This is a genomic window from Carnobacterium inhibens subsp. inhibens DSM 13024 (assembly GCF_000746825.1).
In the GTDB taxonomy this organism is placed as follows: Bacteria; Bacillota; Bacilli; order Lactobacillales; family Carnobacteriaceae; genus Carnobacterium_B; species Carnobacterium_B inhibens.
In genome coordinates this window covers 1153428-1384113 of the sequence record NZ_JQIV01000006.1, presented here as the reverse complement: position 1 = coordinate 1384113, position 230686 = coordinate 1153428, and the positions used below count along the sequence as shown (strand labels likewise).

The window sequence follows — 230686 nt, the reverse complement described above, 5'->3', positions numbered from 1 at the left end:
AAGAGGGACAAGGTATTTGCCAAATGGGATCCACCAAGGATAATCTGAATTTCGAAAGGGCGATCACAAAGAATGATGCAGTAATTGTTCCAGCAAATATGTGGCACAACATTATTAACACTGGTGGTAAGTCTATGAAACTATATACGATTTATTCAAGTCCAGAACACAAACAAGGAACGATTCATCGCTTACGAGAAGATGCGCCAAAAAGTATTGACGACTAATAATAAGATTTAAACACAAAAAAAAGTCAGCTAAACGACCACTAATCGTTTAGCTGACTTTTTTGCGATGAAAAATATCAAATTGATTTTTTAGATCATTTTTTAACAAGATCTGTTTATAAGATGCAAAAGAATTGGGATTTTTACTTATTTTTTGTAAAAACCTTTAATTAATAATAATTAGACTTGAAATAAATTTTGGTCTGTGGCATACTAATACATGTACTTACAAAATGTAAGTGTTAATTGATGGGTGACCTTCAATTAATGAATCAGTAATGGAGGGCACGCATTGGCTAACAAATCGGTATTTACTCGAATGAGCGAAACTTTATTCGGAAAAACAGAACAAACAACACGAGAAGAAAAGGGGACGAACAATATGAAAATCGGTATTATCTCAGGAAGCGTACGTGAAGGAAGAAATTCAGCAGCAGTAACAGAATGGATCCACGAATTTGCAGTAAACAGAAATGACGAAGGTGTCGAGTATGAAATGGTTGCTTTAGCAGATTACGACTTGCCATTGTTAGGTGCTAAACTTTCTGAAGAACGTCAAGCAACAGCTGGCGCAGCTATTCAAGCATGGTCTGAAAAAATGGCTTCATTTGACGGATATGTGTTTATCACTCCAGAATACAACCATGCAGTAGGGGGAGCATTGAAAAATGCGACCGACTTCTTAAAAGTAGAAGTAGCGAACAAAGCAGCAGCATTAGTTGGATACGGCAGTTTAGGTGGCGCACGTGCTCACGAAAATATGCGTGTGATCTTAGGAGAATTGAGTGTAGCATCAGTGCACACAACAACAAACTTCTCATTAATGACGGACTTTGAAAACATGAGTGTTTTCAAACCAAATGACTACAATAAAGTAAATGCACAAGGCATGTTTGATGACTTGTTGTTATGGACGAAAGCTTTAAATACAATTAGATAAGGCTAAAAAAAAAAATCCTATTCTATACCCTTTTTGGGAGTAGAATAGGATTTTTTTGTGCATTTCTCTTAAAATTAGGTAATCATAAAATAACTCTTCCTAAAGCCAGCTTGTTTTATTTAATGACTACTTACTTTTTCAAAAGCTAAAATTTTATTTATCCATTTACTAAAGAAAGAATTGTTTATTGCTAAGAATAGAGCAAATAGTAATCTCATATCAGAATTTAAATTATAAAAATAAAATAAGATAATATTTGAGCCTCCAACTACAAAGAATGTTTCTATCGTAAATACAGTCTTTAATTTTATAAGAGTCTCGGGACTGAATTTTTTTATATCGTATTCTTCTAATGGAACATTAGTTAAAAACCACATGATTTTTGGGGAGTATTTTTTGAAATGAAAAAAGAATAAACTGATTAGTCGTGCAAGGAAAATTAAGATAAATAAGATCTGGATAATAGTATAGAACATGAAACGACGTCTCCTTTCTATAAACCGATTATTATATATTTTTTCATTGAAATTTATTAAATTAGTCAGTTAGAAATGAACGAAGGATATCGGTATCAAAAGCATGTTCAATTACTTTCTGATTAGCCCAAAATCCATCTTGTATGTAACGAGGAATGATATGTAAATGAAAATGCGTTCCTTCCATCATAGAATTACCATTATTTTTTATAGAGGTAACTCCTAAAACTTCAAAGTTATTTTCTATAAGTTTTATCATATGTTTTTCTAAATCAATTAATTCATGTAACGTCTCACTTGGTAAATCATAAATGTTGGCATAATGCTCTTTGCTTATAATCAATAAATGCCCTTTTTGAATAGGGTTTATATCAAAGACGATAAAAAAGTTTTCTGTTTCTTTTATTATTTGTTCAGGATGTATATCATTACAAAAAATACAGTTCTTCATTATTACGTACCTCCCTTAAAAAGTTTAAACATAGTTATTAGGTTTTATTTAAAACTGTAACCTAATAGATAGACCATCTTAAAATGAATTAATTTCTATTCGGAACAATGGTTAATAAAACTAAATTTATTACTTTTTTTTCAATATAACTCCTCCATTTAAGTGGGTTGAAGTTTAGTAAAAACTTGCTAAACAAGTATTAACTGGAAAAAGGAAGCTTTCATACGTTAATCATACAGGAAATAGTTTATTGAAAACAATGTAGAAATTTATATCTGTTAACTAGTAGCAAAAAAGTATTGTTCTTTTGGAATAAGATTAATATACTTGAAATATTAGAACAATGTAGTTTTAATTTAATTTTTATTTAATCATTTCTTGTTTTATGTCTATTGGATATAAATAAAACAGTTACTATTTTTAAGGAGCTAAAAAATGCTAATTGAAAAGTTGGAAGAGAAAAATTACAGTAACAACAAGTTACTTCTAAAAGAGATGGTACTAAATATAGGCAATCCCAACCCTTATATTAGAGACAAATTAGTCTATAACTCTTTTTTAGAAATAATTACGAAGAATTACTTAACGAATGCTCAATTAAAAAATTTATTTGAGCAATTAGTTACTAATCAATATTTCCTATATAAAATAGGTTCTAAAAATGATGATACTGTTTATAAACGGTCCTTTTCGGCACTTACATTAGGTATACTGATAAATAAAGAACAATCTTTTCTAGAAAAATTTCATATTTCTTTTAGTGTAGATAAAACGTGTTTTTTTCTTTTAAACGAACAAGATAGAAGGGGATTTACTAATGAAAAGGGGTGGGCACATTCAATTGCTCATTGTACTGATTTGTTAGATGAAATCGTTACTCATCCATTATTTGAACAAGATCTATATGATAAAACTTTAGAGTCTATATTATTTTGTGTAAATGATTCTTTTGTCTACGAAGATGATGAAATAGAAAGACTTTCCACTCCTAGCGCTGCATTGATAAACCGTTATGGATTATCTCAAGAGTATCTCAGTATGATAGATCGACTGATTAGTAATTTTTTATCAAAGCAAAGCTATAGTCATTTAGATACTCGAATGATTAGTAATGTACGCAATTACTTAAGAGCTGTTTATTTTAAAGTCAATTTAGAAGAAAATAAACGAGTGCTGCTAAATCGTTTAAAGAAAATTACTACATAATAGATATTTGAAAGGTATTAAAAAATAATGCATCTAAAAAAGAGAGGACGCAAAATAAATGAGCAAAAAATTCGAAGTTACATACAAAGGACAACAAATTACAGTAGAAAATGGTTGGTTTTCAGGTGAAAAACTTTATGTAGATAATCAATTACAAGATGAAAATATAGGTTTAGGATTTAGAGCAAGACTACGAGGTGAATTATCTGGAAATGAAGAAGTAAAAGTCTCAATTGGTGGTAACTTTACAATCAATTGTAGAATATTTGTGGACAATCAGTTAATTTACCCTATTCAGTAGGTATATTTTAATTTAATTGCTGTCATTAATTTCATATACCACTCCTAGGTTGAAAATTTAACAGAAAAGAATTGTACATATTTATAACGCAGGGACATCCGTTACTCAGGCTGAAGCAAATTGTGTCATTGGTAGTCATGGAACGGCTCTAAGTACCATTATTAATCATTTTAATCCTCACTTTGGATTCGAAAGCTTTTCAAAAATAAAAGCATTAATGCCTTGGATCGTGAAAATTACGTTTGAACATCAGAATTTTATAAAAATGGAGTCTATTGATATATTTAAAAATAATGAAATCACACCTATTAATTTGGAGAAATCGGAACTGGCTAATAAATAGATAATATTAAGGGAGTGCTAGATGGACTATATACGTTGGATAAGAAGTTATGTTGGCAATCAAGAAATTATCTTGAATTTTTCAGGTGGAATCCTGACCAATCAAAATAATGAAATTTTATTGCAGTTACGAAGTGACAAAAAATTGTGGGGCTTACCAGGAGGAGCTATTGAGAAAGGGGAGTCTGTTGAACGCGCTGCAATTAGAGAAGTTTTAGAAGAAACGGGGATACAAGTCAAAATTACAGCGCTATTAGGTATTTATTCTAATTACTTTGATACTTATCCAAATGGAGATAAAGCCCAAACAATTACAACCATGTTTATTTTTGAAACCATTGAAAGCAGCATATCTATCGACCATGCTGAAACGTTAGATTTACGATTCTTTTCTAGAGACAACTTGCCAGAAATTGCTAATCAACAGCATGAAGATGCAATAAGAGATTATTTTTCAGGGAAGACAGGATTTTATCGGTAGTTTAAGGACATGATTTTGAGTTATATTCAAGAAATGATTTTTAGAAATCTCTTTTGAAACTTATCACTAGTATAGCCAATAGACTCATAAAATTTATGAGCTCCTAACCTAGTTTCTCCAGAATTTAATCGTACACCAATTAGACCAAGTTCACTGGCTACGAATTCAATTTTCTGCATTAATTGTTTTCCAAGGCCTTTTTTTTGATGCTTTTGATCAACTGCTAGAGCCAATACATTCAACATGGGTTCAGAATACAGTGATTCATATAATTCTGCATGAACATATCCTGCAACTAGACCGTTCTCTTCAGCAACGAAAAAGAAGTGGTGATTAACATCAGCTAATAATTTTACCATTTGTTTTTTAGTAATTTCTATAGAGATATCATATCCTAGAGATGTTGCATTTATTAATCTGATGGCTTCAGCATCCGTCATCTTCATGTCTCGAATCATAAGTATCCTCTTTTCATAAATAATAATTAACTGCATTTTATCATAGTGTAATCACTATGAGTATTCTAAATATATTTTTTTAAAGATAACTTTATAAAAAAACAACTATTGATTTGGAGTGAATTTAAGTATGTTTAAACATGTGATTTGGGATTTTGATGGAACACTTTTTGATACTTACCCAGTAATGGCAAAAATTTTTAAAGACTTACTGGAAAAAGAAAATATAGAAGAACCAATAGATGAAATAGTAAAAAAAATGCAAGTATCTATGGCTTTTACTTTAAATTACTATAAAAAGAAATATAACATAAGTAGTGAGTTTATAAATGAATACCAAATCCAACGAAAAATTAAAGAACTTACATTAGCCAAACCGTTCGCTGAAATTGAGGATATTTGCAACTATATCCATTCAACTAATAGAAAAAATTATTTGTATACTCATAGAGGAGAATCATCGGTAACATTGTTGAAGAGTCATGGTTTGTATGGTTATTTCGCTGACTTCATTACATTAGAGCATGGTTTTGAAAGAAAACCAATCCCAGATGCACTTAATTACCTGATAGATAAGCACTCCATCCATCGCGATGAAGCAATTATGATTGGGGATCGAGAGTTAGATCTATTAGCTGCAAAAAATGCAGGAATCAGTGCTTGTTACTTTAATGAAAATAGTGAAGAAAATGATAATTCTGATTATATAATTGATGACTTTAAGCAATTGTATGCTATTTTGTAAAGCGTATCCGTTTGATAAGACTATCCATATGGCACGCAAACTCTTTTTGAGAACGATAAGGATGAAAAATACTATTTATATAGATAGTAGGTAAGAACACAATATTTTGCAAGATGTATAAAATTAAAAAACGTATTTACTTGATAGAAAATAATCTAAAAGTGAATACGTTTTTTAGCTAGCCTCTTGCTTTATTTTAAAACAAAGTTTCTGATTCTTTGATTTGTTTTTCGAGCTCTTGTCTGTTTAGTTCAAGTTTGCCTTGTAAGTCGACGATTGATTTGCCGAGCGTTTCAAGCATATCAATATTGCGGCCAATTTTTGCTTTTGTATCCCAATCTGAAAAGAGATTATCAAAGAAAATGTCGAAAGTCTTACCCATGCCGCTAAATTTTTCGTAGCTAAGATAAGTATCTAAAGAAAGGTCTTTTAGTTCTTTGGTATAATTTTCTAATAGTTGTTCTAATTGGCTCATTTTAGCTTCAGCCTTATTAATTTTATCGTATTTCATCATATCAAATATAAGGCTGCTGTCTGTAAACATATCCCAGGTTGAAAAAGAATCAGCGGAATCTAAATCCTCTAGAGCATCATCAATGCCTTCCAATACTTTTTCTCCAGCAGCAGATGCTTCATCTAATTCAATTAATTCTTGTTTTAACTGAGCCCGTTTTATTTCTTCGTCAGTAATTTTTTCACGGAAATGAGTATCTTGACGGTATAAAACGTCTTTTAATTGTTTGATTTGAGCGGTATTTTGCTCAACAGCTGATTGAATAGCGGCTAAATCTTCTCTAGCTTCAAGCAATAAAGCTAAAGATAAATCTAATTCCATTTTAGCAGTAAGCTGTTCTTGCATTTCTTTGTCTAATTTTTTATCATAATTTCCAACCATACGTTTTAAAAAAGTGGACAAGGATTCCGTTTGTAACTTTTCGACATCTTCACTTTCTTTATCAAAAGTTTCCTTTGCTAGTTCGTAGCGTTCATTATTTTCTTCGTATCTTATTTTGGCAGAGGTTTCTTTTTTTAACAGAGTCTTTAATTTTGCTTGTAAAGCTTCGTATTCTTCCATTATTGAACCCACTCTCTATGTATAATTTCTTTGAACTAATTAGGTATTCGTTAAATCTATTATGTCTTAAAAAACGAGGAACCTCAATAGTCAAAAATGAGTTTTATTATCTTTAATTTAAACTTTTTGGAAAGTAGAATTGTGAGAATCAATGCATATTAGTGGAAAATGATTTCTGTGAACCGTTATACTTCTTATAAGTTAACCAATCTATTAAATCCTTTAGGAGGAATAGTATATGGTACAAGAAACGTATTTGATTACAGGTGCAGGTACAGGATTTGGAAAAGGTATTGCTTTAGGTCTGGCGGAACAAGGAAAAAAAGTTATCGCAGGGGTCGAAACAATGTCAGAAGTGTCTGCTCTTGTAAAAGAAGCAAAAGAAAAAGAAATTGAGATACAAGTTGAGAAATTGGACGTAACTGATCCAGCAGATAGAGAAAGAGCATGGACATGGGATGTTGATGTATTATTGAATAACGCCGGAATTTCAGAAGGTGGATCTTTGGTAGATATACCAGAAGAACGATTACGTAATCAATTTGAAGTAAATGTATTCGGACCAATCTTATTAACTCAAAAAATAGCCAAAGCAATGGTTAAGAAACAAAGAGGGAAAATCGTGTTTATGTCTTCTGTTTCTGGTCTGATGGCAGATCCATTATCAGGACCTTATGGTGGATCAAAATTTACATTGGAAGCATTTGCCGAGTCTTTAAGCAAAGAACTTCAGGAATTCAATGTACAAGTGTCAACCATTAATCCCGGACCTTACTTGACGGGCTTCAATGACCGCGAGTTTGAAGCTTGGAGAACTTGGAGAGATAATCCAGAAGAACGCATTTTCGACTATACACAGCTGGCGTTCCCTTATGAACAATTTGATCCTGAAGAGCTCATCAAAGAGGCTATTAAAGTAATGACTGGCGAAACGAACGACTATCGTAATGTTATTCCTAAAGCAATGGGATCAATGATTAAAAAGAGACAAAAGGAATTGTGGGATAAAAAGACCGATGAAAATCTTGGAGAAAGACATGAAATGGTTCAAAAATCAATTGATATTGAACCAGCTACAACTCCTACAAAAGGCATCGTGAATAAAATAAAAGATAAACTATAAAAACAAAAAAAGAATTGCCTCTGTGAGGCAGTTCTTTTTTTGCATATATTTTTACTGATTATATTATTTTTTACGAATTCGTGAAAAAGTGTAGCTTAAATATAAAATAGAAACAAAATATTACATTGGGTATAAAAAAGATTTGGAAATAAATCTTTTATAAATATTTCATAGAAATTTAGTATCTAGTATAATGCTATTCCTTATTTTATTAGAAAGATTCTTTTATATTGATATTGTTGATTAAGTCCATACCAAATTAATCGGGTAAATTATACGTACAAAACAATAAAAAATGTTTACATGTACGTATAAGTGAGTTATACTATTTTTATGAAAGCGCTATTAAAATAAAAATAAGGAGAATTAAGATGATATGATAAGCACTAAATGTTGACTTGTTATACTTTTTAATCATTTATACTATAAAAATTATATCTAAATTAAGAAAGGTGGTAAGTAAATAAATTCTGATTTTAGAAAAGAATTAACTTAGTCCTAGTTTAAATTTAGTAATAAATAGTAAATAAAAAAAATAGTAAGGAGAAATTAAAAATGACTATAAAAAATTTCAAAAAATTGGTTCTAACTTTCGTCGGATTAATGTCAGTTGTACTATTAGCAGCATGCGGAGGCTCTGAAGCAGAGGAATCAAAAGCGTATATAGGTATTTCCATGCCTACACAGTCAGCAGAACGATGGATCGATGATGGAAATAACATGGTTACAGAATTAGAAGAATTAGGGTACAAAACTGACTTACAATATGCGGAAGACGTTGTAGGTAATCAGGTATCTCAAATTGAAAATATGATTACAAAAGGCGTAGATGTTCTTGTAATCGCTTCCGTGGATGGATCAGCTTTAACTGATGTATTGCAAAAAGCCAAAGATGAAGGAATTGAAGTTGTTGCGTATGATAGATTGCTTATGAATAGTGAAAATGTAGATTACTATGCAACATTTGATAATTTTGGCGTTGGAGTTTTAGGTGCATCTTATATTGAAGATGCTTTAGGGTTAAAAGATGGAGAAGGTCCTTTTAACATTGAATTATTTGGGGGCTCACCAGATGACAATAATGCTGTTATTAACTTTGATGGAGTTATGTCTGTATTTAAACCATACCTTGATAATGGACAATTAGTTGTTCCTAGTGGACAAACTGAATTTAATCAAATTGCGACGTTGCGTTGGGATGGAGCAACTGCACAATCGCGTATGGATAATCTTTTAAGTGCTAATTACACTGAAGAAACGATAGACGCTGTTTTATCTCCATACGATCCAATTAGTTTAGGAATTATTTCTTCACTAAAAGGAGTAGGTTATGGTACAGATAGCAAACCACTACCCGTTATTACAGGACAAGATGCTAACTTACCAGCAATTAAATCTATGGTAGCCGGTGAACAAACACAAACAATTTTTAAAGACACTAGAGAATTAGCTTCAGTAACAATCGATATGATTGAAGCCATTGTGAATGATGAAGAAGTAGAAGTTAATGATACAGAAACATATGATAATGGTGTGAAAGTCGTTCCTACTTTTACTGTAGAACCAGTTTCAGTAGATGTTAATAATTATAAAGAAGCTTTAATTGATAGCGAATATTATACAGAAGAAGAAATTGGTAAATAATAACTAACATATTATTCTGGATCTTAACTAAATTTCTATGAATAAGATCCAGAATAAGATTAGGAGTGATCATGTGTCTGATATTGTATTAGAAATGAGAAACATAACAAAAGATTTTTCAGGAGTAAAAGCGTTAGACAATGTTAATCTTAAAGTTAAAAAAGGAGAAATTCATGCTTTATGTGGAGAAAATGGAGCAGGGAAATCAACACTTATGAAGGTTCTTAGTGGTGTGTATCCCTTTGGAGATTACTCGGGAGATATTATTTATAATGGTGAAATTAATCAGTTTAAATCAATATCTGACAGTGAACAAAAAGGGATTGTTATCATTCATCAAGAATTAGCACTTATTCCATATTTGTCAGTAAAAGAAAATATCTTTTTAGGTAATGAACAATCAAAGAGAGGAATTATTGATTGGAATTTAACTGAAAAGAAAGCATCGAATTTATTGAACATAGTTGGTTTATCTATTTCCCCAAATGCTTTAGTTACTCAATTAGGAGTTGGACAGCAACAGCTAGTCGAAATAGCTAAGGCTTTTTCTAAGAATGTTCAATTACTAATATTAGATGAGCCAACTGCGGCTCTAAACGAAGATGATAGTGAAAATCTTTTAGAGCTCCTCAAAGAATTTAAAAAACAGGGAATAACGTCAATTATCATCTCTCATAAATTGAATGAAATAACAGCTATTGCAGATAATGTAACAATTATTCGAGATGGAAAAGCAATTGAAACATTGTCAAATGACCAAATTGAAGAAAATCGTATTATTAAGGGAATGGTTGGGAGAGACTTGACCAACAGGTATCCTGATAGAAAACCTAAAATAGGAGAAAAAATATTTGAAGTAAAGAATTGGAATGTCTATCATCCTCTCGATACAACAAGAAAAGTGAACGATAATATTAATTTTCACATTAATGCCGGTGAAATAGTAGGTATAGCTGGACTAATGGGAGCAGGCAGAACTGAATTCGCTATGAGTGTGTTTGGAAAGTCTTATGGATCTAATATTAGTGGGGAAATTATAAAGAACGATAAAGAAATTAAAGTGAATAATGTGTCAGATGCTATTAAAAACCGTATTGCTTATCTTTCAGAAGATAGAAAAAATTATGGATTGAACTTATTACAAGATATTAAAGAAAATATCACGATAGCAAGTTTATCTAAAATTTCAAGCAGTGGTGTTATAGATAAAGAAAAAGAAATTATTGAAGCAGAGAAGTATCGAGATAATATGCGAATAAAAACAAAGGATGTTTATCAAAATGTAGGAAGTTTAAGTGGAGGAAATCAACAAAAGGTTGTCTTAGGTAAGTGGTTGATGTCTGAACCAGATGTCCTTTTTCTTGATGAACCTACTCGTGGTATTGACGTAGGAGCAAAATTTGAAATCTATTCTATTATTGAACAAATGGCAAGTGCAGGAAAAGCTATTTGTATAATTTCATCAGAATTACCTGAAATATTAGGTATGTGTGACAGAATTTATACAATGAATGCAGGCCGTTTTACGGGTAATATCCCTAAAGAAGGAGCTACACAAGAAGATTTGATGAAATTGATGACTGCTGAGGAGGCAATGATTTAAATGGAACAGATAAATAGAAAAAAAATACTGCCAAAAGAAAATAATAATGAGAAAAAAACAACTAAAGATCTAGCATTGGATATCCTTAGTAAATATAGTATGATTTTTATTTTAATAGCTATTTTAATAGCTTTTCAAATCTTAACAGATGGAATCCTCTGGAAACCTTTAAATATTACCAACTTGATTTTACAAAATAGTCATGTATTGGTTTTGGCTATAGGTATGTTATTGGTCATCTTATTAGGAGATGTTGATTTATCAGTAGGATCAGTAGTGGCTTTTGTAGGTGCTGCTTCTGCTGTTATGATGATTCAATGGCAATGGAATCCAATGGTTGCTATTGTAGCTTCATTACTAATTGGTGGATTAATTGGAGCTTGGAATGGTTTTTGGGTTTCATATATAGGTATTCCTGCATTTATTGTTACGTTAGCAGGGCTACTCTCTTTTAGAGGGTTAACTCAGGTCATTCTTGGCGGTACAACTCTTGCACCTTTTCCAACATTTTTTACTAAATTAAGTTCAGGATACATACCTGATTTTATTAGTAATGGTGAATTGCATATAACTTCAATCTTAATAGGATTAATTTTATCATTGCTTTCAGTGTGGAACATGTGGAAAGCACGTAAAAGAAAAAAAGATAATTTATTTGAAGTTGAATCATCAGCATGGTTTATCATTAAAGTAGGTATTATGTTTGCTTCAATCATGTTGTTAACTTTTGTATTAGCTTCTTATCAAGGTTATCCAGTTATCTTAATTCTGTTAGCTGTCTTAATTATGATTTATGGATTTGTAACAACAAAATCAACCCTTGGAAGACAGATATATGCAATAGGTGGAAATCGAAAAGCCGCTGAATTGTCAGGTGTTAAAACAAAGAAACTTACTTTTTGGATTTTTGTAAATATGGGCGTTTTGTCTGCTTTGGCTGGATTGATAGTAGCTTCTAGATTGAATGCAGCTACTCCTAATGCTGGTAACGGATTTGAATTAGATGCGATTGCCGCAGTATATATAGGTGGAGCATCAGCTTCAGGCGGTATTGGTACAATTCTTGGAGCTGTTATAGGTGGATTGATAATGGGTATTTTGAATAATGGAATGTCTATTATGGGAGTCGGAATTGATTGGCAACAAGCTATAAAAGGTTTAATATTACTACTTGCTGTTGCTTTTGATGTCTATAGCAGAAAAAGAAAAGCAACATAAAACATAAAATTTTAGGAGTTGGTAACTTTTGAAGAGTAAAACAATCCTTCTTGTATGTACAGCAGGCATTACTACAGGATTACTTGTAAAAAATATTCAAAAGCTTATAGAAGATGAACAAAAAGACTATCATATCTATTCAGCACCTGCGATTATTGTAGAGAGTATTATAAGAGATCAAAAAATTGATGCGTTATTAATGGGTCCTCAATCTCAATATGAGATATCGAGATTAGAAGAATTACTTAATTATAAAAAGGTACCTTATAGACTAATTGATAATGAAGATTATGAGATATTGAATGCTCAAGCTATCTACAATAAGTTGAAGACCATGTTATAATTAAGAAGAAAAAAATAAAAAATGAATATAGACAGACGCGTTGATAATAGTTAAAAGAACATTTCTAATTGACTAAAGCAGTTATGACAACAGTTAAAAAGTTGACATAACTGCTTTTTTTATATTTTAATCTTTATTTTAAAAGGATAAAATACTAACTATAAAAGTTGCAAAAATCATTTAATATAACGATAATGTAATTCAACTTTAAAAAATATTTAGGTGTGTGTATATAATTATATTAAGTTATGGATTGAATGAAATAAACTTGTAGATCATTGCAACTACATATGACTTGCTGTAAAATATATGTACGTACAAGTTTAGAGAGGAGCGAACTTATGGGAAGTGAACCAAAATATATAGTGATTAAAAATAAGTTGAAAGAGCTTATTTTAAATGGGGATTACATTATAGATAGTAAAATACCTTCAGAAGCAGAGCTGAAAGATAAATTTAACGTGAGCAGACATACTATACGGCAGTCCATTTCAGAGTTAGTAAACGATGGCTATTTAAAAAGAGAACAAGGGTCAGGAACGTATGTAAGCAATCAATACCAACTAGGTTCAAAAGATACATCACAAAAGACGATAGGTGTCATTACTACGTACTTGTCTGATTATATTTTCCCATCAATTATTAGAGGAATAGAAGATGAGTTAAGCAAAAAAGGGTACTCTTTATTATTGTCTAGTACTCAAAATAACGTAAACAATGAAAAAAAGATTCTTGAAATGATGCTTGAAAAAAATATTGATGGCCTGATTGTTGAACCTACAAAAAGTGCTGAACTAAATCCTAATTTAAACTATTATTTGCGTATGCAAGAGAGAGGAATTCCTTATGTATCTATTAATGCTTCTTATGAAGAACTGGAAGCACCAACAATAAGGATGAACGATAAGCTAGCAAGTGAAAAATTAACTTCACATTTACTAGAGCTTGGACATACTCAAATTTGCATGATAACAAAAACAGATGATTTACAAGGAAAAGAAAGAATGAAAGGATTCGTTAAAGCTTACAGTAAAGTTAATAAGACGTTTGATGGTAGTTTAATGGTTACCTTTGATACGGAGCATATAAAAGAACTACCAAAAAATATTGATCGTATCTTACAATTTGAAAATCCTCCAACTGCTTTTGTTTGTTATAACGATCAAATAGCTATCAAAGTTATTGAATGTATTTCTAAAATTGGAAAAAAAATTCCCCAAGACATTTCAATTGTCAGTCATGACAATTCTTTTATGAGTACAGCAACTGATATAAAATTAACTTCTATTAATCACCCTAAAGAACAATTAGGTAGAGATGCAGCAAATTGGATTATACAGGCAGTTGAAAAGAATTCCTTTAAACAACAATCTATTATATATGAACCAGAATTGATAATACGTTCTTCAACGATTGAAAATAAATAGATATAAGATAGGTATTCACTCTTAAAAACAAAAAACATGACTAATGTACGTACAAATTATTATTTATTTATTGACGTGTACGTACATTAAGGTTATAATTTTAATGTAGAATTGTTAGCGCTTTCTAGTAAGGAAATTGTTATAAACTAACTGAGGAGTGAATACGAAAAATGAAAAGTAGTTACGAAAAGATTAAAAAAAGTATCTTGAATAATCAAACTTCTCTTGGGATTGAGTTCGGCTCTACTAGGATTAAAGCGGTGTTGATTGATTCAACTCATCGCCCTATCGCATCAGGAAGTTATGAATGGGAAAACCGTTTGGAAGAAGGAATTTGGACATATTCACTTGAAGATGTTTGGAAGGGTTTACAAGAAAGCTATCGAGTACTGGTTGATGATGTTCAAGAACAATATGATGTAGCATTAACAACTATAGGTTCTATCGGATTTAGTGCTATGATGCATGGATACATGGCGTTTGACAGACAAGAAGAGTTGATAGTTCCTTTTCGAACTTGGCGAAATACGATGACTGAACAAGCAGAAAAAGAGTTAACTAAACATTTTAACTATCCAATTCCACAACGTTGGAGTATCGCTCATTTATATCAAGCGATATTAAATAATGAAGAACATGTAAATGAAATCGATTTCTTGACAACGCTTTCCGGATATATTCACTGGAAACTAACTGGTGAAAAAGTTCTTGGAGTTGGGGATGCTTCAGGAATGTTCCCAATTGATACGGAAACTAAAAGCTATCATCAAAAAATGATTGACCAATTTGATGACCTCATCAAAGAAAAAGAATACGATTGGAACCTCGAAGGTATCTTACCATCTATTCTAACTGCAGGTGAGAATGCAGGTGTCTTAACAGAAGAGGGAGCAAATCTATTAGATCCTTCTGGGAATTTAAAATCTGGTATTCCATTTTGTCCACCAGAAGGCGATGCCGGTACAGGAATGGTCGCAACTAATAGTGTGGCTGAACGTACGGGGAATGTTTCAGCTGGTACTTCTGCATTTGCGATGATTGTTTTAGAAAAAGAATTGAAAAATGTTCATCCTGAAATCGATTTGGTTACGACCCCTTCTGGAAGTTTAGTTGGTATGGTGCATACAAATAATTGTTCTTCAGATGTAAATGCTTGGGTGAATATTTTTGCTGAATTTGCAGTCGCAGCTGGATTACAGTTGGATAAAAGTGACTTGTTTAGTCTTTTATTTAATGAGGCATTAAAAGGTAATCCAGAAGGTGGAGGGTTATTATCATATGGGTATTATTCTGGTGAAAATATTACTCATATGAGTGAAGGCAGACCTTTGTTTGTTCGTCAACCCGGGAGTCAATTTACGCTTGCTAACTTTATGCGTGTGCATTTATTTACAGCATTTGGTGCTATGAAAATTGGAATGGATATTTTGACGAAAGAAGAACAGATTACTATCGATAAAGTTGTCGGACATGGTGGGATTTTTAAAACTAAAAAAGTAGGACAACAAATCATGGCAACAGTGATGAACGCACCTGTGACTGTTATGGAGACTGCTGGAGAAGGTGGAGCTTGGGGAATTGCTCTTCTAGCTGCTTACTTACGTGAAAAGGATACTAATGAATCTTTGGATGAATTCCTAGATACTAAAGTGTTTAAAGATGAAAAAGGGACGACCATTGCACCACTTAAAGAAGATGTGGCTGGATTTGAAGTATTTGTTGACCGTTATCAAAAAGGATTACCAATTGAACAAGCGGCAGTTGATTATCTACGATAATTAAAGAAATTATACTAAGCGATTAAATAAAGTGATGGAATAAAAAAGAGGAGGGTAAAAATGTTAGATGCATTAAAAAAAGAAGTCTATAAAGCTAACATGCTGTTACCAAAATATCAACTTATTACGTTTACGTGGGGAAATGTTAGTGGTATCGATCGTGAGAAAGGGCTCGTTGTTATTAAGCCAAGTGGAGTTGACTATGACTACTTAAAACCAGAAGACATGGTAGTAGTGGACTTGGAGGGCCAAGTGGTTGAGGGTGACTTAAATCCCTCAAGTGATACGGCTACACATATTGAACTGTATAAAGCATTTCCTAATATACAAGGTGTCGTTCATACTCACTCACCTTGGGCTGTTTCTTTTGCTCAAGCTGGTCTTTCTATACCTGCAGCGGGAACCACACAGGGAGATTACTTTTATGGAGATATTCCAGTAACTCGGGAAATGAAAGAGAGTGAAATCGTAACTGAGTATGAAAAACAAACAGGAACAGTCATTATTGAAACCTTTAATAAAAAAGGGCTTTCACCAGATGAAGTTCCTGGAGTATTGGTTAATGATCATGGACCATTTACATGGGGAACATCTGCAGAGAACGCTGTTCACAATGCGGTAGTATTGGAACAAGTAGCTGAAATGACCTATCACTCACTACAATTGAATCCATCTGATATTAGAATGGATCAAGTACTGTTAGATAAACACTTTAAAAGAAAACATGGAAAAAATGCTTATTATGGGCAAATTAAAAAATAGAGGAGCTAATTAAAATGTTGAAAACAAATGCTAAAGAATTCTGGTTCGTTGTTGGGAGTCAAAATTTATACGGAGAAGAAACATTAAACCAAGTTAAGGAACACGCTATTCAGATAGTTGATGGGCTAAATAAAAGTAAAGTATTATCTTATCCATTGGTTTTTAAAGAACTAGTAACTACTTCAGATGAAATTAAAAACGTCATGAAAGAAGTGAATTACCAAGATAGCGTTGCTGGTGTGATTACATGGATGCACACATTCTCCCCAGCAAAAATGTGGATTGCTGGTACAAAGTTATTGCAAAAACCACTACTTCATTTAGCTACACAATTTAACGAAAAAATCCCTTGGGACACAATTGATATGGATTTTATGAATTTAAACCAATCTGCTCACGGAGATCGTGAATATGGTTTTATTAATGCGCGTTTGAAAAAAAATAACAAAATTGTTGTGGGTTATTGGGGAAACAAATCTGTCCAACAAGATATTTCTTTGTGGATGGATTCAGCTATCGGATTTATTGAAAGTCAAAGTATTAAAGTAGCACGCTTTGGAGATAACATGCGACATGTTGCCGTAACAGAAGGAGATAAAGTGGAAGCAGCTATCCAGTTTGGTTGGACTGTAGACTACTATGGCATTGGTGATTTAGTAGCGGAAATGGAAAAAGTAACTAAAGAAGAAATTCAAGCTACTTATGAAGAGTGCCAAAATCTATATGAATTTGAACTAGGAAATAATGAGCCAGCTTATTATGAAGAACACGTAAAAGAACAAATTAAAATCGAGATTGGTTTACGAAGATTCCTTGAAGCAGGTGGTTATACAGCCTTTACAACTAATTTTGAAGACTTACACGGCATGAAACAACTACCAGGAATGGCGGTTCAACGCTTAAACGCTGAAGGTTATGGTTTTGCTGGAGAAGGCGACTGGAAAACAGCTGCATTAGACCGATTAATGAAAATTATGGCTAAAAATAAACAAACTGGGTTTATGGAAGATTACACGTATGATTTAACAGAAGGAAATGAAACAATCTTACAATCCCATATGTTGGAAGTGGATCCTACACTAGCGAGCAATAAACCAAAAGTAATTGTACAACCCCTTGGTATTGGCGATAAAGAAGATCCGGCTCGTTTAGTATTTGATGGTGCTGCTGGAAGTGGAGTAGTAGTTTCAATGTTAGACTTGGGAACCCATTACCGCTTATTGATAAATGCTGTAGAAGCTGAAGTACCAACTCAAGAAGCGCCTAATTTGCCAGTAGCGCGAGTGTTATGGAAGCCTAAACCAAACTTCAAAGATGGGGTAACAAAATGGATACAATCTGGTGGTGGACACCATACAGTGGTTTCGCTAGTGTTAACAGTAGAGCAAATCCAAGACTGGGCAAAATTGGTTAATTTAGAAACCATAGTAATTGATTAAAAGGAAATAAGTTTAAATAAGTATCACTATACACTTGAAATTAAATACAGATTTTAGATTTATTTATAATCTATCAAATTAGAATATAGCAAAATTGATTGATATAAGAAGGGATTTAGCCTAACTTATATCAATCAGTTTTGCTTTTTATTTTTATATTTTTTTAGTAAGGAAAGCATGTGGTCTTAGATTTCTTTAGTTTAAGGAATCAAACAAACTAAATGCAATAATAAAACCAGCTACAACTCCTACGAAAGGCATCGTGAATAAAATAAAAGATAAACTATAAGAATAAAAAAAGAATTGTCTCTGTGAGGCAATTCTTTTTTTTGTTTTTCCAAATTTAGAAGAGTTTGTGTTTGATAAAGATAAAGGTTTAAACTTTATGATTGATTCATTGAAACGGTCATTTCTAAGGCTTCTAATGGAACTCTAGTAGTTCTCAGTTGGTAAACTATGTTGCCGTCTTGCCAACGAATATCTACATTAACTTCTTCTCCGCCTTGTGGGTATTGTATATAAACGACACCTTGACCATCAGGAGCTGGAAGATAATGATCTTCTAAATAACCCACTATTTTTTTTGCAATTCCAGGGTTATCCATTTGATCTTCACTAATAGAACTGATAGAAAACAGCCAGTTTCCTTCTTCCCAGCTAAAGTATTGAGTCCCAGCAGCGCCTTCTCCATAGCCGGTAATACCATAGCCCAAATCTGAACCGCCTTCTTCATAGGGGCTTATGGATTTTCCATTTGAGAAGGTATCCATTTCTTCACTTGCCAAATCGGAATTTTCATAAATTGTTCCAGTAACTTCAGCTAATTCTCCTTGGTCATCCGTATAACTAACGGTATAGTTATCTACTTCATTTGTTATTATATCGGCTGTAACTGAAGAGGATTCAGTGGTTGGAAAAGCTGTTGGCAATAAGACATGGTCAGGATTCATTTTCAATTCAGAAGATACTCCAACGGGTTGGTGTGAAGGCTTTTCTTGGCTTTCTTCATTAACAGAAGAAGAGCTGGTTGCTTCTTCGCTACTTGAACTACTACTTGCTTCAGAAGCAGCTGAACTGCTTTCATTGCTAGTTGTGTCCATGCTTTGCGTTTCTTCTGACTCATTGTCAGATGATGACGTGTCACCTGTATCTCCATTATTTGAACATCCTACCAATACTGTACCACATAGCCCCATTATTAAAAATTGGGGAATTTTCTTTTTTTTCATAAAAAGGCCTCCTTAATAGGTTATATTAAGGATAACGCTTTCTTTTTTTGAGGTAAACTAAATAGGCTTATAAATACGACAAATCCAACGGGTAATTTCAACAAATTATATGATTATATAGATACCGTATGTTATAAATAAACTAATAAATATAACATTAGGGAGAAAAACCTTAGGGAGAAAAATAATGAATATAGAAAAAGATTTATATGAAGCAGCGGTTCAATTAATAGAAGAAAGATATCCAATAGGTTGGGGAGGTGCGGCTGCTATGTATACAAAAGACAATCAAATCTTAACTAGTGTATCTCCAGACGTTCTTAACGCCTCAACAGAATTATGTATGGAAACAGGTTCGATACTAGAAGCACATAAATTAAATGTCCCCGTAACGCATAGTATATGCATCGTTAGAGATGATGAAAAGGCTCCTTTTAAAATTTTAACACCATGCGGAACATGCCAAGAGCGCCTAGTGTATTGGGGATCAGAAGTAAAAGCTGCAGTTACTACAAAAAATAATGACTTAATATTTAAAACGTTAGAAGAATTGCAGCCTTATCATTGGTTAAACGCGTACAGTGGTAGATAAATATAATTGGGTACAGGAATAAAAGTAGAACGAGGAAGAGGTGCAATAATGGAAGGGAATTTGCTGCGTGTAGTAATTGGTGTTGGAGAATACGATAACAATCCAGAATGGATCAAATCTCAAAAAGAGGAACTTGATTTATTAGATCAACTTACGTGGGAAAAAAATTTTAAAAGAGAATCTATAGACGCAATTTTAGCAGAACATGTTTGGGAACATCTTACATGGGAAGAAGGACTAAAGGCAGCAAAAATTTGCTTCTTATATTTAAAAGCAGGTGGTTACATTCGATGTGCTGTACCAGATGGGTATTTTTTAGATAAGGATTATCAAAATATAATTAAAATTGGAGGACCAGGAGACCCGAATCATCCGGCTGCGAGTCATAAAATTGTATATAATTATCGTTCACTTACAGCTTTATTTGAGTCCAGTGGGTTCCAAGTGAACTTACTAGAATATTTTGATGAAAATGGGGAATTTCATCAAAATGAATGGAGTGGTGAACAGGGAGTGATTTTTCGGTCAAAAAAATTTGATCCACGTAATGAAGGCACTGAGCTGAAATTTCCTTCCTTAATTATAGATATACAAAAAAGTTCAAATCTTAATACGTGAGTTTACTTAAGTATAAATTCAAGGAGATAAAATTATGAAAACAGTGATAATTTCAATTACCAAAATCATTTTAATGATTATTTTTCTATATATTATTAATAATCTAGTTGGTTTCTTTTTTGGAAATCTAATACCTAATCCTGATGAAATGAGAGGCGCAGTATTTATTTATTTGTTTATATTCATATGTGAAATGATATTAGCTTATTTGAGCACATATATGGTATTTAAAATTGCTAAGATGGAAAAATGATTTTTTGTTCATGCAGCATTTTGATTCATTAGATGATAGTAGAATAGACTTTGTAGCGAAAACACTTTTGAACTGTCTTCAGTGTACGATGTAGTAGTATACTAAACAAAATTAAGTATTAAGGAGCTGTCTATGAAAATTAGAAAAGCCGGTATAGAAGATGTTGCACAACTTATAAAGGTCATAGAGAATGTAGAAGAGTCTGGAAATATGCTATTTGACCCAGGAGAACGTACTTTATCCATTGAGCATGCAATCCAAATGATTTCAAGAGTAAACGTATTAGTTGCTGTAGAAGACCAACGTTTATTAGGATACATGATGGTAAAGAAAGATAATCCTAAAAGAGTGGCTCATAAAGCTTATATTGCAATTGGCATTCATAGTGAAGTCCGTGGCCGAGGTATAGGTGCTGCGCTTTTCCATGCTCTTTTTGAGTTAGCTAAACAGCAACAGATTCATCGATTAGAGTTAACTGTTTTAACGACAAATGAAGCCGCTTTAAATCTTTATCAAAAAATGGGCTTCGAAATTGATGGGCGAAAGAAAGATTCACTTTTTATTAATGGAGAATACAAAGATGAATTTTGTCTTTCAAAATTAATAAGTTAAATAAATTAGAAAAGAAATCTTGTGCAATTTATATAGGTTATCCATAAATACATAACAAAAAAATTGACGATTATTTGTTTTATTTAAAGTATAATAAAAACAACGAATGTAATGTTTAATGAATATTATAATTTTCTATAATATAAATAAGCAGATAATTTTTATTTGTCTAATATGGAGGAATTTTATGGTTTTTTCAGATGTTCTTTTTCAACTTTATAGTGTGTTAATTATTTTATTTTGGCCGGTAGTTTTGATATTCGTTGTTTATGCAGTATTGAAATTCATGAAATTAACTAAAGAGCAAAATAAGTATTTAAGTGAGATTAGTGAAGAGCTAAAAAAACAAAATGAATAAACATCCTAATTAAAAATAATTGACTAGGATGTTACATATAGAATGGGAGAAAAACACTTAATGTTAAAATAAAATAAGTGTTTTTTCATGCTAAATAGGATAGGTCATAGAAAAGACCGTTATAACTTAACTAATACTTTTAAAAATAATTGAACGGATCAAACATTTCAAAGAAAAAGTACAAAAAAGTGTCTCTGTACGACTCTTTGAACGATAGTTTATATCTAACTGTTTTATATGTTGCAACTATTAAAGCTATTAATGTACATAACATGGAATAAAAAATAAAGAATATTAATATAATGAATAGTATTTCTTTTAGTTTATTCATTTGAATACTCCGCTCTTTCAAAGGTTAGTAGATTTAAATCATTGAAACAATTAAACAGATACCGACAAAAATAATAAATAAATAAACTACTAATACCCTCTTGAACTACTTGGATTTTTAGAGCTTAAATTCAGATTTCAAAAGGGAATATTTATTCATATCGCGTAAATCACCATACATAATGATATCTTCTTTATCTGTTCCAACTAAAGAAAATCCGCTTTTTATCGCCACTGCGTTACTGCCTATATTTTCAGTATCAGCAACAATAGTTAATTTATTTAATCCCATTTCTTCGAAAGCTATTTGGCATACTTTTTTAACACATTTAGTTGTCATTCCTTTTTTTGCTTGAGAAGAATGGATCCAATAGCCTATTTCTGCCTTTTTATTGCGAGAATCAATAAAATGTAAATCAATAGAACCAACTAATTTATCTTCATAGGAAATTAAAAATAGTCTATCCGTTCCTTTTACTTGACCTGATAATTTCATGTTTATGTACTTGATTTCATCAGTTGGTTCCTTAGTTACGTCCACAAAGTCAAGGAATTGTCTGATGTGTTCTCTATCACTATCCACCAAATCAAAAAGCGTGGATGCCATGTCTACAGTAGGTTGTACAAGGGATAATTTTGAATCTATTGGCAAATGAAAATAATGTTTCATATAAAATTCTCCTTTACTAAATAAAATTTCTGTTTAAAAAATCAAAATAGTTAAAAGCAGTGTGATGCTGTTTAGTATACATCAGTTGTTCTTTTTTTTGTAATTAACATAAGAAAACCAGTATCCTAATAAAACAAAAAATAGTAAGAATAGATTATCTATTGCAGGTGAAAATCTAAAGATAGTACTTAGAATAACTGCCAGAAAAACTAGTAATAGCGTAACTATAAGTTGTTTTCTAGTTCTCATATTCCTTCTCCTAAGCATTACTTTAGAATAATTTTTTTGAATGTGTCAAACGTTGTATAGACTGAAAAAATCAGTACCAGTATTATCGTGATCCATTCTTTAATATCAGGTATAGATAGGGTTAAATCGTGTGAAAAAACAATAAAATATAACAGAAAACTACTATCTAAAAGAATAGTACCAATTACTTGTAATCGATTATTTTTCATATTGAGAACTCCTTATTTTCGCCAAAAAGTTGAACAATCTGCTTTATCTAAAATGTTAAATTCGATTATTTTTTCAAGTAATGAGAAATCTATCGGGCTGTTCCACTGGATACGGAAAATTTCCTTAGTGGGATTATAGCCAGCTTGTACAATTTCATTAGAAAATTGACGGATTCCTGCTTTTTCAGGCGCCACAGACATATGATTTTTGGATACGCTAAAGCCAATAATAAATGTATCGTGATCGGTAAACATGGGCTGATTCCATCCAACTCTTGGTTTCAATTTTGGAAAGGTCTTTGCTACCCAAGTTAGTACTTCTCCTGTTCGTTCCCGCTGCTGTATATTATCAATGTTTGCTAAATAGTCTGAAAAGATGTCCATGTAATCCCTCCTGAAATGAAGTTAGTCGCTCTGAGAAAGTGATCGATCCTATTAGTAAATAAACTTTTTGAGTAATTCTTGTTTCAACTATATATTTTACAACCTTGTTAGTCAAATAACCTTATGGAACAAATTATTAATGTGCCTGATCTTTTGATAACAATATAAGTTTATCTTAAAGTGATATGTATTTATTGATATTCGATAAAAAACAAGCTAATATTTATATATAATAAGTGAGGAGGTTATTTTATGAAACGAGGAACAACATTATTTTTGAAGTTAGCCGTTCTTTTTATTGGTCTTCCGATTATTGCATTGTGTATTTTCGGATTGATTGGGTTAATAAGTAATCCGGCAAATCCAGATTATGACCAAGTACTCTATCCCATCATAATTGGTATGTATATATCTACTATCCCTTTTTTCATTGCTCTGTATCAGGCATTTAAATTGTTAAGCTATATTGACAAGAACCAAGCGTTCTCTGATCTATCTGTTAAAGCGCTAAAAAAAATTAAATTTTGTGCTTTGGTAATCAGTGGTTTATATGTGGTAATTCTACCATTTGTTTTTGGTTTAGCACAAATAGATGATGCCCCAGGGTTTGTCTTAGTCGGGATAGTCCCAATTTTTGCATCATTGGTTATCGCAGTCTTTGCTGCTGTTCTCCAAAGACTTTTGCAAGATGCTATTGAGATAAAAAAGGAAAATGATTTAATAGTCTAATCTGAGGTGAATAATATGGCAATTATAATCAATATTGATGTAATGTTGGCTAAACGAAAAATGAGCGTAACCGAACTTTCCCAAAAGGTTGGAATTACAATGGCTAATCTTTCGATATTGAAAAATGGAAAGGCAAAAGCGATCCGTTTTTCAACTTTAGAGGCGATTTGCAAAGCATTAGACTGTCAACCTGGAGACATTTTAGAATACAAAAATAATAATACTCAATAAAATAGATAGAAAAATGAATAAATAGAGCTCTGCGTCAATTGATGGTGGAGCTCTATTTATTTGTGTGCATAACGGGTTTTTGTAAGGTAAACTAAAGACATCAAACTTTAGGAAGTGAAAAGATGTTCAACTTATTTATTTTAATGCTTGAACGTGGCGGATTGATTATTATTTTGGCATATATTTTAATGAATATTCCTTATTTTAAAAATCTTTTAGGAAATCGAAGAAGAGCAAGTACGATGGTTCAGCTGATTGTAGTATTCGGAATATTTGCTATTATTTCTAATTTTACCGGTATAGAAATTGACGGAAATCAAATTATGATCGATCAACCATTTACTGACTTAGCCACCCATTCTTCGCTGGCTAATACACGTGTATTGACGATTGGTGTTTCAGGATTGATAGGAGGACCGATCATAGGTGTGAGTGTAGGAATCATTTCGGGAGCTATCCGCTATCTTCAAGGCGGAATGGACGCTTATATTTACGTGATTTCATCTATATTAGTTGGATTATTTTCCGGGTTATATGGGTTGAAGTCTATTCGGGAAAATACTTATCCAAAAGTTGGAGAGGGACTCGTCTTTGGTGCAGCAATGGAAGCTGTCCAAATGGTGTGTATTATTTTATTAAGTACAAACTTCCAAGAAGCTGTAAATTTAGTCAAATTTATTGGGTTGCCCATGATTTTGACGAACAGTATTGGAACAGGGATTTTCTTGTCGATCATTGACTCAACATTGCGGCAGGAAGAACAGACAAGAGCCGTCCAAACCCATGATGTTTTCCAATTGACCAATGAAACGATGCCTTATTTTCGTTCGGGCATGAATGAAGAATCCTGTACGCAAGCAGCAAAAATCATTCAGAAGCTGATCAAAGTTTCAGCTGTAAGCATCACCAACAAAGATAGCATTTTAGCACATGTTGGTGCAGCCAGTGATCATCATTTTCCGTCAAAAAAAATAGTGACCAACTTATCTAAAGAAGTTTTGCGAACGGGAGAGATCAAAGAAGCACATTCTCATGGAGAAATCGGGTGTGATCACCCTGGCTGCCCATTAGAAGCTGCAATCGTTATTCCTTTAAAGTCAAAGGAAAAAACGATTGGAACGTTAAAGTTGTATTTCACTGACGCCTCAAAGTTGACCTTTGTTGAAAGACAATTAGCGGAAGGCTTGGCTACTATATTTTCCAGTCAAATTGAACTTGGCGAAATGGAATTGCAAAGTCAACTATTGCAAGATGCAGAAATCAAATCGTTGCAAGCTCAAGTAAACCCACATTTCTTCTTTAATACCATCAATACCATTTCTGCATTGATTCGAGTGGATAGTGAGAAAGCTCGCGAAATGTTGCTGCAGTTGAGTACCTTTTTCCGATCTAATCTGCAAGGTGCCAGAACGAATGTGATTCCTTTAGAAAAAGAACTGCTTCAAGTAGAAGCTTATATGAAGTTGGAACAAGCGCGCTTTCCAGATCGCTATCAGGTCGAAATGAACATAGAAAATGGGTTGAAGAATATTTTATTGCCTCCATTTGTGATTCAAATATTGGTAGAAAATGCCTTTAAACATGCATTTAAAAACCGGAAAGTGGATAATCTAGTCCAAGTAACGGTCAATAAGATGAATCAGGACATTCTCGTAAGTGTACAAGACAATGGTTATGGGATAGAAGAGGATAGGCTTGGAAAATTAGGCAAAGAAAGTGTTACTTCTGAAAAAGGAACCGGATCAGCTTTAGAAAATTTAAATAAGCGCCTGATCAGTTTATTTGGGGATAAAGCTCAATTGAACTTTAAATCTTCAGAACAAGGAACCGTTGTTTTTTGCAAGATACCTTACCAAGGAATGGAGGGATAAAAATGTATACCTTAATAGTGGATGATGAACCATTAGCTAGGAATGAACTGGCGTATTTATTGGAACGTTGTGAAGGAATTACAGCTATCGTTGAAGCCGAATCTATTGAAGAAGCTTTGGAAAAAATGCTGCAGCATGAAATAGATTTGATTTTCTTAGATATTCATTTGACCAGTGAAAGCGGACTGACGTTAGCGAATAAAATCAACCAGTTAAAGAATCCGCCAATGATTATTTTTGCGACCGCTTATGATGAATATGCCATAAAAGCATTTGAATTAAATGCAACGGATTACGTTTTAAAACCGTTTGAATTGCCTCGAATTCAAGATGCTGTCCAAAAAGCGTACACTAGATATCAAAAAGAACGGGTACAATTGCAAGCGGAGGACAAACAAGAATACTTAAAGACGATCCCTATTCAAATGGACGAGCGTATCTACATTGTTAAAATCGAAGACATTATTGCTATCGCTGTGGAAAACGGCATTACAACTATCTATACTGATGAGAAAGAATACACTGCGACTGAACCTTTAAACGCCTATGAAGAAAAAGTGAAAGGGCATGCTTTTTTGCGAGTACACCGCTCTTATTTGCTTAACATGAAAGAGATCCTAGAAATACAGCCGTGGTTTAACCATACGTTTCTCGTTACGATGAGCAATCAAGTGAAAATCCCGGTAAGTAGACATTATATGAAACAATTTAAAGAAGAAGTAGGATTGTAATGGCTCATTGATTAAATGAATTTGAGAACTGCTGGCGGGCACTTTAGCTAGCAGTTTTGCTATGTCAGCTTGATTTGGATCCTAAACCTCATTTTTTATAGTACAGTAGGGCTATAAAAAAATTGGCAACGCCAATTTTTTGCTTAATACTATAAGGAGGTAGGAAAAATGATTACGTTGTTGGGTGGTATCGCGTTATTAATTTTAGGTTATTTTATTTATGGAAAGTATATTGAAAAGAATTTTGGTATTGATCCGGATCGTACAACGCCTGCAGAAGCATTGAGAGACGGCTACGATTTTGTCCCAATGTCTAAATCTAAAAATGCTATTATTCAATTATTAAATATTGCAGGAACAGGCCCTATTTTCGGACCAATAATGGGAGCGCTTTACGGACCAGTTGCTTACATTTGGATTATCGTAGGTTGTATTCTAGGAGGAGCAGTGCACGATTATATGCTAGGTATGATTTCTTTACGAAATGATGGTGCCCACTTGCCAGAATTAGCTAGCAAATACTTAGGGAAACCGGTAAAACATGTCGTGAACATATTTTCTATGCTACTTTTGATGTTAGTTGGTACGGTTTTCGTTACTTCACCAGCTAATTTGATTGAAAGTATTACACCTGACTGGTTAACATTAGGTGTAATAATTGGATTGATTTTTATGTATTATCTCGTTTCAACCATTTTACCAATCGATAAAGCAATGGGTGCTGTTTATCCTTATTTTGGGGCTATTTTAATTATCAGCACACTAGCTATTGGTTTGAGTTTGATTTTTGGCGGGCACACCATACCGAACTTAACACCAGGTACGATGCAAAACTTTAATCCAGAAGGTACACCTATTTTTCCTGCTCTATTCTTTACCATTTCTTGTGGAGCTTTGTCTGGTTTTCATGCTACACAAGCGCCAATGGTTTCTAGAACGTCTAAAAATGAAAAAGAAGGACGATTTACTTTTTATGGCATGATGATTGCTGAAGGTGTGATTGCAATGATTTGGGCTGCAGCTTCAATGTCTTTATTTGACGGGCAAACACTCAGCCAAATGATCAATAATGGGACTCCTTCACTTGTAGTTAACCAAGTATCTTACATGCTGTTGGGTAGTGTCTTTGGGACAGTTGCGATTATCGGCGTAATTGTTTTACCGATTTCTTCAGGACTTTCTGCTTTTAGAAGTTTACGGACGATAGCTGCAGATTATCTGCACATTAAACAAGATACACTGAAAAAAATATTGATGGTAACCATTCCTTTGTACGCAATCTCGTTAGTTTTAACGCAAGTTGATTTTAATATCTTATGGAGATATTTCAACTGGGCAAATCAAGTTACGGCAGTAATTTCTCTATTAGTCTCAACACGTTACTTGTATTTGAAAAATAAAAATTACTTTGTGACTCTTCTTCCAGGCATATTCATGCTCTATGCTTGTGTGGTTTATATATTTAGTGAACCAATTGGCTTGGGTATGGGATTGAGCACATTAACATATATCTTAAGCTCAATTTTAACACTTGGTATATTGGTCCTTTATTGGGAAACTGGTAAAAAACAAAAAAGAAACTTGGATCCATCAGACGAATTATTGAATGACCAATTGCCAATCGGTACATTTGCATCACATAGCTAATGAAAATGGTTGTATGCAAAATTACTAAATTATTATTCTGAAGTAATCGTACAAAAAAATTACTAATTTGGATCATAAAATAGGAATAGCAGACAGTACTAAATAGGATGAAAATACACACTAACAACAGTGTGTATTTTTGTTTTTTTACTGTGTACTTACTAAAGTTTACTTATAATAGCGTTTCCAGCAAAAAGTGTATTGGCACAGAATTTGCTTAATATATAATGTAGGAGTAAATAAAGTATAAGAAGATAGAAAAAGATAAAAACACTAGTATAAGCTTTTGAAAAATTGGTTAGCGTAAATTGAATATTTTTTTCTTTACTTAGTTAATTAAATTAATTAAGTAAAGAAATTTAATGAATATTGTTGTATAAAGGAGATGTAGGAATGGTTCGAGGAACCTTTCAGCTGATGAAATCCGTGAACAAATCAACGGTCTTAAATAAAATTAGGCAGTCGGGTCCTATATCCAGAGCTGAGATTGCAAAAGTCACAGGTATAACACCACCAACTGTCAGTAGTATCGTGAAAGAATTGATGGATGAAAAGTTAGTGGTAGAAAGTATTTTAGGAGAATCTCAAGGTGGAAGAAAACCGACTATGCTTTTATTGAATAGAAATGATCATTACGTGATTGGCGTAGATGCTGGATCAGATTCAATAAAAGCATGTGTGAGTGATTTAGTTGGGACGATTCTGGTGCGATCAGAATTGCCGCTTCAAGCACATACGACCATAGATAGTTTCCTAGCTGTACTGATTCAAGCTATTCAACTTGTTATAAAGGAGATGGGTGTTGAGGGAAGTAAAATATTTGGTATAGGTATTGCCATGCATGGTGTGGTGGATGTTGCTGCAGGTATTTCTTTATATTCAGCCAATTCGGGATTAAGAAATGTTCATATAAAAGAGGTATTGGAAAATACTTTTGATCTTCAAGTAATTGTTGAAAATAATTCTCGAGCAATGGCACTGGGAGAATATTGGTTTGGCGATTATGGTTTATTAAAATCTTTTGCAGTTGTAAATATTGGTCGCGGAGTTGGTTCAGGAATCATAGAGGAAGGGAAATTACGGTATGGGGCACAAGAAATTGCAGGTGAAATTGGTCATATGACGATTTCTTTAGATGGAGAAAAATGCAGTTGCGGCAATCAGGGATGCTTCGAAACATTTGTAACTGGAGACGCTATCGTTCGCAGAGCAAAAAAACAAATACCAGATGCACCAGACGATCTGACCGGAGAGAAAGTTTATGCATTCGCTTTAAAAGGTCATACAGCCTATCAAAAAGTATTAGAAGAAATTGGAGTCTTGATTGGGATTGGGATTGTTAATCTGATTCATGCTGTAAATCCAGAGAAGATTGTTCTTGGTGGTGGTGTGATGAAAAGTCATGATTTTTTGATGCCGAGTATCTTAGCTACTATTCAACAACGAGCCTTAACAGAAAAAGCAAGGAAGAATACATTAATCACATTGTCTAGGGTAGGAGATGATGCAACCGTTTTAGGAGCAGCAGCACTATTGTTGACGAAGTTATTCTAAACCAAATTAAGGATTTAATAATATAAGAATAAATTATTAAGGTAGGTCATATATCATGGAGGTGTAAGATGATTACTTATCAAATTGTTCAATCAAACGATTATAAAAAAGTCCTCAAATTGAAAAATTATTGTTTTCGTCCAGCTTATGAAGGCAAGCGATTAGAGGATTTTATGCATTGGGTCAACGTCAGTACTATTCAGGGAGCTTTCGACCAAGAAGAGCTCGTTTCACAATTAATTATTTTGTCGCTTCAGATGACTGTTTTTGGGGTTCCTTATGATATGGGAGGCATTGGTTTTGTGTCAACTTATCCTGAATATCGAAATGCAGGCATCATGAAGCAAGTATTATTACGCTCATTAGAGACAATGCGTGAAAGAGGGCAACTGTTATCGGTATTAAGTCCTTTTTCTGTTTCTTTTTATCGTCATTTCGGTTGGGAATTATTTTTTGATAAAGTGCAGTATGAATTGCCAGCTCAGCAATTGGTTCCCTCAGGAAAAACAATAGGGAACATTCATCGAATTGACGAATTAAATCCAGATTTTGATCATTGGTTCAGTAAGATAAAAACATTTTACAATGAACAAATAGCTATTCAAAATGGGCGATTGATTCGAGAAGATGATTGGTGGCAACGCTTGTTGCGTCGTACATCTGGTACTTCCTTTGCAGTATATACAGATGAATTAGGAAAGGTTATGGGATACATTCGTTATAACATTCAAAACTTAACATTGGAACTGTTAGATTTTAATGCCATAAATTATGAAAGCCAACAGAATCTGTGGCAATTCATTCAATCACATACAGCAGAAGTTGAAAAAATTATTGGAGAAGCTTCAAATCAAGAGTCGTTTGGAACCGCTTTTTTAAACCCGCAGTTTCAACAGCAAATTGTACAAGATAAAATGATTCGAATTATTGATGTGGAACGCTTCTTATGTTCTTATCCTTTTGAAAAAATCGATGAGCCGCTGTATCTGAATGTTCAAGACAAGCAAGCAGAATGGAACAATCAAGTCTTTAAAATTGAGCATGAAGGACAAGTAACGATTGTTAAAACACCAAAAAATGAAGCAATGTTAACAATGGATATTGGAAAACTATCTGCCTTAATGGTTGGTTACCATTCGCTAGATTGGTATGTTTTCCGTAAAGAAGCTAGTGGATCGGATAAGACTATCAATCAATGGAGTAATGCTTTGCCAAAAGGTTATCCAAGCTTTTATGATTATTTTTAAGTTGAAAAAAGGAGCAGAATAAATGATGAGAAAATTAGGAATTTCAGTTTACCCAAATCACAGTAATTTAGCAGATATTAAAGAATATATAAAACTAGCTTCTAGCTATGGATTTAAACGTATTTTTAGTTGTTTGTTATCCGTTGAAGGAGATAAACAAACCGTCGTAGATGAGTTCACTGAAATGATCAGCTTTGCCAAGAAGTATGGCATGGAAGTAATTGTTGATGTCAGTCCTTCTGTCTTTAACGATCTTGGCATCAGTTACGACGATTTGACATTTTTTAAAGAAATTGGAGCAGATGGAATTCGACTAGACTTAGGATTTACAGGGAATGAAGAATCGATTATGACATTTAATCCACAAGGGTTAAAAATCGAATTGAATATTAGTAATGGTACGCGTTATTTGGAAAATATTTTGAGCTATCAGGCTAATGCGGAGAACTTATTAGGTTGTCATAACTTTTATCCGCATCGTTACACCGGTCTAGGTTATGAACATTTTATAGAAACCTCTAAGCAATACAAAAACAAAGGCATTCGAACAGCGGCTTTTGTTAGTTCACAAAAAGCCACTATCGGTCCTTGGCCAGTCAGTGAAGGATTGTGCACATTAGAAATGCATCGAGAGTGGCCGATAGCCGTCCAAGCCAAACACCTTTGGGCAACGGATGTGATCGATGATGTGATCATTGGTAATGCTTTTGCTTCTGAAGAGGAATTAAAAGCATTAAGTACAATTAATCCATACCAATTGACCTTAAATGTTGAATTGGTTGAAGATATTCCAGAAACAGAACAAAAAATTGTGTTGGAAGAATTTCATTTCAACCGTGGAGATGTGTCGGATTATGTCATTCGTTCAACACAAAGCCGTGTTAACTATAGTGGTGTCGATTTTCCGGTATTTAATACACCAAGTATTATTGAAAGGGGGGATATTATTATTGAAAGTTCGCTTTATGAACGCTATGCCGGAGAGTTGCAATTAGCACGGTTGCCAATGCAAAATTCTGGTAAATCAAATGTCGTTGGGCGAGTAGTAGAAAGTGAAATGGTATTATTGGACTTGATTAAGCCATGGCAAAAATTTAAATTCCAAACTATACCAAAAAGTTAGTTAAAGGACTTATTATTTTAAAGTAACCATTAAAAGATGCATAAGGAGGAATTATCAATGAACGGTTTTATCGATTTTATGGAAAAACACTTTATTCCACGCGCTTCAAAAATTGGAGCACAACGTCACTTAGTGGCTATCCGGGATTCTTTTATTGTCACAATGCCGCTAATGATTTTAGGATCATTAGTACTTTTGGTCAATAATTTACCTATCCCAGTATATCAAAATTTTATGAATAATATTTTTGGAGAAGAGTTATGGAAATCTTTTGGAGGAAATGTCTGGAATGGAACGTTTGGTATTTTATCTGTTCTAATTGCATTCCTTGTGGCACACAACTTAGCTAAGGATTATGATAAAGATGGAGTAGCTGCTGGAGTTGTTTCTGTAGCGTCTTTCTTTGCGCTAGGCGGATTAACAGGGATGTCTTCAAATGGACTATTTATTGCCTTGATCGTTGGGTTGGTTTCTGCTGAAATTTTCTCGCGTTTATCTGGAAATGATAAATTAGTTGTCAAGATGCCTGAAGGTGTTCCTCCAGCAGTAGCAAAATCATTTGCAGCTATGCTTCCAGCCATGATCACGATCAGTATATTTGGTTTAATCTGTACGATCTTTATTGGATTTGGCATAACAGATATCGTAACTTCATTTTACGATTTAGTCCAACAACCATTTATGGGATTAGCGAATACATTACCTTCAGCACTTCTGTTAGCTTTTATTACACCATTCTTATGGTTCTTTGGTCTACATGGAGCCAATATGGTTGAACCGTTGATGCAAACGATTAATGCACCAGCTATTGAAGCAAATATGGCAGCTGTGACAAATGGAGATGTTGCACCTTATATTGTTAATAAACCATTCTTTGATTCTTTTGTTAACTTAGGTGGAACAGGAGCAACATTAGGTCTGATTATTGCTATCTTGATTTTAGCTCGTCGCAATAAAGCTTATAAAGTCATAACAGGCTTAAGCACAGCTCCAGGAATTTTTAACATCAATGAACCTATGATGTTTGGATTGCCAATTGTATTGAATCCAATTTTGTTCATTCCATTTATTTTAACACCAGTTGTTTTGGTTCTTGTAGCTTATACAGCGACGAAGTTTGGTTTGGTCCCTGCAGCAGTAACCATGCCGCCATGGGTAACTCCTCCGATCATTGGTGGAATTTTAGCCACACAAAGCATTGCAGGTGGAGTGTTAGCTGCAATCAACTTAGTTATTTCTGTTGTTATCTATGCGCCTTTTGTTAAAATAGCAGACCTACAAGCTGCGAAAAAAGCTGAGGAAGATCAAGCTAAAGAAAATTCAGCTATTTAAATAATAATAAAGTTGAAATATAATTAAAAATAAACGTATTTACAAATTTAAATAAGAAAGAGCTAAACCTTCAATTTGGAAGTTTAGCTCTTTCTTTATTTATTTTTATTTTTTATGTAGAAAGAAATAGTAAAAGTGCTTTCGTTTTAGTTAGTTGGCTAAGCTCTAAGAATATTTTAACATCAGATAAATTATTCCTATGCTACAAAATGCTTAACACTAACTGAAGCATTTATACGTTCTTCATAAAAACGAGCATAAGTGACCCATTTGTAGGGTGTTACCCATATATAAGGTATACCAAATGTAAATAGTGCTAAGATATCCCAAAGTAAAAACGATAGATCCATAATAAACCAATCCATCTTGAAGCCTTCCATTAATTCTTCGCTTTTAGAAAGGGCTTCTTTATAGCTGAAATCAGCATTATCTACTAATAAGTAAGAGACGAGAGAATAAGAATAAGCTTTATAGATACCTGGTATAATTAAGAGAAGCGACCAAAAAAAGATTGAAATTTCTCTAAGCCACATAGTTAACACATAACGATTACCATCAGTTTTGAAGGCTTCTAATAGGTCTTTTTGAAAAGAAATCGGTTGATGTCGATTAATTTTTAAAATTAATTTATTAATAAAGGGTGAAATAGATGAAGCAAGTATACTGACAATCAGTGAAAGAATAAAACTAGGTAAAATACGTAGACCGTCATCTTCTGATATTACTCCATAAATGTCGAGTAAAATAGGAATGATAGTGATCAATAGTATAGTGGTAAAGTGATGCTTAATGGTGTCTCTTGCAAGTTTTTTTATATACTTTCTGTCCAAATAGATTTCCCCTTTAGTGTCTATTTTTTTAGAGCTACTTATTGTTTCTGTTAGTGTAGCAAAATCAATAGAAAAATAAAAGAACCTATTTTATTTTTTAAAAATCAAAATAAAAATGAAACAATTATCGATTGGTATGGGTGGAAAAATCAAAAAAGAATTCCTGAAAAGATAAGAATTCTTTTTTGATTATTTAGTTCAAAAAGTTAAAGATAGCATCTCGCAAAAATTTTGCAGCTCCATTTCCTGCTGATTCGTCGTAATAGCTGGTGAATCTTGGGTCATCCACGTACATTTGTGCCAATCCTCGATGTGCTTCTTTTGAGTAGCTTGGCCAAGTGAAAGACAACCATTCTTTGTGGATTTGGGCTACTTGTAAAGCTTCTTTGCTAGCAGGGTCGTTTGTTTGCCTGGCTATTTTTAAATCTTCTAGTATTTTAGCGGACAAGTCTTGCATTTTATTGTAATCTTCTTGGCTTAAACCAGCAAATTTTTGATTGGTTTTTTTAATGGTTTCAGCGCCATACTTTTCTCGAATTTCTGTACCATATTGAGTTTCATTTTTTTTCAGCAACTCTTCTTTAAATCCTTCAAATTTTTCTTTGTCAGACATTTGGAGGTCTCCTCTCTTATTTGCTAATGTTTTGTCAATTGTTTTTAGTAATTGGTCAATTTGTGCTTTTTTAGCTAGTAAACGTTGACGGTGGTCCATTAAAGCTTTCTCACTATCAAAATGAACATCATTTAGTATTTGCTTGATATTATCTAAAGGCATTTCCAAATTACGGTAAAATAAAATTTGTTGCAGTTTTTCAATTTCTTGCTTACCGTATATACGGTAGCCATTAGAATTTTTTCGTTTAGGTGCCAACAAACCAATTTCATCGTAATAGCGAAGTGTTCGATTGCTCACGCCAGCTATGCGACTTAAAGCATTTATTGTATATTCCACTACTAATCCTCCTTTCTAATCAGCTTGATTTATATTGATTGTAAACCTTCACGCAACGTAAAGGTCAAGAGTTTTAAAAAATTGGACTATTTAAATTTATTTATGTTCTTTTTTATAAATTCAGGAACTGGTATTCCTATAGCATTTAGATTTTCAAGGATAGAAAGTCCATAATGAGCAATATAAAAAGAAATCAGGAGTTGAGCGTAAGAATCAAATTCAAATATAGAAAAATAAATATAAAATATTAATACAAGCAGTATCACGAGCCCATCTTTTAGCAATCGTTTAACACTAAAGATTTGAGTAAATTTTACAGACTTATTAGACAAGCAAAAATTGATAAAATCAGTGAAAAAATCAACTAAAATAGTAAGAATAAACAAATAGATATAGGAATCAAAATAAGGATTAATAATCGTATAGAAAAAAATAAAAAATGAAAGATCCATAACTTCACTCCTTTATTTAATTACACTAAATGAGTATTTTTAAAAAGTGATATGCATTTAAATAGTCTTTAATTTAGTTTTATACTCGTATCGTGTAAATTAATGATACAGTTCGTTTATAAATTAGTCAATAATATATACTCGAACGATGTAATATTGTTTTAATTTTGTCTCAAATCGTGTAATATAAAGATAGAAAATAGTAATAGAGGTGTACTATGGATATCTATAAATTGAGGGAATTACGAAAAGAAAAAAAACTAACACAAGAAGATATGGCTGGCGTCCTGGAAATTGCTCGCACAACGTATGCTAATTATGAGCAAGGAACCAGAGAACCGGATAACAAGACTCTTAATAAATTAGCTGATTATTTTCAAGTGTCAACCGATTATTTGTTAGGTCGTGATGTTCCAAATTGGGCGACGCCTGAAGATTTGATTGACTTAGAAGAAATGCTGAATAATAACGTTCACATGGCTTATGGCGGAGAAGATTTAACAGAAGAAGACAAACAACGCGTACAAGATGTTTTGGCCGCTGTTTTTTGGGATAGAATGAAAAAAAGAAGGGATTAAATGTTTGAAAAGTGGTATGACTTGATCCAACAATTGTATAAAGAATTTAAAACGTATGATCCATTTGTTTTAGCGGAAAATAAAGGGATAGATGTTCTTTACGTGCCTTTCGGCGAGACTCCAAAAGGGGAAACGGTACGCTTTAAAGATGAAACAATTATTTTATTGAATGAACAATTAATAGAAAAAAATGAACGTTTTTTTGTATTGGCCCATGAGTTGTATCATGCGATTGAACATGAACACCTTAGTGCCTACTATACGACCCAAAGAAATGGAAAAGGCACACTTGAAAGAGAAGCCAATATTTTTTCGGGACAACTAATGATAAAAATGTATGAAGAAACTTATGGTTTCCCCCCTGAGACTTTCAAGGATTTACAGCATCACTATGGTGTCTCAGAGGAACTAGAAGACTATTTAACTAGATAAAGTAATTATCATTAAACTAAATAAACTTACGCACAACAGAGTATGGACTTTATAAAAACTCACACGGCTTTTAAAAGCCGTGTGAGTTTTTATCCTTTTAATTACTGCAAAAGTGATAAAAGGATTTTATGCACAAAAATGTTGGGATGAAACTTTTTTATTTATTTTTTCAAAAATATTTAATCCTTCTTGTTAATAATTGATCAAAATAATAAGTGATGCATGAGAAAATTAAAATTGAATTTGAAATCGTTTGTCGTTTTTAAAATAATAGACCTATTTATTTAAAGTTTGTATACCCTATATATAAAAATAGGAACTATTATTTTCAAAGAGATACTAATAAGCAACACTAAAGGATAGATGAGTGAAAAATGAGAAAATGATATTTGGGTTGAAATAAAAAACATATTGTGATAAATTTAACTAGTAGAAAATATTAGTGAATAATTGAACTAATTCAAAAAAAGGATTAATTATTCATTTAATAAAACAAGAAAGGTTGAGTTTAATGGGAGATACAGTAAAATATACGAGTAAAGATTATCTAAATAAGGTTCTAGGAGGAACGGCATCAGGTATTGTTATTGGATTGATTGCCAATGCGATACTAGGGTCTGTATTCAAAGCTCTTATACCTTACGGATCTATATTTGTACTGCTATCAAGTGTGGTTACGATTATGCAATTTATTACACCCGCTATTATTGGTGTGCTTGTAGCTTTACAGTTTAAAATGAATGGAATGGAAAGTGTCATTATTGGAGCAGCAACATTCTTAGGATCTGGCGCTTATAAAGTTACTGAAACTGGCGTTCAATTAGTTGGAATCGGAGACTTGATTAATGTTATGCTTGTTTCTGCTATTGCAGTTTTTGTTACACGTTTGCTGCAAGGAAAATTAGGATCATTGACATTAATTTTAATGCCGATTATTGTTGGTGTTGGGGTAGGAACAATTGGTTTGATCATGTTGCCTTATGTTGGGATCATTACTTCTACAATCGGGGATTTGATCAATAGCTTTACTTCTCTTCAACCCTTAGTGATGGCTATTTTGATCTCTGTTGCTTTCTCAGTATTAATTATTTCACCGATTTCAACAGTAGCGATTGGAATTGCTATTGGAGTATCTGGTTTAGGAGCTGGAGCTGCAGCAGTAGGAGTAACAGCTTGTACAGCTATTCTTGTTATCGGCTCTATCCGAATTAATCAATCAGGAACAACTTTAGCTATCTTACTTGGTGCTATGAAAATGATGATTCCTAACTTAATTAAGTATCCAAAAATTATGATCCCTGTCATACTTAATGCTATTGTTTCAGGTATAGGGGTTTATGTTCTTACGATTCAGGGAACTCCGCAAACAGCTGGATTTGGGATCGTTGGACTAGTTGGACCTATTCAAGCTTTCAACATGGGAACTGGGTTAGTAAATGTTTTATTAGCCTATTTCGTAATTCCTTTTGTTGGTGGATATATTATTGACTTGGTATGCAGCAAGTTCTTACATGTTTACAATGATGAAATCTTTAAATTTATCCCCGCTTCAAACTAAAATAAAAGATACATTAAATTAAATTGGAGGAATTTTAAAAATGAAAATAGCAATTGCTGGTTCAGGAGCTTTAGGATGCGGTTTTGGTTATATGATGCAAAAAGGCGGAAATGATGTTACATTATTAGATTTTTGGGAAGATCATATCAACGCCATTAAAGAAAACGGATTGTCAGTTACAGTAAATGGCAAAGAAGATACTATCATTATTCCAATCGGTAAACCGGAAGAAATCACTGATACATTTGACACTATTTTTATCTTTACTAAATCAATGGGTTTAAGACATATGTTAGAAGAAATCAAACATATATTAACGGAAGATACAAAAGTAGTTTGCTTATTAAATGGTTTAGGACACGCGAATACCATTTCTGAATATATTCCTAAAAAGAATATCATTATGGGAACAACAGTGTGGACAGGCGGTCTAGACGCTCCTGGGAAAACACATTTTATGGGAGAAGGCCCTGTTGAAGTTCAAAATAGTGATGAGAATGAAGAAGAAGGCGCACGTCAAGTTGTTAAGATGATGGCAGATTGTGGACTAAACGGTGTATACAGTCCAGATGTTCATTTTACAACTTGGAGAAAAGCTTGTGTTAATGGAACAATGAATGCACTTTGTTCTATACTGGATTGCAATATCAAAGAACTATTTGAAACTGCTCAAATCGACGAATTAAATCGAGGAATTGTTAGTGAATTTTCTCGTGTAGCAGAAACGGAAGGCGTAAGATTAGACGTTGAAGAAACTGTCAATTACTTGAAGGCAACTGCTGAAAAGGTTGGCGGGCATTATCCATCAATGCACCAAGATTTAAAGAATAAACGTCCAACTGAAATTGACTTTTTGAATGGTGTGGTAGCAAAAGAATCAGAGCTTAAAGGTTTTGAAGCACCATATAGCAAACAAATTACGCAATTAATTCATGCGAAAGAAGATATTTTAGGAATTAAACGTTAAAACAATAGGTAAGTAAAGAAGAAAGGACTCTAAAGTGAATCGCTTTAGAGTCTTTTTGCTTCCATTAAACAAACGTACCTAACCTTGTTATTCTATATATGTAAGGTTACTCATAATTGAAATAGAAGATGAAGAAAGAGAAGAGTCAAGGGTGATTTTGGAAGGGTAAGAAAAGAAACAAGTAAAAAGGTACCGTCTTAGGATATAAATGTATCCTGAGACGGTACCTTTTTGGTTAGTGAGTAGATCGAGTACTCTCACGCAACACTAAGTCTGTTGATAAGGTGATTTTTTTTGCGACTGTTCTTTCGCTTGTGACTTTATCCAACCACAAATCAAAGCCCGTTTCTCCCATTAACTCGGTATACACTTTTACTGTACTCAATGTAGGGTAGATATATTTGGCTACGCTTATATCATTGAACCCAATGATGCTAACTCGTTCAGGTACGGAGATACCGGCTTCTTGCAATGCTCTTAAACAACCGATAGCCATTGAGTCATTTGAAACAAAAAAGGCATCTGGTAAATCATCTTTTAAGGTTTCAATCGCTTTTTTCATTAATTCTTGACCAGCTGTAACATTAAATGCCCCGGTGAATACATATTTTTCCTGATATATTCCAACTTGATTCATGTAATTCTCGAAAATAGTGGTTCGTTTATCGATGATAGGTTTAGATTTATCACCAAAATTTTCTTGTCCAGCAATCAAACCAATAGTTTGATGCCCGTTTTTAAAAAAATAATCTAAAACAGAAGTTACTGCCTGCTCAAAATCGATGACAACCGAATCCAATTTGCGGTGAAGTTGATCAAAATCGACAAAACAAATATTTTCTGTCCATGAAGTAAGCTCATTTACTTGAGAGTCACTAAATTTTCCAATCGCTATGATGCCTTCTATATCTGAATTCATTTCAAAATCGTTATTCTGGAAAATACGGATAATGTCATAGTTCATTTCTTCTGCTCTTTTTTCTACACCTAAACGGATGGATAAATAATACAGGTCATCCAATTCTTCTTTTTCTGTATACCATTGTACGATGGCAAGCTTGCCTTGTTTTTTTGCTTTTTTCTTTTGATATTTTGTGTAGTCCAGCGCTTCAGCGACTTCAAAAATACGTTTTTTTGTTTCATCGCCTACTGATAATGTGTTGTCATAATTTAATACACGAGAAACGGTTGCGCTTGAAACGCCTGCTTGTTCGGCAATATCTTTAATTGTTGCCATCTTCTCACCACTTTCTTTCCTTGTTTCATTTAAGCTATTGTTTTCTTTATTATAGCATTGTATCAAAGCGGTAAGTTGTTTCAGATTGAAAAATTTCATCAGGTGAGAGGGTCACTTTACCAAAGGCCTTTTGGTTGATTGCATTTGGTAAATTTTGAGCTTCTAACGTAATTCCTGCATAATGTTCTTCAGATGTTCCTTCATTAGTGTGTCGCCCATCTAATGTGTTGACGGCGAAGATAACAACAGCATCTCGATCTGTCACCATCTGAACGCGCCTTCCGCTCTTTTGGTCATACAAGGTGGCCTCAGGTTTATCAGCAAGATGTTCTAGAACAAAAGGATGATCATATCCAGAAACTAATTTGTTTTGGGGATGTGTGCTCTCAAAACCTTTGTTTACAGTGTCTGCAGTTGTAAAATCAAAGGGTGTACCCTTTACAGGCAACAAGGTACCCGTTGGAATGTAATCTTCTTTTAGTTCAGCAAAGTACTTGCTAGTTAAAGCCAATGTATGTTGATTGATGGATTTTGTTGGATCTCCCGATAAATTAAAATACACATGATTTGTTGGATTAAATAGGGTGGTTTTATCTGTTGTAGCTTGATAACTGATTTTCCACTCATTAGACTCTCTTAAAGTATAAGTAACTTTTACAGTCAAATTTCCAGGATAACCATTTTCACCATGTGGACTATTATAGGTAAAAACCAGATGTCCTTCGTTTTCTGTAGATTCTGTTTTAACAGTCCAGATTTTTGTATCGAAGCCATTTATACCGCCATGTGAATGGTTGGTTTTATCATTTGTTTCAAGCTGATAGTTTTTACCTTCTAATGTGAATTTGCCTTTATCAATACGTCCAGCAACTCTTCCAACAGTTGCGCCATAGTAAGGACGATAAGATACATACTCATTTAAGTTGGTATAGCCTAAAACGATATTTTGATATAGCCCATTCTTGTCTGGTATTTGAATGGAAGTAACGGCAGCTCCATAGTTAATTGCAGAAAGGGATATACCGTGCTGATTCGTCAAAGTATATTCCTGAATAACTTGACCTGAAAGTTCTCCAAAATCTTTACTTGAAATGTCCATTCTTTTCTCCTCCTTTTGAATGAGCAAAACTATTGATAAATCGTTTAAAAGCAGCTTTTCCTTCATCTGTTTGTTTATACACTCCGGCGTCTTCTAGTACTCTCAGGAAAATAGATCCAACGGCATCTTCAATGATTGTTCCGACCGTTTCTGTTGTAATTTTTTTTGTTCTTTTTAATTCATTAGCCCAATCTTGATGAGAAGTGTCAAACTGATGAGGTTCATCTAATAAGTAGTGCTCAACTTCAACAAGTTCTTTTTTTAGCCTTGGGGGTAAGATAGCTAAGCCCATTACTTCAATCAGCCCAATATTTTCTTTTTTGATATGTTGAACATCAGGATGAGGATGGAAAATCCCTTCAGGATATTGCTGTGATGTACGATTATTGCGCAATACTAAGTCTAATTCATATTTTTTTTCTTTATATCTTGCGATAGGCGTAATCGTATTATGAAGTTCACCGTTTGTCTGAGCTAAAATATCTACTGACTTATCTGAATACAAGCGCCACTGATCTAAAATAAGATTTGCAGCAGTTATTAATTCTGTTTGATTAGCGCTTCTTAGGCGGATGACTGACATTGGCCATTTGACGATTCCAGCTTCTACAGAAGGAGTATCTTTTAATGTAAAAGAATACTCTGTAGCTGCATTTGCCATTGCAAATGTGTGCTGGCCACCTTGGTAATGATCGTGAGAAAGAATAGAGCCTCCAACTATCGGTAAATCAGCGTTGGACCCTACGAAGTAATGTGGAAATTGTTCTACTATATTTAAAAGCTTCTCAAATGTTGCTTTTTCTAGTTTCATTGGTTTATGTTCTTGTGACAGGAAAATACAATGCTCTTCATAATAAGCATAAGGTGAATATTGCAGCCCCCAATTTTCTTGATTTAAAGTTAAACGGACAATACGATGATTGCTCCTAGCTGGATGATTTATATGTCCCTCGTAACCTTCATTTTCCATACATAATAGACAAGTAGGATACCCGAAAGAAGTAGGAGCTGTTTTAGCCAAAGCTATCTGTTTAGGGTCTTTTTCTGGTTTAGATAAATTGATCGTAATCTCTAAATCACCATAAATAGTAGATTTGGTAAATTCGATATTCTTTTCAATGGCCCTTGTTTTAATATAGTCATTTTCCCGACTAAGGTGATAAAAGTAATTGGTAGCAGATTTAGGGCTTTCTTGATAAAGATCCCAAAATTTCAAGTTTACTTCAGAAGGCAAAGGAGTGATGAGATTCATAATTTTTGCGGATAATATGTCTCTTTCAGATTCCAAATCTTTAATCACATTTTCTTGAATAGCATAATCTACTAGCGTATCCAATATTTCCAAACGATTTGGTAATGGCATAGAAGCTTTTATATCTGTATCTAAAGCCTGTTTTCCAATCATGGCGAGCAATTGATTTTGTTTAAGAAGAACATCTAACGGATGAATTTCTTGATTTTGATAACCGATTTGAATAAAGTCGGTTACTGATTGGTCGATCATATACATTCATCCTTTCTAATTGTGTGTGTCTGTATAACCATGAGGAGAGTTTTTATGCCAATTCCAAGCTGATGCTATGATATCTTTCATATCTGTATATTGAGGTTTCCAATTTAAAATAGTTTTTGCCTTCTCGCTTGAAGCAATTAATGTGCTGGGATCACCAGCTCGACGTGTTGTTACTGTCGCAGGAATCTCTCTTCCGGTAACTTCACGTGCAGTATTCAACATTTCTTTTACCGAAAATCCGGTACTGCTGCCTAAATTAAAAACAGTGCTTTGATTTCCAGCTTTCAAATACTTGAGTGCTAAGATATGTGCTTCAACTAAATCGACGACATGGACATAATCGCGGATACAAGTACCGTCTGATGTAGCATAATCATCCCCAAAAATAGTTAGTTCGTCTCTTTGGCCTAAAGCAGTCTGTAAAATAAGCGGCACTAAATGTGATTCTGGCGAATGATCTTCACCAATGCTGCCATCTAATTTTGCTCCGGCTACATTAAAATACCGTAAAGCAACAAATTTCATATCATAAGCTTTGTCGCACCATTTCAATATCTTTTCCATCATCAATTTTGTTTCACCGTAAGGACTTTCAGGATTGGTGTCTGCAGTTTCCTTAATTGGAACTTCTTTTGGCTCGCCATATGTAGCAGCTGAAGAAGAGAAGACAATGGATTTAACATCGAATTTCTGCATGGTTTCTAAAATTACCTGCGTACCATAAACATTATTATTAAAGTATTGTAAGGGTTGTTGCATAGACTCTCCGACTAAAGAATTTGCTGCAAAGTGCATAACTCCTTCAATCGACTCTTTTTCAAAAATAGATTCCATAAAAATTTTGTCACGAATGTCCCCTTGATAAAACCGAGCTTTTTTATGAACTGCAACTTGGTGTCCAGTTTGTAAATTATCCACTACTGCTACGTCATATTGTTGATCAATTAATTGATCAACGGCATGAGAACCGATATAACCGGCTCCTCCTAATACTAAGACTGTCATACTGATTCCTCCTCAAGCAATTTAGGACCATCACTGATTTGAGCAATATAAAACTCGCCAGGGTAACCAATTTGATCTAGGTATTGTTTGCCAACTTGGTCAATAAATTCATCTATTTTATTGTTCTCAACGATTGCTATGGCACACCCACCAAAACCAGCGCCTGTCATTCGAGCCCCTAAAATTCCAGGCTGATCCCAAGCAGCTTGAACCATTATGTCCAGTTCCGGACCAGTTACTTCATAATCATCTCTCAAGGAAATATGTGATTCATTCATTAATTGCCCAAACTCTTCCAAATTTCCAGCCTTTAAAGCTACGGATGCCTTAAGTGTCCTTTGGTTCTCAGTTACAGCATGACGTGCTCTTTTTAGAATGGTTTCATTTGAAAGGATAGATTGATGCTGATCAAAAGTTTGTTCATCTAATTCTCCTAATGAAGAAATAGTAAGAACTTTTTGTAATTCTGCTAATGCTTGATCACATTCACTGCGACGTTCATTATATTTAGAATCAGCTAATTCACGTCTTTTTTTAGTATTCATAATAACAATTGAATGGTTTTCTAACACTACTGGAATCAATTCATAGTCTAAAGTGTTGCAGTCTAGTAAAATAGCTGTATCTTTTTTGCCTTTACCTACTGCAAATTGATCCATAATACCTGAATTGACCCCAATAAATTCATTTTCCACTCGTTGACCAGTTTTAATCAACTCTAATCGATCGATGTCTAAACCAAACAGTGTTTGTACTATAAATCCTGTCAATAATTCAATCGAAGCGGAGGAGGAAAGACCTGCTCCATTTGGAATATTACCGTAATAAAGAATATCTAGTCCTTGATTGATATCATACCCAGACTCTTTTAAAAACTTGATCATTCCTTTAGGATAATTCGTCCATCTATCTGCTGCATTGTATTCTAAGTTATCTAAATCAATAGAAATAATACCTAATTCAGCAAAGTTTTCAGAATAGAAGTTAAGCGTTTTATCCTCACGTTTTGCTGCTAAACCGTATGTCCCTAAAGTAATTGCGCATGGAAAAACATTCCCACCGTTGTAATCAGTGTGTTCTCCAATCAAGTTAATTCTCCCAGGAGAAAAAAACGCTTCCATATCAGTTTGTTTAAAAAGTTCGGTGAATTTTTTTTTCAAGTTGTTTAAATTCATTTTGTATATCCTCCTTAATAATGTTTTGATATTCTTAGTGTAATTAATTTAGTAAATAAATACAAGTAAAATTTAGTAAATATTAAAAAGAGGTAAATTTTAGAACAAAAATAGGTGTTAATGGTTTTACTCATTAACACCAACTAGTATAGGTTCAGAATAAACTGACGCTTATAATTAAAGTAATTATTTTCGAAACACAATTGCGCCAAATGGAGCTAAAGTTAAGGCCGTTCCATCTAACAAGTTCCCGTCGTTTTGGATGGCAATGGACCAACTTTTTTGCAATTCTTGATCAACTTGTACGACTTCAGAAGTATCAGAAAAATTACAGTAAATTAGAGCCTTTTGGTCTTCAAGTAATCTTTCGTAGATGTACAAGGTTTCTTTAGAATCTTTTAAATCGAAAGATCCATCGATAAATAGACTTTCTTTCTTAAGAAACAACAATTTTCGGTAGTAGTTTAAAATACTGTCTGAATCGGCCTCTTGATCGGCTACGTTGTATTTTTCTTCCTGATACCAACCAATCCAAGGTTTGACTGTAGAAAATCCAGCATATTTTGAGCTGTCCCATTGCATAATGCCACGTGCTACATCTTTTGCAACATGATTTAAATGGTACAAAATGGATTCATCTGAATAACCGATTTTTTTTGCTTTAGTATAAAAATCCTCAACTCCAGGAGTTTCTATTTTTCCAATATCCTCATAGACTAAGTTTTTTTGTCCTATTTCTTCTCCATAATAAATAAGAGGTATGCCTTGTTGAAGGTACATTAAAGTTGCTAACATTTTGCTGCTGTTGTCACGAAATGCTTCATCATCACCAAACCGTGAAACACCTCTTACTGAGTCGTGACTGTTCCAATAAAGAATAGCGCCTTTTTTATCAGCTACTTTTTTTTGCCAATCTGACATGATTGTTTTGAACTTTTGCTTATCTAAACGACCTGCTAATTTTTTTGCAGGCAAACGCGCATCTTTCTCAGCATCCACTTCTGGAAAATAGGTAAAAGTAATAATAGCATCTAATAAGTTGTTTTCAGCACCTAGATACGTTAAAGCAGTATCGCTGTCTGCTGTGGTTGCTTCTCCGATAATAAAAAGGTCCTTTTTGTGTTTTTTCAGCTCGCTAATAAGTTCCTGCAAATAAATTTTTAAGTTTGTCCCATATTCCGTTACTTTTTGTCCTGAACCAAATTCGTCTGATGAAACAGATTTATCATCAGGTAAGTCTTCAGGCTTATCAATATAGATAAAAGCATCAAATCGAAAGCCGTCTATTCCATTATCTATCCAATATTTTGCAACACTCAGCATAGCTTTTCTAACAGCTAGATTACTCCAATTCAAATCAGGCATGCTCTCTTTAAATAAGTGCAAGTAGAATTGATTTCCATTCGGTTCTTTTGTCCAAGCAGATCCGCTAAAATTAGATGCCCAATTATTAGGAAAGTCCTTATCTTCAGGAGCATCTGCCCAAATATAAAAATCTCGATAGGGATTATCAGGTCCTTTAAGTGCTTCTTGAAACCAGTAATGTTGATCTGATGTATGGTTCATTGGAAAGTCAAAAATGATTTTCATACCACGTTTATGTACTTCTTTAATAAACGCTTTAGCCTCAGCCATAGTACCGAAAAGCGGATCAATAGCATAGTAATCAGAAACATCATACCCGTAATCTTCTTGTGCAGATTCAATGACCGGATTAACCCACAGTGTATCAACTCCTAATTGTTGGAGATAGGGTAAATTTTGCATTATTCCACGTATATCTCCAATGCCATTATTCGTTGTATCTTTAAAACTTCTTGGATAAATTTGATAAATGATCGCTTTTTCCCACCACTTATTGCTAATTATAAGAATCCCTCCAATAGTTTGTCTAAATTATTTTTTAGTCATTCTTTATGTTAGTTTAACTAAAACCCGTTTAATAATCTATTGACAAGATTTTAAATCGAATATGTTAGCTAGAAGCCGTTAAACAAAGAAATTACTTTGAAATAGAATAATCATTTGAATCAACTAGACAAGCTATTTACAATTTATACAAGTTAAAAAAAACTATTTCCTGCATAGGCTATTAATAAAAGCGCAATAATGAAAAATAAAATAGGCAATAAAAAGGCTGAAACCATTTGTAGCACAAAGTTCATACGTGTGTATATCTTTTCAAAAGTTGTTTGAAAGCCTACAAATAAGAAATACAAGGCAAATAACGGCCAAGAAAAAATAAGGTTATAGATCAGTAGTAGCAATAATAATTGGCCAAGTGTCGGTTGGAATTGCTGAACAACTGTCAAATAGGCAATAAAAGGAGCAGCGGTTGAAAATTCAACGACCGTAGTTGTAAAACCAATACCTATCAAAGAAGCTGGCGTGATCTTTTTTTCCGAAAACTTCAATTCTATTTCTTTTGATTCTTTATCACTTTTATCCACAAGAAACTTTCTAGCTTTCCAATTGATTAAAAAAGAACGAATACTGTACCAAATAAGAACACTACCAGTAATAAAGGCTAAGACTGCAGTTGGAAATTCAAGTATTGCCCAATAGGTTGTCAAAAACTGTTTATTTAAGATTGATACACCGGTATAGAACATGAAACTGGCTAAATAATTTGTCAAAAACAACGTTACAATATAATACCAAATATGGTATGTTTTTTTTAATACACCTTGCAAAGTAAATTGTTGGGCAATAGCAAATGGATTAAAAGAATCTACGAAACTAGTAAAAACGGTTAAACTAATAAGCGAAAAAATAATAATCTCCTCCTAAAAAATAAAAAAGGATACACGCAATCTCTACTCCTGCTGGGCCTATCGGAGTAGAAAATACGTATATCCTAGGTTTACTCGGCAGCAAACCAAACGTTATTAATTTAATCATTATAGTAACAAACTATCTGATGATCTGTCAATAAGACTAAATGTTTTTAGACCTATTTTATAAATGCTGATAGGACGGGAAAGAAACTAGTTGTAATCATTGTTTAAAATGAAAGGAATTATTTAGAAACGCCGATTGTAGAATTAAGCTAGACAAATAAAAAAGCCATTCGTGGTACACTCAAAATGTAATTCCGACTAAAGAAGACATAGGAGTGATCACGAATGACCTACACCCATCTTACCACGGATGAACTGGTGATGATAGAGTCTTATTACCACAAAAATATCCCAGTTACGAAAATAGCCGCTTATTTAAAACGAACGCGAACACCCATTTACAACGTCCTTAACTTCTTGAAAGCAGGGCATACGGCACTTGAGTATTTTCAACAGTACAAGGAAAACAAGAAGCGTTGTGGGCGTCGCAAAATTGTGCTTTCAAAGAAACAACAGGCCTATATCAAAGAGAAAGTCACTCAAGGTTGGACTCCTGACGTCATCATTGGTCGGGCGGAAGAGCCTGTTGCGTGTTCCGTTCGTACTCTTTACCGCCAGTTCAAAGAAAAGATCTTTGATGAAACCACACTCCCAATGAAAGGGAAAAGAAAACCAAATGGTCATAAAGAACGTCGGGGAAAACAGTCTTTCAAGCGAAATATCACAGAAAGAGAGAAAGATTATCCCCAGTTTAAAGAAGAATTTGGCCATATCGAAGGCGACACCATTGTAGGTGTCCACCACAAGAGTGCTGTTATCACTTTAGTGGAACGTCTATCTAAAGTCATTATTACTTTGAAACCCAATGGACGAAAGGCCAGCGACATTGAAACAGCCATGAATCACTGGTTTCACGGTATTCCAAGAAACTTATTCCGTTCTATCACCTTTGATTGTGGAAAAGAATTTTCTAACTGGAAATCGCTATGCAACCACCACGATATCGCCATTTATTTTGCGGATCCTGGAACACCTTCACAACGCGCTTTAAACGAAAATTCTAATGGTCTCCTCCGAAAAGATGGATTACCAAAAGAAATGGATTTTAATCAAGTCGACCAATTATTTGTTTCATCAGTTGCAGATAAGAGAAATACTATTCCAAGAAAGTCATTGAACTATCAAACACCATTGGAAGTATTTTTTAGTTACATGAGTGAAGACGTTCTGTCTAGCTTAATTTGACAAATCAGAAAACATTAAAAAAATCTGTAAAAAAGACTAATATACCAAATCTTTAAGTGAACAGATTTGGTATATTAGTTTTTTTGATTAAACAATTTAATTTTAAAGAGGAATTTTTTATGATCTATTTCTTTTCGATCCCAATAATACCAAAAGCTCCAGGTCCGCCATGACTTGAAATAACAGCACCAGCTGAGAACCAAGAAGGATCATTGTAACCTGCATCTTGTAACAATGATTTAGCGAGTTGTTTATAGTCTTCACTCAATCTTTTTGTCCCACCAATGATCACTGTTTCTGGATCAATGTCATAGTTTTTGATGAAATCTTTAACGGTATTTTTCAAACAGCGATCAAACGACCCACGATATTTTTTCGAAGCCACTAAATAACCATCCTTAAGAATAATAGTAGGATGAAGGTTCAAAAGAGAGGCACTAAGATAGGCAACATTTGAAACTCGCCCTCCAGCTTTCAGGTAAAGTAATGATTGCGGTAAGAAAACAAAACGTGTACGTTCACGGACATCTTTCACAAAATTAACAATCTCTTCCGCAGTGGTGTTTGGGTTGTTTTCAATAAACCTTGCTGTTGCGACAATCACAGCAGTTAGGCCACCTGAAACATTTTTACTGTCAACGATATGGATATTATTAAAATCTTCAGCTGCTATAGTGCATGAAGTATAAGATACTGTTGTGACTGCTGAATAAGCAATATGAATAATATGAGCATCGGGAAACTCTGCTAAGATACGCTCGAAAACAACGCTGTTATCTTGTGGAGTCGTTCCAGCAGTTTTTGGCAAGGTGCCTGTTTGATCATAAAAACGATAAACATCTTCAACGTCAAAACTCCCGTCATCAAATGTTTTTGAACCCATGGTAACATGCATTGGAATGACATGAATATTGTAACGCTCGATAAGCTCTGGAGATATATCAGAACCGCTTTCGGTGGTGATTATAAATTTTGTCATATTTTCCTCCTGCTTCATCTTTTAATGATGTAGTTAGGGTAATCATATCATATTGCACTAAGGAAGTTATATTGATATTAAGTAGTTTTTAAATAATATAAGGATCAATTACAAAAAAATTGTTTTAACAATGGAATGTTAATCTGCAACAATTATTTCCGCCATTCCAATTTTGGAAGACATATTACATGATACTCCTTCCTTATTCCTTTATACTAAGTAGTGTAATTATTCATAGAAAGGATGACAGTAAAATGACAAAAATTGAGAAATTCGAATTAAATGATGGAACAAGTTTGCCGGCTATTGGATTTGGAACGGTAAATGTCCAAGGAGCTCAAGGTTTGAACAGTGTACTCACGGCTATTGATGCGGGTTACCGACTTATTGATACTTCAACTAACTATATGAATGAAGGAATGGTAGGGGAAGCTATCCGACGTTCGTCCGTTCCACGTGAAGAATTGATGATCAACTCAAAACTACCAGGAAAAGCGCATGAATACGATAAGGCCATCAAGATGATTCAAGAATCTTTGTATCGTATTGACATTGATTACTTTGATAAATACTTGATTCACTGGCCACTGCCTAAACAAGATAAATACGAAGAAGCATGGCAAGCATTAGTTGATGCACAGAAATTTGGATTGATAAAAACGATTGGTGTATCAAATTTTTTGCCAGAACACCTTGAACGTATTATTGAAAAGACAGGCGTTACTCCTGCAACTAATCAAATTGAGCGCCACCCATACTTTAACAACAATGCATTAGTAGAAGCCAACAAAAAATTAGGTATCTTAACGGAAGCTTGGAGTCCATTCGGTCGTGAGATTAATGATGTATTAGAAAATGAAACGATTGTTAAGTTAGCCGAAAAATATGGAAAAGAACCTGCACAAATCATCATCCGTTGGAACTTACAAAATGGTGTGATGTCGATTGTAAAAGCTTCTTCCTTCAGTCACCAAAAAGCTAATTTAGATGTGTTTGATTTTGAATTATCAAAAGAAGATATTCAGGAAATCGATGCGTTAGATAAAGGTGAAGAGGGCAGAGTAGAAGGACAACATCCAAATGAATATGAAGAGTTTGATTAAACTAATTTTGGATTAGAGAAGTGAAAGGATGAAAATCTTATGGTAAAGACTTTTTATACCGAAGAAAACAAACCTTTTCCTAACAATCCATTACCTATTCTTTACTATCCTAAAGTAGTAGCTAATTTATTAAATGAAACTGATCCAGCACATTGTGTGCAGGATCTATTTGAAAAAAACGGGTATACCAATGGATGGGTAAATGGTATTTTTTCTTATCATCATTTTCATTCCAATACACATGAAGTATTGGCTTGTGTTGCTGGAACAGCCACAGTACAGCTTGGCGGTCCTGATGCACAGATGCACTCTTTTTCTAAAGGGGATGTCTTATTTCTTCCTGCAGGTGTAGCCCATAAAAGAATTGATGCAAGTCCTGATTTCAAAATAGTGGGTGCTTATCCTGATGGACTAGAACCAGATATGCAAAAAGGAAAAGCAGAGGATTATGAGGCAATCAAACAAGCGGTTGCACGTGTTGGCCAACCAGGAAATGATCCCGTTGAAGGAAAAGATGGAGCAGTAATAAAGTATTGGACCTAGAATTATTCTAGGTCTTTTTCATTTTAGTTAACTTTTATATCAATAAGTAAAGGGACTAAACGTTATGAAGAAAAAATTGTATTAGTTGCTTTAAGGGATTGCAAAAAAACAAAATAAAAAAGATTGACAATAGAATAGTAGAATGTTAAATTGTTGTTACGTTAAATTCAGATTATAAAACAGTTTGAATTAGATGAAACGCAGCGATAAGAAAAGTACATTTAAGTGGAATCTTTACAGAGAGCCCTGGTAGCTGAAAAAGGGAAGAGAAAGCTGAATGGAAAATGGTCTTTGAGTGGAACAATTGAACGTTCTTGAAATTTTTATAGAACTTTAGATTGTTACGGGTGCACCCGTTATAGTGCTACAGTATGGGAAGTGGTATTTTGCTTTAGTACTGGAAAAGGTGAAAACTGTGAGGTTTTCATAAAACAAGGTGGTAACACGAAATCAATGATTCCGTCCTTGCACAAAAGATTTTTCTTTTGTGCAAGGACGGATTTTTTATTTGCTTTTAAATACTAAATAGAAAGAGGGAAAGAAAATGTCAGTAATTACAGAGAAATTAACTAGAACAGGTGCACCATTTAGAGGAGATCAAGTAGGGAGCTTTTTACGGCCAAAAGCGTTGAAAGAAGCCCGAAAATCTTTTGCTGAAGGAAATATTGCTTTAGAAGAATTACGTAAGGTGGAAGACAATGAAATTGACAAGCTAGTGAATAAACAAGTGGAAGCGGGACTCAAAGCAATAACTGATGGTGAGTTCCGCAGAAGCTGGTGGCATTTAGATTTTCTAGAAGGATTAATTGGAGTTGAAGGTTATGTACCAGAGCATGGTTATTTCTTTGAAGGAGTAGAAACAGAAAAATACGATGTTCGAAATACAGGCAAAATTACTTTCAATCCAAACCATCCTTTTTTTGAACACTTCGTTTATTTAAAAGAAAGTATAGGAGACAGAGCGCTGCCTAAATTTACTATTCCTAGTCCAAATCAATTACTGCACCAAGGTATTCGCGATGAAGTTCTTTACCCAACGGTAGAAGCTTTTTGCGAAGATATCCAACAAGCGTACCGCGAAACGATTCAAGAATTTTATCGCTTGGGTTGTCGCTATTTACAAATCGATGATTGTTTTTGGGGCGTGTTGTGTTACGACAAAGTAGTAGAAGACATTTCTGAGCAAGAACTAACTTATTTAAAAGAATTATCCGCAAAAAATGTACAAGCTATTTTAAAAGATAAACCAGCTGATCTGGTTATTACAACCCATATTTGTCGGGGTAATTATGCCTCTACTTTTGCTGGGAGCGGAGCCTATGAGCCGGTAGCTAAGGAATTGTTTGGGCAAACAGATTATGATGGTTACTTTTTAGAATACGATACTGAACGATCTGGCGGCTTTGAACCTTTGCGCTTTTATAAAGGTCAAGGGCAAATTGTGCTAGGACTTATTACTTCTAAAACAGGTGATTTGGAAGCGAAAGAAGACATCAAAGCACGGATCCAAGAAGCTTCCAAATATGTTCCTTTAGAGCAACTTTGTTTAAGTACACAATGCGGGTTTGCTTCAACGGAAGAAGGAAATCATTTAACTGAAGAAGAACAATGGAATAAATTGAAATTGGTATTAGAAGTTTCTCAAGAAGTTTGGGGAAACTAAATCAAGGACAGAGTTAAAAATAATAAAAGACTATTTTAGGAGGAATGCAGCATGGCAAAAGTAGAAAGTTTTGAATTAGATCATAACTTGGTGAAAGCGCCGTATTTACGTGTGGCAGGAGTAGAAAAGAACGATAAAGGAAGTACTGTACAAAAATACGACTTGCGTTTTTTACAGCCAAATCAAGATGCGTTACCTACAGGAGCTTTGCACACATTAGAACATCTGCTGGCAACTTATTTACGGGATGAACTGGATGGGATTATTGATATTTCTCCTATGGGTTGCCGTACCGGTTTTTATCTCATTAAATGGGAGGAAGATTCACCTGAGGTTGTAGTAGAAGCTTTAGAAAAAACGTTACAGCGTATTTTAGACACAGAAGAAGTTCCAGCTGTATCTCAAATTTCTTGTGGGAATTATAAAGACCATTCTTTATTTTCGGCGAAAGAATATGCAAAAAATGTACTGGAAAAAGGCCTCAGTAGAGACCCGTTTGAACGTACATTTGCCTAACGTCTATTCTTAGGAGGTAAGTACTAATGATTGGAATTGATTTAACTGGCAAAGTAGCTCTGGTTACAGGCGGAAAAAGTGGGATAGGAAAAGCAATTGTAGACCTTTTTTTGGAAGCAGGTGCAATTGTAGTTTCTGGAGATTTAAATTATGAAAAAGGCTTTAAATTGGAAACAGACCGGTTTGCCGTTTCAAAATTGAATGTTGCTTCAGAAGAATCGGTTAATGTTTGGTTGAAAAGTACGCTAGAGACATTTGGAGAAATTGATATTTTAGTTAACAGTGCAGGTATTTCAACGATGGATCTAGTGGTAGACAGTCAAGTCCCAGACTGGGACAAAGTCATGGATGTAAATGCAAAAGGAACTTTTTTGACTTCAAAAAATGTAGGAAAGCTTATGCAAAAAGTTGGAAATGGCGGTCGTATCATTCAGATTGCTTCACAAGCTGGGAAAAATGGCTATACTGCACTAGGAACCTACACAGCGTCTAAACATGCAGTTTTGGGACTTACTAAAACGATGGCAAAAGAACTGGCAAAGGACAATATCTTGGTCAATGCTGTTTGTCCTGGAATCGTCGAAACAGACATGAAACATCGTGAAAGAGTAGAAGGCGGGCTCATCAGAAGCATGACACCTGAAGAAATCTATGCTGAAGATTGCTTGCAGATTCCGCTTGGCAGAACAGCAGAAGCAGCAGAAGTTGCGAATGTAGTTTTATTTCTAGCGAGTCCTTTAGCTACATACATGACAGGACAAGCGATCAATGTTACTGGCGGCATGACCATGCATTAAAATAAAAAAAGAGGCGGTTAGGTATGAAAAAAAGACAAAGTATTCTTTCATTCATTTTAATCACAACAACTCTCGTATTGGGTGCTTGTAGTTCAACTGAAGGTGCTTCGGAAAACGCTTCTTCAAAAAAGGATGGTTCAAATGAATCACAACCAATAGTTGTTGGATCCCAAGCGGCAGACTTTCAGATTTGGGAATTCATTGCTCAATCTGATGTTGCAAAAGAAGCAGGAATCACATTAGAAGTTGAGGAAGTAATTGGCGGTCCTCAATTGAACACCGCAACAGTCGAAGGTGAAGTGGATGTTAATGCCTTTCAATCATGGGCGTACTTAGAATCTTTTAATGAAGAGAGTGGATCAGATTTAACGGCTTTTGCAACAACTTATTTAGAACCAATGGGAATTTATTCGGATAAAGTTGATTCTATTGAAGATGTGACTGAGGGTTCGGTTGTAGCGATTGCTGATAATCCATCTAATGCTTCAAGAGGCTTATTATTGCTCGAAGCAGCAGGGTTGATTACATTGTCGGATGATTTTGATACATTGGGAACAACAAGTGATATTATTAATAATCCTAAAAATCTAACATTTGTTGAAATTGACGATACCACTGGTCCACGAGTGATGCAAGATGTTGACCTAGTCTTAATAGGAAATACAATTGCATTGGAAGGAGGGTTGAATGTCTTAGAAGATTCAATTTTCCATGAAGAGATCAATGATGAAACAAAAGCTAACGTTAATATTCTAGTTACCCAAAATGAAAATGCAACTAATAAAGACATCCTGAAATTGGGAGAACTCTACCATAGCGAAGAAGTCCAAGAGTATATTGAGGAACAATTTGACGGTACAAAAGTCCCAATCCAAAAAGATATTTCTTATTTAGAAGAATAATCAATAAAAAATACAGCAGGCTATCATTAATTGATAGTCTGCTGTATTTTTTGCGAATTATCTTGTTTCCTTAATGTAATCGGTAAAAACACCTGTTGCTCCCATTTCAATAGCTGATGCAATTTATTTGGTAGTATTTACTTTACTGAATCGAGCTAATGAGTCTTTTAGTACTTCACTTTAGAGGCTTTCAATTGCGGACACAGAAATAACTCTATATACTTTATATTGATGCAATAAAACTTTATATAAAATACTTTGCGTAGTATATAACTATAATGCGATTGTCACTATTAGGAGGAAAAATGGATAAGAAAACAGAAAAGTTGTTGATTAAGAAAGCAAAGAAACTCAGTAAGTGGTATGAAGGCGTATTCGTTAATCCTATTTTTTGGGAAGTGAACGGAAAGCCCTATTATATGGCGGGGTTTACCGTAGGAAATAATCCAAAAGCCACAGCCTATTTAACCACTATAGGCGAAGAGGTTAAAGAAGAAGCCTATAGTGCCCAATCTTCATTATCGCTTATGGCAGACACCAGCAATAATATATTCAGTATTGGTGGAGATCATTTAAAGATAGATACCGCTTATTATACGGGACCGTTAGCTATATTGGTAAATTCAACAGAAAATTCTGTAGCAGAAGGACATAAAGCATTCCAAAAATTATGGGGAGTTCAACAGAAATTTAACCAGTTAGTCAATGAGTATCAAAGTTTTTATGATAATTTATTGTTAAGAGAACGATTAACACAAAGTGATATTGACTATACGATTGAGACGGCAAACTGGGTTAATCTTTATCAATATGAAACCTTGTCGATTTTGTTAAATCAAAATAGTGTACTGCGTTCCTATTCTGGCTATCTAGAAACAACGAAAGAGTGGAAATCATTGTCAAAAGATCAACGCACATTTGTTACAAAAGTAACTGATAATAGAACTAAAATGGAAGAAGGTCTTCGGAATTTAGCTCTTATTGAAGTGGATGATCCAGAAAAAATGGTAGAATTAAATTTAGAAAAAGCAAAAAACGATCTTAAATCAGGTATTGAAAAGCAAAGGGAACATATTCGATATCCGGTGTAGGCAATAATGAAAAATTTATAATCCAATAAGCAAAGCACTTCTCTTTCATGAAAGAAAAGTGCTTTGCTTATTGGCGGAAAAGAACTACACTAGAAAAATAAAAGGACATGCTGGTAAAATAACTAGTAGAATGGGCTGTAGTTTGAAAAGTAATTGAAGCAAAAAAATTAGAAGGTAAAGTGAAGTGAAAAAAATGAAACGGGTTATTTTAGCAGAAAAACCTTCCCAGGCACAAGCGTACGCTGAATCTTTTGGGAAATTTTCCAAAAAAGATGGGTACATTGTTTTAAACCCATCTAATGATGTGATTACTTGGGGTTTTGGACATTTGATTGAGTTATCTTCCCCAGAGGAGTATAAAGATGAGTGGAAAAAATGGAGCATGAAAACACTGCCTATTATTCCCGAAACATTTAAATTTAAAGTAGGGAAAGGAAAAGCCAAGCAATTTAATATTGTAAAAAAATTGTTAAAAGAAGCAGATCAAATCGTAATTGCTACCGATAGCGATCGCGAAGGGGAAAATATCGCTCGATCAATTATCAATCAAGCAAAGGCCAACAATAAAGAAATCAAACGCTTATGGATCAATTCACTTGAATCGGATGAGATACAAAAAGGTTTTTCTCAATTAAGGGAAGGAAGAGAATTTTACCCCTCCTTTATTGAAGCTCAAACGAGACAGATAAGCGATTGGTTGGTAGGTATTAATTTATCTCGCATGTACACTCTTTCATTGCAAAAAAAAGGAATCAACGAAGGGGTATTTAGTGTAGGACGCGTTCAAACCCCGACTTTATACATGATTTATACGCGTCAAAAAGAAATCGAAAAGTTCGTTCCTGAACCTTTCTTTGAATTGCATGCTACTGTAAAAGCTGAAAATGGGATATTTAAAGCGAAGTACGCTAAAAAGTTTCCAACGAAAAAAGAACTGCAAGAGTTGATCAAGAAACACCAGTTGCTGGCTAACAACCCAGGAGTGATTTCGGCGATCGATACAAAGAGAGTGTCACAGCCTTCGCCATTTCTGTTTTCTTTAAGTGACTTGCAAAGTTTGATAAATAAAAAATACAAAGTAAGCCCTTCGGATACATTGAAACACGTTCAGTCGCTTTATGAAGCGAAACTGGTTAGTTATCCGCGAAGCGATTGCCGGCATATTACCGATTCAGAGTTTCAGTATTTGTCAGAAAGAATAGAAAGTTATCAAGGCGTTTTAAATTATACGATTGAGAAACCGAATAGAAGCAAACGGAAACGTTATGTAGACGGGTCAAAAGTCCAGGAGCATTATGCGATCATTCCAACTAAAAAAGTGCCTACACAAAAAGCATTAGAAAAGCTGCCATCTATTCAAAGAGAAATTTATTTCACTATTTTAAAACGGACGATGGCTATGTTCGAAACAGACTATAAATACGATGAAACAACGGTTACAGTTGAAATCAAGGGACTGCCTTTTACAAGTAAAGGGAGAATCGTGTTAGACCAGGGATGGCGGAAACTAGAGTACCCAGCAAGTAAAAAAACAGATAAAGTAGAGGTTAATGAACTTCCTTTATTACAAAAAAATGAAACGGTCGAAACGGCTTTAAAAACTTCTGAAGGATTTACTTCTCCGCCAAAGTTATACACAGAAGGTACATTGATCACTGCAATGAAAACATGCGGCAAAGACTTGGAAAATGTAGAAGAAAAAGAAATCCTAAAAGCGACAGAAGGCATTGGAACAGAAGCAACAAGAGCTAATATTCTTGAAACACTTAAAAAACAAAACTATATAGATGTCCAAAAGAACAATGTGACTGTTACTCCAAAGGGGAAGATACTGTGTCAAGCGGTAGAAAATACCTTGTTGAGCAGCCCTGAAATGACAGCTAAGTGGGAGACTTATTTAAAGAAAATCAAAAAGGAAGAAGGCACCCAGGAAGCTTTCTTAGCCACTATTCAAAAATTTATTCACCATACGTTAGATTCAAGTGGAAAAATTATTGAAAATAGCGACTGGTCTCCTACTATAAAAAGTATGAACCATACGCATAAAACAGTTGGAAAGTGTCCCCTTTGTGAGAAAATGATAATCGATAAAGGTAAATTTTATGGCTGTAGCGGGTACAGCAATGGTTGTACATTTACATTGCCAAAAAGGTATGTCGGAAAAACTTTATCTGAAGCGACGATCAAAAAATTATTGCTGACAAAAGAGACTCAATTACTAAAAGGCTTTAAGAAAAAAACAGGACAAACATTCTCAGCAGCTCTTATATTGAATGAGGAATCTAAGTTGCTCTTTAAACCTTATGAAAAGATGGAAAAGGACTAAGGTGATAGAACAAGTTAGGTAAGTGGTTCAACCTCATTTGTGTAATCGAATGTATTTTGTTTTAAAAATTCTTTGGAAGTCCATGGGAAAATAGTGCGGTGATTCAAAATATTCATTAGCTGTACTAAAAAGCACCCCAAAAGGTTAGCATTATAACTTTTGGGGTGCTTTTATACATTATTTTTTACTGTGGTCTTTTGTGCGTCTCCAAACGATATGAAAAGAAGTAGCAGAAGCCTTATTCGTTTGACTGTAAGCGTAATTGCTTAATAAGCCGTTTGATACCATTTAGCTGCAGCATCAACTTCACTATAGGTTAATTGATGTTGATGACTTTCCCAATGAATATCAACTTTAGCATGGGCATTTTCCAATAAAGCATACAATTCTTCTGATTCTTTTGAGGGGCAGATTGGGTCGTTTGTTCCAGCACTAATAAAGATAGCTTTGTCGCTCAAATCGGGTAAAGTAATCCCTCTTCTAGGCACCATTGGATGATGCAGAATTGCCCCAGTTAGAGAGTCGCCATAATGAAATAATAGACTAGCAGCAATATTTGCGCCATTTGAATAGCCTATAGCTAAGATGTTTTTACGGTTAAATTCATACCTCTCAGCAGCCTCATCCAAAAATACATTCAATTCTTTTGTGCGAAAAATTAAATCTTCTTCGTCAAAAATTCCTTCAGCTAAACGACGGAAATACCGCGGCATCCCATTTTCTAGTACGTTTCCCCGAACACTCAAAACATTAGCGTTTGGGTCAATTTCTGTTGCAAGAGGAAGAAGGTCACGTTCAGTTCCTCCTGTTCCATGCAATAAGAGCAAAGTGGGTTTTGTTTGATCATTCCCTTTAATAAATAAATGTTTCATATTATTCCTCCTTTAGATCTTTCTATTTATGGCAATTCAGTCTAAAAACTCTTTTTCAAATACTTTTGTACTACGCACAGTGTTAATTGGGCGTACCAAAGATTCAATCCGTTCACGATCATTTCTAAATGCTGGTGGTAAAGCGAGTGTTTCGCCTAAAGTCTCAATGGATTCTTCATCATCGATAAAGCCAGGTTCATCAGTCGCTAATTCAAATAAAATCCCTGGATAGATATTTGTATACGTTGATTCAAAGTAGAAACGGTCTACATAGCCTGAGTTGGGTAACCCGAAACTTTGCATACGCTCAGTCCAGAAGTCAAGTTCTTCACGATTTTTTGTACGGAAAGCCACATGGTGGACACTGCCGTAACCTTGTCTTCCGCGCGGTAATATCGTATTAGGTTCGACAATGATTTGTGCGCCATTTCCGCCAAAATCACCGACTTCAAATTGATGATACTGTCCATCTGATGCAATTTCTGTGAAGAATAACACTTTTTCAAGGACTTCTTTCATATACTTAAAGTTTGAGACTCTAAAGAAAATAGGGCCTAATCCGGTAATCGCAAATTCATCAGGAACAGGACCTTTATGCCAAGGTTTTCCAGAAGCGACTCCAGTGTCATTTTCATCGGAAATCAGTTGGTATTGTTGTTCATCAAAATCTTCAAATTGTAAAATTTTCACGCCAAACAGCTCTTTGATATCTTGATGCTTAACAGCATACTTAGTAAAACGCTTGATCCAGTAATCTAACGCTGCATCATTAGGTACACGAAAAGAAGTTCTTGAAATGTCGTCTGTTCCTTTTGACCCTTTTGGGATATTAGGAAAGTCAAAAAACGTCATATCGGTTCCTGGATTGCCGCTTTCATCAGCAAAGAATAAGTGATACGTGTGGATATCATCTTGATTGATCGTTTTTTTAACTAAGCGAATCCCTAATATATTTGTATAAAAGTCATAAATTTTTTCTGCACTACTTGTTATAGCTGTTACATGGTGAATTCCAGCAAATGTGTTCATTTTGTATTCCTCCAATTAGTTGATTTGTTTTAATCCAATTCTTTTACTTCAATTGGAATAAGTGTATTCATAAGTTGATCTCGTGCATTTTCGTATTGTGGTGGTAGTTTTAGTGTTCGTCCCATTGTCTCATAAGATTCGTCATGGGCAAATCCAGGAGTATCCGTTGCAATTTCAAAAAGAATATCGCCGTATTCTCTAAAATAAACAGCGTTAAAATAGTTGCGGTCTTTTATTTCTGTTACCCCATAGCCTTTATTGTAGACATGATCTTGCCAGTCTATATGATCTGCATCATCTTTTGCCCGCCAAGCAATATGGTGAACTGTTCCAACACCCATTTGTCCAGGTGCAACAGTACTTTGTTTGACGTCAATAATATTCCCGATATCCCCATAAGCTTGAAATCGGACAAGACCTGCTTCTTCAGATACTTTTTCCAGTCCCATTGTTTCTTGTAAAGTTTCAATTGTTGAAGCAGGATCTGTTGAATACAAGACGGCTCCGCCGAATCCTTTAATCGCTATTTCTGGTGATACATCTCCAAAATTCCAATTGTTTGACTGGCCTTCTGCACGTTCAACCAATTCCAGTTGCAAACCATGAAAATCTTTAAATTGTAAGTAGGTCTCGCCGAAACGACTTGTTTTTTCATAGTTGACTGCAAATTTAGTTAATCTATTTTCCCAATAAGAAAGTGTACCAACTGGGATGGCGAAAGTCGTTACCCCAACTTGTCCGCCGCCGATTTTTCCTTGTGCAGCTCCAGCCCATGGAAAGAACGTAATGATTGTCCCTGGTTTACCACCATCATCTCCAAAATATAAATGGTAAGTGCCAGGATCATCAAAGTTAACGGTTTTTTTGACCAATCGTAAGCCCAAAATTCCGGCATAAAAATCAATATTTTCCTGAGGGTGTCCGACAATCGCAGTAATATGGTGAATGCCTGCTGTTTTTTTCATGTAGATCTCTCCTTTGAGACTAAATTATTTTCTAACTGTTCGATAAAGGATAGTAATTAAAAATAGATTTATTTTAAAAGCTACTAATTAATATATTACTAATTCGAGGTAATTGTAATACGTTTAATTTGTTTTGTCAAATCAATTGTTCCCACATAAATGATTTAGTTATTTTTTTGGATGTCATCTTATTTAGCCTTATATAGAAGGAAAGGTGCAAAAAATTGATTTTTTTTACTTATTTTTTGTAAAAAACTTTAATTAATAATAATTAGACTTGAAATAAATTTTAGTCTGTGGCATACTAATACATGTACTTACAAAATGTAAGTGTTGATTGATGGGTGACCTTCAATTAATGAATCAGTAATGGAGGGCACGCATTGGCTAACAAATCGGTATTTACTCGAATGAGCGAAGCATTATTCGGAAAAACAGAACAAACAACACGAGAAGAAAAGGGGACGAACAATATGAAAATCGGTATTATCTCAGGAAGCGTACGTGAAGGAAGAAATTCAGCAGCAGTAACAGAATGGATCCACGAATTTGCAGTAAACAGAAATGATGAAGGTGTCGAGTATGAAATGGTTGCTTTAGCAGATTACGACTTGCCATTATTAGGCGCTAAACTTTCTGAAGAACGTCAAGCAACAGCTGGCGCAGCTATTCAAGCATGGTCTGAAAAAATGGCTTCATTTGACGGATATGTGTTTATCACTCCAGAATACAACCATGCAGTAGGGGGAGCATTGAAAAATGCGACCGACTTCTTAAAAGTAGAAGTAGCGAATAAAGCAGCCGCATTAGTTGGATACGGCAGTTTAGGCGGAGCACGTGCTCACGAAAATATGCGTGTGATCTTAGGAGAATTGAGTGTAGCATCAGTGCACACAACAACAAACTTCTCATTAATGACGGACTTTGAAAACATGAGTGTTTTCAAACCAAATGAGTACAATAAAGTAAATGCACAAGGCATGTTTGATGACTTGTTGTTATGGACTAAAGCTTTAAATACAATTAGATAAGAATGAAAGCAAAAAAACTAGCCTATATCAGAAATCATCTGATATAGGCTAGTTTTTTTGTATGAAAAGAGACTGTGTATTCTTTTATTGAATGAAGCTATGCAGTATTTTCTATGAGGGGATCTTTTGCTTTTACTAAGTGCTAATTTAGTTAAAGTTGCACATAGATAGAAAATCATCTATATTAGTAAAGGAATAGAATAAGGGACAGGGAGGTTTAGGTGTGGATTACGACTCTTATGCAAAAGTAATGAAAGCTTTATCTGATCCTAAGCGCGTACAAATAATAGATATGCTTTCTTGCGGAAGACTATGTGCTTGCGATATTTTAGAGCAGTTTGATTTTACCCAACCAACATTATCTCATCATATAAAAGTACTTTTAACTGCAGATTTGGTAACAGTCGAAAAAATTGGAACATGGCATCATTATTCTTTAAATGAAGAGCGTATGAATCAATTGATCACCGATACTATTCACCTAACTTCGTCAACTGCAGATCTCATTTTGGAAGAAGCAAAAAAAGGAGAAGAGTAAGATGAAAATTATTGTGATTGGATCAGTTGCTGCTGGTACATCTGTAGCAGCTAAAGCTAGACGGAATACTGAGGAAGCTGAAATCGTCGTTTACGATCAGGGAAAAGATATTTCTTATTCCGTATGTGGCATTCCTTACCAAATTGGTGGAGAAGTCGAAAACTTGAGTGACTTAACGCCTAGAAATGCAGAATGGTTTAAAAAAAGATACAATGTTTCTGTCTTTACAGAACATAAAGTAACAAAGATCGATGCAGCTGCTAAACAAATAGAAGTTACAGATCTTGTTTCTGGAGAAAAGAAAGCAAACGACTATGATGTTTTAGTCTTTGCAACTGGGGCTTCTCCTTTTACTCCGCCTCCATTCAACCAAAAATACTATGACAATGTATTCCAAGTTCGCACGATTCAAGATGCTCGAGATATTGGAAACTTTACAGTTGCGCAGCCTAAAAAAGCGTTAATTATTGGTGCCGGATTTATTGGTTTAGAGATGACAGAACAACTCGTGAATAAAGGATTAGAGGTAACAATCGTTCAACTAGAAGATCAAATCATGCCGCCGATGGATGCAGATATGGCTTTTCGAGTGGAGGAGCAGTTGCGTGAAAAAGGAGTCCATCTTATCCTGAGTGATACTGTAAAAACGATTGAAGGAGAAACTTCAGTAGAGAGAGTTATCACGACAAATGACGTTACGATTGAACCTGATATTGTCATCTTATCTGCAGGTGTACGCCCAAATACTGAACTAGCTAAGAAAATTGGCGTGGAAATTGGGACATCAGGAGCGATTGCTGTAAATAAAAAAATGCAAACGAATCTTTCAAATGTATATGCTGTTGGAGATGTTGCAGAAAGCTTTTCAGTTATTACTGGAAAACCGATTTATCGTCCATTAGGTTCAACGGCTAATAAAATGGGTCGAATTGCTGGAGATGTGATGACTGGCGGAAATCTGGAACATAGAGGTGTACTAGGAACAGGAATCTTCAGAATTTTTGATTTGCATGTTGGCCAAACAGGTTTAACAGAAAAAGAGGCCAAAATTGCCGGTTATGAAGTTGAAGTTTTATACAGTATCAAACCGGATCATGCTGAATATCTAGGTGGAAAAGAATTGACGATCAAATCGTTGGTTGATAAACATACTGGACGTATTTTAGGAGCACAAGCAATCGGCCAAAATGGAGTCGATAAGCGAATTGATGTGATTGCCACGGCGATTACGTTTAAAGCCAAAGCAGAAGATCTCTTTCATCTTGATCTGGCTTATGCACCGCCATTTGCTACAACGAAAGACCCTGTCCTCTATACTGGAATGGCACTGGATAATGCATTGAAACGAAACCCATTGTTAACGCCAGCTGATTTGGTGAGTCGTCAATTGAATGGAGAAGTTTTGCAAATTATTGACACACGTTCAAAAAAAGATTTTGAAAAAGAACATATTGAAGGAGCTTTCCACATTCCTTTAGCTGAATTAAGAGAAAGAAGCAAAGAATTAGATGAATCTCTTGTGACGGTCACTTATTGCAATAAAGGGGTCACGGGAAATGCTGCTCAAAATGTGTTGCTCAACTATGGATTTAAAGACGTTTATAACTTATCCGGTGGGAATAAAAACTACCAAAGTTATCTCAAGATGATAGATTCAAAAAAATGATTATTGAAGACAAATAGAAGTTTTCTATTCTATTTGTTCTTTTTATGACCAAACACGAAAAGGAAAGGAACGAAATAATGTTTACTACTTTTAAAAAATACGGCTGGTTTTTCAAACTGCGCTGGAAAAGTTACTCTTTTGGTGTAGCTGCTTTAATTATTTGTGCTATTTTACAGGTTTTGAATCCAAAGATCATTGGAACGATTATCGATCATTTTATAGCTGGAACATTGAGTTGGAAGATCTTGCTTTTTTGGGTGGGGTTGATTCTCTTGTTTTCCCTTGTCATGTACGCATTGCGGTACGGATGGAGAATGGCTTTGTTTGGAAACTCGACATTGATCGAATCCATTTTGCGCAATCGGTTATTCTCATTTTTTACACGAATGGACTCCGAGTTCTATCATAAATATCGTACAGGAGATTTGATGGCTCATGCAACAAATGACTTGGCTGCTATTCGGTTTGTTGCAGCAGATGGTGTACTGACTTTAACAGATGCTTTATCCTTAGGTGGTGTAACGCTCTTTTCAATGTTCTTTTTCATTGACTGGAAACTGACACTGGTATCTATTTTGCCTTTGCCAATTTTGATCATTGTGTCAACTTATTTAGGGAAAATGATTCATGCGCGTTATAGTGGAGCATTGCAAGCTTTTTCTTCCATGAATGATCATGTTCAGGAAAGTGTAACAGGTATGAAAGTCCTAAAAACACTTGGTGAAGAAAAAGAAGATTTTTCTGCTTTTAAAGAAGAAACACAACAAGTTGTAGATAAAAATCAAAGAGTATACAAATTAAAAGCCGCTTTAAATCCAAGCATTGAGATCGTCATGGGATTAACGTATGTAATCGCCTTGTTAGTTGGTGGGAATTTTGTTCAAACTGGACGGATCTCTATTGGAGATTTAGTAGCGTTTATCAGTTACATCGGCATGATGCAATGGCCGTTGTTAGCTGTAGGTGGACTGATCAATACGTTGGAACGCGGAAGTGCAGCTTATGACAGAGTAGAAGTTTTATTAAATTATGATCCGTCTATTGTAGAGATAGAAAATCCTTATCGCGAAGCTTTAGATGGCGATATTGCATTTGAGTTAAACTCCTTTACGTATCCTGACGACATACATCCAGCCTTAACGAATATTAATTTTCATTTAGAAAAAGGGAACATGTTGGGAATCGTTGGAAGAACAGGTTCTGGTAAAAGCACGATTTATAAATTATTGATGCGTGAATACGATCAGTATGAAGGGAAAATCTCATACAATGACATCAATATAAAAGAATATGCATTAGAGTCGTTAAAAAAGGGCATTGCTATTGTTCCGCAAGAAAACTTTTTGTTTTCCACAACGATTCGAGAAAATATCCGCTTTGGAAATCCAACATTGACTCAAGAAGAAGTAGAGCAGTATGCCAAAACAGCAAATATTCATGAAGATATTCTGCAATTTCCAGAAGGATATGATACCCAAGTTGGCGAACGTGGTGTTTCTTTGTCTGGTGGACAAAAACAACGTATTGCGATTGCTCGAGCTTTAGCTGTGGAGCCAGAATGCTTGATCTTAGATGATTCTTTATCAGCCGTAGATGCTCATACAGAAGAAGCTATTTTAAATTCATTGAAGCAAGAACGAAGCCACAAGACAACTATTATTTCTGCACATCGTATCAGTTCGATCATGCATGCAGATGAAATTATTGTAATGGAAAATGGAAGCATCAGCGAACGCGGATCTCATCAACAATTAATAGGAACAAAAGGTTGGTATAACGACATGTACCATAAACAACAACTCGAAAAAAAATTAGACAAGGAGGGAGTATAGTTGGATAACCAAAAACAAACGGCTTTCTCCAATAAAGAATCTTGGTCTATTTTACTCAGCCTCTTTCGTTTTGCAAAACCATATAAATTCCTCTTTGCCTTTTCATTTTTATTTTTAGCGCTAGGTTCAGCAGTCGCTGCGTATTTGCCAATCATTATACAGCGGTATATCGACACTTATTTAGCAAATGGAACTGCAACCATGGACATCACCATCAGAGTCGTCACTTTTTATGGGGTGCTGACGATTTTGAAGGCAGTATTTGCCTATGTAAAAGATTTTCTGTTCAATACAGCTTCAGAAAGAACCGTGGGAAATATACGAAACCAACTGTATGAAAAGGTCACTTCACTTGGAATGCGGTATTTTGATCAAACACCAGCTGGTACAGTGGTTTCCAGAGTGACAAATGATACAGAGACCATCAAAGATTTTTGGACCGTATTTTTAACGATCTCTACGGGGTTGTTTAATGTCCTTTCGATTGCTGTTGCCATGTTTGCGTTAAATTGGCGAATGGCACTGGTATTTATTCTGTTCACACCGATCATTGTTTGGATCGCAGGGATCTATCGGAAAAAGAGTACACTTGTGTACAGCCGCATGCGAAAAGTATTGAGTCAGTTGAATGCAAATTTGAGTGAATCAATCAGCGGGATGAGTATCATCCAGAAATACAATCAAGAGAAGCGCTTGATAAAAGAGTTCGATGAGGTCAATCAAGAGTATGTAGCTACTCGTCGTTCCATGTACAGTATGAATGCATTATTACTAGCACCGGCAATCAATGTGATTGAATCACTTGCTTTGGTGATCGTACTGCTTATATTTGGTTACCAAGATTGGAACCAAAGTGCAGTCGATATTGGTTTAGTTTATGCTTTTACGGCTTATTCTCGCTCATTCTTCCAGCCAATCAGTCAAATGATGAACAGTTTAAGTTCTTTACAAGATGGGATCGTTTCTGGACACCGGGTCCAAGAATTGCTTCAAAGTAAGGAATTGGCTCCAGAAACAGATGCCAGAAGTCATGCTGAAATTACTGAAGGACATATCAAAGTAAGCAATTTAAATTTTTCTTATGATGGAAAGAAACAAGTCTTGCGTAACATAAATTTTGAAGTGAAGCCAGGTGAAACAGTGGCTTTAGTCGGCCAAACTGGATCAGGGAAAAGTTCGATCATTAATGTACTCATGCGGTTCTATGATTACCACGACGGTGAAATTAGTATTGACGGCCACTCCTTGAAAGACATGCCCGTAGAAGAACTTCGCACTAAAATGGGACTTGTTTTACAAGATAGCTTCTTGTTTTACGGTACGATCGCAGACAATATCCATATGTACAGTGATAAATATTCAAAAGAAGACGTTAAGAAGGCAGCTGAGTTTGTCTATGCAGATGATTTTATCTCAACTATGGAAAATGGTTATGGGTCTAAAGTCATTGAACGCGGGGCAAGTTTATCTTCAGGCGAAAAGCAATTGATCAGTTTTGCCAGAACCATTCTGCGCTCGCCTAAAATTTTGATTCTTGATGAAGCAACAGCTAATATAGATACAGAAACAGAAGAGAAAATTCAAAAAGGCTTATCTAACATGCGCAAAAACCGAACATCATTGATTATTGCTCACCGATTATCGACGATTAAAGATGCAGATCAAATCTTAGTTTTAAATGATGGAGAAATCGTGGAACAAGGTACCCATGATGAGTTGATCAGTAAAGAAGGTACTTACTATGATATGTACCAATTGCAAACGTATCAAGAAAAAACTGGAGATTTATAAAAAGTAGAATGAATTATTAAAAGAAAGGGCTGAGATAAAAAATCTCAGCCCTTTCTTTATATATGAATGTTTATTCTAAAACGTGCTCCAAAAAGCAAATCTAGCGCTCCTTTAATGGAAAAATAGAGCGGATTTGAAACACTCTTCCGTGAAACGACGCTATACGTAAGAGAGACAGTGAAGTGAACCCTTTAAGTTGGAGCGAACTTTCATTTTCTTTTATCTGATTTTCTTATTTACTGAAACTTCAACTTTAGGTCTGGTAAAGAAATATGCTGTAAGCCCAGCGGTAATGGGTATGATCAGAATAGCACCTGTTCCAATACAAAAAATGGAAATGACTTCCGAACTAAATACTTTGGAATTGATCACTTCACCAAATGAGTAGGATAAATCATTAAACCATATGATTAAGGCTAGATAGCCGCCGATAAAGGCAAAGTACAACGTATTTGTTGTTGTACCTAAAATATCTTTCCCAACATTCATACCAGATTTAAAAAGAGTGGATCGACTTAAATTAGGATTATGTTTCCATAGCTCATTCATTGCAGAAGAAATAGAAATAGCGGTATCTGTAATGGCCCCTATGGATCCCATAATGATTGTAGAAATAGCAATCTTAAGGAAATCTATTCCTACATAAAAGTTAAAAAAACTTAATTCTTCTATTTCTTCTATTCCAAATCCTTGTATGTTAGCTTTTCCAACGATGATAAAAATAATTACTACTAAAAAAAGCAAGGTGATGATTGTAGCACCAAAGGCGATGATTGATTTAAGATTGATCGCATTTATATAAAATAAATTGATGCAGCTAATGATCAGACAAGCAATCAAGGTTAAAAAAATAGGATCACTCACTTCTCTAGCCATTAGAAGGATAGTCAAAAGGATTACACCAAAGTTTAAAAAAAGAGCGATAAATGATTTTGTCCCTTTTTCCCCGCTAATGGACTTCATTAGTACAAATAGAATAATTGATAAACAAACTAATACATTCATTTGTTATTTCTCCTTTTATGAATGAAATAAATGGCAGTGTGGATGCTGATTGGAATAGTCAACACGATCCCAATGCTTCCAACAAGAGCCCTCGTTAATTCTAAGGATAAATTCATTGATAAAGTGTATCCCCATGTAGAACCATTTTTTAAATAAAGCAGAATCATTGGAATACCTCCACTAACATAGGCAAAAAATAACACATTCGTCATTGTTCCCATAATATCTTTACCTATTTCATTCCCTGATTCTTTTAGGCTTTTTAGTGAAATATTATTGTCCTTATCATATAGTTCATAAAGTGAAGAGGTTATTGTAATAGCAATATCCATTACAGCACCTAAAGAACCCACTAAGATACTAGCTAAGAATACTTTTTGTGGCGATCTTGTTATAAATGCCATTTCCTCATACCTCAGCCCTTTTTCTGCTGTCAGCATCATTACAATATAGGCTATGAGAAGAGCGGAAAAAGTGCCAATTATAGTTGCTAAGATAGCAGCAACTGTTTTCTCATTCTTTCCACTAACCAATAATAAAGAAGTTACCGTGAAAAAAACAACTAATCCACTGGAGATAAGCAATAGACTGGCTTGTTCTGAATGGATATAACTGTTCAATGCGAGGTATAATACAAGTATATTGACTATTAAACTGATTAACGAAAATAAGCCGCTCTTTTTCCCAACAAGTAAAACAGTCAGTACAAATAAACATGCTGCGTATACAACATATTTATCTCGTTTTGGACCATCAACAGTTCCGGTTAACTGAGAACTATCACTGTTCTTTTTAATGGAAACAAATAATTCATCCCCAACTTGATATTGATGATCAAATGCTCCAGATGAGGAGTAGGTATTTTCTAATGAGATTAGTTGATCTTTTTGCTCTCCATTCTTAATTTTCCCAACTAAAGTTTGATGGAATAACTCGTCGTTAGACGTTGAATCGTTAAAGTTTTCTTTTCCAGTAAGTGTTTCTGTAACAATTTCTACTATCGGTTGCTTGTAAAATCGGAAATTATTTTGTGTAAATAATAAAGATATTACGACACAGAATAAAACAAAGCTATAGAGGAAAAGTGTTTTTTTCTTTCTATTAATGTTCAAATAAATACCTCCATGGTACAACTAATTAAAAAACAACACTTTTACTATACCACATTTTTTGTACTCCAGAATTAATCTCCGGGGTATGTAAGGAACAAAAATTGTCGATTTTGTCATATAAGCTAAACTAAAAAATGAAACGTATTTGATTTCGGATGGAATGACCCATATAATAGCAATGCATCTGATACTCACTAATTAATCTAATATTATAAAAAAATGAAATTGACTGTTTGTAAAAAATAAGTGGCAGAATAAAGGTTACACTAAGAAAAGTTTTTAGGATAATTTATAGAAAATTTTCAAGGGTTATCCTATATGATTAATCTGCAGAAAAGGAGAATAGCATGGAGCAAAAATTTATAACTGATTTTGAGATTACCATTCAAAGTATTCAATCTATGTCATCTAGACAATTCGCAGGTACGATACTTTTATTTGTGGTTGAAGGAAGTCTCACTGTTTCTATGGATGGCAAAAAGTATCTATTGCAAGAAAGTGATATCTTGATTATTAATCGAAATACCATCTACAGTATTTCCGGAGACTCAACTAATATTCTTGTTTCTTTATCTATTACGAATCACTTTTTCAAAATGCAATATGAAGCCTACTATCATTATATTTTTGAATGCTTTTCTAAAAAAGTTGATAATGGGCGCGAGGAAGTTCTATCTCAATTACGGCGTCTATTAGCCAAAATGGTGATTGCTCATTTACAAAAAGGTGAAGACAGTTCTGTGAGTGTCCAAAGTGATCTTTACCAAGTATTGTTAATGATTATTCGATTTTTCAAAAAAAGTATTCCTTATCAAGAACAAATTGAATTAGAAGATGAAAGAATAACGCGTATTTTAAATTATATTGAACACAATTACGGAGAACCTTTGTCTTTGACAGATATGGCAAATAAAGAATTTTTATCACCTTCTTATTTCTCACGGTACTTCAAACAATTTGTTGGAGTTAACTTTTCTAAGTATTTAACTAGCGTTCGCCTTAAGCATAGTAAAGAGGATTTGGTTCATTCATCAGAGTCCATTTTTCAAATTGCTTCTCGTAATGGGTTTACCACAGCCAAACAATTTGCTCTAGCTTTTAAAACAACTTACAATCAAACGCCTGCTAGTTATCGTAAAGAACACAAAACAAAAGGTATTCCAAACAGGCAAATGACTAAACAAAATAGTGGAACATTTAGTATTCTAGACTCACCTGAAGTACTAGTTAAATTAACAAAATATTGTGATAAAGAAATGAATCAATCTCTTTTAGGCAATAATTTCACCAGTGAAAAATTAACTATTTCACCAACAGAACAATCAAAAAGTACACTTGAACATGAAAAGCACATTGTATTTATCGGTGAGCTGAAAGATATTTTGAATGAGAATATAAAAGAACAAGTTTTGATGACAGATAGCTCTATGAAAATAGATTTTATAGGTATTCGAAATTTAATAAGCGGATCGACGATCTTACCAGAAGTAAATACAGATGAAACCATTTCAACAATTTCCATTTACGCCAATTCTGATCTAGCTTTACGAACTATTAAAGATCTTGGTTTTAGTGTATTCTTGCGCATCAATGTAAATGAAATACTTTATGTTAAAGATTATTTTTCTAAGCTAAGGGCGTTTCTAAATCATACCATTCAAGTGTTTGGAAAAGAATTTGTTCAAAGATGGCATATCTTATTTTATGCGCCTAAAGAAACGAAGCTAGATTCATCCTTGTTAGAAAATATATATGAGACATTACAAAGAATAGTGAAAAAAAGAGCCGCGAATAGCCAAGTAGGAGTATTTTTACCTTTTAATGAAGAAAAGGAAACGATAGAAACTAGTCATACGTGGTTATTGAACCGAGCACATCAGATTGACTTTATCAGCTTTGATGCCAATCGAAATACAGAAATCAATTTCGAGGATACAAGTGACCAAAATTTTATTAAATCTCAAAATTATCACATGAATAAAACAAAAAAATTAAAACAGTTTCTTCAAAAAAAAGGAATCAAAAAGCCCTTATATCTTGATATGTGGAATACATTGACCGGAGACTCACGGTATATCAATGGAACATTTTTCCGAGCAGCATTGATTTTTAATACGGTTATTGAATTAAGCCGAGAAGTTCAAGGATTAGGTTTTTGGATCAACAACGAAATTCATGAGCGAATCCATAAAAGTACAGATATTGTTTCGGATGGACTTGAACTTTTCCACTATTTCAATGGGAAACGACCGGTTTATTATGCGATGTTTTTTAAAGAGCGGTTATATGGAACAATCGTATCTATGGGAGAGAATCACCTCATGACTAAAAATGAAGACGGTTATCAAATTGCTGTTTTCCATGAACGCAATTTTAATCCTCGTTATTCAGTTGACGAATTGTTCTTACGTCAACATAGTAAAGAATTACAAGTGACTATTGATAGCCTAGAGCCAAGTGAATACCAAATTACTCGGTTTAAATTTGATCGTAAAAATGGGGCACTATACGACAATCTAAGAAAAATAAACAGCAAGCATGGAATTAATCAAGAGGTAATGAAATACATTATTTCTACTGCAACTCCAGATGTAGAAATAAATGATGAAATCATTGAAAAGAAATGGTCTTTTTATGCCTATATGGATATCAATTCAATTCATTTTATCGAATTGAAAAAAATTGAATCTGACTTATAAATAAAAGCTTTTATTCTTGCTGATGATCAGTAGAATAAGAGCTTTTATTTTGCGTAAATAAGTAAAAAGGTAAAAAAAGAACCTTTTTCTTTACTTCATTTGGATTCTCTGAAAAGGACGAAGGCAAAAAAGAATCCTTTTGGGTAAAGTTTTGACCTACTATTTTTCTGAATCAGAACTAGAATAGAAGAGTAAAGTAAAGAACGAAAGAACAAATTCAATCGCTCTGAAAGATAAATGAGGAGGAGAAAAAAATGAATGAATCTATAAAAAGTGTACTTTTTGAAAAAATGAATGCAAAACAAGACCGTATGATTGAAATACGACGCTATTTGCATGAAAATCCCGAATTATCTTTTCAAGAAGAAAAAACGGCAGCCTATATTGCTGATTTTTATAAAGATAAAGACTGTAATGTACGTATAAATGTAGGTGGACGAGGCATAGTAGTAACGATTGATTCTGGTAAACCGGGAAAAACAGTAGCCATTCGGGCTGATTTTGACGCGTTACCAATCGAAGAAGAAGCAGATGTCCAATTCAAATCTAAAAATCCAGGTGTGATGCATGCTTGTGGGCATGACGGACATACGGCATATATGTTGATCTTAGCTGAATCTTTAATTGAAATAAAAGATTCATTAGCAGGAAAAATCGTTGTTTTACATCAACATGCTGAAGAAGTACCTCCAGGTGGAGCAATAAAAATGATTGAAGACCACGCATTAGATGGCGTTGATAATGTTTTTGGTATTCATGTAATGTCTCAAATGGAAACAGGTAAATTATTTTACCGTCCTGAAAACATCCAAACTGGACGTGCAAATTTTCATGTCAAGATCCAAGGTGTGGGCGGACATGGATCTTCTCCACATAAAGCAAATGATGCTATCGTAGCAGCTAGTTATTTCGTTGTTGCTATTCAATCCATCGTGAGTCGTCGTTTAAATCCATTTGATGTTGGGTCTATTACGATTGGAAACTTTGATGGCCGTGGATCATTCAATGTTATCAAAGACGCTGTTCTCTTAGACGGTGATGTGCGTTCAATGTCTGAAGAAGTTCGTACGATTATTGAAAAAGAGATTCGCGCTAAACTAGATGGTATTGCAGCGATGTTTGATGTTACGTATGAGTTGGAATATGAAAATGATTATCCTGTTTTATATAACGACCCTGAGTTGACAGAAGAAACAATCAGTCATTTGAAACAAACAACGATTCCTGAACTAAAAGGAATTGAATTATGTGATGCACAACCACCTTCAGAAGATTTTGCTTACTATGCAAAAGAACGTCCAAGTATGTTTTTTTATGTGGGTGCAGCTCCTGAAGAAGGCGAAGCTTATCCACATCATCATCCTAAGTTTAAAATTAGTGAATCAAGTTTAATTGTTGCTGCAAAAGCAATGGGTTCAATTGTAGTAGATTATCTAGTAAAAGGAGAATAAAGGAAAATGGAAACAAATTATAAGGGTACAAATAGATTAATTGTTGGTATTGTGTTTGGGGTTATTACATTCTGGTTATTCGCACAAACGATGTTAAATATTGGACCAGCTGTACAAGCTGATCTAGGAATTTCATCCAGTGTTTTAAATATAGCTATTAGTTTGACAGCATTATTCTCAGGTATGTTTATGGTAGGTTCAGGGGCAATGGCTGATAAATTTGGCCGTGTGAAACTGACAAAAATTGGATTGGTTTTAAGTGTTATCGGTTCTTTATGTTTAATATTTGCACAAGGTTCAGTATTGTTGATTATTGGTCGTGTGATCCAAGGTTTTTCAGCAGCAACGATTATGCCCGCAACACTATCACTTATGAAAACTTATTTTGATGGAGCTGATCGTCAACGTGCTCTTAGCTATTGGTCTATTGGATCTTGGGGCGGTTTAGGGATCTGTTCATTATTCGGTGGAGTGATTGCCACTTACTTAGGATGGAGATATATTTTTATCTTTTCAATTATCTTTGCTATTGCTGGTTATTTATTAATCAATGGTACACCTGAAAGTAAAGTTGTTTCTACTGAGAAAAAAGCTTTCGATTTAGGTGGATTATTTAGTTTTGTTATCATGATGTTAACGTTCAATTTATATATTACAAATGGTTCTTCTCTTGGATGGATAAGCCCAGTATCAATTGCCCTTATCGTAGTATTTATTCTTTCAACTGTTATTTTCCTCAAAGTTGAAACAAAACATTCAAATAGCTTAATAGATTTTTCATTATTCAAAAATAAAGCATATAGTGGTGCAACATTATCAAACTTCTTATTAAACGCATCTGCAGGTACGATGTTTGTTGCAAATACGTATGTTCAAATGGGTAGAGGATATTCTTCATTCCAATCAGGTTTATTAACAATTGGTTACCTAGTTTGTGTATTGTCATCTATTCGTTTAGGTGAAAAAGCATTACAAAAACATGGTGCTCGTAAACCAATGTTACTTGGTACAAGCATTGCCGGTGTTGGGATTCTTCTAATGTCTCTAACCTTTATACCAGGTACTTTTTATTCAGTTCTTGTATTTGTGGGTTTTGCTTTATATGGTTTAGGACTTGGTTTTTATGCAACACCTTCTACAGATACAGCTATTTCTGCAGCACCTGCAAGTAAAGTTGGTGTAGCATCTGGTGTATACAAAATGGCTAGTTCTTTAGGTGGAGCTATTGGTGTCGCTATCTCATCTAGTGTTTACTCAGTATTAGCAGCAAATGATTCTTTTGAATTAGCTGGTATGACTGGATTATTGGTTAACGTATTGTTTGTCGTGATTGCTGTAATTTCTGTAATCCTGACAGCTCCACGTGAAGCAGAAGAAGCTTTACCACATACAATTTAAATTTTTACTATGAAAATAGGTCTGCAGAAGATTCACTTGAAGGTGTGTCTGCAGGTCTTTTTTTGATTACCACCTGCTTTTTCGTGTCTTTCAGCAAGTGTAGCAGTATTTTCGTGAACTTGTTTTTCACCTAATGGATAGACGATAGATGAAGAAAAGTATATCAGGAGTTTGAATGGTAGCTATAATAATTCCAACTAATGCACGATTTGTTGTTAATCCTTTGATAATGATTTTGAGTTGTGTGTTAAAAGATTCTTTTGGTCGATCACTAGTGTTAGGTAATTGAATCCGTTATGTAAACGATAAAGGGTTATATTAGGATACTTCAAGGCGTGTTTTAGTATCTTTTATTCCTTAATTATTCATGCTAAGATAGTGTTAGTTGTACTTTTACTTTATTTTTCTAAAGGAATTAATTATTTGGTTTAAAAATATAGACGAAATAAGGAGATTACTATATTACATAGATAACGGCGCAATGTGTAATGTTAAATGAAAGCGTATTTAAAAACGTGTTTTTTATTAGTAAAAATAAAGTAGGAGGAACTTCGTTTGAAGATGAAGCAGGCGATATCTACATTGAGCCGACTTTACGAGTCGATTATGAGAAAAATAATACGATAGCCGTTGGAAACCCTTGTCGGGTTATTCGAGACATCACTCAAGAAGACAAAGCTTTCTGGGAAGATAAATACGCTGCTTACTGGACAGAAATCGCAAATGAACAAAATACTACAATCAAGGAAGAGGCCTCTAAATGAAAATAGCACATGTAGCATTATGGACCAAAGATATTGAACGAATGCGCCAATTTTATGAAACTTATTTTAAAGCTCAATCTGGAGAACGTTATGAAAACACTAATCGAGGTTTTGCCAGTTACTTTTTAACTTTTTCTGAATCAGAAGTACGATTAGAATTGATGCAACAACCTACTATTACTTATCGACCAGAAGAAACACCATTAGGTTGGGCACATCTAGCTATTAGCGTGGGCAACGAACCAGCAGTCAATGCTTTAACCAAGGCTATTTCAGATGATGGGCATACGGTTATTGGTCAACCTCGTTGGACAGGAGACGGGTACTATGAAAGTGTTGTAGCCGATCCTGAAGGAAATTGGATAGAAATTACGATTTAAAACATATAAGGAAACTAGACTGTACTTTTTTGAGTAACAGATTAGCTTAAGTAATCAAACATGAAAAAAGAGGTCAGATAATAATCTGGCCTCTTTTTGATATCCATATATAAACAGAAATTTATACCGATATAAGAAATACTGAAAATTAGGCTATTTCATAAAACGGTTTTATCTTAAACTAATAATAATCCATCTAAATCGATGATTTTAATTTGTTTGTGTGTCAGTTGTTTGATTAAACCTTTATCTTCTAATTCATTGAATTTACGGCTGATGGTCTCAGGAGTCGTTCCTAAATAAGAAGCCAAGTCTTTTTTACTCATGGGTAAAGTGACCTCAGTTGTTTTAGGTAATTCTTCATTGAGTATGTCGACTAAAAATAAGGCGATACGTGCTTCAACTTTTTCTGTTGCAAAGCGTGAAGATTGTTTTTCAGATGCTTCAAGGCGATTAGAAAATTCAGCCAAAATTTTTAGAGAAATAGAGGGATATTTCAATAGAAAGTCTTGTAAATCTGAACGATCGATCCGACAAATTTTTGTATCTATCATGGCTTCTGCATAAGTCTCATGTGTAGATTCAGAAAACAAGGCCATTTCACCTGTAAAATCACCAGGATTTAAAATTCTAACTAATTGCTCTTTTCCAGATTCCGATAATCTATATATACGAACTTTTCCTTTGTGAATAATATAAAGAGAAGTCGATTCATCTCCAGCATGATAAATAAGTTCCTGTTTTTTGTATGAAACAGATTGAGTGGTTACCTTTATTTCGTCTAGCTGCTCCTTTTCTAAGTGATTAAAAATAGGAACTAAAGAAACACAGGATGTATGTGATGGAACAACATTTTTAGGATATATAGCGTCTTTAGACATTTTCTTCCCTCCATTAAAGAATTTTCTTAGTTGTAACGTTTATGTTTGTTGAGTTAAGTATAACAACTTCAGATGTATTGTTCGAGTTAAGTTGCAGAAGATTATGGTTATTTCGCTTCAGCGTTGCCATTCTATTGCTGTAATAGGCTTTTGTAGATAGATTTTTGTTTTTATTCTAATTAAACATTTACAAAACCGTAGCAATTTCCTCATTATATAATATAGGCGATTAGCTATTAACTGTTTTTTTACGGTTCTTTATAAGGATATCTTGCATTTGAGAAGTCGATAAAAAAATAATTGAAATTAAGAATAAATAAATTGCTTTAAATAAGAATACCCTATATATAAAAAAGATCCCGACTTAAAAATCGCGATCTTTTTTTATGTTTTTAGTATGCTATATGATTTAACTTACTAAGCGAATTTAGAAGATAATACTGGGTAACCTAATTTTTGGATTGTGTCTTGAATAGTACTGGCTTCGATTTTAGATTCATCGAATTGTGTTCTTACTTTACTGGAATTAAATAGCACCTTTACGGAGTCGATTCCTTCTGTCTTAGTTAAAGTGCTTTCAATTTTCTTAATACAAGATGGACAAGTTAATGGTTCTAATTGATATACGGCTTTTTTCATGATATTTCCTCCTATCAGTTAATATCTATAGTATAAATAGAATCAACGATCAAATAATTGATCTTTATCAACTTTTTTAGAAGTAACTGAAGGAATAATTTTCTGTTTTTTAATTAGTAAGAGGAATAGTGTAGTAATTTGATTTTTCCATAAGCAATCTCTTCAATGGTTCCTTCTTTTTCTAATCGAGCTAATTCTCGACTTAAGGATTCAGAGGTTGTTCCTAAATAAGATGCTAAATCTTTTTTAGCCATCTTTAATTCAATAATGGGTTCAATTTCCTTTGAATCGACTAAACTGATCAAAAAGTGTAATAATCTGTCTCTTACAGTCTCAGTAGTAGCCCAAGCTGTCTGTTGCTCAGACATTCCCAATCTATTAGAAATTGTAGCTAACATTTCAACAGCCATCATGGGGTATTGTAAAAGTAATTCATGAAAATCTGCATGTTTAATAGCACAAATTGAACAGTCTGTTAGCGCTTCTGTAAACGCTTCGTAAATACCCTTTTTAAATAAAGCTAATTCTCCAGTAAACTCTCCTTGAGTCACGATTCGAATCAATTGTTCTTTTCCAGAATCTGATAATCGGTATACGCGTATTTTTCCACTTTTTAATACGTAAAGGGAATCTGCAGTTTCTCCAGGCCGATAGATCGTTTCTCCGCGAGAGTAGTGTTTGTGTTGTATTAATGAATGGATTTTTTCTTTTTTCTCCGCTGATAATGATTGAAATAATGGGATAGAATCTATGCAAGTATTTTCTGTTTTTTGACATTCATAAGTATGATGATCAGATTTAAAATATCTTTTATTCATCTTGTAATCTCCTCAATAATTTCTCACAATTCGTTTTTAGTTTACCAGTTTTCTACTAAATATAAAAGACTTCATTAATTTTTTTAGGGTGATTGTACTTGATTTAAATCAAGTCTATCAAAAAAATATTACGTTATAATTAACGTGTTAAAAAAGTGTTTAAATTCTTGTGCATAATTGAACAAAAGGAGAATGAAAATAATGAGTATAAAATTGACCCAACCTCAAGTAATGCTGCATCAGATGGTTACAGATTTTGCTGATAAAGAAGTGAAACCGTTTGATATGTGGATTGACAAACACAGAGAGTACCCTTCAGAGTTATGGAGCAACATGGTGAACACAGGCTTTTTAGGGTTGACCATACCGGAAGAATATGGTGGTGCTGGATTCGATGCTATCGCTAGTTCTCAAACGGTATATGATTTTGCTGTTCGGAATGCGAGTGTAGCTTTTACGTTAGAAGGGCATTATAAAACCGTTGATCAAGTAATGAAATATGCAACACCTGAATTGAAAGAAAAGTATTTGCCGCAAGCAAACCACCGTGTCTTTGGATTCTCTTCAACAGAACCACAAGGTGGATCTAATGTAATGGGATTTACAGCTAGTGCTATTAAAGAAGGAAATAAATGGGTTTTAAATGGAAATAAAACAATGATTACCAATGGCGGTTTAGCAGAAGTGTACTGTGTGCTCTTAAAAACAGCACCAAATGAATTGTCTTGTTTCCTTGTTGATGAGGATATGCCTGGATTTAAACATGGTAAGAGAGAAGAATTCATTGGTATGACTGGTACGCCTGTGGGAGAAATTTTCTTAGAAAACGTGATGGTTACTGAAGATCACCTGTTAGGAAAAATAGGACAAGGTGTGGAAATAGGAGATAATGCCCACTATGATGCTCGTATTTCGATGGGAGCAATCGCAGCTGGTATCACAGAACATGCGTTGACTATTGCTGTTGATTATGCTAAAAAACGTAATGCAATTGATACACCTATTGTTCAATTACATTCTATCCAAACGAAAATCACTGAAATTGCTATTGCAAAAGAAAACACACAGTTACTTTATCAAGAGGCAGCTAAGTTGAAAACAGAAGGTAAATCTTACGCTAAAGTATCTACCATGGCGAAATCGTATGGAAGTCGTGCTTCAGTTATTGCAGCTGATCATGCTCTACAAGTGTTAGGCGGGTATGGATATAGTCGTGAGTATCCTGTGGAACATTTAATTCGTGATGCTCGGGCATTGCAACTTGCCGAAGGATCACTAGAAAAAATGATGATTGAAATAGCTAAAGAAGTTGTGAATGAGAGAGAGGAGTAATTCTAATGAGCTTAAAAATTGTAGTATGTATTAAACAAGTACCTGTTTCTAATAATTTAAAAATTGACCCGGTTACTAAAAACCTTGTTCGTTCTGGAGAAGCGGGAGTTATGAATCCTTATGATAAGAATGCCATAGAGGCAGCTCTTCGATTAAAAGAAGAATGGGGAGGCGAAATTACGCTTCTATCTATGGGGCCACCAGACTTTGAAATGACTTTGCGACAAGGCTTAGCCATGGGATGTGATGATGCCGTACTTTTAAGTTCTCGTCAGTTTGGCGGAGCAGATACTTTAGCAACAGGCTATGTTTTAGCACAAGCCATCAAGGAATTAGGAAATGTAGACTTAGTCTTATTTGGTCGTCAATCTGTAGATGCGGACACTAGTCAAGTTGGTCCAATCGTATCTGAATTTTTAGACTGGCCACAAATCACATTTGTCAGTGAGTTACATAGTCATACTAAAAACACTATGACTGCAACTCGCTTATTAGAAAATATGCAACAAAAAATTGAATTCCAATTGCCAGCAGTGGTAACCGTTCGTAGCGAAATGAATGAACCACGTTACCCAACGCCTCGTAACATTCAACAAAGCTATAAAAAAACGATTCACATTTGGGATGAAAACAGCTTGCCTGTCGATGCTGATAGAATTGGTTTAAAAGGCTCTCCTACAGTTGTACGTAGTGTATGGGCACCGGAAAAAGAAGCAAAAGCAACAACGTTCCTTACAGGAACAGCTGATGAGGCCGTTCGTGAATTGTTAATACAAATGAGAGCCACTAATTTACTTTAAGAGAGGTTGAGAAAAATGACTAGCCAAGAAATTTGGGTATATGCAGAAAAACATGTAGGGATCATCCAGCCTGTTACCTATCAATTAATAACTAAAGCAAATGAAATTGCAGGCGATAAAAAGGTTGTTGTGATTTTATTTGAATCAGCAGACCAAAAACTGGAAGAAGCTATCAAAGAATATGGTCCTGATGAAATCGTTGTTGTAAGGGATAATCGTTTGGAAAATGCGATGGATTCTGAAGTTGCCAGCTTAATGGCAGAATTAGCAGAACGTCGCCAACCGAATAGCATTCTTTTTGGTGCAACAGTTGTAGGCCGTTCGATCGCACCTCGATTGCAAGCGAAGTTAAATACTGGTTTGACTTCAGACTGTTTAAACTTATCATTTGACAGTGAATTGTTGGTTCAAACAAAACCATCGTATGGAGATAATATCATGTGTGAAATTATCAGTCCTAACCACCGACCTCAAATGGCTTCTGTCCGACCAAATACCTTTGAAGCTAAGAAAAACAGCAGCAAACCAGTTACTGTAACTGAAGTAAGTGATTTGATCTTTAAAGAAGCAAAACGCGTGAAAATTATAGAAGAAACCCCTTTAATTTCTAAAAGCGACAGTATCGCTAATGCTGATCGAGTCATTGCACTAGGACGAGGTTCTATAGATGCTAAAGAACTTTCTTTAGCAGAAGAATTTGCCCGTAAACTAGGTGCAAAAATCGGAGTAACTCGTCCTTTGACTGATCACCCTAAATTTAGTGGAGATGATCAAATTGGACAATCTGGGAATACGATTGCGCCTAAAATATTGATTAATTTGGGTATTCATGGAGCTGTACAATATACAACTGGGATAGAAAATGCTGAATTAGTGATTTCTGTTAACAAAGATCCAGAAGCACCTATCTTTAAATATTCAGATTTTAGTTATGTTGGAAATTCAGCTGATTTCTTAGAAGGATTTTTAAAGGTTATTCAATAGGTCGATACTCTAGATAAAAAAATTCAAACAATAAGAAATAACTTTATAAGAGGAAGAAGAGTAGCATCTGATTTTCAAGATGCTGCTTTTTTTTACGTTCAAGTATAAATCAAATTTCTTGAAGTTTATGTCTGTTTTTCTTATCCTTAACTTGTACTACAAATGGATGAAAGAGGAGATGTTAAGATGAGTCAGAAATTTGATGAACTGAAACAAAAACTCAAAAACGTGGATAAAGAAAAAGCAGGCCAATTGGTGAAGGATGTTAAACAAGCTCACGACGATGGCGATATTGATGAAAATGAGAAAAAAGAATTAATGAGTGAAGCTAAAAAAGCTGCTGGTGGCCTTGGTGGTTTAGGAAAATAATAATTGAAGTAGACCTATACCGATGAAGTATATTTCGGTATAGGTTTTTTTAGCGGTCACTTTCTCTTTAGTGCTATTTCTTTTGTTATACTGGTAGTAAGGAGGTGATAGGATGGTAGTATTGAAATTTTGGCTTTCTTTAGGTTTGTTTGTCTTAGTCCTAATTTTTATGTTGGTAGCGTTCTTATTAAAGAAACGCAATAATAAGAAGCTTGTTAACTGTACGAGTAAAACGTCAGGTACGGTTTATGGTTATGAAGCTCGTGGGAATGGTTTGTTTTATCCCTTAGTTGAATTTGAGGTTGATGGAACAAGTTATAAAGGAAAATTAGTTTATCGAGGAATTATGGTTAAAGCCGCTACGTTTTATGGAGAAGCAGAAGTTATTGGAGATAAGTTTGCACCAACATTGCGTGTGAAACGCAATCCACGTATTTCTTTTAATCCTTTAGAAAAAGAGATTCCCCGTGGATCTGTTCTTGATGTGTACTATAATCCGGAAAATCCAGAAGAGAATTATGTGCAGCGTTTTGTAAAAAGTATCGTGTCCCAAATATTCTTTTATGGTGCCATTTATTTTATTATTATGGAGATTTTTTTATATCTTGTTCTATAAATTTTTAGTTCCAATGAATAAGATGCTTATACTGATCTAGTTACATAGCAACTAAAACATGGTTTCTTGTAATTTAGTAATATTTGACAGGAAATAGGATATTCTTGTCCTTTTCTGGCTGATTTAGATAAGATGGTAAAAAGGAGTTGGTGATAGTGAATGAAGCAATGAAAATAGAGAATATCGAAACTTATATGGAGCCACTAGATATTCCAGTGTCTCAAAATTTTGTTTATGGGTATACAGAACCAGGAATCATGTCTAGTTTTACTTATGGAGCGTTAGCATCTTTTATAGATATGCAATACTACTTACTATTTTTTTCTTCAGAAGAAATTAGTTTAGTTGGGCTGACAATGATGGGTCAGTTTTCAGGCAAACATATTCAGATTCCTTATGAAGATATAGAATACCTTAAAGTGAAAAAAGGACTGATACAATACAAAATAGTTGTGAAGGTTAAGGGTGAAAAGAAATTGACGTTCAAGTCAAATAAAGTGATAGCAGGTATAAAATGGCAAAAAAACAACTTAGCTTTTCTTGACTCAACTGACTGGTATAACAGTAAGCCACTATAAATTAATTTTTAGAAAAAACATTATAGACAACAGCTATGCAGTTCTTTTGCATGGCTGTTTTGTGTATTCATTAGTTCAAGTCAGAGTAGAAATTAGAGGCATATGATTTGAACTTGGTCCATGGGAACTTTAAGATGAATATATTCATTATTAAATTTATGAGGAGAGAGAGAAATGACACATGCAAATTCAGAAAATCCATTAAATCAATTTTTTACAGGAAACTTTCCAAAGCAGTATCAAGAACCTCCTGCCTTACAAAGTAAAATGGATCCACGTCCAGACTGTGGTGAAGAATCTTATATAGGAAATGAACAACTAGTTGGGAAAAAAGCTTTGGTGACAGGCGGAGATTCTGGTATAGGACGAGCTGCAGCTATTGCTTATGCACGTGAAGGAGCCGATATAGCATTGAATTATCTTCCAGAAGAAGAAACAGATGCACAAGAAGTGAAGCAGCTGATTGAAGCAGCAGGCCAAAAAGTTATTCTTATCCCAGGTGATTTAAGTGATGAAGCATTTTGTAAACAACTTGTTGATCAAGCACATAAAGAACTTGGTGGATTAGATATACTAGCCTTAATTGCTGGAAAACAGCAAGCTGTGGAAGATATTCTAGATCTTACGACAGAACAATTAAAACAAACCTTTGAAATAAATGTATTTTCGCTTTTTTGGGTAATAAAAGCTGCTTTACCTTATCTTCCAGAGGGTTCTTCGATTATTACGACATCTTCTGTTCAAGGGTACAACCCAAGCGCAAATCTTTTAGACTATGCATCAACTAAGTTTGCCATTAATGGATTTAGCCGTGGTCTAGCAAAACAATTAGCACCAAAAGGCATCCGTGTAAATGTTGTAGCTCCGGGACCAATATGGACGCCGTTACAAATTTCTGGCGGACAGCCAAGTGAAGCTATTCCAACATTTGGACAAGAGGCTCCATTAGAACGTGCTGGTCAACCAGTAGAACTTTCAGATGTCTATGTATTCTTAGCATCTGCAAAATCTAGCTACGTTACAGCCCAAATCTATGGTGTAACAGGTGGTATTGAGTTAGCTTAGCCAAATACAAATTGTAAAGCAGTATGGATTCATTTTTAATGACCGTACTGCTTTTTTTATTTTGTGTAGTTGTAGGTATTTCTTTAGAATGAATTAAAAAATCTGGAGAAAACCGTTTTCAATAATGGTAAAATAAAGTTGCTGTTTATAACTTATAAATAAACGTTTAAGCCTAAGAAGAGATAGATAGGAAATGGTGGGAAAATGAATAATCTACTTGATGAAGTCATAAATTGGATAAATAAGTCGGATAAACCGGTGATTATTGGAATTTCAGGACATGGTGCTGCAGGGAAAACTACTTTTTCTACTAAACTTGCACATTTGATAGGATTAAATGAAGTAGCATATATCAACACAGATCCCTATATGATCACGTCACAGTTACGACAATACACCATGATTCAATATCGTTATCAAAATAAAGATTATCATTCAAAAATGACTGCTTGCCATCCAGATGCTCATCATATAGTGTCCTTAGAAAGAGACATTCGCATGGTCAAATCTGGGTTAGATTTTTACACGATAGATACTTTTTATAGCAAGAGTGAACTAATTTCTCCTAAAAAAGTTACCATTATAGAAGGAATGAGTGTGACGTTTGTTGATCCTGAATTAATTGATTTGAAAATTTACTTTTATACAGATGATGAAACAGAGTTAATGAGAAGAGTTGGAAGAGATGTTTTGGAAAGAGGTACGGATATAAATGCTTTACGTCAGTCTCATAAGCAACGTCGGATCCAATATGAACTATTTATGCATCCATACAGAAAAACATTTGATATGATTATAAAAAATTCCGATGAAGAGATATGGGTAGAAAAGAATTTGTTAGCTAGTCCAGAATGACAGAATGAAGCTTATTAAGAAGTAAAGAGGTAAACAGTTGAAATTACTTGTTTTCACCCTATTTATGTGATGAAAATGCTGTTGCATATTGAACTTAATGAACGAACTTGCTTCAAAAATGGATAAAGAGAGTATGATTGTTTTATTAAATAAGTATTGTAATGAGCAGTATATATTGTTATCATATTCACATGGAGTGTGGTGTAATTCGGTTGAAGGAGGAATGATATGAGTAAAAGATTGGAGAAAGCTAAGATAGTTTTCTTGTGCATACAATTTTTCTTACTGGTGCATGATTTATTTTTCTCAACCATTACTGATTTAGAGAGGATTGGATCTATAGGAATAAGTTGTATAGGTCTGTTTATAGTAGCTTTTTCTATTAAAGATAGTGTGATCCAAAAGAAAAATAATTATCTATTATTTGGAATCTTTCTTTTCTCGGTTAGTTTACTACTTCTAATTTTAACGACGTGGGTAATAGAACTTATCACTTTTAGCATGGGGAATTAAATAAAAGGGACTTAAAAATGAAAAAATTAGTGTATTCCTTCAAATTTTTTTTGCTGACTGAACATAAGGAGGAATGAAAATGAATAAACCGGAAAAAATAGTTCATAATGGTAAAGGGAAATATATAAAAAGTATCGTTTATGGAGGATTAGATGGAATCATAACAACCTTTGCTGTAGTAGCAGGAAGTGTTGGTGGCGAGTTATCCTTTAAAGTAGTTTTAATTTTAGGTTTTTCAAATTTGTTGGCAGATGGTTTCTCAATGGCAGTAGGAGATTACCTTTCTACAAAATCACAAAACGAATATGAAAAAACGCTACATTTAAAAAAACAATCTGATATCAGGAATCATCAGGAAAATGAAGTGAACAAAATGATTCGTTCATTTATAAATCAAGGGATTACTCAACCAGATGCTGAAGTACTAGTAAATACTCTTGCAAAATATGAAGAACCTTTTGTAAATCAAATAATGAAAGAGAACTATGGAACTGACCTTACAGAAGATTCTCCAATAAAAAATGCAGCAGCAACATTTTTATCTTTTAGTATTTTTGGTGTAGTTCCACTGTTAATTTATGTGTTATCCATATATATACCTGGATTGTTGCAAAATACTTTTTTAATTGCTTCTTTGCTTACCGGAGTAACACTCTTCATTCTTGGAGCCGTAAAGTCCAGAGTTACTCAATCAAATTGGCTGAAATCTGGTTTTGAAATGTTAGTAGTTGGTGGTTTGGCGGCTTTTGTTGCTTATATCGTAGGTGTTGTTTTAGGAGGAATTTGATTAAGAAGAGCATTAAATTTTACAAAAAAATAGTATAGATGTTAATAGGAGGCCGGGACAAAAGTCCTGGCCTCCTATTTTTATACGATTATTCATTCTAAAACGTGCTCCAAAACAGACCCGACGTCCACTTCGCGAACAATGCTCGATGGTCGATGACCATACTGCGCTTATTCGTTCCAGTTGCCTTAGCCCTTGCAGCTTTAGCTGCTTAGGGATACGGTATGCGAGGTAGAAGATTCGGGTCTAAACGCTTTTTGTCTCACTCTCTTATTTTTTTGATTTATCTCATTTTATTTTAATTTAAATAAGAAGGAAATAATGAGATAAATCCTAGTAATACAAAAATCGTACGTAAAAAGACGAACATTAATTATTTTAAATGTATTCTTATTCGCTAAATATATTGTTCATTCTTTTTTTAACAGTTATACTAATTTGTGTAGAAACATTAATGTTAAGAAATAATGAAAAAGTGTGAGATTTCTTTTTACTAATTCTTGTATCTTTTTATTTTTTAAGGAGGATTTATCTTATGTCGAAAAAAATCCCGTATCTAATACTAGCACCGGGATTCATCTTATTGATTTTCTTTTTATTAATACCACTAGTGTCAGTCATTTGGCCAACTTTTTTTAATGGGACGCTCTCATTTGATTCCTATATTTCATTTTTTAAAGATCCATATAACGTAGGAATTTTTAGCCGTACCATTCGCATTTCACTGATTGTAACTGTCATTTGTATTATTTTAGGTGTTCCTACAGCTTACTATATAGCCGGAACATCTCCAAAATGGCGAGGATTATTAATGGCACTCACATTATTTCCGATGTTAACGAATTCTGTTATTCGAAGTTTTGCTTGGATCAATTTACTAGGACAAAATGGTGTGATCAATAAAGTTCTGACTAGCATAGGCGTCATTTCTGAGCCATTAATCTTATTGTATACTGAATTTTCAATTATCATTGGTTCGACCTATTTATTTTTACCGATCTTAATTATCACCTTGGTAGGAGTAATGGAAAATATTAATCCAGAAATTATGGAAGCAGCAGAAACACTTGGAGCTAGTCGGGTAAATGCGTTTACTAAAGTCATTTTACCTTTGAGCATCCCTGGAATTATCGTAGGCAGTATTTTAGTCTTTACGGGTACACTGACTGCGTATACGACTCCTCAATTGCTTGGGGGAAATCGAAATATGATGTTGTCAACGTTTCTTTATCAAAACGCAATGAATTTAGGCAATTGGAAAGAGGCTAGTGTCATTGCATTGATTATGATCGTGACGACCTTGATTGTAATGAAAGGTTTTAACTTGATTGCCCATAGAATTGACAAGCGAGGTGAACAAGATGCGTAAACAAAGAGGGTTATCCATTTTTGCGGGAGTTGTGTTTGCATTCTTATTTATTCCTCTAATTATCATAACCATAACTGCTTTTGGAGAAAAATCGACTATTCAATTCCCTATCACTGGATTTACATTTGGTTGGTTTACTAAGGTTTTTGAAAACCAATCCTTTATGGACAGCTTTTTATTAAGTCTTGAAGTCTCATTACTGGCAACTTTACTAGCATTAGTTGTTGGGATTCCAGCTGCTTATGCGTTAACTAGACATGGGGTAAAAGGTAAAAGTTGGATCAAAAGTTTTTTCTTATCACCAACCATCATCCCAGGTGTTGTAGTAGGGTATTCGCTGTTTCAATTTATTGTTATCCGTCTGCAAGTACCTTTATTCCAAGGATTGTTACTGGGACATTTTTTAATTAGTTTACCTTACATTATTCGTGTAGTAGGTTCTAGTCTGGAACAATTAGACTTTTCGATAGAAGAAGTGGCATGGACTTTAGGCAGTACTAAGGTGAAAGCATTTGCCAGTATTGTTTTGCCAAATATTTCTTCTAGTATATTTGCAGCGTTTATGCTGGCCTTTATTAACTCATTTAATAATATACCCGTCTCACAATTTTTATCTGGTCCGGGAATTTCAACTTTACCTACCACGTTGATGAATTATATTGAATACAATTATGATCCAGTCGTTTCTGCTTTATCAGTCCTTTTAATGATTGGAACAATCATCTTAATGTTTTTAATTGAAAAAACGCTTGGATTAGCAAAAGTAGTCTAACATCTTAATTATCATCCAGGCACTTTACAACTATCTCGTTACACACCACTAAGGAGGATCATCTACCATTATGTCGTTTGTTGATTTAGAAAATATCCGTGTTAGTTATGACGGAAAAAATAATATATTGAAAGACCTTAATCTTTCTATGGAAAAAGGAGAATTAATCTCATTATTAGGGCCATCTGGTTGTGGTAAAACGACTACTTTACGGGTTATCGCAGGTCTGATTGAACCAAATGATGGTACCTTTACTGTAGGTGATGCCAATTTAACAAAAGTTCCTGTACATAAACGGAATTTTGGAATGGTTTTTCAAAGTTATGCTTTATTTCCGCACTTGACCGTTAAAGAAAATGTCGGATTTGGATTGAAGTTAAGAAAAGAAAAAAAAGAAGTTATTGAAAAAAAAGTGCAGGCTATTTTAGCAGCTACCGATTTATCTGACTATGCTGAGCGTTATCCAAAACAACTCTCTGGGGGACAGCGCCAACGTGTAGCGCTTGCTCGAGCGTTAGTGATTGAACCTCAATTGTTGTTGCTAGATGAGCCGTTAAGTAATTTAGATGCTAAATTACGCATCAGTATGCGTATTGAAATTAAACGTATCCAACGCAGATTAGGGATCACAACGGTATTTGTCACTCATGATCAAGAAGAATGTTTTTCGATTTCAGATAAAGTAGCCGTTATGAACAATGGAGTCATTGAACAATATGATTCTCCAGAAGAAATCTATAAGAATCCTAAAACCGAGTTTGTTGCACGCTTCATTGGATTCGAAAATTTCTTTGTGTTAACCAGAAAAGATACTCATTCTTACACCACATTGAATGGAACGTTGATTGAAACAATGCATCCGACAGATAAACAACAGGTAACAGGTACGATTCGACCTGACGATATTTTACTTTCTGCATATAGTGAAGAAGTATTGCCCAACAGTTTAACAGGTACAATAAAAGTTCGTACATTTTTAGGTAAGAGTTATCAATATGAGGTAGAAACGGCTATTGGAAAATTATTAGTTAATGATGTGCAGGTACAAGGGTACCAAGTTGGAGATAAAGTTCTTGTTGTTATTCCAAAAGAAAAATTGATTTTAGTTTAACCAATGTTAAAAAGGGGGATTTTTAAGTGATAAAAAAGAAAGCAATTTTAGCAAGTTTGACAGTAATGAGTGCAACAGTGTTAATGGCATGTGGGCAAGAAGCAAGCGGAGAAAATAAGGAATTAGTTATTTCTACGTTTGGGTTGAGTGAAGATGTTATGCAAGAAGATATATTTGCACCATTTGAAGAAGAGTATGGAGTAGACATTGTAGTGGAAACAGGAACGAGTTCTGAACGGTATACGAAGTTTGAAAATAACCCTAATTCAACTGTTGATATTATTGATTTGCCTCAATCAAATTCTTCTCAAGGAGCAACTGAAGGACTGTTTGAAGAAATCGATACAGAAAAAATTCCAAATCTTGCTGATTTGATCGATAGTGCAAAAGCTTTAAGCGAAAGTGGCTCTGGAGCAGCTTATACAGTTAACAGTATTGGTATTATTTATGATGAAGAAGCTGCTGGTATGAAGATCGATGAATTTTCTGATTTATGGGACCCTTCATTGAAAGGAAAAATTTCTATTCCAGATATTGCGACAACTTTTGGACCTTCTATGATGTATGTAGCGAGTGAGTATAAAGGTGTAAACATTACAACTGATAATGGAAAAGCTGCTTTTGAGGGGTTAGAGGAACTTTCTCCTAACATCGTTAAAACCTATGCTAAATCGTCAGACTTAGCGAATATGTTCCAATCAGGTGAAATCGTTGCTGCAGTTGTGGGAGATTTTGCGATTCCGATGATTTCGGAGGCTCATCCAGTTGTTCAATATGTTGTTCCGGCTTCTGGAACCTATGCAAACTTTAACACTGTAAACATTAATGCTAAGTCAGAAGATAAAGAAATGGCGTATAATTTTGTGAACTGGAGACTGAGTGAAGAATTGCAAACCATTACTGCTGCTTCATTAAATGAAGCTCCAACAAATAAAAAGGTTGAATTAAGTGGAGAAGTAGCTGAAAATAAAACATATGGAGAGATTGCTGAGTTAACAAAACCAGTTGATTTTGAATTTGTAAATACACAAATGGATGACTGGATCAACACTTGGAATAGAACCCTGAATCAATAGAGAATAAAATAAAATAGTTGAAAAAATAACCTCTTCTCTATTAAGAGGTTATTTTTTATAGTAGAAAGGTGAATGTACATGAAAGTAGATACGATTGTTACGAACGTGCAAGTGTTTAATAGCTTTTTAAAAAAATTTGAATGGAAAGATGTGGCCATTCTTAATGGAAAGTTCTTTTCGATAGGAATAGAAGCATCAACAGATTTGAAATCTGATATTACTATTGATGCTAAAGGAAATTACATGATCCCAGGATTGATTGATATCCATATGCATATTGAAAGTTCTATGATTCCTCCTGCTATATTTTCAAAGGCAGGTTTATCTCACGGAGTTACAACAGTAGTTGCAGATGCTCATGAAATGGTTAACGTATTTGGGTTAGATGGTATGCATGCTTTTATGGACCAAGAAACCGAAATGGATATTTTTTATGCGATACCGTCTTCTGTTCCTTCCACCATTCCAGCGCTAGAAACGACTGGCGGATTCGTAGGAGTAGAAGAAGTTCAACAACTACTGAATCACCCTAAAGTAATTGCTCTTGGAGAAGCAATGAATTTTGATGGTATCGTAAATGATTCAGATTCTTTGATACGTCAAATTTTACAAATTGTTCAGCAAAAGAGACCATTTATGCCGATTGAGGGACATGTTCCACTAGTATCAGGCTTAGACCTAGCTAAATTCATGTATCAAGGCATTACTGCTGATCATACTCACCAAAGTCCAGAATCAATCTATGAGAAAATCAGCAATGGAATGTTTATTGAACTGCAACGAAAATCGCTAACCAAAGAGAATATGGCGGTCATCGCTCAAAATCAATTTTATGACTATTGTGCCATTGTAACAGACGATATTATGGCAGACGATTTATTAAAGGGACACTTGAATGCGAATGTCCAACTGGCTATTAAAGCAGGTATTCCTATTGAACAAGCCATTTATATGAGTACTTACACTCCTGCTAGAAGAATGGGTTTTCAAGATAGAGGGGCAATCGTATCGGGATTTAAAGCTGATTTCATTCTATTGGAAGATCCAGCAAAAATGGAAACATCAGCTGTTTATAAATCTGGGAAAAAGGTTTATGTAAAGGGAAATGAGATAGCGTATCCAGATAAAAAACCACTATTTCCTGCTTCCTTTTATACGTCTGTTCAATGTAAGAAAGCTGAACAGACTGATTTTAACATTCGAGCTGAGGGGAAAACTGCCATTTGTAATGTCATTCGGATAACTGAAGTGGGGACATTTACGAAATGTGTCCAGAGAGAACTCCCGATAAAAAATGGGTACTTGGATTGGGAGTCCAGTGGATTAGCTTTAATCGTAGTAATGGAGCGCTACGGAAAATCTGGCAATAAAGCATTTGGTCTTGTTGAAAATGCATTAACTGAAAAAGGTGCAGTAGGGACAACATGGGCACATGATCATCATAATTTAATGGTGATGGGAACCACAGTTGCAGACTTAATAGTGGCCCAAAATCAATTAGTGGCAATCCAAGGGGGTTATTTAACGGTTCAGAATGAACAAGTAGTAAGCTGCTGTCCGCTTTTGATTGGAGGAATCATCAGTGATGCACCGATCCAAGTCGTTGGAAAACAGTTAAGTGAAGTACGGCAAGGAATGATTGATTTAGGTTACCGAAATTCAAATGAGATCATGTCTTTTTCAACACTGTCTCTACCTGTTTCTCCTGCTATTAAAATTACGGATAAAGGAATGTTTGATGTCCGAAGTCAACAGTCTATTCCATTAATGGAGATAGTAAAATGAGAACACTAATTAAAAATAGTCATATTTTAACAATGGATGCCAAACGAACAGAGTACTCTGATGGATACATTATAATAGAAGATGATGAAATTTTGGAAATTGGATCGTATGTCCATTTCTCAAAGCAAGAGACTGATTTTGATGAGGTTATTGATGCTCACCAAACGATTGCCATTCCTGGAATGGTCAATACTCATACTCACATAGGAATGGTCCCTTTTCGATCACTAGGAGATGATTATCCAGATCGATTGCGACGCTTTTTATTTCCTCTTGAAAAGGCTTGTATGACGAAAGAATTGGCGTATCATAGTGGAAAATACGCTATTGCTGAAATGCAAATGGCTGGTATAACAACATTTGCCGATATGTATTATTTTGAAGATGCTCTAGCACAAGCTACGGATGAAATGAAGTCACGCGCTATTCTAGGGGAAACAGTTGTCGATTTTCCAACTTGTGATGCACCAAAAAGCCATGGCGGGATTGGATATGCAGAGGAATTTATTCCCAAATGGCTTGATCATGAGTTAATTACACCAGCTATTGCGCCTCATGCACCAAATACGAATCATTCGCAAGCACTAAAAAAGGCAGCTGCATTATCGGAAAAATATAATATTCCAATGACCATGCATGTAGCAGAAATGGATTATGAAATGAACTATTTTAGTGAAAAATACAATGCTACCCCAATTGAATTCTTACAATCAATTGGAGTGTTAAGTACTCGATTTATTGCCGCTCACTGTATTCATGTATCTGACCATGATCTACAGATTTTAAAACAAGAAGGAGTAGGGGTTGCTCATTGTATTGGTGCGAATACTAAATCTGCTAAAGGAGTCGCTCCAATAAAAGATATGCTCAACTTAGCTATCCCTGTAAGTTTAGGAACAGATGGGCCAAGTAGTGGCAATACACTGGACTTATTCACGCAAATGAAACTCGTTGCCAACTTTCATAAGACAGCTTTACATGATAGAACTGCTTTTCCTGCTAAAGAGATTTTGGCAATGGCGACTATTGAAGGAGCGAAAGTATTGAATATGGCGAATGAAATTGGTTCTTTAGAAGTTGGGAAAAAAGCTGATATCGTGCTGGTTGAAACGAAATCTGTAAATATGTTTCCAATTTTTGATCCGTATGCAGCTTTGGTTTATTCTGCTAATGCTTCGAATGTCCAAGATGTCTTTATTAATGGAACAACAATTGTTCGAGATAAGCAATTAGTTAACTATGATTTAATGGATTTACGTTCGAATCTAACAATTGAAATGGCTCATTTTTCAAAAAAAGCGAAAGAGTTGGCTTAAGAAAAATCATGCTTTAGACCGATACATTTTAACAGCAAAGGGACTATACTAACAGTAGTCAAATTAAATGGAGGTCATACAAAGATGAAAATGAAAATAAAGCAAACTAAGACCCCAATGTCGCAAGTGAAATCACTGATCCTTTCTCTATTTAACACAAAAACAAGCGGGAAAAAGAAGCTAATGGTAGCAGGGATCATTCTTTATATTATTAGTCCTATCGATTTTGTGCCCGATTTTATTCCTGTAGTTGGATATGCGGATGATGTGATCCTTCCAATTCTATTCCTCGTTGCTAATAAATTACTTTCTGACGATACGGATGGATCGTCTGGACAATTACGAAAAGAAGCTGAAAAAGCCTAAAATTAACCAAAAAGGAGGGGCTAGGAAAAAACTCAGTCTCTGAATAAAGAAAATCCCCAACTCTTTCATTTTGAAGGAGTTGGGGATTTTTATCGTTTTAAAAGACACAGTGAGCCAAATACCTTATAATTTAAGTACGACCAAAAACCAAAGGAGTGACTCACCATGTATCAAAATTATAACACAATGGAAACGGCCTTAACACTACAATTGGATTTTACAATCCCGAATGATCATGAAGCCCGCCTCATTAGCCGTTTTGTCGATTCTATTCCTTCGGAATTTCTTCTTGAAGAGACGTCTCATACGGGACGCCCTGCCTTTCATACCGCCATGCTTTTAAAGATGTGTTTGTTTGCCTATAGTCGCACAACCTTTTCTAGACGCAAAATGGAACGGATGAATGAAGAATCCATTCCTATGAAGTGGTTAACGGGTGATACTTCTGTTAGCTACAAGACAATCAATAACTTCCGTTCAAGCGAGCACGCATCAAAACTCATCAAGTATGCATTCATTCTTTTCACAACACTCTTAAGTGACAACGGCTTGATTCACGAAGACGCGCTCTATATCGATGGTACAAAGATACAAGCCGATGCAAATATTTATAGTTTCACTTGGAAGAAAGCAATCGAACGCTATGAAGCAAAACTCAATGCCAACGTTTCGGAATTGTATGATGAACTCATCCAGGCAAAAGTAAACCTCGCTTTATCGGAAGAGACATTAAAAACGTCGGAAGGCATTGAAGAAATAATCGTTTCCCTGGACAAAGAACTTGTGGCCGTTGAAGCTGCGATTACAGAAGAAAAAGTGATTCCCAAAGGTGGTTCGGAACAGAAGCGACGTCGTCGCATCCTCAAGAAACATCGGAATAAATGCGAAAAAGATTTCTTGCCGCGTAAGCAACGCTATGAAGAAGCAAACGCCACATTTGAAGGCCGCAACAGTTTCTCAAAAACAGATACAGACGCAACGTTCATGTGCATGAAAGAAGATCCGATGAAGAACCGTGAGTTAAAACCGGGTTATAATCTTCAAGTTGCATCGAGCAATCAGTTTGTCATTGCCTATGATATTTTTTCCAATCCGACGGATACACGCACGTTTATCCCTTTTTTAGAATCCATTCAAACGTTAGACTTATTTAAATACATCGTCGCAGACGCCGGTTATGGCAGTGAAGAAAATTACGAGGCGGTTATGGATACCTTTCAGAAAGTACCGCTCATCCCATACGGCATGTATCATAAAGAGAACAGTAACGCCTATCGCTCGAATCCTAAACACCGCGCCAACTGGGATTATGACGAGATTGAAGATGCTTATACGGATTTAGACGACGTCCGTTTTAGTTTCTCACATTATAGTACGCAAAATGATAAGAATGGTTTCCGCAGACAATTTAAAGTATACAAGGCTGATGTGGAACAACTGGACGAGACACGCAAGCAACTAGCCAAGACACCCAAAGGTGCCCAACGCCAGACAGCGGTCAACTATAACTGGGAATACTTCAAGCAGCATGCAAAAGAGAACCTTGAAAGCGATCGTGGCAAAGCCATCTACGCACAACGAAAAGTTGACGTAGAAACTGTTTTTGGTCGTATGAAAGGTGTATTTGGCATGCGCAGAACCCATGTCAGAGGCAAGCAAGCCGTTCACAATGACATCGGGATCATGCTTATGAGCATGAATCTTACAAAACTAGCCCTTGAGGCTAGAAGAAAAGCGGATGCTTTTTACAAAAAATCAGTCAAAAATAAAAATCGCAATGAAACAATCAGAATTTTGATTATTTCATTACGATTTTTTTATTTGAGGCTAGTTTTTTCCCAGCCCCACTCATTTTTTATATATAATGTTTGATAATTGGTGTTACTACAACAAAATAAAATTTCTTCTAGTTGCAAAGAGCCATGAGACTGTCTAAATCTTAGTTGCTGGGACTGTTGTTGCTTTAGCAGTTTACAAACAGCAGGTACACTTGGCATTATTCTGTTTCCAGTGCTTCCTTTGAAGCATTAAATAAGACGTAACCGCTGAAGAGCTGACAAACTGTGATTCACATTGAACCCTTAGATATGGCTACAAGCAACTCTTATTCCTCTAGAAAAAATTTTGTAATCAATTTAATTAATCTATTATTATTAAAATTTAGGCTAATTTAAAAGGCATGACCCAAATTACATTCGGAATCATACCTTAATAGTTTATCCTTTTTCTATAATTGACAAATTGCAAATGTTTATTCGGTAATCGTTAGGGTTACTGTTCCAAAATAGTCGAATTCCCCTTTATAAGTACCTGCAGCTAATTCTTTAGGCATAACAAAAGTACCAGAAGACACAAACATACCGGGTTGAAGAGACAAACCATGCTCACCTAATTTTTTTAGCAGCCATTCCATGGCTTTAACTGGATGCCCCATAACTGTTTTTGAGGAGTCTTGAGCTAAGATTTGGCCATTGTATACCAATTTTCCTTGTATATTATCTAAATCTTCATATGTAGCATCTTTTGCTTCACCATAGCTAACGTATCCACCTACAGCTCCATCTGCACAGACCTGCTCTTTTGGCATTTTGGGAAACCAGTCTAAGAAGCGAGAATCTGGTATTTCTAATCCTGGTGCTACTTTAGTTTTTTGAAGAATATCTTCAAGTGAGTCTTCAGCAGTTAATTCTTCCTTAATAAGAAAAATTAATTCTAACTCTATCAAGGCATTAGCAGTATCTTTTGATAATGAAAGTCTATCTCGGACACGTTTATTCGTTAACTGACCATATAAAGGTTCCGAGGCGCCAAATAGAGCTTGGGTTTCTGGACTTGTCATACTGATTTTGTATCCTTGAAGTTTTTCACCATTTTTTTCTTTTACGGCAGTAAAAGAATGCTGCATAGTGTAGGCTTCTTCTAAACTGATATCCTTAGGAAAGGTATCTTTCTCTAAAGGCTGAATATCTCTATATGAAGGATAGAGTTAATGGTTTATGAATTTTGAATGTGTCATAGTTTAATCTCCCATCATTTTGTTATCTTTTTTTAATCTGATTATCATTATATCATTTATAGAAAAAAAGACTAACTTAAACGATGTTTTTGATAAATAAACTAATTATAGTAGGAATTAAAAAGTCTATTTGGCTATGACCAAAGGCATATTTATATTATTGAAAAAAGAGCAATGCATAACTAAGTTCTTTGTTCTTTTATTAATAGGCTTATGTTAACTGACGAAAATTGTGTCATTCTACTAGATGCTTCTTATAAAACATATCCCAATAAATTTTGCCTAAGCCGATATTTCTGCGTGTGATCATACAACATTTCTTCAAGTCTTTATCTTTATGCTCATTTAAATCATAGTGGTATAAGTTTTGTTTCAGATTAATAATTAATAGATCATTCATATTTTCTGGTGTAGCTAAAAGGAATAATGAAGAAAGAGTCAAACGAATATAATAATCCTTAAGTACACGCGTATCAATGGAAGAGTCTTGTGACAATAAATCAACGGCTTTTTCTATTGCTTTTAATCCCGTTAATTTTTCTTTGTTTTGAAGAACATTTACTGGTAAATGTTGACTAAGATAATAATGATAATGAGGAGGCGGGTTGTAAAGGATTTTTTTACTTTTAAAAAAGCAGTGCATTGCGACTAGCAGATCTTCATAATGATCAATTTCCTCATCAAAACGTATAGTAGGATTGGAATTAAAGATTTTTAATTTGAAAAGTTTGTTGCATAAGAAGCTATGTATTCTTGTTTGAGCTAGACAAAGTTGGATAGCCTCGTTTTTTGACATGAATTGTGTTTCAATAGGATCTGAAACAATGAGTAGCTCTTCTATAGTATCTTCATAATATCTACACGTAATTGTATCTGCATTAAATTTGGCATTAATAGTGATAAGGTATTCTAACATTTCTGCATCAATCCAGTCGACAGAGTTAACAAAACAAACATACTCTCCCTGTGCATATGAAAGACCAATATTTCTTGCGACAGATAAGTTGCCTCTTTCTATGTGAATGACATGGAATCTTGCATCAAGTTTTGCAAACTTATCACAAATTTCGCCGCTTTTATCGCTAGACCCATTATCGATTAAAATAACTTGTAAATTACGATAAGTTTGGCCTTTGATGTTGTGCAGGCATTTAGGTAACAATTTTTCAATATTTTGGACTGTTACAATAACTGAAATCATGACATTCCCTCCCAACGATGATAGTTTTAAAACCTGAGAAAGATTCATTCAAAACAAAAAATCATAAACTTATTGGATGTGCTTATGTTAAGTTTATGATATTATCCTTCTTTGTCAATATTTAGAAGATGAGAAGAACAGAATACCATTCTTTTAACATATAATTAAAGCAGCTCAAAATCCTTTTGGGTTGACGAAATACTGTCATACTGCTAAATTAAGAACACAACTTTAAAACAAAGTGGGGGATTATATGGAAGAAAAAATCTATCAATTAAGCTGTTACAATCAGGTAGAAGGAGAGCGAATACTGCTTCGACCAATGACCTTAAAAGATGCAGAAGATATGTACGAATATGCTTCTGACGATGAAACTGTTCGGTTTGTTTTCGAAAAACATACTAATTTGGAAGAAACGAGAAAAAACATTGCGAATTATTTTATGAAAGAACCACTGGGAAAGTATGCAATTGAATTGAAGGAAACTGGAAAAATGATTGGCACGATTGACTTAAGATTAAAAAGTGGCGCCAATAGTGCAGAGATTGGATACACATTAAATAAAAATTATTGGAAAAATGGGTATATAACGGAAGCAGGAAAATTAATAATTGCGTTGGGTTTTGAAAAACTGGGATTAGAACGAATTTATGCTTGTTATGATATAGAAAACCCAGCTTCAGGGAAAGTAATGGAACATCTCGGTATGACGTATGAAGGGACATTAAGAAAAAATAGAATCCACAAAAAACGTGATGTGGATGATGTCTATTATTCCATTTTAAAACAAGATTATTTTTCTTAAGTAAAGGGTTTTAGCTATATAACTAAGTTTAGGTAAAAAAATAATCGGCTAAATAGTTGATTAATCAATAGAAAGAAGAATGCAAAATGAATACATTTCCTCAAGCTGTTTCTATGGATGAAGTTTTACGCTTTATAGAACAAAATGACCTTGCTTTTGTTTATATTTCAAGAAAAAGTTGTGGTATCTGCCATGTTATTCAGCCGCAAGTGCAAGAGATGTTAAAAGAATTTCCATCCATTAAGCCTATACAAGTTAGTGCAGATGATATTCCTGAAGTTGCCAGCCAATTCACAGTATTTACTGTTCCAGCTTTATTGTTATTTGCTGAAGGCAAAGAAGTTATCCGTGAAGCACGATTTGTTGTTATGGATGAGCTGCATGGGAAGTTCAAGCAAGTTGTTGGAAATTTTACAAGTAGATAAAAAATAGCACCATTTTTCAGCTCTAATAAATCAGCTGAAAAATGATGCTATTTTAATTTAAAAGATTATTTTTCTTTAGAACGGATCATTCCTTTTAAAGATTGAGGATTAGTTGGCGGATCACTAAGAATAGCACGAACACTATCCAAATCTGGTTCGACATTCCAAGTTAAAATACCTACAGGAAGATCATCTTCTAAGTAGTAAACCACTTTTCCGCCATCTACTGCATCTATTATTGTATTTAATGAAGGGTCTAACGTACCAATTGCTTTCCAAGAAATAGAAAAAACGACAGAATAAAAATAAGGCGTATACGTGTAAGCTTCACCTGATTCAGCCATTGCTTTACCCGCTGCTTTACCAGATTTTCGGGCATGATCAACGTGTTCGATACGCGTTCTGCCTAGAATTTTATCGGGATAAAAAGCAATATCACCAGCAGCCCAAATGTCAGGATCGGTTGTTCGCAACTGTTCATCAACATAAACGCCATCATCGACTTTAAGACCGCTTTGTTCGGCTAATAAAACACGAGGCGTTACTCCTAACCCAATGACGATAGTATCACCTTGTACTGTAGATCCGTCGTCAAGTTGAAGACTTAACTTGCCATCTTCTTTTGTATAAGACTCTGCGCGTTTATTATTTAAAAGATTCACGCCAGCTTCTCGGAAAGAATCTTCATATTCCTTAGCGAGTTCAGCAGGAAACTGGCTGCTTCCTAAAACTTTATCCGGATAAATAAGTGTCACTTTAGTATTGTTTTGTATCAAACCAGCCGCTAGTTCTGCTCCAATATAACCGCCGCCGACGACAATGACATGCTGATTGTTTCCTGAGAAATTACGCAAACGTCTGTAATCAGACCATTCTCTAAACACAATCACATGTTCATCATCTGGACCGTCAATTTTTGTAGGTTCTCCACCGGTAGCAAGGAGCAATTTTTTATACCGAATAGAAGTACCATCTTTTAATTGAACACGATGATTTTCTCGTTCGATAGCAGTTACAGTGGTATTCAATTTAAGGGTAACTCCTTTTAGCTCTTTTGTTGTATTAAGGGCTACTTGGTCTTGAGTAAACGTACTGTCCGTCCATAATTTTTTTGTCAAAGCAGGTCGAGTATAGGGCTCATCGCTATCGGCAGAAAGAATTCCGATGCTGCCAAATAAATCTCTTTCTCGTATGCCTCGAGCAGCAGTGTCTGCCACCATCCCGCCACCTATGATCAGATAGTCGTAGGCTCTAGCTGTATCTTGAGGATTCAGTTTTTCACTTGTATAATCTACCATTTTGTATTCCTCCATTCTTAAGGTTATATCGACGCTACTGAGCCAGCGTCTACGCGGTAATTTGCACCATTTATAAAAGAAGCTTTGTCTGAGCAAAGAAAGGCAATGACAGCGGCTACTTCTTCAGTTTGACCGCGGCGTTTCAATTCAAGGTAAGGTCTTTTTTTATCTAAAAATGATTGGATAGCTTCATCTTTTGAAACAGATAATTCTTCAGATCTTTTTTCCATCATAGTGTCGGTCATCGGTGTTTCGATAAAAGCAGGAGAAACGGAATTAACCAACAATCCTTCTCTGGCGTATGTCCGAGAAAGACCTTTTGACAACGCAAGAATTCCAGCTTTCGCACAACAGTATGGGATTTCATCATCATAAGGTTGGACCGCATCTTCAGAGGCTAAAAAGATAAGTCTGCCCCAGCCACCAGTTCTTAAGTCAGGCAGAAATTCAGATACTAAGCGTACAGGTCCTAGTAAGTCTACTTCCATCGTATTTATCCATCCTTCATCATCTAACTCATGAAAGAGTCCTTGAGCTCCAGTAATACCAGCTGATTGAACTAAAATATCGATTTTCCCGACTTCTTGAGCAATTTTTTGATGAAGCTTTTTCAAGTCATCTATACTTGTGATGTCTGCTGGGTAATGGAAGACTTTGTCCGGCTGTCCAAGTTTTTCTGCTGCTTGAGTTAATTGATCTGGTTCTTTATCGGTAAGAATAACCGTAGCTCCTTCTTCTAAAAGAACACGAGCAGTTTCCCAACCGATACCCGAGTCAGCTCCGGTAACTAAGGCTATTTTTCCTGTAATACCTAATTCCATAATGGCTCCTCCTAATGTATGTTAATTTAACTGAATAAAAAAAGCATCAATAAGGAAATTTCCATATTGATGCTTTCTGTTATTCGCTCTGAATAAGAAATTAACTTAGTCTAAAGGGGTTTGTTGTCGTCTTCTCCTTCGACAGTAACATCTCCATGTGTTTGAACATCTAGGTCTTCTTTACGAACAGTATCTGAAACTTCTTTAACTTCTTCTTTTGTTTCTTTATTAATCGTTACTTCATCTGTAACGACTGCACGTTTATTCACGTCAATTTGTTCTTCCGTAACAGGTATATTGATTGTTTCAGCTTCTAGATCAAGTGAGCCGTCAGTAGGAGTTTCATCTGTTACAGGATGTCTTTCAATGGTCACTTCTTCATGTTTAACGGGTACATCAATGGTTTGATTTTCTTCATTGACTGTCTTGCTTACATTCACTTCGCCCGTTTGAACTTCAGTAGTGCCAACATCTAATCGTTCTTCTTTAAGTTGAAGCTTTTCTTCATTATCTGTTAGTGTGGGATCTACTGTTGAATAATCGGTTGTATCGATCGTATCTAATGTATCAGTCGTATCGATTGAATCAACAGGAGGAACAGTAGCGTCCGCGGAGTCCATTGTTCCTAATGGAGTGCTGTTATCAAAATCTTCAGCTCCAGTTTCTTCAGCAAAATCATCTACCAATACTACAATAGAGCCATTTTTGATATCATCTTTATAGCTGCTCAAGACTGATTCGTCTGCTTCATAGCCTTCATCTGTTGTATCAACATTTGCGTTCTCAGCCTCATCATCACTCATTGTAAAAACATTTTTTACTTTGTCCATGAATGATTCGTCGTCTCCGTTATTCTTATCTGCATGTTCAGTTGAGACACCTACATCTAAATCATTAGGTAAAGTATCAGCAGTTTCTCTGTTTGTGACGAGTGTGATTAAGTTCTTATCGTAACCATCTGCAACAACTTCATCAATAGCGACTCTTGCTTCTTCTAACGTGAGGTAACTTCCTTTTACAAATTTACTCATAATATTCTATTCCTCCCTAAGATTTATATTGTATGTTTCGTAGTCATTATATAAAAGAAAATGAGCTGAAAGCAAAAGAAAGTGCTTGAAAAACGATTATTATAATTTTGTCTGAGAAATTACTTTACGGACTTCATCAAGTGAATGTGTGGCAAAATCACCTGTTTTGAACATTACGCTAACAAACAAAGCGTCGATCAAACTTAGTTGTGTGATACGAGAAGTTAAAGCTTCAGAACGATAGTCCGTTTCTTCAGCTGTTGATAACAATAAAGCATCTGCAAATTTTGCTAAAGGAGAAAGTGAATAACTCGTAATGACGATTACTTTTGCTTTTTTTTCTTTGATGATTTCAGCTAATTGGATAGTGTCTTTGGTGATACCAGAATGGGAAATAATAATGGCGCAATCGTTTTCAGTTAATCGAGAAGCTTGCATCATTTGTATATGAGTATCTTGTGTATACGTAGAATTTAGTGGGGTACGCAAAAATTTATGATAAGCATCCATTGCAATGATACTAGAGCCGCCGACGCCAAAGAAACCGACCATTTTAGAAGCAGTTAAGAACTGAACAGCTTTGATCAGCTCTTGTTCATCCAATAATTTTTTTGTGTCGTTTAACGACTTGACATTGGAGTCAAAAACTTTTTGTGCCATCAGTAGTTCATTGTCTTCTTTAGAAATGTTTTCATGAATAGATAAAGAACTATTTACTTTTTCTGAAGCTAAAGCAATTTTGAAATCTTGAAAACCATTGTATCCTAAGCGCTTACAAAAGCGGAAAAAAGTAGCATCTGCAACTTGGATGGTATCTGAAATATTGCTGATGGTTCCATGCATAACTTCCTCGGGGTGTAAAAGAATAAAATCTGCAATCATTTTTTCTTTGCTGCTTAAATCGCGATAGATCGATTTGATTTTCAAGTTAATATCTTGAGTTTTCATATTTTTCACCTACTTAAAAGAGTTTAAATCAGTATATCATACATTTGATAAAGAAAAATATTTTTTTTAATGGTTGCAAAAAGAAAAAATATTTCATATACTGAAACCATAAATACATAAGGAGTGGTGAAATTGGAAATTGGATTAATTGGTTTAGGAAAAATGGGATACAATTTAGCCTTAAACTTACAAAAGAATGGTCATCATGTGATAGGTTATGATAGTTTCGAAGCGGCAAGAAAACATGCCGATGCAAATGGAATCAAAACCGCAAATGATTTAAAAGAACTGGTTGCCAGTCTTAAACAAACTAAAATTATTTGGATCATGGTTCCAGCGGGAGATCCATTAGAAAATGTTTTAAGTGAAGTCAATGAATTGTTAGGACCAAATGATATCATCATCGATGGAGGAAATTCACACTACAAAGATTCTATTCGACATGCCGAAGTATCTGCAGCAAAAGGTATCCATTTCTTAGACATGGGAACATCAGGTGGTACGAGCGGCGCGAATGCAGGTGCTTGTTTAATGGTTGGAGGCAACTCAGAAGCATTTGCGATAATTGAACCGATTTTGAAAGGGATCTGTGTAAAAGACGGGTATTTATACACTGGGAAATCTGGTAGCGGCCATTACTTGAAAATGGTACACAACGGGATAGAATATGGCATGATGCAAGCGATGGCTGAAGGTTTTGAAGTTGTCGAAAAGAGTGAATTTGAATATGATTTGGCCGACGTGTCAAAAGTTTGGAATAATGGTTCAGTCATTAGAAGCTGGTTAATGGAACTGGCAGAAAGTGCCTTTCAAAAAGACGCTCACCTTGATGAAATAAAAGGAATTATGCAATCTTCGGGTGAAGGGAAATGGACGGTAGAAGCAGCTTTGGATGCAAAAGTTCCGACGCCTGTGATAGCACTCTCTTTAATGATGCGGTACCGTTCTTTAGAGGAAGATACTTTTACTGGAAAAGTAGTTGCAGCACTTAGAAATGAATTTGGCGGCCATGAGGTCACAAAAAAATAAGATAGCAAAAAAGAGGCATTATTTCATATTTTGAAATAATGTCTCTTTTTAATTTAACAGCATACAGCCTATTTTTAAAACTTGTCAATTTACTTTTGACAAGTTTGTATTCAATAGTCGTTGTAAGCGGAAACAAACGATTGTAAGATTATCCTATCAAAGAAATAAAGGAATTCAAGGAGGAAACCAATATGGAAGCTGTAAATAGTAAAGAAAGAATAAAAGAGAAAACGTCTATTAAAGTTGGTGCACAAAAAGTAGGGACTTTTTTAAGTAATATGGTTATCCCAAATATAGGTGCCTTTATAGCTTGGGGAATAGTTACTGCATTATTTATTCCTAACGGGTATTTACCAAATGAGAAACTTGCTGAGTTAGTAACACCAATGATTACTTACTTACTGCCATTGTTAATCGGGTACTCTGGTGGGAAAATGATTTCGGGTCACCGTGGAGGGGTAGTAGGAGCAGTTGCTTCAATCGGTGTTATCGTTGGGACTGATGTACCTATGTTTATTGGTGCAATGATTATGGGCCCGTTCGGTGGTTGGGCTATTAAAAAGTTTGACGATATTTTTCAATCTAAGATAAAAGCTGGTTTTGAAATGTTGGTCAATAACTTTTCTAGTGGGATCATTGGTTTTATCTTAGCTATTATAGGGTATTTAGGAATTGGACCCATCGTTTCAAACATCATGGCTTTTTTAGGAAATGGAATCGAATTCATGATCAATGCAAACTTACTGCCATTGGTTAATTTATTCACTGAACCTGGTAAAGTCATCTTTTTAAATAATGCAATCAATCACGGAATTTTAGGGCCACTTGGGGTTGAACAGGCAGCTGAGACAGGAAAATCAATATTATTTATTCTATCTGGAAATCCAGGTCCTGGTTTTGGCGTTTTATTAGCGTATATGTTGTTTGGTAAAGGAACTGCCAAGGCTTCTGCACCTGGTGCTGCGATTATCCAATTTATTGGAGGTATACATGAATTGTACTTTCCTTATGTGTTGATGAAGCCTTTAATGATTTTAGCAGTCATGGCCGGTGGAGTAGCGGGAACTTTAACGTTCACATTATTTGATACAGGCTTAGTTGCTACTGCATCTCCTGGCTCAATTCTTTCAGTTATTGCGATGACGCCTAAAGGAGAATATTTACAAATCTTAGCTGGCGTTTTAGCGTCAATTGTTGCGTCCTTTGTTGTTGCGATGCTTATTCTAAAAGCAGACCGTTCCGAAAATGAAGACTTTGAAAGTAATGTAACTAAAATGCAAGGAATGAAAGCAGAGTCAAAAGGTATAGTTCTAAATACAGCTTCTGATAATCCCATAGTTGAATCTGAAAGTGTTGGACAAACGATTTCTTCAGCAAATGTTAAGCGGATTATTTTTGCTTGTGATGCTGGAATGGGTTCCAGTGCAATGGGAGCATCGATTTTGAGAAATAAAGCAAAAAAAGCCGGTCTAGAAATACCGGTTACGAATTCAGCAATCAGTGATTTAGAAGATGAAGAAGGAACGTTAATTATTACGCAAATAGAATTAAATGCCAGAGCAAAACAACAAACACCAAGCGGAGTGCATGAAACAGTTGATAACTTCTTAAGTAGTCCTAAATACGATCAAGTTATTGAAAGTTTACTCCGTTCTTGATGATATAATAGCAGAGTAAGGAAAAAAGAGAGTAGGAACGAGGGAAAGAAATGTATTTTTCAATAAAGGAAAAGCAGCTATTGGAATTGCTTTTACTGAATAAAACAGGAATTTCTTTGGAGGTCTTGGCTAGAGAAATGGAAGTGAGCAGTCGAACAATTTACCGCGAACTGTCCATAGCTGAAGACACGTTGTCTCTTTATCAGATTGCTCTTAATAAAAAGTTAGGTACTGGTTTTTATTTAAGTGGTGAAAGAGAAGAATTAAAGCGATTGAAAAAAGATTTATTGAATACAGATCTTATCTTTGACTCGAAAGATCGTCAGAGTTACCTGATTTGCCAGTTGCTGCTGACAAAAGACAACGTTAAATTAATAGGATTGGCACAAGATTTTAATGTCAGTCTAGGAACAATTAACAATGATTTAACCAAAATAGCTGAAATCATTGAAGGATTTCAAATGACTTTGCAACGAGGAAAAGGCAAATCTGTTTCCATTAAAAGCGATGAAGAATCTTTGAGACTGATAGTTAGTAGCATCATTACTAGCAAGTTGAATGAATATGAGTTTCTTAATTTTTTTCAAAACGAGTACAATGAGGAGCATTTTGAGAGAGTAAAGAAGACTAGAATGCCTTTTTTATCATTTCTAACCTATCGGTATTTTAAAATAGCAACTCAAGTTACCTTTCGGATGAAGCAACACTTTTTTGAAGATATATCAAATAGTGGACTAATGCAATTTATCGTTATTTTAACATTGATTATTATGCGTTTGTCAGAAGAGAATCAGCTGAATGACATTCATTTTGAAGAAAAAGAAAATTCTATTCTCACTAAAGACATAACGGATTATGTGATTGAAGATATTTTTCAAGAAACAGAGTTGCAATTTTCAAGATTAGAACGAAGCTTTTTAAAAAAGGCTGTAAATGGTGTGCGTTTTTTTCAAAAACAAGATTTGTTTTCGGCAGACTATAATATGGAATTAACTTATCAAGTTAAAGATTTTATTCACCTAGTTGAAACAGAAGTTCATTGGAAATTTAGCAAAGATCATACACTTTTTTCTGGTTTGTTGTCACATATGGAATCTTTACTGAATCGTACGATTACGCAAGTTCTTCAAGTAGAAGATAGTTTGTATGCAACTATTCGGGAACGCTATCCCGAAATTTATAAAGGTGTAGTAACAGGGTTAGCCGGTGTCTTTCCAAATAAATGTTTTTCAGAAAATGATTATATTTATCTGGTTATTCACTTTGCTTCTTCCTGGGAAAATGACAAAAAAATATACGGATTAAAAGCGATGGTCATTTGTTCCAGCGGAATCGGAACCTCGAGGATATTAGAAAACCGATTGAACAAAAATTTTTCTGAGTTGAAAGAAGTAACAGTTGTTTCTCTTTCTGAGGTGAATGACTATGAGTTAACAGACTTTGATTTTATCTTTTCAACTATTTTCTTGCCGCAATTTTCGGTACGTTACCACTTGATCACGCCGATGCTTTTGAGTGAAGAATTAGTTAAGATTAAAGGATTAATAGATGAATGTATTGATCAAAAAAAGCATTATACATTAACCGATTCAATAAAAGAAATAAACAAACAGAGTAACGAAACGTTGCCCGCAGAAAGAACATTAAAGGAAATTCATCATCTATCCAAAACAGCATTAGGTATTTTAAATTATTTCTCCATTGAGCCTGTTGTGGGAAATCAGCCGTTAGAAGAAACACTTTTATGGATTTGCCGCCAACTACAAGATATTGGCGTTTTAATAGAAGCTGAAAATGTGCAACAAAAGTTAATTGAACGAGTAAATATTGCTCCGGTAGGAATACCAGGGACTCAAATGGGACTTTTTCATGTGAGAAATATTGATGTTGCTTCCAGTTATTTTGGGATCTATGAATTAGAACAAGAGGTACCCATCGTAGGAATCGACAGGAAAGATATGGTCTTGAAAAGAATATTGATAATGGTCGCACCTTACCCGTTAAATGTAATTGAACGTGAATTGTTAGGCTTGGTTAGTAGTATGGTAATCGAAAATGACAGTACCACAGCTTTATTTGACAAGGGCGAGGAAGAAGCGGTACGAAAGAAGATTGAAAAGGAATTTAAAGCCTATGTATTAAAAAAGACTCATTAAAAATAGAGGAGTGAATGGAAATGGCAGAATTAACAAAAGAGTTGATTGAATTAGGAGCAACAGCAAAAAACAAAGAAGAAGCTATTCGTTTAGTAGGTAATTTATTGGTTGAAAGCGGAGCAGTAAATAAAGATTATATTGAGAGCATGTTGGAAAGAGAAAAGACTGTATCTACTTACATGGGAAATTTTATCGCTATTCCCCATGGGACTGATAGTTCAAAAAAAGATATCTACAAAACAGCCATTTCGGTAGCAACCTTCCCAGATGGGATCGATTTTAGTGAAACAAGCGATGAAAACAAAGTCTTTGTTTTATTTGGAATCGCAGGTAAAGGCGACGAACATTTAGACTTGTTGTCGTCTATTGCTATCTTTTGTTCAGAAATTGAAAATGTGCAAAAATTGATTGAAGCTAATACACCAGAAGAAGTGATTGAATTATTGAAAACAGCAAATGAATAAGGTTTAATTAATAAGAGTAAAGGTATAAAAATTCAGTAATTGAGAAAAATAGGACATAAAAAGCTATGAGACGAGTTTATTTAAAACTTACCTCATAGTTTTTTTGTAGAGTTTAAACGGTTGTCGAGAGTATAAAATTTAAAATAAAGGAGCTTAAAAGAATACTTGTAGTTGACTAACTGAACATATGTTCGTATAATTTGAGAGAGATGAGGTGATCAATATGGAAAAAGGAATGTGCTTAAAAGGTTCAGTAGAAAAAATTAAAGTTTTGAAATTAGAAGAGGCTCCTTTGGTACGGTTTACATTAACCGTAAACGAGGCATGTAAGGAAAACTGTCTGATTAAGTCAAATGCTCTTAATTTTCTTTATTTGGTCACCGAAGGAAAAACAATCGTCCTATTTGGCAAGAGAAATAAACGGAATCAATTTGTTGTACAAAAATACCACATAGTATAAAACTCATACTTCAGAAAGAAGGGGATAAGAATGAAAGTTTTAAAAGAAGGTATGTGGAAGAGACCATTAGAAGCAGCAGATTTATTAGAAAGAAAAGGATGCGACAATTTTACATTGCTGGAAGACAATATAAAAACGGGTGGACGATTGTATGAAATTTGGTGGTATTCCTATCAAGATAAAAATCATATTCTAGCAAAGGGTAAACTGTTTCCTTATCCATTGCATTTTTTTTTATTAGAAAAAGGCGATACATTTGAAGTAACCCACTTTAAACAGTACATAGAAACAGGAAAAATAAAAGAACAGGACTCCGTGCTCTTTCAGCAAACTGGCTTTTGAGAGATAGTAGAAATAAAGAGTGAGATAAGAAAAGTACGAGGCTGTGATAAAACTTCCTACAACAAAAAAACGTTCATTTGTGAAATTGGACGTTTTTTGTCTTTATGTTAAGTAAAAAAGTAACTTTTCATCCCAAGTTCTTAACTGATTGATTTTTGCATAATCTAATTGAGAGTGAACGGAAATTAGAAGGCAATTATTTTTTAAACCAGACCAGATAAAGTATACTGATAATAAGAATAACTATTCAGTTGCTTATGTAAAAAATTGTCAACTAATTATGGGGTGAAAAAGATGTTCACAGATAAACGTTTAACCGAAGCATACAAGAAGGCTAGAGTAGAAGAATTTGACGAAAATTCAAAATATGTTTTCTTTAGTGATATCCATCGAGGGAATGGGAATATCTCAGATGAATTCACTCGAAACCGTAATATCTTTCTTCACGCTTTAAAGTATTACTATAAAAACGGTTTTACTTATGTGGAAGCTGGCGATGGAGATGAACTGTTAGAATACTCTGATTTTACTTATACCAAAAATGCACATAATGAAGTATTCGATATCATCAAAAAATTTTTTGATGATAATCGTTTAATAAAATTGTATGGCAATCACGATATTGCTTTAAAGAACCCTAAATTTGTTGAAAAGAACTATTATACAAATTACGATGAATACACAGAAGAATTTTTTGATTTTTTAAAAGGTCTTCAGCCTATTGAGGCACTCGTACTGAAATATAAAAAAACAGGGCAAGAAATTTTAACCGTACACGGTCATCAAGGTGATGCACCGAATGATCAGTTTGCCTTTTTCACGATGTTATCTTTAAAATTCTTTTGGCGTTTTCTGCATGGATTTGGGATTCGAAACCCATCAAGTCCAGTAAAAAATGTCACTAAAAGACATAAAATCGAGAAAAACTTCAATAAATGGATTCGCAAAAATAAAATCATGCTTATTTGCGGCCATACTCACCGATTTAAATATCCCAAAGATAAAGAGCTTCCTTATTTTAATACTGGTTGTTGCGTTTATCCAACAATTATTACAGGAATTGAAATATCTGAAGGGCAAGTCCGGCTCGTACGTTGGGAGACTAAGGTGAGTAAAAAAGGGGTTTTAACGATTGAAAAAGATACAATGCGAGGACCGGAACCAATCGAGGAATTTGATATGCGATTGGAAGGTTGGAATAAAAATAATAGTACGATATAGATCTAATTAATTTAAAAATTACATCCAACGTAAAGGGGCTGGGAAAAAACTAGCCTCAAATAAAAAAATCGTAATGAAATAATCAAAATTCTGATTGTTTCATTGCGATTTTTATTTTTGACTGATTTTTTGTAAAAAGCATCCGCTTTTCTTCTAGCCTCAAGGGCTAGTTTTTTCCCAGCCCCTTTTTAATTGATTAGCATAGAAGAAAAAGCAGATGAGGGTAAATATGAAAAAGAGAGAAACAAGAGGAAAAAAGAAGATAGGACTCAATTTATTATGGGGTATACTTCTTGTCATCGGCTTATTGTTAGTATTTAGTGATCCTATCAAAAATTGGTTAGTAGTGATGGACTCAGAAAACTTAACGATCAATGCTATGGACGCAACTACGATCGAAAAAAATCAACAAAAAAAGGCTTCTTTCGAATTTGAAGAAGTCCAACTGTTGGATCTTGAAACAGTAGCTTTAGCCCGTTTTAATAGCGATCAAATAAATGTGATAGGCGGTATTAGTATACCTAGTGTCAATTTGAACTTACCAATTGGAAAAGGGACGTCTGAGTATACGTTAGCTTTGACAGCTGGAACCATGAAAGAAGATCAAATAATGGGAGAACGAAATTATGCATTGGCCGGCCACCACATGAAGCGGTCAGATTTACTGTTTAGCCCGTTATATAAAGTTGAATTAGGAGATACAATTTATTTAACAGACTTAAAGTCAGTGTATTAGATGATATTCCAGGTGAAACGACCTTAACACTGATTACTTGTGATGATGATGGAGTAACCAGATTATTAACAAAAGCCGAATTTATCAATAAAGTTCCTGTAGAAAAAGCATCTGCAGAGATGACAGAAGCTTTCGACTTAAAAATAAATAATTAGTAATAGTAGTAGAATAAAATTTTTTTGATTTTTCATATAAATAGGAGTACACTATTATAAGTGAAAACACAACGTATAAGAGGGAGAGCTTCTCCTTATTATACGTTGTGTTTATTATATTGTCTCATACCACTTGATACTAAGCGATTGAGGCATCGTAGATTTGTTTAATGGACTCTTTTAGTAAGTCGTTGTATTCATCATCTGATTGACTAGCACTTAACCCTTCAGATAAAGCTCTTGAAAAACTAGCAATTAGTCCGTGATTATGTGTTAAAGCTTCATTAGCTTTTTCACGTGTATAACCACCAGAGAGAGCAACTACTCTTATCACTCTAGGATGATTGATCAATTCTTTATAGAAATTATCAATTGTCGGAATAGAGAGTTTTAACATAACATTATCTGATTCACTTAAGTTATCTAGTTGAGTCAAAATTGCATCTTTTAAAAGAGCTTCAGATTTTTCCTTATCTTTACTGTTAATATCCACTTCTGGTTCAATAATTGGCACAAGTCCTGCTGAGATAATTTGTTTGCCGACTTCAAATTGTTGGTCAACAACTTTTTTTATAGCTTCAGGATTGGCTTCTTTAATTAATGAACGCATTTTTGTTCCAAAAATATGGCGTTCATTTGCTCTTTTTAACAATTCATCTAAGTCAGGGTTAGGTTTCATTAACTGAACACCGTCAGTTTCTTCTGCTAATCCTTTATCGACTTTTAAGAAAGGGACAACGCCTTTCTTCTCCCATAAATAATCGGCTGTATAAAGGTCTTCGACTTTGCGATCCATTGTTTGTTCAAATAAAATAGCCCCTAAGATTGAATCAGAATTAAAAGCAGGAGAAGTCATAAGACGAGTTCGCATTTCGTGAACCAGGTCAAACATTTCATCTTCACCTGAATAGGCATCTGGTGCAATGCCGTAAAGTTGTAAAGCTGTTGGTGTACTTCCACCGCTTTGGTCCAGTGCTGCAATAAAACCTTGTTCATTTTTCATTCGTTCAAATTGTTCTTTTTGCATAATTTCAGCTCCTTAGATTATTTTTTAGAACAATAAATAGGAAAGCTCAACCCATTGAATGGGCAATGAACCTTTCATTAATTAGTATAGCACTCAATGTTTTAAATTGAAAAAATAAGCTATTATAGGGCACTTTTCTTTCGAATGATTGGTTAATAGAGGAAAAGCAATAGGTTATAAAGATAAATAAAGGAGAGAACTAAATGATTCAAGAAGAAAATAAAAATATGTCATTTACCCAGATTATATCTATTTTAGGTGTTATTTTGATGGGGTCATTCGTGACCATATTAAATCAAACACTTATGAGTACGGCTTTACCCAGTATTATGAAAGAATTTTCGATTACTGCTACTCAAGGTCAATGGTTAACAACTGCTTATATGTTGATTAATGGAATCATGGTACCTATTACGGCGTACCTTGTAAACCGATTTACAACACGGCAATTGTATCTTTTTTCAATGATCGTGTTTTCAATTGGTACACTTGTTGCTGCTACTTCCAGCGTTTATGGAGTATTGATTACTGGACGCATGATTCAGGCAATAGGAGCAGGAATTATTTTACCGTTACAAATGATTGTCGTGTTGTATCTTTTTCCAATTGAAAAAAGAGGTTCAGCAATGGGGTTGATTGGTTTAGCAATGAACTTCGCTCCAGCAATTGGGCCAACATTCTCTGGATGGGTAGTGCAAAATTACCACTGGAATATGTTGTTCTACTTTATCTTACCATTCGCCATTTTAGATGTTGTAGTTGCCTTCTTCGTCTTGAAGAATGTTGGTGAAGTAGGTCGCCCTAAATTAGATTTGATCAGTGTCATCTATTCAACATTAGGTTTTGGCGGTCTATTATTCGGTCTTAGTAATGCATCTTCACATGATTTCATGAGTATTAATGTAGCTTTGCCTTTAATTGTTGGAATTATTGCTTTAATTCTACTGGTTATCCGCTGTAATCATTCAGAAGAACCTTTATTGAACTTTAGTATTTTTAAATATAGAGGATACCGCTTGAATATTATTATTTCATTTGTATTGACTGCTGGAATGTACGGAGCTATAATCTTGTTGCCAATTTACTTTCAAACGATACGCGGAATGACACCGATGGAATCAGGAATGATTCTTTTGCCAGGTTCACTCGTTATGGCTGTTATGAGTCCCATCACTGGTAGAATGTTTGATAAATATGGTTCTAAAAAATTAGCTATGAGTGGATTAATATTGGTAACAGTTGGAACTTTTGTTATTGGTTTAATAAATATTAATACACCTATCTATATTATTGTAATACTGCAAATGGTTCGTACATTAGGTTTTGCATTAACGTTGATGCCAATTCAAACAGCAGCGTTCAATGCTGTCCCTCTAGAATTAGCTTCACATGCTGCGGCAATGTTTAATACTCAACGCCAATTAGCCGGATCAATGGGAACAGCTTTGTTTGTTGTTGTGATGATGCTTGTTTCTCAAAATAAACTAGCAGAACATGTTACAGGACAAATAGCTGATTTAGCTGGTTTTCAAATGGTCTTTAAATTAGTTGGACTACTATCATTAGTAGCTTTCATTATGACATTGTTTATCAAAGAGAAACCATATTTATCTAAAAGAGAACTAGTTGAAAATAATTAAATCTTACTAAAAAGCCCAAGAAATCATCATGATGATTTCTTGGGCTTTTTCTATTGGGCAATGAAATGGGAACTGCTCATGTAGTCAATTGGAATTATTTTGGTAAAAAATAATGAAATAAAGGAGAATAGCATGAAAATGATAGTAGGAACCATTAATCCGCACGCTTTAGAAATTGGGCCTATTCGAATTCATTGGTAGGAAGTGATTATTGCTGCAGCCATCTTCATAGCCATTTCTTTAAGTTCCAAATAAGCAAAAAAGAAAGGATAAGAGAAAGACGTTATTATTGATATGGCTTGGTTCGGATAATCTTTTTATCATTTAGTTGATTTCTTGATGACGGTCAATTTAACTTTTTCAAAGTAATAGTAAAGTAAGTGCATAAGGAACAAACGAAAAGAAAGGAGTTAACTACACGTTAAAAGTTATGACTTAATCAGACAGTACTTTACCATAAAAAAATAGGAGGAATTAAAATGATTGCCCATATAAATAAGCACAAAAACCACATTACTTTAGTTTCAGGTATTCTAATCGCTTCTGGGTTTATTATTGGATTCATGGGAAACATCAATTTTAAAGATAGTGCTTTAATTATAGCTACCCTTGTTGCTAGTGTTCCTATCTTCATCAAAGCCATTCAAGCACTGCGCATGAAAGCTTTTAGCATTGACTTACTTGTAAGCATTGCCGTTATAGGAGCATTATATATTGGAGAATATACAGAATCTTCTATTGTAACTTTTTTGTTCTTGTTTGGAGATTATTTAGAAATGAGAACTTTGGAGAAAACCCGTTCTTCATTAAGAGAACTAGTTGATATGGCTCCTCAAGAAGCATCTATTCTGCGTATAGACGGCAAAATAGAAACGATTCCCGTTGAAGATGTTGAAGAAGGTGATCGTGTCGTTATTCATCCAGGAGGAAAAATTCCTGTTGACGGTAAAATCGTATCTGGCAAAGCTTCAATCAATGAAGCCGCAATCACGGGAGAATCTGTACCAGTTTCAAAATCAATGAATGATAAAGTTTTTAGTGGAACCATTATAGATACTGGCTACCTCGAAATAATTGCTGAAAGAGTTGGGGATGATACAACATTTGCTAAAATCATTGAACTCGTGGAAGAAGCGCAAGAATCAAAATCCAAAGCAGAAAAATTTTTAGATAAATTTGCCAATATTTACACACCGGCAGTTGTGGTGTTATCCATACTTGTTTATGTCATTACGAGTGATTTGCATTTGGCTATCACTTTCTTGGTGATTGCTTGTCCGGGTGCTTTAGTTATTGGAGCTCCAGTGTCAAATGTTGCGGGTATCGGAAATGGTGCAAAAAACGGTGTATTGATCAAAGGCGGAGAAATTATGGATAAATTCTCTAAAGTAGATACGCTGGTATTTGATAAAACCGGTACATTAACCAAAGGGAAACCGGAAGTAACCGATATTCATACATTCAATAACACTAATGCCAAAAAATTATTAGAATTGGTTGCTAAAGCCGAAACGATTTCAGAACATCACTTAGGACAAACAATCGTGAAAGAAGCTCAATCTCGCGGCTTAGACTTTTCGGCTATGGAAATTAAAGACGGTGAAGCGATTAAAGGAAATGGAATTAAAGCTGTTGTAAATAACCAGCACATTATAGCTGGGAACCGTAAATTAATGAAAGCAGAAAATGTTACTATTCCAACAAGTGTTGAAACGTACGCAGTCAAACGTGAAAAAGCCGGCAATTCAGCTGTCTTTATTGCACTAGAAGGACAACTAGCAGGAATTGTCTCCATTGCCGATCAAATTCGTGACGATGCAGAAATAGCTTTAGCTCAAATGAGAGAAAATGGTATTAAAAAAATCGTTATGTTAACAGGTGACAACAAACACACTGCAGAAGCGGTTGCCAAAGTATTAGGATTAGACGAATTTCATGCTGAATTGTTGCCGGAAAATAAAGTAGAATATGTGAAACAACTGAAAGAATCTGGCCATATTGTTGCTATGGCAGGAGATGGAATCAACGACGCTCCGGCAATCGCTACTGCCGATATTGGATTAGCAATGGGTGAAGGCGGAACAGATATTTCTATGGAGACCGCAGATGTGGTTTTAATGGCAGACAAATTGATGCAATTCTCGCATGCTTATTCATTAGCTAAAGCAACAACTCGTAATATGAAACAAAACATTTTTATTGCTGTGGGAGTTGTAGCTATTCTACTAACCGGTGTTTTAATGGGAAGTGTTCATCTAGCATCCGGAATGTTTATCCATGAAGCAAGTGTACTGGTGGTTATTTTAAATGCAATGCGTTTGATCCACTTTAACCGTAAAAAGATGCAAGCAGCCAAGGAAATGAGCACAGTTCCTGTCCATGTTTAATTTGTTTAAAGGATTTTCATTTGAAAGGAGTGATGAGGTAAAGAAGTTAGGCAGGAAGAATAAAAACAATATTTATTTTAGGAGGAATAAACAATGTCAGAAGAACATGGCCATCACAATCCAACTTCAGCAGCAATGACGAATCATATCATTGCCAACCAAGGTATACTACAAATCAAGCTACATCAATATCATTGGTATGTAAAAGGACCAAACTTCTTTACCTTGCATGAAAAATTTGAAGAATTATACACTGAAAATACTCAGTATTATGATAAAATTGCTGAACGTTTAATTGCATCAGGAGAAAAACCATTTTCAACAGCAGAACAATACATTCAATATTCATTTGTACAAGAAGCTGCTTCAGGAAAATACTTGTCCGCAGAAGAAATGGTGGAAAACTTAGTTGATGACTATCGTACAACCCGTGATGTCGCCGGACGTGCCATCATGTTGGCACAAAATGAAAATGATACTGTATTGGAAGATCTGTTAATTGACTACAAAGGCTATTTAGATAAAACAATTTGGATGCTGCAAGCTTTTCTTGGCAAAAAGGCTCTTGAAGGCGAAGAGGATGACTAGAGCGTGTTTTAAAACTAATTCATCAAGAGGAAAATAGTTGCTAAATGACAAAGACTAATTAAAATATTGCAATAGGTCTCTCCATTGCTTATTCGATAGCGAGAAGGAAAATTACTGACAGGTTGAACGTAGAGTTTTATTTGAGTTGGCATAACGACCCTTAATTCGACTAACTCAGAGTCATTTTCTATTTGAGTTGATGTAACGAGGCTTAATTCGATCAACTCAGAGTCATTTTCTATTTGAGTTGATGCAACAAGCCTTAATTCGATTAACTCAGAGCCATTTTCTATTTGAGTTAACGTAATGTGCCTTAATTCGATTAACTCAGAGTCGTTTTCTATTTGAGTTGACGTAATGAGCCTTAATTCGATTAACTCAAAACTGTTTTTCGTTTGAGCAGACGCAATAAGCCTTATTTCGACTAGCTCAGAATAGTGTTCTAATTTTATTAACACAAAAGGAATAGGATAATTATCCCATTCCTTTTGTGTTAATTGACATGCAGTTCTTTTTTTGATTGTATGACTTGGAAATTATTAAACGTATCTGGAGTGATCCTATCGTGTTTTTTAAAGTAATCTGCAATTAGTTCAGTCATATCAACTGTTATTTCACGTATGATTTTATCAGCGCTAAACATATCGTAATTTCCGCCGCCGACTGCCCGATATTGGTTTATGACGACCTCTAACTCATCATTCTCTTGAATGGGCTTGCCACTGTAAGTGAGTTGGCTAATTCGTTTGCCGACTGGAAACGAAACGTCGATGATATAATCGATTCCAGCATACATATCGTAATTGTATTGCTGAGCTTTCGGATACATAAAATCTGAACTGACTTCATATTGCCCACTTGGCGATAAGCTAAAGTAACTGGCTGATTTTTCTAGAGCTTGTCGCAAATCAGATCCAGTTACTCGTACGACTGCAAGAGTATTAGGGTAAATATAATTAGTGACGATATCACGCATGGTTACAGTCGGTCCAAAACCTTTGCTGTCATTTGTAAAAAGGGCAGTTCCAGAAATCGTTGTTCCAGTGGCCTCCATTTGAACTTTATGAATGAAATCAATATAAGGATGTCCAGCTAAACGAACTTGAAAAGGGTCCCCAATCCACATATTCCCATCAATCGTTCCAATATTTTGGTCTAACCAATCTTCAATTTCTTCTTGAAAGGTATTGAATGTTCCTTCTATAGTGGGGTTAGCCTTAGTCTCATTAACGGAAAGAAGTTCAGCTTTTTTCGAAAGAATAACAGATTTTCCGTCTTGTTTTTCTACCGTCAGACAGACTTTTCCTAGTTTATGACCTTTGTCTCCAGGTTGAGTAATAGCAACAGAAGAATCGACTGTTGCGATTTCTCGGTGTTGGTGTCCTGTTAGTAAGACGTCTATACCTGAAACCTTATTCAAAAGTTCGTATCCTTCGTTTTCACCAGTTAAAGCTTCAGTCGGTTCACCGGTAGTTAAGTCTTTTTCAAAACCTCCGTGGTAACTTACGATGACAACATCAGCCAGTTCCCGCAATTTAGGTACATATTCTTTTGCACATGCTGTGGCGGATTGAAACGTTAAACCATTGATAGACTCAGGTTGTTCCCATTTTGGAATGTATTGGGTAGTTAGACCGAGTACGGCTACAGTTAGGTCATCAAATGCGAACAACTCATAGGCTTTTCCAAATGCAGGCTGTCCTTGGTCATTTAAGATATTGGCGCATAAAACAGGATAATCAAGTGCCTCAACTGATTCGTCCAAATACTCTTTTCCATAGTTGAATTCATGATTGCCTATGATACCTGCATCGAATCCAATCTGGTTTAGGAGAGAAGTATAAATCAATGGTTGTTGTTTTTGTTTGGCTGTGTAGTAAGTCAAAGGGGAGCCTTGCAAAAAGTCGCCATTATCGATCACAAGAACGGGGTCCGTTTCTGCGGCTTTGATTTCGTTGATCAGTGAACTAATTTTTAATAAACCAAAAGGCAAGTCTTGCTTTCTTTTTTTGTAATCTGTGGGGTAAATATACCCATGAATATCACTTGTGGATAATATGGTTAATTTCACATCTAAAACTCCTTTAAAAAATAAATGGGTCAACCCTTAATAAGTCTAGCTCTCATTTTATTTGAGAAGAACTCAACTAGCAGAATAAGTACAATCAAGCCAATGAGGATGGAACCTACTTCATTCCAACGATAAGAATTCATCGCAAAGATCAAAGGTGCGCCAATTCCTCCAGCTCCAACCAACCCTAATATTGTAGCATCACGTAAGTTCATATCAAAACGATAAATGGTAATGGATAAGAAATTAGAAAAGAGCTGAGGAATGATCCCGAATCGGATTTTTTCAAAGGTCGTACATCCCATTGACGTCAACGATTCTAAAATGCTAGTATCTAAATCTTCGATGATATCTACATATAGTTTTGAAACCATACCGATAGAAGTAATAGACATCGTCAATACACCAGCAAATGGGCCTGGGCCAGTAATGCGGATAAACATCAGCCCATAGACTAAAGCTGGAACAGTACGAATAACAATGACAACTAAACGAACAACATAAGCAACTGGTGCTGGTACTACGCTTGGAGCCATAAGAAAGGCAATCGGGATAGCTAGAATTGCCCCGAAAATAGTGCCTAAAAAAGCAATACAAATAGTTTCAAATAATAAATAAAGGACACCGCTAGTGGTTAAGCCGAATAATAATTCAAGATCTGGATTCATAAGACCTTTAAAAATATTTGATGCAATGGTTAAGCCACTCTCATTCAAACTTTGTACTTCAATAGAAGAAACGGACCAAATAAAAGCTGCCAGTAAGATAGTGGCTATACTCATTAAGTAGAAGCCTTTTTTAGGTTCCTTTTCAAATTGATTTTCAATCATTTCAGACATCGGCTGCACTCCTTATTGTAATTTCTTTCTAAAATGTTCACTAGTTCGTTCAATAATAAAGACAGTAATAGCTAAAATCACTAAAATCATGCCTACGCTGGAATAATCACGCCATCCAAGTCTTTCATTTAAAAGCAAGCCAAGTCCGCCGGCTCCAACATAGCCTAGTATGGAAGCATAGCGAACATTTCCCTCGAAACAAAATAAAGAAGTTGAAAGATAAGTTGGCAAAATTTCCGGAACGATAGCGTAGCGAAAAGACTGAAGCCTAGTTAGGCCCATAGATTCTAGTGCTTCAAAAGAACCCATATCGATATTTTCAATTTGTTCGTACAATAGTTTTCCAATATACGATAAAGTGAATAAGAAAATTGCAATCGTTCCAGCCAGGGTACCTAACCCAAAAACAAAGGTAGCAATCAAAGCTGTTACTAGAGTAGGCAACGTTCTCAAAACACTCAAAATAAATTTGAAAATACCAGCTGTAAATTTGCTTTTGATAATATTTGAGGAAGCCAGCAAAGCAAAAACAACAGCAACTAGCGAACCAAGTAATGAACCCACTAAAGACATTTTGATCGTATCTAATAATGGTTTCCATATATTAGGTAAGTAATCGATGTTAGGCGGGATCATGTCATTTAGAATAACAAAAAATTCTTGCCAGCGATTTAAAAGAACACTAAAGCTAAAACCAGTCACATTTACCGAAATAACAAAACCGATTATGATCAAAATAAGGATAACAGGTGTTTTAGTTCTTTTTTCTTCAACGACTTTATTGTTAGCCAGCATAATTTTTTTAGGTGGAAATAATTTATCATAAATCGTCATTTTTTATGTCCCTCCTAAGATTGTGGTTGTAAAGTTGGATTTATGTTTAACTCATCTTGAGCTTGGACATCTCCATAAATGACATCTAAAATAGGCTGAGTAACTTCACTTGCTTTGCCATCATAAACCACTTGTCCTTGTCGAATACCAATTACTCGATCAGCGTATTCCAAAGCCAGTTCAACATGATGGATATTTAAAAGAATCGACATGTTCGTATCTTTATTTATTTTTTTAAAATCATCCATTACTTGTTTAGCGGTCACGGGGTCTAATGATGCAACAGGTTCATCTGCTAAAATAATTTCTGGTGACTGAGCAAGTGTACGCGCTAAAGCTACCCGTTGCTGTTGACCGCCAGAAAGTTGATCGACACGCATATACGCTTTGTCTAAAATACCGACTTTATCTAAAGCGGTCAAAGCAGTGATTTTAGTTTCTTTAGGAAAAATACCCAATACTTTTCTCCAATAGGGCAATTCAGGAACAGATGACATCAATACATTGTTTAAAACTGTTGTTCTTGTCACTAAATTAAATGATTGAAAAATCATTCCAACTCTTCTGCGGTATTGTCGGATTTCTTTTCCTTTTAAGGCACTGACATCGATATTGTTGACGATCAATTTACCGCTATTGATGTCATGCATACGATTGACGCAACGAATAAGAGTCGATTTTCCGGCACCGGATAAACCAATAATCGCTACAAACTCTCCTTGTTCAATTTTTAAGTTTACATTGCTCAATGCAGTTACTCCATTTGGGTACGTTTTATTTACATCAATAAATTCTATCACTGTTGTCATAAGTCCTTTCCAAAAATAAAACTATGAAAAAGCAGAATGACCTACTTTTTTCACAGCTTCATTTGTTTTATTTTAAATTAATGTTGAATTATTGAATCCCTAGATCTTGTACGATTTTTTGAGCGGCTCTTTCATCATCGTAATCGGCATCTTCCGTTACTTGGTAACCTTCGTGACTATAAACGGAGATCACTTCTTTTCCTTCTTCGGTTTCAGAGATGTTGATAAAGGCTTCTTGTAAAGCAGCTTTTAACTCTTCATCCATTTTCTCAGAGTTTTTGCTGACACTTATCGTGTCATTGTAAATGCCAGGAGTAACGCCGACTACGGCTGTTTCGTCCCAAATATTTTCTGTTCTTCCGTATTCTGAAGTCCATGTATCTTCATAATCTCTTCTGCCATCAGCAAAGGTAACCAAAAGGTCAACTTGTTCAGAAGCAAGACGTGCAAATGAACTTCCGTATGAATCAGCTTGAACTACTTTGTCTAAGTCTGTAATTGATTTTCCAAAATTTTCATTTAACCATAATGTTGGGTAAATATAACCTGCTGAAGAAGAAGAAGACATTACACTCCAAGAAGCACTGTTCATATCTTCAAAAGTTAATTCCTCGCCATTATTGATTTTAGCAGCTAACTCTTGTCCTTTTTCAGAAGGGCCTGCGATAATCAATGAACGGTAAGAGGTTACTTGCTCATCCGTTGGTTCAGTAGGAGCATTTTCATTCCAATCAGCTGGAATATCAGAGTCAATGCTTAATCCAGCTCTAGTAGAAGTTAAAATTACCTCAGCACCGTCATCGTATAATACATAAGTTCCGCCTGGTATAAATCCAACATCTAACGTCCCAGCTGAAAGAGATTCTCCAACAGCTTCATAGTTGGTTCCAACTGTGATGTCAACTTCTCCGATGTCATAACCTTGATTGGCCATTTCGTCAATCAACAAATCTTTTAATGGTTCTGTTGCAGTAACGATTTCTTCAGGATCTCGTGAAGGAACAAAGCCAACTGAAAGTGTATCGAGTTTAATTGTTCCATCTGTATTTGAAGCTGCCGTTTCGCTGCTGGCAGCTTCATTTCCACATCCAACCAATAGTCCCGCTAGTAAAGCTACTCCTATGTACTTACCAAACTTCTTGTGCATGTAATTAAATCCTCCTGTGATTTTGTATTTTGTACAAACGTTTAACACGTTTAGTATTATATCATTCGTATTATTTAAAAGATATCCTTTTTTTGAAATATATAAAATAAAATCGTTCGGTTATTTGATTATTTTATGAGAAGATATCAAGTAAATGAATTTCAAATAATGATTTAACATTTAACGTTAAAGTCAGTATAAAATACGAACGTTAATTTAAAATAGATTTTTTGTATTGTTTATGTAAACGATTGTGGTGCGATCTTAGTATGCGAGTGATATTCTTGACACCTTTATAGCAAGGGCATAAAGGCATACAGTAGAATAGTAGTATTTTTTTTTGAAGTTAAAATAATTGTTTTTAAATGTTGTTACTTTTACACTGAATGCGTAGAAATAGACTGATCGTTTAGTACTTTAGCAAGATAGTTTGAAAACTTGAAAGGATGGGGAATGAATGAAGAATAGAAAAATTTATTTAATGGTGGCAACTTTAGCTACAACTTTAACCTTAGCAGCATGTGGAACAGGAAATGAAGAAACTGATACAGCTTCTTCAGAATCAAGCAGTTCAACAAGCATGAACATGGATGACTCAAGTATGATGATGAGTTCTGATTCTAGTATGATGAGTTCCGAATCTGGCATGGATATGGAGAGTATGATGCATGACGATTCTGGTGAGTTACCAGATGGTCTTAAAAAAGCTGAAAACCCAAAATATGAAGTAGGGAGTACAGCCATTATTCAAGCCGATCACATGGAAGGAATGAAAGGTGCTGAAGCGACGATTGTAGGAGCTTTTGACACAACTGTTTATGAAGTTTCCTATCAACCAACGACTGGCGCAGAAAGAGTTGAAAATCATAAATGGGTCACTCAAGAAGAAATTGAAGAGGCAGGAGAGTCAGTTATTGCAAATGGTACTGAAGTAACTTTAGAAGCTGATCACATGGAAGGAATGGACGATGCGCCAGCAACTATTGAAGCTTCAAAAACAACAACGATTTATATGATTGATTACGAACCCACAACGGGCGGTGATACAGTTAAAAATCACAAATGGGTAACAGAAGATGAACTTTCTGAAGAATAAACAGTGAAAAATTAAAAATAGAATTAGAGCTTTAGATCAATGATGATTCATCTTGATTTAAAGCTCTTTTTTTGAGTTATATTATTGAAATAAGAGACTGCCACCTTATAAAATTAGGTGGGAAATTTCCCGAGAAATGGAAAAAATACCTATTAAGGAACGCTGGTTTTTTTGAAGGGTTGAATATTGAACTGAAAAAAAGAGGATGGTATAGTCTGTATATGGAAGCGATTTCATAAAAAGAATAAGGAGATGAAAAGAAAATGATGCAAAAATTACAGCGGTTTGGCGGTGCGATGTTTACTCCAGTTTTATTATTTGCTTTCTCAGGTATTATATTAGCTATTGCTATTATGCTTCAAAATACATTAATTGTTGGAGATATCGCAACTGCAGGTACCATGTGGGCGAACTTTTGGTCAATTGTTGAATCAGGCGGTTGGACTGTATTCAATCAGATGGAATTGCTATTTGTGATTGGTCTACCTCTTGGATTGGCTAAAAAAGCTAGTGGAAGAGCAGCTTTAGAATCTGTAGTTGTTTATATGACATTTAACAACTTTGTTGGAAAAATTCTTGATCTGATGGGTCCAACATTTGGTGTAGATTTCACTCAAGAAGCCGGCGGAGACAGCGGGATAAAATTGATTGCTGGAATTAAAACATTGGATACCAATTTAATTGGTGCTATCTTAGTTGCTGCAATTGTTGTTTGGTTGCATAACCGTTTCTTTGAAACTAAACTACCAGATTTCTTAGGTATTTTCCAAGGATCTTCATTAGTTGTTATGATAGGATTTTTCCTTATGCTTCCTTTAGCCTTTTTAACAGCTTGGGGTTGGCCTATCATCCAAGGTTTAATTAGTTCAATGCAAGGTTTCTTAGCTTCATCAGGAACTCTAGGTGTATGGTTATACGTATTCTTGGAAAGACTGTTGATACCGACTGGGATGCATCATTTCATTTATCAACCATTCATTTATGGACCAGCAGTTGTAGAAGGCGGAATTACAGCATATTGGTTGAATAACTTAAGTGAATTTGCTTCATCAACAGCTCCGATTAAGGAATTATTCCCAGCTGGTGGATTCGGATTGCACAATGTTTCAAAAATCTTTGCTCCTCTTGGAATAGCAGCAGCATTTTACGCAACAGCAGATCCGGCTAAAAAGAAAAAAACATTGGCTTTATTGATTCCAACAGCTTTAACTGCCGTTCTTGCGGGTATTACGGAGCCGTTTGAATTTACATTCTTATTTATTGCACCGCAATTGTTCTTAATACATGCAGCTTTAGCAGCCACTTTAGGAGCAACTGTTTATGCATTTGGTGTTGTAGGTGATGTAGGTAGTGGGTTAATTACGATGTTGACACAATTTATTATACCAATGTCGATTAATCATCTCGGAACAGTATTAACGTTGATTGGAACAGGTTTAGCGTTCAGTGTCATTTACTTCTTTGTATTCCGTTTTGCTATTTTAAAATTTGATATCAAAACGCCAGGTAGAGAACTAGAAGAAGACGTTAAAATGTATTCTAAAAAAGACTACCGTGAAAGACAAGCAAATGGAAAAACAGCTTCAGCAGGCGGAGCCTATGCAAGCAGTGCAGCTCATTATTTAGAAGGACTTGGCGGTACAGCCAATATAGCCGATGTGAATAATTGTGCTACAAGATTAAGAGTATCCGTAAAAGACGAAAACCTTGTCAAAGAGGATAGTTTCTTTAAAGCAGCAGGTGCTCATGGAGTCGTTCGTAAAGGAAAAGCATTCCAAATTATCGTTGGACTGGATGTCCCTCAAGTAAGAGATGCTTTTGAAGATGAAATGAAAAGGAATGAAGTTTTAGCAGATACTGATAGTCAAACAGAACCAATGGTTTAATAATAAGCAAATTAGAGGAGAAGATAAATATGACTTTAAAAAAACAATCAATTTTAGTAGCAGGTGGCGGAAGCACATTTACACCGGGGATCATTATGATGTTATTAGAAAACTTAGAAATATTTCCGATTCGCCAAATCAAGTTTTACGATAATGATGAGGAAAGACAAAAACAAATTGCAGATGCTGTAGAAATTGTTTTGAAAGAACGTGCTCCAGAAATTGAATTTTTAGCTACTACTGATCCAGAAACAGCTTTTACTGATATCGACTTTGTAATGGCTCATATTCGTGTAGGGAAATACGCGATGCGTGAGCAAGATGAAAAAATTCCTTTGAAATATGGTGTTATTGGTCAAGAAACATGTGGACCAGGCGGAATTTCTTATGGGATGCGTTCAATCGGCGGAGTATTAGAATTGATTGACTATATGGAACAATACTCACCAAAGGCGTGGATGTTGAATTATTCAAATCCAGCAGCAATCGTTGCGGAAGCTACACGCAAATTAAGACCAAACAGCAAAATCATCAATATTTGTGATATGCCGGTTGGGATCGAACATCGTATGGCTGAAATTTTAGGATTGAAGAGCCGTAAAGAAATGACTGTTCGTTATTATGGACTAAACCATTTTGGCTGGTGGACAGATATTCGCGATAAAGACGGCAATGATTTAATGCCCGCTATCAAAAAACACGTTGCAGAACATGGATATGTTACTCCAGGTGAATTAGAAGGTACTCCAGGTGAAGACATTGAACCGAGCTGGATGCACACATATGGCAAAGCAAAAGAAACATTTGCTTTGGATCCAAATACTTTACCAAATACGTACTTGAAGTACTACTTGTTCCCGCAAGATGAAGCTGAAAAAGCCAATCCTGAATACACTCGTGCAAATGAAGTAATGGATCACCGTGAAAAACAAGTATTCTCTGAATGCAACCGTATTGCAAATATCAAAACAGCCGAAGATGCAAAGTTAGTTACAGATGACCATGCTTCTTATATCGTTGATTTAGCTAGAGCGATTGCGTATAACACACGTGAAAGAATGTTGCTGATCGTACCGAATAATGGAGCAATCGCTAACTTTGATCCAACAGCTATGGTAGAGATTCCTTGTATCGTTGGTTCAAATGGTCCTGAAATGATCAACCAAGGAGAAATTCCTCGTTTCCAAAAAGGATTGATGGAACAACAAGTAGCCGTTGAAAAATTAGTCGTTGAAGCATGGGAAGAAGAATCATACCAAAAATTATGGCAAGCACTGACTGTCTCTAAAATTGTGCCAAATGCTCGTGTAGCTCGACAAATATTAGATGACTTAATTGTAGCTAACAAAGGTTACTGGCCTGAATTAAAATAATCATATGCTATAATAATGTATACGAAAAAATGGAGAGATAAATGGCTCCATTTTTTTGTACATTGTTAATAGCAGGGAGAGATTTATTTGGACCTAGAAGTACTCGTTAATCAACATTACCAAGAACTAAATGAAAATGATTTACAAATTATATCATACGTTATGAAACATAAAAATAAATGCCAAACGATGCCTATTGTTGAATTGGCCAAAAAAACACTTACTTCGAAATCATCCATTGTAAGGTTGGCAAAAAAATTAGGTTTTTCAGGGTTTAGTGAATTCAAATACAGTTTAAAAAATGGTTCCGAACAATTGCAAATAAATGAGGAACAAGTGAGTTTCAGCTCAATGCAAAGTGTAGATAGTCAAGCAACTTTAAAGTTATTCAATCAAACCGATTTATCACCTATTTTAAAAGAAATCCATGCTGCTAAACGTATTTTTTGTTATGGCACAGGTTGGGGACAAAGAGATGTTCTATCTGATTTCAGACGAAATTTTGTACCATTAGAAAAGTTTTTCATTCTTCTTTCTGCTCAAAGAGAGTTGCAAATGGCCGCAGCGTCGACTATCACAGAAGACGATTTATTGATTGTTTTATCATTAAGTGGCGATATCCAAGAAGTTAAAGACGAGATGAACATGCTTAAACTGAAAGGGATTCCCATTTTATCGATCACTAACTTAAGAAACAATAATTTAGCTTCTATGGCGACCCATAACCTTTATTTTCAAGCAACACCAATCGTATTGAATGGAGAAGATATCTTTTCTTTCTTATCGCTTTTTCAAGTCACCGATTCTTTATTTAGAGCGTATCTGGATTATTACCAACAAAATAAAATTGAAAGGCAGGAACACTAAGATGAAACAAAGTTTATCCAGCTTGCAAAGTAAGTTTGAGCCATTTTTCTTTTTACGCGGTTATTTAATTTTAGCACCGGTTATCTTTTTTGTTTACTTTGCTGTAAACGCTAGTTTAAGCGGAGAAACTTTTTCAGTTTATTTAACTAGTCAGCCTATGAACCCTGTAATGTTGTTGATCGCATTGCTTTCATTATTTTGGTTTGTTGTTTTATCAGCTGCACAAAACCAAATTAGCCAGAAAGTTTGGAAGGGAACAGTGCTAATTTTTATCTTCAGCAATTTACTGACTGGAAATATCGTGTCTATTATTTTAGGCTTGATGACTATAAAACAAAATGTGGAGCTGACAGTTGCTAAAGAAGGAACGACACCTCATTTAGCAGTGATACTTTTTACTATCAGCGGGTTTTTAGCATTGTTATCTGCATTCGTTTGTTTTGCTTTTATTAGACTGTCACTGATTTAAGTGTCATAGAAAAAAGACTAAGACAACAATTTAGCGATTTAAGAAAGTTCATTGTGAAAATGCAATGAACTTTTTTGTCTTTATACAAGTAATCAAGCACAATTTTGGATATAAGAGGTCCTTTCATTCCTTTCACGACAACTAAACGACGCTGCACGAATAAGTGGAGGATAAAAAGCTTTCTCACACTTTCGTGCAACTGTTCTGGTTGGAACAGTGATAACCAAAAAGAGCGTCACTGTTTCGTCAAAGCAATTTGCACGTTCATGTTAAAGTGAAGCAGAAAAAAGAACTCACTCCTCCAAGCACGATGGGAGCGGGGATAGGAATGCGCTTTTTTTCTTGAAATCGTTAATAAAAAGCTTGGTTGTGTAAACGATTTAGTTAAGTGCTATAATGAATAATGTAACAAGTATTCGTAGTACATTAGCGGCGTCTATAAGAGGAGGATATTAAATGATTTATACGATTACGTTAAATCCAACAATTGATCGATTGTTGTATCTTGAAGACGAATTAACAAAAGAAAAAAACAATCGTTTGGAAAGTATTGCTTATGATTTAGGTGGAAAAGGCCACCACGGTTCCTACGCTATGAGTAAGTTAGGAGTAGAAAATCTGGCATTAGGATTTTGCGGCACCACAAATAAAAGCAAACTTGAAAAGATATTAGAAGAAAAGGGTATTAACCATGACTTTGTGGACATTTATGGTAAACCCACTAGAGAAAGTTATGTAATATTAGAAAAAAACATCAGCGGCAGTATTTTGATCACAGAGCGGGGTTACGCTGTTTCGAGTTATGATAAGTCTCTATTGTTTGATAAAATTGAAGAAAAAGTTGAAGCTGAGGATACGGTGTTGATTGCAGGTTCAATGCCGCCTGGTTTTGAGATCACTGATTTAGAAAAATTGTTAGAACTATTGAAAGGTATTGGCTGCTTTATTGCTTGCGATCTTTCAGGTGAAGCATTGAAGACAGCAGTAAAAGCAGGCGTGAATTTTATTAAACCGAATCGATTTGAGATCCAAGAACTTTCAACCCAAGGAGAATCTTTAGTAGATACCGTTAAAGAATTAACGAAGACGATCGAGTATGTGATCGTTTCTCAAGGTGGAAAAGGCAGTTTGTGCGGTCATGGAAATGAGTTCTATCAAATTGGCGTTCCTACAGTTGTTGTCGTAAATGATACCGGTGCTGGTGATTGTTTTGTAGGTTCATTTTTAGCAAGTTTGGCACAAAAGAAATCATTTGTTGACGCGTTGACCTTAGCCACAGCTTGTTCAGCTAGTAAAGTCCAACACAAAGACAGTACTTCATTTAACGTCAGAGATGCACAAAATTTACAAAAGAAAGTAACGGTAGAAAAAGTAGGATAATCAACATGCAAGAAAGAACTTTTGAAAGAAAACGTTGACAGTGAAAAAGTACATTGTTACAATGAGCTTACTTTAAACGCGTGAGCGCTCACCGTTAGAGAAAAACAAACTAAAACAAGAAGGAGGAAGCGAATATGAAAAAGATGAATTGTCTAAACGTGTTGTGTTGTCCATGTTGTATGAACCACTCATGTTATCAGCAATCATCTTTTCGTAGGGCTTCTTTCTGACTAAATAAGTAAGGGTCAGCTCTATAGTTTATTCCAAAAGAACTAAGTGCCTGTTTAGGTTGTTTAGGGATTTTTGTCAATAATAATAAAGATGGATCGTCTGTGCATGAGTGTAAGTTGCTCATGCACTTTTTTTGTACTTTTTAATAGAATCGGAGGAAAAGAAGACCATGAAAACGAAGAAAAAATGGATCAAAAAGCCCAGTTTAACGATACAAGTCCTGATAGGGGCTATGGCTGGTATAGTGGTAGGTTATTTTAGCAAAACGGTAGGACTTCAATTGGAAATTTTTGGAACGATTTTTATGAATTTAATTCAAATGATCATTATACCGCTTATTTTCCCAGTCATTATTTTAGCTATCGTCAACATCAGTGATACTAAAAGTTTTGGGAAAGTAGCGGGAAAATCTTTTGTGTACTTTTTTTCGGTCACTACAGGGTTGATTATTCTGAGTATCTTAGCCGGAAAATGGACAGCTATCGGCAGTCATTTTGAAGCGGGAAACATGACGACTGAATCGCTTGACGGTATTGCCAGCGGGATTGATTTTCAAACCTTTTTCTTGAGTATTGTACCCAGTAATCTATTTCAAGCTTTCGCAGAAGGCAATCTATTGCCGATCCTCTTTTTTGGCGTCTTACTCGGATTGGCTTTAGTCTCAATAGGAGAAAAAGCTCAACCTGTTATTTCGTTCTTTGAATCATGGTCTCAAGCCATGTTTAAAATGATTGACTATGCGATTTCCTTTGCGCCTATTGGAGTATTCGGCTTTCTAGCTTACGATATAGCAGCTTATGGAATCGGAAACTTATTTTCATTAGGCCAATTTGTCCTATTTACGTATGTAGCATTTGCAGTTGTCGTTTTTGTGATTTTTCCCATTATAGCTTGGCTATTCCATATACCTTACTTTGCTTTATTAAAAACTATTGGAGATCTTGTCCTAGTCGTATTTACGACTGGAAGTTCAAGTGTCGTTTTGCCTTCTTTGATTGATCGACTAAAGAAATATGGGGTGTCGCCAGCAGTTTCTTCATTTGTTACACCACTAGGCTATTCATTTAATTTAAATGGAGCATGTGTCTATATTAGCTTAGCAACTATGTTTATTGTTAATATGTATGATGTAACGTTAGGGTTAGGAGAAATTATTGCATTAGTCTTATTCTTAACGATTGTTACCAAAGGGATCGCAACTGTTCCATCAGGAGCGGTCGTAGTGTTACTAGCGGCAGCGACGCAACTTGGCTTGCCGGCTGAAGGAGTGGCTTTGATGGTTTCAGTAGATTTCTTTATCAATATGGGTCGTTCTGCAGTTAACGTGATTGGAAATGCATTAGCGCCAGTTATTATTGCTCAGACAGAAAAAGAATTGGCTTACGGTAAAACACGGGTACAAATGGCAAAAGAACTGAAATAGACAGCTAACTAACAAGAAAAAAATAAACTAGCACAGGGAGCAGATAAACGTGAAAAAAATTTATATTATACATGAAAATAATGATTGGACAAGACATTTAACAGCACGATTAGATGAGCTAAAGGCTCCTTATGAATTATGGGATTTATCTGATGGCATGATTGATATTCAAGAAGAACCTCCAGAAGGAATTTTTTATAATCGAATGAGTGCTTCCTCGCATACTCGCGGACATCGATACGCTCCTGAATTAACGGATAATCTTTTAACGTGGTTGGAAAGCCATCATGCGGTGGTCTTTAATGGGACTAAAGCCATCGAGTTAGAAGTAAGCAAATTGAAACAACATTTAGCCTTACAAAAATATGGAATCAAGACACCAGAGACTTATGGAGCTGTAGGAAAAGAAAACATTCTTAAAGCAGCTGAAAAGTTAAATCAATTTCCTTTTATCATTAAACACAATCGTGCTGGAAAAGGTCTTGGAGTTCGATTGTTGAACTCTATAGAAGAGCTAAAAGCTTACGTTGATGGCCCTGAATTTGAAGACTCAATTGATGGCATCAGTTTGATTCAAGCATACGTTAAGCCAGCTGATGGGACGATCGTCCGCTCCGAATTCATTGGCGGAAAGTTCTTTTATGCTGTAAAAGTCGACTCAAGTGATGGGTTTGAATTATGCCCAGCAGACAGCTGCCAAATTGGTGATGTGCCAGTAGCGAATAAATTTACGATCATTGATTCATTGCCAAATGAACAGATTGAACAATATGAACAATTCCTTAAAGGACAACACATTGATGTAGCAGCCATTGAATTCATTTTTGATGTTAACGGACAAGCTCAGGCTTACGATGTCAATACAAACACCAACTATAACGCTGATGCTGAAAAAGCAGCAGGAAAATATGCTATGTTGGAGTTGGCAAATTTCTTGAAATCAGAATTAGAAAAAAGATAAAGCCTATAAGGATCTTTTTTAGAGTAAGGTAAATAAGAATTGTGTTCAAAAATACCAACTTAAATTAGGGTACAAACTACGCCTTAAGCCTGATTTTTAGTTTTTAAGAGGCAGAATTTTAGGAAGATTTCTTTTAATTTGTTATTATATCAGTAAGGAGATGATGATATGTTAACTAAATTAAAATTAGGATTGGTTAGTGGAAGTGCATTAATATTGTTAGCCGCATGTAGTACAGAAACACCAAATGAGGAAGCACCTGCTTCGACATCTGAATCTGAGGCAACTAGTTCAATGGAAAGTTCTTCAATGATGGAGTCTGAAAGCTCTAGTTCTGTAGCATCTTCAGAAAATTTTGAAGGAAAGAGTTTTTCAGTAACCTATGAACAAGCAGTTGCTGATTTCCAAAAAGCTTATCCGGATGCAGCAATCTCTTCAGTTGATTTTGACAAAGATTTTGGTGAATATACATTTGAAATCAACGGATTTGATGATACTCAAGAAATTGAATGGGAAGTCAATGCAGAAACCGGGGAAGAAACAAAAAACAACACAGAAAAGAAAGATTCAGACTTTGATGATCAAGAGTTAATGACTGATGATGTAATGGCTATTGATGAATTGATTGCAAAAGCTGAGGAAGAAGCACCTAATGCTACGATGGTTTCTTGGAATATAGAGGCAGATGATGATACAAAAATTCCGTTATTTACCGGCGAATTTGAAGAAGGAAATAATGAAGTAGATGTGCATTTAAATGCTGAAACTGGAGAATTCTTATCTGTAGAAAATGACTAAAAGTTAAAAAAATGTGTTCCAATAAAAATGTAAAAACAATTTTAATAAAATCTCAAAAACGCTGAATGAAACATACCAGCTTTTTTGAGGTTCCATATTTATTTTAAGGTGTCTTTCAAAGATTCATTTTTTTGATTATATTTGGACAGAAACAGCAGATGCTATATATAAAATGAGTCAATGAATTTCATTCGCTTAATAATTAAGAAGCAAATTTTCGACTCTTTTTCTACATTAAAAAGCCAATCCATTCCTATTACTTTAGGAATGGATTGGCTTTTATTATAGGACTGAATGTCAGTTACTTTTCTAATAAGAACTGAACAGAAATAGCTTCTGGACCAGCATGCGTCATAACACTAGGACTGGCATAAGAAACCATTGGTTCAACATGTGGAAAGGTCGTTTTTAACATGTTTAAAATGGTAGTCGAATAGTCGCTCATACCCACATGAGTAAAACCAATCGACATGACTTTTTTAGGTGCATCATGAAGTGTGTGACAGATTTCTTTATAGCGCTTCACAATGGACTTCGTTCCACGTCCTTTAGAATCTGAATGAAGTTTTCCATCAGTCATTTCTAAAGTAGCTTTGATATTCATTAACGAAGTAAATTTGCCCATAGTTTTACCAATTCGACCGCCTTTTATCATATTTTCAAGGTTGGCAATACTGATATAAAGAACAGTTCTTGATCGTATATCTTCTAAATGATTTAATAGTTCTTCCATTGAAGAAGCAGTGCTAGCAAATTCAGCTGCAGCAAGCACTTGAAACGCTTGTCCGCGAGCACAAAATTCAGAGTCGATAACAGTTACTTTTCCATTAGCTAAACCGGCAGCTTGATGAGCAGAGTGGACGGTTCCACTTATGGTTTCGGTTACATGTATAGATAACACTTCACTTCCATCAGCCGTTAACTGGTTATAAGCATCTAAAAATTTCCCAACAGGCGGTTGAGAAGATTTTGGCAATTCAGGGGATTGTTTCATTTTTAGTAAGAACTCTTCGTTTGATAATTCAATATCATCATGGTAGGTTACGTTATTGATCATAGAAGATAATGGAACTATCGTAATACCATAACGAGTTATTTCTTCATTAGTTAATTCAACTGTTGAATCGGTTACAACTTTTAATTTCATCAAATAAGCTCCTTAAATAAGTTATTCATTTAGTATAAAGGAAAACCCTTAAGAAAAGTATAAATTATCAATAATCACACTATCTATGCAAAAAAACAACCTTTTTCATTATGAAAGAAGGTTGTTTTTTTAGACTGATTTAATAGTTAAACTAGTCTTTTTGTGCTTCATCGATAGAAGCATATTTGAAGCTGCGGCTACCGAAAACCGGACGGTAAATGTCTTTTACAAAAGGTTTTTCAAGATAAGCTTCCGCTGTTTGGTATATTGGGACATCAACATAATGTTCACCCAAAGCTACTTTTTCAATTTCAATTAACGTGTTCCATCTTGCTAAAGCATCATCGTATTCTTGGTTGCTTTGATCAACAAGTGCGTCAATGTCTTCAAATGAATAATTACCACGATTAATATCGGTATCAAAACGTTCAACAAAGTTTATTGGATCAGCAAAGTCAGCTAACCAATAAGAAGTAGCGATTTGGTAATTTCCAGACTTGATATTATCTAATCTAGAGTTATCAGGCATTTGTCGAATATCGATCGTTAATCCTGGCAGATTATTTTGCAATTCACTTTGTAAGAATTCGGCTAATTTTTTGCTGTCTTCAGAATCAGATGTCGTCAACTCCAATGAAAAGCTATCTGTTCCTAATTCATCTAGCCCTGCTTGCCAAGCTTCTTGAGCTATTGCGACATTGTACTCGACTACATCACCTGCATCCTCACGAAAGTCAACACCTGTCTCGGGATTTTTAGATAATCCATTAGGGACGTGGCCGAAAATTGGATGAGAACCATTTAAGAGAACATTATCTGTGAATCCTTGACGATTAATGGCATAAGTTAGCGCTTTGCGGATATTTTCATTCGCTAATTCGGGAACTTCATGATTCACTTCAATGTAGTAGATCCAAGCCTTATCATTTGTTTTAAAATCTGTATTTTCAGTATATTGAGCAACAAAATCACCAGAAAGGGAAATAGAATCTAGTTCGCCAGATTCATATAGATTAAGTCCGGTTCCAACTTCTTTGACGACTTGTGTATCAATTTCGTCTAACTGAACAGTATCTTTGTCCCAATATTCATTGTTTTTTAGGTATTTCCAAGAATCGCCTGAGGTAGAATCCCATTCAGCTAAAGTAAAAGGACCATTATAAATAGCGTTCTCAGCATTCAAGCCATAATTTTCACCTTGTTCCATTACAAAAGCTTCATTTTGTGGGAAATAACATGGAATCGTTAAAACATCAAGGAAATAGGGTACAGGTTTTTCTAACGTTACTTGCAGGGTCTTTTCATCAACTGCTTCAACTCCAAGATCAGCAACAGCATTTTCACCATTTAAAATAGCTTCAGCATTGTTAACGATTCCTGAAAATAAGTAAGCATACCCAGAACCATTTTCCGGGTCCACCATTCTTTTCCAAGCAAACACAAAATCATCTGCAGTAACCGTATCACCATTTGACCAGTTTGCATCGTCACGAATCGTAAAAGTGTAGGTCAATCCATCTTCTGAAACTGCCGGCATCTCCATTGCATTTCCTGGCACTAGATTTCCATCAAGGTCGTAGGTCATCAGTCCCTCAAAAACATTATTCATCGGCGTAAAGTTAGTAGTAGATATTGTCGTATCCATTGTATCCATTTCTGATTCAGCTGATAAATTTAAAACTTGCTTTTCTTCGTCAGTGTTCTGGCTGTCACTCTCATTATTGTTTCCACAGGCACTTAATACGGCAAAAGAAGCAAGGGTTAGCAATCCAAGTTTATTAAAGTTCTGTTTCATATCGTTTCTCTCCCTTAAAAAGCATCGTCTAATTTTTCTATACCAATTTCATCGTTTCCTTTATATTGTATCACTTTAAACTGTTTTTTGAATAGGAATTTATCCTAGACCCGCCCAATAGAGTTTCGAAAGAAAATTTTATGAAGAGCAAAAAGCATTATCTTTGGAAGCGTTTGTTTTATTTGTTATGATAAAGACAAATAAAAATTGAAAGGCGTGAATAGACAAATGAAAAAAATTCAAGGTGCATATCCTACGATTGAAGAAACAACCACAAAAGTTGAACAACTTTTAAAAGAAGGTTATCGATCAGATAACATTACTGTAGTTGCAAGTAAAGAAAATATAGAAGCGATTCAAGGACAGACCTTAGCAGAAGTTGAAGCTGTTACAACTGAAGAACAGTCAACTTCGGTATGGGATAAAGTAAAAAATGTTTTTTCAAATGAGGAAGACAGTCCACTTGGAAAATATGGTTTTGATAAGGAAACAACACAAAAATACACTGATGCCATTAAAAACGACGAATTTGTGGTACTTATCGATGATGATACTCAGCAGATAGAAGATGATCAAAAAGCCCAACCAATCTTTGTTGCTCCAAATGCGAATACTACGGCTCCAGGTTTTGGGGTAAATCCGATTATTCCAGGAGTAGGACCAACACCGGGATCATCAAACAAAGACTCTAATGGTGGTACACTTGCAGATCCTCATTTACCAAATATAGAGGATCATCCTAAGTAATGAATTGATCAAGCAATAGAGCGAAAAAAAGGTAGATTAGGTCGCTAAAAAAGTTACACGAAATGTGTAGCTTTTTTAGTGTTCAAGTAAAAAAGGAGGAGCTAACATGCTTTTTGTAATCGATATGCAAAATGATTTTGTAGACGAAGAAAAAGGGATCCTTTCAGTGAAAAATGCTGAAAAGTTAGTACCCAAGATAATCCAAGAAATAAAAGATCAAGAAAAAAAAGGTGAACCAATTTATTACACACTAAATCAACATGAGCTAGAAGATGATAATCGTTCAGATGAAGAAAAAAAATGGGGTCTAGAACTTTTCGGGCCTTTGAAAGAAGCTTTAAAAAAACATCATGCGCTTAAAAAGAAATTTCATTCCATTTCGCCTGAAGATGCAGAAGAATTAAGAAATCAATATGAAGATGATCCTGATCGAATCATTGAATTTGTCGGTGTTGAAACGAATGTGTGTGTATTGTCTAATGCCATTATGTTACACAATTCTTTCCCACTTGCTACCATCAGTGTATTGGAAAATGTGTGTGTAGGATCTACTGAAGAATTGCATAAGGAAACGCTAGATGTATTAAAAAGCTTAAAAATAGAGGTCCATTGATTTTCTAGAAATAGGGGTAAAAATAGAACAGGTTTGGAGTCTATGAATAAAACTTTCAAAAAAGGCTATTAGTTGAATACTTCGAAACTATAGTACATTATTTGTGGAGAGGCGCTGTTATATAAGTGTTGATAACGGTTGCGTTAGTCAGTATCATTTGGCAAAAAAAGGACAGAATGTAAAGGAAGGTTGGTAAGGGATGAAGAAAAGAAAACGATCATGGCTATCACTAAGTTTGATAGCAGGAACTGCACTTATATTAGCAGCATGTGGTAATGGAAATGAAGGATCAACAACAGAAAATAGTGATGGGAAAACGACTTTAGAATTTTGGTCATTTTGGGGATCTGGTCCTCGTCGTGAAAAAATTGAAGCAATTATTGAAGACTTCAATGCTTCGCAAGATGAAATCGAAGTAGAACATGTTTACCAACCTTGGGGGGATATATGGACAAAATCATTAGCTTCGATTGCTGCGGGAGATCCACCTGATATTATTGTTCAAGATATTAATTCGGTTGAACAACGAGCAGATGCACAACAAGCAATGAATATTCAAAGTTATCTAGATGAAGAAGACGAAGATATTCAAACGCGATTTTATCCTCAACTATGGGACACTATCATTTATGAAGATGAAGCCTATGCACTACCTTTTAATACAGATACTCAAGTCCTTTTTTATAATAAAGATCTATTTGAAGAAGTTGGTTTAGACCCAGAAAATCCGCCTAAAACATGGGAAGAATTAGAAGAATATGCAAGAGCTTTGGACAAGAAAAATGGGGATTCGTGGGAACGAATCGGTTTTTATCCATTATGGAACCTTGGTACAGATGTTTGGGCATTAAATGCTGATAATGGAACCAGCTGGTTTGATAGTGAAGGGAATGTAACCATTAATACGCCTGAAAAAATCGAAGCCTTGGAATGGATTTTGGAATGGCAAGATTACTATGGTGAAGATACCATTAATACTTATGAAGCAGAATTCGGCTCTGGTGTAACAGATCCATTTGTTTCTGGACTAGTAGGAATCCGTGCACAAAATATCAATTACTATACAGAATTACTTGAAAATGCACCGGATGATTTTAATTTTGGCGTAGTGGCTTTACCTGAACATGAAGAAGGCTCTGGCAATTGGTCATGGGGTGGAGGATTTGTATTAGAAATTCCATATGGGGCAGAGAATCCTGAAGATTCCTATGAATTTATGAAATACCTGACTTCAACTGAAGTACAAGAAGAATTTGGGTTGAATAGTTTTGATATCATGGCAAATAAAGAAGCAAATGAAAATCTGACGAAACATCCAGACTTAGATGAGGAAGGGCAAATGATTTATGAATTGGCAGATAAGAATCTTGAAGAAACGGTTATTACACCGGTACCATTAACAGCTCCAGATTTTTCTGCATTAGTGAATGAACAAATCGATGAGGCTTTGCTTGGAAACAAAACAGCCAAAGAAGCTTTGGATGATGCACAAACTTCTGTTGAAAGCCTTGTTGAACAAAATAAATAATGGATAAAAAGATAAAATAACTATTCAAAAAAGCAAGTTAGCTTTTTTGGCTTCTATTCTAGAAAAATCATTTCGATATGTAAAGGGGGCTGGGATATTTGTCCCAGCCTTTTGTTTATTTTTATAAGGAAGAGGTGACACAATGGAAAGGTTAAAAAAGAAAAATAAATGGTCAAAGAAGCAGAAAAAAGAAGCGTTGTGGGGATTCCTTTTTGTTTCACCATTCATTATTGGTTTTGCTATTTTTATGCTTGGACCCATGCTGTTTTCTTTCATCGGAAGTTTTACCAATTATAATTTAACCTCCAAAATGGATTATATTGGAATGGATAATTTTAAAAGAATGTTTACCCAAGATGACCTTTTTTGGAAATCACTTTATAATACGGGCTATTATGTGCTATTTAACGTGCCTCTTACAGCTATAGGAAGTGTTTTATTAGCAGTATTATTAAACCAAAGAGTCCGTGGAATCTCTATTTTTAGAACAATTTTTTACTTGCCAGCTATTTTATCCGGAGTAGCAGTGTATGTTTTATGGATGCAGATGCTTTCTCCTTCATCAGGATTAGTCAATGTGGTATTGTCTTGGTTCAGTATTGATGGACCTGCATGGTTGTTTGATCCGAATTGGACAAAACCGGCACTGATTTTAATGAAACTGTGGAGTGTAGGTGGAGCAATGCTGCTTTACTTGGCTACTCTGCAAAATGTTCCGAATCAGTTATATGAATCAGCAGAAATAGATGGAGCTAGTGCATTTGCACGTTTCCGTCATATTACATTACCAATGATCACACCAATTATTTTTTATGATGTGGTTACTTCGACAATTGGAGCTTTTCAAATCTTTCAAGAAGCCTATGTTATGTCAGAAAGTGGAACAAATGGTCCAGCAAATTCCTTACTGTTCTATAATTTACACATGTGGAACAAAGCCTTTGTAGCTTTTGATATGGGATATGCTATGGCTATGTCGATGATTCTTTTTGTCATTGTATTAAGTTTAACGTTTATCAATATGAAATTAGCCCCTCGTTGGGTACACTATGGAGGAGGGCGAAGTGAATGATTGAATCAACATCTTTAAAAGAAGCTACAGACGTACCTAAACAGAAGCATTTTAAGAGCAGGAAAAGACAAAAAAAAATTGGACAAATTGTCACATACATTCTTTTAATCGGTATCAGTATTGTTCTCTTAGCTCCGCTCTTTTGGATGGTTTTTACTTCTTTGAAACCAATGGAAGAAGTTGTTCAGTTTCCACCAACTTTCTTCCCTGAGACATTTCAATGGTCTAATTATACTGAAACCATTCAAGCTTTTCCATTTTTCCAATACATGAAAAACACATTGTATATCACTTTTTTTGTGGTTCTTGGAAATGTGGTATCTAATTCATTTATTGCATATGGTTTTGCTAAAATTTCTTTTCCAGGCAAAAAGTTCTTATTTTCTTTAGTGTTAGCAACTATGATGATACCTGGATTTGTTACTATGATCCCACAATACATTTTATTCACCAAAATCGGATGGGTAGGAACTTATTTACCGCTGATTGTGCCCTCATTTTTTGGAAGTGCATTTAATATCTTTTTGATGCGTCAATTTTATCTTTCCATTAATGACGAATTAATTGAAGCAGCTCAAATAGATGGAGCCAACCACTTATTTATTTGGAGCCGTTTGATGGTCCCTTTAACTAAGCCTGCCTTAATTACGATCGGGATTACTTCTTTTAATGGAGCATGGAATGATTTTCTTGGGCCATTGCTTTATATTCATGATGAAGATATGTATACACTACAAATCGGTTTGCAATCGTTCCAAAGTCAATCTTCTACTCAGTGGAACTATTTAATGGCGGGGGCAACTCTGGTTATGATTCCAACAGTACTGTTATTCTTCTTTGCTCAAAAATACTTTATTCAAGGAATGGATTTAACTGGTGGAACAAAAGGTTAGCTTTAAAAAAATTTTTAATTTATGAAAGATTGTGTTAGAAGGGAGATAGTTGAAAATGAAAAAATTTGATTTAACAAATAGTGTGGTTGAAGGAACAGAATGGATCTCCCGTTTAGCCATTGCTAATCTAGTATGGCTGTTATTTTCCCTGCCTCTGATTACACTCGTTCCAGCAACTGGTGCGTTGTTTCAATTAATGAGTGACTGGTCTAATGGAGAAACGGCTAAACCTATTTTTCGTACTTTTATGCATTATTTTAAACAAAACTTTTGGAGTAGTTTTAAGATTGGATTGCCAATTTGCTTCATTATGTTTATTTTATTTTTAGATAGTTGGTTTTTAAATACCCAGATGACCGCTACAGCAGGCATACAAATCTATAAATACGCTCTTTATACTTTTGGCATATTATTTGGATTAACTTCTTTATACAGCTGTCCATTATCAAAAAAAGAGAATGTATCTGTATCTCGCCTTTTTTTAACAGGTATGGTAATAATGATCAGTCAACCACTAATCAGCTTATTATTGCTAATCAGTATAATTGTTATGGTAATAGTTTTATTAAAATGGCCAGTGTTGGGTTTCTTTTTTTTAGTAAGCCTAGTTGCTTGGCTAGCAACGCTTGCAATGGAAAAAGCGTACAAAAAAACAGCGAAAAATATAGTTAAAGAGTAAAAAAATAAAAAGTCTAAAAACTATTTTAGGCTTTTTATTTTGTGCTAAGGTTAACTAATCAATAAAATGGACAATTAAATTAAGTACGATAGAATTAGAATGAAGCCGATGAACAAGAGTAGAAAAGGTCCGCTAGAGATTAAAAAAGTTGAAAAGTAGATACAGTACTTAAAAAAACATAGGAGGGAATAAGAGATGATGTTTCTGCAAATAGCGTCCAAGTTGGTCGTTGGTTTAATAGGGTTACTATTAGTTACACGTCTTTTAGGAAAAAAAACGTTGTCAGAAATTACTCCGTTTGATTTGATTTATACTCTCGTTCTTGGCGGAATCTTAGAAGAATCACTATATGACGATAAAATAAATATTTTGCATTTTTTATTTGCAGTTGCGTTATGGGGAATAATGATTTATTTATTGGAAACGGTTGTGCAAAAAAAGGATAAAGTGAATAATTTCATAAAAGGCATTCCTTCTGTTTTAATCTATGAAGGAGAACTGAATTTATCAGAAATCAAGAGTAATCATATTGAAATGGAACAGTTAAGATCTATGCTGAGAAGCCAAAACTGCTTTTCTTTGAGAATGGTCAAATATGCTGTTTTAGAAATAGGTGGTTCGGTCAGTGTGATGAAAGAATCTGAGGGAAATGAAGAATTTTCTTATTTATTAGTTGATGAAAAAGTCATTGAAATGAACACCTTACAATCTATTGGAAAAGATAAAAAATGGCTGATAGAAAGTTTAAAAGAAAAAGGGCATCCAAACCTGGAAGACATTGTTTATGCTGAATGGTCTCCTAAACAAGGCTTGTATGTAAAAACCTATCAACAATCAGAAAAAAAACAAATTAAACTAGAGAATTGATCATTTGTTAGTTGCTTGAAAATTCTAAATAAGATAAAAAGCTTCGCTGCAAAATTGGCAAAGTTTTTTGTCTTATTTACTTTTAAAAAGGAGTTAAAAAGAAGGTTATTTTAATAGTATAGAAGCTGAGGATATGGTAATCTTTTTTTACAAATAAGGATGAGTAAAAAGGAGCAAGATATCTAGTGTTAGTTAAGTATAGAAATAGCCAGAATAAAGTGGCTTTAGGTTTGCTATCACTCATGCCAAAAGGACATGAATTAAAGCACCTCCAACAAACAATGCTACGGTACCAGCAGAATAAAAATTGGGAAATGTATTTTTGGCAAGAAGAAGGAAAATATATTGGCATTATTGGTATTGAAGTACAAAAACAAGAATTTGTTATTCAACATTTAGCAGTCTTGCCTTCCTTCAGAGGAGAAGGAGTAGGAAAAGCAATAGTAAATGAAATTCAAAAAATGTACAGCGGCCTTAAAATGATGACAACTGAAGAAACCGAAGCTTTTGTTACATCGATTTATTGATGAATGTAGGATTACAAAACGACAGGTCGTTATTTTTTTGATTTTGAATAAGCAGTAAGGTAAACTTTCATTAGACAAAGCAATACAATTGGTATTTTATTTACCAATTGTTTTGTGCAATAAAAATAAGAAAAAGGAGTGATGGGAAAATGAAACATGTAAAAGCTTTAGTAATAAAAGCCATTATGATTTGGGCTATTTTATGGATCGTATTGACAGGAATATATGATGTAAGTTTCATGGATTCTACTATTGTTGGAGTTATCATTGTAGTCATGATCTATATTTTAGGTGACTTGGTTATTTTGAGAAAAATAGGTAATGTCGCTGCTACGATTGCCGACTCAGGAGCAGCTGCAATTATTTTATGGATTTACCTTACTTCTATGGATTATACAAATGATTTATGGATGATGGTATTGATTCCAGCCGTTTTAATTGGTGGAGGAGAATGGTTCTTCCATAAATGGTTATTAAAAAGTGATGTTGTACCAGATGAAAGAAAAATGAAATAAACTTAATTAAAATTATAATAGAAGGTTTGGGATAGTAGTGATATCTCAAACCTTTTTGTATGCCTGAATAAGCGACTTGAGTCGAAATCACTAGTTATTCAATAAATAATATGTTCTTATCTGCTAAATGGATGTTTTTTTTGTCCTCACTATTCTTAAAAGGTTTTGTGGACCATATGATTAGCTTTATCACACACGTATGGTCCGTAAACCGACCTTGAATACCATATGATTAGTTTTATTTCACTCCTATGGTCTATAACATGAGTTTCTGCACCTTGTGACGGCCATTCCATTCTTCATAAGGTGCTCAAAACCATCTAACTGAAAAGTCCCTTTTAAAAGATAATGTTCTATAGAAGCAGTCAATTTTTTGTTCATGCAATACTAATGTAGAAATTTAAACTAATTAATTTAATTACCGATACTAAAAATTATAGAACCAAATTATTTTATAAATGGATCAACAATAGAAGACTAATTTGGCTTGACAATCTTAATAGGATAATTCATGCTAAACAAAAGAAATGGTTTGTGTGAAAGGGAAAAAAACAATGAATCCATTCGTTAGATTTATCTTAAAATTAATATCTTCACCAAAAATCAATATGCAAGAAGATTATGTTTGGATACGAAAAGTACAACAATTTTTTTCAAAGAAACCAAGAAACGGATACCGCATCATGGATAAGAAAATTTATTCGCAAGATCGATCGCATGATATTCCAGTACGTATCTTCTTTCCAAAAGAGCCATTAAATGAAGATGCATTAGTGTTTTTTCATGGTGGCGGTTGGGTAATAGGTGATATTGATACCTATACGAGTGCCTGTAAGAACATGGCTGATTTAACTGGAAGAATGGTCTATTCCGTTGATTATCGTTTAGCTCCTGAGTTTCCCTTCCCATCCGGGTTGGAAGATTGCTATCGAGTTGCAGAAACTTTAATGACACATTTGGAGCTAAGTGGATTAAGGAATGCTTCACAAATCACCTTGATTGGGGATTCAGCCGGCGGAAATTTAGCGGCAGCCGTTTCTTTATTATTGAGAGATAGAGGAAAAGCCGTGCCAACCAAACAAATTTTACTTTATCCGGTTACTTATTGGGATCATACGAAAAATTCTCCATTTAAATCGATTCGTACAAATGGCTATAAATATGGGCTGACAGCTAAAAAAATCCAAGAATACATGGAAATGTATGAACCAAATAAGGCTAATCGTAAAAATTCTTATATAGCACCACTGCTGACAAAAGATTTAACCAATCAACCTAAAACATTGGTTATTACAGCAGAATTTGATCCATTGCGTGATGAAGGTGAAATGTATGGAATTGCTCTAAGAGAAGCAGGGAACGATGTCGTAATTCAACGTATTGGAGGAGCGGTACATGGGTTCATTACGTATCCTAAATTTGCAACTCCAGTGACAGCAGCTTATCAAGCTATAAATGATTTTTTAAATGAAACTTAAGCTGGAAGGGAGAGAAATATGAAGAAGAAAACATGGGTCCGTTTGGATAATGCGTCTAATATTTTTCTCGCAGCCATGACTGATTTTGATACTAAAGTTTTCCGTCTGAGTGCAGCCATGGAAGATCCCGTTGATCCCGAACTGTTGCAGCAAGCGCTAGATAATACGTTTGAGTCCTATGTTTTATACCATAGTGTACTACGCAGAGGTATTTTTTGGTATTACTTAGAAGAAAGCGATCTTAAGCCAAAAGTAACGTTAGACGAACAAACCCCTTGTGCGCAATTGTATCATTATGACCGCAAGGAATTGTTGTTTCGAGTAGTTTATTATCGAAATCGTATTCATTTAGAAGTTTTTCATGCATTATCAGATGGAACTGGTGCATTGTGGTTCTTTGAAGATTTAATTAGTGAATATGCTTTCCTTCGATACGCTGACAACTCATCTGAATGGAATAAAGAAAGTTACCGATTAAAGCGTCCAATAGAAAATACGAATGCCGATAGTTTTATTCATTACTTTCGCCATAAAGGACAGCGCAATTATACAGAAGCTACACAATCAGCTATCCGAAAATTAACGGGTGCAAGTAAAACGGTTGGAAAATTCGCCCTCCGTTACGGGAAAATAGCCTTGCAATATGAAACCTCTACACAACAGAAAAAAGAGAAAAAAAAGAAAGTTTATCAAATAAAAGGCAAACGAACTATTGATAATCGGACACATGTCGTTGAACTAAATATGCCGATTCAACATCTTTTGACATTAGCACATGAACAGAACGCTTCTCTTACGATTTATTTAATAGCATTGTTCATTGAAGCGATTCGAAAAACGAATCCAGCTGTACAAAAAGGAATGACAATAGCGGTATCGGTCCCTGTCAATTTAAGACAATTTTATTATTCAGACTCTGCACGAAATTTTTTTAGCACTACACGTTTGGAATACACGTATGATCCTGAAGAAAAAACAAATTTAGCAGTTATTTGCAAAACACTTAAAGAACAACTGCAACTGCAGCTTAATCCAGTTAGTTTAGAGCAACGATTAAATAAATTGATTGCCTATGAGTTCAATCCGTTTACGCGAGTGATCATTAGACCTATCAAAGACGTCATTTTAAAAGTGATCAATTACTTTAATAATCGTAATCTAACATTTGCGATGTCTAATTTAGGAAGTGTAACATTACCTAAATCAATCGATGAACAAGTACATCAGTTTTATTTTCAAACGTCTGCTGTAAGACCACAGTTTTGTGTGATCAGTCACGGAGAACATCTATCAATTTGCCTGAATTCTCCATTTGTTGAGACAACATTATATAAACAATTTGTTAGAGATTTAACGGCTCTTGGAGTACCTGTGACAATTGCGGCCAACAAAATAACTGATACAGATATGAGGAGTGAGGAAGCATGAGTCATTGCCAGCATTGTAATGTATCGGTTAAAGGCGATTGGTTAAATTGCCCTCTTTGTCACCAGCCATTGGAACGAATTTCAAAAGGGAAGGATCCTAATCCTTATCCAGATATTCCTTTACGCTTTAATAAGGAACAAGTTTTACGGATTTTAATGAGCATTTCTATTGTGACTATCAGTCTAACGTTGTTGATTGAATTATTCTGGTTGCACTCAATGAAAGGTCTTAACATCATTTTATTCGGTATTGTGAGTATGTGGTTAGTAATCTTGATCATCATTCGCAAACGCCGAAGTATTGCTAAAAGCATTGTTTATCTAATTGTTTCATTGTCATTATTAAGTATCTATTGGGATTACGTAGAGGGTTGGGCAGCTTGGTCAACTACTTATGCAGTACCAATTATTTGTAGTTTTTCCCTCGTTGCTATGTATGTCGCTGTTCGCTTAGTAAAAGTAGAAGTCGGAGATTATATTTTGTACTTGCTGAGTGCTGCATTGATAGGATTGATCCCGCTTGTCTTCCTTTTTTTCGACATGGTGTTGAATCCATTCCCAGCGTGGCTGTCGATTGGATTGAGTACGTTTATGCTGATTATTACTATTATTTTTTATAGAAGAGAAGTTTTGAATGAATTAGAAAAAAGAATGATGATTTAATAGTTAAAAAGTTGATTTTTGCACGTTTCCTGGCTTTAAAAAGGAGCGTGTTTTTTTATTTTACCTTAAGATGAATCTACCATTTTTATTACTACAGAAAGTGCTGAATTCCCTGATTTATAATCTGTTAAGAGGTATAAAATAAACTAAAAATTGAGAGCGTATTCTTTGCGAGGAAAATGGTCTATGTGGTAAATTACTGTTGTAATAAAAAATAAGATATTGGAGAAGAATGGAAGGAAATAAAAGATGTTTATTCATAAAAAAGAATTACAATATCATGCAAAACCTGACAAGTCCGATCCACTTATGGCTCGAAAAATGCAAGAGATCCTAGGAGGACAGTATGGTGAAATTTCAGTAGCTATGCAATATATGTTCCAAGGATGGAATACGCGTGGAAATGGAAAATACAAAGACCTTATTTTAGATACCGGTGCGGAAGAAATTGGACACGTTGAAATGATTGCTACAATGATCGCTCAATTACTTGATGATGCCCCAGTAGATGCACAAGAAAATGCATTTGAAAGCGATCCAGCTATTGCAGCGGTTATGGGAGGCATGGATTTACAACATGCGATCGTAACGGGCCTTGGACCCACTGCAAAAGATTCAAACGGTGTTCCTTGGAGTGGTTCTTATATTACTGCAAGTGGAAACTTGCTGGCTGATTTCCGTTCAAATATTAATGCAGAATCTCAAGGACGTCTTCAAGTAGCTAGACTGTATCATATGACAAATGATGCTGGTGTAAGAGATATGCTAGGATTTCTATTAGCTCGTGATACAATGCATCAAAACCAATGGATCAAAGCTGCTAGAGAGCTTGAAGCAGTAGAAGGAATCATTGTTCCTTCAGGCGTTTCAGAATGGGAAATCCAAGATATTAACCATATCTTATACAACTTTTCTGAAGGTGAAGACAGCAAACTATTCGCAACAGGAGAAGCTCCAGATGGCGGGAAATTTATCTATAAAGATGTGCCAGAAGTGATGGGAGAAAAACCAGTTTTAAAACCAGCTCCACCTAGCTTACACAATACAGTTGATATGGATGCTAAAAAATAATTGATTACAAATAAGCAGCTTCTTTTAACAGGGTCTTACTAAGGCCTTTGTTAAAAGAAGCTGCTTTTATAACTAAAAAGCAAAGAACCCCTTACATTAACGGTTGACCATCAGACATTAATGTAACGGGTTCTATTATTATGTGATTAAAATACTAGTTTACAAGAAGAAAGATTGGTCTTTTTCCTGCTAAGTATAATGGCGTTCTAAGAAATATGAGAAAGTTGTTTTTGCATTTCTAACAAATCAATGCGACGAACTTCTCTTGGTAAGAAACGACGGATATCATCGTCATTGAACCCAATTTGCAATCTTTTTTCATCAATTAGAATAGGGCGGCGAATCAAACTTGGTTCTTCTTGGATCAATTCCAATACTTCAGACAAAGAAAGCTCATCTAATGGTACGTTTAAATTTTGAAAGGCTTGTGAACGGTATGAGATAATATCTTCTGTTCCATTTTCTGTCAAACGTAAAATTGCTTTCAGTTCTGAAATAGTTAAGCTTTCGTTGAAAATATTTTTTTCAATAAAAGGTAGGTTATTTTCCTCTAACCATGATTTTGCTTTACGACATGAAGCTGAGCTAGGTGTTGTATACAATGTAATCATTTTTTTCACTCTCCTATTTATAATTAAACTAATTAATAATTGATCGATTTGATTGGAAATCGTCTACAAGGAATATATTACTATGAATGTGACAATAATGCAACACTTTTTGTCACAAATCGTTCACAACTTTGTGACAATTAGACAAATTTAGTGTAAAGATATGTAAATAAAGCATAATAGAGTAAGAAATTTTGAATGAATGGAGCCATATGTTAATCTATTAGAAAGAGAAGTAACTAAACTAAAGGGGGATAAGACAGTGAAAGTTGCCGTTATTGCAGCAAGTGGAAGAGCAGGAAGTTTAATTGCAAAAGAAGCAAAAGATAGAGGGCACCAAGTTACGGCAATCGTAAGAAATGCGGAAAAAGTAAAAGATAAAGATTTAAGAGTAGTCGAAAAAGATTTGTTTACATTAACTGCAAAGGATATAAAGAATTATGACGTAGTAATTAATGCATTTGGTACGGGTATGGAACAAGAACAAGCGGTTAAGCATGTTCAATTTGGTAAAATTTTAATTGAAGCACTAAAAGAAGCCTCTGATACAAGATTGATCGTTGTAGGTGGAGCAGGCAGCTTGTTTGTAAATGAAGATCGAACTATTCGAGTAATGGATACACCAGATCTGCCCACTTTTTTTCAACCGACAGCTATTAATCAAGCTAAAAACTTAGAAGATTTAGAAGAAACTGATGAGATAACATGGACATTTGTCAGTCCCGCTTTAGACTTTGATGCAACAGGAAAACGTACGGGTTCCTATCAAGTTGGAACCGATCAAGTTATAGTAAATTCAAAAAATCAAAGTTACATCAGTTATGCAGACTTTGCGATTGCTATTGTAGATGAAATTGAACAAGCAACACATAAAAATGAACGTTTTACCGTTATTTCCGAGTCTGAATAATAATGAATATAAATAAGGGCTTTACTGGAGAATACAAAATTCAGTAAAGTCCTTTTTGGATTATTGCTTTTTTTTACAAAATAGCAAAGAATCTTTAAGTAAAATCTGCTTGTACTAATTTTTAAAAACAATTTTAACAAAGTAGTTTATTCCATACTGGCTTTTTCTGCATCGGTGATCATCGCTTCAGGTTTGTTGTGCCATACTAAAAATTTCATTCGGTGACCGAAAAAGTCATCTGTCATTCTTCTTTGTGTCTCAATTCTAATTTTAAGTTGTACTGTGCCACATTGTTTTTGAAAGTTAGTGTAGCATACGAATCAAAAAAGCAGCCAATGGGACTTGGCTGCAATCCAGAGACTATACTTTTTAGTGCGGGTTACTGAGTTCAATTAAAGACCCGACATTTCAGGAGAAGTAGGTTTTACAAGTAAATCCGTCTATTCCAGAATAAACGTTAGTTGAAGTACTAAGACCATTTGGCTATTCTTTTTCAAGCATTTCGATACTTTCATCAAGTTCTTTTTGGTCTTCGCCAGAAATTTCCGGAAATTGTGGATCAAGGTTTTCCAACACATCTATCATAGCTTCAGAAATAATGTAGCGTGCATACCAATCGTCATCAGCGGGAAGGATATACCAAGGCGCATATTCTGTCGAAGTATGCGTCAGCATATCTTCGAAAACTTCTTGGTACGTGTCCCAATGTTTTCGTTCTTCAATGTCACTAAAAGAAAACTCCCAATTTTTCTTGGGATCTTTCATTCGTTCAAGTAATCGTTCTTTTTGGACATCTTTCGAAACATGAAAGAAAAACTTAATGACCGGAAATCCATTTTCTGTCATGTAACGTTCAAAATCATTTAATTGACGAAAACGAGTTACCCAAATATCGTCATCAATCAAATGGTCTGGAAGAGGATCCTGATCCAATACATCATGAATACGCGGGGCGATCACTTCTTCATAATAAGATCGATTTAAAATACTGATTTCTCCTCTGGCAGGTTTTCCTTCGTGAATCCTCCAAAGGTAATCGTGTTTTACCTCAGTTTCAGAAGGCTTTTTTACAGAAGTCGTTTTTAAACCTTGAGCTGTTAAGTTCGAAAAAATAAAACTGATGGCTTCATCTTTCCCACCGGCATCGATCGCTTGCAGAACGACCATAATGCCTTTTTGTTCTTCCGCATGAAGTTTTAAATGCAACTCTTGTAATTTTTTTATGCTCTCAGGAATCAATTTTTCTTTCAGCTCTTCTTCGTTAAAGTGTTTGTTGTCAGTAGTAGGGTAATCAGATAATTTTATTGGTGTCTGGTTTGGAGTGATACGGTAGTTCGCTAGATCCATCTTAATTCCTCCTCATTGTAGTTCAGAATAGTTTAGGCAACAATATAGAAACTTAGTTCAAATGAAAGTTATCCTTAGTATGACATATGTAAAAAATAGTGTAAAAAGATATGGATTCCTACTTGTAGAAAGCGTATTCTTTGAATAAGAACTCAGGTTATGACATAATAAATGAAAAATGGAGGGATGCAATTATGGCTGATGAACGCGAAAAAGCTTTAAAAATTATTGAAAAGAATAATATAGGAACTCTGTCGACTATCTCAGGTAATAAACCCGTATCTCGTTACATGACTTTTTTTAATGAAGGTTTTATTCTTTACACGTTAACCGATAAACGAACAGACAAAGTAGAAGATTTAGAAGAAAACCCTAATGCGTTTATTTTATTAGGATACGATACAGGACTGCTGAATAATAAATACGTTGAAATTGCGGGACAAGTTACGATTACGGAGGATCAATCGCTGATCGAGCATTTGTGGAGCCCATACATGAATCTTATTTTTGATGGAAAAGATGATCCTAATATTGTTATTTTAAAAATTCAACCTGATACAGTAACGCTTCGAGGTACAAAAGATACTGAAGTTATCTCGGTTGATTTAAACTAATTAGAAAAATGAAAAGGAAGATAAAAAGCTGCTGCTTTTTATCTTCCTTTTAGGTTTAATTTAATTCTACTAAGTGGTAATCAGTTGGTTCGACTCTTTGTACAAAAGGATCTTCAATGCTAGATGCCAAGAAATACAGCTCATGCATTGCTCTACTACAAATGGTATAAGCAGTAGATAGATCGTTAGAAGAAGAGTGAGTCGAATAGTGGAAAAGAGCAAAAACAACATCAAATTCCAAACCTTTAGCTAACTGTACAGGAATGACAATAACGGGATAATGGCTATTATCTGTATCTTTTAAGACTAAGTTGCTTTCAATACCAGCATTGGTCAGTTCTTGATAAAAACGTTCCGCTTCTGCATAATTTTTAGTAATAAAAGCTACACGAGTACTAGCTTTTTTACTTCCAGCAACTTTTTTCTGTACATAATCCATATAAGGAATGGACTCATTGGCTACAATCACTTCTGGTTTTTTTCCTTCACGAAAAGTCGTTTCTACAGCCGGTTTTTCTCCTAAGAAATGATTTGAGAATCGAATAATTTCATTTGTAGAACGGTAACTGGTCAACAACTGGTAGCGTTGGAAAGAACTTTCACTAAAAATGGTCTCTAAATCATTAAAAGAGACTCTTTTCATCAAAATATTTTGATTTAAATCGCCACTCATCACAAAATGGGCTGTTGGATAGAAGTCTTTTAGCATTTGCAATTGGAATGGAGAGAAATCTTGTACCTCATCAAGACAAATGTATTTGAATTTAGTTGTACTGATTGGGCCATTCATTAATTGGAATAAGCTGTAAAAGGCATCCATATCTTCCAAAGCTAATTTTTTGTGTGCCATATTTGTCAGGACTTGTTGGATGTGTTCAGTCCAGATCTCTTCAGTGATCGAAAAGTCTTCTAGTGAAATCAATTTTGGAATAGCTTTTAAGAAATGAATATATTGATGTTGGTAACGAATAAAAGCCAATCTTTTTATTCTCTTAATCACTGGAGCATAAGCAGTCTCTAAAATCGAATCGATCAACGTTTCTTCAGCTTTTTGTTCATCTTTCGCATCACTTTCATGTTGACGTAATTCAGCGTCTGACATTGAAAGCAGTACATCTTCTACCCATTTAGCCGTTCGTTGAGACCCTTTTAACTGTTCTACTTTTTGAGTCAGTATTCTTTGGAGCAAGCCTAATTTGCTGGCTAAAGTCCCTTTGCTTTCGATACTGTAAAATAATTCTTTGATCTCTTCTTTAGAGATGATGATCTCACCTTGAAAAGAGAGCGAAGAAAAACGTATATAATTCGTTTTTAATCGATTGGTATAGCGTTTCAAAGCAGCTGAAAATTGTAAACTGCCTTTCAATAATGTGATGTCCGACAACTTTTCGTCTTGGTTCGTAATGAGATTGAATTTTGGCACTCGCGATTTCATAAATTCTGGGAAAGTATGGCTCGTCACGTTTAGTTCACCTAATTCAGGTAATACTTGAGAAATATACGTTTGGAAAATTTTATTTGGTGAAAATAAAATAATTTCAGAAGCTTTTAATTGGTCTCTGAACGTATAAAGCAGATAAGCAATTTTTTGCATCAAAACAACTGTTTTTCCAGATCCTGCTACGCCTTCGATTAAGGTCACTTTAGCAGAAGTATCTCGTACAATTTGATTTTGCTCTTTTTGCAACGTTGAAACGACAGCTCCCATTTGGTAAGAAGAGCGGTCTTCTAAAACTTCCAATAAATAAGGGTCACCCATAACATTATCTGTATCTAACATTTGAATGATTTTAGCTTGACGGATCAAAAATTGTCGTTTCAACTCGATTGAAAGAGATAGCCGTTGCTCTCTAATAGTCAAAGGGATCGTATCCCCTACATTTCCTTCGTAATAAAGTGAAGCGATAGGTGATCGCCAATCAACGACTAAATTATCATATTCATCAAATACAGAGCTTATACCAATGTAAATTGTTTCTTGACCGTATTCATCTTCATAATCAATACGACCAAAATAAGGATCATCTACCATTTTTTCTAAAGCAATAACACGGTTTTGATTTTTTGCTAATGTTTTGCTGCGGATCAATAAATCTTGTTCCACTGCACGTAATTCCCCGGCTGATTCCCACATACTTTCACTTGAACCTTGATTGATTTTAATCTCACCGGATTCTTTTAACCGTCTTTTTTGTTCAGCACTGTCTTGTGCAACTGTTTCTTTGAGTTCTTCTAATTCTGCTTGGATTTTTTTAACAACGGCATGGACACGTTGTTGTTCTGTAGATAGGCTGTCTTTCAATTGGCTAATCTCCTTTTTGAATGTTGAAAAAATAAAAGGAATTTCTTTCAACTGAATTTTAACGCAATTAGCAGTATACCACCCAAACAAGTCGATTGCTATATAGGGATGGATTCTATTTTTAAAGAAAATAGAATCTGGAAGAATATACACCATTGACAGGCCTTATTTAGTTATTATTAAAAAAACGAATGTGAAATGAGTAAAAGATTAAAATTAGAATAGTTTTGTGTTAGAATAATAATACTTTAATTTTTGGGGGTAGAGTCATGGAAATAAATAAAAAAGGCGCATTATCTATAGGGCTGGCACTAACAGCTGCTGTACTTGCAGCATGTGGTGGATCTAATGGTGATACAAAATCAACAAACGCAGAAGGATCTAATGAAGGAAAGAATCATGCATCAGATCAAACAATTTCTGTAGGAGTATTAAATGAGTTATCCACAGGAGATACATTGCTGGTATCTGATATTGGAACAAATACAGCTATGAACCAATACTTAGAAGGTTTGTATCGACTAGATGAGGACAATCAGCCGGTTCCAGCATTAGCTGAAGAGACGAATATTTCAGAAGATGGATTAACTTATACCTTCAAACTTAGGGAAGATGCAAAATGGTCAAATGGCGACCCCGTCACAGCACATGATTTTGTTTATGCTTGGAGACAAGCGGTCAATCCTGAAAAGGCTGCTCCTTATTCGTATATGTTTACTTCTGTTGTAAATGCAGAAGAAATCATCAATGGTGAGATGAAACCTGAAGAACTCGGTATAGAAGCTGTTGACGATTATGAATTAAAAGTAGAATTGAATGTACCGGTGTCTTATTTCTTAGGTGAAATGGCCTTTATGCCGTTTTTTCCACAAAATCAAACGTTTGTAGAGGAAATGGGCTCAAATTATGGAACAAGTAGTGATACTACTTTATCAAACGGACCATTTATTTTAACCGGATGGGATGGAACGAACCAAGCTTGGAGCTATGAAAAAAATTCAGACTATTGGGATGCAGAAAATGTGGCATTAGAGAGCATTGATGTTCAAGTGATCAAGGAAGTTTCAACAGCACTCAACTTATTTGAATCAGGGGGATTAGATGATGCTATTCTTTCAGGAGAAATCGCAAAACAATATGTAGATCATGAGGCTTATGTAGTAGAGCCCGAAGCTCGTACAAATTTTCTGCAATTTAATTATACAGATGTACCGATGATTTCTAATGAAAAATTGAGAGAGGCCTTTTCATTAGTTCTAAATCGTGAAGAACTAGCTAATACCATTTTAGGAAACGGATCACTTCCAGCTAAAGCATTGGTTCCACATGACTTTGTAACGAATCCCGTTACTGGGAACGACTTTGCTGATGATGCAGGGGATTTCTTGACGTATGACACAGAAAAAGCGAAACAACTATATGAAGAAGCAAAAGAAGAATTAGGCGTCGATACGATTGAATTGGCCTTGCTGGCAGATGATGATGAAACCAGTAAGTTAGTAGGCCAATATGTTCAAGGTGAATTGCAAAATAATTTTGACGGACTAACAATCAATCTGACAAATGTACCCAAAAATAATCGAATCGAAAAAGGTCAATCAGGTGATTTTGATATAATTCTAGGGGGCTGGGGAGCAATTTTACCAGATGCTATCAACTTGCTAGACATCATGAATAGCGAGACAACATTCAATAATGGACCTTACAAAAATGAAAAAGTAGATCAATTATTAAATGATGCAGAAACGATCAATGCAAACGATATAGAAGCACGATGGAAAGATATGCTTGACGCTCAAGCTATCATGCTAAAAGAAAAGGGCTTTATCCCTTTGTACCACACTGCTGAAGTACATTTACGTAATCCAAAACTGAAAGGCGTTGAAGTTCATTCCGTCAGTTCTCGTTATGATTACCGTAATGCTTATGTTGAAGAATAGGAGAATGAAAAAAATGAATGAACACTTACTCGAACGATTTGTAAACTATGCCAAAGTCAATACACGGTCTGACATGAACAGTCAGACCGTACCAACTACTTATACTCAAGTTGAATTTGCGTTGACGTTAGCTGAAGAATTAAAAAAAATAGGTATGAAAGAAGTTGAATATAATGAGGCTAATGGATTTGTAACAGCAACATTGCCGAGCAATTTAATGGTTGATGTTCCAGTAATCGGATTTATCGCTCATATTGATACAGCTGATTTTAATGCGGAAAATATTCAACCTCAAATACACAAGAATTATGATGGGAAAGATATTTTGCTTAATGAAGATCTTGGAATTGTAATGACGACGACTGAATTTCCTCAACTAGTAAATTATATTGGAAAAACCTTGGTCACGACAGATGGCACAACATTGCTGGGAGCAGATGATAAGGCGGGGATGGCTTCGATTGTTACCGCAATGGAAGAATTGATTCAACATCAAGAACTTCCACACGGAAAAATACGAGTAGCTTTTGGCCCAGATGAAGAAATTGGGCGCGGAGCGTTATTATTTGATGTCGACCATTTTCAAGCCGATTTTGCGTATACACTAGATAGTGGAGTAGTTGGGAAATTTGAATACGAGACATTTAATGCAGCTCAAGCTGAATTAACGATTAAAGGAACGAGTGTGCACCCAGGATCAGCTAAAGACAGTATGGTTAATGCCTTGTTAGTAGCAGCTCAATTTGCAACGGCATTGCCGCAAGAAGAAGTTCCAGAAAAAACAGCAGGATATGAAGGTTTTTACATGTTGTCCAGCCAAATTGGAACAATTGATGAAGTAAAAGCAACGTATATCATTCGAGATCACGATAAAGCTACTTTTGAGAAACGCAAGAAACAGTTTGCCGCATTAGTTGATCAGTTCAATCAATCGTTTGACCACCCTCGTATTGCATTACATTTATACGATCAATACTACAATATGCGCGACATCATTGAAAAAGATTTTTCGATAGTAGAGCTAGCTTTAGAGGCTTACCGCTCAATCGGTATCGAACCTGATGTGAAGCCATTTAGAGGTGGAACGGATGGCAGTATTATTACGTATAAAGGATTGCCTACACCAAACATTTTTACAGGCGCTGAGAATTTGCATGGCAAATATGAATTCGTTTCGCTCGAAGGTATGCAGCAAGCCGCTCAAGTCGTGATCGAAATCGCTCGATTAAATTCAAAAAAATAAGTATATAAAGTCGGTTTGTGTACCATAAGGATAGATTATTTTTAATCTTATGGTACTCAAAAGCAGTTTACACACCATAAAGGTATTTTTTTAAATCTTTATGGTATACAAAGGCAGAGTACGTACCACAAGAATAAATTAGTTTAATCTTATGGTACTTAAAAAAAGGCTTATCTCTTATGGAGTTTTTTTTGCCTGAGATAAAGAAGTTTTCAACCTGCAAATCAGTTAGTGCTATACTAGAGAAGAAGAGATTTTGACTAACCACCTAAATGGAATGGATGAAGGAGCGCGATAAAATGACACAAGAAGAATTGAAAAATAGAGCAGATGTCCCTGAAGCATTAACATGGGATCTTACTGGCTTATATCCTACTAAAGAAGCTTTCGAAACGGCAGTAGCCGATATGCAATCAGCAGTTAAACAATTCTGCACAGCTTATGAAGGAAATTTAACAGATGCTCAAACGATCCAAACAGCTTTAAAAGAATACAGTGAAATTACACAAAACGCAGATTGGATAAATCATTATGCATTTTTACCGACGGCTACTGATTTAACAAATCCTGAAAATACGCAACGGTCTCGTTCAATAGAAAATGTATTAGCAGAAGTGAGTGCTCAATTATCTTTCTTTGATTCAGAATTAAAAGCAGCTGACACAGTTGTCTTAGATCAAGTAGAAACAGAAGAACCTCAATTTGCTTCATTTATTCGTCACATCAAAGAAGACAAAAAGATTCAATTAGATCCTAAAGTTGAAAAAGCATTTGCTCAACTGTCGCCCGTTCTTAATGCTCCAGAAGCGATATACGAACAAGCACGATTAGCAGATATGGACTTTGGAACCTTTAGTGTAGATGGAAAAGAGTACCCACTAAGTTTTGTACTCTATGAAGAACATTATATGTATCATGCGGACACAGCCATTCGTCGTGCGGCATTTGATAAATTTTCAGCTGTATTGAGCAACTATCAAAACGTTGTGGCAGCTGCTTATTATACACAAGTTCAAAAAGAAAAAACAATTGCTACGATGCGCGGATTTGATTCGGTTATTGATTATCTTTTATATGATCAAGAAGTTGATCGTTCATTATACAATCGTCAAATTGATAGCATTATGACTGATTTAGCACCTGTGATGCAAAAATACATTACACATGTTAAAGAAGTCAATGGACTGAACAAAATGACCTACGCTGATTTGAAAATCGATTTAGATGCTGATTATTCATCAGAAGTTACGATAGAAAAATCAAAAGAACTGGTTGCTGATGCAGTAAGTGTTTTAGGTCAAGAGTATGTTGATCGAATCATGAAAGCTTATCCAGAACGTTGGGTGGATTTCGTCCAAAATAAAGGGAAATCAACCGGCGGATTCTGTACATCTCCTTATGGCAAACATCCTTATATTTTGATGTCTTGGAACAACCAGTTGTCAGATGTTTATACATTTATCCATGAATTGGGACATGCTGGTCAAGGCATTATGTCTAACGAAAACAATGCTATTTTAGGTGCAGAGCCATCACTTTACTTGATTGAAGCACCTTCTACATTTAACGAATTATTATTGACAGAATCGTTAAAACGTAAAAGCGACAACCCACGTGAAAAACGTTATGCTTTATCAAACATGATCTCAAATACGTATTTCCATAACTTTATTACTCATTTATTGGAAGCTGCTTATCAACGTGAAGTTTACCAATTGATTGATGAAGGCAAAAGCTTTGATGCTGCTCAATTAAGTGAAATTAAACGTTCTGTTTTGAATAAATTCTGGGGAGATGCAGTTGAAATCAATCCAGGAGCAGAATTAACTTGGATGCGCCAAAGCCATTACTATATGGGGTTATACTCTTATACTTATTCTGCAGGATTGACGATTGCGACTCAAGCGTTTTTGCGTATCAAAGAATTGGGGCAACCAGCAGTAGATGAGTGGTTAGAATTCTTGGCTCTTGGAGACCAATATCGTCCAGCTGAAGCTGCTAAAATTGCTGGCGTAGATATTACAACAGATAAACCATTATCAGATACAATTCATTATTTAGATGAAACAGTGGATACGATTATTGCTTTAACCAGCGAAACAACTAAATAAACACCATTCACAGCAGAAAACTTATTTTTACTTTTGATACTTTCATCAAAAGTAAGAATGAGTTTTTTTTTGCTTTCAGAAGTCGCCATTCTTCCGTCAAATGGTCTCTTACGAAAGAGTGGAGTAAAAAAATTACTCTTATATGAAAAAAAGCCTTTGCTAATGAAAGCAAAGGCTTAAAAAAGGGGGTTACTTATTCATGGGGATAAATAAGTAGAAAAGAAAAAGTTTTAGGTTTGGTATGTCTTTAGTATAGACGCTAAATATGAAAAATTAACGGTAACCTTGTCCTTTTTTATGATCTTAAGTAAAAGAAAATGTGAAGATTTTTGGAAGAAGAGTTCCTAATTGATTTAAGCCATTAAAAGAGTATAGAGAGTGAACGCTAGAAAAGCAATAATTAGCAAATTAAGAATAAATAAGATAATTGTATACATTTGATTTCTTGCTTTTAAAGATAAAGCAATTGATAAAGTATTTAATAAGATGGCAACAATGAGAACACCAAGAAAGATAGGGAAGGTGAACAAAGAAAATTGACTTTGAATAAAAATAGAAGCGATAGTTAATACAAATGAGATCAAAATTAAAATTGTTGGCCATTTTTGAGTATTTTTTTTAGTGTTATACATAAGTTAAAACTCCAGTCTTTTTTTAGATGCGTTTCCAGTAATCTTAAGTATACAAGTAGCGATTCTTCATAACAATAGTTTTCTAAAAGATGACTTATTTTTGTAAGAATAGTAATGAACTTTGATAAGTTAAAAGTAAAAAAAGCTTCTACTTATAGGCAAGTAGAGGCTTTGGATGATCTACATTTATTTTTTTCGTTTCATTTTGATTTGGCTTTGATAAAGGGAAGAGAAAGCGGCGAAAAGGATCCCAGTTATTGGGAAAATGATCCAAGCTGTTCCCCAAGCATCGTATAAAAAGCCGAAAAATAGATAAACAGCAGTTACTAAAGGAAAGACAACTCCGGCAATTTTATCCGTCAACTTGCCTGCGATAACTTTTTCAGGTCTGTAATCACCAAGTGAAAGAAGTTTTTCATAAGTTGAATACAAAACACCATAAAAAACAAATAGGAAAACACCAACAGCAACAAACCCTAACAGAAAAATCACAGACCAAGCATTATCTTCGCCTAAAAGAACAATGGCCAGCAATAAAGAAATAGGAGCTAGAATACAAAGAATAACGCCAGAAGCAATGGCTTTTGCAAAACTAGGTTTGAATTCCTTGAATTCATGATCTAATTTGATATGTGTAGGAGCATCAAGAAGGACCACTTTTCCATCAAGATTGTATTGTTCTTCTTTTAAACCAAAAATAATGAACAATCCAACGGCGATTGCGATAAAGAAGAAAAGAGGAATGATGGACAACAAATCAACTCTTTCCATAGCTACAGGGGATGTAAAAGAAAACAATAGAGCAACTTCTCGAAATAAAAGCATCATAGCAGGAGCGAGAATGCAAAGTGCAACACCTGTAGCAATCGCCATTCCAAATTTTGTCCGATGTTGCATAAAATCTTCCACTTCAGCTTCTGACATTGGAACGTTCTGCTCATTGTCTTCTTCAGAATCAATGTCTAAATTATACTCCTCAATGATTTCATCAATATTCCCAAACTCGGATAAGACAGTCCCAATAGCTTCATTTTCACTTTTTCCTTCTGACTTTAATTGAAAGTATTTATCTTCCATATTGGTGAGCATATCTTCTTTCAGTTGCAGCATTTCAGAAGTACGCGGGAGATTAATGAAAACTGAATCGACATAGTTTTTAATAGTATCCATAGTTATTATTCCTCCTTTATAAATTGATCCATCACTTTTTTTGTATCCAGCCATTCGGTTACTTTATCATGGTAGGTCTGTCTGCCTAAATCAGTAATTCTATAATAGGTCCGAGGTTTTCCATTGGTTTCAGTACTTGAATAAGATTGAATAAGGTCGCTTTTTTCTAAACGGTTAAACGCAGAGTAGAGAGTGGTTTCTTTCATGACGTATTTATCATTAGTTATTTCTTTAATAGTATTTGAAATTTTGTAACCATAAGAATCTTCTTTCATCAAAATAGATAATAGGATCAAACTATTGAACCCGCGCATGACATCACTTGATATCACTTAATCACCTCATTTTTTTACTTCATCTATCGTAGTAATTACAGTATACTTCTTTTACTACGACAGGTAAAGTAATTTGAACTGCTTTATGATCAAATAAGCGATTAAGTTATCTCAAATTGAACCGATTAAATAGATAAGCCTAATAGAATTGACTGCACAAAAAAAGATAGATCAATCATTAAGATTAATCTATCTTACTTATTCAAAAATAATAGGAACGTTAATTTCAGCTCCATTTTTTTGCTCATTCGAATCGCTCATACTTCTTGTTTCATAAGTTAGTTTGCCGGCATATTCTCCTGCCGCATAACTAGTAGGTAATTCGATAGAATAAATGCCTTTTCCTGGCTCAATTAATTTAGATTCATAAACAATTTCATCGTTTATGGTCAAATAAATGATAAAATAAACGTCATTTTGTTCAGGATTTTCAAAAGCAACATCTTGAGTTAAACTGTCTGCTTGAAAAACTAATTTTTCAAATCCTGGAATAGAAATCCCAGCTGCACTTTCAACACTTTCTTCTTGTGCTTGTTCGTTAGTTGCATTAGGATCAAGTCCTAAAAGGTCACCAACGCTATCTTTTGCTTCATCATTTGTAAAATAATTTATTGCTATTATGGTTCCAGCCACAACAGCAATAAATAGTATTCCTTTTAATAGAAATGTAACGATAGGATTTTTAGTTCTGTTCTCTTTTTTCATAGGAACTCCTTTGATTTAAAATTAGAGCGTGGGGCTCTAATCACTGTAATTGATTTTTTGAGAATAATATTCGAGTATTATTCTGCTACTGGTACTTCAGCGTCAACAGGATTTGCATAGTCAAATGTAAAGTTAACGGCACCTGTATATAATCCAGAGAATTTGTCTTTACTATCTGCATCTGTTGCAACTGTAATAGTTTTTAAGGAATCATCATTTGAAAGTTTGAATACGCTCAATTGGTCTGACGGATCACTATCTCCGTCGACTGCAATCGTAGTAGATAGTTGTTTTTGCGGGTCATTTGTAGCTTCACCATTTAGAGTTAAATTTGTAACGGTTGCTGTTACATCAACTGTTCCTGCTGTATTTAAGCCAGCTATTTCAACTTTACCAGTCATAGATTTGTTATCTCCAGTAAGATCAATCGTTGAGTCTGCTGGGATAGTTACAGAATAAGAAGCTGTAATAGTACTCTCAACCTTTGTTTTTCCTGTGGTCGTTGTACCTTCTGCTCCAGTTGCTGCAAAAACTTGAGTTGTTGTTCCTAACATTAATCCGGCCAATAGTGCTGATGCTAAATAATTTTTTCATTATTTCCGACCTCTTTCTTATTGTATGTAAAGAACAACTCCCCACAGCTGTTTCTTTCATGGGTAAAGCTTACTCCGGATGCGTTCTCAATACTAGAGTAAATGAACATCTGTACTATAACGTACATATTGATTGCATACTAAAAAAAATCATATGATAATTAAACAAATGTTATAGAGCCTACGATTCTCTAAAAAAAGTAGTTCAGAATCCTGTGAAAACGGGGGGCTTTTTTCCGGCATTTGTTCATAAATAATTATAAAGTAAAATGTATAAGAGAATGATTATTGATTAGAAATGATAGAAGTGAGATTACATGGGAGTTTTAGAAGAGAAATAAGGCGTATTTTGCTAGTTCTAACAATATAAATAGCTTATTTAAAATTGTTTTATACTAATAGATAAAAAGAATGGCATTATTTCCTTTTGGTTTCAGGGAAATAATGCCATTCTTTTGATTTTGGATGAACTATCTTCTTGGTGTTTGGGTTCTGCCTAAGAAAAAGGCTAATGCTGCGATAGCTAAACCGATTATAATAAATAAGGTTCCAATAATGGGGTCACCAGATCTTACAGGACCAAAGTATCCAAATACTATGATAATGATACCTACTATCAATAAAATTTTTCCTAATAGATTAAACATCATACCTACCTCCAGTACAGTCTTTATTTAATTAGTATAGCAAACAATAGCGAAAGAGAATACTAATATGACTAGTAGGCTAGCTAGTAAAAAAAACTTCAAAATTTTTTTAGCACTCTGTTGACAAGAGTGCTAAATTTTATTATATTATACATGAGCAAAGGAAATACTTGCTCAAGAGGTTAAAAAAATTTTAGAAAGAGGGTTAAATTTATGAGTAATTTATTTCCAGTAGGACGTGATTTCATGAATTTTGGCAAAAACTTTTTCGAGGATCCTTTTGACCATTTATTAGCACACACGGCTAATTTTAATGTAGACATTCGAGAAGAAGAGAATGCTTATATTGTAGAAGCTGATTTGCCAGGTATGCCTAAAGACAGTATTCAGTTGAAATATGAAGACAATGTATTGTCAATTGGGGCAACTCAAGAAGAAGGTAAAGATGAAAAGGATGAAGAAGGCAACTATATCCGTAGAGAGCGTTCAACTAAATCTTACAGTCGCCAATTTTTATTGAAAAACGTCAACGAAGAAGAAATCTCAGCAGCATTTGATAATGGTGTTTTAACCGTAACATTGCCTAAGAAAGATTCTGAAGGCACAACACCTAAACAAATTGAGATCAAATAAAAAAACTAAAAAAAAGAAGGTGTTGAGACACAGATCTCAATACCTTCTTTTTAATGTATCATCTACGAGTTCTTTTTAGTTAAGTAATCCTTGGCTGCTTGAAGAATCGTTCGATCATTTTCATAAGTAACTAAAGCCAATGCTTCTTCAAAGTTTGACCAAGAGCTATCTAGAACTTCTTCATCTTGTTTATGGATTTCTTGTTCAGAAGTATAGGCCATAAAATAAATCACATCTTTTACGGTGCCTTCATAAGGAGAATAACGGACGACATGTCTGAATTGAGTGTCCAGTTCAACTGTTAGGTGTGTTTCTTCCATAATTTCTCTTAAAGCTGTTTCTTCTTCTATTTCATTGCCTTCTACATGGCCTTTAGGAAAAGCCCAGTGTCCTCCATTATGGTGTTTGATCAATAAAAATTTAGGCTCTTCTGTTTCTTTTGTAACAATTACAGCTCCACATGATTTTTCTTGTTTCATCGTGATTCCTCCAATGAGATAACGTCTTTTATTCAGTATACCAAAATCAAGGCTAAAAGTTTAGAGAGAATGATTTACTTCTAATAAGTAAGATAAATTGAAAAAAGAAGAAAAATCTTATATTATTAGAAGAATAGTTAGACGTATACTAAAAATAAATAAATAAGAAGTAGGAGAAAACGAATGAATTCAAAATACAATCCCTTGTTTCAGCCTTTTACATTTGCATCAGGAGTCAAAGTGGATAATCGGTTGGTTATGGCACCGATGACGACTAATTCCTCTTTCGAAAATGGAATGGTTACAACTGAAGAAAAAGAGTACTATAAAAGACGTGTTGCTGGGCTTGGAGCTGTCGTGACTTCATGTGCTCAAGTAATGGAAAACGGACGTTTCGCTGGTTCACTAAGTGCCGCATCCGACAACCGAATCGACAGTTTATCAAAACTAGCAAAAACGATTCAAAATGAAGGACCCAAAGCTATTTTACAAATTTTTCACGTGGGTCGACTTGGATCAAAAAGGACATTAAGAGGGGAACAGCCAGTCAGTGCAAGTGCTGTGCCACTTGATGTTGAAGGTGCAGAAGTACCCAGAGAACTATCGGATAAAGAAGTGCATGAATTGATTGATGCTTTTGGACAAGCGACAAGACGCGCGATCCAAGCAGGATTTGATGGAATTGAATTGCATGGAGCAAACAATTATATGATCCAACAATTCTTCTCTCCGCATTCCAATCGCCGTGAAGATCAGTGGGGTGGATCACTTGAAAAACGCATGAACTTTCCTTTAGCGGTCGTTCAAGCTGCAAAAGAAGCAATCCAAACCTATGCAGATAAACCGTTTATTTTTGGGTACCGCATTTCTCCAGAAGAAATAAAGGAACCCGGCATTACTATTGAAGATACTTTACAATTGATTGCTAAATTAAAAGAACAAGGACTGGATTACATTCATGTTTCAACCAATGAATGGACGCAAGCTTCAGTTCGTGATCCAAAAGTAACCAAACCTGTTGTTCAACGTATCCAAGAATCAGTCGGAAAGGATTTCCCGATTATAGGAGTTGGATCGATCATCACACCAGACGATGCTGTAGCAGCAATGGAATTAGGATTACCGCTTGTGGCTATCGGTCGTGAATTAGTGATTGAACCAGACTGGGTCCAAAAAGTAAAACTAGGAAATGAAACGGCTATTCGTAAAAAAATAAAACCAGAATATCGGGAAGATCTTACTTTGCCTGACGCTATGTGGGAGTATATTGAAAGTAGACCGGGTTGGTTCCCGATCGTTTAGTAAGAACAATAAATAGTAAGCTTGAAAAGAACTTTTCACTTCATGTGAGAGGTTCTTTTTTTGGATAAAAACACGAACATTATAAACCAGGTAAATGTAAAATAATTCGTTTTTAGGTCTTTACTTAACTCTTGTTTGAAGTTATACTATAAAAGTGTTAATTATTAACGAAATATAAGTGTATTATTAAAATTAATGTTCGTATTTAATAGGAGGGTTATTTTGGAAGAAAGAATGAAACGTCCAGCAGGAACAATCGTATTGCCGAAAAGAGAAAGAAAACAAGCGAAGGTCACACCGAAACCTGAATCCACTCTTATTTATCAAGTAGACGATAAGCCAGGATTTGTATTGATGACCCTTTTAGGATTTCAAAATATATTGACAGCCTTTGGAGGAATCGTAGCTGTACCTTTAGTGATTTCAGGTATGGCAGGGTTTGGAGTCGCGGACACCTCATATATGATTAGTGCAGCGTTGTTAGGCTCGGGTGTTGTTTCAATTATTCAATCTAAAGGAATTGGGCCAAAATGGTTTCGTGTAGGAGCCGGTCTTCCAACGATTATGGGAACCGATTTTGGATTTGTTGGTCCAGCAAATGCGGTTATCAACACAATGGGTGGCGGTATTGCTGGTTATTTTGGTGGAACGATGATGGGAGCCGTTTTAGAAATCATCTTGAGTTATTTTATTAAACCGCTAATGAAATTTTTCCCTCCTGTTGTTACAGGTACCGTTATTTCACTGATGGGATTAACGTTGATGCCTGTAGCCTTTGATTGGGTGGCTGGTGGAGTTGGTGCAGCCAACTACGGTTCGCCTCTTAATCTAGCAATTGCAACAATTGTCTTCTTATTGATTGTTTTATTAAATCATTATGGCAGTGTCAAAATTGGACCTGCAGCTGTTCTGATTGGGATCGTTGCTGGTTATGTCATGTGTATTCCGCTTGGAATGGTTGATTTTAATCAAGTTGCTCAAGCTAACTGGTTTGCTATGCCTCAATTGTTCAAATATGGTGTCAATTTTGATTTGAAATTTGCTATTCCGTTTATCTCAGGCTATCTAGTAACCGTTATTGAAACAGTGGGTGTTATGCAAACAATTGGAGCCGTAACAGAAACAGAATTAACGGATGAAGACATTGCAAATGGTGTTCGTGCAGATGGAGTCGGTTCATTTATCGGACCTGCAATGGGATCAGGTCCAGTAGCTACATTTAGTCAAAATGCTGGTTTAATTCCCTTAACTCGCAATGCTTCTCGTTCAGTAGCGATAACAGCTGGTGTCCTTTTAATGGCGATGAGCTTTTTACCTAAATTTGCGACGTTAGTTTCAATTATGCCTATGGCTGTACTTGGTGGAGCTGGAGTATTGATGTTTGGAAATGTAGCTGCTTCTGGTGTTAAATCATTATCACGTGTCAATTTTGACAACCGCAATTTGGTTATTGTCGCTGCTGGTTTGGGTGTGGGCCTTGGTGTATCATTCAGACCTGAAATTGTCGCTGGGCTACCAGGAATTCTTGGTGGATTATTCTCATCTGGGATTTCAGCTGGAACGATCGTTACCTTAGTTTTAAATATTATTCTTAAAGAAACTCCGGTGATGGAAAGCGAAACAGTTTAGCTAAAATACAAGACGTTCAGCATTCTATCTTATAGGTGGGTGCTGAACGTTTTTTTGTCGCCTTGTTGCTTATAAGAAGCCTCACTTTTACGTCATTAGGTACTTGACGTAAAAGTGAACCAACAAAATGCACTCACTCTTACGTCATTAGGTACTTGACGTAAAAGTGAACCAACAAAATGCACTCACTCTTACGTCATCAGGCACTTGACGTAAAAGTGAACTAACAAAATGCACTCACTCTTACGTCATCAGGCACTTGACGTAAAAGTGAACTAACAAAATGCACTCACTCTTACGTCAATAGGTACTTGACGTGAAAGTAGACCTAAAAAACGACCTCACTTTTCCGTGACTAAGCATTCTTCTCTAAAAGTGAGTATGAGGAATAGAGGAGTTATGTAAGTAACGGATAAATTGACTTATGATAGCTGTTTATCACTATAATAAGTCTTTTGCCCGGATAAATGATTCTGGTAATTCTTTTTTAATATCATTCGAATGCGTTCTTTGGAATAAACTTCTCCACACCATTGGTAAATCAAATTTGTCATAATAGGTTTATCAGGAAATAGGTCTTTGAATTCTATTATGCTACGTTCAATCACACTTGTAATGATTTCTTTGTGTCCACATATAGAACAAACGTAATTTTGTCTTGTGTCTATATGACTAGTTGAAAAACAAATTGGACATATGATTCCTTTCTTTAATTGATCAAAATGATAAGTAGGTAAATTATCAGGGCGATAATTTTCATTGTGTAACTTTTTAAGTTTATTCGCAAGTTCCAAATGTTCATTCTTTATTAATTTTTTTTGATTCGATAAAGCATTAAAGTGCTTAGGTAATTGATTTGAAAATAAGAATAACTTGTTTGGTAAGAAAGAGTAGAGAATAAAGTCTGGATTAATGAAAATAATAACGGGGTGTATGGGCAATGTATATCCTATGCGAAGCATCACATTTTGTAGATAAGTCACACTTCTGTCGATTTGTCTGAGTGGATTAAGAATTTGATAACCTGATTCTGTAAATAAAGACTCCTCTTTATAAAAGTACGAACCGGCATAATTTTTTACTTCATATAAGTAGACAGAATCATTTGTAATAAGAAGAGAGTCGATTTGGAAACTAGTATCTCGGTGGCTTAGTATGAGATCATTCAATACGAGTCCAGAAATTTTAGCTTGAGCCATGTAGGAATCAAATTGTATTTCACCAGCAAAACCCTTCACTTGATTTTCATAATTTGTTTTTTCTTCAGCTGTTAATCTCATTCGATAATTCAAAGACTCTAATACGCGGTAAGTGACTGATTTTGTGCGTTCTTTTAGTATCATTATTTTTGTGTGCTCCTTCATTTTGTTATCTCTCTATTAATATAAGAAGAAAGAGCAAAAATCATTTTTAATGTACTTAAAATTTGAAAGGATTTAAAAAATTCAGTAGTTACTTATAAAAGAAGCTTTATTCTTACGTCAACTAACATACACTGAGCAAAAAAAAGCAGTCTAATATGCAAATTGAACGAAGGTAATGAACATTCTATCTTTAGTAAAAAATAGTCAAAAGTGGTATACTGAAAACGATTTCTTAGATAAAAGAAAGAAGGTTAATGAATATGAAAAGAATGTTTTTAGGGAAAAGTGAATTAATGGTACCAAATATTGCATTAGGCTGTATGTCAATGGGGAAATTATCACCAGAAGAAGCTGATAAAGTAGTGAGAAATGCTTTAAACTTAGAAGTTGATTTTTTTGATTTAGCCGATATCTATGGTGGTGGAAAAGCCGAAGAAACGTTAGGAAAAGTAATCGAAATGGATCCTTCTCTACGAGAAAGAATGTTGATCCAATCTAAAGTAGGCATTCGAAAAGGGAGTTATGATTTTTCAAAAGAGCATTTAGTAACGAGTGTAGACGATATCTTGAAACGCTTAAATACAGATTACTTAGACGCGTTGTTATTGCACCGTCCAGATGCATTGGTTGAACCAGAGATCGTAGCTGAAGTTTTTGAAGAATTAGAAAAAAGCGGAAAAGTCCGCAATTTTGGTGTCAGCAACCACAATCCTTACCAGATTGAATTATTGAAAAAATATGTAAAGCAACCTTTAGTCGCGAACCAAATGCAGTTTAGTGCGATGCATACTGGTATGGTGGATGCTGGAATAAACGTGAATACTGAGTTTGATAATGGGATAAATCGAGATGGTGGAATATTGGATTATAGTCGTTTAGAAGATATGACATTGCAAGCGTGGTCACCGATCAAAAGCGGTGGAGATATCTTTGTGGATAACGAAAACTTCCCTGAAATAAATTCAAAGTTGAAAGAAATTGGTGAACGTTACGGCTTATCGAATTCAGCAACGGCTATTGCTTGGATTTTACGCCATCCAGCACATATACAAGCAATTGTTGGAACAATGACTCCAGAGCGTTTGACAGATTATGCAAAAGCTTCTGAAGTGCGCATCACACATGAAGAATGGTATGACATTTATCGAGCAGCTGGAAATAAATTGCCTTAAGCGATAAAAGTAACAAGTCTCAATAAATTGAATAAAACAAAACTAAGCATCCTTTTACTTTTCAGTATAAAAGGGTGCTTATTTTTTGATTTTTAGTGTTTGTACGCAATGTTAAAAATAATCAATCACTTTTTATTTCGATGGATAAGGTGTGACAACATTAAGAACAAATAAAAAAAGAAACTTAAACCCTTAAGAAAGAAAGGAAAATACCGATATGCTATTTAATAAACGTTTAAATAAAAAGAGCAATGAGAACTTTAATAAAATACAGTTAGTAAAAAAATATTGTTTTTAGAGAAGTTTTACATAAGGAGGAGCTTGTTGGTGAAGAAGCTACGTGAAAAGAAGAGTCAAAGGAAAAAAAGTATTAGATTGATGATCATCCCTACTTTGATTGTAATGATCACACTACCGATCATTATTGTGTTGGTCATGAATTATTACAGTACACAAAATTTGCTATCTCAGCGTATTGAACAAAGTGAAAAGAATCTAGCCACACAATTCACAACGCAACTAGACTGGATTGGTCAAGAATTAGAAAATACCATTAATTCTTTAGCCGAAAAGCCAGAATTTCAAGAAGTTGCTGAGGATGAAGATGCTCAGGCCTTCGTTCAAGAAGAATTACAATTTGTTTTGAACAATAGTATGTACATAGGAAATGCTTATTATGCACCTGAAAATCAAGAAGTCATGGGAACAGTTGAAGATTTAGACTCAGACTTTGATGCAAGTGCAACAACTTGGTACCAAAGAGCAGTCAAACGTAATGGCGCAATGATTTGGAGTGAGCCCTATCGTGATGCAAAGACAGGGTCTATGGCAATGACTCTTTCTAGAGCAATCATTGTAGATGACACTTTTTATGGTGTTTTAGCAATTGATTTAAACTTAGAGAGAATGAATACCTACTTAACTTCTATACAAAACGGCAATACTGGACACTTTTTTGTTCTTTCTGAATCAGGGGATTATTTGATGGATAATGATCCTAAGAAAATTGGAACGAATATTAGTGACAGTACCTTAGTCAAAGAGGCAACAGACCAAACAGGTTATATTTATGATGAAAATAATAATCAAGAAATTGACAGCTACTATGCTAAAGCCAGCCGATTAGGAATGACTGTGTATGGAGTAGTTGGCGAGGACGAAATGGCTAATGAAGTAAATGCTACAAAACGATCAGCTCTTATTGGTTTAGTTATCGGCATCATTATCGCCATACTAAGTGCATTGATGGCTTCAAAATATGTTATGACGATTGCCAAAGCATTGACTAAAGCTTTCAGTAAAGTTGAAGCTGGAGATTTGACTGCAGAAATTACCAGCGAAGATTTTAATATTCTACCAAATAAACCTTACTTTAAAGCGTTTAGAAAACGAAAAACAATTAATGAAAATAGTGATGAAATCGGAAGAATTGGATTTGCTTTTAATAAAATGATGCATCAATTCAGAGAAATGGTAGGAGGCATTCAACAAAAAAGCAATCATTTAACGGATATGACTCAAACATTGAACGATATTTCTAAACAAACCACTTCCGCAACAGAAGAAGTATCTGAAACAATCACGGGTATTGCTCAAGCAACAAGTATCCAAACACAAGATACTGAGGATACAGTAGGGAAAATGGAAGAATTATCTAAAACATTAGGTGAAATTGATCAAAACATCCAAAAAATGGGTCAACATACCGATGATACGACGATTGCAAATGGTAAAAACTCTCAAATGATGGCTGTCGTTCATGAGAATTGGGAAACCACGATTGAGACAATGAATAAATTAGGCGATAGTATTCACGATGTAAATGAAGATATTCAAAATATTGAAAAAATTGTTAAAGTTATTGATGGAATATCTGACCAGACTAATCTGTTAGCATTGAATGCTTCTATTGAAGCTGCTCGTGCAGGAGAAAGTGGTCGAGGATTTGCAGTTGTTGCTAATGAAATCAGAAAATTAGCTGAGAAGAGTGACGAATCAACAAAAGATATTGCAGCAATTATCAAAACAATCCAAGAAAAATCAAATGAAATGGTCAACAAAGTAGAACAATCCCATGCAGAAAGTGAAGTCCAAACGAAAACGATTAATGAAGCAATCGATTCATCAAATAAAGTAACGGATCAAATGGATAAATTGGTTGAAAGTATTATGAATGTAGCTAGCTTAGGCTTTGTTATCTCAGCTAAAAAAGATGAAACAGTGGTAGCGATTGAAAATATTGCTGCTTCAGCAGAAGAGAACTCAGCTGGAACTGAGGAAGTGTCTGCAAATGCGGAAGAAATTTTAGCTACAATGGAAGAATTTTCTTCAAGTATCGCCAAATTAGAATCTATTGCGAATGAATTAAAAGAAGAAACGAATCAATTTAAGTTGGATTAGAAAATAAAACAATGGGAATGGAATGTGGCGTATGCTCACAAAGTTGGTACACGTTCATTATCCTATAAATAAAACGGAGGAGTAGAATAATGGAAAAGTTTGTTGTGTTTAATAGTGGTGGTCAAAGTTTTGCCGTTCCAATCGAAGTAACTGAAAAAATCATTCATGTCGAAGAATTAACAAAGATCCCAGATACATCTGACTATGTATTAGGAGCGATAGATTACGGGGACGGTATTTTACCGATCATTGATTTAAGTGAACGGTTCTTCCAACGTAAAACAGAAGTGATCGATGAAACTAAAGTGATCGTTGTAAGTTGGCAAGAGAAAAAGATTGGTTTAGCAGTAGATAAAGTAACCACTATTCGTTCTTTTGACAATAGTGATCATGAAGTATCAGAGAAAAGAAATCAAGAAGCAGCTAGTTATGTGATGGCTTTTATCAGAACAGAAGAGGGCATCATTTTACAATTAGATGTGAATAGTATTTTTTCAGAATATGGCGAACATGAATTGCTGTCATTGATGAATCGATAAGAATGGTTAGAGGAATGGTGAAAGATGTATGGCAGATGAATTAAGGGTTGGGATCTCAGATTATAAAGTTGCACAACAACCTCAAACGTTAATAACAGTAGGGTTGGGCTCTTGTGTAGGCATTGCGCTCTATGATCCTAAAACAAAAATCGGCGGATTGAGCCACATCATGCTGCCTGAGAGCAGTGCGTTCAAAGATGCCAGCAAAGTTGAAAAATTTGCTGATTTAGCTATTCCTCACATGGTATCAGAAATAAATAAACGAACCAACAATAATCCGCTTGTGGCTAAAATAGCAGGTGGCGCAAGTATGTTTCAATTTTCTAAAGATCTTCCGCATGGAAGTATCGGAGATCGAAATGTACTTGCGGTTGAAGAAGTTTTGAAACAACTAGGGATTCCTTTATTAGCCAATCATACTGGAGGAAACATGGGCAGAACAATGAGCGTAGACTTAGCCACCTTTACAGTGAATATTCGAATGGTGAATAGAGAAATAATTGTACTGTAAACAGGGATAGGGGAGTAATAAAGAGTGAATATAAAAGTACTGGTTGTGGATGATTCTCCTTTCATGAGAAAAGTTATCAGTGAAACGATAGCGAGTATTGAGGGATTGGAAGTTATCGGGACGGCTAGAAATGGTCGAGATGCGCTAAAGGCAATTCCGCAGCTTCAACCTGATGTGATCACATTGGATATTGAAATGCCGGGATTAAATGGGCTAGAAACACTTGAGATCATAAAGAAAGATTACTCTATACCGGTTATCATGATGAGTTCGTTTAGCGGAGAAGACAATACAATCGCTGCTTTGGACTTGGGAGCAATGGATTTTATTGAAAAGCCACATGATATCAGAAATCAAACAGATGGATTCAAAAACGAAGTAGCAGATAAAATCAAACCTTTATTTGAACAGAAAAAAAGTGAACGACCACTAGAAACATCACTGTTGCAGGCAAATGAATTAGAAAAAAGATTACCAAAGAAAGTAAAAGCCATTACGATAGGTGCTTCAACCGGCGGACCTAAAGCATTGTTTTCGATTATTCGATCATTGCCGGAAAACTTAAGCTTTCCTATTTTTATTGTTCAACACATGCCAAAAGGATTTACAACGTCATTTTCTAAACGGTTGGACAAAGAATCTGCAGCAAATGTAGTAGAAGCCGAAGATGGTATGCCAATCAAAGGCGGTGTCGTTTATGTTGCTCCAGGTGGATACCATATGATTATTGAAGATAACTGCATCAAACTAAATGAAGTAGATAAGCTACATGGTGTGAGACCAGCTGTCGATTACTTATTTGAAGCTGCTGCTGAAGTTTATGGCAGTGATTTAGTCAGCTTTATTTTAACCGGAATGGGTCATGACGGAGCTCGCGGGTTAGCTAAAATTAAAAAAGCAGGCGGTTTTACAGTGGCTCAAAACAGAGAGACATCAATTGTTTATGGGATGCCAGGTAATGCGGTACAAAAAGGTGTTATTGACGAGATCGCCAGTTTAGATGAAATATCAGAATTGATCAATTGGATGATAAGGATGCGAAGCTAAATGTTGAATTTCGATTTTTTTTACGCGTGGACAAAAGAACATTTAAATATTAATCTAGAAGGATACAAAGAAAAACAGCTTCAAAGACGGATTGGCACGATCATGAAGAATACCGGTGCAGCAACGTTGGAAGAATATGCGGTTAAAATACAATCAGATCCTATAGTGAAAAAGAACTTTTTGAATTACATTACCATTAATGTAACGGATTTTTTCCGTAATAAAGAAGTGTTTGATGAATTCGAAGAATTGATGGTATCGTATTTAGAGCCAAAGTTTGGTGCTTTAAAAATCTGGAGTGCTGCTTGTTCTACCGGAGCAGAAGCTTATTCGTTGGCTATGATCATGACCAATCATAACATCAAGCATGCGGAAAAAATAACGGCTACAGATATTGATGAAACAATTTTAGCGAAAGCTAAAAAAGGAATCTACTCAAGTGTAGAAATCAAAAATGTTGATGAAAAGAATCGCCAGAACTACTTTACTCAAGAAGATAATGCATTTTATTTATCTGAACAAATCAAGAATAAAGTAGCTTTTAAAAAACATGATTTAATTGGGGACCGCTTTGGAACAGGATACAACGTGATCGTATGCCGCAATGTGACCATTTATTTTAAAAATGAAGTAAAAGAAGAATTGTACCAAAAATTCAGTGATGCATTGGTTCCTGGCGGCTTGTTTTTCACTGGAGCGACAGAAACCATTTATAGTCCAGAGAAGTACGGACTTATTAAACGAGCTTCTTTCATTTATGAAAAAATATAACACAAAAGAAACTACGAGAAACAATGAAAGGGAGGGACACTATGGACGAAAATAGTAAATACCTCGATTTATTTTTTGAAGAAACAGACGAACATTTACAAAGTTTGAATGAACAAGTACTTGAATTAGAAAACCATCCTGAAGATTCCAGTATTGTAGACGTTATGTTTCGGTCAGCTCATACGATTAAAGGAATGGCTGCAACAATGGGCTACGATACAATGGCTAAATTGACCCACAAAATGGAAAACGTATTTGATTTATTGAAGCAAAAGATCATTCCGGCCGATGCAACTTCAATCGCTCTAATATTTGATTGTTTAGATACCTTGTCTGACTTAGTGGAAGATTTAAGAGAAGGAAATGAAGCAGAACGCGATATCAAAAACTTGATTCAACGGTTGGATAATGTAGCTTCCGGTGATAGTTCTACAGCACAAGGAACAGTGATAATGGAACAAGAAACAAGTTCATCCCTTAATCTAGCCTTAGAAAATGTAGAAGACTCAGACTTAATGATCATTGAAGCAGCAAAAGAAGATGGTTACAATGCTTATGTATTGGCTATCCGAATTGATGAAGATAGTTCAATGAAAAATGCCCGCGTGTATCTTGTGATGAGTAAGTTGGAACAACATGGAGATGTGTTATATTCTGAACCAGGCACAGAAGTTCTTGAAAATGACGATTTCGGCAGTGTGTTTAAACTGATCTATGTCAGCAAATTGGATGAAGAAACAGTTTTCAACTTGGCGTTAGACAATAGTGAAATTGAAGAAGTATTGATTCAAACGGTTCAACAAGCAGAAGATTTAATCGTGAAAGAACCTGAAACGACTCCGTCTGAGCCGCAAGAAAATCAAGTGGAACAAACAGCAATTACAACCGTTGAAGGTGCTGCTAAACCTGCTCAAGTTGAAAAAACAACTAAAGCAAAAGGCCAAAGTCATGCAATGAATCAATCCATCAGAGTAGATATCGGAAAATTAGATTCCTTTATGAATTTAGTGTCAGAATTGGTAATCTACCGTACGCGATTAGAAGACTTAAGCGACCAAATGCAAGTATCTGAAATGAAAGAACCGTTGGACCACGTAGCAAGGATCAGTTCTGAATTACAAGATTTGGTTTTGAAAATCAGAATGCAGCCGGTCAGTACGGTAATGACTCGTTTTCCTCGCATGATCCGAGACTTAGCAAACGATTTAGGTAAAGAGTTTGAGTTGGTTATCGAAGGTGAAGATACGGAATTAGATCGTACCGTTGTTTCTGAACTAAGTGAACCCTTAGTGCATTTGTTGCGTAATTCAGCTGATCATGGAGTAGAAATGCCCGCTGATCGTGTAAAATTAGGCAAAGATCCAAAAGGAACCATTAAAATTACTGCTTATCAAGAAGGCAATCGAGTAGTATTGACGTTGAGCGATGATGGAAAAGGTGTTAATCCTACCATTATTAAAGAAAGTGCTGAACGAAAAGGGATCTCAACTGAAGGAATGAGCGACAAAGAGATCCAACAATTGATTTTCCATCCAGGATTTTCAACAGCTAAAGAAGTGACCAGTATTTCTGGCCGTGGTGTAGGAATGGATGCTGTTAAACAAAAAATCACTGAACTAGGCGGAACAGTTGAATTGGAAAGTGTAGTCAACCAAGGAACAGTTTTCAAAATCAATTTGCCTTTAACGTTATCGATTATTCAATCCTTGCTTGTAAAAGTGGGACAAGATTCTTTTGCAATTCCATTAGGGATCATCAAAACGATTGTTAAAGTAACCGAAGAAGACATTATCCGTATTCACAACCGTGAAGTCTATAAATACGAAGGGTTAGCTGTTCCGGTCGTTCGTTTGAACCAATCACTTGGTATTGAACCGATAGAAGAAACCAATCTGCACTTGGTATTGGTAAAACAAGGAGACAGCTACAATGCCTTGGTCGTAGACGATTTAGTCAGACAACAAGAAATTGTGATCAAAAAACTAGGCCAAGAATTGAGTATGCTGAAGAAATACTTAGGCGCAACCATTCTAGGAGATGGAAGCATCATTTTGATCTTGGATGTAACGGCTATTTGCAATGAAAGAATCGGTGAGTACAGTGAAGTCTAACTACTCAGCAGTGGAATTAGATGTACTAAAAGAAGTGATCAATATTGGTGGCGGACATGCAGCAACGAGTTTATCTCAATTGATTGAAAAACCGGTCCACATGACGGTTCCAGTTATTGAAATGATGGAATATGCAGATGTTTATGAGCAGATCATGCCGGAAGAAGCTGTGATAAAATCCGTCATCATTAAGATGATGGGAGATGCAGAAGGTGTCTTTCTTTTCACAGTCGATCAACAAGTCTCAGAGACGATCGTAGCTATGATGTTGCCGGAAAATACACCTTACTCGGAAGACTTGGCTAATTCAGCCTTGCAAGAGTTGGTAAACATACTCGTTAATTCATTTTTGAATGCAGTAATGAAACTAATGGATGCTAACTTGATCACGTCTGTGCCCATCATTATTGAAGATATGTTCGGCGCCATTATGAGCAGTGTGTATTTAGAACAAAACCAATACGATGATTCTATCATGATCATTAAAAATGAATTTTATTATTTAGGCGATCGATTAGAATCTTCATTGTATTTCGTCCCAAAACCAGGGATAATAGAAAAGATGTTAACAGCACTAACAGTTTGAGAGGAGAAAAACAAATGACAAAAAATGTAATGATCGTAGACGATGCAGCTTTTATGAGGATGAAATTGAAAGATATTTTAGAAAAGAATGGGTATAACGTAGTAGCAGAAGCACAAAATGGGATTGAAGCCGTTGAAAAATATAAAGCTGAAAAACCAAACCTAGTAACTATGGATATTACCATGCCTGAAATGGATGGGGTAGATGCGTTAAAAGAAATCAAAGCTTTTGACCCTGCTGCTCGTGTGGTTATGTGTAGTGCTATGGGACAACAAGGAATGGTTATGGACGCTATTCGTTCTGGAGCAGTCGATTTTATCGTAAAACCATTCGATAGTGATCGTGTAATCAAAGCTTTAGACAAAGCAAGTCTGTAAAGGTGACAAAAATATGCAGATGATTATTTTTACTTTAAACGAAAATTATTATGCCTTTTCATCTGAAAACGTTGAAGAGATAACAAATAAAATGCCTTGGACCCCAGTCCCTCAATCTCCAGCTTGGGTTCAAGGGCTTGTTAATCTGCGCGGAAATGTGATCACTTTGATAAATTTTTATAAATTGCTTTCTCCCAAGGATGAAATCGAAGAAATATGTTACAATAACATCATCATTGTGAAAAATGATGAGGAAAAGATAGCATTCATGGTAGATGAAGTCGCATGGGTTTTGGATATTGAACCGTCTGCTATTCAACAGTTGGATGATAAAACTGATGAGCTAGTGTCTAGCGTGATTCAAGTAAAAGACCAAATAGTGAGTGTCATCAACATGGAGAAACTATTTTTATAAAAATGAGGGATAACTAGTGAAGCAAGTTTTATCACAGCAAGAGATTGATTCGTTATTGCAAGCGGTAGAAAGTGGAGAAATTGATGCTAAAGGTTTAGACGAGCAAGAACAGGAAAAAAACAAGGTCAAAAGCTATGACTTTAGACGTCCTGTTCGTCTGTCAAAAGAATACATAAGTACATTAAATATGGTTTTCGAAGAATTCACTAAAATAATCGGTAATATACTTTCCACTCAAGTCAGAACTAATGTAGATGTGCAGTTAGCTTCAATCGAACAAGTCAGTTTTGATGAGTTTGTGCACTCGGTTCCGCGCTTTACGTTAATGGGATTATTCCATTCTGCACCATTAGAAGGAACGCAGATCATAGAAATCAGTCCGCAACTTTGTTTGCAATTGGTTGATTTGTTATGCGGCAGTATGGAAATTCGAGACAACGCAGAGGAAATGACGAAAGAAAGTTTTACCGATATTGAGATGGCAATCTTAGAAGAAGTATTAACGAATTTTGTTCATTCTTTTGAATTGGCTTGGCGTGATGTGGTAGAAATTAAAGGGACAATGGATTCAACAGAAACCAACCCTCAAATGATGCAAGCCATGTCTCCAAATGAACCAGTCGTTTTGGTCACATTCACAGTTGAATTGTTTAATGTTCGAACATTTATTAATTTATGTATTCCTTATATCTTTTTTGAAGGGATATTAGATAAATTAAGTTTACGCAATTGGTTCCATTCTGAAAAAGAAACCGACCATTCAGATAGTGGGAAATTAGAAAAAAGTCTGCATTCTGCCCCAGTAAACCTAGAAGTACTTTTAGGTGAAACAGTCATGACGTTGGAAAACTTTCTACAATTAGAATTGGGAGACATCATTCCTTTAGATGGTAAAACATCTGATCCGTTGATCTTATCTGTGGAAAAACTTCCACGCTATTTTGTTAAGCCAGGATTAAAAGGAAAAAACATGGCGGTTGAAGTATTACAGTATATTGGAGGAGAGACAGACGAATGAGCAGTGAAAAATTAACGCAAGAAGAAATTGATGCAATGTTGAATGGAAATGCCCCTATCCCTGAGCCACAAACAACTGACACACTTGACCAAACACAAGTAGATATTATTGGAGAAATTGGAAATATTTCCATGTCTCAAGCCGCTACGACATTGTCTTCGATCTTGAATCATCGAGTAACGATCACGACGCCTGTTGTGTCTTGCTTGAAATTCCAAGAAATCATTGACGAAAGTGTTGTACCAAAAGTAGTCACAACCATTAAATTTAAAAAAGGGTTAGCTGGCAGTAACCTGTTAATGATGAATGAAAAAGATGCGATTATTATTGCGGATCTCATGATGGACGGAAACGGTGATGCTGAAGGAAAAGAATTTACGGAGCTTGAATTAAGCGCTGTAGGAGAAGCCATGAACCAAATGATGGGTTCTGCTGCTACCGCTATGGCGACCATGTTGGAACGCATTGTAGATATTTTCCCGCCAGATGTTGAAGTATGGAAAGACCAAGAACACACCAACTACGACAAAATTAGTGGAGATACGACAGTCTGCAAAATTGCTTTTCAGATGACAGTAGATGACTTGATTCAAAGTGAAATCATGCAGATCTTTACTCTTGAGACGGTAAGAAACATCTCAAAAATTGTGTTAGCAGATGAAGGTGAAGTGATTCAAGACCGTGAATTGCCGGCCAAACCTGAAGCCCCTACTGTTCCAATCGAACCGGCTACTAGCCAAGTACTGCAAAGCACAGAAGGTAAAATCGCAATTCAAAAACCTGAGTTCCAAGAATTGACACATGCTGGCAGTTTGAAGACTCCAAGAAATTTAGATTTAATTATGGATGTGCCATTGCAATTCAGCGTTATGCTGGGCGAAAGCAAAAAAACCATCAAAGACATTTTGTCTTTAGGAACCGGATCAGTTGTGGAACTAAACAAAATGACTGATGAACCTTTAGAAATTTATGTAAATGGAAAATTAATCGCTGAAGGCGAAGTGGTTGTAATCAATGAAAGCTTCGGAATTCGAATCACCAACATTTTAAGCAAAGAACAACGCATTCAACATTTGAACTAATTATGTACGAAAATGGGAAAAGCCAGAATGAATTGTTCTGGCTTTTTTGTTTTATCTTGAATATTGGAAAAGTAACCGCTAGTATAGAAGAGACTAGTGTAGAAGAGTCTAGTTTATAAACAGATGTACATAAAAAAATGTTTCATAAATAGTGTTGGTGCTTCAAAAGAAATTTCTTCTGGAATGAACGGGTTTGCTTGTGTAAAGCTAATGGGACCTCCTGAAGCTTCAAGTAAGAGGCTCAAATGATTTCACAACACTAATAATTATCAACCTGTAAATAATAAATTGAAGAGGTTTTTTTAAATCTAAGACTTAAGTATCTTAAAAAGCTGCCGATAGTAAACATGTAAGGCAAAATTGCCGATAGATAACAACTAACTTAATTCAAAAACTAAGTCAACTAATCAAAAACTTGAGACCATGCACAAGAAAGGAGCACCACCAATGAAAATAGGAAATAATGGCTACAACCAATACGTTAATAATGTCCGTCAAAATCAAGAAAACACACCTAGCAAAGGTTTAACTAAAACGAATGCAGACATTAATGAAGAATCAGTAACAGTTAACATTTCGGATGCAGCTAAACAATTGGCAAAGATTAAATCAACCGATACTGTAGCAATGTCATCAAATGTAGAAGCAATTAAAAAGGCTGTATTAAATGGTACCTATGACGTCTCACCTGAAAAAATTGCGAATGGCATGATGCAAGCAATGAACAACCAAAGGGAGTTTACTAAGTAATGAATAAAGAAACGACTGCACTTGAGACACTACTGAAATTTAAAAATGTTCTTATAGATGAAAAAGAAGCATTAATTAAAAATGATAGTGCAAAAGTAAAAGCTCTTGTGGAAAAAAAACAACTATTCTTAGACAGTCTTCCGACACTAATAACAGAAGGATTAACAAAAGCAGACCTTATTGAAGTGGTGGAAGACATTAAAATTTTGCAAGAAACAAATTTAACTCTAGCAAAACAAGCTTTGCAGTATCAAGAAACAATGATGGAAGCTATTACTAAAGGGGTTAAAACAGGTGGGTCTACTTACTCCAAACAGGGAGACTATAGTACCACACAACAAGCTAATCTTATTGACCAATCCCTATAATGAGGTGAAAGAATGTCAGGTTTATTCGGAACATTAAACAATGCAACCAAAGGCTTGAATGTACAACAATCCGCTTTACAAACAACCAGCCACAATATCTCCAATGCGAACACAGTAGGTTACTCTAGGCAAAAAGTTACTATGGTAGCTGATAATCCGTATACATTAGGAGGAATTGGTCAACTCGGTACAGGTGTCAGAATTTCTTCTATTGACCGCATCGTTGATCCTTATGTGAATAAACAATTAAGAAATGAAAACTCTTCTTTAGAAATGTACAGTAAAAAGTCTGAAGTGTTAGGTCAATTAGAAGGGATCTTTAACGAACCTTCTACAACGGGATTAAACAATAATTTAAGCCAAGTCTTTTCTTCATGGACTTACTTAGGTTCTAACCCTGAACTTGCGACTGCTAAAACAATGGTAGCTCAAAACTCAGAAACGTTCACGGATACCTTACACCATATGTCTAATCAAATCGATAGTCTTCACGAAGGTACGGTTCAAGATATTGAAAAAAATGTGTTAGATTTTAACGCAAAGGTAGAGCAATTAGATTCACTAAACAAACAAATTTTCAATATGACTTCTCAAGGTCAAGCTCCTAATGATCTATTGGATCAACAAGATAAAATCTTGAGCGAATTAACAGGAATTGCTGGAGTCGAGGCTAGCTATGATAAGTTTAATCGTGTAAGTGTGACGGTTGGTGGAGAATCTGTTTTAACCGAAGATTCTATTTCTAAAATGAGTGTTGCGCCAGACCCTGCTGGACAATTAGTAGTAAATGAAACCAACATCGCTATTACTTCTGGAAATATTAAAGGATCTCAAGAAGCGTTAACTGAGATCGATACTAAAAAACAAGAATTAAATGAATTAGCTTATACTTTTGCAACAGCTGTAAACAAGGTACATAGCAATGGCGAAGAAGGAATACCTTTCTTTGATTTAGGAGAAGATGAGAATTATGCTGCATCGATTCAAGTGAATAAAGAAATATTAGCTGATACTTCTAAAATCAATGCAGGAAAAAATATTGAAACTGTAGTAAGTGGAGATGGTACACGTGCCCAAGCCATTGCTGCTTTACAAAACACAAAATTAGACTATCCTGTTAATCCAACTGAAATTGAATACGATCCAACCACAATGACAATTAAAAATCAAAATGGCGGATCAACTGTTTCTGGTGCTTATAATGACAGTGTTACACAAATGGGAATTGTGAAACAACAATCGGATAATATGGTAGACAGTCAAGAAAGTTTAGTTAGTCTTCTAGAAGCCCGTAGAGATTCTGTTTCAGGTGTTTCAATTAATGAAGAAGTAACCAATACAATTGCCTATCAAAGTGCCTTTGAAGCCAATTCTCGAATTATTTCAGTTGTTTCAGAAATGCTAGATACGCTAATCAACCGAACGGGGGTATAGGAAATGCGTGTAACCGATTCGTTAATGTCGAAAAGTTTTTTGCGCAATCTTTCGGCTAATACAACAAATGTTATGAAATACCAAAATCAATTGTCAACGTTAAAAGAAGTCAGTAAACCTTCTGACGATCCGCTAAAAGTGTCAAAGATATTAGATTTAAATAATTCAATTATTCAAAATGACCAATATAAAACAACCATCAATGACGCGATTCAATGGACCAATGTACAAGATTCTGCATTAAGCAGTGCTACAGAATCGATGCAACGCATCAAAACACTGATTCAATACTCAGCCAATGGCACACTTAGCCATGAAGATCGTCAAGCCAATAAAGCCGAAATTGAATCTGAAATCCAAGGAACTGTTGATGCATTGAATACCAATTTTGGTGGACGCTATGTTTTTGCAGGAAAAAACACCACAGAGAAGCCATTTGAAGTACAAAAAGACGAAGCTGGTGAAATTACTGGGATTACTTATAGTGGAACAGCTGAAGGTAATGGAAATCTATCACGTGAAATTGCACCAGGTGTTTCGGTGGAATTGAGTACGGATGGTCGTAACTTTATGAATGCACAAAATGCGGATGGTTCAGATAATATAGGTTCTTTCTTTTCTGAGGTATTAACTGCTCTAGACGCAGATGACACAGAAAAATTATCTGGCTTATTAGACAGAGCAGATCAAGAAATTGAAAATGTCGTATCGAATCGTTCTAAAACCGGATCTATCTTTAATCGATTAACTGCGACATTAGAGCGTAATGACAGTGAAAAACTTAACCTTAAAACGATGTTATCTGAAAATCAAGACATTGACGTAGCTGAAAAATATATGCAATTCACCATGGAAAAATCAGCTTATGAAGCATCTTTGTCTATGGGAACTAAAATATTGCAAACAAGCATATTAGACTATCTTTAAGATAGTCTTTTTTTATTTAATTTATAAAAAAGACTTAACTCTTAATTTGCTCTGCCGATATAAGAAGTATCAGGCAAGCTTATTTAAATAAAACATGATTGTTCAGTAACATAGAAAAAAAGCTTAATAGATAAAGAAACATACCGATATAAGATGTAGAAGGCAACACCTTCACAAAATAGACTTTAGGAGGAAATACAACATGAGAATCAATACAAATACAGCAGCAATGAATACTTACTCTCAATTAACATCAGCTAACGCTTCAAAAAGCAGCTCATTAGCTAAACTATCATCAGGATTACGTATCAACAAAGCTGGGGATGATGCAGCAGGATTAGCAATCTCAGAAAAAATGAAAAATCAAATCAGCGGTATGAATCAAGCTTCACGTAACGCTCAAGATGGAATTTCATTGATTCAAACAGCTGAGGGTGGATTAACAGAAACACACAGCATCTTAAATCGTATGCGTGATTTAGCTGTTCAATCTAAAAACGATACGAATACTGACGAAGATAGAGGAGCTATCCAAAAAGAAATGGATTCTCTTACTAAAGAAGTAGACCGCATTGCAAATCAGACAGAGTTTAACGGAAAAAAATTATTAACTGCAGATGATGGTACTAGTGGTACTAGCTTCACTTTCCAAATCGGTGCTAACAAAGGACAAGATATTACGTTAAGTATATCTAATATGACAGCTAGTGAATTAGGAGTAGGTACGGGTACAGGCGACACAATGACTGGTCCAGATGTATCGACTGCAGCAGCTGATTTTGATAAAGTAATTGAAGATTTAGATACAGCAATTAGTTCAGTATCAACAGAACGTGCAAATTTAGGTGCAACACAAAACCGTTTAGACCACACAGTTTCTAATTTAGCTACAACTAAAGAAAACCTTTCAGAGGCAAATTCTCGTATTACTGATGTAGATATGGCTGAAGAAATGATGAGCTTCACTAAATCAAATATCCTTTCTCAAGCTTCAACAGCAATGTTGGCACAAGCTAATCAAATGCCTCAAGGCGTACTACAATTATTACAATAAAAATTTGAATCAGTCAGTAAGTATAAAAGTTGAAATAAATAATTTTTATTTCAACTTTTATATTAACGAAACTAAAAATCGTCCGATATAAACCAAGAAAAGCAATTAAATTTTAAACTTAGGAGGAACAATATAATGAGAATCAATACAAACACAGCAGCAATGAATACTTACTCTCAACTAACTTCAGCTAATGCTTCAAAAAGCAGTTCACTAGCTAAATTATCATCTGGACTACGCATCAATAAAGCTGGGGATGACGCAGCAGGTTTAGCAATCTCTGAAAAAATGAAAAACCAAATCAGTGGTATGAATCAAGCTTCACGTAATGCCCAAGATGGAATTTCATTGATTCAAACAGCAGAAGGTGGATTAACAGAAACACACAGTATCTTAAACCGCATGCGTGATTTAGCTGTTCAAGCTAAAAATGATACGAATACTTCTGAAGATAGGGGAGCAATCCAAAAAGAAATGGATTCATTAACATTAGAAGTAGACCGTATTGCTAACCAAACTGAATTTAATGGTAAGAAACTATTAAAAGAAGGAGCTGCAGGAGAAGGAAGTAGCTTTACTTTCCAAATCGGTGCTAACAAGGGACAAGATATTACGTTAAAAGTAGCAGACATGACAGCAGCATCTCTTAAAGTTGGAACTGTTACAGATGGTGTATTAGATGTAGCAGATAAATTAGACGTTTCAACTGATACTTTATCAGCAGCTGATTTTGATACAGTTATTGGAAAACTTGACGATGCAATTAGTTCAGTATCAACAGAACGTGCAAACCTAGGTGCAACACAAAACCGTTTAGATCACACTGTTTCTAACCTAGCTACAACAAAAGAAAACTTATCAGAAGCTAATTCTCGTATTACTGACGTAGATATGGCTGAAGAAATGATGAGCTTTACTAAATCAAATATTCTTTCTCAAGCTTCAACAGCAATGTTGGCACAAGCTAATCAAATGCCACAAGGCGTACTACAATTATTACAATAATAATTGCATGAAAACTTTGAAGCACAATAAAAGCCGGCATTGTGCCGGTTTTTTATTTATAGTAAACTATATGATGTTGAGAAATGGAGTTGTCAGATATGGATATTATACAAGCTGTCACTAAATCTCTTCAAATTCGTCCAGTAGAATCGAATGCAATCCATCAATCGGGTATACAAAAATCATACATAAAAGGAACGTCAGGTACAAAAGAAATAAATGAACCTATAATCGTTTCTGAAATATCTAAAGAAGAACTGGAACAATCTATAGAAAAAGCCAATCAGTTCTTATTGGGGCTAAATACACAATTTGATTTTAAAGTGCACGAAGGTACAGGTAGAACAGTTGTTAGATTGGTCGATAAACAAACAGAAGAAGTAGTAAAAGAGATTCCTCCAGAAAAAATGCTTGATGTTATTGCGGGCATTTGGGATATGGCGGGAATCATAATAGATCGAAAGGAGTGAAATAATGGCTGGTAGTATTAGTTTTTTAGGATCGTATTCAGGTATCGATTCAGCAACAATTGACTCAATGATTGAAGCCGAATCTGGTAAGCTTGTTCAATATACAAACAAGCAAACAAGCATTACAGCAGAAAAAAATGCTTGGAAAGATATCAATACACGGTTAGATAGTTTGTTTACAAAGCTAGGTACTCTCGGAGAGGATAAAACCTTCCAATCAAAACTAGCAACATCCAGTGACGAAAGTAAAGTTAGCATTATGGCCAATACTGATTCAACAGCAAGTGATTATAGCATTGAAGTATCTCGATTAGCAACTGCAACCCAAACAACATCAGGTGTTATTAGTTCAGCTGCTGGAAAAACAATTAAAGAAAGTTTGGGGCTAACCGGAACATTTACCATTATAAATCAAGAAGAGACCGGACCAGAAGTAGAGGGTGAAACGCCTAAAGCAGGATTTGAAATTAAAATTTTAGAAAAAGACAGCTTGAAAGATATCGTTGGCAAGATCAATGAAGTGTCAAAAGAAACGGGTATACAAGCCAAAATTGTTGATAACCGAATTGTTATGACAGATAGTAAAATGGGCGAACGCACAATGTCGTTTGAAGGTACATTAACTGCTGGTGGCAAAACAGACACAGGCAGTATGATTGATGAACTAGGGTTAGGAGCAAGCTCAAAACAAGTGGCTGGACAGTCAGCGCTACTTAAGATAGACGGTATTGAAATGACTCGCGATACCAATAGTATCACCGATGCTGTCGAAGGTTTAACACTTGAACTAAAAGGCGTAACGGAAGCCTCTAAACCTATTACTATTGGTATTAAAGAAGATACAGATACGTCAGTAAAAGCATTTCAGGAATTTGTAGATCAGTACAATTCAACCTTAACATTTATAGGCGATCAATTAGACGTAGGGGATCCTTCAGCAGAAGGGAATACTACTGGAGCACTAGCAGGTGATAGTTCTTTAATGCGGTTGCAGTCAAGTTTACGTTCTTTAATGACTCAAAGCGTGAGCACTGGAAATGCTGCATACAACAATTTAGAATCAATTGGGATTTCAGTAGACCGTTATGGTGCCGCAACTCTTGATACAGGAAAATTAAAAACAGCATTAGCAGATGATCCAACAGCGGTGAAAAAAGTGTTATTCCAAACAACTTCGACTGAAACAACTAATATAGATGCGGATGGTAAAGAAACTATTGTAACCACTGAAGCTGAAGTGGGTATGGCTCAAAAAATGCGTGCACTAGTGAATACGTATATTTCAGAAAAGACTGGAATTATTGCAACTAAATCTGACACTTATGATAAATCACTAAAAGACCTATCTAGCAGTATTACAAAATTCAATGAGCGTCTAGTGAAAAAACGTGAAAATTACGTTGCTATGTTTACCCGCTTAGATACAGCTATGATGGAAGCTGAGTCGCAACTTGCTTACTTACAAAGCCAATTTAGTACAGCAGACTAAAAGGTACTTATACTTAATAAAGCAATTTAAGAAAGGAGTGCTCACTATGACAACCGATACTCAATGTGCTAAACTTCGAACGGATGTATTGGAAAACATTAAATCTTTACTGGATTCATGGAATGGAAGTACAGAAGACGCTGTAACACTGATATCTGAAAATGAACGAAACATGAATCAATTAAAAAAAATTGAAGAGCAATTAAGTGAAGATGAGGCATTTCAGTACACTTCAGTTGAAAAACAACTTCTTACTGTAATTATTCCGAAACAACAACAAATGATTGCCGCTATTCGTGGCGAAAAAATAAGCTTGATGAATAAAATGAAACAAATCAATCAAAAAAATAAAGTTAGAGATAATTATGTGTCGGTGCAACGTGCTCCGTTATTTGTAGACAGAGGTATCTAGTAACAATTAAATTGAATAGTAGGGGGTAGAAACAATGTACCAAAAAAATGGATCAGCGATTTATAAAGAAAATCAAATTTTGAATGCATCTCCAAAAAAATTGATTGTCCTTTTATATGAAGGTTGCATCAAAAATTTGAAATTAGCTGAAATCAGTATTGCTGAAAAGAATATTGAAAAAACGAATCAAGTATTGATTAAAGCACAAGATATCATTGCTGAATTGATGAATACGTTAGATTTTGAAAAAGGCGGAGAGGTCGCAGAAAACCTTTATCGCATGTATGAATACATCGCTAGTGAATTGATCAAAGCAAATGTGTCAAAAAATGCAGAAGATGTGAAGCGCAGCCGCAAATTAGTAGAAGAACTACGTGACGCTTGGATTGAAATAGAATAAGAACCAAAACGACAAGTGTTGATTTTTTGACACATTCTTTTTGTGCAGTAAAATAACGTGATCAATTAAATGGAATTAGCTCTCCTTACTTAAAAAGAGTAAGGTTTTTTTGCGTAGAAAATTAAGAATAGCAACAGTTTATTTGATTATCAAAGTAAATAAAAAAATCAATAAAAAAAAATTTTTTTTTAAAAAAATTTTTTTTGTGTGTTTTTGAGCAATTCGAACATAGAAAGTATATTGCTGAATAAAAACAAATGAGATATACTTTCTTAGGTTGATATTATTGCATAGTTTGCCAAAAAGGCGACCCAGAAATGTATAATAATTAATAACACATGTGTTTTATTTAAAAGTAATTATCATAACAGAGCAAGATAAAAAATGAGTATATGGGAGTGAAAGAAGTGGACTCTACCTATAATTTGATGAAAAATGCATTAGATGCCTCATCTATGAGGCAAGAAATGATTTCAAGCAATGTTGCGAATGTGAATACAGCGGATTACAAAGTAAACAAAGTCGATTTTGAAACGATTTTAGACAATGTATCAAATGGGACAGCGATGAATAAAACGAACGATTTACATATAGGTTTTGGAAGTTTAGAAGATGTTTCACCGGTGGTATCTAAAAGAACAGATACAACAGTGAAAGAAAATGGCAATAATGTCGACATTGATATCGAAATGGCGGAAGAAGCCAGCAACAGTATTTATTATAATGCAATGATAACGCAATTAAACGCTAAGTACTCTATGTTGCGGAGTGTAATTACGAAGTAGTAAATAGAAAAAGAAGAAGGTGTATTCATGTCGATTTTTGATTCCATGCAGATAAATGCAAGTGGATTAAGTTTAGAACGATTAAAACTAGATACGATTTCAACAAATATTGCGAACGTCAATACCACACGTACGGAAGATGGAGAAGGCCCTTACTTAAAAAAAGAAGTCGTATTTGAAGAAAGTTTGAAACAAGTTGAATCATCTATGGCTGGTCAAGGAACTGAAAAAAGTTTTGGCGTAAAACCTACTGAAATTAGAGAAAATACAGAAGATATCGTGATGGAGTATGATCCAACAAACCCAGATGCAAACGAAGAGGGATATGTTCAACAATCGAACGTCAATATGGCGGATGAAATGATCGATATGATGACGACACTGCGTACGTATGACGCTAATGTAACAGCTATGAATGCCAGCAAAGAAATGCTCTCAAAAGCGTTGCAAATCACGATTGGTTAATAAATAAGGTTTAGAGGAGAAGTTAAAATGAATGTAGATTCACTTTTTAATAGTTTAGTTAATGGTCCATCACAAACAGGGCTAACGAGTGGAATGAATACCCAAACGAGCGAAGAAACAAACGGACTATCGTCATTTTCGGGTATGTTAGAAAATGCGATGAGTTCACTAAATGAACAACAAGTATCAGCGGATCAAGGTGTACAAGACCTGATATCTGGCAATACAGATAATTTACATAATGTGATGATTCAAACTTCTGAGGCTCAATTGTCACTAGAACTAGCTTTGCAATTAAGAAATAAAGGCCTAGAAGCTTACAACGAAATAAAAAATATGCAATTTTAATGAGTTTTTGAGGGAGTTACGCTAATTATGAATGGAATTAAGAAAATCTGGACTGGCATCAAAGACGGTTGGACGAATCTTGGCAAAAGCAAACGAATCGGATTAGGTGTGGTTCTAGTACTTGTCATTACGATTGTAACGGCTTTGACCTTCTATACGCAAAAAGTAGAGTATGCTACATTATTTTCTAATTTAGAAGAAGCCGATGCAGGGACAATTGTAAATGATATCAAAGCTAAAGGAATCGATTATAAGTTAGAAGACAATGGGACAACGATTTTAATTGATCAAGCTCAAGTAGATACATATAGAATTGAATTGGCCGTAAACGATATGCTGCCAAAAAGCAACACAGGATTTGAGATCTTTGACGAGACCAGCATGATGGCGACAGATGAAGATCGTAAAATCATGTACCAAAGAGCGGTCACAGGTGAATTGGAACGCTCGATTTCGGCATTGGATTCGATTGAACAAGCAAAGGTGCTGTTGTCATTACCAGAAGACAGTGTCTTTACTAGCGAAGAAAATGTATCAAAAGCTTCTGCTTCTGTCGTTTTGACGCCAATCAGCGGGTCACAAATTCCTGTTTCTGCTGTACAAGGTATCGCTTCATTGATTTCAGGAGCTGTAGACAATCTGCCTAAAGAGAACATTAAGATCGTCGATACAGCAGGAAACTTATTGAGCACAGCGCTGGAAGATGAAGGCAATTTGAATGCAACCGACTTAGTTAGTAAATACCAAGCTATCACGCGCAGCTATGAACAAGAGTTGGAGCAAAAACTGATTCAAACGTTAGGTCCAATTTATGGCATCGAAAAATTGACGGTTGCAGTGACTGCTGAGATGAATTTTGACTCAAGTGAAAGTGAAATCATCAATTATGGCGATTCTTCTGTTCGCAGCGAAACAGTTTCTGCCGGTGGTGGAACCATTGATGTAGAAGAAGGCGAAGGGTTCGAAAACAGTATCAATCAAATCGAGAGTGGCGAAGAAGGCGGAAACTCTACCTATAATCGTACCACGAATTATGAGTTGAACTCGGAAACAACAAATACGGTCAAAGCACCTGGAGAAGTAGAACGTTTAAGCACTTCGGTTATTTTTGACGGCAATTTAAGCCCAGCTGACAAAGAAGCTCTTGAAGCGATTGTGGCTACAACAGTTGGTTCGGTTGAAGAACGAGATGTGATTTCTATACAAGGGATTGATTTTGCAACCAGTACTGATGTAATTGAAACAACAGCACCAGAGCAATTAAAGAGCAGTATCCAGGATGTTATGATGCGGTATTGGCCATATCTTGTTGGTGGATTAGCGATCGTTGTGATCTTGATTTTATTGCTAACACTGTTACGCAGACGATCAACTGCTGACGATGAATTGGATTTCTTTGATGAGGAAGAACCAGAGCCAATCGTAGCGCCACGCAGTCCAGTCAAACCACTAGATGAGGAAAGAAAAGCGAAAGAAAAAGCAGATCTGAAGCGAGAATTAAATAAAAATATGTCTGAAAAAGAAAGCACTGTAAGAGATTACGCGAAAGAAAGTCCAGAAGGCGCAGCTGACTTGATCAAAATTTGGATGAAAGATGAGTAGGTGAAGGTATGAAAGAAGTAGACGGATTAAAAAAAGCGGCTATATTGCTGATATCGTTAGGCTCAGAAACGTCAGCCAAGATCATGAAGAATCTGCCGGACAGCTACATTCAAAAAGTGAGTTATGAAATAGCCAACATTGATTATGTGAATCCAGAAGAACGGGATGCGGTCATCAATGAATTTATCGAAATGTCTCAAGCAAGAGAATACGTGATCGATGGAGGGATCGATTATGCGAAGAACTTGTTAAATATGGCAATCGGCCCTCAGCGTGCAAAAGAAGTAATCGACATGTTGAATCAGATCCAATTGCGTGAACGCCCATTCAACATTGCGCGTAAAGCAGACCCTCAACAACTGACAAATTTATTGCTAAATGAGCAACCTCAGACTGTCGCTTTGATCTTATGTTATATGCAACCTGAAAAAGCAGCCATAATTTTATCTGAATTTCCAATTGAATTGCAGTCAGAAATTGCTGAAAGAATCGGAACAATCACCAGCACATCTCCTGCCATTATTGAGAAGATTGAAAAAGTAATTGAAAATAAATTTTCTAATTACATTGAAAATGATCTGGAAACAGTTGGTGGCGTTCGTACATTAGTTGAAATCTTGAATTCAGTTGGACGAAGCACTGAGAAAAATATTATTAAGGTGTTGGAAGAAAAACAACCCGAACTGGCTGAAGAAATCAAAGCAAGTCTATTTACGTTTGAAGATATCATCACGCTTGAAAAAGGCGATGTACAAAAAGTTCTTAGAGATGTTAAAAATGACGACTTGGCATTGGCTCTTAAAGGAGTATCGGATGAAATCAAGAACTTCATTTACACCAACTTATCTACTCGTGCAGTGGACACACTTAAAGAAGATCTTCAATTCATGGGACCTATTCGCTTATCTGCCGTTGAAGAAGCTCAACAACGCATTGTGACCGTGATTCGTCGCTTAGATGAAAAAGGCGAGATCTATTTGAGAAGAGGCGATTCTGATGCCATTATCTCATAGGATCATTAAGCAAGGACAATCCTTTACCGAAGAGAACCGAACTTTTATCCAAACAGACATGGCACCTGCAAAACCCTATGAAGCCTATTTAAATGAAACAGATCAGGTCGAAGAAGAGCCTATTGAAGCGATTCAAGCCAAAGCCCTGTTAGATGAGACACGCCAAAAGAAACAAGCGATTCTCTCAAAAGCTGAAAAAGAAGCAGAGCAACTGAAAGAAGCAGCTGAAAAATCTGGCTTTGAACAAGGTAAGAAACAAGGGTACGAAACGGGTTACACAACCGGCTATACAACTGGTATGAAACAAGCTGAAGCAGAAAGCCAAGTTATGAGAGATACGATTCAACAGATGCTGGATGAAGCTAAAGAAACCGTGGAGAATTATTACCAAGCGAAAAAAAATGAATTTTTAGAATTAGCTGGACATATGGCTGAAACCATTGTGCATAAAAGTATTGATGTTTCGTCGGATCAAGTGATGGATTTGATCAATCCTGTGCTGCATCGTTTAAAACGAGAAGACCAATTCATTACCTTGATGGTCAGACCGGAACAAAAGGAACTCGTGAAAGAAAAAGTCAAAGAGTTTGAAAAAGAAAACCAAGATATTCGCTTTGCAGTACTGACAGACAATACATTGGATAAAAATGGCTGCGTTGTTGAAAATGCCCATGCCATTATTGATTTGCAAGTCAGAAAACAATTAGATGCCATGATAGAGGAAATGAAGAATGCGGAGTGACGATGATGTTTGATATCCCTTTTGATGCTTACCACAACCAATTGAATAGAAAAAGCTACTACTTAAAAATGGGAAAAGTCAGTCAAGTGACGGGATTAATCATTAAAGTAGAAGGTTTAGATGCGTTTGTAGGAGAAGTATGCGAGATTCACATCAAGTCATCTGGCAGAATAGCTTTGAGTGAAGTTGTTGGATTTATAGACGAAATGGTTTTATTGATGCCCTTAGATGAATTAGAAGGTATTGGACCAGGTTGTTTAGTTAAACCAACGGGTAAAACACTAAAAGTTGAAATCAGTGAAAAACTGCTGGGGAACACGTTGGATGGTTTAGGCCGACCAATGGACACCTCTCTAGAAGTGGATGGTGTGTTCTATGATGTAAACCGAAGTTCTCCAAATCCATTTAAACGAAAAAAAATCCAAGATGTTATGCCGACCGGGATCAAAGCAATCGACGGCACGTTAACCGTCGGAGAAGGTCAACGGGTCGGGATTTTTGCGGGTAGTGGAGTCGGAAAGAGTACTTTACTTGGAATGATGGCTCGCTACATTGAAGCCGATGTTATCGTGATTGGTTTGATCGGTGAGCGTGGCAGAGAAGTCTTGGAATTTATCGAAAAAGACTTAGGAGAAGAAGGGTATCGAAAATCAGTCGTGGTGTGTGCCACTTCTGATATGCCGCCGCTTGTACGACTAAAAGGTGCTTCTGTAGCTACAACTATTGCAGAATATTTTAGAGATCAAGGTAAGAAAGTCGTGTTGATGATGGACTCTGTAACGCGTGTGGCGATGGCTCAACGCGAGATCGGATTAGCGACCGGCGAACCACCAACGACCAAAGGGTATACGCCTTCTGTTTTCACGACATTGCCTAAGTTGTTAGAACGAAGCGGGATGTCGGAAAATGGTTCGATAACGGCCTTTTATACAGTTTTAGTTGAAGGGGACGATATGAACGAACCGATCGCCGACTCTGTGCGTGGGATCTTGGATGGACACATCGTGTTGTCACGAAAGATTGCTTCGGAAAACCATTATCCCGCTATTGATATTCAAAACAGCATCAGCCGGTTAATGAAAGACATCACAACCGAAAGTCATTCAGCAACAGCTGGTAAGGTAAAAGAAAATATGGCTGTATATGCCGACTCAAAAGATTTGATTGACGTAGGTGCTTACCGTAAAGGAAGCAATCCACTGGTCGATCGAGCCGTTCAATTAAATACACCAATCAAGAATTTTTTGAAACAACGGGTGGATGAACGCTATGCCTTCGAAGAAGTAGTGGACCAATTGAAGACCCTTTTTGAAGTGCAGCAATTTGGCAATTAAGAGAAATTAAATTGAAAAGTGTTGTAAAAAATGTTGCTTCACGTAACAGTGAACTGATTTTCTCGCTCCACTTTTACGTCAACGATTATTTCAGTGCCTTTTTCGTGAAGGAAAGGCTGTCGGTTCTGCTTTTTGGAAAACGTTCTAAAGTAACTAATTGGGTATATAGAAGTAATGAGGACAAGTGTCTCAGTCGATTAAAGTAAGGAGCAAAGAAAGTGGCAAACTATCAATTTTCAATGGAAAAAGTATTGGATTGGAGATCCGATACTGAAGAAGAGAAAAAAAAGAATTTGGGACACGTTCAACAACAAAAAGAACAACAAGAAAACACCTTACAACGGTTGATACGGGAAAATATCAAAATCAAAAATGATAGTTTAACATCGACACGAATTGATGTATTGAGACGTCAACATCTTTATAAAACTATGATTGATGAAAAGATCATTCAGCAAAAAAATATTGTTGCTAAAGCTGAAAAAGAAGTAGAAAATGCTCGTCTTGAATTAATGGAAGCCCATAAAGATCGAAAAGTCATGGAGAAGTTAAAGGAAAAAGAATACAGCTTTTTAATGGAACAAGAAAAACATGAGGAACAAAAACAGCTAGATGAAATGGCTACCTTAAGTTTTGGAAAATCCTATTTCTAAGATACATAGAGTAAATTAAATAGAGATAGCTACTTCCAATGAAAGGAGGTGAAAAAATAAATGAACCCAACTCCAATTGCACCAATAAGTAATGGAGTACAAAAATCGCTTGATCAGCGACAAGAAGTAAAACCTGAAGAATTTGAAGCTCAGCTTGCAGGGTACTTAGAAAAAGAGAAGCCAAACAGGATACATAAAGAAAAATCTAATTCTAAAGAAACAGCTGAAGAAGATACTCCAGAAGAATCAACAGACGAAACGCTTAGCGTAGAAACACCACTGCTTTACATGGGATGGCAAAATCAGCAACAAGCAACCTCACCAGCAAATGACAATCTGAGTGAACAATCTATAAATGAAGAAAATCAAATGATAAAGAGCAATGACTCTCTATTCTTGACGCAATTAGGTATGGAAGATGAAAAAATCGAATCAATGATTAATAATGAAGAACTGTCCTCACCAAAACTAGATGTAAGTACAGCGCCAAAAAATTCGATTCATTTGATGGACGTTATGGAAGAACAGTCTATTAAAGGTTCTGACAAAACAGCGTTAGCTGAAACAATTGTACTAGAAACCGATCCAGGTTTATCTGCTGTAAAAAAAGAAGTCCTTATGGTCGATTCATTAGTAGCAAATGGCCGATTTCTAACTGCGGAATGGAAAAGCGGAGGCAATACTGAACAAAATAGTGCTGAAACAGACGAAATGCCAGATTTGTCATTAAATGAGAAGCCAAAAATGCTCAATGAATCAGTTATTATTCCAGTTGAAACAAGTGAACGGACTGAACCAGTAAATCGAGTAGTCAAAGTTGTCAGTCCATTAGAGCAAGAGACAACTGAAACTCAAACGAATGAATCAGCAGAATTAAATACAATTGAACCAATCGTTAAAGAAGTTGCTTCGACTAAAAAGATTGCTGAGCATCAAGAGACTTATACACAAGTTGCTGAAATCGAGACACCTGTTTCAACTGTTCAACAACAATCAAACGTTGAGTCTTCGTCGATCAAACCGTTAAGTACAGCTGAACCGGTAAGACAAACAATGGTTCAAATGGTAAACGATGTCTTGCTAGAACAAGTTGAAACGGTATCAAGTGGCAAACAGTCGGTAGCGCGTGTGAGTTTAAACCCGGAGCGAATGGGAAACGTAAATATCAGAGTAGAAATGATCGACAATGTGCTCGTAACCAAAATCGTTGTGGATAACTTAGAAACACGAGAGTTATTAACAACCGGCATGCACCAGTTAACTGATAACTTAGACCGTCAAAATATTCGTTTAGGTGAACTAACAATTCAATTGAATGAAAATGGCACAGCAGATTTTACTTCTCAAGAAAGACAAGGAGAAGAACAAAAAAGTTCTTTTGGACAAAAAATGACTGTTTCAGGCAATGAATCAGAAGTTATGCAAGTTGAAGAAAAAAGGGATTCAGGTTCAGGAAGACTCAGCATATTAGTATAAGAGTGAGAGGAGGGAAATAATGGATTTTCCAATAGGTTTTATGATGGGATCAATCAATAATGTTTCGTCTACTGAAAAGAAAAATAATGAGCTTGCGACAGAAGATTTTCTACAAATCATGGCAGCATCCATAAAAATGCCTTCTATGCCAGGCGAAAGTGGTGGAAGCAGTGGTGGTGGAGAAACCGATTATCTAGCACAATTAGCTCAATTTAATACATTGGATCAGTTAACTACGGTTTCAGAAACGCTAAATATGAATGTCTTAATGACACAACAACAGCAAGCGTTAAGTTTATTAAATAAAGAAGTCAAGGTGGCTGGTGCAGAGTCAGGTTTTGTGACAGGAACTGTGGATAAAGTGAAATTTGACCAAGGATATGCAACGATCCAAATTGACGGTAAAGATTACACGTTAAATGATATTTTAGAAGTTGGTGAACAGGCTTAATGTCTTTTCGCATTGAAAGTACAACAAACCAATTAGTAGAGAACAAACCGAATTCGATCAATCAAAAAATTGATCGTTCCTTCCAATCCTTTTTTAATGAATCATTGCAAACACCTTCTACTGAAATGAAAATTTCAAATCATGCACAGAAACGAATGGAAGAAAGAGGGATTGAACTGAATCAATCCGATTTAACCTCGATTGAAGGGGCAATAGAAGAATTGAATCAGAAAGGGTCAAAGAATTCGGTGATTGTGTATAAAGATATGGCATTTATTACAAGTATCAATAACCGCACCATTATCACGGCAATGCATACCGATGAAATGGAAACTATTACCAATATAGATAGCATGAAAAAGATTAATAACTAAATTAGCTGGACTTATAAAGAAGCTACACTCTCATGGACTGACTGAAGTGAGATAATCGAATGGAGGAAAAGAAATGTTAAAATCACTATACTCAGGTGTTACCGGAATGAAAAATATTCAAACGAAAATGGACGTTATTTCAAATAATATTGCCAATGTAAATACAACGGCATTTAAAACAGGAAGAGTGCGTTTCGAAGATATGTTAAGCCAAACAAATGCCTCAGCTCAAGCAGGAATTAATGCTCAACAAGTTGGTTTAGGGGTTCAAGTTGGTTCTATTGATACTGTTATGTCAGGTGGATCATTGCAATCGACCGGAAGAGCATTAGACTTTGGGATTGAAAATGGCGACAGCTCGTTCTTTACTGTAACAGATGGCACAAACACTTTTTATACTAGAGATGGCGGTTTCTATGCAGATCCCGAAGGCAATTTAGTCACAAGCAGCGGATTGAAAGTACAAGGATACACACAAGGAACACCTGCAGCAAACGATGATACCTTTGAAATAGATAGTTTAGGAACAAACATGTCACCTATTAAAATCCCTAAAACGATTCCAAATGCAGATGGAACAGGTACGCTTGAATTACAAAGTTATAGCGTAGATAATGATGGATTTATTGTTGGATCATACAGCGGCGGAAAATCAATGGTCTTAGGACGCATGGGTCTAACGTCATTTTCTAATCCAGATGGACTAGAAAAAAGCGGTGGAAACTTATACACAGCTTCTGCGAACTCAGGCGATCCAGTAGCAGGTAATCCAGGAGATACAGGGTACGGCAGTGTTCGTTCAGGATTCTTAGAAATGTCTAACGTGGATTTAGCTAATGAATTTACTGAAATGATCGTAACCAGCAGATCTTACCAAGCCAACTCAAGAAGCATTACAACTTCAGACACGATGTTAGAAGAATTGATCAATCTGAAAAGATAAGTAGAAACTAGATAAGGAGGTTCTTAGGCAGTCCAAAGAACCTTCCATCTTGTTAAAAGGCCGATAACAGAATGGAGTTTGAGTATGATTGCTTTAACAGCTGTTTCAGGAAAAGAATTTTATTTAAATTGTGAATTGATTTATAGAGTAGACCGTTCTTTTGACACTATTATTACATTGACTGACGGGAAAACGGTAAGAGTCACCGAAACTGAAAAAGAAATAGTAGAAAAAGTCATTCAATATAAAAGAAAAATATACAACGGTTTTACAGAAGGAGAAATATGAAAAAAAACATTGTACCAATAGTTGGTTTAGTCTTAGGATTGGGGTTGATTATTTGGTCGATCACTTCTAGTGGCAATATTGCCAGTTTTATTGATACACCTTCGTTAGTTATCACACTTGGCGGTTCGTTCAGTGCCATACTGATCAGTTTTCCACTAAAATCGATCAAAACATTGCCGTCTATTTTGAAAACATTATTGCTTAATCCTAATACTGATTACGCTAAATTGATTGAAACTTTTGCGGCATTATCTAGAAAAGCAAGGAGCCAAGGGATCTTAGCAATCGAAGGGGATATAGAAGAACAAGACAATGAATTGATGGTAAGCGGATTGCAAATGGTTGTAGATGGTCTGGAACCAGAAACCATTAGAGACATTATGGAAATTACGACAGAGAATATTGAAAAAAGACATAGCGTTGGGCAAGATATCTTTTTAAAGTGGGGCGAAATGGCTCCGGCTTATGGGATGATTGGAACATTGATTGGATTGATCATAATGCTGGGAGAGTTAGATGACCCTAGTACCATTGGTGTGGGAATGGCTACAGCCTTAATCACTACTTTCTATGGAAGTTTCTTGGCAAACTTAGTCTTTATTCCGATTGCCAGCAACTTGCAAATGCAAACCATTGAAGAGGTACAGACCTGTGAAATGATCATTGAAGGTGTCTTATCCTTGCAAGCTGGTGAAAATCCACGTGTCATTGAACAAAAATTAAAAGGCTATCTGCCTTTTGAAAATAAAGAAGAAGCTATGAAAGCTGCAGCAAAACTTCAACAAGAGGAACAGAATTATGGCTAGAAGACGGAAGAAAAAAGAAACCAAAAACAATTCAAGTAGTGGTGGAGGATGGATGACGACTTTTTCAGACTTGATGTCGTTGTTGCTGACGTTCTTTATTTTACTGTATTCCATGTCAAGCGTCAGTGCGGAAAAATTTGAAGCTGCAGCTAAGTCTATGCAATCAGCATTTGGCGGTGGAGAATCGATGATTGAAGGAAGTACAGTAGTAGATATTGAAACAGAAAAAATAACAGAAAAAAGTGAAGAAACGATTGATCCAGAACTGGTCAAAATGTATAACGAAGTTGTCGCCTTTTTAGAAATGAAAGAGATGACTTCTCAAGCTAGCGTTGAATACGATCAAGATGGGATTTATGTAAACATTCAAGAATCAATTTTATTTGGAAGCGGAAGTGCTATTATCGCTGATTCTGGAAAGAATACGTTAAATGATCTGGGCGAATTGATTCAACAATTTGACAATGCTGTGGTGATAGAAGGCTACACGGATAATGTACCGATGAATAATAATAATTTTAGCAGCAACTGGGAATTATCCACAGGAAGAGCATTATCCGTCTTGCGGTATTTAAGTGAAGAAAGAAATGTTGATCCAACGAGATTGGCAGCTAAGGGATACGGTGAGTATCATCCAATTGTTCCAAATGATTCAGAAAGTAATAAAGCAAAAAACAGAAGAGTAAACATAGTACTTGTTTATGATCGGCAAGGAGGCTAAATAGATTATGGAAGCTGAAAAAGGTAAAGCAACTAAGGGGAAGAAAAAATGGTTATGGATCATTATTATTCTCGTTGCAGTAGTAATAGGAGCTTTGGTTAGTTTTGGTTTTACTTCTGGCAAAGCACAAGATATTATTTCAAATTTAGCTAAAGAAGAAGTGGTGGAAACGACTGTGCCATTAGAGGAATTTTTGATCAACTTAGATTCTGGTACATCCGTTAAGAAGAACTTTCTGAAAATTGAACTTTCTTTACATAGTTCAAGAGAAGGCGCTGGGGAACTGTTAACTGCGAATGTTGATCAAATTAGAGATACGGTTATCTCAGTTTTACGTAAGAAAACAGAAGCTACTGTTTTTAAAGAAGAAGAGAACAACTTGCTTCTTAAGCAAGAATTAAAAGAGGCTATCAACGCTCAATTAGATGAAGAGATAGTAGACGATATCTTTATTACCAATATCGTTACGCAATAAGAGAACGGAAGAAGGAGGAGTAGAAAGTTGGAACTGGGATTAAGTTATGTAGTGAAAAGTGTCGTAGCATTAATTGTGATCATACTTGCGGCTAATTATGGACTGAAATATTTAAGTACCTTTATGACAAAAAGAAATCAAGTGATCAAGGTGATTGAAAGAACGCCAATCAGTAAAAGTTCAGCACTGAGTATCGTAGAGATTGCAGATACGTATTACTTAATGAGTTTTACCGATACTCGCAATGAGATATTAAGAGAACTAACTACAGAAGAAAAAGAAAAAATCACCGCTAATATAGAAGAAACAAAACAAGTTGTTCCAATGAAGGCTAAAAATACCTATTCTGGGAAAAAAACGAGTCAGACCTTTAAAACATTACAGTCTCAGTACCAATCTTTTTATGAAAAGAGGAAATAGAGTTGCAAAAGAAAAAAATCTTAGTTTTAGCTTTATCCCTCTTTTTCACTACTTTCGTACTCTTTCCACAAGTTGTTTCAGCTACTGAAATAACAGACGGATTAAGTGGATTAACAGAAGCTATAGGGAATCAATCAGGTGGAACGTCAGAAGTTGTCCAATTGTTTCTTTTAACGACTGCGTTAAGTTTAGCACCAACATTTTTGGTGCTGACAACTTGTTTCACTAGGATTATTGTTGTCTTGTCTTTTGTTAGAAGTTCGTTAGGAACGCAACAAAATCCACCGAATATAGTATTGATGGGAATAGCGCTTTTCTTATCTCTGTTTATCATGCAACCTGTTTACACAGACGTTATGAATGATGCTATTACACCTTACATAAACGAAGAAATTTCTGGACAACAAGCTTTTGAATCAGCAGAGCTGCCGATCAAAGAATTTATGTACAAGCAAACAAGAGATGAAGACATTCAATTATTTTTAGATATTTCTAAAACGGAAAAACCGGCAGATGTGAATGACTTGCCTTTAACTGTGGCGATTCCTGCGTTTATTATCAGTGAATTAAGAACGGCATTCAGTATTGGATTTTTGATTTTTATTCCATTTTTGGTGATTGATATTGTAGTAGCGAGTATTTTAATGTCGATGGGGATGTTTATGCTATCACCTGTTATGATTTCATTGCCATTCAAACTATTATTATTTGTTTTAGTCGATGGATGGTATTTAGTTGTTGAATCGTTAGTTACAGGATTTCAGTAGAGGTGTAGAAAATGACAATAGTAAAAGTTTTAGATGTTATAAGAGAAGCCTTTATGGTTATGATCACTGTAGCTGGGCCGACCTTGATTATTGCACTAGTAGTAGGGTTGATCATCAGTATCATCCAAGCAACCACACAACTTCAAGAACAAACGTTAAGCTTTGTGCCTAAGATTTTAGCGGTAATCGTTTCGTTGATTGTTTTTGGAAATTTTATGCTGAATAGCTTAGTTGGGTTTACGCAGAAAATTTTTGAAATGATCGCGGAACTCTGAGAGGGTAATCATGACTATACAACTGCAAACCATTATTTTAATATTTATACGTATAACCGCTTTTATCGTAGTTAGCCCGGGATTTTCCATTAAAGGATTGCCCAGTGTTGCCAAAATCGCTTTATCTATGGGAATCACACTCGCAGCTTATTCAGCAGTACCTGTAATGGAGCAAGAAGCAGCTACACTTTTTTTTGCACTGCTGATCGTGAAAGAAGTATTAGTGGGAATCGCAATTGGTTTTATCACAAAACTGTTCTTTTCTGCAGTAGAGATTGCTGGGAATCTTGTGGATTTCCAAGTTGGCTTTTCTATGGGAGCTGTTTACGATCCAAGTATGGGGATAAACGTTTCCTATTATGGGAAAATTTATTATTGGTTGTCTATGTGTGTGTTTTACATGACTAATCTGCATCACATTGTCATCAAAAGCTTGGTTCAATCCTTTCAATATATGCCGATTTCCAGTACAAATATAGGCAGTTTTGGCGTAGAAGGAATGATGAAGCTCTTGGGCATTATTTTTGAATTAGCTTTTAATTTAGCAGCACCTATGATCATTGTGGCTTTACTGACAGAAGTGATTTTAGGGTTGATTTCGCGTTCGGTTCCTCAAATCAATGTGCTGATCTTAGGGATGCCTTTGAAGATCGTGGCCAGCTTTGTGATCATGTTGATACTACTGCCGACTTTAGTCAAAAATATCCAAGAAATATTGCCGTTAATGGTAAAATACATGAACGAGTTTCTTCAATCGTTGTAACGAATGTGAGGTGAGAGTGTATGGCGGAAAAAGATGGTAAAACTGAAAAAGCCAGTCCCAAGAAATTAAGGGATACAAGGAAAAAAGGGGAAATTCCTAAAAGTCCGGATTTAACTTCCGCTGTTACATTTATCGTCTTTATCCTTGCAGCAACGTTTTTAGGGAATTACATATTGAAATATAGTTTACTTTATTTACAAAATTACTTATCAGCAGGTTTCTCAGTGAACGGAATAGAAAATGATTTGGCAAGTATTGGGATGAAGTCGATCGTATTTGTATTAGTACTGGCTGGGCCTTTTCTAGCCATTGCATTTGTGGCAGCATTTGTCGCCAGTATTGTCCAGACTGGATTTTTATTTTCAGCGGAGCCAATCAAATTTAAATTAAACAAAATAAATCCGATTAGCGGTTTTAAGAACATGTTCAGCAAGAAAACACTATTTACGATGGTCAAAAACGTTGCCAAGTTGACACTAGTCTTTTGGATGGCGTATAAGACGCTAGAAACATCGATCTATTTGATCTTAAATTCCGGAAATGTTGGAACTGAAAAATTATTTTTCTTGATGTCTGATCTTGTGATGGAACTAGGTACACAACTAGGGATATTGCTTCTTATTTTAGGATTAGTTGATTACATTTATCAAGTTTATGACTATCGCAAGAATTTGAAGATGTCCAAGCAAGAATTGAAAGATGAGTACAAGGAATCTGAAGGGGATCCTCAGATCAAGTCTCAAAGGAGACAACGCTACCGTCAGTTGACAAAAGGAGCGTTGAAAGATGTAGAAACGGCAACAGCTATTATTACAAACCCTACGCATCTAGCTATAGCCATTCGCTACGAAAAAGGCAAAGATGATGTTCCAATCATTGTGGCTAAAGGAGCAGATCACCAAGCTGCAAAAATTAGAGAACGGGCTAAAGCATACGATGTTCCGATTATTGAAAATAAACCGGTCGCTAGAGCCATGTATAAAACGGTCGAAATCGGCCAGCCAGTACCAATCGATCTTTACCAAGCCATTGCTGAAATACTAGCATTGGTCTACCAAATGGAAGAACTAAATAAAAATAAGATTTAATGCTGATTTAAGATAAGGAGTTCAAAAACATGTCTACTGCTTTTTGGAGGAAATTAGAAAAACTAACCGGTTCTTTAGATGTTATCGTAGCTTTTTTTGTAATGGCTATTCTAGCGATGATCATTATACCTTTACCATCTGGATTACTCGATTTGATGTTAGTGATCAACATAGCGTTGTCGATCACCATATTATTACTGACTCTGTTCACAAAAAATGTATTGGAGTTCTCAACTTTTCCTACGATTTTATTGATCACGACGATGTTTCGTTTAGCATTGAACATCTCTTCTACACGATTGATCTTAACTGAAGGAGAAGCTGGAGCAGTGATTGATACATTTGCTAATTTCGTAGCAGGAAGCAATTTCGTTGTTGGAGCAGTTATTTTCATCATTATCGTGATCATTCAAATGATGGTTGTAACGAATGGTTCCAGCAGGGTTTCCGAAGTTTCGGCCCGCTTTACGTTAGACGCTATGCCCGGTAAACAAATGGCAATCGATGCGGATTTGAACTCTGGATTAATCAATGAAGAACAAGCTAAAAAAAGACGTTCAGATCTTGAAAGAGAAACTCAATTTTTTGGTGCGATGGATGGAGCGAGTAAATTCGTAAAAGGGGATGCCATGGCCGGTATCATTATCACCGTGATCAACTTGATCGGCGGAGTAGCTATTCATTCACTGCAAAACGGCATGCCTATTATGGAAGCGTTGATGACTTTTGGGAAGTTAACGATTGGGGATGGACTGGTCAGTCAAATCCCTTCCTTATTGATCTCGGTAGCGTCTGGGATATTAGTGACGCGTTCTGGAAGCCTTAAAGGCTTTGGGAGCTCGATGGGTGAAGAATTATTCGGTTCGTCAAAAGTAATGATGATGCTGTCAGTGATTTTACTTTTATTTGCTATCATGCCTGGCTTCCCAACGATTCCATTTTTATTATTGGGTGTTTTGAGTGGAGCAGCTGGTTATTTATTGATGGAAAACGAAAAATCTCAGAAAACCAATCAAAAAGCTAAAGAAATGCGGTCAATGGCTGCACAACGAACCAAAAGTGAAAAGACTGTTGATGAATCTGTCGCATCGTTTCAAGTGGATTCTATATCCATTGAGATCGGTTACGGATTAATTCCTATTGCGGATGAAAACCAAGACAATAATTTAATGAGCCATATCACAACCATACGGAAACAAAGTGCTCATGAATTAGGTATTCTATTGAGTCCGATTCGTATCCGAGATAACTTGCAATTGAAAGCCAATGATTATGTGATAAAAATCAAAGGCAATGTCATTGCTCGTGGAGAATTGTATTTAGATAAGTATATGATCGTTGATCCTGGTGAAACAGAGTTTGACTTTGATGGGATTCCTACAAAAGAACCGGCTTTTGGACTGGACGCTATGTGGGTGAATGAAAGCGATCGTGAAGCAGCTGATTTAAGAGGCTATACAGTAGTCGATCCGATAACCGTTTTAGTGACTCATTTGAAAGAGACCATCTACAAATCAAGTTATGAATTATTAGGCAGACAAGAAGTGAAACAATTGCTGGAAGGCATCAAAGATAAATACGGTGTAGTGATTGATGAGCTGATCCCAGATATTCTTCGATTAGGCGAAGTCCAAAAAGTCTTGCAAAATTTATTGAAAGAAAATATTCCAATCAATGACTTGGTAACTATTTTAGAAACATTGGCTGATTATGGAAATACGACAAAAGATAGTGAAATGCTGACAGAATATGTTCGTCAGGCTCTGAAACGAACGGTTGTTAAACCTTACTTAAATGAACAAGATGTTTTACAAGTTGTCACGATTTTACCGGATACAGAGGAGCTGATCACAAGAAGCATCCAAAAATCTTCTGCTGGATCTATTCCAATTTTACAACCAGATACAGTAACGAAAATTTTTGATAGCATCACAGCTATTCATAATCAACTCTCAGCAAGAGGCATTCCGCATGTTTTATTAGCCTCACCAAAAGTTAGACCCGCTTTGAAAAATCTATTAACGTATAATTTTCCTGATTTAGCGGTCGTATCATTAAACGAAGTACCAAACGATGTGCCTATTGAAACAGTAGGTATGATTGAGGGATAAGAATGAAGAAATGATTGGAATTGGAAACAGTCTATTCATTTTAAGGCAGTCTGTTTAAGAGGGAGGGGTGCAAATGTATTACGAAAATGATAGGGAAAAGGAAATCATTAAATACCTTCCCTTAGTAGAAAAGATCGTCAATCGAATAGATATCAAACGGAGTGAGTACGATCGAGAGGATCTATACAATATAGGTGTCATTGGTTTGATGGATGCTCTTGAGAAATTTGATAAGGCTAAAAAAGTTCCTTTTGAAGGGTATGCGTACATTAGAATAAAAGGTTCGATTATTGATGAAATAAGGAAAACGGCTCCAGTATCTCGATCACGAATGGGAAAACTGAATGAGTATTATCGTGCTAAAGAAAAATTAGAAGCCGATCTGATGCGGACACCTACTGAACATGAAATTTGTGAAGAGCTAAAAATCGATGAGAAAGCTTTGTCTAAAATTCATGAAACAGTTCATCATCTTGCGGCTGTCTCATTGGAGAAAGTCATGTTCAGTGATGACGGTAATTCAATTGAATTGCTGGACTTTTTGGAAGATACACATGAAACGGGTTCCGAAGATCGTTTATTAGATAAAGAACGCCAACAATTGCTTACAAAATATGTCAGTACACTGAGTGAAAGAGAACAGACTATTTTAAACTTGTATTACGTTGAAGAGTTGTCACTTAAAGAAATCGCGTATATTTTTGACATCTCCGTTCCAAGAGTTTCACAAATACATGGCAAAACGATTTTAAAGTTAAAAGAATCAATGAGGAGAGAATACGATGATTAGAAGTTTAACAACACTCAACAACAATTTTAATATTCTGCAAAAGAGACAAGAGAATATCAGTGCAAATGTGGCGAATATCAATACCTCTGGCTATAAATCGCAAGAGATCATTCAAAGTACTCGTGCTTCAGAAGTTATGTCTAATCACTTAGATGGCCCATTATTAAATCAACAACAAGACATTGGCGGGTTTGTATTCAGTAATCAAATTGATGAGATCGTTCAAAACTTTAGTCAAGGTGGATTAAAAGCAACGGCTTCGGCAACAGATGTAGCGATTCAAGGCGACGGTTTTTTTACAGTTGAATCACCAGATGGAGGAAACTACTATACGCGTAATGGGAATTTCACGGTAAATGATGCTGGACAGCTCGTTACTCAAGAAGGATACCGTGTTCTTGGGACAACTGGGAATGGCCAATCCGCTCCAATTCAAGTCAACAGTTCAGATTTTTCTATTGACAACAGAGGAAATTTGGCAGGAACTGGAATGAGCTTGATGATCACTGAATTTAACGATACAGCTGGATTAACAAGAGTGGGAGACACACTGTTTACTGGACAAGGTGGAACGGTACAAACTGGCGGTACAGTAGTACAACAAAACTATTTGGAAACATCAAATGTAACGACCGTAGATGAAATCACAAATTTGATGCAAGTCTCAAGAGAATTTGAAGCGAATCAAAAAGCACTCAGTGCAGCGGATGAAACGTTAAGAAAAGCTGTCAATGAAGTTGGAAAAGTTTAGGAGGAAGAGAAAGTGAGTATACCTTTAAGCATCAGTAAAAGCGGCATGAATGCGATCCAAAATCAAATGGATGCTGTATCAAACGATATTGCAAATATCAATACGACAGGGTACAAATCGAAAAATATTAGTTTTAATGAATTGCTATTAAATGACATAAATGATGGAGCTGCGTACTTATCGGAGGATGCCCAAGGTTCAGGAATAACGATAGGAACGAAAAGCGGAGTAACATCTACAAATTTTGCCCAAGGTTCACTTGTTTCTGATCCTAATGATTACCATTTGGCGATTGCTGGAGAAGGATTTTTTGGTGTCACGGGAGAAAATGGAGAGCGTTACTTAACGAGAGACGGTGCTTTTCATGTAAATGGTGATAAATCCATTACAAATGATAATGGAGACACGTTGGAGATACAAACGATTATGCCAACTGATCAATGGCCGGAAGGTGATGTGACTATCGCTGAAAATGGCGAAGTGACGATCAATTCAACCAATGGCAGTGTGTTAGTGGGAACGATTCCCTTGTTTCAGCCTGCTCAATTGAATGAAATGGTCCCTGTAGGAGAGAATAAATACCGTTATGAGGGAGCGTTCGCTACAGGAGAAGGTTCGATTCAACAGCATTATTTAGAAGCATCAAATGTTGATTTAGCTTCTTCTATTACAGAAATGATGTTGGCACAGCGTTCGTATTCACTAAATCTTAAAGTCGCACAAGGAACAGATGAAATGGCTTCTGTTATCAATCAGTTTAAACAGTAATTAGTAGACAAAATAGGAAAAGGGATGATCCCTTTAGGCAAGTGCAATTTATCGGATTTGGGTTGACGTAAAGTAAGCGTCAGGGAAGAATTTGAGGTAAGACAGGTGACAATAGATGATTAGAATGAAAAATGTCGTTAAAAATTACTCTAAAGGAGTAAAAGCTCTTCGAGGCATCAATCTGACAATTGAAGACGGAGAGTTTGTCTATTTAGTCGGAGCAAGTGGTTCTGGAAAATCAACGTTAGCTAAGTTGCTTTACAGAGAAGAGAAAGCAACTAAAGGACAAATCGAAGTTTGTGGTCACTTAATTTCTAAAATGAAAGAAAGAGATATTCCAAAACTTAGAAGGCAAATTGGGATTGTTTTTCAAGATTTTAAATTATTGATGGACCGTACAGTGTACGAAAATATTGCTTATGCATTAGAAGTAATCGGTACAGAACCGGAAGAAATCGAACCATTGGTGATGCAAGCATTGCGTTATGTAGAGCTTGAAAGCAAAGCAAATGATAAGCCAACGGATTTGTCTGGTGGAGAACAACAACGTGTATCTATTGCACGAGCAATCGTTAATTCCCCTAAACTCATTATTGCAGATGAACCAACCGGAAACTTAGATCCTCAAACAGCTTTAGAGATTATGCGGTTATTTTATCGGATCAATCAAAAAGGAACAACGATTCTTATGGTTACACATAATCGCGGCATAGTAGATAAGATCCGCAATCGTGTAGTAGAGATTGAACAAGGTAAGGTCGTGTGGGACGAGAATAAAGATGAAGATGTGATTCAATACGATGTTTCATTAGGAGAATACGTAGCTGTTTAGTCAATAAACAATAATAGTAGGAAAGAATGAACGAAAAGATGAGTTGAAGTATCAGAAGATACTGGACTGATCTTTTTTTTTTGCAAATTAGTTAAGAAGAATCATGTAATTAAGCTAAAGTTCTTAAAAAAACAACCGATATAGTAAAAGACATACAGAAATAAAAATATATTTATCAAGAATTGGGAAAGAAAGGGAGTAAAATAGTTGGAAAATAATATTGAAAAGAAAGCCGTAAATGCGAATAAGTGGAGTATCAAAAATTGGGATACATCAAGATTCACTAATGTATTGCGGTTTAAAAGTTTAAAAACGAAAATTCTATTATCTTTTATGACCATCATTGTATTGGTTATTATCTTATCTTCAATAACTGTTGTAACCATTTCGAGAGCGAATGATAGTACAGAACAAATGGTCGATGAAGAACTAGCACTTTTGATTGTTAATGATAATTTGACATTTAGTCTGTCACAAAGAATTGCTGCAGCGCGAGGATACATATTATTTGGAGACCAAATGTATAAAAATTTGTTCAATCAATATACTGAAAAAAGCCATGAGTATGAAAAGACACTTTTCACTCTGACTGATTCAAAAGCATCAAAAGAAGTGATCGCACGAAGCAATGACTGGGAACAGATGGTGCTTACAGAAGTATTTGAACGATACGATAACGGCGATACGGCTAGTGCAGCCAGTTATTTGAGATCCTCTGTAGAACCTTACTCAAATGACTTAATCAATGAGTTTGAAAAATTGTCCACTAAACGAATGGATTCTATTAATGCAAATGCCCAGTCCGTAACGAGTTCAGGAAACCGTTCATTGATATCCATATTTAGTATCAGCATCATTATTATTATATTAGGCATCGTCATTGGTTTAATAACCTCAAATTCGATTATTAAATCAATCAATAAAGTAGTTGAACGAATGAAAATAATTGCATTTGGAGATCTTACTTCTGATCCATTAGAAGTAACCTCAAAAGACGAGATAGGTGAACTGGCTATAGCGATAAATCAAATGCAAGTGATGGAAAAAGAAGTTATGGAAGGCATTCAAATGGCTTCTGAAATGCTAACGAATCACAGTAACGAATTGAATCAAGCAGCAAATGAAGTTAAATCAGGTTCTGAACAAGTCGCTATAACAATGCAAGAATTAGCAACTGGATCTGAATCACAAGCAACTACTGCGAGTAATTTAGCAGTTGTCATGGATAATTTTACGAAAAAAGTCCAAATGACCAATAAAAATGGAGAAAAAATCAAAGACTCTTCTGAAGGTGTATTGTCTATGACAACCGAAGGGAAGCAATACATGGAAGATTCGAGTCGCCAAATGTCTAAGATCGATGAAATCGTTCTAGATGCAGTATTCAAAATGTCTGTTTTGGACCAACAAACAAATGAAATCAATAACTTAGTTGTGATTATCCAAAAAATTGCTGATCAAACTAATTTATTGGCTTTAAATGCTGCTATTGAAGCAGCTCGAGCTGGAGAACATGGAAGAGGATTTGCTGTTGTTGCAGATGAAGTTCGTAAATTAGCGGAACAAGTAGCTGTTTCTATTACTGATATTACTGGGTTCGTTGGGAAAATCCAAACAGAATCTAAGCGCGTGAGCGATTCTTTACAAGTCGGTTATAAAGAAGTAGAACAAGGAACCAGTCAAATCAGTAAAACCGGAGAGACATTTAATAAAATCAATGCTTCCGTTACTAAAATGGTAGAGGGAATCAAAGGCATTTCAGAAAACTTGGAAAGTATCCAAACAAACAGTGAGATCATGAATAGTTCTATTGAAGAAATTGCATCAGTGTCAGAAGAATCAGCTGCAGGCGTCGAACAAACATCTGCTGCATCTCAACAGATCACTAGTTCTATGGATGAGGTTGCTGAGAATTCCGAACAACTTTCTGATTTAGCTAAAGGGCTAGCAGAAATGGTAGGAGAATTTAAAGTGTAGTTTGAAAAAGAAGCTAGAAAATAGTCAAACAAAAAGGCTGGAATTTTTCCAGTCTTCTTGTTTGAATGAAACACTTAATGAAAAAATAAGCATGACAGGATTACCTTCTAAGGAAGGTAAAAGAAAAAAAGGTCTAAGAATAATTCTTTAAGAATAAAAAAGGGAGTTAGCGGTTTTTTTTAAGCTGTTTAAGTAATAATGATAGACTTGCTAACAAATAAGAGGAGAAAATGAAATGAAAAAGAAGTTTAAGTTTAAAAATATCCGCGCAAGAATTATAACCGGTTTTGCAATAACACTATTACTAATGTTGGTACTCAGCTACTATACAATTTCATCTATAAGTAAAACAAATCAATCCTTAAAAAAAATTCTAGAAGAAGAAGTAGAACTTTTAGTAGTAGATGAAAAGCTTGCAACGAATATGAACAAGCGAACCAGTTTACTGAGAGGATTCATGTTTTATGAAGAAGAGTCGTATAGACAACAATTCGAAGATGAAACTGATGTAAGTATTGCATTGGAAAATCAAGCTCTTGAATTAAGCAATTCTGAAGAACTAGATGATTTAATTAGTAAAAAAATCGAATGGGGCACTCTGACAAATGAGGCTTTGGCAGCCTATGATGAGGGAGACACAGAAAATGCACAAGAAATAATGATTGAGCAAGCTCAGCCAATCGAAAATGAATTAGTTGCCGGGTTCTCTAAATTAGCTGAAGAACGGGAAAAGGAAATCCAAGTAATCGGACAACAAGTAATAGACAATGGAGAACAAGTACGAGTCATCAGTATTATCGTTTTACTGGTTACATCGATATTATCAATCGTTATTGCCTACTTAACTTCTGCTACTATCACAAAACCTATGAAAATTGTGATGAACCGTATGGAATCTATTTCTGAAGGAGACCTTAGCCAAGAGCCTTTAGAAATCACTGAAAGAGATGAAACTGGTCGTCTGAGCCAATCCATGAATGAAATGCAAGAAACGTTAAGAAATATGGTCAATAACATCGTCAATGCTTCAGAAATGTTGACGAGTAACAGTAATGATTTAACACAATCAGCAAGCGAAGTAAAATCAGGTTCTGAGCAAGTTGCAACAACGATGCAAGAATTAGCAACTGGTTCTGAAACGCAAGCCACAACGGCAAGTAATTTAGCCCTAGTAATGGGAAACTTCACGAAAAAAGTTCAAAATACGAATAAAAATGGAGAACAAATCAAGGAATCTTCACTTGATGTTTTATCTATGACCACTGAAGGCAAACAGTTTATGGAAGACACTAGTCGACAAATGGGAAAAATCGATCACATCGTTCAAGATGCTGTAGCAAAAATGGCTACACTGGATCTTCAAACAAAAGAAATCAATAGCCTTGTTGTCATCATTCAAAAAATTGCGGACCAAACGAATCTGCTGGCTTTAAACGCTGCTATCGAAGCCGCACGAGCTGGCGAACACGGTAGAGGATTTGCTGTAGTAGCAGATGAAGTCCGTAAACTAGCTGAACAAGTTGCTGTATCAATTGCGGATATCACCGGTTTTGTTGAAAAAATCCAAACAGAATCTGAAAAAGTTAGCGAATCTTTGCAATCTGGATACACAGAAGTTGAAGAAGGAACCAAACAAATCAACAAAACAGAGCAAACATTTAATAAGATCAATGCTTCTGTTTCCACTATGGTAGAAGGTATCAAAGGCATTTCTGAGAACTTGGAGAGTATTAAAGTTAATAGTGAGATCATGAATAGCTCAATTGAAGAAATTGCTTCCGTGTCTGAAGAATCAGCTGCTGGAGTAGAAGAAACTTCTGCTGCTTCTCAAGAAATTACAAGTTCAATGGAAGAAGTCGCTGGCAATTCTGAACAATTAGCAGATCTTGCAGAAAAATTATCCAATACAGTCAACGAATTTAAACTTTAAACAAAACGCTGAGACAAAGGTTACGGGAACTTAAAAAAACGTTCATTGCAATTTCGCAATGAACGTTTTTTTGTCTTTACTTTTCCGTCAACCTAGGTTTCATGGAAAAGTGAAGCAAAAAAGATTATTCACTTTTCCATGAACAAAAGTGTAAGCAACTTTTTAGTTTTTCATTACGTTGTTCAACCGTTCATACTAGCATGTGCCCACAAAAGAAGATTTGAGACGAATTACTTTTCGTCCATCCACATTTTGTTGCATGATATCAATCAATTACTAGCAAGAATTTCTTTAAATCTCTGTCTAAACTCCTTGCGATTCTCTTCAGTAAAAGGCTTCGGGCCTTTTGTACGTTTACCACTTTTTCGAACCATGGCGCTCAAATAACGGGATTGCAACAATTGATCAATATTTTCAGAAGTATATCTATAGCCAGTATGATGAAGAACAAGACATCCTTTTCCTAATCCTAATGAAGCTAATCCATAATCTTGTGTGATCAAAATTTCACCTTTTTTGATAAGTTTAATGATACGGTAATCTGCAGCTTCAGCACCGGTATCAACGTAAACAGTTTCTACTCCTGAAGGTTGTTCTTTTGTAGAAAAATGAGAAATACTTGTTACAAGTGTCACTGGAATACTTTTCGCTAAAGCTTCCTCTATAATAATATTTTTTACTGGACATGCATCTGCATCAACATAAACACGCATAAATTCACCGACTTTCTAAACAGTTGTCTATTAATAATAGTATACCAGTTGCCAGCTTATATGTTTAGGAATATTTTGAAATACGGTATGATAGAAGAGAAGAAGAAAAGGAGCTGAAGACATGACTAGTAATCTTTATTCGTTTGAACTTTTAACGGAAGAAAAGCAGACTTTTGTCAATATTGATGAGTATCTACAGCAAGTTTTATGCAAAAGCGGAGTTAAAAATGGTCTTATGCTAGTATTTTGTCCACATACAACTGCGGGCATTACGATTAATGAAAATGCAGATCCTAATGTGAAAAAAGATCTAAGCCTAGGTCTAGATCAAACGTTTCCTAATAAGAAAGAATATGTGCATATGGAAGGCAATTCAGATGGACACATGAAATCGTCTGTCATTGGAGCTAGTGAAACGCTCATTGTTTCAAAAGGACAATTGATTCTTGGGACTTGGCAGAGTGTATATTTCTGTGAATTTGACGGACCTAGAAAACGAACCTTTTTCGTGAAAATTATTGAAGGATAAAAATAAAATTAAAAAATAAGCTAAAAAAGATTGTAATAAAAAAATAGATGATGTACAATTTAATTGTGCACAACCTATTTAGGAGGAACAAGAATGGAAGGAAACAACTTTTTATTAGAAGAACAGTTATGTTTTTCTACTTATACTTTATCTAAGCAGTTTACAAAGCTTTATCGCCCGGTCTTAGAACCCTATTCTCTTACATATACTCAATATGTAGCTTTGCTTGTATTGTGGGAAGAATCTGATCTGAGTGTTCAATCATTAGGAACGAGACTTGGACTGGATAGCGGAACGTTAACACCGATGTTGAAGCGCATGGAGTTAAATGGGTTTATTACTCGAAATCGTCATCCGGAAGACGAAAGAAAAGTAATCCTTGCAACAACTCAAAAAGCTGATGATTTAAAGGATGAGTTATTGAGAAAAGTTTCTGCCTGTCTCAACCTGTTAAATATGAATGAAAAAGATTATTTTGATTTATTGGCAAAAATAGATGATTTATCAAAAACATTAGGAGGAATTTTAAATGACTGAATCAAAAGTAATGTACCAAACAACAGCAATCAACACAGGTGGACGTAATGGAGAAAGTCGTTTGCCGGATGGTTCTTTTTCTGTAAAAGTTTCTACACCAAAACAAATGGGCGGACCTGGACAAGGTACCAACCCGGAACAATTATTTGCTTTAGGTTACAGTGCTTGTTTCAATTCAGCACTTGAAATTATGCTTAAACAAGCTAAAATCCAAGCTGAATCTGAAGTTACGGCTGAAGTTTCATTAAATTCAGACCCAACAGACAACGGATTTAAACTTTCTGTTGTGTTAACTGTTGCTATTGAAGGACAAAGTCTTGAAGAAACACAAGAGTTAGCTGAAAAAGCTCATGCTTTCTGTCCTTACTCTAAAGCTACTCGCAACAATATTGATGTTGAAGTAAAAGCTGTAGAATACAAATAAACTAAATCATAAATTAAAAGAAACTAACCTGAAAAATTGTGGTCTAACAACCACTTTTATCAGGTTAGTTTCTTTTTTATGTAGTGAAAACAATACCTCAATAAGTTGTTTTTTTAGAATAATTGCGACAATGCTTGTTCAAATGTAACTTCAGATTGGTTTTTAAGAATATCAGAAAAACAATCAGCCAATAAACCAGCATCCGTTTCGGTCTTTAAGATAATCAAACAAGTATCAAAGCTGGCGATCGTCCCAGCAATTTCGGGTATTTTTAACTCATCGATTAAAGAAGCCACAATGTTTGGATGAGTAGGAACAACTAGAAGGATAACGAAAAATTGAGCACAAGTAACCGTTTTGACGTAATTGATCAAAGATTTTTCTAAACGATAGTAAAGACTTTTATCACGGAAAGTATCATGATAAAAAACATACTTTGTTGTTTTGTTGGAGTGAGTTAGTTTAATTAAGTTTAATTCTTTTATATCTCTAGACAGTGTTGCTTGGGTAGTATAAATATCTTCTTTTTGCAAATGATCCATTAATTCTTGTTGTGTAGCAATATCATGATTGAGAACTAATTTTTTTATAGCAAATAAACGATCTTCTTTCTTCATAATTTCCCTCTTTTCTAAAAAAAATAAATTGATAAAAAATGTATAAATGCAACTCATATACAGTATAAAGATTCGTTTTATAATGAATATTCTATAAAAAGAATATATATGAAAAAGTAAAAGAATAATGTGATGAAATCGACATTTTGTGTGTAGGTTTTAAACTTTCTTCAAATAAATGTAAACGGTATGATAGGAATGTAATCAATAGAAACAGTATGAAAGGAAGATAGAAGATGACAACACCTATTCATGTAATGTCCGAAATTGGAAAATTGAAGACTGTATTGCTAAAAAGACCAGGCAAAGAAGTAGAAAATTTAACACCTGAGATCATGGAACGTTTGTTATTTGACGATATTCCTCACTTACCGGTTATTCAAAAAGAACACGATGCTTTTGCTCAAGCATTAATAGATCGTGGAGTAGAAGTATTGTATTTAGAAAAATTAACCGCAGAAGCGATTGATGCTGGAGAGTGTAAAGAAAAGTTTGTTGATCGAATGTTAGATGAATCAAATCTTGAAACAGATGGAGTCAAAGAAGGGTTAAAGAAATACCTTTTAAGTTTTGATACACAAGAAATGGTAGATCGTATTATGGCTGGCATTCGAAAAAAAGACGTTACTATTGAAAGCCATCATCTAGCAGATGTTTCAAGTGAAGAAGTTTACCCTTTTTATATGGATCCTATGCCTAATCTTTATTTCACTAGAGATCCAGCTGCATCTATTGGAAATGGTTTGACGATCAATCATATGGCATTTGAAGCCCGAAACAGAGAATCTCTCTTTATCGAAGCCATTATGAAATACCACCCACGATTTGCTGATCAGCAGGTGGAGATATGGCGTGATCGAAATCATACAGCTCGGATTGAAGGCGGAGATGAACTGGTTTTAAATGACAAAGTTTTAGCCATTGGAATTTCGCAGCGGACATCAGCGAAAGCAATTGAACAGTTAACACTAGAGTTATTTGAGCGCAATTCTAATTTTGAGAAAGTACTGGCAATAAAAATTCCAAATGTCCGTGCCATGATGCATTTAGATACGGTATTTACAATGGTGGATTATGATAAATTTACGATCCATCCTGGAATCCAAAAAAATGGCGGTGAAGTAGATACGTATATTTTGGAAAAAGGAGAAGAAGCTGGCACAGTTAAAATGACACACCGCTCAGATCTGCAAGAAATTTTACGTGAAGCTTTAAATGTACCAAAATTGACGTTGATTCCATGTGGTGGAGGAGATGCGATTGCTGCTCCACGTGAGCAATGGAATGATGGATCAAATACACTGGCCATTGCTCCAGGGGTAGTTGTCACTTATGACCGCAACTATGTCTCTAACGAGCTGTTACGCAGCCATGGAGTTGAAGTAATCGAAATTGCTTCGAGTGAATTATCTAGAGGTCGTGGTGGTCCGCGTTGTATGAGTATGCCACTGATTCGCGAAGATCTACCCAAACATTAAATGCTAAACCGATAAAACTTACAACAACTAAACAGTATATGGAGGAATAAGTAATGATAAAACAAGTATTTCAAGGACGCAGTTTATTAGCTGAAAAAGATTTTACAAAAGAAGAATTGATGTATTTAATCGACTTATCTGCACACTTAAAAGATTTGAAAAAAAGAGGCATTCCCCATCACTATTTAGAAGGAAAGAATATCGCATTGTTATTTGAAAAAGCATCTACTCGTACCCGCGCTGCGTTCACTACTGCAGCCATCGATTTAGGTGCGCATCCAGAATACCTTGGAAAAAATGATATTCAATTAGGAAAGAAAGAATCCGTTGAAGATACTGCTCGCGTTTTAGGAAGCATGTTTGATGGGATTGAATTCCGCGGGTTCAAACAAAATACAGTGGAACAATTAGCTGAATTTTCAGGCGTTCCTGTCTGGAATGGATTGACTGATGAATGGCATCCGACACAAATGATAGCTGACTTTTTAACGGTTAAAGAAAACTTTGGACATCTTGAAGGACTTACCTTAGCTTACGTCGGAGATGGCCGCAACAATGTAGCAAACAGCTTACTGATTACTGGAGCGATTTTAGGTGTGAACATTCATATTGTATCTCCTGAATCACTGTTCCCAGAAAAAGACTTAATCGATATGGCTCAATCCTTTGCAGATCAATCTGGCAGCAAAATTAGGATCACAAAAGATGTGGCAGAAGGCGTTAAAGGAGCAGACGTATTATATACAGATGTTTGGGTATCAATGGGAGAAGAAGATAAATTTGCTGAACGAATCGAATTGTTGACTCCTTATCAATTAAATATGGATATGGTTCGTGCAACAGGTAAAGAAGACATGATCATTCTGCATTGTCTGCCAGCTTTCCATGATACAAAGACCGACTATGGGCATGATGTAAAAGAAAAGTATCATATTGATGCTATGGAAATTACAGATGAAGCTTTTAGAAGCAAACACGCACGACAATTTGATCAAGCTGAAAACCGAATGCATTCTATCAAAGCCATTATGGCTGCAACATTAGGAAACTTATTTATTCCTAAAGTTTAGTGATATGCAGTATGAACAATAAAGTATGAGGAATTTCATTTCTCATACTTTTGTTCATAGGAATCAAAGTATGAAACCTTTTCATTTCAGCTATACCGTTCATTATTAAAATGAAGGAGGAAGAACAGTGGAAGAAAAAAAAGTAGGCTTAATTCCTTTAATTGCTCTAGTTGTCGGGTCCATTATTGGTGGCGGAATTTTTAACTTAATGTCAGATATGGCAGTTGAAGCTTCAGTGGGTCCTGTAATCATCGGTTGGATCATTGCCGGTATTGGAATGGGATTTTTAGCATTTTGTTTTCAAAATTTATCTGCTAAACGCCCTGATTTGGATGCCGGTATTTATAGTTATGCAAAAGAAGGTTTTGGAAAATACATGGGATTCAATTCTGCTTGGGGCTATTGGTTATCTGCTTTCTTAGGGAATGTTGCTTACGGAACATTACTCTTCAGCTCGATTGGATACTTTTTCCCAATCTTTGAAGACGGACAGAATCTTGCTTCTGTCATCGGGGCATCCATTATGCTTTGGTTGGTTCACGCACTTATATTAAAGGGAGTCGAAACAGCTTCATTTATCAATGCGATTGTTACTGCTGCTAAATTGATTCCTTTGGCAATCTTTTTTGTAGCCATGTTTGTAGCCTTTAAATTAGATGTATTTACTGCTGATTTTTGGGGAACCATCTCAGGGAACTTCACATTTAAAGAAGTAATGGATCAAGTTCAAGGAACGATGTTAGTAACGGTTTGGGTATTTATTGGTATTGAAGGTGCGGTAGTGTTCTCTGGACGTGCCAAAGTAAAATCAGATGTCGGAAAAGCAACGATTATTGGATTAGTAACTGTTATTGCAATCTATTTGTTGACAACGATTCTATCTATGGCTGTCTTAACAAGACCAGAACTAGCAGAATTGCCTCAACCTGCAATGGCTTATTTATTAGAAAGTGTAGTTGGTAAGTGGGGTGCAATACTGATCAATATAGGGGTTATCATATCTGTTTCAGGTGCTTGGTTGGCATGGACAATGTTTGCAGCTGAACTGCCTTATCAAGCTGCGAAACAAGGGGCATTCCCAAAATTTTTTGTTAAAGAAAATAAGAATGGTGCTCCAGTCAATTCATTACTATTTACAAACGTATTGATCCAACTGTTCTTATTCACATTCTTGATCAGTTCACGTGCGTACAATTTTGCTTTTTCATTAGCATCATCAGCAATCTTGATTCCATATGCGTTTACAGCATTTTACCAGTTGAAATTGTCTTTATTGGAATCGAATGGAACTAAACGCCGTAATCAAAATATTATTATTGGGGTAGTAGCTAGTGTGTATGCTATCTGGTTAATTTATGCAGGTGGAGTAGACTACTTGTTGTTAACCATGTTGTTGTATGCACCAGGAATTATTATTTACGCTTGGGTACAAAAAGAAAATAAAGAAAAGCTCTTTACTAAAAGTGAATGGATTGCAGCAGCAGTCGTTGTGGCACTCTTTTTACTCGCTATCGTTCAAATAATCAACGGTTCAATCGATATTAGTAATATGTAGAGGAAGGTGAAAAACATGGGGAAAAGGAAAATTGTCGTAGCGTTAGGCGGAAATGCAATATTATCAAATGATGCAAGTGCGCAAGCTCAACAACAAGCTCTTGAAAAAACAGCGGAATATTTGGTTAAATTTATTGAAAATGGAGATGATCTGGTTATCTCCCATGGAAACGGCCCTCAAGTTGGCAATCTATTGTTACAACAAATTGCCATAAATAGCCCTAAGAATCCAGCAATGCCATTAGATACCTGTGTCGCAATGACTCAAGGAAGTATTGGGTATTGGATGCAAAATGCTCTTACACGTGCTTTAGAAAAAAGAAATTTAGATAAATCAGTTGTCTCGCTGATTACTCAAGTAATCGTAGATGAAACTGATCCTGCTTTTAGAAATCCAAGCAAACCCATCGGTCCGTTTTTATCTGGAGCAGAAGCTGAAATTGAAATGGAACGAACAAAAGCCGTTTTTAAAGAAGATGCAGGAAGAGGTTGGCGTAAAGTTGTTCCCTCTCCAAAGCCAATCAGTATTAAAGAACACAAAGTCATCAATCAATTGGTCGAAAATGGAATCATTCCTATTACCGTTGGCGGAGGTGGTATTCCTGTTGTGAAAAGGGGGAAGGAATTAAAAGGGATAGAAGCAGTCATTGATAAAGATTTTGCATCTCAGAAGTTGGCTGAATTGATTCAAGCAGATTTACTGATTATTCTGACGGGTGTAAATAATGTGTATGTCAATTTTAATAAACCAAATCAAAAACAATTAAATCAAGTATCGGTTGAAGAAATGAAAACCTATATTACTGAGAATCAATTTGCTGCCGGAAGCATGCTGCCAAAAGTAGAAGCAGCAATTGCATTTGTTGAAAATGCGAAAAAAGGAAAAGCTATTATTACATCCTTAGAAAATATAGAGCAAGTATTAACAGAAGGAGCTGGAACAATCATTACAAAGTAGTGTAAGCGCTATTAAAAAATGCCCATAAAAAGCAAGAAAAGCCTTTTTAAAAGAGGTTTTTTCTTGCTTTTGTGTTAAACTGATCTTGTGAAGAAATTATCTTGTGGGATGATATAGTGTACGTAAATGAAGGAGTGTTTTTGATGACCATTATTCAAAAAAAGATGACGAATTTATATGAGCTTCGTTACAGACCAGTCTTTTCAGAATTTACTGATTCAGAATTTAATCATCTCCGAAAAAATATGTATTTACGTAAATACAAAAAAGGACAAGTTTTGTTTGATGAAGGAGACATCCGAGACAAAGTATTTTATTTGTTAAATGGATTGGTCAGACTTGAAAGATATGATGAAAGTGCGTCTTATACGTATACAGATTATGTTAAAAAAGAAACGTTATTTCCTTATGGTGGTCTGTTTTCAGATGATGCTTATCATTATTCTGCGTATGCAGTGACCAATATTGAACTTTACTATATGCCTACAGGTCTCTTTGAAAGTCTAATTGCAGAGAATCCTAAACAAATGATGTACTTTTATCATAAGCTGTCTAAAATTCTTGAAAACCACGAAACCAGAGTGCAGTATATGGTCGTTTCAAGTGCTACAAATCGGATCATCAAAGCTTTAAATTATTTAATGAAAGAGTTAGGGGATTATACTAATCCAACGATGGTTAATATTCCTTACCCTATTACGATCAATGAAATAGCAGATATTAGTGGCTGTTCAAGAGAAACCGTTGGAAATACCATCAAAAAGTTAAAAGAAATGAATAAGTTGGAGTATGAGCATAAGCTCTTTATTTTTAAAGATCTGGTTTATTTTAACTCCTATACAGAGTGAAGATGGGTTTAATAATAAAACGGGTAAAGAAAATAAGAAACAGCTAAAAAAGTTCTTAAAGAAAATCTTTCTTTAAAGAGCTTTTTATTTTAGTGTTTTCCCGTATAAAAAGCTAGTTGGCTATCTAGTAGTTGTAAAAATTCTGTGGTAATATTAGGGCTAAGAAACCCTTTTCTAAAATAATTAAAGCAGACCAGTAGGAGGAAGTAGAATGATGTATGGTGCAATAGAAGCAGGCGGAACAAAATTTGTATGTGCAGTCAGTGATGAACAATTGGAAATAAAAGAACGAGTGAGTATCCCAACTACTACACCTGAAGAAACCCTTAAACAAGTCTTTGGTTTTTTTGACCAATATACGTTAACATCTATTGGAATTGGATCTTTCGGACCAATTGATGTTAATGAAAAATCAGCTACATACGGGTATGTAACATCGACCCCCAAAACAGCTTGGAAAAACTATGACTTTTTAGGTTCTGTTAAAAAGAGATATGGTATTCCAGTAGCTTGGACGACAGATGTGAACGCTGCTGCTTATGGTGAACTTAAAAGAGGAAGTGCACAAGGAACTAATAGCTGTCTTTACTTGACAATTGGAACCGGTATCGGGGGTGGAGCAGTTGTTGACGGGAAAGTATTAAGCGGATTTGGACATCCTGAAATGGGACACCTTTTAGTCAGTATGCACCCTGAAGATGATTTTGAAGGCGTTTGCCCGTACCATGGCAATTGCTTGGAAGGTGTAGCTGCAGGTCCAGCCATTGAAAAGCGTTATGGAAAAAAAGGAATGGACTTAGCTGATGATAAAAAAGTTTGGGAAATAGAAGCTTTTTATTTAGCACAAGCATTAGTCAACTATACCTTGATTCTTAGTCCAGAAAAGATTATCTTAGGTGGAGGCGTTATGAAACAAACGCAACTACTTGATTTAATCAAAAAAGAATTTGCCAATTTAATGGCTGACTACGTCAATACGCCAGCATTAGATGAGTACATCGTCACGCCTGAGCTTGAAGATAATGCTGGTATTACAGGTTGCCTATTGATGGCTATGGAAGAGAAATAAAAAAGCAAAGATCATAGAAACGTAAGGTGATAAGATGGTAACCATAAAAGATATCGCTCATAAAGCTGGAGTAGCCAAAAGTACGGTTTCCAGGTATTTGAATGGCGGATCCGTTAGTAAGAAAACCAAAGCCAAATTAGATGAAATTGTGAATGAAACTGGCTATGCACCGAATACGTTTGCGCAAAGTTTAAAAGCGAAAAAAACAAATATGATTGGAACCATCATTCCTAGATTGGATTCATTTGCAACCAATACTATTTTAGCAAGTATTGATGAAGAACTAAGGAATAAACAATATCAATTAATTATTACGAATACAAACCAAAATGTTAAACGTGAAGTAGAAAATATTTATACATTGGCAAAACAAAAAGTAGATGGGATCATCCTTTTGGCTACAGTTGTAACCCCAGCTCATCGAAAAGCTATAGCAGAAGTCAACATTCCCGTATTGCTGCTTGGCCAATCTGCAGAAGGACTGAATACGATCGTCCATCAAGAGTATGAGGCAGGATATAAGTTGGGGAGTTACGCAACAGAATTAGGGCATAAGGATTTTCTGTATTTTACCGTTCTTGAAGAAGATCAAGCAGTAGGCCAATTAAGATCAAAAGGTGTTTTAGAAGCTCTTAAAAAAAATTCAGATACAACTATTGAGATTGTTGAAGCAAATTTTTCTTTTTCAAAAGCGTATGAAAAAGCGATGAATGTGTTAGCCACAACATCGGCTACCTACGTACTTTGTGCTACAGATAATATAGCGTTAGCTGTTATGAAAGCTGCGCACACATTAGGACTTAGTATTCCGACTGACTTTTCATTATCGGGTTTTGGTGGATATGAAGTTACTTCTATCGTTACACCAACTATTACAACAGTAAAGTATCCCTATAAACAATTGGGTACTCTTTCAGTTACCAATTTAATTAAACTGATTGAAGGCGAAGATAGCATAAGTAATTTAGAGTTGCCTAATATTTTAGTTAAAAGAGAATCAACTATTGCTTATGAAAACCCTTCGATATAAATTTTATTGATTTTACTAGTAATGCATTGTCGATGAAATCAATTCACCAGTGTCAAAACATACAGTAAATTTAAAAAATAAAAATAGCCAAGTGAAAGACTCGCGAAAGAGTGCTATTACTCGGCTATTTTATTTTATAGTGTACATATGTACTTTATTCGTTACGACAACTAATCCCATACAGTAGATGTAGTGTTCATACGTACTGTATGCTTTGATTTTTTTGAAAATGGTACGTATAATGCTTTTATGTACGGTTTTCATCAACGCAATCAACCCTATATGGTAGGTATAACTGCCATATGTTTTATTTTACGTATATAAATAAAAATACGTAAAAAAAATAATATGGTTTGAGTAGACAGAGTAAAAAAAATAAGTTAGAATAAAAATAGAAACCGGTTCCAAAAACTGAAGGAGGAGAAAGTTATGTCGAATAATAAAGAAATTGCAAAAGAAGTCATTGCAGCCGTTGGAGGAGAAAAAAATATTCGTTCGGTAGCTCATTGTGCCACTCGATTACGTATTATGGTAGAGGATGAAAGTAAAATCGATAAAAATGAAGTAGAAGGCATTGAAAAAGTAAAAGGTGCATTTTACAACTCAGGACAATTTCAAATCATTTTTGGAACCGGTACCGTAAATAAAATTTATGAAGAAGTGATTGGTTTAGGAGTGAATGAAGGATCAACTGGTGAAATGAAAACAGAAGCAAAGAAGCAAGGAAATGTATTTCAACGTATGATTCGGACATTTGGTGATGTATTTGTTCCTATTGTTCCTGTCTTAGTTGCAACCGGATTGTTTATGGGATTACGAGGATTGTTGACTCAAGAGCAAGTATTAGCCGTTTTTGGAATGGTACCAGCAGATATTAGCCCTAATTTTTTATTATACACTGAAGTGTTAACGGATACAGCATTTGCGTTCTTGCCAGCACTAGTTGCTTGGTCTTCATTTAAAGTATTCGGTGGTTCTCCTGTTATTGGTATTGTATTAGGATTAATGCTTGTTAATCCTGTATTGCCAAATGCTTATGCTGTAGCAGGAGGAACAGCTGATCCTATTACGATGTTTGGGTTTATTCCAGTCGTTGGTTATCAAGGAACAGTATTGCCGGCCTTTATTGCTGGTTTTGTAGGTGCAAAGTTGGAAAGATGGCTTCGGAAATATGTACCTGAAACATTGGATTTATTGATTACGCCATTTGCGACATTATTGATCATGAGTATCTTATCGTTATTTGTTATCGGACCGGTCTTCCATTCTTTAGAAGAAGTTGTACTAAATGCAACCATTTGGATATTAGAATTGCCATTTGGTTTGGCTGGTTTAGTCCTAGGTGCAATAAATCAATTGATTGTTGTAACCGGAATTCATCACCTCTTCAATTTCTTAGAAATCCAATTATTAGCAAACACGGGTGTGAATCCGTATAACGGAATTATTACAGCCAGTGTTGCAGCACAAGGTGGAGCAACATTAGCAGTAGCGATGAAAACAAAATCTAAAAAATTAAAAGCATTAGCTTATCCTTCAACATTATCTGCTTTCTTAGGGATAACGGAGCCAGCTGTATTCGGGGTAAATTTACGTTACGTTAAGCCATTTGTCTTTGGACTAGTTGGTGGTGGAGTCGGTGGTTTCTTTGGAGACTTAGTTGGATTGGAAGCAACCGGTATGTCTCTAACCGTTATTCCAGGAACATTGCTTTACTTGAATGACCAAATTCTTCTTTATATTTTGGGTAACGTTATCGCGATCGCTGTGGCATTCACATTAACTTATCTATTTGGTTACAGTGACAAAATGAGAGAAGAAATAGAAGGCTGAAAGGACGTTTAGAACGATGGAACAAACCAATAAATTGAAGCAATACGATCTAGGTTACCATATTCGGTCACCTAAGGGATTATTAAATGATCCAAATGGTCTTGTTTACTATAAAGGAGTATATCATGTCTTCTATCAATGGAATCAAGCAGACACGACACACCAATCAAAAAGCTGGGGACATATAACAACGAAGGATTTTATCCATTGGAAGACTTATAAACCAGCATTGGAGCCTGTTGATTGGTATGATAAAGATGGATGCTACTCCGGAAGCGCCGTTGTTTTCGAGGGGGAAATTTATTTATTCTACACTGGAAATGTTAGAAGCGAGAACGGTGAACGTAAAAGCTATCAATGCTTAGCTGTTTCAGAAGACGGCATTCATTTTGAAAAGAAGGGGCCAATTCTAGAGCATCCAATAAAAGGATACACAGCACACGTTAGAGATCCTAAAGTTTGGCAAGGCAAAGAGGGCAACTGGTGGATGATACTGGGTGCACAAAAAGAAAATCTAACAGGAGACGCATTAATCTATCAATCAGCTAATTTAGTTGATTGGACCTTAGTAGGGTCTATGTTAGAAGAATCTATTTCTTTAGGGTTTATGTGGGAATGTCCGGATCTTCTAAAATTTGCTGACAGAGATATCTTTGTGTTTTCGCCTCAAGGTTTAGAAGCTGAAGGAGAAAAATACAACAACATTTATCAAAGCGGCTATTTTACAGGAGAATTTTTAGAGAATGGTACCTTTGTAAAGGATAATCAACCATTTGAAGAATTGGATCGTGGATTTGAATTTTATGCTCCGCAAACTTTTGTAGATGATGCTGGTCGTACGATTTTATATGGCTGGGTTGGAGTTATGGAACCTGAAGTTGAAGCGGCTGTTCCAACTAGGCAGCAAGGTTGGATACATGCTTTGACTATACCTAGAGAAATACGTTATGAGAATGGAAAGCTCATTCAGTACCCAATTGCTGAACTGGCGAACTTAAGAAAAGAAAATTCTACAGTCATCAAAAGTGTTGGAAATGAGGCAGTTAAAATGACTTCCCTTCAACAAGACATCTTGATTGAATGGAGTAAAGCTGCAACAGATTTTGTTTTAACAGTAAGAAATGAAGTGGAAATAAATTATCAAGCTAATAGTAAAAAATTAACCTTAATACGGACCAATTGG

Annotated in this window: 226 protein-coding genes, 1 pseudogene and 1 other annotated feature (2 of these 228 only partly in view); of the genes and pseudogenes, 174 read left to right on the top strand and 53 right to left on the bottom strand. The window is 35.2% G+C overall.

The genetic code is table 11. The features are described 5' to 3' along the window. A protein-coding gene (locus BR65_RS07750; protein ID WP_023179289.1) for a cupin domain-containing protein crosses the window boundary here: on the top strand, positions 1–227 show its 3' portion. 187 nt of this gene lie to the left of the window's left edge; only the last 227 of its 414 coding nucleotides appear in the window; its start codon lies off the left edge, out of view; the stop codon is at positions 225–227. A gap of 292 nt (positions 228–519) precedes the next feature. Next, positions 520–1167 carry an NADPH-dependent FMN reductase gene (locus BR65_RS07745; protein ID WP_023179288.1) on the top strand — a complete coding sequence of 216 codons (648 nt, stop codon included), beginning with the start codon at positions 520–522 and terminating at the stop codon, positions 1165–1167. Between the two features lie 537 nt (positions 1168–1704). Here the strand turns inward: BR65_RS07745 and BR65_RS07735 are convergent. Continuing rightward, positions 1705–2094 carry an HIT family protein gene (locus BR65_RS07735; RefSeq protein WP_034537703.1) on the bottom strand — a complete coding sequence of 130 codons (390 nt, stop codon included), beginning with the start codon at positions 2092–2094 and terminating at the stop codon, positions 1705–1707. 435 nt (positions 2095–2529) lie between these two features. Here BR65_RS07735 and BR65_RS07730 point away from each other — a divergent pair, with 435 nt between their 5' ends. The 3 genes from BR65_RS07730 to BR65_RS07720 all read left to right on the top strand — a co-directional run bounded on the left by BR65_RS07730 (position 2530) and on the right by BR65_RS07720 (position 4424). After that, positions 2530–3300, top strand: a complete 771-nt coding sequence (locus BR65_RS07730; RefSeq protein WP_034537701.1) for a DUF2785 domain-containing protein — start codon at positions 2530–2532, stop codon at positions 3298–3300. 58 nt (positions 3301–3358) lie between these two features. Then, a complete protein-coding gene (locus BR65_RS07725) occupies positions 3359–3601 on the top strand; it encodes a hypothetical protein (RefSeq protein WP_034537699.1) in 243 nt (80 codons plus the stop codon). Between the two features lie 364 nt (positions 3602–3965). Beyond that, entirely contained in the window at positions 3966–4424 is a 459-nt protein-coding gene (locus tag BR65_RS07720; protein WP_034537698.1) for an NUDIX hydrolase, read from the top strand. Positions 4425–4450: 26 nt separating this feature from the next. On the opposite strand, the gene BR65_RS07715 is transcribed toward BR65_RS07720, so the two are convergent. Beyond that, the gene (locus BR65_RS07715; protein WP_034537696.1) at positions 4451–4882 is read right to left on the bottom strand and encodes a GNAT family N-acetyltransferase; all 432 of its coding nucleotides are present in this window, start codon (positions 4880–4882) and stop codon (positions 4451–4453) included. Positions 4883–5012: 130 nt separating this feature from the next. Between BR65_RS07715 and BR65_RS07710 the strand changes: the two genes are divergently transcribed. Next, positions 5013–5627, top strand: coding sequence for an HAD-IA family hydrolase (locus tag BR65_RS07710; protein WP_034537694.1), 615 nt, complete (start codon positions 5013–5015; stop codon positions 5625–5627). 196 nt (positions 5628–5823) lie between these two features. On the opposite strand, the gene BR65_RS07705 is transcribed toward BR65_RS07710, so the two are convergent. Beyond that, positions 5824–6702 (bottom strand): coiled-coil domain-containing protein, encoded by an 879-nt coding sequence (locus BR65_RS07705; RefSeq protein WP_034537691.1) that lies wholly within the window; start codon positions 6700–6702, stop codon positions 5824–5826. Between the two features lie 238 nt (positions 6703–6940). Between BR65_RS07705 and BR65_RS07700 the strand changes: the two genes are divergently transcribed. From BR65_RS07700 to araA, 9 genes are all read left to right on the top strand, one after another. Further along, positions 6941–7825 (top strand): SDR family oxidoreductase, encoded by an 885-nt coding sequence (locus tag BR65_RS07700; protein ID WP_034537689.1) that lies wholly within the window; start codon positions 6941–6943, stop codon positions 7823–7825. A 561-nt stretch (positions 7826–8386) separates the two neighbouring features. Beyond that, the gene (chvE, locus tag BR65_RS07695; protein ID WP_211251502.1) at positions 8387–9469 is read left to right on the top strand and encodes a multiple monosaccharide ABC transporter substrate-binding protein; all 1083 of its coding nucleotides are present in this window, start codon (positions 8387–8389) and stop codon (positions 9467–9469) included. Between the two features lie 94 nt (positions 9470–9563). Continuing rightward, a complete protein-coding gene (gene mmsA / locus BR65_RS07690) occupies positions 9564–11072 on the top strand; it encodes a multiple monosaccharide ABC transporter ATP-binding protein (RefSeq protein WP_425304618.1) in 1509 nt (502 codons plus the stop codon). Continuing rightward, positions 11073–12290, top strand: coding sequence for a multiple monosaccharide ABC transporter permease (gene mmsB, locus BR65_RS07685; RefSeq protein ID WP_034537683.1), 1218 nt, complete (start codon positions 11073–11075; stop codon positions 12288–12290). 28 nt (positions 12291–12318) lie between these two features. Next, entirely contained in the window at positions 12319–12633 is a 315-nt protein-coding gene (locus BR65_RS07680) for a PTS sugar transporter subunit IIB (protein ID WP_034537681.1), read from the top strand. 341 nt (positions 12634–12974) lie between these two features. Further along, positions 12975–14060 carry a GntR family transcriptional regulator gene (locus tag BR65_RS07675; RefSeq protein ID WP_034537680.1) on the top strand — a complete coding sequence of 362 codons (1086 nt, stop codon included), beginning with the start codon at positions 12975–12977 and terminating at the stop codon, positions 14058–14060. Positions 14061–14230: 170 nt separating this feature from the next. Then, entirely contained in the window at positions 14231–15838 is a 1608-nt protein-coding gene (locus BR65_RS07670; RefSeq protein WP_034537678.1) for a xylulokinase, read from the top strand. A gap of 60 nt (positions 15839–15898) precedes the next feature. After that, a complete protein-coding gene (locus tag BR65_RS07665; RefSeq protein WP_034537677.1) occupies positions 15899–16600 on the top strand; it encodes an L-ribulose-5-phosphate 4-epimerase in 702 nt (233 codons plus the stop codon). 14 nt (positions 16601–16614) lie between these two features. Beyond that, entirely contained in the window at positions 16615–18039 is a 1425-nt protein-coding gene (araA, locus tag BR65_RS07660; RefSeq protein WP_034537675.1) for an L-arabinose isomerase, read from the top strand. A gap of 383 nt (positions 18040–18422) precedes the next feature. On the opposite strand, the gene BR65_RS07655 is transcribed toward araA, so the two are convergent. Then, positions 18423–19268, bottom strand: coding sequence for a hypothetical protein (locus tag BR65_RS07655; RefSeq protein ID WP_034537674.1), 846 nt, complete (start codon positions 19266–19268; stop codon positions 18423–18425). A 187-nt stretch (positions 19269–19455) separates the two neighbouring features. On the opposite strand from BR65_RS07655, the gene BR65_RS07650 reads away from it, so the two are divergent. The 4 genes from BR65_RS07650 (at position 19456) to BR65_RS13825 (ending at position 21701) form a co-directional block, all read left to right on the top strand. Then, on the top strand, positions 19456–19860 hold the full coding sequence (locus BR65_RS07650; RefSeq protein ID WP_034537673.1) for a cytidine deaminase: 405 nt from the start codon (positions 19456–19458) through the stop codon (positions 19858–19860). Between the two features lie 48 nt (positions 19861–19908). Further along, positions 19909–20478: a class I SAM-dependent methyltransferase gene (locus BR65_RS07645; RefSeq protein ID WP_034537672.1), complete on the top strand. Its 570-nt coding sequence runs from the start codon at positions 19909–19911 to the stop codon at positions 20476–20478. Positions 20479–20863: 385 nt separating this feature from the next. Next, a complete protein-coding gene (locus tag BR65_RS07635) occupies positions 20864–21343 on the top strand; it encodes a GNAT family N-acetyltransferase (protein ID WP_051932700.1) in 480 nt (159 codons plus the stop codon). A gap of 187 nt (positions 21344–21530) precedes the next feature. Then, on the top strand, positions 21531–21701 hold the full coding sequence (locus BR65_RS13825) for a hypothetical protein (RefSeq protein ID WP_156098858.1): 171 nt from the start codon (positions 21531–21533) through the stop codon (positions 21699–21701). A gap of 448 nt (positions 21702–22149) precedes the next feature. Here BR65_RS13825 and BR65_RS07630 read toward each other — a convergent pair whose 3' ends face one another. Further along, the gene (locus BR65_RS07630) at positions 22150–22701 is read right to left on the bottom strand and encodes a GNAT family N-acetyltransferase (protein ID WP_034537667.1); all 552 of its coding nucleotides are present in this window, start codon (positions 22699–22701) and stop codon (positions 22150–22152) included. Positions 22702–23171: 470 nt separating this feature from the next. Next, on the bottom strand, positions 23172–23543 hold the full coding sequence (locus tag BR65_RS07620; RefSeq protein ID WP_034537664.1) for an iron chaperone: 372 nt from the start codon (positions 23541–23543) through the stop codon (positions 23172–23174). Between the two features lie 252 nt (positions 23544–23795). Between BR65_RS07620 and BR65_RS07615 the strand changes: the two genes are divergently transcribed. From BR65_RS07615 to BR65_RS07575, 9 genes are all read left to right on the top strand, one after another. After that, positions 23796–24272: a DUF2975 domain-containing protein gene (locus BR65_RS07615; protein ID WP_034537663.1), complete on the top strand. Its 477-nt coding sequence runs from the start codon at positions 23796–23798 to the stop codon at positions 24270–24272. Positions 24273–24287: 15 nt separating this feature from the next. Beyond that, entirely contained in the window at positions 24288–24503 is a 216-nt protein-coding gene (locus tag BR65_RS07610; protein ID WP_023179262.1) for a helix-turn-helix domain-containing protein, read from the top strand. 122 nt (positions 24504–24625) lie between these two features. Then, a complete protein-coding gene (locus BR65_RS07605; RefSeq protein WP_029276686.1) occupies positions 24626–26374 on the top strand; it encodes a sensor histidine kinase in 1749 nt (582 codons plus the stop codon). Between the two features lie 2 nt (positions 26375–26376). Continuing rightward, a complete protein-coding gene (locus BR65_RS07600; protein ID WP_007721936.1) occupies positions 26377–27105 on the top strand; it encodes a LytTR family transcriptional regulator DNA-binding domain-containing protein in 729 nt (242 codons plus the stop codon). A 168-nt stretch (positions 27106–27273) separates the two neighbouring features. After that, positions 27274–28752, top strand: a complete 1479-nt coding sequence (locus BR65_RS07595) for a carbon starvation CstA family protein (protein WP_034537660.1) — start codon at positions 27274–27276, stop codon at positions 28750–28752. Between the two features lie 393 nt (positions 28753–29145). Then, positions 29146–30306, top strand: a complete 1161-nt coding sequence (locus BR65_RS07590) for an ROK family transcriptional regulator (protein ID WP_034537658.1) — start codon at positions 29146–29148, stop codon at positions 30304–30306. 68 nt (positions 30307–30374) lie between these two features. After that, complete coding sequence (locus tag BR65_RS07585) at positions 30375–31553, top strand: GNAT family N-acetyltransferase (protein WP_034537655.1); 1179 nt, start codon at positions 30375–30377, stop codon at positions 31551–31553. Between the two features lie 25 nt (positions 31554–31578). Then, positions 31579–32676 (top strand): DUF871 domain-containing protein, encoded by a 1098-nt coding sequence (locus BR65_RS07580; protein ID WP_034538697.1) that lies wholly within the window; start codon positions 31579–31581, stop codon positions 32674–32676. Positions 32677–32733: 57 nt separating this feature from the next. Further along, the gene (locus tag BR65_RS07575) at positions 32734–34008 is read left to right on the top strand and encodes a PTS sugar transporter subunit IIC (RefSeq protein ID WP_034537654.1); all 1275 of its coding nucleotides are present in this window, start codon (positions 32734–32736) and stop codon (positions 34006–34008) included. Between the two features lie 197 nt (positions 34009–34205). On the opposite strand, the gene BR65_RS07570 is transcribed toward BR65_RS07575, so the two are convergent. From BR65_RS07570 to BR65_RS14220, 3 genes are all read right to left on the bottom strand, one after another. Beyond that, positions 34206–34838 (bottom strand): DUF975 family protein, encoded by a 633-nt coding sequence (locus tag BR65_RS07570; RefSeq protein ID WP_034537653.1) that lies wholly within the window; start codon positions 34836–34838, stop codon positions 34206–34208. Positions 34839–35031: 193 nt separating this feature from the next. Next, positions 35032–35790 (bottom strand): MerR family transcriptional regulator, encoded by a 759-nt coding sequence (locus tag BR65_RS07565; RefSeq protein ID WP_034537652.1) that lies wholly within the window; start codon positions 35788–35790, stop codon positions 35032–35034. Positions 35791–35876: 86 nt separating this feature from the next. Then, positions 35877–36242, bottom strand: a complete 366-nt coding sequence (locus tag BR65_RS14220) for a phage holin family protein (RefSeq protein ID WP_051932698.1) — start codon at positions 36240–36242, stop codon at positions 35877–35879. Between the two features lie 218 nt (positions 36243–36460). Here BR65_RS14220 and BR65_RS07555 point away from each other — a divergent pair, with 218 nt between their 5' ends. The 4 genes from BR65_RS07555 to BR65_RS07540 all read left to right on the top strand — a co-directional run bounded on the left by BR65_RS07555 (position 36461) and on the right by BR65_RS07540 (position 39777). After that, complete coding sequence (locus BR65_RS07555; RefSeq protein WP_034537651.1) at positions 36461–36820, top strand: helix-turn-helix domain-containing protein; 360 nt, start codon at positions 36461–36463, stop codon at positions 36818–36820. Then, a complete protein-coding gene (locus BR65_RS07550; RefSeq protein WP_034537648.1) occupies positions 36821–37252 on the top strand; it encodes an ImmA/IrrE family metallo-endopeptidase in 432 nt (143 codons plus the stop codon). A gap of 511 nt (positions 37253–37763) precedes the next feature. After that, positions 37764–38810, top strand: a complete 1047-nt coding sequence (locus BR65_RS07545) for a PTS sugar transporter subunit IIC (protein ID WP_034537647.1) — start codon at positions 37764–37766, stop codon at positions 38808–38810. Positions 38811–38850: 40 nt separating this feature from the next. Beyond that, positions 38851–39777, top strand: coding sequence for a 2-dehydropantoate 2-reductase (locus BR65_RS07540; RefSeq protein WP_034537645.1), 927 nt, complete (start codon positions 38851–38853; stop codon positions 39775–39777). Between the two features lie 235 nt (positions 39778–40012). On the opposite strand, the gene BR65_RS07535 is transcribed toward BR65_RS07540, so the two are convergent. The 7 genes from BR65_RS07535 to BR65_RS07505 form a co-directional block, all read right to left on the bottom strand. Further along, complete coding sequence (locus BR65_RS07535) at positions 40013–41014, bottom strand: LacI family DNA-binding transcriptional regulator (protein WP_023179254.1); 1002 nt, start codon at positions 41012–41014, stop codon at positions 40013–40015. Positions 41015–41063: 49 nt separating this feature from the next. Continuing rightward, entirely contained in the window at positions 41064–42113 is a 1050-nt protein-coding gene (locus BR65_RS07530; protein ID WP_034537644.1) for an aldose epimerase family protein, read from the bottom strand. Continuing rightward, positions 42097–43617 carry a UDP-glucose--hexose-1-phosphate uridylyltransferase gene (gene galT / locus BR65_RS07525; RefSeq protein WP_034537642.1) on the bottom strand — a complete coding sequence of 507 codons (1521 nt, stop codon included), beginning with the start codon at positions 43615–43617 and terminating at the stop codon, positions 42097–42099. Before galT ends, BR65_RS07530 begins: the two co-directional genes overlap by 17 nt. A 15-nt stretch (positions 43618–43632) precedes the next feature. After that, positions 43633–44631: a UDP-glucose 4-epimerase GalE gene (gene galE, locus BR65_RS07520; protein ID WP_034537641.1), complete on the bottom strand. Its 999-nt coding sequence runs from the start codon at positions 44629–44631 to the stop codon at positions 43633–43635. Further along, positions 44628–45806, bottom strand: a complete 1179-nt coding sequence (locus tag BR65_RS07515) for a galactokinase (protein ID WP_034537640.1) — start codon at positions 45804–45806, stop codon at positions 44628–44630. The genes galE and BR65_RS07515 overlap by 4 nt, the downstream gene beginning before the upstream one ends. 186 nt (positions 45807–45992) lie before the next feature. Beyond that, positions 45993–47633: an alpha-glucosidase gene (locus BR65_RS07510; protein WP_280512917.1), complete on the bottom strand. Its 1641-nt coding sequence runs from the start codon at positions 47631–47633 to the stop codon at positions 45993–45995. Positions 47634–47869: 236 nt separating this feature from the next. After that, complete coding sequence (locus tag BR65_RS07505; RefSeq protein WP_156098857.1) at positions 47870–48442, bottom strand: hypothetical protein; 573 nt, start codon at positions 48440–48442, stop codon at positions 47870–47872. A gap of 489 nt (positions 48443–48931) precedes the next feature. Here BR65_RS07505 and BR65_RS07500 point away from each other — a divergent pair, with 489 nt between their 5' ends. Beyond that, positions 48932–49891 (top strand): IS30 family transposase, encoded by a 960-nt coding sequence (locus BR65_RS07500; protein WP_034537637.1) that lies wholly within the window; start codon positions 48932–48934, stop codon positions 49889–49891. A gap of 124 nt (positions 49892–50015) precedes the next feature. Here BR65_RS07500 and BR65_RS07495 read toward each other — a convergent pair whose 3' ends face one another. Beyond that, positions 50016–50870 (bottom strand): DegV family protein, encoded by an 855-nt coding sequence (locus BR65_RS07495; protein WP_034537636.1) that lies wholly within the window; start codon positions 50868–50870, stop codon positions 50016–50018. A gap of 254 nt (positions 50871–51124) precedes the next feature. Between BR65_RS07495 and BR65_RS07490 the strand changes: the two genes are divergently transcribed. The 8 genes from BR65_RS07490 (at position 51125) to BR65_RS07455 (ending at position 59811) form a co-directional block, all read left to right on the top strand. Then, positions 51125–51973 (top strand): aldo/keto reductase, encoded by an 849-nt coding sequence (locus BR65_RS07490; RefSeq protein ID WP_023179232.1) that lies wholly within the window; start codon positions 51125–51127, stop codon positions 51971–51973. A 39-nt stretch (positions 51974–52012) separates the two neighbouring features. Further along, on the top strand, positions 52013–52516 hold the full coding sequence (locus BR65_RS07485; protein ID WP_034537635.1) for a cupin domain-containing protein: 504 nt from the start codon (positions 52013–52015) through the stop codon (positions 52514–52516). 194 nt (positions 52517–52710) lie between these two features. Beyond that, positions 52711–52986: a binding site (T-box leader), on the top strand. Positions 52987–53060: 74 nt separating this feature from the next. After that, on the top strand, positions 53061–54179 hold the full coding sequence (locus tag BR65_RS07480; protein WP_211251486.1) for a 5-methyltetrahydropteroyltriglutamate--homocysteine S-methyltransferase: 1119 nt from the start codon (positions 53061–53063) through the stop codon (positions 54177–54179). A gap of 51 nt (positions 54180–54230) precedes the next feature. Beyond that, positions 54231–54695 (top strand): S-ribosylhomocysteine lyase, encoded by a 465-nt coding sequence (locus tag BR65_RS07475; protein ID WP_034537634.1) that lies wholly within the window; start codon positions 54231–54233, stop codon positions 54693–54695. A gap of 26 nt (positions 54696–54721) precedes the next feature. Then, positions 54722–55492 carry an SDR family NAD(P)-dependent oxidoreductase gene (locus BR65_RS07470; protein ID WP_034537632.1) on the top strand — a complete coding sequence of 257 codons (771 nt, stop codon included), beginning with the start codon at positions 54722–54724 and terminating at the stop codon, positions 55490–55492. A gap of 23 nt (positions 55493–55515) precedes the next feature. Then, the gene (locus BR65_RS07465) at positions 55516–56394 is read left to right on the top strand and encodes a MetQ/NlpA family ABC transporter substrate-binding protein (protein ID WP_034537628.1); all 879 of its coding nucleotides are present in this window, start codon (positions 55516–55518) and stop codon (positions 56392–56394) included. Between the two features lie 305 nt (positions 56395–56699). Next, entirely contained in the window at positions 56700–57485 is a 786-nt protein-coding gene (locus tag BR65_RS07460) for a hypothetical protein (RefSeq protein WP_034537626.1), read from the top strand. 193 nt (positions 57486–57678) lie between these two features. Next, positions 57679–59811 carry a type IA DNA topoisomerase gene (locus BR65_RS07455; protein WP_034538694.1) on the top strand — a complete coding sequence of 711 codons (2133 nt, stop codon included), beginning with the start codon at positions 57679–57681 and terminating at the stop codon, positions 59809–59811. A 266-nt stretch (positions 59812–60077) separates the two neighbouring features. On the opposite strand, the gene BR65_RS07450 is transcribed toward BR65_RS07455, so the two are convergent. From BR65_RS07450 to BR65_RS07440, 3 genes are read right to left on the bottom strand one after another with little or no spacing between them, the layout of a single operon-like run. Further along, positions 60078–60683: an alpha/beta hydrolase gene (locus BR65_RS07450; RefSeq protein ID WP_023179212.1), complete on the bottom strand. Its 606-nt coding sequence runs from the start codon at positions 60681–60683 to the stop codon at positions 60078–60080. A gap of 36 nt (positions 60684–60719) precedes the next feature. Beyond that, complete coding sequence (locus tag BR65_RS07445) at positions 60720–61712, bottom strand: ring-cleaving dioxygenase (RefSeq protein WP_034537624.1); 993 nt, start codon at positions 61710–61712, stop codon at positions 60720–60722. Between the two features lie 29 nt (positions 61713–61741). Beyond that, the gene (locus tag BR65_RS07440; RefSeq protein WP_034537623.1) at positions 61742–62677 is read right to left on the bottom strand and encodes a ring-cleaving dioxygenase; all 936 of its coding nucleotides are present in this window, start codon (positions 62675–62677) and stop codon (positions 61742–61744) included. A gap of 383 nt (positions 62678–63060) precedes the next feature. On the opposite strand from BR65_RS07440, the gene BR65_RS07435 reads away from it, so the two are divergent. The 5 genes from BR65_RS07435 to BR65_RS07415 all read left to right on the top strand — a co-directional run bounded on the left by BR65_RS07435 (position 63061) and on the right by BR65_RS07415 (position 69535). Then, complete coding sequence (locus BR65_RS07435; RefSeq protein WP_023179207.1) at positions 63061–63708, top strand: NADPH-dependent FMN reductase; 648 nt, start codon at positions 63061–63063, stop codon at positions 63706–63708. 223 nt (positions 63709–63931) lie between these two features. Next, positions 63932–64246 carry an ArsR/SmtB family transcription factor gene (locus BR65_RS07430; protein ID WP_023179205.1) on the top strand — a complete coding sequence of 105 codons (315 nt, stop codon included), beginning with the start codon at positions 63932–63934 and terminating at the stop codon, positions 64244–64246. 1 nt (position 64247) lies between these two features. Next, positions 64248–65912 carry an FAD-dependent oxidoreductase gene (locus BR65_RS07425; protein WP_034537622.1) on the top strand — a complete coding sequence of 555 codons (1665 nt, stop codon included), beginning with the start codon at positions 64248–64250 and terminating at the stop codon, positions 65910–65912. A 77-nt stretch (positions 65913–65989) separates the two neighbouring features. Then, a complete protein-coding gene (locus BR65_RS07420) occupies positions 65990–67744 on the top strand; it encodes an ABC transporter ATP-binding protein (RefSeq protein WP_034537621.1) in 1755 nt (584 codons plus the stop codon). After that, positions 67745–69535, top strand: a complete 1791-nt coding sequence (locus BR65_RS07415) for an ABC transporter ATP-binding protein (protein WP_023179199.1) — start codon at positions 67745–67747, stop codon at positions 69533–69535. It begins immediately after the preceding gene. A 219-nt stretch (positions 69536–69754) separates the two neighbouring features. Here BR65_RS07415 and BR65_RS07410 read toward each other — a convergent pair whose 3' ends face one another. Continuing rightward, positions 69755–70540 carry a YibE/F family protein gene (locus BR65_RS07410; RefSeq protein WP_034537620.1) on the bottom strand — a complete coding sequence of 262 codons (786 nt, stop codon included), beginning with the start codon at positions 70538–70540 and terminating at the stop codon, positions 69755–69757. Beyond that, a complete protein-coding gene (locus tag BR65_RS07405) occupies positions 70537–71652 on the bottom strand; it encodes a YibE/F family protein (protein WP_034537619.1) in 1116 nt (371 codons plus the stop codon). Before BR65_RS07405 ends, BR65_RS07410 begins: the two co-directional genes overlap by 4 nt. 347 nt (positions 71653–71999) lie before the next feature. Between BR65_RS07405 and BR65_RS07400 the strand changes: the two genes are divergently transcribed. The 5 genes from BR65_RS07400 to BR65_RS07380 all read left to right on the top strand — a co-directional run bounded on the left by BR65_RS07400 (position 72000) and on the right by BR65_RS07380 (position 78344). Further along, positions 72000–74351: a helix-turn-helix domain-containing protein gene (locus BR65_RS07400; protein ID WP_034537617.1), complete on the top strand. Its 2352-nt coding sequence runs from the start codon at positions 72000–72002 to the stop codon at positions 74349–74351. 254 nt (positions 74352–74605) lie between these two features. Next, the gene (locus BR65_RS07395) at positions 74606–75802 is read left to right on the top strand and encodes an amidohydrolase (protein WP_034537615.1); all 1197 of its coding nucleotides are present in this window, start codon (positions 74606–74608) and stop codon (positions 75800–75802) included. Between the two features lie 6 nt (positions 75803–75808). After that, positions 75809–77200, top strand: a complete 1392-nt coding sequence (locus tag BR65_RS07390; protein ID WP_034537613.1) for an MFS transporter — start codon at positions 75809–75811, stop codon at positions 77198–77200. Between the two features lie 488 nt (positions 77201–77688). Then, positions 77689–77964, top strand: coding sequence for a hypothetical protein (locus BR65_RS14025; RefSeq protein WP_023179191.1), 276 nt, complete (start codon positions 77689–77691; stop codon positions 77962–77964). After that, the gene (locus BR65_RS07380) at positions 77961–78344 is read left to right on the top strand and encodes a VOC family protein (RefSeq protein ID WP_023179189.1); all 384 of its coding nucleotides are present in this window, start codon (positions 77961–77963) and stop codon (positions 78342–78344) included. Before BR65_RS14025 ends, BR65_RS07380 begins: the two co-directional genes overlap by 4 nt. 176 nt (positions 78345–78520) lie before the next feature. Here the strand turns inward: BR65_RS07380 and BR65_RS07375 are convergent, their stop codons facing one another. The 3 genes from BR65_RS07375 to BR65_RS07365 all read right to left on the bottom strand — a co-directional run bounded on the left by BR65_RS07375 (position 78521) and on the right by BR65_RS07365 (position 80682). Then, a complete protein-coding gene (locus BR65_RS07375; RefSeq protein WP_023179187.1) occupies positions 78521–79225 on the bottom strand; it encodes a Crp/Fnr family transcriptional regulator in 705 nt (234 codons plus the stop codon). Between the two features lie 417 nt (positions 79226–79642). After that, positions 79643–79864 carry a heavy-metal-associated domain-containing protein gene (locus tag BR65_RS07370; RefSeq protein ID WP_034537612.1) on the bottom strand — a complete coding sequence of 74 codons (222 nt, stop codon included), beginning with the start codon at positions 79862–79864 and terminating at the stop codon, positions 79643–79645. A 113-nt stretch (positions 79865–79977) separates the two neighbouring features. Next, positions 79978–80682: a Crp/Fnr family transcriptional regulator gene (locus tag BR65_RS07365; protein WP_034537611.1), complete on the bottom strand. Its 705-nt coding sequence runs from the start codon at positions 80680–80682 to the stop codon at positions 79978–79980. 201 nt (positions 80683–80883) lie between these two features. Between BR65_RS07365 and BR65_RS07360 the strand changes: the two genes are divergently transcribed. The 18 genes from BR65_RS07360 to BR65_RS07275 all read left to right on the top strand — a co-directional run bounded on the left by BR65_RS07360 (position 80884) and on the right by BR65_RS07275 (position 98248). After that, positions 80884–82014 carry an acyl-CoA dehydrogenase family protein gene (locus tag BR65_RS07360; RefSeq protein WP_034537609.1) on the top strand — a complete coding sequence of 377 codons (1131 nt, stop codon included), beginning with the start codon at positions 80884–80886 and terminating at the stop codon, positions 82012–82014. A 5-nt stretch (positions 82015–82019) separates the two neighbouring features. Further along, positions 82020–82814: an electron transfer flavoprotein subunit beta/FixA family protein gene (locus BR65_RS07355; RefSeq protein ID WP_034537607.1), complete on the top strand. Its 795-nt coding sequence runs from the start codon at positions 82020–82022 to the stop codon at positions 82812–82814. 15 nt (positions 82815–82829) lie between these two features. Continuing rightward, the gene (locus BR65_RS07350; protein ID WP_034537603.1) at positions 82830–83798 is read left to right on the top strand and encodes an electron transfer flavoprotein subunit alpha/FixB family protein; all 969 of its coding nucleotides are present in this window, start codon (positions 82830–82832) and stop codon (positions 83796–83798) included. Between the two features lie 186 nt (positions 83799–83984). Next, complete coding sequence (locus tag BR65_RS07345; RefSeq protein ID WP_023179177.1) at positions 83985–84167, top strand: hypothetical protein; 183 nt, start codon at positions 83985–83987, stop codon at positions 84165–84167. A gap of 112 nt (positions 84168–84279) precedes the next feature. Further along, positions 84280–84783: a DUF3592 domain-containing protein gene (locus tag BR65_RS13460; protein WP_023179175.1), complete on the top strand. Its 504-nt coding sequence runs from the start codon at positions 84280–84282 to the stop codon at positions 84781–84783. A 155-nt stretch (positions 84784–84938) separates the two neighbouring features. Further along, complete coding sequence (locus tag BR65_RS07335; protein WP_023179173.1) at positions 84939–85361, top strand: hypothetical protein; 423 nt, start codon at positions 84939–84941, stop codon at positions 85359–85361. A gap of 174 nt (positions 85362–85535) precedes the next feature. Then, positions 85536–86426 (top strand): SDR family oxidoreductase, encoded by an 891-nt coding sequence (locus BR65_RS07330; RefSeq protein WP_023179172.1) that lies wholly within the window; start codon positions 85536–85538, stop codon positions 86424–86426. A gap of 204 nt (positions 86427–86630) precedes the next feature. Then, positions 86631–87281: a uridine kinase family protein gene (locus BR65_RS07325; protein ID WP_034537600.1), complete on the top strand. Its 651-nt coding sequence runs from the start codon at positions 86631–86633 to the stop codon at positions 87279–87281. 228 nt (positions 87282–87509) lie between these two features. Further along, a complete protein-coding gene (locus BR65_RS07320; protein WP_023179168.1) occupies positions 87510–87794 on the top strand; it encodes a hypothetical protein in 285 nt (94 codons plus the stop codon). A gap of 79 nt (positions 87795–87873) precedes the next feature. Next, positions 87874–88581, top strand: coding sequence for a VIT1/CCC1 transporter family protein (locus BR65_RS07315; RefSeq protein WP_034537598.1), 708 nt, complete (start codon positions 87874–87876; stop codon positions 88579–88581). A gap of 535 nt (positions 88582–89116) precedes the next feature. Further along, positions 89117–89950: an ABC transporter permease gene (locus tag BR65_RS07310; RefSeq protein WP_034537597.1), complete on the top strand. Its 834-nt coding sequence runs from the start codon at positions 89117–89119 to the stop codon at positions 89948–89950. Further along, positions 89943–90722 carry an ABC transporter permease gene (locus BR65_RS07305; protein ID WP_034537595.1) on the top strand — a complete coding sequence of 260 codons (780 nt, stop codon included), beginning with the start codon at positions 89943–89945 and terminating at the stop codon, positions 90720–90722. The genes BR65_RS07310 and BR65_RS07305 overlap by 8 nt, the downstream gene beginning before the upstream one ends. A gap of 70 nt (positions 90723–90792) precedes the next feature. Next, positions 90793–91833, top strand: a complete 1041-nt coding sequence (locus tag BR65_RS07300; protein WP_034537592.1) for an ABC transporter ATP-binding protein — start codon at positions 90793–90795, stop codon at positions 91831–91833. 29 nt (positions 91834–91862) lie between these two features. Further along, positions 91863–92909, top strand: a complete 1047-nt coding sequence (locus BR65_RS07295) for an ABC transporter substrate-binding protein (RefSeq protein ID WP_034538691.1) — start codon at positions 91863–91865, stop codon at positions 92907–92909. Positions 92910–92987: 78 nt separating this feature from the next. Next, positions 92988–94694, top strand: a complete 1707-nt coding sequence (locus tag BR65_RS07290) for an adenine deaminase C-terminal domain-containing protein (RefSeq protein WP_034537590.1) — start codon at positions 92988–92990, stop codon at positions 94692–94694. Next, complete coding sequence (locus tag BR65_RS07285; RefSeq protein ID WP_034537588.1) at positions 94691–96010, top strand: amidohydrolase; 1320 nt, start codon at positions 94691–94693, stop codon at positions 96008–96010. The genes BR65_RS07290 and BR65_RS07285 overlap by 4 nt, the downstream gene beginning before the upstream one ends. An 84-nt stretch (positions 96011–96094) precedes the next feature. Beyond that, positions 96095–96376 (top strand): YkvA family protein, encoded by a 282-nt coding sequence (locus BR65_RS07280; protein WP_051932696.1) that lies wholly within the window; start codon positions 96095–96097, stop codon positions 96374–96376. A 165-nt stretch (positions 96377–96541) separates the two neighbouring features. Continuing rightward, a complete protein-coding gene (locus tag BR65_RS07275) occupies positions 96542–98248 on the top strand; it encodes an IS1182 family transposase (protein WP_034537587.1) in 1707 nt (568 codons plus the stop codon). Between the two features lie 379 nt (positions 98249–98627). On the opposite strand, the gene BR65_RS07270 is transcribed toward BR65_RS07275, so the two are convergent. Next, on the bottom strand, positions 98628–99281 hold the full coding sequence (locus BR65_RS07270; RefSeq protein WP_244877158.1) for a 2-keto-4-pentenoate hydratase: 654 nt from the start codon (positions 99279–99281) through the stop codon (positions 98628–98630). 346 nt (positions 99282–99627) lie between these two features. Next, a complete protein-coding gene (locus BR65_RS07265) occupies positions 99628–100593 on the bottom strand; it encodes a glycosyltransferase (protein WP_034537585.1) in 966 nt (321 codons plus the stop codon). 253 nt (positions 100594–100846) lie between these two features. Here BR65_RS07265 and BR65_RS07260 point away from each other — a divergent pair, with 253 nt between their 5' ends. Both BR65_RS07260 and BR65_RS07255 read left to right on the top strand, forming a co-directional pair. Further along, positions 100847–101398 carry a GNAT family N-acetyltransferase gene (locus BR65_RS07260; protein ID WP_034537583.1) on the top strand — a complete coding sequence of 184 codons (552 nt, stop codon included), beginning with the start codon at positions 100847–100849 and terminating at the stop codon, positions 101396–101398. Between the two features lie 86 nt (positions 101399–101484). Next, positions 101485–101823: a thioredoxin family protein gene (locus BR65_RS07255; RefSeq protein WP_034537582.1), complete on the top strand. Its 339-nt coding sequence runs from the start codon at positions 101485–101487 to the stop codon at positions 101821–101823. A 65-nt stretch (positions 101824–101888) separates the two neighbouring features. Here BR65_RS07255 and BR65_RS07250 read toward each other — a convergent pair whose 3' ends face one another. The 4 genes from BR65_RS07250 to BR65_RS07235 form a co-directional block, all read right to left on the bottom strand. Next, positions 101889–103121 (bottom strand): NAD(P)/FAD-dependent oxidoreductase, encoded by a 1233-nt coding sequence (locus BR65_RS07250; RefSeq protein ID WP_081901365.1) that lies wholly within the window; start codon positions 103119–103121, stop codon positions 101889–101891. Between the two features lie 23 nt (positions 103122–103144). Continuing rightward, positions 103145–103942, bottom strand: coding sequence for an SDR family NAD(P)-dependent oxidoreductase (locus BR65_RS07245; RefSeq protein WP_023179154.1), 798 nt, complete (start codon positions 103940–103942; stop codon positions 103145–103147). Between the two features lie 110 nt (positions 103943–104052). After that, positions 104053–104973, bottom strand: coding sequence for a YsnF/AvaK domain-containing protein (locus BR65_RS07240; protein WP_023179152.1), 921 nt, complete (start codon positions 104971–104973; stop codon positions 104053–104055). Positions 104974–105072: 99 nt separating this feature from the next. Further along, positions 105073–105921 (bottom strand): MurR/RpiR family transcriptional regulator, encoded by an 849-nt coding sequence (locus BR65_RS07235; protein WP_034537580.1) that lies wholly within the window; start codon positions 105919–105921, stop codon positions 105073–105075. Positions 105922–106053: 132 nt separating this feature from the next. Here BR65_RS07235 and gnd point away from each other — a divergent pair, with 132 nt between their 5' ends. The 8 genes from gnd (at position 106054) to BR65_RS07195 (ending at position 113987) form a co-directional block, all read left to right on the top strand. Continuing rightward, on the top strand, positions 106054–106950 hold the full coding sequence (gene gnd / locus BR65_RS07230; RefSeq protein ID WP_023179149.1) for a phosphogluconate dehydrogenase (NAD(+)-dependent, decarboxylating): 897 nt from the start codon (positions 106054–106056) through the stop codon (positions 106948–106950). 191 nt (positions 106951–107141) lie between these two features. Next, positions 107142–108608 (top strand): PTS mannitol transporter subunit IIBC, encoded by a 1467-nt coding sequence (locus tag BR65_RS07225; protein ID WP_023179148.1) that lies wholly within the window; start codon positions 107142–107144, stop codon positions 108606–108608. Between the two features lie 50 nt (positions 108609–108658). Continuing rightward, the gene (locus BR65_RS07220) at positions 108659–110764 is read left to right on the top strand and encodes a BglG family transcription antiterminator (protein WP_034537578.1); all 2106 of its coding nucleotides are present in this window, start codon (positions 108659–108661) and stop codon (positions 110762–110764) included. Positions 110765–110784: 20 nt separating this feature from the next. Continuing rightward, a complete protein-coding gene (locus BR65_RS07215) occupies positions 110785–111228 on the top strand; it encodes a PTS mannitol transporter subunit IIA (protein WP_023179146.1) in 444 nt (147 codons plus the stop codon). A gap of 223 nt (positions 111229–111451) precedes the next feature. Next, complete coding sequence (locus BR65_RS07210; RefSeq protein ID WP_023179144.1) at positions 111452–111688, top strand: hypothetical protein; 237 nt, start codon at positions 111452–111454, stop codon at positions 111686–111688. A 30-nt stretch (positions 111689–111718) separates the two neighbouring features. After that, positions 111719–112030: a hypothetical protein gene (locus BR65_RS07205; RefSeq protein WP_023179143.1), complete on the top strand. Its 312-nt coding sequence runs from the start codon at positions 111719–111721 to the stop codon at positions 112028–112030. A gap of 294 nt (positions 112031–112324) precedes the next feature. Further along, entirely contained in the window at positions 112325–113251 is a 927-nt protein-coding gene (locus BR65_RS07200) for a metallophosphoesterase (RefSeq protein WP_023179142.1), read from the top strand. Between the two features lie 229 nt (positions 113252–113480). Next, the gene (locus BR65_RS07195) at positions 113481–113987 is read left to right on the top strand and encodes a class A sortase (RefSeq protein WP_051932694.1); all 507 of its coding nucleotides are present in this window, start codon (positions 113481–113483) and stop codon (positions 113985–113987) included. A 294-nt stretch (positions 113988–114281) separates the two neighbouring features. Here BR65_RS07195 and BR65_RS07190 read toward each other — a convergent pair whose 3' ends face one another. Further along, complete coding sequence (locus BR65_RS07190; protein WP_034537577.1) at positions 114282–115169, bottom strand: fructose bisphosphate aldolase; 888 nt, start codon at positions 115167–115169, stop codon at positions 114282–114284. 203 nt (positions 115170–115372) lie between these two features. Between BR65_RS07190 and BR65_RS07185 the strand changes: the two genes are divergently transcribed. The 3 genes from BR65_RS07185 to BR65_RS07175 all read left to right on the top strand — a co-directional run bounded on the left by BR65_RS07185 (position 115373) and on the right by BR65_RS07175 (position 119784). Beyond that, positions 115373–116809: an MDR family MFS transporter gene (locus BR65_RS07185; RefSeq protein WP_023179140.1), complete on the top strand. Its 1437-nt coding sequence runs from the start codon at positions 115373–115375 to the stop codon at positions 116807–116809. Positions 116810–117288: 479 nt separating this feature from the next. After that, complete coding sequence (locus BR65_RS07180) at positions 117289–119196, top strand: heavy metal translocating P-type ATPase (RefSeq protein WP_034537575.1); 1908 nt, start codon at positions 117289–117291, stop codon at positions 119194–119196. Positions 119197–119289: 93 nt separating this feature from the next. Continuing rightward, positions 119290–119784, top strand: a complete 495-nt coding sequence (locus tag BR65_RS07175; RefSeq protein WP_051932693.1) for a Dps family protein — start codon at positions 119290–119292, stop codon at positions 119782–119784. Between the two features lie 14 nt (positions 119785–119798). Here BR65_RS07175 and BR65_RS07170 read toward each other — a convergent pair whose 3' ends face one another. The 6 genes from BR65_RS07170 to BR65_RS07145 form a co-directional block, all read right to left on the bottom strand. Next, the gene (locus BR65_RS07170) at positions 119799–120242 is read right to left on the bottom strand and encodes a hypothetical protein (RefSeq protein WP_034537574.1); all 444 of its coding nucleotides are present in this window, start codon (positions 120240–120242) and stop codon (positions 119799–119801) included. Between the two features lie 35 nt (positions 120243–120277). After that, positions 120278–121855 carry a bifunctional metallophosphatase/5'-nucleotidase gene (locus tag BR65_RS07165; protein ID WP_034537571.1) on the bottom strand — a complete coding sequence of 526 codons (1578 nt, stop codon included), beginning with the start codon at positions 121853–121855 and terminating at the stop codon, positions 120278–120280. A 29-nt stretch (positions 121856–121884) separates the two neighbouring features. Then, positions 121885–122694: a phosphonate ABC transporter, permease protein PhnE gene (phnE, locus tag BR65_RS07160; protein ID WP_034537569.1), complete on the bottom strand. Its 810-nt coding sequence runs from the start codon at positions 122692–122694 to the stop codon at positions 121885–121887. A 12-nt stretch (positions 122695–122706) separates the two neighbouring features. Then, positions 122707–123528, bottom strand: a complete 822-nt coding sequence (gene phnE, locus BR65_RS07155) for a phosphonate ABC transporter, permease protein PhnE (protein ID WP_051932691.1) — start codon at positions 123526–123528, stop codon at positions 122707–122709. A gap of 14 nt (positions 123529–123542) precedes the next feature. Next, positions 123543–124328 carry a phosphonate ABC transporter ATP-binding protein gene (phnC, locus tag BR65_RS07150; protein WP_034538684.1) on the bottom strand — a complete coding sequence of 262 codons (786 nt, stop codon included), beginning with the start codon at positions 124326–124328 and terminating at the stop codon, positions 123543–123545. Positions 124329–124425: 97 nt separating this feature from the next. Further along, positions 124426–125484 (bottom strand): phosphate/phosphite/phosphonate ABC transporter substrate-binding protein, encoded by a 1059-nt coding sequence (locus BR65_RS07145; protein WP_034537567.1) that lies wholly within the window; start codon positions 125482–125484, stop codon positions 124426–124428. Positions 125485–125941: 457 nt separating this feature from the next. Between BR65_RS07145 and BR65_RS07140 the strand changes: the two genes are divergently transcribed. The 9 genes from BR65_RS07140 to BR65_RS07100 all read left to right on the top strand — a co-directional run bounded on the left by BR65_RS07140 (position 125942) and on the right by BR65_RS07100 (position 135968). Continuing rightward, positions 125942–126580: a YdhK family protein gene (locus BR65_RS07140; protein ID WP_034537565.1), complete on the top strand. Its 639-nt coding sequence runs from the start codon at positions 125942–125944 to the stop codon at positions 126578–126580. A gap of 263 nt (positions 126581–126843) precedes the next feature. Next, positions 126844–128466 (top strand): alpha-glucoside-specific PTS transporter subunit IIBC, encoded by a 1623-nt coding sequence (locus BR65_RS07135; protein WP_034537562.1) that lies wholly within the window; start codon positions 126844–126846, stop codon positions 128464–128466. A gap of 29 nt (positions 128467–128495) precedes the next feature. After that, positions 128496–129839 carry a 6-phospho-alpha-glucosidase gene (locus tag BR65_RS07130; RefSeq protein WP_034537559.1) on the top strand — a complete coding sequence of 448 codons (1344 nt, stop codon included), beginning with the start codon at positions 128496–128498 and terminating at the stop codon, positions 129837–129839. An 87-nt stretch (positions 129840–129926) separates the two neighbouring features. After that, a complete protein-coding gene (locus BR65_RS07125) occupies positions 129927–130706 on the top strand; it encodes a MurR/RpiR family transcriptional regulator (protein WP_034537558.1) in 780 nt (259 codons plus the stop codon). Position 130707: 1 nt separating this feature from the next. Then, on the top strand, positions 130708–131175 hold the full coding sequence (locus tag BR65_RS07120; protein WP_023179123.1) for a hypothetical protein: 468 nt from the start codon (positions 130708–130710) through the stop codon (positions 131173–131175). Between the two features lie 456 nt (positions 131176–131631). Then, the gene (locus BR65_RS07115) at positions 131632–132555 is read left to right on the top strand and encodes a 1-phosphofructokinase family hexose kinase (RefSeq protein ID WP_023179121.1); all 924 of its coding nucleotides are present in this window, start codon (positions 131632–131634) and stop codon (positions 132553–132555) included. A 400-nt stretch (positions 132556–132955) separates the two neighbouring features. After that, the gene (locus BR65_RS07110; RefSeq protein ID WP_034537557.1) at positions 132956–134209 is read left to right on the top strand and encodes a dicarboxylate/amino acid:cation symporter; all 1254 of its coding nucleotides are present in this window, start codon (positions 132956–132958) and stop codon (positions 134207–134209) included. Between the two features lie 43 nt (positions 134210–134252). Continuing rightward, positions 134253–135170 (top strand): ATP-grasp domain-containing protein, encoded by a 918-nt coding sequence (locus BR65_RS07105; RefSeq protein ID WP_187948568.1) that lies wholly within the window; start codon positions 134253–134255, stop codon positions 135168–135170. Positions 135171–135338: 168 nt separating this feature from the next. Continuing rightward, positions 135339–135968, top strand: a complete 630-nt coding sequence (locus BR65_RS07100) for a PepSY domain-containing protein (protein ID WP_034537553.1) — start codon at positions 135339–135341, stop codon at positions 135966–135968. A 301-nt stretch (positions 135969–136269) separates the two neighbouring features. On the opposite strand, the gene BR65_RS07095 is transcribed toward BR65_RS07100, so the two are convergent. Both BR65_RS07095 and BR65_RS07090 read right to left on the bottom strand, forming a co-directional pair. Then, entirely contained in the window at positions 136270–137115 is an 846-nt protein-coding gene (locus BR65_RS07095; protein WP_034537551.1) for a DegV family protein, read from the bottom strand. Between the two features lie 151 nt (positions 137116–137266). After that, positions 137267–138910: a peptide ABC transporter substrate-binding protein gene (locus tag BR65_RS07090; RefSeq protein WP_034537550.1), complete on the bottom strand. Its 1644-nt coding sequence runs from the start codon at positions 138908–138910 to the stop codon at positions 137267–137269. Between the two features lie 228 nt (positions 138911–139138). On the opposite strand from BR65_RS07090, the gene BR65_RS07085 reads away from it, so the two are divergent. The 13 genes from BR65_RS07085 to BR65_RS07025 all read left to right on the top strand — a co-directional run bounded on the left by BR65_RS07085 (position 139139) and on the right by BR65_RS07025 (position 150990). Further along, on the top strand, positions 139139–139657 hold the full coding sequence (locus tag BR65_RS07085; RefSeq protein WP_034537547.1) for a YflT domain-containing protein: 519 nt from the start codon (positions 139139–139141) through the stop codon (positions 139655–139657). Between the two features lie 106 nt (positions 139658–139763). Further along, entirely contained in the window at positions 139764–140270 is a 507-nt protein-coding gene (locus tag BR65_RS07080; protein WP_034537545.1) for a cysteine hydrolase family protein, read from the top strand. 199 nt (positions 140271–140469) lie between these two features. Continuing rightward, positions 140470–141798: an ABC transporter substrate-binding protein gene (locus BR65_RS07075; RefSeq protein WP_034537543.1), complete on the top strand. Its 1329-nt coding sequence runs from the start codon at positions 140470–140472 to the stop codon at positions 141796–141798. Between the two features lie 142 nt (positions 141799–141940). Next, positions 141941–142870: a carbohydrate ABC transporter permease gene (locus tag BR65_RS07070; protein ID WP_034537540.1), complete on the top strand. Its 930-nt coding sequence runs from the start codon at positions 141941–141943 to the stop codon at positions 142868–142870. Positions 142871–143016: 146 nt separating this feature from the next. After that, positions 143017–143763: a carbohydrate ABC transporter permease gene (locus BR65_RS07065; protein WP_425304617.1), complete on the top strand. Its 747-nt coding sequence runs from the start codon at positions 143017–143019 to the stop codon at positions 143761–143763. Positions 143764–143818: 55 nt separating this feature from the next. Next, complete coding sequence (locus BR65_RS07060; RefSeq protein ID WP_156098855.1) at positions 143819–144442, top strand: YesL family protein; 624 nt, start codon at positions 143819–143821, stop codon at positions 144440–144442. Between the two features lie 198 nt (positions 144443–144640). Further along, a complete protein-coding gene (locus tag BR65_RS07055; RefSeq protein WP_034538680.1) occupies positions 144641–145309 on the top strand; it encodes a YetF domain-containing protein in 669 nt (222 codons plus the stop codon). A 185-nt stretch (positions 145310–145494) separates the two neighbouring features. Continuing rightward, positions 145495–145836: a GNAT family N-acetyltransferase gene (locus BR65_RS07050; protein ID WP_034537536.1), complete on the top strand. Its 342-nt coding sequence runs from the start codon at positions 145495–145497 to the stop codon at positions 145834–145836. A 149-nt stretch (positions 145837–145985) separates the two neighbouring features. Further along, complete coding sequence (locus BR65_RS07045) at positions 145986–146351, top strand: DUF2512 family protein (protein ID WP_034537535.1); 366 nt, start codon at positions 145986–145988, stop codon at positions 146349–146351. A 554-nt stretch (positions 146352–146905) separates the two neighbouring features. Continuing rightward, positions 146906–147829: an alpha/beta hydrolase gene (locus tag BR65_RS07040; protein WP_034537534.1), complete on the top strand. Its 924-nt coding sequence runs from the start codon at positions 146906–146908 to the stop codon at positions 147827–147829. Positions 147830–147847: 18 nt separating this feature from the next. Next, positions 147848–149257, top strand: coding sequence for a hypothetical protein (locus BR65_RS07035; protein WP_034537533.1), 1410 nt, complete (start codon positions 147848–147850; stop codon positions 149255–149257). Further along, positions 149254–149919, top strand: coding sequence for a DUF6320 domain-containing protein (locus tag BR65_RS07030; RefSeq protein WP_034537532.1), 666 nt, complete (start codon positions 149254–149256; stop codon positions 149917–149919). The genes BR65_RS07035 and BR65_RS07030 overlap by 4 nt, the downstream gene beginning before the upstream one ends. Before the next feature lie 249 nt (positions 149920–150168). Beyond that, a complete protein-coding gene (locus tag BR65_RS07025; protein ID WP_034537531.1) occupies positions 150169–150990 on the top strand; it encodes a manganese catalase in 822 nt (273 codons plus the stop codon). A gap of 206 nt (positions 150991–151196) precedes the next feature. Here the strand turns inward: BR65_RS07025 and spxA are convergent, their stop codons facing one another. Next, the gene (gene spxA, locus BR65_RS07020) at positions 151197–151601 is read right to left on the bottom strand and encodes a transcriptional regulator SpxA (protein WP_023179095.1); all 405 of its coding nucleotides are present in this window, start codon (positions 151599–151601) and stop codon (positions 151197–151199) included. A gap of 262 nt (positions 151602–151863) precedes the next feature. Between spxA and BR65_RS07015 the strand changes: the two genes are divergently transcribed. Continuing rightward, on the top strand, positions 151864–152511 hold the full coding sequence (locus tag BR65_RS07015) for an NAD(P)-dependent oxidoreductase (protein ID WP_034537529.1): 648 nt from the start codon (positions 151864–151866) through the stop codon (positions 152509–152511). 483 nt (positions 152512–152994) lie between these two features. Here the strand turns inward: BR65_RS07015 and BR65_RS07010 are convergent, their stop codons facing one another. Further along, on the bottom strand, positions 152995–153858 hold the full coding sequence (locus tag BR65_RS07010; protein WP_023179092.1) for a PPK2 family polyphosphate kinase: 864 nt from the start codon (positions 153856–153858) through the stop codon (positions 152995–152997). A 194-nt stretch (positions 153859–154052) separates the two neighbouring features. Here BR65_RS07010 and BR65_RS07005 point away from each other — a divergent pair, with 194 nt between their 5' ends. After that, positions 154053–154472, top strand: a complete 420-nt coding sequence (locus BR65_RS07005) for a pyridoxamine 5'-phosphate oxidase family protein (RefSeq protein WP_034537528.1) — start codon at positions 154053–154055, stop codon at positions 154470–154472. 55 nt (positions 154473–154527) lie between these two features. Here the strand turns inward: BR65_RS07005 and helD are convergent, their stop codons facing one another. Next, positions 154528–156930, bottom strand: coding sequence for an RNA polymerase recycling motor HelD (gene helD / locus BR65_RS07000; protein WP_244877157.1), 2403 nt, complete (start codon positions 156928–156930; stop codon positions 154528–154530). A gap of 113 nt (positions 156931–157043) precedes the next feature. Between helD and BR65_RS06995 the strand changes: the two genes are divergently transcribed. The 3 genes from BR65_RS06995 to pepF all read left to right on the top strand — a co-directional run bounded on the left by BR65_RS06995 (position 157044) and on the right by pepF (position 162068). Continuing rightward, positions 157044–158714: a peptide ABC transporter substrate-binding protein gene (locus tag BR65_RS06995; protein WP_034537527.1), complete on the top strand. Its 1671-nt coding sequence runs from the start codon at positions 157044–157046 to the stop codon at positions 158712–158714. A gap of 13 nt (positions 158715–158727) precedes the next feature. Then, entirely contained in the window at positions 158728–159957 is a 1230-nt protein-coding gene (gene pepT / locus BR65_RS06990; protein ID WP_034537524.1) for a peptidase T, read from the top strand. Positions 159958–160256: 299 nt separating this feature from the next. After that, complete coding sequence (gene pepF / locus BR65_RS06985) at positions 160257–162068, top strand: oligoendopeptidase F (protein ID WP_034537523.1); 1812 nt, start codon at positions 160257–160259, stop codon at positions 162066–162068. Between the two features lie 353 nt (positions 162069–162421). On the opposite strand, the gene BR65_RS06980 is transcribed toward pepF, so the two are convergent. From BR65_RS06980 to BR65_RS13975, 6 genes are all read right to left on the bottom strand, one after another. Continuing rightward, positions 162422–162700 (bottom strand): hypothetical protein, encoded by a 279-nt coding sequence (locus BR65_RS06980; protein ID WP_034537522.1) that lies wholly within the window; start codon positions 162698–162700, stop codon positions 162422–162424. Positions 162701–162886: 186 nt separating this feature from the next. Beyond that, positions 162887–163870, bottom strand: coding sequence for a permease prefix domain 1-containing protein (locus BR65_RS06975; protein ID WP_034537521.1), 984 nt, complete (start codon positions 163868–163870; stop codon positions 162887–162889). A gap of 5 nt (positions 163871–163875) precedes the next feature. Next, on the bottom strand, positions 163876–164202 hold the full coding sequence (locus tag BR65_RS06970) for a PadR family transcriptional regulator (protein WP_034537520.1): 327 nt from the start codon (positions 164200–164202) through the stop codon (positions 163876–163878). Positions 164203–164403: 201 nt separating this feature from the next. Beyond that, positions 164404–164910 (bottom strand): hypothetical protein, encoded by a 507-nt coding sequence (locus BR65_RS06965; RefSeq protein WP_051932689.1) that lies wholly within the window; start codon positions 164908–164910, stop codon positions 164404–164406. Between the two features lie 77 nt (positions 164911–164987). Next, positions 164988–165464: a hypothetical protein gene (locus BR65_RS06960; protein ID WP_034537519.1), complete on the bottom strand. Its 477-nt coding sequence runs from the start codon at positions 165462–165464 to the stop codon at positions 164988–164990. Between the two features lie 509 nt (positions 165465–165973). After that, positions 165974–166150 (bottom strand): hypothetical protein, encoded by a 177-nt coding sequence (locus BR65_RS13975; protein ID WP_023179078.1) that lies wholly within the window; start codon positions 166148–166150, stop codon positions 165974–165976. 213 nt (positions 166151–166363) lie between these two features. Between BR65_RS13975 and BR65_RS06955 the strand changes: the two genes are divergently transcribed. Then, positions 166364–166783, top strand: coding sequence for an Hsp20/alpha crystallin family protein (locus BR65_RS06955; RefSeq protein WP_034537517.1), 420 nt, complete (start codon positions 166364–166366; stop codon positions 166781–166783). A gap of 62 nt (positions 166784–166845) precedes the next feature. Here BR65_RS06955 and BR65_RS06950 read toward each other — a convergent pair whose 3' ends face one another. Then, positions 166846–167262, bottom strand: a complete 417-nt coding sequence (locus BR65_RS06950) for a bis(5'-nucleosyl)-tetraphosphatase (RefSeq protein ID WP_034537516.1) — start codon at positions 167260–167262, stop codon at positions 166846–166848. A gap of 183 nt (positions 167263–167445) precedes the next feature. Between BR65_RS06950 and BR65_RS06945 the strand changes: the two genes are divergently transcribed. After that, the gene (locus BR65_RS06945) at positions 167446–168564 is read left to right on the top strand and encodes an NADH-dependent flavin oxidoreductase (RefSeq protein ID WP_034537515.1); all 1119 of its coding nucleotides are present in this window, start codon (positions 167446–167448) and stop codon (positions 168562–168564) included. A 222-nt stretch (positions 168565–168786) separates the two neighbouring features. Then, positions 168787–170193 (top strand): uracil-xanthine permease family protein, encoded by a 1407-nt coding sequence (locus BR65_RS06940; protein ID WP_156098854.1) that lies wholly within the window; start codon positions 168787–168789, stop codon positions 170191–170193. A gap of 422 nt (positions 170194–170615) precedes the next feature. Here BR65_RS06940 and BR65_RS06935 read toward each other — a convergent pair whose 3' ends face one another. Continuing rightward, complete coding sequence (locus BR65_RS06935) at positions 170616–171536, bottom strand: nuclease-related domain-containing protein (RefSeq protein ID WP_034537514.1); 921 nt, start codon at positions 171534–171536, stop codon at positions 170616–170618. A 281-nt stretch (positions 171537–171817) separates the two neighbouring features. Between BR65_RS06935 and BR65_RS06930 the strand changes: the two genes are divergently transcribed. The 50 genes from BR65_RS06930 to BR65_RS06685 all read left to right on the top strand — a co-directional run bounded on the left by BR65_RS06930 (position 171818) and on the right by BR65_RS06685 (position 216843). After that, complete coding sequence (locus BR65_RS06930) at positions 171818–172729, top strand: aldo/keto reductase (protein ID WP_034537513.1); 912 nt, start codon at positions 171818–171820, stop codon at positions 172727–172729. A 327-nt stretch (positions 172730–173056) separates the two neighbouring features. Then, positions 173057–175129: a methyl-accepting chemotaxis protein gene (locus BR65_RS06925; protein WP_244877156.1), complete on the top strand. Its 2073-nt coding sequence runs from the start codon at positions 173057–173059 to the stop codon at positions 175127–175129. Between the two features lie 89 nt (positions 175130–175218). Next, a complete protein-coding gene (locus tag BR65_RS06920) occupies positions 175219–175668 on the top strand; it encodes a chemotaxis protein CheW (protein ID WP_034537512.1) in 450 nt (149 codons plus the stop codon). A gap of 28 nt (positions 175669–175696) precedes the next feature. Next, a complete protein-coding gene (locus BR65_RS06915) occupies positions 175697–176179 on the top strand; it encodes a chemotaxis protein CheD (RefSeq protein ID WP_034537510.1) in 483 nt (160 codons plus the stop codon). A 24-nt stretch (positions 176180–176203) separates the two neighbouring features. Continuing rightward, positions 176204–177226, top strand: coding sequence for a protein-glutamate methylesterase/protein-glutamine glutaminase (locus tag BR65_RS06910; RefSeq protein ID WP_051932687.1), 1023 nt, complete (start codon positions 176204–176206; stop codon positions 177224–177226). After that, positions 177227–177997 carry a CheR family methyltransferase gene (locus BR65_RS06905; protein WP_034537509.1) on the top strand — a complete coding sequence of 257 codons (771 nt, stop codon included), beginning with the start codon at positions 177227–177229 and terminating at the stop codon, positions 177995–177997. A gap of 41 nt (positions 177998–178038) precedes the next feature. Further along, entirely contained in the window at positions 178039–180108 is a 2070-nt protein-coding gene (locus BR65_RS06900; RefSeq protein ID WP_034537508.1) for a chemotaxis protein CheA, read from the top strand. Further along, on the top strand, positions 180098–180694 hold the full coding sequence (locus BR65_RS06895) for a chemotaxis protein CheC (protein WP_244877155.1): 597 nt from the start codon (positions 180098–180100) through the stop codon (positions 180692–180694). Before BR65_RS06900 ends, BR65_RS06895 begins: the two co-directional genes overlap by 11 nt. A gap of 14 nt (positions 180695–180708) precedes the next feature. Then, positions 180709–181071 carry a response regulator gene (locus BR65_RS06890; RefSeq protein WP_023179056.1) on the top strand — a complete coding sequence of 121 codons (363 nt, stop codon included), beginning with the start codon at positions 180709–180711 and terminating at the stop codon, positions 181069–181071. A 13-nt stretch (positions 181072–181084) separates the two neighbouring features. Continuing rightward, positions 181085–181486, top strand: a complete 402-nt coding sequence (locus BR65_RS06885) for a chemotaxis protein CheW (protein WP_034537504.1) — start codon at positions 181085–181087, stop codon at positions 181484–181486. 16 nt (positions 181487–181502) lie between these two features. Beyond that, complete coding sequence (gene fliM / locus BR65_RS06880) at positions 181503–182504, top strand: flagellar motor switch protein FliM (protein WP_034537502.1); 1002 nt, start codon at positions 181503–181505, stop codon at positions 182502–182504. Then, positions 182501–183586, top strand: coding sequence for a flagellar motor switch phosphatase FliY (fliY, locus tag BR65_RS06875; RefSeq protein WP_034537500.1), 1086 nt, complete (start codon positions 182501–182503; stop codon positions 183584–183586). The genes fliM and fliY overlap by 4 nt, the downstream gene beginning before the upstream one ends. A gap of 447 nt (positions 183587–184033) precedes the next feature. Next, complete coding sequence (gene flgM, locus BR65_RS06870; RefSeq protein ID WP_034537498.1) at positions 184034–184336, top strand: flagellar biosynthesis anti-sigma factor FlgM; 303 nt, start codon at positions 184034–184036, stop codon at positions 184334–184336. Continuing rightward, entirely contained in the window at positions 184336–184704 is a 369-nt protein-coding gene (locus BR65_RS06865; protein WP_034537496.1) for a flagellar motor switch protein, read from the top strand. The genes flgM and BR65_RS06865 overlap by 1 nt, the downstream gene beginning before the upstream one ends. Before the next feature lie 12 nt (positions 184705–184716). Then, complete coding sequence (gene flgK / locus BR65_RS06860; protein WP_034537494.1) at positions 184717–186138, top strand: flagellar hook-associated protein FlgK; 1422 nt, start codon at positions 184717–184719, stop codon at positions 186136–186138. Between the two features lie 3 nt (positions 186139–186141). After that, the gene (gene flgL / locus BR65_RS06855) at positions 186142–187065 is read left to right on the top strand and encodes a flagellar hook-associated protein FlgL (protein ID WP_034537491.1); all 924 of its coding nucleotides are present in this window, start codon (positions 186142–186144) and stop codon (positions 187063–187065) included. Between the two features lie 202 nt (positions 187066–187267). Continuing rightward, positions 187268–188119 carry a flagellin N-terminal helical domain-containing protein gene (locus tag BR65_RS06850; RefSeq protein WP_034537488.1) on the top strand — a complete coding sequence of 284 codons (852 nt, stop codon included), beginning with the start codon at positions 187268–187270 and terminating at the stop codon, positions 188117–188119. Between the two features lie 135 nt (positions 188120–188254). Continuing rightward, positions 188255–189124, top strand: a complete 870-nt coding sequence (locus tag BR65_RS06845; RefSeq protein WP_034537485.1) for a flagellin N-terminal helical domain-containing protein — start codon at positions 188255–188257, stop codon at positions 189122–189124. A gap of 98 nt (positions 189125–189222) precedes the next feature. Next, the gene (locus BR65_RS06840) at positions 189223–189594 is read left to right on the top strand and encodes a flagellar protein FlaG (RefSeq protein ID WP_244877154.1); all 372 of its coding nucleotides are present in this window, start codon (positions 189223–189225) and stop codon (positions 189592–189594) included. 4 nt (positions 189595–189598) lie between these two features. Next, on the top strand, positions 189599–191083 hold the full coding sequence (gene fliD, locus BR65_RS06835; RefSeq protein WP_034537480.1) for a flagellar filament capping protein FliD: 1485 nt from the start codon (positions 189599–189601) through the stop codon (positions 191081–191083). Positions 191084–191129: 46 nt separating this feature from the next. Then, on the top strand, positions 191130–191495 hold the full coding sequence (locus tag BR65_RS06830; protein ID WP_034537477.1) for a hypothetical protein: 366 nt from the start codon (positions 191130–191132) through the stop codon (positions 191493–191495). Between the two features lie 34 nt (positions 191496–191529). Beyond that, positions 191530–191895, top strand: a complete 366-nt coding sequence (gene fliS / locus BR65_RS06825) for a flagellar export chaperone FliS (protein ID WP_034537475.1) — start codon at positions 191530–191532, stop codon at positions 191893–191895. Positions 191896–192302: 407 nt separating this feature from the next. Further along, positions 192303–192680: a flagellar basal body rod protein FlgB gene (flgB, locus tag BR65_RS06820; RefSeq protein WP_051932685.1), complete on the top strand. Its 378-nt coding sequence runs from the start codon at positions 192303–192305 to the stop codon at positions 192678–192680. 27 nt (positions 192681–192707) lie between these two features. Further along, entirely contained in the window at positions 192708–193145 is a 438-nt protein-coding gene (flgC, locus tag BR65_RS06815) for a flagellar basal body rod protein FlgC (protein ID WP_023179032.1), read from the top strand. A gap of 27 nt (positions 193146–193172) precedes the next feature. Further along, entirely contained in the window at positions 193173–193493 is a 321-nt protein-coding gene (fliE, locus tag BR65_RS06810) for a flagellar hook-basal body complex protein FliE (RefSeq protein ID WP_034537473.1), read from the top strand. A 27-nt stretch (positions 193494–193520) separates the two neighbouring features. After that, positions 193521–195095 carry a flagellar basal-body MS-ring/collar protein FliF gene (fliF, locus tag BR65_RS06805; RefSeq protein ID WP_034537471.1) on the top strand — a complete coding sequence of 525 codons (1575 nt, stop codon included), beginning with the start codon at positions 193521–193523 and terminating at the stop codon, positions 195093–195095. An 8-nt stretch (positions 195096–195103) separates the two neighbouring features. Then, the gene (gene fliG / locus BR65_RS06800; RefSeq protein WP_023179027.1) at positions 195104–196108 is read left to right on the top strand and encodes a flagellar motor switch protein FliG; all 1005 of its coding nucleotides are present in this window, start codon (positions 195104–195106) and stop codon (positions 196106–196108) included. Then, positions 196092–196850: a FliH/SctL family protein gene (locus tag BR65_RS06795; protein WP_034537469.1), complete on the top strand. Its 759-nt coding sequence runs from the start codon at positions 196092–196094 to the stop codon at positions 196848–196850. Before fliG ends, BR65_RS06795 begins: the two co-directional genes overlap by 17 nt. 2 nt (positions 196851–196852) lie before the next feature. Next, positions 196853–198184 (top strand): flagellar protein export ATPase FliI, encoded by a 1332-nt coding sequence (gene fliI, locus BR65_RS06790; protein ID WP_034537467.1) that lies wholly within the window; start codon positions 196853–196855, stop codon positions 198182–198184. Between the two features lie 218 nt (positions 198185–198402). Continuing rightward, positions 198403–198837, top strand: a complete 435-nt coding sequence (fliJ, locus tag BR65_RS06785) for a flagellar export protein FliJ (protein ID WP_023179024.1) — start codon at positions 198403–198405, stop codon at positions 198835–198837. Positions 198838–198897: 60 nt separating this feature from the next. Continuing rightward, positions 198898–200313: a flagellar hook-length control protein FliK gene (locus BR65_RS06780; RefSeq protein WP_034537464.1), complete on the top strand. Its 1416-nt coding sequence runs from the start codon at positions 198898–198900 to the stop codon at positions 200311–200313. Positions 200314–200332: 19 nt separating this feature from the next. After that, the gene (locus tag BR65_RS06775) at positions 200333–200764 is read left to right on the top strand and encodes a flagellar hook assembly protein (RefSeq protein WP_051932683.1); all 432 of its coding nucleotides are present in this window, start codon (positions 200333–200335) and stop codon (positions 200762–200764) included. Next, on the top strand, positions 200764–201138 hold the full coding sequence (locus BR65_RS06770) for a TIGR02530 family flagellar biosynthesis protein (RefSeq protein ID WP_034537462.1): 375 nt from the start codon (positions 200764–200766) through the stop codon (positions 201136–201138). Before BR65_RS06775 ends, BR65_RS06770 begins: the two co-directional genes overlap by 1 nt. A gap of 73 nt (positions 201139–201211) precedes the next feature. Further along, on the top strand, positions 201212–202081 hold the full coding sequence (locus BR65_RS06765) for a flagellar hook-basal body complex protein (protein WP_034537460.1): 870 nt from the start codon (positions 201212–201214) through the stop codon (positions 202079–202081). A gap of 84 nt (positions 202082–202165) precedes the next feature. Beyond that, a complete protein-coding gene (locus BR65_RS06760; protein ID WP_034537459.1) occupies positions 202166–202369 on the top strand; it encodes a flagellar FlbD family protein in 204 nt (67 codons plus the stop codon). Next, positions 202366–203175 carry a motility protein A gene (locus BR65_RS06755; RefSeq protein ID WP_034537457.1) on the top strand — a complete coding sequence of 270 codons (810 nt, stop codon included), beginning with the start codon at positions 202366–202368 and terminating at the stop codon, positions 203173–203175. The genes BR65_RS06760 and BR65_RS06755 overlap by 4 nt, the downstream gene beginning before the upstream one ends. Next, the gene (locus BR65_RS06750; protein ID WP_034537455.1) at positions 203168–203896 is read left to right on the top strand and encodes an OmpA/MotB family protein; all 729 of its coding nucleotides are present in this window, start codon (positions 203168–203170) and stop codon (positions 203894–203896) included. Before BR65_RS06755 ends, BR65_RS06750 begins: the two co-directional genes overlap by 8 nt. 7 nt (positions 203897–203903) lie before the next feature. Further along, on the top strand, positions 203904–204371 hold the full coding sequence (locus BR65_RS06745) for a flagellar basal body-associated FliL family protein (protein WP_034537454.1): 468 nt from the start codon (positions 203904–203906) through the stop codon (positions 204369–204371). Positions 204372–204398: 27 nt separating this feature from the next. Further along, positions 204399–204791: a flagellar biosynthetic protein FliO gene (locus BR65_RS06740; RefSeq protein WP_034537452.1), complete on the top strand. Its 393-nt coding sequence runs from the start codon at positions 204399–204401 to the stop codon at positions 204789–204791. Then, complete coding sequence (gene fliP, locus BR65_RS06735; protein WP_034537450.1) at positions 204788–205558, top strand: flagellar type III secretion system pore protein FliP; 771 nt, start codon at positions 204788–204790, stop codon at positions 205556–205558. Before BR65_RS06740 ends, fliP begins: the two co-directional genes overlap by 4 nt. A gap of 11 nt (positions 205559–205569) precedes the next feature. Continuing rightward, positions 205570–205833 carry a flagellar biosynthesis protein FliQ gene (gene fliQ / locus BR65_RS06730; protein WP_023179012.1) on the top strand — a complete coding sequence of 88 codons (264 nt, stop codon included), beginning with the start codon at positions 205570–205572 and terminating at the stop codon, positions 205831–205833. Positions 205834–205843: 10 nt separating this feature from the next. After that, the gene (gene fliR, locus BR65_RS06725; RefSeq protein WP_034537448.1) at positions 205844–206596 is read left to right on the top strand and encodes a flagellar biosynthetic protein FliR; all 753 of its coding nucleotides are present in this window, start codon (positions 205844–205846) and stop codon (positions 206594–206596) included. Positions 206597–206616: 20 nt separating this feature from the next. Beyond that, positions 206617–207684, top strand: coding sequence for a flagellar biosynthesis protein FlhB (gene flhB / locus BR65_RS06720; protein ID WP_034537445.1), 1068 nt, complete (start codon positions 206617–206619; stop codon positions 207682–207684). 29 nt (positions 207685–207713) lie between these two features. Then, on the top strand, positions 207714–209795 hold the full coding sequence (gene flhA, locus BR65_RS06715) for a flagellar biosynthesis protein FlhA (protein ID WP_034537443.1): 2082 nt from the start codon (positions 207714–207716) through the stop codon (positions 209793–209795). A 73-nt stretch (positions 209796–209868) separates the two neighbouring features. Next, the gene (locus tag BR65_RS06710) at positions 209869–210585 is read left to right on the top strand and encodes a sigma-70 family RNA polymerase sigma factor (RefSeq protein ID WP_034537441.1); all 717 of its coding nucleotides are present in this window, start codon (positions 209869–209871) and stop codon (positions 210583–210585) included. After that, positions 210578–211336, top strand: a complete 759-nt coding sequence (locus tag BR65_RS06705) for a flagellar hook-basal body protein (RefSeq protein WP_034537439.1) — start codon at positions 210578–210580, stop codon at positions 211334–211336. The genes BR65_RS06710 and BR65_RS06705 overlap by 8 nt, the downstream gene beginning before the upstream one ends. Positions 211337–211348: 12 nt before the next feature. Next, positions 211349–212104 (top strand): flagellar hook-basal body protein, encoded by a 756-nt coding sequence (locus tag BR65_RS06700; protein ID WP_034537436.1) that lies wholly within the window; start codon positions 211349–211351, stop codon positions 212102–212104. A 115-nt stretch (positions 212105–212219) separates the two neighbouring features. Further along, entirely contained in the window at positions 212220–212936 is a 717-nt protein-coding gene (gene ftsE / locus BR65_RS06695; RefSeq protein ID WP_023179000.1) for a cell division ATP-binding protein FtsE, read from the top strand. Between the two features lie 207 nt (positions 212937–213143). Continuing rightward, positions 213144–214913: a methyl-accepting chemotaxis protein gene (locus tag BR65_RS06690; RefSeq protein WP_051932681.1), complete on the top strand. Its 1770-nt coding sequence runs from the start codon at positions 213144–213146 to the stop codon at positions 214911–214913. A 235-nt stretch (positions 214914–215148) separates the two neighbouring features. Continuing rightward, the gene (locus BR65_RS06685; protein WP_023178995.1) at positions 215149–216843 is read left to right on the top strand and encodes a methyl-accepting chemotaxis protein; all 1695 of its coding nucleotides are present in this window, start codon (positions 215149–215151) and stop codon (positions 216841–216843) included. Positions 216844–217112: 269 nt separating this feature from the next. On the opposite strand, the gene BR65_RS06680 is transcribed toward BR65_RS06685, so the two are convergent. After that, a complete protein-coding gene (locus BR65_RS06680) occupies positions 217113–217556 on the bottom strand; it encodes a YaiI/YqxD family protein (protein ID WP_023178993.1) in 444 nt (147 codons plus the stop codon). A gap of 121 nt (positions 217557–217677) precedes the next feature. On the opposite strand from BR65_RS06680, the gene BR65_RS06675 reads away from it, so the two are divergent. The 3 genes from BR65_RS06675 to BR65_RS06665 all read left to right on the top strand — a co-directional run bounded on the left by BR65_RS06675 (position 217678) and on the right by BR65_RS06665 (position 219046). Beyond that, positions 217678–218085, top strand: coding sequence for a secondary thiamine-phosphate synthase enzyme YjbQ (locus tag BR65_RS06675; RefSeq protein ID WP_034537434.1), 408 nt, complete (start codon positions 217678–217680; stop codon positions 218083–218085). A 93-nt stretch (positions 218086–218178) separates the two neighbouring features. Continuing rightward, positions 218179–218622 (top strand): MarR family winged helix-turn-helix transcriptional regulator, encoded by a 444-nt coding sequence (locus BR65_RS06670; protein ID WP_023178989.1) that lies wholly within the window; start codon positions 218179–218181, stop codon positions 218620–218622. Beyond that, the gene (locus tag BR65_RS06665) at positions 218615–219046 is read left to right on the top strand and encodes an organic hydroperoxide resistance protein (RefSeq protein ID WP_023178988.1); all 432 of its coding nucleotides are present in this window, start codon (positions 218615–218617) and stop codon (positions 219044–219046) included. Before BR65_RS06670 ends, BR65_RS06665 begins: the two co-directional genes overlap by 8 nt. A 113-nt stretch (positions 219047–219159) precedes the next feature. On the opposite strand, the gene BR65_RS06660 is transcribed toward BR65_RS06665, so the two are convergent. Further along, complete coding sequence (locus BR65_RS06660; RefSeq protein WP_034537432.1) at positions 219160–219663, bottom strand: arginine repressor; 504 nt, start codon at positions 219661–219663, stop codon at positions 219160–219162. A 236-nt stretch (positions 219664–219899) separates the two neighbouring features. On the opposite strand from BR65_RS06660, the gene arcA reads away from it, so the two are divergent. The 9 genes and pseudogenes from arcA to BR65_RS06615 all read left to right on the top strand — a co-directional run. Then, a complete protein-coding gene (arcA, locus tag BR65_RS06655) occupies positions 219900–221141 on the top strand; it encodes an arginine deiminase (protein ID WP_034537429.1) in 1242 nt (413 codons plus the stop codon). Positions 221142–221194: 53 nt separating this feature from the next. Next, on the top strand, positions 221195–222211 hold the full coding sequence (gene argF, locus BR65_RS06650; RefSeq protein WP_034537426.1) for an ornithine carbamoyltransferase: 1017 nt from the start codon (positions 221195–221197) through the stop codon (positions 222209–222211). Positions 222212–222338: 127 nt separating this feature from the next. Beyond that, entirely contained in the window at positions 222339–223766 is a 1428-nt protein-coding gene (gene arcD / locus BR65_RS06645; RefSeq protein ID WP_023178980.1) for an arginine-ornithine antiporter, read from the top strand. 15 nt (positions 223767–223781) lie between these two features. Further along, positions 223782–224723 (top strand): carbamate kinase, encoded by a 942-nt coding sequence (arcC, locus tag BR65_RS06640; protein ID WP_034537424.1) that lies wholly within the window; start codon positions 223782–223784, stop codon positions 224721–224723. A gap of 143 nt (positions 224724–224866) precedes the next feature. Next, on the top strand, positions 224867–225571 hold the full coding sequence (locus tag BR65_RS06635; protein ID WP_051932679.1) for a Crp/Fnr family transcriptional regulator: 705 nt from the start codon (positions 224867–224869) through the stop codon (positions 225569–225571). A 211-nt stretch (positions 225572–225782) separates the two neighbouring features. Further along, positions 225783–226640: an ROK family protein gene (locus BR65_RS06630; protein ID WP_034537422.1), complete on the top strand. Its 858-nt coding sequence runs from the start codon at positions 225783–225785 to the stop codon at positions 226638–226640. A 34-nt stretch (positions 226641–226674) separates the two neighbouring features. Next, entirely contained in the window at positions 226675–227670 is a 996-nt protein-coding gene (locus BR65_RS06625; protein ID WP_034537420.1) for a LacI family DNA-binding transcriptional regulator, read from the top strand. A gap of 429 nt (positions 227671–228099) precedes the next feature. Then, positions 228100–229479 (top strand): annotated as a pseudogene (locus BR65_RS06620) (sucrose-specific PTS transporter subunit IIBC); the annotation flags it as partial. 40 nt (positions 229480–229519) lie between these two features. Next, positions 229520–230686: the 5' portion of a glycoside hydrolase family 32 protein gene (locus tag BR65_RS06615; protein WP_034537417.1), read on the top strand. Its footprint extends 234 nt past the window's final position; the window shows 1167 of its 1401 coding nt (coding positions 1–1167); its start codon is at positions 229520–229522; its stop codon lies beyond the right edge, outside the window.

Excerpts from the sequence above, each read along its gene's own strand:
- BR65_RS07735 (WP_034537703.1), bottom strand. The coding sequence starts at position 2,094 with ATGAAGAACTGTATTTTTTGTAATGATATACATCCTGAACAAATAATA.
- BR65_RS07730 (WP_034537701.1), top strand. The coding sequence starts at position 2,530 with ATGCTAATTGAAAAGTTGGAAGAGAAAAATTACAGTAACAACAAGTTA.
- BR65_RS07725 (WP_034537699.1), top strand. The coding sequence starts at position 3,359 with ATGAGCAAAAAATTCGAAGTTACATACAAAGGACAACAAATTACAGTA.
- BR65_RS07720 (WP_034537698.1), top strand. The coding sequence starts at position 3,966 with ATGGACTATATACGTTGGATAAGAAGTTATGTTGGCAATCAAGAAATT.
- BR65_RS07715 (WP_034537696.1), bottom strand. The coding sequence starts at position 4,882 with ATGATTCGAGACATGAAGATGACGGATGCTGAAGCCATCAGATTAATA.
- BR65_RS07710 (WP_034537694.1), top strand. The coding sequence starts at position 5,013 with ATGTTTAAACATGTGATTTGGGATTTTGATGGAACACTTTTTGATACT.
- BR65_RS07705 (WP_034537691.1), bottom strand. The coding sequence starts at position 6,702 with ATGGAAGAATACGAAGCTTTACAAGCAAAATTAAAGACTCTGTTAAAA.
- BR65_RS07700 (WP_034537689.1), top strand. The coding sequence starts at position 6,941 with ATGGTACAAGAAACGTATTTGATTACAGGTGCAGGTACAGGATTTGGA.
- mmsA (WP_425304618.1), top strand. The coding sequence starts at position 9,564 with ATGAGAAACATAACAAAAGATTTTTCAGGAGTAAAAGCGTTAGACAAT.
- mmsB (WP_034537683.1), top strand. The coding sequence starts at position 11,073 with ATGGAACAGATAAATAGAAAAAAAATACTGCCAAAAGAAAATAATAAT.
- BR65_RS07675 (WP_034537680.1), top strand. The coding sequence starts at position 12,975 with ATGGGAAGTGAACCAAAATATATAGTGATTAAAAATAAGTTGAAAGAG.
- BR65_RS07670 (WP_034537678.1), top strand. The coding sequence starts at position 14,231 with ATGAAAAGTAGTTACGAAAAGATTAAAAAAAGTATCTTGAATAATCAA.
- BR65_RS07665 (WP_034537677.1), top strand. The coding sequence starts at position 15,899 with ATGTTAGATGCATTAAAAAAAGAAGTCTATAAAGCTAACATGCTGTTA.
- araA (WP_034537675.1), top strand. The coding sequence starts at position 16,615 with ATGTTGAAAACAAATGCTAAAGAATTCTGGTTCGTTGTTGGGAGTCAA.
- BR65_RS07655 (WP_034537674.1), bottom strand. The coding sequence starts at position 19,268 with ATGAAAAAAAAGAAAATTCCCCAATTTTTAATAATGGGGCTATGTGGT.
- BR65_RS07650 (WP_034537673.1), top strand. The coding sequence starts at position 19,456 with ATGAATATAGAAAAAGATTTATATGAAGCAGCGGTTCAATTAATAGAA.
- BR65_RS07645 (WP_034537672.1), top strand. The coding sequence starts at position 19,909 with ATGGAAGGGAATTTGCTGCGTGTAGTAATTGGTGTTGGAGAATACGAT.
- BR65_RS07635 (WP_051932700.1), top strand. The coding sequence starts at position 20,864 with ATGAAAATTAGAAAAGCCGGTATAGAAGATGTTGCACAACTTATAAAG.
- BR65_RS13825 (WP_156098858.1), top strand. The coding sequence starts at position 21,531 with ATGGTTTTTTCAGATGTTCTTTTTCAACTTTATAGTGTGTTAATTATT.
- BR65_RS07630 (WP_034537667.1), bottom strand. The coding sequence starts at position 22,701 with ATGAAACATTATTTTCATTTGCCAATAGATTCAAAATTATCCCTTGTA.
- BR65_RS07620 (WP_034537664.1), bottom strand. The coding sequence starts at position 23,543 with ATGGACATCTTTTCAGACTATTTAGCAAACATTGATAATATACAGCAG.
- BR65_RS07615 (WP_034537663.1), top strand. The coding sequence starts at position 23,796 with ATGAAACGAGGAACAACATTATTTTTGAAGTTAGCCGTTCTTTTTATT.
- BR65_RS07610 (WP_023179262.1), top strand. The coding sequence starts at position 24,288 with ATGGCAATTATAATCAATATTGATGTAATGTTGGCTAAACGAAAAATG.
- BR65_RS07605 (WP_029276686.1), top strand. The coding sequence starts at position 24,626 with ATGTTCAACTTATTTATTTTAATGCTTGAACGTGGCGGATTGATTATT.
- BR65_RS07600 (WP_007721936.1), top strand. The coding sequence starts at position 26,377 with ATGTATACCTTAATAGTGGATGATGAACCATTAGCTAGGAATGAACTG.
- BR65_RS07595 (WP_034537660.1), top strand. The coding sequence starts at position 27,274 with ATGATTACGTTGTTGGGTGGTATCGCGTTATTAATTTTAGGTTATTTT.
- BR65_RS07590 (WP_034537658.1), top strand. The coding sequence starts at position 29,146 with ATGGTTCGAGGAACCTTTCAGCTGATGAAATCCGTGAACAAATCAACG.
- BR65_RS07585 (WP_034537655.1), top strand. The coding sequence starts at position 30,375 with ATGATTACTTATCAAATTGTTCAATCAAACGATTATAAAAAAGTCCTC.
- BR65_RS07580 (WP_034538697.1), top strand. The coding sequence starts at position 31,579 with ATGAGAAAATTAGGAATTTCAGTTTACCCAAATCACAGTAATTTAGCA.
- BR65_RS07575 (WP_034537654.1), top strand. The coding sequence starts at position 32,734 with ATGAACGGTTTTATCGATTTTATGGAAAAACACTTTATTCCACGCGCT.
- BR65_RS14220 (WP_051932698.1), bottom strand. The coding sequence starts at position 36,242 with ATGGATCTTTCATTTTTTATTTTTTTCTATACGATTATTAATCCTTAT.
- BR65_RS07555 (WP_034537651.1), top strand. The coding sequence starts at position 36,461 with ATGGATATCTATAAATTGAGGGAATTACGAAAAGAAAAAAAACTAACA.
- BR65_RS07550 (WP_034537648.1), top strand. The coding sequence starts at position 36,821 with ATGTTTGAAAAGTGGTATGACTTGATCCAACAATTGTATAAAGAATTT.
- BR65_RS07545 (WP_034537647.1), top strand. The coding sequence starts at position 37,764 with ATGGGAGATACAGTAAAATATACGAGTAAAGATTATCTAAATAAGGTT.
- BR65_RS07540 (WP_034537645.1), top strand. The coding sequence starts at position 38,851 with ATGAAAATAGCAATTGCTGGTTCAGGAGCTTTAGGATGCGGTTTTGGT.
- BR65_RS07535 (WP_023179254.1), bottom strand. The coding sequence starts at position 41,014 with ATGGCAACAATTAAAGATATTGCCGAACAAGCAGGCGTTTCAAGCGCA.
- BR65_RS07530 (WP_034537644.1), bottom strand. The coding sequence starts at position 42,113 with ATGGACATTTCAAGTAAAGATTTTGGAGAACTTTCAGGTCAAGTTATT.
- galT (WP_034537642.1), bottom strand. The coding sequence starts at position 43,617 with ATGATCGACCAATCAGTAACCGACTTTATTCAAATCGGTTATCAAAAT.
- galE (WP_034537641.1), bottom strand. The coding sequence starts at position 44,631 with ATGACAGTCTTAGTATTAGGAGGAGCCGGTTATATCGGTTCTCATGCC.
- BR65_RS07515 (WP_034537640.1), bottom strand. The coding sequence starts at position 45,806 with ATGAATTTAAACAACTTGAAAAAAAAATTCACCGAACTTTTTAAACAA.
- BR65_RS07500 (WP_034537637.1), top strand. The coding sequence starts at position 48,932 with ATGACCTACACCCATCTTACCACGGATGAACTGGTGATGATAGAGTCT.
- BR65_RS07495 (WP_034537636.1), bottom strand. The coding sequence starts at position 50,870 with ATGACAAAATTTATAATCACCACCGAAAGCGGTTCTGATATATCTCCA.
- BR65_RS07490 (WP_023179232.1), top strand. The coding sequence starts at position 51,125 with ATGACAAAAATTGAGAAATTCGAATTAAATGATGGAACAAGTTTGCCG.
- BR65_RS07485 (WP_034537635.1), top strand. The coding sequence starts at position 52,013 with ATGGTAAAGACTTTTTATACCGAAGAAAACAAACCTTTTCCTAACAAT.
- BR65_RS07480 (WP_211251486.1), top strand. The coding sequence starts at position 53,061 with ATGTCAGTAATTACAGAGAAATTAACTAGAACAGGTGCACCATTTAGA.
- BR65_RS07475 (WP_034537634.1), top strand. The coding sequence starts at position 54,231 with ATGGCAAAAGTAGAAAGTTTTGAATTAGATCATAACTTGGTGAAAGCG.
- BR65_RS07470 (WP_034537632.1), top strand. The coding sequence starts at position 54,722 with ATGATTGGAATTGATTTAACTGGCAAAGTAGCTCTGGTTACAGGCGGA.
- BR65_RS07465 (WP_034537628.1), top strand. The coding sequence starts at position 55,516 with ATGAAAAAAAGACAAAGTATTCTTTCATTCATTTTAATCACAACAACT.
- BR65_RS07460 (WP_034537626.1), top strand. The coding sequence starts at position 56,700 with ATGGATAAGAAAACAGAAAAGTTGTTGATTAAGAAAGCAAAGAAACTC.
- BR65_RS07455 (WP_034538694.1), top strand. The coding sequence starts at position 57,679 with ATGAAACGGGTTATTTTAGCAGAAAAACCTTCCCAGGCACAAGCGTAC.
- BR65_RS07450 (WP_023179212.1), bottom strand. The coding sequence starts at position 60,683 with ATGAAACATTTATTTATTAAAGGGAATGATCAAACAAAACCCACTTTG.
- BR65_RS07445 (WP_034537624.1), bottom strand. The coding sequence starts at position 61,712 with ATGAACACATTTGCTGGAATTCACCATGTAACAGCTATAACAAGTAGT.
- BR65_RS07440 (WP_034537623.1), bottom strand. The coding sequence starts at position 62,677 with ATGAAAAAAACAGCAGGCATTCACCATATTACTGCGATTGTCGGACAC.
- BR65_RS07425 (WP_034537622.1), top strand. The coding sequence starts at position 64,248 with ATGAAAATTATTGTGATTGGATCAGTTGCTGCTGGTACATCTGTAGCA.
- BR65_RS07420 (WP_034537621.1), top strand. The coding sequence starts at position 65,990 with ATGTTTACTACTTTTAAAAAATACGGCTGGTTTTTCAAACTGCGCTGG.
- BR65_RS07410 (WP_034537620.1), bottom strand. The coding sequence starts at position 70,540 with ATGAATGTATTAGTTTGTTTATCAATTATTCTATTTGTACTAATGAAG.
- BR65_RS07400 (WP_034537617.1), top strand. The coding sequence starts at position 72,000 with ATGGAGCAAAAATTTATAACTGATTTTGAGATTACCATTCAAAGTATT.
- BR65_RS07395 (WP_034537615.1), top strand. The coding sequence starts at position 74,606 with ATGAATGAATCTATAAAAAGTGTACTTTTTGAAAAAATGAATGCAAAA.
- BR65_RS07390 (WP_034537613.1), top strand. The coding sequence starts at position 75,809 with ATGGAAACAAATTATAAGGGTACAAATAGATTAATTGTTGGTATTGTG.
- BR65_RS14025 (WP_023179191.1), top strand. The coding sequence starts at position 77,689 with ATGTTAAATGAAAGCGTATTTAAAAACGTGTTTTTTATTAGTAAAAAT.
- BR65_RS07380 (WP_023179189.1), top strand. The coding sequence starts at position 77,961 with ATGAAAATAGCACATGTAGCATTATGGACCAAAGATATTGAACGAATG.
- BR65_RS07375 (WP_023179187.1), bottom strand. The coding sequence starts at position 79,225 with ATGTCTAAAGACGCTATATATCCTAAAAATGTTGTTCCATCACATACA.
- BR65_RS07370 (WP_034537612.1), bottom strand. The coding sequence starts at position 79,864 with ATGAAAAAAGCCGTATATCAATTAGAACCATTAACTTGTCCATCTTGT.
- BR65_RS07365 (WP_034537611.1), bottom strand. The coding sequence starts at position 80,682 with ATGAATAAAAGATATTTTAAATCTGATCATCATACTTATGAATGTCAA.
- BR65_RS07360 (WP_034537609.1), top strand. The coding sequence starts at position 80,884 with ATGAGTATAAAATTGACCCAACCTCAAGTAATGCTGCATCAGATGGTT.
- BR65_RS07355 (WP_034537607.1), top strand. The coding sequence starts at position 82,020 with ATGAGCTTAAAAATTGTAGTATGTATTAAACAAGTACCTGTTTCTAAT.
- BR65_RS07350 (WP_034537603.1), top strand. The coding sequence starts at position 82,830 with ATGACTAGCCAAGAAATTTGGGTATATGCAGAAAAACATGTAGGGATC.
- BR65_RS07345 (WP_023179177.1), top strand. The coding sequence starts at position 83,985 with ATGAGTCAGAAATTTGATGAACTGAAACAAAAACTCAAAAACGTGGAT.
- BR65_RS13460 (WP_023179175.1), top strand. The coding sequence starts at position 84,280 with ATGGTAGTATTGAAATTTTGGCTTTCTTTAGGTTTGTTTGTCTTAGTC.
- BR65_RS07330 (WP_023179172.1), top strand. The coding sequence starts at position 85,536 with ATGACACATGCAAATTCAGAAAATCCATTAAATCAATTTTTTACAGGA.
- BR65_RS07325 (WP_034537600.1), top strand. The coding sequence starts at position 86,631 with ATGAATAATCTACTTGATGAAGTCATAAATTGGATAAATAAGTCGGAT.
- BR65_RS07320 (WP_023179168.1), top strand. The coding sequence starts at position 87,510 with ATGAGTAAAAGATTGGAGAAAGCTAAGATAGTTTTCTTGTGCATACAA.
- BR65_RS07315 (WP_034537598.1), top strand. The coding sequence starts at position 87,874 with ATGAATAAACCGGAAAAAATAGTTCATAATGGTAAAGGGAAATATATA.
- BR65_RS07310 (WP_034537597.1), top strand. The coding sequence starts at position 89,117 with ATGTCGAAAAAAATCCCGTATCTAATACTAGCACCGGGATTCATCTTA.
- BR65_RS07305 (WP_034537595.1), top strand. The coding sequence starts at position 89,943 with ATGCGTAAACAAAGAGGGTTATCCATTTTTGCGGGAGTTGTGTTTGCA.
- BR65_RS07300 (WP_034537592.1), top strand. The coding sequence starts at position 90,793 with ATGTCGTTTGTTGATTTAGAAAATATCCGTGTTAGTTATGACGGAAAA.
- BR65_RS07290 (WP_034537590.1), top strand. The coding sequence starts at position 92,988 with ATGAAAGTAGATACGATTGTTACGAACGTGCAAGTGTTTAATAGCTTT.
- BR65_RS07285 (WP_034537588.1), top strand. The coding sequence starts at position 94,691 with ATGAGAACACTAATTAAAAATAGTCATATTTTAACAATGGATGCCAAA.
- BR65_RS07280 (WP_051932696.1), top strand. The coding sequence starts at position 96,095 with ATGAAAATGAAAATAAAGCAAACTAAGACCCCAATGTCGCAAGTGAAA.
- BR65_RS07275 (WP_034537587.1), top strand. The coding sequence starts at position 96,542 with ATGTATCAAAATTATAACACAATGGAAACGGCCTTAACACTACAATTG.
- BR65_RS07270 (WP_244877158.1), bottom strand. The coding sequence starts at position 99,281 with ATGCAGCATTCTTTTACTGCCGTAAAAGAAAAAAATGGTGAAAAACTT.
- BR65_RS07265 (WP_034537585.1), bottom strand. The coding sequence starts at position 100,593 with ATGATTTCAGTTATTGTAACAGTCCAAAATATTGAAAAATTGTTACCT.
- BR65_RS07260 (WP_034537583.1), top strand. The coding sequence starts at position 100,847 with ATGGAAGAAAAAATCTATCAATTAAGCTGTTACAATCAGGTAGAAGGA.
- BR65_RS07255 (WP_034537582.1), top strand. The coding sequence starts at position 101,485 with ATGAATACATTTCCTCAAGCTGTTTCTATGGATGAAGTTTTACGCTTT.
- BR65_RS07250 (WP_081901365.1), bottom strand. The coding sequence starts at position 103,121 with ATGGTAGATTATACAAGTGAAAAACTGAATCCTCAAGATACAGCTAGA.
- BR65_RS07245 (WP_023179154.1), bottom strand. The coding sequence starts at position 103,942 with ATGGAATTAGGTATTACAGGAAAAATAGCCTTAGTTACCGGAGCTGAC.
- BR65_RS07240 (WP_023179152.1), bottom strand. The coding sequence starts at position 104,973 with ATGAGTAAATTTGTAAAAGGAAGTTACCTCACGTTAGAAGAAGCAAGA.
- BR65_RS07235 (WP_034537580.1), bottom strand. The coding sequence starts at position 105,921 with ATGAAAACTCAAGATATTAACTTGAAAATCAAATCGATCTATCGCGAT.
- BR65_RS07225 (WP_023179148.1), top strand. The coding sequence starts at position 107,142 with ATGGAAGCTGTAAATAGTAAAGAAAGAATAAAAGAGAAAACGTCTATT.
- BR65_RS07220 (WP_034537578.1), top strand. The coding sequence starts at position 108,659 with ATGTATTTTTCAATAAAGGAAAAGCAGCTATTGGAATTGCTTTTACTG.
- BR65_RS07215 (WP_023179146.1), top strand. The coding sequence starts at position 110,785 with ATGGCAGAATTAACAAAAGAGTTGATTGAATTAGGAGCAACAGCAAAA.
- BR65_RS07210 (WP_023179144.1), top strand. The coding sequence starts at position 111,452 with ATGGAAAAAGGAATGTGCTTAAAAGGTTCAGTAGAAAAAATTAAAGTT.
- BR65_RS07205 (WP_023179143.1), top strand. The coding sequence starts at position 111,719 with ATGAAAGTTTTAAAAGAAGGTATGTGGAAGAGACCATTAGAAGCAGCA.
- BR65_RS07200 (WP_023179142.1), top strand. The coding sequence starts at position 112,325 with ATGTTCACAGATAAACGTTTAACCGAAGCATACAAGAAGGCTAGAGTA.
- BR65_RS07195 (WP_051932694.1), top strand. The coding sequence starts at position 113,481 with ATGAAAAAGAGAGAAACAAGAGGAAAAAAGAAGATAGGACTCAATTTA.
- BR65_RS07190 (WP_034537577.1), bottom strand. The coding sequence starts at position 115,169 with ATGCAAAAAGAACAATTTGAACGAATGAAAAATGAACAAGGTTTTATT.
- BR65_RS07185 (WP_023179140.1), top strand. The coding sequence starts at position 115,373 with ATGATTCAAGAAGAAAATAAAAATATGTCATTTACCCAGATTATATCT.
- BR65_RS07180 (WP_034537575.1), top strand. The coding sequence starts at position 117,289 with ATGATTGCCCATATAAATAAGCACAAAAACCACATTACTTTAGTTTCA.
- BR65_RS07175 (WP_051932693.1), top strand. The coding sequence starts at position 119,290 with ATGTCAGAAGAACATGGCCATCACAATCCAACTTCAGCAGCAATGACG.
- phnE (WP_034537569.1), bottom strand. The coding sequence starts at position 122,694 with ATGTCTGAAATGATTGAAAATCAATTTGAAAAGGAACCTAAAAAAGGC.
- phnE (WP_051932691.1), bottom strand. The coding sequence starts at position 123,528 with ATGACGATTTATGATAAATTATTTCCACCTAAAAAAATTATGCTGGCT.
- BR65_RS07145 (WP_034537567.1), bottom strand. The coding sequence starts at position 125,484 with ATGCACAAGAAGTTTGGTAAGTACATAGGAGTAGCTTTACTAGCGGGA.
- BR65_RS07140 (WP_034537565.1), top strand. The coding sequence starts at position 125,942 with ATGAAGAATAGAAAAATTTATTTAATGGTGGCAACTTTAGCTACAACT.
- BR65_RS07135 (WP_034537562.1), top strand. The coding sequence starts at position 126,844 with ATGATGCAAAAATTACAGCGGTTTGGCGGTGCGATGTTTACTCCAGTT.
- BR65_RS07130 (WP_034537559.1), top strand. The coding sequence starts at position 128,496 with ATGACTTTAAAAAAACAATCAATTTTAGTAGCAGGTGGCGGAAGCACA.
- BR65_RS07120 (WP_023179123.1), top strand. The coding sequence starts at position 130,708 with ATGAAACAAAGTTTATCCAGCTTGCAAAGTAAGTTTGAGCCATTTTTC.
- BR65_RS07115 (WP_023179121.1), top strand. The coding sequence starts at position 131,632 with ATGATTTATACGATTACGTTAAATCCAACAATTGATCGATTGTTGTAT.
- BR65_RS07110 (WP_034537557.1), top strand. The coding sequence starts at position 132,956 with ATGAAAACGAAGAAAAAATGGATCAAAAAGCCCAGTTTAACGATACAA.
- BR65_RS07100 (WP_034537553.1), top strand. The coding sequence starts at position 135,339 with ATGTTAACTAAATTAAAATTAGGATTGGTTAGTGGAAGTGCATTAATA.
- BR65_RS07095 (WP_034537551.1), bottom strand. The coding sequence starts at position 137,115 with ATGAAATTAAAAGTTGTAACCGATTCAACAGTTGAATTAACTAATGAA.
- BR65_RS07090 (WP_034537550.1), bottom strand. The coding sequence starts at position 138,910 with ATGAAACAGAACTTTAATAAACTTGGATTGCTAACCCTTGCTTCTTTT.
- BR65_RS07085 (WP_034537547.1), top strand. The coding sequence starts at position 139,139 with ATGAAAAAAATTCAAGGTGCATATCCTACGATTGAAGAAACAACCACA.
- BR65_RS07080 (WP_034537545.1), top strand. The coding sequence starts at position 139,764 with ATGCTTTTTGTAATCGATATGCAAAATGATTTTGTAGACGAAGAAAAA.
- BR65_RS07075 (WP_034537543.1), top strand. The coding sequence starts at position 140,470 with ATGAAGAAAAGAAAACGATCATGGCTATCACTAAGTTTGATAGCAGGA.
- BR65_RS07070 (WP_034537540.1), top strand. The coding sequence starts at position 141,941 with ATGGAAAGGTTAAAAAAGAAAAATAAATGGTCAAAGAAGCAGAAAAAA.
- BR65_RS07065 (WP_425304617.1), top strand. The coding sequence starts at position 143,017 with ATGGTTTTTACTTCTTTGAAACCAATGGAAGAAGTTGTTCAGTTTCCA.
- BR65_RS07060 (WP_156098855.1), top strand. The coding sequence starts at position 143,819 with ATGAAAAAATTTGATTTAACAAATAGTGTGGTTGAAGGAACAGAATGG.
- BR65_RS07055 (WP_034538680.1), top strand. The coding sequence starts at position 144,641 with ATGTTTCTGCAAATAGCGTCCAAGTTGGTCGTTGGTTTAATAGGGTTA.
- BR65_RS07045 (WP_034537535.1), top strand. The coding sequence starts at position 145,986 with ATGAAACATGTAAAAGCTTTAGTAATAAAAGCCATTATGATTTGGGCT.
- BR65_RS07040 (WP_034537534.1), top strand. The coding sequence starts at position 146,906 with ATGAATCCATTCGTTAGATTTATCTTAAAATTAATATCTTCACCAAAA.
- BR65_RS07035 (WP_034537533.1), top strand. The coding sequence starts at position 147,848 with ATGAAGAAGAAAACATGGGTCCGTTTGGATAATGCGTCTAATATTTTT.
- BR65_RS07030 (WP_034537532.1), top strand. The coding sequence starts at position 149,254 with ATGAGTCATTGCCAGCATTGTAATGTATCGGTTAAAGGCGATTGGTTA.
- BR65_RS07025 (WP_034537531.1), top strand. The coding sequence starts at position 150,169 with ATGTTTATTCATAAAAAAGAATTACAATATCATGCAAAACCTGACAAG.
- spxA (WP_023179095.1), bottom strand. The coding sequence starts at position 151,601 with ATGATTACATTGTATACAACACCTAGCTCAGCTTCATGTCGTAAAGCA.
- BR65_RS07010 (WP_023179092.1), bottom strand. The coding sequence starts at position 153,858 with ATGGATCTAGCGAACTACCGTATCACTCCAAACCAGACACCAATAAAA.
- BR65_RS07005 (WP_034537528.1), top strand. The coding sequence starts at position 154,053 with ATGGCTGATGAACGCGAAAAAGCTTTAAAAATTATTGAAAAGAATAAT.
- helD (WP_244877157.1), bottom strand. The coding sequence starts at position 156,930 with ATGGTGTATATTCTTCCAGATTCTATTTTCTTTAAAAATAGAATCCAT.
- BR65_RS06995 (WP_034537527.1), top strand. The coding sequence starts at position 157,044 with ATGGAAATAAATAAAAAAGGCGCATTATCTATAGGGCTGGCACTAACA.
- pepT (WP_034537524.1), top strand. The coding sequence starts at position 158,728 with ATGAATGAACACTTACTCGAACGATTTGTAAACTATGCCAAAGTCAAT.
- pepF (WP_034537523.1), top strand. The coding sequence starts at position 160,257 with ATGACACAAGAAGAATTGAAAAATAGAGCAGATGTCCCTGAAGCATTA.
- BR65_RS06980 (WP_034537522.1), bottom strand. The coding sequence starts at position 162,700 with ATGTATAACACTAAAAAAAATACTCAAAAATGGCCAACAATTTTAATT.
- BR65_RS06975 (WP_034537521.1), bottom strand. The coding sequence starts at position 163,870 with ATGGATACTATTAAAAACTATGTCGATTCAGTTTTCATTAATCTCCCG.
- BR65_RS06965 (WP_051932689.1), bottom strand. The coding sequence starts at position 164,910 with ATGAAAAAAGAGAACAGAACTAAAAATCCTATCGTTACATTTCTATTA.
- BR65_RS06960 (WP_034537519.1), bottom strand. The coding sequence starts at position 165,464 with ATGTTAGGAACAACAACTCAAGTTTTTGCAGCAACTGGAGCAGAAGGT.
- BR65_RS13975 (WP_023179078.1), bottom strand. The coding sequence starts at position 166,150 with ATGTTTAATCTATTAGGAAAAATTTTATTGATAGTAGGTATCATTATC.
- BR65_RS06955 (WP_034537517.1), top strand. The coding sequence starts at position 166,364 with ATGAGTAATTTATTTCCAGTAGGACGTGATTTCATGAATTTTGGCAAA.
- BR65_RS06950 (WP_034537516.1), bottom strand. The coding sequence starts at position 167,262 with ATGAAACAAGAAAAATCATGTGGAGCTGTAATTGTTACAAAAGAAACA.
- BR65_RS06945 (WP_034537515.1), top strand. The coding sequence starts at position 167,446 with ATGAATTCAAAATACAATCCCTTGTTTCAGCCTTTTACATTTGCATCA.
- BR65_RS06935 (WP_034537514.1), bottom strand. The coding sequence starts at position 171,536 with ATGATACTAAAAGAACGCACAAAATCAGTCACTTACCGCGTATTAGAG.
- BR65_RS06930 (WP_034537513.1), top strand. The coding sequence starts at position 171,818 with ATGAAAAGAATGTTTTTAGGGAAAAGTGAATTAATGGTACCAAATATT.
- BR65_RS06920 (WP_034537512.1), top strand. The coding sequence starts at position 175,219 with ATGGAAAAGTTTGTTGTGTTTAATAGTGGTGGTCAAAGTTTTGCCGTT.
- BR65_RS06915 (WP_034537510.1), top strand. The coding sequence starts at position 175,697 with ATGGCAGATGAATTAAGGGTTGGGATCTCAGATTATAAAGTTGCACAA.
- BR65_RS06905 (WP_034537509.1), top strand. The coding sequence starts at position 177,227 with ATGTTGAATTTCGATTTTTTTTACGCGTGGACAAAAGAACATTTAAAT.
- BR65_RS06900 (WP_034537508.1), top strand. The coding sequence starts at position 178,039 with ATGGACGAAAATAGTAAATACCTCGATTTATTTTTTGAAGAAACAGAC.
- BR65_RS06890 (WP_023179056.1), top strand. The coding sequence starts at position 180,709 with ATGACAAAAAATGTAATGATCGTAGACGATGCAGCTTTTATGAGGATG.
- BR65_RS06885 (WP_034537504.1), top strand. The coding sequence starts at position 181,085 with ATGCAGATGATTATTTTTACTTTAAACGAAAATTATTATGCCTTTTCA.
- fliY (WP_034537500.1), top strand. The coding sequence starts at position 182,501 with ATGAGCAGTGAAAAATTAACGCAAGAAGAAATTGATGCAATGTTGAAT.
- flgM (WP_034537498.1), top strand. The coding sequence starts at position 184,034 with ATGAAAATAGGAAATAATGGCTACAACCAATACGTTAATAATGTCCGT.
- BR65_RS06865 (WP_034537496.1), top strand. The coding sequence starts at position 184,336 with ATGAATAAAGAAACGACTGCACTTGAGACACTACTGAAATTTAAAAAT.
- flgK (WP_034537494.1), top strand. The coding sequence starts at position 184,717 with ATGTCAGGTTTATTCGGAACATTAAACAATGCAACCAAAGGCTTGAAT.
- flgL (WP_034537491.1), top strand. The coding sequence starts at position 186,142 with ATGCGTGTAACCGATTCGTTAATGTCGAAAAGTTTTTTGCGCAATCTT.
- BR65_RS06850 (WP_034537488.1), top strand. The coding sequence starts at position 187,268 with ATGAGAATCAATACAAATACAGCAGCAATGAATACTTACTCTCAATTA.
- BR65_RS06845 (WP_034537485.1), top strand. The coding sequence starts at position 188,255 with ATGAGAATCAATACAAACACAGCAGCAATGAATACTTACTCTCAACTA.
- BR65_RS06840 (WP_244877154.1), top strand. The coding sequence starts at position 189,223 with ATGGATATTATACAAGCTGTCACTAAATCTCTTCAAATTCGTCCAGTA.
- fliD (WP_034537480.1), top strand. The coding sequence starts at position 189,599 with ATGGCTGGTAGTATTAGTTTTTTAGGATCGTATTCAGGTATCGATTCA.
- BR65_RS06830 (WP_034537477.1), top strand. The coding sequence starts at position 191,130 with ATGACAACCGATACTCAATGTGCTAAACTTCGAACGGATGTATTGGAA.
- fliS (WP_034537475.1), top strand. The coding sequence starts at position 191,530 with ATGTACCAAAAAAATGGATCAGCGATTTATAAAGAAAATCAAATTTTG.
- flgC (WP_023179032.1), top strand. The coding sequence starts at position 192,708 with ATGTCGATTTTTGATTCCATGCAGATAAATGCAAGTGGATTAAGTTTA.
- fliE (WP_034537473.1), top strand. The coding sequence starts at position 193,173 with ATGAATGTAGATTCACTTTTTAATAGTTTAGTTAATGGTCCATCACAA.
- fliF (WP_034537471.1), top strand. The coding sequence starts at position 193,521 with ATGAATGGAATTAAGAAAATCTGGACTGGCATCAAAGACGGTTGGACG.
- fliG (WP_023179027.1), top strand. The coding sequence starts at position 195,104 with ATGAAAGAAGTAGACGGATTAAAAAAAGCGGCTATATTGCTGATATCG.
- BR65_RS06795 (WP_034537469.1), top strand. The coding sequence starts at position 196,092 with ATGCCATTATCTCATAGGATCATTAAGCAAGGACAATCCTTTACCGAA.
- fliI (WP_034537467.1), top strand. The coding sequence starts at position 196,853 with ATGATGTTTGATATCCCTTTTGATGCTTACCACAACCAATTGAATAGA.
- BR65_RS06780 (WP_034537464.1), top strand. The coding sequence starts at position 198,898 with ATGAACCCAACTCCAATTGCACCAATAAGTAATGGAGTACAAAAATCG.
- BR65_RS06775 (WP_051932683.1), top strand. The coding sequence starts at position 200,333 with ATGGATTTTCCAATAGGTTTTATGATGGGATCAATCAATAATGTTTCG.
- BR65_RS06770 (WP_034537462.1), top strand. The coding sequence starts at position 200,764 with ATGTCTTTTCGCATTGAAAGTACAACAAACCAATTAGTAGAGAACAAA.
- BR65_RS06765 (WP_034537460.1), top strand. The coding sequence starts at position 201,212 with ATGTTAAAATCACTATACTCAGGTGTTACCGGAATGAAAAATATTCAA.
- BR65_RS06760 (WP_034537459.1), top strand. The coding sequence starts at position 202,166 with ATGATTGCTTTAACAGCTGTTTCAGGAAAAGAATTTTATTTAAATTGT.
- BR65_RS06755 (WP_034537457.1), top strand. The coding sequence starts at position 202,366 with ATGAAAAAAAACATTGTACCAATAGTTGGTTTAGTCTTAGGATTGGGG.
- BR65_RS06750 (WP_034537455.1), top strand. The coding sequence starts at position 203,168 with ATGGCTAGAAGACGGAAGAAAAAAGAAACCAAAAACAATTCAAGTAGT.
- BR65_RS06745 (WP_034537454.1), top strand. The coding sequence starts at position 203,904 with ATGGAAGCTGAAAAAGGTAAAGCAACTAAGGGGAAGAAAAAATGGTTA.
- fliQ (WP_023179012.1), top strand. The coding sequence starts at position 205,570 with ATGACAATAGTAAAAGTTTTAGATGTTATAAGAGAAGCCTTTATGGTT.
- fliR (WP_034537448.1), top strand. The coding sequence starts at position 205,844 with ATGACTATACAACTGCAAACCATTATTTTAATATTTATACGTATAACC.
- flhB (WP_034537445.1), top strand. The coding sequence starts at position 206,617 with ATGGCGGAAAAAGATGGTAAAACTGAAAAAGCCAGTCCCAAGAAATTA.
- flhA (WP_034537443.1), top strand. The coding sequence starts at position 207,714 with ATGTCTACTGCTTTTTGGAGGAAATTAGAAAAACTAACCGGTTCTTTA.
- BR65_RS06710 (WP_034537441.1), top strand. The coding sequence starts at position 209,869 with ATGTATTACGAAAATGATAGGGAAAAGGAAATCATTAAATACCTTCCC.
- BR65_RS06705 (WP_034537439.1), top strand. The coding sequence starts at position 210,578 with ATGATTAGAAGTTTAACAACACTCAACAACAATTTTAATATTCTGCAA.
- ftsE (WP_023179000.1), top strand. The coding sequence starts at position 212,220 with ATGATTAGAATGAAAAATGTCGTTAAAAATTACTCTAAAGGAGTAAAA.
- BR65_RS06685 (WP_023178995.1), top strand. The coding sequence starts at position 215,149 with ATGAAAAAGAAGTTTAAGTTTAAAAATATCCGCGCAAGAATTATAACC.
- BR65_RS06680 (WP_023178993.1), bottom strand. The coding sequence starts at position 217,556 with ATGCGTGTTTATGTTGATGCAGATGCATGTCCAGTAAAAAATATTATT.
- BR65_RS06675 (WP_034537434.1), top strand. The coding sequence starts at position 217,678 with ATGACTAGTAATCTTTATTCGTTTGAACTTTTAACGGAAGAAAAGCAG.
- BR65_RS06670 (WP_023178989.1), top strand. The coding sequence starts at position 218,179 with ATGGAAGGAAACAACTTTTTATTAGAAGAACAGTTATGTTTTTCTACT.
- BR65_RS06665 (WP_023178988.1), top strand. The coding sequence starts at position 218,615 with ATGACTGAATCAAAAGTAATGTACCAAACAACAGCAATCAACACAGGT.
- BR65_RS06660 (WP_034537432.1), bottom strand. The coding sequence starts at position 219,663 with ATGAAGAAAGAAGATCGTTTATTTGCTATAAAAAAATTAGTTCTCAAT.
- arcA (WP_034537429.1), top strand. The coding sequence starts at position 219,900 with ATGACAACACCTATTCATGTAATGTCCGAAATTGGAAAATTGAAGACT.
- argF (WP_034537426.1), top strand. The coding sequence starts at position 221,195 with ATGATAAAACAAGTATTTCAAGGACGCAGTTTATTAGCTGAAAAAGAT.
- arcC (WP_034537424.1), top strand. The coding sequence starts at position 223,782 with ATGGGGAAAAGGAAAATTGTCGTAGCGTTAGGCGGAAATGCAATATTA.
- BR65_RS06635 (WP_051932679.1), top strand. The coding sequence starts at position 224,867 with ATGACCATTATTCAAAAAAAGATGACGAATTTATATGAGCTTCGTTAC.
- BR65_RS06630 (WP_034537422.1), top strand. The coding sequence starts at position 225,783 with ATGATGTATGGTGCAATAGAAGCAGGCGGAACAAAATTTGTATGTGCA.
- BR65_RS06625 (WP_034537420.1), top strand. The coding sequence starts at position 226,675 with ATGGTAACCATAAAAGATATCGCTCATAAAGCTGGAGTAGCCAAAAGT.